The organism is Nonomuraea coxensis DSM 45129, assembly GCF_019397265.1.
Lineage (GTDB): Bacteria > Actinomycetota > Actinomycetes > Streptosporangiales > Streptosporangiaceae > Nonomuraea > Nonomuraea coxensis.
This window is the reverse complement of sequence record NZ_CP068985.1, coordinates 3320609-3545335: the sequence shown is the minus strand read 5'-3', so window position 1 is coordinate 3545335 and position 224727 is coordinate 3320609. Positions and strand designations below refer to the sequence as shown.

The window sequence follows — 224727 nt, the reverse complement described above, 5'->3', positions numbered from 1 at the left end:
TGCGCGGCAACCTGGACGAGGGCGAGCCGCACGGGGCGCCGGGCACCTTCCTCAACGGGTTCTACGAGCTGAGGCCGCTGCCGTACGCGGAGGCGGGCTACGGATACCCGGAGTCGGGGCAGACGGTGGTGAACGTCACCAACGGCAAGCTGATCCGGCTGCTGGTCGGCGACGAGCCCTTCGACCTGCGCTACGGGACGTTGCACCAGCACGAGCGGGTGCTGGACCTGCGCGCGGGCACCCTCACGCGCACGGCGCGCTGGACGTCGCCGACCGGCACCTCGGTGCGGATCAGGTCCACGCGGCTGGTGTCGTACACCCATCGCGCGGTCGCCGCGATCCGGTACGAGGTCGAGGCCGTCGACCGGCCGACCCACCTCGTCGTCCAGTCGGAGCTGGTCGCCAACGAGACCCAGACGTCGGCGGGCGGTGACCCGCGCGCCGCCGCGACGCTGCGGTCCCCCTTGGTCGCGGAGGACAGCGTCGTCGACGGGGACAACCTGGCGATCATGGTGCACCGCACCCGGGCCAGCGGGCTGCGGGTCGCCGCGGGCATGTGGCACGAGATCGACGGGCCGGACGGCACCGTGACCGAGGCGCAGGGCAGCGACGACGTGAGCCGGGTCACCGTGGCCACGATGCTGTCGCCTGGGCAGAAGCTGCGGCTGGTCAAGTTCTTCTCCTACGGGTGGTCGGCCAAGCGGTCGCGGCCCGCCCTGCACGACCAGGTGGCCGCGGCGCTGGCGGCCGCCCGCCTGGTCGGCTGGGACGGCCTGCGCGCGGACCAGCGGCGCTTCCTGGACGCGTTCTGGGACGGCGCGGACGTGGAGGTGGAGGGCGACGCCGAGGTGCAGCAGGCCGTGCGTTTCGGGCTGTTCCACCTGCTGCAGTCCGCCGCGCGCCTGGAGGAGCGCCCCATACCGGCCAAGGGCCTGACCGGGTCCGGCTACGACGGTCACGCCTTCTGGGACACCGAGATCTTCGTGCTGCCCGTGCTCACCCACACCTATCCGAGAGCCGTCGCGGACGCGCTGTCGTGGCGGCGGTCCATCCTTCCCCTGGCCCGGGCGCGCGCCAGGCAGCTGGGGCTGCGCGGGGCCGCCTTCCCCTGGCGGACCATCCACGGCGAGGAGTGCTCCGGCTACTGGCCGGCGGGAGCCGCGGCCTTCCACGTCAACGCCGACATCGCGCACGCCGTCGCCCAGTACGTCGACGCCTGCCAGGACGCGGCGTTCGACCGTGACACCGGCCTGCACGTGCTCGTCGAGACGGCCCGGCTGTGGTGCGCCCTGGGGCACCACGACGCGTCGGGGCGGTACCGCATCGACGGCGTGACCGGACCGGACGAGTACACCGCCGTCACCGACAACAACGTGTACACGAACCTGCTGGCCCAGCGGAACCTGCGTGAGGCGGCCGAGGCCGCGGCCCGCCATCCGGCCGTGGCGGCGCGGCTTCAGGTCACGGAGGAGGAGATCCGCCGGTGGCGGGATGCGGCGGAGGCGATGACCGTCCCCTGGGACGAGCGGCTGGGGGTGCATCCGCAGAGCGAGGGGTTCACGCAGCACGCGCTCTGGGACTTCGCGGCGACGGGTCCCGACCGGTATCCGCTGCTGCTGCACTTCCCCTACTTCGACCTCTACCGGCGGCAGGTGGTCAAGCAGGCGGACGTGGTGCTCGCGATGCATCTGCGCGGGGACGCCTTCACGCCGGAGCAGAAGGCCGGGAACTTCGCCTATTACGAGGCTCTGACGGTGCGGGACTCGTCCCTGTCCGCCTGCACCCAGGCGGTCATCGCCGCCGAGGTGGGGTATCTGGAGCTGGCCTACCGCTATCTCGGGGAGGCGGCGCTGATGGACCTCGCCGACCTGGAGAAGAACACCGTGGACGGCGTGCACATGGCGTCGCTGGCCGGGGCGTGGATCGCGCTCGTGGCCGGGTTCGGCGGGATGCGCGCGGGCGGGGGGCGGATGTGCTTCGCGCCCTCCCTGCCCTCCGGCATCACCCGGCTCGCCTTCCGGCTGCGTTACCGCGGCAGCCTGATGAGCGTCAGCGCCACGGAGGAGACGACGGCCTACCGGCTCCTGGAAGGGCCGCCGATCACGCTGACCCACCACGGCGAGGAGTTCGACCTGGGCCAGGAGGAGGTCACCCGGCCCAATCCGCCCCGGCCCGCGCCGGAGCGGGAGGTTCACCAGCCGCCCGGCCGCGAGCCCCGCCCGCGCCGGCCCCGCGGGTGACGCTCAGCCCTGGAAGCGGAACGGCACGAAGCACACCATCGCGCTCGTGTGGTCACGCAGGGACGCGGCCAGGAGCAGATCGCGCTGGGTGTGCAGGAGCCGGTAGCGGGGATGGGGCGGCTCGATCCGCGGGATCACCACGGCGATCCACCGGCCGTCCGCCTCGTGGCGGCGCACGTACTCGACGACGGGGCGGACCACCGCGTGGCGGGGGCTGTCGAGGATCTTCAGCTGGACGTGCGGGTTCCACCGCTCCCACCTCGCGCGCAGGTCGCCGAGTTCGTCGGAGGTGTTGGAGACGACGACGGCGACGACCTCCCCGCCGACGGCCAGTGCCGCGCTGAGCGCCCGTTCCGACAGGACGCTGATCGCGGACCTCGGGCTGAGGGGGACGATCACCAGCCGGTCCTCCGGCGCGGGGCGGTGCGGCGCGGCCGGCGGCCGGCCGAGCCCGAGCGCGGCCGCGACCCTGCCGTAGTAGCGCTCCACGCTCCTGAAGAGCAGGATCAGCAGCGGCACGGCCACGAGCACCGCCCAGGCCCCTTCGGTGAACTTCGTGACGAGCAGCACCAGCGTGGCCACCGTCGTCGCGACGGCGCCGGTGCCGTTCAGCAGCGCCCTGCGCGCCCACCCCGGCGGGCGTTCCCCCCTCCAGTAGCGGACGAGCCCGAGCTGGCTGATCGTGAAGCCGGTGAACACCCCGATCGCGAACAGCGGGATCAGCCGGTGCGTCTGCGCGTCCAGCGTGATCAGGAGCAGCGCGGCGAGCACGGCCACCGCGACGACGCCGTAACGGTGGACGGGCCGTTCGGAGCGCAGGGTGAACAGGTGCGGGAGCCGGTGGTCCTTGGCCAGCAGCGCCATCAGCACCGGCAGGCCGCCGAAGCTGGTGTTGGCGGCCAGTCCGAGCGCGAGGGTGACGATGATGTTGACCGCGAGGTAGAGCCAGCCCGTGCCGTAGGCGCCCGCGGTGAGCTGGGCGAGAATGGTGACGCCCGAGCGCGGCACGACCTCGTCGCGCCGGATGAGCAGCGCCGTCCCGATCAGCATCGCCCCGAGCAGCACGCCGAGCGTCAGCTCGGTCCGCTGGGCCCGGCGCACCCGCGGCCGGCGGAACATCGGCACCCCGTTCGCGATGGCCTCCACGCCGGTCAGCGCCGAGCAGCCCGAGGAGAACGCCTTGAGGATCAGCAGCACGCTGAGCGCCTCGTGCGCGGGCAGGGGCTCGGCCGTGCCGACGACCGCCACAGGGTGGGAGCGGGCCAGGCCGACGACGACCATGCCGAGGATGCTCGCGATGAACAGCAGGGTCGGCACGGCCAGCACGCGGGCGCTGTCGGCGATGCCGTACAGGTTCACCGCGGTGAGCACGGCCAGCGCCACCAGGCAGGTCGCCAGGAGGTGGGGACGGAGGACGGGGAAGGCGGAGGCGAGGCTCGCGGCGCCCGCCGCGAGGCTCACCGCGACGGTGAGCACGTAGTCCACGACGAGCGCGGCGGCGGCCAGCAGGCTCACCATCGGGCCGAAGCTCCGCTTGGCCACCGCGTAGGAGCCGCCGCCGTCGGGGAAGGCGGCGATCACCTGGCAGTAGGAGGTGACCAGCAGGATGAGCAGCGCGGCGATGGCCAGCGTGATCGGCAGCGTGTGGCCGACCGCGGCGCTGCCCGCGGCGACGAGGACGAGGGCGATCGCCTCCGGGCCGTAGGCGACGGAGCTCAGCGCGTCGAGGGAGAGCGCCACCAGCCCCTGGAGGCTGGTCAGGTGGCTCTTGGCGCCCTCGCCGTGCTGGAGCTGGACCTTGGGCGCCCGCTTCGTCGACAGGAGGGCGCCCGTGGTGGCGACGGCGCGGTCCTCCGCCAGGCTCGTGCGCGGGTGTGCTGCCGGGGGCTCGCCGGCATCCGGTTCGTGATCGGCCACCGCGTGCCCCCCGTCGTCCCCCATCGGCTGTCCGGCGGCCCACCCGCGCGGAGATCTCACTCGTGTCCGGCTCCCCTGGAGCCGCGGTCGTTCAGGGTTTGCGCCGGTCGGGCGCGGGATGTCCCACGATCAGGCGCCGGGCGAGATCCCACAGCCGGTCCAGCGTCGCCTGGACGGGCGGGGACTCCGGCCCCAGCAGCCGGACCCAGGCGCCCGCCCCGTCCGGCAGGGTGCTCGCCCCGCCCGCCAGCCCGCTGCCCGCCACCACCTCGTGCAGGGCGTCGGCCAGGGCGCCCGCCTCGACGGCCGGGGTGACGACGTACAGGGTGGACAGCACCCCGTGATCGCCGAACATGGCCGGGCCGGTGACGGGGGCGCGCCCGGGGACGAGCCTGAGCGGGTCGGCGCACACCAGCGTGCCGCCGGGGCGGTGCACGGCCAGGTCGGTGCAGCAGGCGGTGTAGGCGTGCCGCTCACCCCGGGCCAGCCGGCCGGCCAGCATCGTCTCGGCGAGGATCGCCGAGCCGCCGGGATCGCACGTCAGGTGCGTGCGCTGGTAGTAGCGGGAGCCGGCGAACGGGATCAGCGGATCCGGCAGGTACTCCAGGTAGCCGCCGGGGCCGACCGTGAGGTGGACGAGCTGCGTGCCGTAGTCCTGTTCCATCCGGTAGACCTTGGTGGCGGTCTGGGTGGTCACGTGCACGGCGGCGTCCGCGCCGCAGGTCACGTCCAGCCGGTAGCGGTCGCCCTGCAGCACGCCGGCGCCGGCGGACATGACGATCACGTACGGCAGGTCGGGGCGGGCCGGGTCGTAGTAGAGCGGCCGCATGATCTGCAGCGGCGTCTTCTGGTAGTGGCCCGTCAGCTCGGTGCGCCCGCCCCGCCGCTCGAAGGTCAGGTCGAGCACGCCCACCTTGCCTGAGGTGCCGACCTGCAGGGTGTCCAGGGCCTGCGCGTGCCTGGCCACCTCCTCCGGGACGGAGGGGATCGTGTAGTGGCCGGCCGCGAGCCGGTCTAGGCGCTCGGCGAGCATGCGCGCCTGCGGCTGGTGATGAAGTCCGCGACCTCCGGCAGGCCCGTGCCCCGCAGGGCGTCGGTGAGGATCACCGGCCTGCCCTCGCGGACCCGGTCGGCGTCCCGGGCCATCACCTCCAGGTCGGCCCGCACGTACGGCGCGATGTCGATCTTGTTGATGACCAGCAGGTCGGAGTCGGTGATGCCCGGCCCGCGCTTGCGCGGCATCTTGTCGCCCTCGCCGGTGTCCAGCACGAACACGTAGACGTCGGCCAGCAGCGGGCTGAAGGTGAGCGTGAGGTTGTCGCCGCCGCTCTCGTACAGCAGCGTGTCGATGTCCACGAAGCGTTCCACGAGCTCCGCGCCGGCGGCCAGGTTCATGGACGGGTCGTCGCGGACCGCCGTGTGCGGGCAGGAGCCGGTCTCCACGCCCATGATCCGCGCCGGGTCCAGCACGCCGTCCAGGGTGCGCCTGACGTGGTCGGCGTCCTCCTGGGTGTAGATGTCGTTGGTGATGACGCCGACGCCGTGCCCGCGCTCCAGCAGGATCGGCACGAGCGCCTCGATCAGCGCCGTCTTGCCCGAGCCGACCGGGCCGCCGACGCCGACCTTGAAGACGTGGTCCAGCGCCGTGGTCAGGCCGGTGTCCACGGGCGGATGCGGGTGTTGATGCATGGGTGTGCCCGCCTTTCAGGTGGTGAAGAGCCGAGCCGGCGCCCGCTCGTGGGCGCAGCTCATCGTGTCGGCGATCGGGGTGGCGGCGTACAGGTCGAGCGGGTCGCGGGCGGCCAGCGCGGCGGCCGCGGCCCGCTCGATCGCGGGCGCGGCCCCGTACAGGGTGGCCTGGGCCTGCCGGAAGTCGAGGCGGCGCAGCCGGACGGCCGAGCTGACCCAGCTCGCCGCGAAGGCGTACAGGTCGCCCGTCACCGCGCCGTCCTCGGGCACGCCCAGCCCGGCGTAGGCCGTGCCGAGGACGACCGCGTGGTTGCCCGGCGTGGCTCCCGTCCCGACCAGCTCCATCAGCCGGAACAGCTCCGGGGTGGCGAAGACCGTGGCGGCCGTCCGCAGGACCTGGTTGCCGGTCCTGGTCGCCGCCGCCCGCAGCTCGCGGTTCAGCTTGATGGCGTGCAGCCGCTGGTCGACCGCCACCACCGTGTCCCAGTCGTCCTCCCGTACGGCCCGGTGGACGAGCACCAGCGCGGTGGCGTCCCCCGGGCCGGCCGCGTGCAGCAGCACGTCCTCCAGCAGCGCGGCGACGTCCACGGGCCCCGCCTGGACGTAGGCCTCCAGGCCGTGCGAGAGCGTGTACAACCCGCCGGGGAAGGCGGAGTCGGACAACTGGAGCTGGGCGAGCAGGCTCATGCCAGGAAGAACAGATGGTTCAGCGGCAGTTCCCTGGCCGGCTCGATGGTGGCGTGCTCGCCGTCCACGGTGACCTTGAACGTCTCCGGGTCCACGGTGATCCTGGGCAGCGCCGAGTTGCGCACCATGTGCCGTTTGTCGACCGTACGGGTGTGGCGCACCCTGGCGATCAGCCGCTGCAGGCCGAGCCGTTCCGGCACCCCGGCGGCGATGGCGGCGTCCGGCAGGAAGGTCACGTTGCTCTTGCGCTGCGCCATCCCCATCGCGCCGAACATCGGCCGGTAGTAGACGGGCTGCGGCGTGGGCAGCGAGGCGTTCGGGTCGCCCATCTGCGCCCAGTTGATCAGCCCGCCCTTGACCACGACCGCGGGCTTCGCGCCGAACGAGGTGAACGGCCAGAGCACGATGTCGGCCAGCTTGCCGTCCTCCAGCGAGCCGACCGTCTCGGCGATGCCCACGGTCCTCGCCGGGTTGATGGTCAGCTTGGCGAGGTAGCGCAGCACCCGGTAGTTGTCGTTGCGCTCGGAGTCCTCCGGCAGCTTGCCCCGCTGGTCCTTGCAGTGGTGCGCGGTCTGGAAGGCCCGGGTGAAGGTCTCGCCGACCCGGCCCATCGCCTGGGAGTCGGAGGAGAACATGCTGATCACGCCCATGTCCTGCAGCACCGTCTCGGCGGCGATGGTCTCCGCGCGCACCCGGCTGTCGGCGAACGACACGTCCTCGGGGATGTCGTGGCTGAGGTGGTGGCAGACCATCACCATGTCGAGCAGCTCGTCCACCGAGTTGATCGTGTACGGCAGCGTCGGGTTCGTCGAGGACGGCAGCGCGTTCGGCTCGCCGGCGATGCGGATCAGGTCGGGCGCGTGCCCGCCGCCCGCGCCCTCGGTGTGGAAGGTGTGGATGGCCCGGCCGTTGATGGCGCTGATCGTGTCCTCGAGGTAGCCGGCCTCGTTGAGGCTGTCGGAGTGCAGCGCCACCTGGACGTCGTAGTCGTCGGCCACCCGCAGCGCGCAGTCCACCACCGACGGGGTCGAGCCCCAGTCCTCGTGCACCTTGAGCACGCACGCCCCGGCCTCGATCTGCTCGGCCAGCGACCCGGGCAGGCTGGAGTTGCCCTTGGCCATGACGCCGATGTTGACCGGCAGCGCCTCGACGGCCTGGAGGATCCGGCCGATGTTCCACGGGCCGGGGGTGCAGGTCGTGCCGCGGGTGCCGTCGGTGGGGCCGGTGCCTCCGCCGATGAGCGTGGTGATGCCGTTGGAGAGCGCGTTCTTGGCCTGCTGCGGCGCGATGAGGTGGACGTGCGGGTCGATGGCGCCCGGCGTGGCGATCATGTGCTCGCCCGCCAGCACCTCCGTGCCGACGCCGATGACCAGGCGGCGGTCCACGCCGTTCTGGGTGTGCGGGTTGCCGGCCTTGCCGATGCCGACGATCTTGCCGTCCTTGATGCCGATGTCGCCCTTGACGACGCCGAGGATCGGGTCGAGCACGACGGCGTTGGTGATCACGAGGTCGAGCGCGATCGTGGCGTTCTGCGAGAGGGGGTCGGCCGACATGCCGTCACGGACGGTCTTGCCGCCGCCGTAGACGGCCTCGTCGCCGTAGTGGCCGGCGGTGTGGTCCTTCTCGATCTCGATCACCAGGTTGGTGTCGGCCAGGCGGACGCGGTCGCCCACCGTGGGGCCGAACATGCTCCCGTACTGCTTGCGGCTCATGGTGGTCATCGCGCGTCAGCCCTTCTTCTTGCTGGGGGACTTCTTGGGCGCGGCCGGCTTCTCCGCCTTCCCGCGGCCGGCCGGCTTCTCCGGCTTGCCGCCGCCGGCCGGCTGGATGGTGGCCGAGGGCTCCGGCTCGTTGGCGTAGCCGAGCTCGTCCAGCCGCCGCATCGCGCGGATCCGGGCGTTCCTGGTCCTGAGGCCGCCGTCGACCAGGCCGGCGAAGCCGACGACCCGCATGCCGCCGCCGTACTCGACGAGGTTCACGTGGTGGGTGTCGCCCGGCTCGATGCGGACCGCGGTGCCTGCCGGGATGTCCAGGTGCATGCCGTACGCCTTCTCCCGGTCGAACCTGAGCGCCCGGTTGGCCTCGAAGAAGTGGTAGTGCGAGCCGACCTGGACGGCCCGGTCCCCGGTGTTGCGCACCGTCAGGCTGACCCTGCGCCGCCCGACGTTGATCTCGATCGGGTCGTCGGCGTAGACGACCCTGTCCGTGTCCGTCATGACGAACCGGTCCTTTCTGGTCTGGCGGCGGTGTCAGCCGCCGATGGGGTCGTGGCAGGAGACGAGCTTGGAGCCGTCCTTGAACGACGCCTCGACCTGCATCAGCTTGAGCATTTCGCGCACGCCCGGCATGACGTCGCCGGGGCCGAGCACGTTCTTGCCGAGCTCCATGCACTCGGCGACGGTCTTGCCTTCCCTGGCGGCCTCCAGCACGGCGACGCTGATCAACGCCACCGCCTCGCTGTAGTTCAGCTTGAGTCCGCGGTCACGCCGCTTGGACGCCACCTCGGCGACCACGTAGATCAGCAACTTGTCGATCTCACGCGGAGCGAGATTCATGAGCTCTCCTTATGTGGGTACGCGCCGGACGCCGGACAACACCGGCACCGCCGCCAGGAAGATCCAGGTGACCACGACGAACGGCCAGGTCAGCGTGTGCCCGCCGACGGGCGCGAAGAGGTTCGCGACGGACGCCGTCAGGACGGTCGCCGACACCGCGCCCGCCACGGCGTAGGCCAGGCCGAGCGTGGTCGGCCTGACGAAGGTGCCGCACAGGGCGATCCCGGTGAGCACCGCGTTGTAGCCGTACAGGCCCGCCCCGATGTCGGCCGCGTGCGCGCCGAGCAGGATCGCCACCACGATGCCGACCGCGCTGGAGACCAGCGCGGCGGCGGCCACCATCCACCCGGCGAACGCCAGGCCGATCAGGAAGATCAGGCCGACGTACCACGTGCCCTGGAAGAACACCTGGCCGATGCCGTTGAACAGCCCCTGCCACAGATCGGAGAACGTCACCGACGCCCCCGGGTGCGCGGCCGACGGCGGCGCCGCGTAGGCGCGGCCGTGCCAGATCCGCTCGTACGAGGGAGCGCCGACCAGCATGACCGTGGTCACCGCACAGAACGGCGCCGTGAACGTCGGCAGGTTGAGCGGCGTCAGCAGCGAGTTGAGCGCCGACGTCAGCACGCTGCCCATGATCGCTCCGGCGATCACGAGCAGCACGGTGATCCAGCGGGCGTCGAAGTAGAGCACCAGCGCGACGCCGATGAGCGTCCCGTTGAAGCCCTCGAGACCGGCGGTCAGCCGGTCCTTCGAGGCGCCGAGAACCCAGGCGGTGAGCGTGGCCACGACCGTGCCGAGCAGCCCGAAGACCCCGAACTGCCAGCCGCCGGCGAACAGCGCGATGACGAAGCAGATCGCCGTGCGCCAGTCGGACTGGAAGTCGACCTGGCTGACACCGCGGAGGGTGCCGAGAGGCATGCCCGAGGCCTTTTCGCGCATGCCCGTACACTCCTTCTGTCATTCGCTCGGCTTGGACCATGGACGTCGTTCCCGGGGCTTTGTCCGGAGAAAGTCGTATTAAGGTCGAGAAATTCTTTAATCACGACCTTTTCAGAGCGACCGGCCCAGGAAATAGCACAGGCCGACGGCGGCCAGGCCCAGGACGAGGTTCATGGCGATGTTGACCAGCGCCTTGCCCGTGGAGCCCGCGGCGAGCAGCTTGTACGTGTCGGTGCTGAAGGTGCTGAACGTGGTCAGGGCGCCGCAGAACCCGGTGCCCACCAGGGACAGCACCACGGCCGGCAGGGCGTCGCGCGAGGCGATGCCCATCAGCAGGCCGAGGACGGCCGAGCCGATGACGTTGACGGCCAGGGTGCCCCACGGCAGGTCGGTGCCCGCGCGCTTCTTGACGAAGCCGTCCACGAGGTAGCGGGCGGGCGCGCCGATGAGGCCGCCGATGAAGACCGCCAGGACGAGGATCATCGTTTGCCCTTCCCCACGGTGATGCCGATCCAGACGGCCAGCAGCCCCAGGACGACGCTGAGCACGAGATAGACGGCGGCCCACCCCGGCGATCCGCCCACCGTCAGCTCGCGGACGCCGTCCACGTAGTGGGAGAAGGTGGTGAAGCCGCCCAGGAACCCGGTGCCGAGCAGCATCTTGACCGGCTGGCGGTGCAGCGGGAACCTGGTCAGCTCGCTGGTCAGCAGACCCATGAGCAGGCAGCCCAGGGTGTTGACCACGAGCGTCGGCCACGGCAGCGGATGATCGGCGCCCGGCAGGGTCTGGGTGAGCAGATGCCGGACGACCGCGCCGACGCCGCCGCCGACCGCGACGAAGACCAGGGCCCGCGCGGGAGGCGCGGCGGCGGCCGTCATCCCTCGGTCCCGAGCTGGACGTCGGCGCCGGCGAGCTGCTCGGCCTCGGTCTCGCGCATCCGCAGCAGCTTGTCCACGACCTTGCCGATCAGGTACGTCACCACGAAGGAGTAGATCGCGACCGCGAAGATCGCGGCGATCTGCTTGAGCAGCAGCTCGATGGAGCCCCCGTAGAACAGCCCCTTGGTCGGGCTCGCCACGGCGCCGGTCGCGAACAGGCCGATGAGGACCACGCCGACCACGCCGCCGGCGCCGTGCACGCCGACGACGTCGAGGGTGTCGTCGTAGCCGAGGACGAGCTTCCAGGTGACGGCGAAGGACACGACGACGGCCGCCACGATCCCGACGACCAGCGCGCCCTCGGCGTTGACGTACGCGCAGGAGGGGGTGATGGCCACGAGCCCGGCCAGCGCGCCCGTCGCCGAGCCCATCCGGGTGAAGTGCCTGAACCGGAACCACTCGATGACCAGCCAGGTCAGCATGCCGGCCGCTCCGGCGATCATGGTGCTGAGGAACGCGGTCACCGCCACCCTGCCGTCGGCCATGGCCGAGCCGGCGTTGAAGCCGAACCAGCCGAACCACAGCAGGCCCAGGCCGAGCATGACCAGCGGGATGTTGCTGGGCTGGGGCGGCTCCTTCCTGCGGAACCTGACGCTGGGCCCCAGCGCGATGGCCAGGGCCAGGCCCGCCATGCCGGAGTTCAGCTCGACGACCAGGCCGCCCGCGAAGTCGAGCACTCCCCAGCGGTTGATCCACCCGGCCGGGTCGAACACCCAGTGCGCGATGGGGAAGTACACCAGCGTCACCCACACCACGGAGAAGACGATCCACGGCCCGAGCCTGGTCCGCCCGGCCACCGAGCCGCTGATCAGCGCCACCGTGATGATCGCGAAGGTGAGCTGGAACAGCGCGAAGGCGTACGTCGGCACGCGGCCGTGCAGCATGGTGGGAGAGATGTCGGCGAAGCGCAGGTCCCCGAACCCGATCAGACCGGCGCCGCCCACGTCCGGGCCGAAGACCAGGCCGTATCCGTAGCCGAACCACAGGACGGTCACCAGCGCGATCGAGACGAAGCTCATGAAGATCACGCTCAGCACGTTCTGCGCGCGGACCATGCCGCCGTAGAAGAAGGCGAGCCCGGGGGTCATGAGCAGCACCATGGCGGCGCTGACGAGAACCCACGCGGAATCTCCGGTGTTCAGACCTGGCGGCATGGCCGACCTCCCTTTCCCTGCCTCTGGAAAGGTGATCGGCCGAACCCGTGTCAAAACGGCGGCGGATCGCTTTTGCCGAAAATATGCCTCAATCTGCACTGCGCTCATAGGCAAGGAATCACGAAATAAGCGCGTTTGTCGCCGTCGGGCACCGGGAGGATGATCGGCGCTCGATCGGGGCACGTCAGTGCCAGACGAAGGGAGAAGACGTCATGGATCTTTCCGGTGTGGGCGTGTGGAGCCATCACCTGCGGTACGGCGACCCGGGCGAGGCCGCGGAGGCGGCCGCCGAGCTGGAGGAACTGGGCTATCGCGCGCTGTGGGTGCCGGACACCGGAGGGCCGGTCTTCGAGGCCGTCGGCAACCTTCTGACGGCCACCCGCCGGACCGTCGTGGCCACCGGGATCCTGAACCTCTGGATGCACGATCCCGCGGACGTCGCCGGCGGGCGCGGGAGGCGCTCGGGGACGGGCCTCTCCTGCTTCCCGAGCAGACCGTGATCCTGTGCGCGGGCAAGGAGGAGGCGCGCGCGATCGGCCAGGACTGGCTGCGCCGCTACCTGTCGCTGCCGAACTACGCCAACAACCTGCTGCGTCTCGGCTACACCGGCGAGGACGTGGAGACGGTGAGCGACCGGCTGTTCGACGGGCTGATCGCCTAGGGCGACGAGGAGGCGATCGGGCGGCGGCTGGACGAGCACCGCGCCGCCGGCGCCGACCACGTCTGCGTGCAGGTCCTCACGGCGGACGCGAACGCCCTGCCGCGGCACGAGTGGCGCGTCCTCGCCTCGGCCCTGCTATAGGCCGGGCTGTCGCGCTCCCGTGCCCGTGCTCCCGGTAGGCCGGGCTCAGCGGATCCGGGCCAGCCAGCGGCCGTGCGCCGGCCAGCAGCGGGCTTCGGTGAACCCGGCGGCCAGCGCGACCCTGCCGAGGTCGCTCGCCGAGACGGTCGCCCAGGCGAACCACTCGCCGGTGACCGGACCGCGGCGCAGGCGTACCCGGTCGACCCGGCTCCTCGTGCCGGGCGGCGCGACCTCGGCGAGGACCGTGCCGCCGGGCCGGAGGAGCTGGCCGACCCGCCGCAGCAGCGCACCGGGATGGCCGCCGATGCCGATGTTGCCGTCGGCGAGCAGGGCCGTCGCCCAGCGGCCGCTGCCGGGGACGTCGTCGTAGACGTCCCTGAGCAGGGCGAACCCTCCGGCGCGGCGGGTCAGGGCGACGGCGCGCGGGGTGATGTCGATGCCGAGCGTACGCACGCCGCGCCGGGTCAGCGCCGCCGTCAGCCGCCCGGGGCCCGAGCCGATGTCGAGCGTGGGCCCGGCGCAGCGGCTCAGCAGCTCCTCGTCGCCGTCGATGGGCTCGAACCAGCGGGCGGTCTCCAGCGGGACGCGGGTGCCGTCCACGTACTCGAGTTCGGCGCTCTCCCCGGCGAGGGCGTCGGCGTAGAGCTCCCCGATCACCGGCCCAGCTCCCGCAGCGCGGCGGCGAAGCACGACCCCGGCGCCTGGGCCGCGACCGTGGCGGCGTCGGCGGCGGTGTCGACGTCCGTCAGCTCGGGCAGCAGGCGCACGCCCAGCCCGGCGCGTTCGAGCCGGTCCAGCTGGAGCTTGCCGGTCTCCGGGGCTGACATGGGCACCCCCAGCAGCAGCGCGGGGTCCGGACGGCGCAGGCCGAGCAGCCAGAAGCCGCCGTCGGCCGCCGGGCCGTACACCGCGTCGTGCTCCGTCAGCGCCGCGCCGGCCTCCTCCAGCAGGGCGGGGGTGACCTGCGGGGTGTCCATGCCGATGAGGACGACGGGGCCGGGCCGGAGCCGGTGGGCGTCGGAGAAGGCGGCGGCCAGGCGCTCGTCCAGGCCCGCGCCGCGCTGCGGGACCACCACCAGTCCCGGGGGCAGCCAGTCCCCCGGCAGCCCGTCCAGCGCCAGCACCCGCTGGCCGGCCGGCGCGGCGGCGACGGCCCGCAGGCTGTCACGCAGCGCGGCCTCGGCCAGGACGGCGGCCTGCTCCGGGCTGAACGGCGGGGTCAGCCGGGTCTTGACCCTGCCCGGCACCGGTTCCTTGGCGATGACCACGATCTGCGGCAGGTGATCGGGATGACGACGGCTCAACGGAGGCGATCCTTTACGGGCTGCGGACGAAACGTGCTCCGCCGACGCCACCGGGGCGATGACGGCGACGGCGGCGGGGACGGGGAGGACGGCGGGGACGGGCGGGAGCGCCGCGCGGCCCAGCCCGCCAGCGCGGCCAGCGCGGCCGCGGCGTAGAAGGGGGTTCCGAGGTTGTCGGGGTCGGCCGGGCCGTCGGTGTAGGCGACCGCGCCCGCCACGGCCACGCCCAGCCACTCCCACCAGCCGCTCATGGCGGCCAGCGCCACGACCAGCAGCGCGTACCAGGAGTATCCGGGGGTGAGCAGGAGCAGGAACGAGCCGCTGACCAGCAGCGCGCCCTGCCAGGGCCGTTCGGGGTCGCCGTGGCGCAGGACGGCCAGGACGATCAGGGCGAGCAGCGCGATCGCGGCGTACGGGGCCCACGGGTCCGGCATCAGCAGCCGCAGGACCGCGTACCGGTTGCCGCCGCCGTCGTAGCGCTCCTCCCGCAGGTAGCCCGGCAGGTAGCCGGCCACCCCGCTGCCCGAGACCAGCGCGTACGGCAGGTACGCCAGCGCCACCACGAGCAGGGCGGGCGCCCCGACCCCGAGAACCCGCCGCCACGCCGGCCCGCCGCTCCCGGCCCCCACGCCGCTCCGCGCCGGCCCGCCGTTCCGCGCCAGCACCCCGGACAGGGCTCCCGGCAGGGCCGTCACCGGGAGCAGCTTGGCCGCCACCGCCGCCCCCAGCAGCGCCCCCGCCCGCACGGGCCCGCCGCGCGCGCGGACCGCGCCGCCGAAGGCCAGCACCACCAGCAGCACCCCGAGCATGTCCACGTGCGCGTTGTTCACCGCCTCGACCGGCACCGCCGGGCACCACGCCCAGTACGCCGCCCGCCGCGCCCCCGCGAGCCGCCACAGCGCCAGCAGCGCGAGCACCGCCAGCGCCCAGCCGCCCAGCTGCAGGCCCTTGTGCCGCGAGCCGTCCGGCGACAGCACCTCGACCAGCAGGAAGTACCCCTGCGCGAGCGGCGGGTAGATCGTGGTCACGACCGGCCGGTTGATCCGGGTGCAGCCGCCGCCAGGCAGCGGCCACAGCAGCGGGTCCGCGCAGCCGGCCGGGAAGAGCCAGTCGTCGCGCAGCCCGGCGAGCGCCGGGTCGGCCGGCGGATGGTCGTAGGGCGAGACGCCCGCCGCCTGCACCCGGCCGTCCCAGGCGTACCGGAAGGAGTCGGTGCTGCTGCTCGGCGGCGCCGCCACCCCGATCGTGGCCAGCGCGACCCCGCCGGCGACGACCAGCACGTCCAGCCGCCGCCCCCGTACCGGCCGGGCCAGCAGCACGGCCGCCGCGAACAGCGCCCAGGCCAGCAGGTACCAGCCCAGGCCGGGCGGCCCGAGCACCATCCTGAGCACGACGGCCCCCAGGGCGGCGAGCACCGCCCCGGTGAAGATCAGGTTTCGGCTCACAGCCCGCAGCCTGGCACCTCGGGCCCCGTAAGGGACCGCCGCGGCGTCCGCCGTCCGCGCTTCGTAAGAACCCTTACGAACCGCGAACGCCGCTCCACCGCCGCCCGCCGCCGGGCTAGCGTCGGCGGCGTGAGAGTCATGGTCACCGGCTCGGCCGGTTTCATCGGCGGGCACGTCGCGGAGGCGTTGACGGCGGCGGGCCACGACGTCGTCGGCCTCGACCTGCGGACCGGCGCGGACGTCCGCGACCAGGACGCGCTGGACGCGCGGCTGCCGGGCGTCGAGGTCGTCGTGCACCAGGCCGCCAGGGTGGGGCTCGGCGTGGACGTCTCCGACCTGCCCGGCTACGCCTCCGTCAACGTGTACGGCACCGCCGTCCTGCTGGCCGCGATGGCCAGGCACGGGATCGGCCGCCTGGTGCTGGCGTCCTCGATGGTCGTCTACGGCGAAGGCCGCTACGAGTGCGCCGCGCACGGCCACGTCAGGCCGGGCCCGCGGACCCTGCCGGACCTGGAGCGGGGCTCGTTCGAGCCGGCCTGCCCGCGCTGCGGCGCGGCGCTCGCCTGGGCGCCGATCGACGAGGACGCCCCGCCCGACCCGCGCAACGCCTACGCCACCACCAAGCTCGCCCAGGAACACCTGGCCGCCAACTGGGCCAGGGAGACGGGCGGCCGCGCGGCGGCGCTGCGGTACCACAACGTCTACGGCCCCCGGATGCCGCGCGACACCCCGTACGCGGGGGTGGCCGCGATCTTCCGTTCGGCGCTGGAGGCGGGCCGGGCGCCGAAGGTGTTCGAGGACGGCCGCCAGCTCCGCGACTTCGTGCACGTACGCGACGTCGCCCGGGCCAACCTCGCCGCCATGTCCGCGCCCGTCGGGCCCGGCGAGCTGCGCGCCTGGAACATCGCCTCCGGCGTCCCGCACACCGTGGGCGAGATGGCCGAGGCGCTGGCCGCCGCACGGGGCGGCCCCGTCCCGCGCGTCACCGGCGACCACCGGCTGGGCGACGTCCGCCACATCGTGGCCTCGCCCGAGCGGGCGCGGGCCGAGCTCGGGTTCCGTGCGGAGATCGGGTTCGACGCGGGGATGAAGGAGTTCGCCTGGTCATGACGGTCGACGTGATCCTGCCCTGCCTGAACGAGGAGGCCGCGCTCCCCTGGGTGATCGAGCGGCTCCCGGACGGCTACCGCCCGATCGTGGTGGACAACGGCTCCACGGACCGCTCGGCGGCGGTCGCGGGGAGCCTCGGCGCGCGGGTGGTCCACGAGCCCGTACGCGGCTTCGGCGCGGCCTGCCACGCCGGGCTGCTCGCCGCCACCGCCGAACTGGTCTGCTTCATGGACTGCGACGCCTCGCTCGACCCCGGCCTGCTTCCCCGGGTGACCGCCGACGTGCTCGGCGGGCGGAGCGATCTGGTCCTGGGGCGGAGGGTGCCGCGGGCGGCGGGGGCCTGGCCGTGGCACGCGCGGCTGGGCAACGCCGTGCTGGCCGGCGTGCTGCGCCGCCGTACGGGTGCGCCGCTCCGTGATCTCGGCCCGATGCGCGCGGCCAGGCGCGCGGCCCTCCTGGAGCTCGGGCTGACCGACCGCCGCTTCGGCTACCCGCTGGAGATGGTGCTGCGCGCCGCCGCGGCCGGCTGGCGGATCGCCGAGGTGGAGGTCGACTACCTGCCGCGGGCCGGGCGCTCCAAGGTGACCGGCACGGTGCGCGGCACGCTCCGCGCCGTCTCCGACATGAGCCGGGTCATGACCGAGCTCCGGCCCTCTCCGATCACCCCTCCGGCCGCGGCTCCGGGAGGGGGTCGCCGGCTCGGGGTCCCCGGGCCTCTTCGGCGCGGCGGCCGAGGAAGGTCCTGACGGCCGGGTCCGGGCTGAGGGCCGCGGCCCGCGAGTAGGCGTCGGCCGCGTCCTCGCCCCGTCCGAGCCGGGCGAGCAGGTCGCCGCGTGCCGCGTGGTAGGGCTGGAAGCGTTCCCGTTCGACCGGCAGGTCCTCCAGCAGCGCCAGCCCCGCCCGGGGCGAGCGGGCGCGCCCGATGACGGCGGCGTGCGCGACCCGGCCGCCCAGGCTCGGCGCGATCGCGACCAGCGCGGTGTAGAGGGTGCACAGGGCGTCCCAGTCGGTGCCGCCGCCGCGGGCCCGGGCGCAGTGCACCGCCTGGATCGCCGCTTCGAGCTGGAACCTCCCCGGCGCCCTGCCGGGCCGCTCGGCGCGGCGGAGGTACGCCTCGCCCTCGGCGATGAGGCCGCGGTCCCACGTGCCCGGGTCCTGGTCCTGCAGCGGCAGGTAGGGGCCGCCGGGGGCCGCGGCGCGGGCCGAGGTCAGGGTGAGCAGCGCCGCCAGCGCCCACGCCTCGGGCTCGTCGCCGAGCAGCCGCGCGGTCGTGACGGCGAGATGCCGGGCCTCACCCGCGAGCGAGGCCCCCTCACCCCGTTCCTGGAAGGAGAGCGCGTAGCAGCCGTACACCGCCTCAAGCACCCACGGCAGCCGCTCCGGCATCGCCTGCCGCCCGGGGACGACGAAGGGGACCCGGGCGTCCCTGATCCGCCGCTTGGCCCGGACCAGCCGCTGCGACATCGCCCCCGCGGGCACGGCGAAGGCCCGCGCGATCCCCGCCGCGTCGAACCCGAGCACCACCTGCAACATCAGCGGGGTACGGACGTCAGCGGCGATGGCCGGGTGCGCGCAGACGAACAGCAGGGCCAGCCGCCGGTCCGGGATCCGGTCCTGGTCGAGCTCGTCCAGGGCCCGGGCGAGCTCGACCGCGCCGAGGCCGGCGTCGACGGCCTCCTCCAGCGACCGGTTGCGGCGGTGGGCGGCGGACTTCCACAGGTCCCGCTGCCGGTTGCGGGCGACCGTCAGCAGCCAGCCCTCGGGGTTGTCCGGTACGCCGTCGCGCGGCCACGTGGTGAGAGCCCGCTCGAACGCCTGCGCCAGGGTGTCCTCGGCGAGTTCGAGGTCGCCGGTCGGCGCGGCCAGCAGGGCGACCAGCCGGCCGTACGACTCCCGCGCGGCCCGCTCGGCCACCCGCGCGGCCCGTTCTCCCGCCCCGCTCACGACGCCGGGTTCACGACGGGGTCCGCCACGACGGGACCCAGGCCCCGTTCTCGATGTGCATCCCGCCGGGCCGGATCTCGACGGCCCCCCAGGACAGCGGGGGCGCCTGCCGCGCCCACTCCAGGGCCGCGTCCAGATCCGGCACGTCGATGACGATCACGCCGCCGAGCTGCTCCTTGGTGTCGGCGAACGGCCCGTCCTGGATCCGCGGCTCCCCGTCGACCAGCCTGAGCGTCGTCGAGCCGGCCGACGGCCGCAGCACCTGGCCGCTCACCAGGATCCCGGCCTGCTCCAGCGTCGCCGCGTAACTGGCCATGGCCCGCATCCCGTCGGCCATCGCCTCGGCCCCGACGGACTCCTCGTCCGCCTCGCCGTGATGGAACAACAACATGTAACGCATGTTCCGATCCTCTCTCGTCACTTGGTCCGGTAGCGCGCGATCACCACGCCGGTCGTGGCGGTGATCGTCTCCTCGAGCGTCAGGTCGGTACGTTCGCCCTCGCCGAACAGCCGCGTGCCCGAGCCGAGCACGATCGGGTGGATCAGCAGGACATACTCCTCGACCAGGCCCGCGGCGTGCAGCGAACGCACCAGCTCGCCGCTGCCGAGCACCGTGATCACCCCGTCGACCCGCTCCTTCAGCCGGGCGACGGTCTCTGCCGCCTCCCCCGCCAGCAGCGTGGAGTTGGGGTGGGCGAGTCCGGCGCCCGCCCGGCGGGAGGCGACGTACTTGGGCGTGTTCACCAGCGTCTCGGTGAACGGGTTGGGCTCGCCCACCGAGGTCCAGTAGCCGAGCACGTCGTCGTACGTCCTCCGCCCGAACAGCATCGCCGCCGCCCCGCTCCGCTCCGCGACGTACGTCCCGATCACCTGGTCGGCGTACCCGACGCCCCAGCCGCCGTGCCGGAACCCGCCTCTCGTGTCCTCGTCCGCCCGGCCCGGCCCCTGCATGACGCCGTCCAGCCCGACGTTCACGAACACGCTGATCGTGCCCATCGTGAGCTCCTCACCTCTGATCATCCGGGCCGCGTACCGGCCCGGCACAGTGATGACGACCTCGACCGGCCCGAACAGACACCCCCCGGGCCGGGGGCGAGCATCCGCGAGGTCAGCCGGGCGGGCAGGCGGGGCAGGGGCCGCTCGGCGCGGCGGGGGCGGTGTAGGTCTCGGGGAGGAGGAAGGCCAGCAGGCGGTGGTGGTCCCCCATGCGCACCGGGGCGAGCGTGGTGATGGTCAGCCGGACGTGACGGTCCTCGCCGTCCGGCCGGCCGGGGTCGGTGTGGCCGGGCTCGCGGAAGAGCATCGGCCTGGACGGGCCCTGGACCAGCAGGTCGGTGCCGCCCGCCCAGATGCGTTCGGCGTCCGGGCTGCGCTCGCGCAGGTCGTCGACCACGGCCATGAGCTCGTGGCCCTGGCGTTCGCGCATGGCCCGGCCGCGGACGAGCGACATCAGCGCCGTCGCCTCGCGCTCCCACTCGACCATGACGTGCTTGGAGTGCTCCTGGAGGAAGAACCAGTGCAGGATGGTGCGCTCGCCTTCGGGCACGGCGGTGAAGTCGCAGATCCACCGGGCGAACGCGGAGTTCTGGCTCCGGACGTTCCACAGTCCGTCGGTCACGTAGGCGGGGTGCGGTTCGAGGGCGTCGACCAGCCGGCGCAGGGCCGGGTCGGGCTCGGCGGCGCGGTCGGGCTCGGGCGGGGTGCCGCTCGCGAGGTACCACAGGATGCTGCGCTCGTCCTGGCTGAGCTGGAGCGCCGTGGCGATGGACTCCAGCAGCTCGGGGGTGGGGCGGTGTTCGGCGCCCTGCTCCAGCGCGCTGATCGTGCGGATCGAGTAGCCCGTGATGTAGGCGAGGTCCTCCTGGGTGAGCGAGCTGCCGCGGCGGGACCGGCGCGCGGGCAGCCCCACCTGGTCGCGCGAGATCCGGGCGCGGCGCTCGCGCAGGAACTGGCCGAGGAGCTCACGGCTGTCGTTCAGGGTCTCCCCCTTGCCGCTTCAAGCAGGAAATGACGTTGCCGGTAACGGTATCGCCGGTGACGGCTCGCCGGGAACTCAGTTTGCTCTGGCGCCGCGCCTGCGCCGTTCCGATCATGGTCGGCATGACAACCCTTGAGGCAAGGACGCGGCGACGGCCGCCGCTGCTCACCGCCGGGCTGATGGCGGCGCCGATCTGGATCCTGCTCGCCGTGGTCCAGGCGGCCACCCGGACGGGCTTCGACCTGACCCGGCATCCGGTCAGCATGCTCTCGCTGGGCGAGCTGGGCTGGATCCAGATCTCCAGTTTCGTCGTGACCGGTGTGCTGACCCTGTGCGGCGCGGCGGGCCTGCGCGCCGCGGGCCTGGGCGGCGTGTGGGGGCCCCGCCTGCTCGGCGTCCAGGGCGCCGGCCTGGTCGTGGCCGGCTTCTTCCCCGCCGATCCCGGCTTCGCCTTCCCTCCTGGCACGCCGGACGTGCCCGGGACGATGAGCGCGGCCGGCGCGGCGCATCTGGCGGCGGCCGGCGCGTCGTTCCTCGCGATGATCGCGTTCTGTTTCGTCCTGAGCCGGCGCTTCGCCGGCTTGTCGTGGGCCGTGGCCGGCCGCCTCGGCGGCGCGACGCTGGCGGCCGGCTTCTGCTGGGCGATGAGCGGCGCGGCGGGCGGGCCGCTCGCCATGTTCGCCGGCGTGGTGGCGGCGTGGGCCTGGATCACGGTGACCATGACCAAGCTGGAGCGGACCGCTCAGGTCTGACGGGCCCGCTCCCCGCTCCCCGCACCCCGCACCCCGCACCCCGCACCCCGCACCCCGCACCCCGACAAGGAGAAGCACATGTCGTTTCAGGCGTACCTGGACACCATCGAGGACAGGACCGGGCTGACGCCCCGGCAGTTCGTGGAACTCGCGAAGGAACGCGGGTTCGACGGCCCGTCGGTCAAGGCGGGCGCGATCATCGAGTGGCTCAAGCAGGACTACGGTCTCGGCCGTGGGCACGCGATGGCCCTCGTGCACGTGATCAAGAAAGGCCCCGAGATCGGCACGAAGCACGTCGGCAGCACCGGGACGCATCGGGACGAGTCGGCCCTGCTGTGGCTGGACGGGAAGAACAACCGCCCTAAGCCCTGACCACCCGCCCTGACCGACAAAACGGATCTTTGTGTCAAGAATCACATAGCGCGCGTACGACGGGTGAAGGGCGGGACGCCGGTGATACCCATGATCGGAATGTCGGCGACCGAGAGGATTTTCGTGCGCATCCGTCAACTGGCGACCCTTCTCACCGGTGCGGCCCTGGCCGCCTCCACCACGCTGGTGGCCGGCGCCGCTCCCGCCGCCGCGGCCGGGCCCTGCGGCAGCAGCTACACCCGCGTCGGCGTCTACCCCGTCAAGAGAGGAGACGGGACCCGTACGGGCACCCTTGAGGTCCACTACAGCTCCAGCACGGGCAAGAACTGCGCCCTGACCTACGGCTACGGCGCGTACGCCAACACCCCGAGCTGGAAGAGCGTCACGATCTCCCGGGGCGACGGCAGCGGCGAGGACTCCAACTCCGGCACGTTCACGTACTACGCCGGCCCCGTGTACGTCTCCGCGCCCGGTCAGTGCATCGACGTCCAGGCGGTCGTGCCGGCCTGGGTGATCCTCGATCTCAACAACGTGCACTGCGGCTGAGCTCCGCGTTCCCCGGCTCCGGCCCGCCGGAGCCGGGGGGCGGGTGACTGGGCCGCAGCGCCTGCCGCCGCGCCCAGGAGGACAGCCTGCGGAGGGCGAAGTGGCCGGGGCTTCCGGGCGGCGCGGTGACGAGGATGATGACCTGTTCCTGGTCGTCGACGGTGGTCAGGGCCTGCCAGTCGAGGTCGAAGGATCCGGCGACGGGGTGGTGCAGGCGGTTGCGCCCGAACGGGTGCATGGTGACCAGGTGCTGGCGCCACCAGGCGCGGAAGTCGTCGTCGCCGCGCAGCAGCTCGCCCACGAGCTCCCGCAGCCGCGGCCGGCCGGGGTAGGTGCCGGCGGCCATGCGCAGGCTGGAGACCGCTTCGCGGGCCCGGGCGGGCCAGTCGTCCTGCATCGCCCGGACCTGCGGGTCCAGGAAGATCATCCGGACGTAGTTGCGGTGCGCGGGCGGCATGGCGGCGAGGTCGCCGAGCAGGGCGGCGGCGAGTGGGTTCCAGGCCAGGATGTCGTGGTAGCGGCCGAGCACCAGAGCGGGCGTGTCGACCAGGTTGGTCAGCAGCCGCACGGTCTGTGTGCTGACCCGCTGCTCGCCCTCGTCCGACTGCTCCCCCGCGTACGGGTCGGCGAGCTGGAACAGATGCCGCTGCTGGTCGTCGTCGAGCCGCAGGGCCCGGCCGAGGGCGGTGAGCACCGGGCGGGAGGCCGTGCGGACCCGGCCCTGCTCCATCCGGGTGTAGTAGTCGGTGCTGATGCCGGCCAGCTGGGCCACTTCTTCCCGCCGCAGCCCGGGGACCCGGCGCGGGTAGGCCGGTTCCGGCAGGCCGTGTTCGGCCGCGGTGACCGCGGCTCGCCGGGCGATCAGGAAATCGGCCAGCGGTCCTTTCGGTGAGGCGAGTTCGAAGGACGGAGCGTGCGCATCCATATCACCCGATGATGGCATCCGAACGGCCGAACTTCCGGGGAAAAGAATTCCTAGGAAGAATTGATCCTTCCGCTTTCCCGCTTCCATCGGCCACGGTAGAGGGGGAAAACGCGGCGAGCGAGCCCTGCGGAACACTGGAGGGGGGCCGTGGGGTCAATTTGCCCGTTTCCTGCGGTCGGAGGGATCAAAACCTCCAAATGCCGCACGATTCCACCGTCCTCTCACATTGCGGGAGGACGGTGGAATCACGGCACCATTGTTCCGGTCATCTCCGCCGCCCCCACAGCAGGTACGCGACGGGCCCCACCGGCTGGACGAAGATCGCCGGCCACCACAGTCCCTTGCGGCCCCGCACGTCCGCCGCGGGCCGGAGCCACAGGTCGACCGCGGCGGCCGCGGTGAGCGCGAACTCCACGGACGCCAGCGCGAGGACCGTTCCCCGCTGCTTGTCCGACATCTCGTCCCAGCGCATCGCGGGCTCCCTTCACTCGGTCGTACGCCCCCATTGTGGCGGTCCGTCCGGAGGCGGCGGCAGGGTCTTTCGACCTGTTCCGGGACGTTCGTCCCGTCCACCGGTGCCCTTGGCCCGCTGTGCCCGGCCCGCCGGCGCGGCACGGTAGGAGAGAGGACCCCGAACCGGGAAGAAGGAGAAACGATGATCGCGACGGCGGCGTGGCGCGGGTTCCGCGGTGCGGACTGGCGCTCGGGCGTGGACGTACGCGCCTTCATCCAGGCGAACTACACCCCGTACGAGGGCGACGACGGCTTCCTCGCGGGGCCGACCGAACGCACCCGCGCCGTGTGGGAGAAGGTCTCGTCCCTGTTCCCCGAGGAGCGGCGGCGCGGGATCCTCGACGCCGACACCACCACCCCGTCGTCGATCACCTCCCACCCGCCCGGCTACCTCGACCGGGACCGCGAGCTGATCGTGGGCCTGCAGACCGACGCCCCGCTGAAGCGCGCGATCATGCCGGCGGGCGGGCTGCGCATGGTGGAGACGGGCCTGGCCGCCTACGGCTACAAGCTCGACCCGGCGGTGAAGGAGATCTTCACCAAATACCGCAAGACCCACAACGACGGCGTGTTCGACGCCTACACCCCCGAGATCCGGGCCGCCCGCCGCTCCGGCGTCATCACCGGCCTGCCGGACGCCTACGGCCGAGGCCGCATCATCGGCGACTACCGCCGCGTCGCCCTCTACGGCGTGGACCGGCTGATCGAGGCCAAGCAGGCCGAGCTGCGCTCCCTGGACGACGCGGACGCCACCGACGCCGTGATCCGCGACCGGGAGGAGCTGTCCGAGCAGCTGCGCGCCCTGGACGAGCTGAAGCGGATGGCCGCCTCCTACGGCCACGACATCTCCGGCCCGGCCGGCACCGCGCACGAGGCCGTCCAGTGGCTCTACTTCGCCTACCTCGCCGCCGTCAAGGAGCAGAACGGCGCCGCCATGTCGCTGGGCCGCACCTCCACGTTCCTGGACGTCTACCTGGAGCGCGACCTGGCCGAGGGCCGGATCACCGAGGAACGCGCGCAGGAGCTCGTCGACGACTTCGTCATCAAGCTACGCATCGTCCGCTTCCTGCGCACCCCGGAGTACGACCAGCTCTTCTCCGGCGACCCCACCTGGGTGACCGAGTCGATCGGCGGGCTCGGCGACGACGGCCGCCCCCTGGTCACCCGGACCAGCTACCGCTACCTGCAGACGCTGCGCAACCTCGGCCCGGCCCCGGAGCCCAACCTGACGGTCCTGTGGTCGCCGCGGCTGCCGGAGCCGTTCAAGCGCTTCTGCGCCGCCCTGTCGATCGAGACCAGCGCCCTCCAGTACGAGAGCGACGAGCTCATGCGCCCGCGCACCGGCGACGACACCGCCGTCGCCTGCTGCGTGTCGGCCGCGCCGGTCGGGAAGCAGATGCAGTTCTTCGGCGCCCGCGTCAACCTGGCCAAGACCCTGCTGTACGCGATCAACGGCGGCCGCGACGAGCTCACCGGCGCCCAGGTCGGCCCCGCCCACCCGCCGCTCACCGGCGACGTCCTCGACTACGGGGAGGTCACCGAGGCGCTGGACCGGATGATGGACTGGCTCGCCCGCACCTACGTCAACGCGCTCAACATCATCCACTACATGCACGACAAGTACGCCTACGAGCGCCTGGAGATGGCCCTGCACGACCACCCGGTCAGGCGGACGCTGGCGTGCGGCATCGCGGGGCTGTCCGTCGCCGCCGACAGCCTGTCGGCCATCAGGCACGCCCGCGTCGAGGTGATCCGCGACGCCACCGGCCTGGCCGTGGACTACCGGGTCGAGGGCGACTACCCGGCCTACGGCAACAACGACGACCGCGCCGACGCGATCGCCGTCGGCCTGGTGCGCTCGTTCATGGCGAAGATCCGCGAGCACCGCGCGTACCGGGACGCCGAGCACACCCAGTCCGTCCTGACGATCACCTCCAACGTGGTCTACGGCAAGCACACCGGCAACACGCCCGACGGCCGCAGGTCCGGCGAGCCGTTCGCGCCCGGCGCGAACCCCATGAACGGCCGCGACCGGCACGGCCTCGTCGCCTCCGCCCTGTCGGTCGCCAAGCTCCCCTACGACCAGGCCCTCGACGGCATCTCCCTGACCAACACCGCCACCCCCGACGGTCTCGGCCGCACGCCGGAGGAGCGCGTCGCCAACCTGGCGGGCGTGCTGGACGGCTACTTCGACGCGGGCGGCTTCCACATGAACGTCAACGTCCTCAACCGCGCCGTCCTGCTGGACGCCATGGAGCACCCCGACCGCTACCCGCAGCTCACCGTCCGCGTCTCCGGCTACGCCGTCAACTTCGTCCGGCTCACCCCGGACCAGCAGCGCGACGTCGTCAACCGCACCTTCCACGGCTCGCTGTGAACGGGAGGCCCGCGGTGGACGGCGCGATCAGCTCCTGGGACCTGTCGGTCGGCGTGGACGGCCCCGGCAGCCGGTTCGTCGTCTTCACCGCGGGCTGCCCGCTGCGCTGCCGCTACTGCCAGAACCCGGAGACCTGGCGGATGCGCGACGGCCGCCGGGTCCCCGCCGACGAGATCATGGCCGAGATCGGCAGGTACCGGCGCTTCATCTCGGTCGCGGGCGGCGGGGTGACCATCAGCGGCGGCGAGCCGCTGCTGCAGCCCCGCTTCACCGCCGAGCTGCTGCGCCGCTGCCACGAGGACGGCCTGCACACCGCGCTCGACACCTCCGGCCTGCTCGGCGTCCGCGCCACCGACGCGATGCTCGCCGACACCGACCTCGTGCTGCTCGACATCAAGTCCTTCGACCCGGCCACCTACCGGCGGGTGACGGGCGGGCCGGTGGAGCCGACGCTGCGCTTCGCCCGCCGCCTCGCCGGCCTGGGACGGCCCACCTGGGTGCGGTTCGTCCTGGTCCCCGGCCTCACCGACGCGCCCGCGAACGTGGACGCGCTGGCCGGCTTCGTGGCCGGCCTGGGCAACGTCGAACGGGTCGACGTGCTGCCCTTCCACCGCATGGCCACCGGCAAGTACGACCGCCTCGGCCTGCGCTTCCCGCTCGCCGGCGTCGCGCCGCCCGACCAGGCGCTGCTCGACCGCGTGCACGCGCAGTTCCGCGCGCACGGCGTGGTCTCCGTCTGAGCCGCGCCCGCAGGGACCTTCGGCACCTGAGCAGGGGCCGCACGGCACTCACCCGCGGCGGCCGGATGCGGGAGCGTCGTCATAGGAGGTGCGCCATGTCCGTCTCACTCGTCACCGAACCCGGCACCCGGCGACTGCTGGAGGCCGCCGGTCAGGCGCCGTCGGTGCTCAACACCCAGCCGTGGCGTTTCCGCGTGGTCCACGGGGAGTTCGTCGAGGTGCTCGCCGACCAGGACCGGCGGTTGCGCGTCAGCGACCCGCGCGGCCGCAGCCTGCACGTGAGCTGCGGCGCGGCGCTGTTCAACCTGCGGCTGGCGATGCGCACGGCCGGGCACCGGCCGATCGTGTGGCTGCTGCCGACGCCGGAGGAGGAGCCCGACCTGCTCGCGGCGGTGCGGATGGGCATGGAGCTGCCGGCCTCGGCGGAGCACCGCGAGCTGTACGACCTGATCCCGGTCCGCCGCACCAGCCGCCTGCCCTTCTACGACCGGGCCCTGCCCCGCCCGGTCATGGCCGAACTCCGGCTCGCGGCCTCGCGGGAGGGCGCGGCCCTCCTGCCCCTCGACCGGCACGCCACGAGCGACACGCTCGCCTACGTCGCCGTCGCCGAGGACGAGCTGGCCGGCGACCACGACTACCGTGCGGAGCTGGCCGCGTGGACGATGCCGGGCGCGCTGTACGACGGCGTGCCGGCCGCCGCGCACGGGCCGCGCTCCCTGCGGGACCCGTCCCCGGTCAGGGACTTCGGGCGGCAGGAGTACACGGCGCGGTTCGAGGAGCGGCCCCAGCTCGCCGTCCTCGCCACCATGGGCGACCGGCCCGCGGACTGGCTGCGCGCCGGTCAGGCCCTGCAGCGGGTCCTGCTCGTCGCCGCCCGGCACGGCGTGTCGGCCTCCCTGCTCAACCAGTCGCTCGACCTGCGCGACATGCGCGGCCGCAGGGACCCCCACCACCGGCGAGGGCACCCGCAGGCCGTCATCAGGTTCGGCTACGGGCCGTACGTCCCCGGCACTCCCCGCCGACCGGCGGCGGAGCTGGAGATCAGGTGACGCTCAGCCCCCCACGACCGCCACGGGGCAGGGCGCGTGCTGGAGGAGCGTGGCGGCGGTGCCGGCGGGCGTGGCCCGCCGGCGGCCGACGACCACGAGGGTGGCGGTCCCGAAGTCGGCGGCCGGCTCGACCGGCACACCCGGATGGCGGGCCGCCTGTTCCGTCACGTCGGCCGAGACCGCGAGAGGCACCCGGCGCAGGGCGGCCTCCTCGAACGCGAAGTCCAGGACGGTGGCGTCCGGGTCGCGGTCGGCGACGACGACCGGGCCCGGCTGGGACGCCGCGGGCAGCGGCCCCGGCCCCCGCACCACGATCACCGGGCAGTGGGCGTGCGCGGCGACGTACCCGGCCACCGAGCCCACGACCGCTCGCGGGAGCGCGCTGAGCCCGCGCGAGCCGACCACGACGAGCGCGGCCTCGTGGGAGAGCTCGACCAGGCGCTCGGCCGCGGGACCCTCGTACAGGTCCGTCTCCACGGTCAGGCCGGAGCTGGTGTGGCGGGCGCAGTCGGCGCCGTGCCACAGCACGTGCTCGGCCGCCTTGCGCAGATGGGACCTCGCCTCCTCGGCCGCCTCCCCGTACGGCCACTGCCAGGCGTGGGCGACGGTCAGGGACAGCCCGCGCAGCTCGGCCTCGTCCAGCGCCCAGTCGAGCGCCTGCATCGAGAAGGCCGATCCGTCGTAGCCGAGAACGATGTGCTTCATGCCGCTGCCTCCTGTCCGTACGCCTGCCCACGTCAGGGTGGCCCTACCCTCAGCCTCGTCCCGGCGGCCGGGGTCCCGGCAGGGACTTTCGGCCCGCGTGCCGGGGCCGTCCGGCTCTGCCTGGCCCCTACGGCACGACGCCCACCTCCGGCGTCCGGAGGTGGGCGGGTGGTCGGCGGGTGGTGGGCGGAGGCTACTGGAGCCAGGGGGTGCGCCGGACGATCGGCAGGTTGCCGAGGCCCAGGGTGCGGCCCGCGCCGGCGAGGGCGAGGCCGATGAGGACGAGCGAGTAGATGATGTGGTCGTCCATGAACGGGTTGGTGGTCAGCGGCAGTTCGGCGGCCCACATCATGAGCAGCATCGCGGTGCCCGCTCCGGCCGCGATCCGGGTGCCGATGCCCAGGATCAGGGCGAGGCCCACGCCGAGCAGGCCGGCCATGAACAGCCAGTCCACCCAGCCCTGACCGGCGAGGCTTGAGAAGAAGCCGCCGAGGGCGTTCTCACCGGTGCCCTTGAGGAAGCCGGTCGTGGGGCTTCCGCCCGCCGTCCAGGCGCGCTCGGCGGGGGTCGCGAAGCCCCAGCCGAAAGTCTTGTCCAGGAACGCCCAAAGGAAGACCCATCCGATCGAGATCCGGGTGACCGCCCAGACGTAGTCGACGGGGCGGCGCGTTCCCGCCGTGCCGGTTTCCATGTCGGGCCTGTTGCTCGTGGCGGCCATGACGGCCCCCCTTCCTAGTTAGATCGATTTCCTTTCATACCAAGCACACCGTCCGCGTGGCTACGGCTGCAGTGCCGTACGCCCCGCAGCGCCAGGACCTTCGTCCCCTGTCTGGGCCGGGGGCGCCTGGGTAGCGTCAACGCCATGGCCACTCTCGATCTGACCAGGGTGCGGGCCGTGATCTTCGACACCGACGGTGTCGTCACCGACACGGCACGGGTGCACGCGGCCGCGTGGAAGCACGTGTTCGACGGCTTCCTGCGCGGCCGCTCCGCCCCGTTCGACATCCGTGACGACTACCTGCGCCATGTGGACGGCCGCCCGCGGCTCGACGGGGTGCGGACGTTCCTGGCCTCGCGCGGCATCACGCTGCCCGAGGGCGGCCCGGGCGACGAGCCGGGCGCGCCGACCGTGCACGGCCTGGGCGAGGCCAAGGACGCGCTGTTCGTCCAGCAGGTCGCGCATGACGGCGTGGCGGCCTTTCCCTCGACCGTCGTCCTGCTGCACGAGCTGCGGCGGCGCGGCTGCCGGACCGCGGTGGTCTCGGCCAGCAGGCACTGCCGCCTCGTCGTCGGCTCGGCGGGCCTCGCCCACCTGTTCGACGTCCTGGTCGACGGGAACGAGGCGGCGAGGCTCGGCCTGGCCGGCAAGCCCGACCCCGCGCTGTTCCTCGAAGCGGCCCGGCGGCTGGAGGTGCCCGCCGCCGAGGCGGCCGTCGTGGAGGACGCGCTGCCCGGCGTCGCGGCCGGCCGCAGGGGCGGGTTCGGGCTGGTCGTGGGGGTGGACAGGAGCGGGTCGCAGGCGGCGGAGCTGAGCCGCGCCGGGGCGGACGTCGTCGTTCCCGACCTGGCCGAGCTGGACGTCACCGGACGAGTCCCCGTGAGGCGCTGATGAACCCCTGGACGCTCGCCTACGAGGGCTACGACCCCTCCGCCGAGCCGCTGCGCGAGGCGTTGTGCACCCTCGGCAACGGCCGTTTCGCCACCCGCGGCGCCACGCCCGACGGCCTCAGCCGCACGCCCGGCACCTACCGGGCCGGCTGCTACGACCGGCTCGCCTCGCAGGTGGCGGGCCGTGAGGTCGTCAACGAGGACCTGGTCAACCTGCCCGACTGGCTGCCGCTGACCTTCGCCACGCCGGGGTCGGACTGGTTCCACCCGGACGGGGCCGAGCTGCTGGACTACCGCCAGGAGCTCGACCTGCGGCGCGGGGTGCTGCTGCGGGAGCTGCGCTGGCGCGACGACGCCGGCCGCCTCACCCGCGTACGGCAGCGCCGCCTGGTGTCCATGGCCGACCCCGCCGTGGCCGCGCTGGAGACCACCTTCACGGCCGAGAACTGGTCGGGGCCGCTCCGCGTCCGCGCCGCCCTGGACGGCAGGGTGACCAACCGCGGCGTCGCCCGTTACCGCGACCTGCGCGGCGACCACCTGACCGACCTCGCGACGGGGACGGAGGGCGAGCTGACCTGGCTGACGGCGACGACCCGTTCCTCCCGGATCACCGCCGCGCTCGCCGCCCGCGTCGACGCCCCTGTCGCCGGCCTGGCCGAGCCGGAGCCCGGCCGGATCGGCACCGAGCACGTGCTGGCCGCCGAGCAGGACACGCCGGTGACGATCGCGAAGGTCGTCGCGCTGGTGACCTCCCGCGACCCCGCCGTCCACGACCCGCTGTCGGCCGCCCTGCGCCGGGCCGGGCAGGCCCCGCCCTTCGGGGAGCTGCTGGCCGCGCACGAGGCGGCGTGGGAGCGGCTGTGGGAGCGGGCCCGGCTGGAGGTGGGCGGGCAGGAGCTGGCGCAGCTCGTGCACCTGCACGTCTTCCACCTGCTGCAGACGCTCAGCCCGCACACCCCCGACCTGGACGCCGGCGTGCCGGCGCGCGGCCTGCACGGCGAGGCGTACCGCGGTCACGTGTTCTGGGACGAGCTGTTCGTGCTGCCGTGGCTGAACCTGCGCTTCCCCGACATCTCGCTCAGCCTGCTGCGCTACCGCTGGCGGCGCCTGCCGGAGGCGCGGGCGGCGGCCCGCGCGGCCGGGTACGACGGCGCGATGTTCCCCTGGCAGAGCGGCAGCGACGGCAGCGAGGAGACCCAGACCTTCCATCTCAACCCCGCCTCGGGCCGCTGGCTGCCGGACGTCTCCCACCTGCAGCGCCACGTCGGCCTCGCCATCGCCTACAACGTGTGGCAGCACCACCTGGCGACCGGCTCGATGCCGTCGTGGTGCGCCGAGCTGCTGACCGGCATCGCCCGCTTCTTCGCCTCGCTCGCCGTGCTCGACCCGGCCTCCGGCAGGTACGAGATCCGCGGCGTCATGGGACCGGACGAGTACCACACCGCCCGTCCCGGCGCCGCCTCCCCCGGCCTGGACAACAACGCCTACACCAACGTCATGACGGCGTGGCTGCTGGCCCGCGCCCTGGAGCTCGGCCTGGACCGCCCCGGGGAGAGCGCCCGCTGGAAGGACATCACCCAGCGCCTGCGGGTCGACTTCCACGACGGCGTCATCAGCCAGTTCACCGGCTACGCCGACCTGGCCGAGCTCGACTGGGACCGCTACCGGGGCGTGCGGCGGCTGGACCGGGCGCTGGAGGCGGACGGCGACGACGTCAACCGCTACAAGGCGTCCAAGCAGGCCGACACGCTGATGCTGTGCTACCTGCTGACCTCCGACGAGCTGCTGGACATCCTGCGCCGGCTCGGCTACCCCGCCGACGCCGGGCTGATCCCCCGCACGATCTCCTACTACCTGGACCGGACCAGCCACGGCTCCACGCTGAGCGCCGTCGTCCACGCCTGGGTCCTGGCCCGCGCCGACCGGGCCCGCTCCTGGCAGTTCTTCGCCGAGGCGGCGCTCAGCGACCTCCAGGACGTGCAGGGCGGCACCACCGCCGAGGGCATCCACCTGGGCGCCATGGCGGGCACCCTCGACATGCTGCAACGCTGCTACCTCGGACTGGAGCCGCGCCCGGACGGCCTGCGGCTCGACCCGTGCCTGCCGGAACGGCTCGGGTCGCTGGCGTTGCCGATCGAGTTCCGGGGGCGCCGGCTCCTCATCGAGGCCGACCACGAGCGGACGCGCGTGGACGGGATCACCCTGCCGCGCGGCACCGGCGCCACCATCCCCTTCCCTCCGGCATGCCCCTGATCAGGGGGCGGGCTTCACTCCGGCTCCACCCGCACCGTCCCCGCCGTCCCGTCCACCGTGATCATCTGCCCTGTCCTGATCTCGGCGGTGGCGTCACGGACGCAGATGACCGCGGGGATGCCGTACTCGCGGGCGACGGTCGGGCCGTGCGCCACCGGCGAACCCGTCTCGGTCACCAGCCCGGCCGCGGTCATGAACAGCGGCGTCCAGCCCGGATCCGTGGTCGGCGCGACCAGGATCTCGCCAGGTTCGAGGTGCGCGCCCATCGGGTCGCGGATCACCCGCGCCCTGCCGGTCGCCCGGCCCGCGGCTCCGGACATGCCGGTCAGCACGCCGTCCCTGGCCGGCGGCGCGGGAGCCAGGGCCTCCACGTCGGTCCCGTCCGACAGCAGCGCTCCGGGGACGGTGCGGCGCCTCGCCTCCCGCTCGTGCTCGGCGCGCCGGGCCGCGGCCACCGGCCGGACGTCGATCCCGTCGCGCACGGCCGCGCCGGCCTCCTGGAGGGTCAGGAACATGATGTCGCCGGCCTGCTCCAGCCGGCTCTGACGGACCAGGTCGGCGCCGACCAGGAGGAGTTGGCGCCGGGCCGCCTGGAGCGCCGGCAGCCAGGCGAACTTGCCGATCTCCCGCAGCCCGGTGAGCTCGCGCGAGCGGCGCAGGAGGAACACCGCCAGCCGCCCCCGCACCGGCCGCCGGGCCCGCGCCCGCCGCGCCAGCGTCCCGATCATCCGCTCGGCCCTGGCCGCCGCCGCCTCGAACCGCGCGTCCGGCGCCTGACCGGGGTCGTCCACGCGCAGGTAGTTGGCGATCGTGGCGAACAGCGGCGCCGGGTCCTCCTCCCAGCGGGGCACGCCGACGTCGATCTCGGCCGCCGCGCGCATGCCGTACTTCGCCAGGAAGCCCGCCAGGCCGATGTCCGGCAGCTCGCCCGCGGCGTACGCGGCCGCCAGCGCCTCCGGCGGCGTGCCCAGGAACAGGTCCCGGTGCTCACGCGCGCGCACGGCGAGGGCCCAGAGGGCGAGGTCCATCTCCGTGGTCACGTTGTGCGGCATGCCGCCGAGCACGGTGTCGAGCTCCTCGCGCGTGGCGACGCCGCCGAGCAGCCCGGCGGGGAGCGCCCCGGCGAGCATGCCGGCCGCCAGGGCCCGAGGATCCCGTGCATGTCCACGCTCATGATCGGCCGGTGCGAGTCCTCGATCACCCACCGCAGCCGCTCGGCGGCGGTCGCCGACGGGCCGGGCGGGGTGATCAGCCGCCTGATCTCCGCGACGCCGCGGAAGGCGCGGGCGCGGCCGCGGACCGGATCGGCGAGGCTCGACACCACTCCGGCGAGCGTCCTCGGCAGCAGCCGCGCCGTGCCCCTGAGCACGCTGCCGAGGCGGAACGGCAGGCCGGGCCGGGGCGCGAACCGCGGGTCGTCCATCATGCGCAGCACGGCCGCCTGCACCCGCGGCCCGTAGACCTCCAGGGCGGGTCCGAGCCGCCGGCGCATGGCCTTGCTGCGCAGGAAGTCGGTCATGTCATAGAAGATCCGGCCGCCGATGGGCACGAGCCGGGGCAGCGGGTCACGCCGGTCCACCTTGGCCCCCACGGCCTCGAACCAGAGGGCCGCGCCCGCCTTGAGCAGCGAGACGCCCATCGGCGTACAGGGGCGCAGCATGCCCTGCATGTGGCCGAACTCCAGGTAGAGCCGCGTGTCACTGGTGCCGGGCGGCAGCGGGAAGAGCGTGGTGACCGGGCGCGACTGCAGCAGCCACAGCGTGTCGCCGGCGTCGATCGCCCATTCGACGTCCTGCGGCGAGCCGAAGTGCTCCTGGAGCCGCAGCCCGGCCGCGCGCAGCGTTTCGAGCCGGCCGGCGTCCAGGCAGCCCCCGGGGTTGGGCGCCGCCGGCTCCCCCTCGCGCAGGACGTAGTGGTCCGGCACGACGCTGCCCTCGACGATGGCGGTGCCCAGCCCGGGGGCGGCGTCGAGGACCATCTCCGTACGGCAGCCCGTGATCGGGTTGGCGGTGAAGAGCACGCCCGCCACGACCGGGTCGATCATGCGCTGCACCACCACGGCCATGGCCGCGTCGTCGACGCCGGCGGCGGCCCGGTAGGCGACGGCCCGCTCGGTGAACAGGGAGTCCCAGCAGCGGCGTACGGCGTCGGCGAGCTCGCCGGCGCCCTCGACGCCGAGGTAGGTGTCCTGCTGGCCGGCGAAGCTGGCCTCCGGCAGGTCCTCGGCGGTGGCGCTGGAGCGGACCGCCACCCGTCCGCCGCCCAGCCGCTCGTAGGCGTCGGCGAGCTCCCGCTCAGGGAGGTCCCCCGACCGGTAGGCCTCGACCGTCACGCAGAAGCCGTCGGGGACCCGCTCACCCGCCTTGATCATCTCTCCGAGGCCCGCGGCCTTGCCTCCGACGAGGTCGATCATCGAAGCGTCCACGTCGGACAGCCGGACCAGTCTCATCGCGCGCTCCTCGAAGCCGGCATCACCACGACCGCTCCCCGCACCCGCCTCCGACGCTAACACCGCCGGGCGCCGCGCGAGAGAGCCGGACGGTCACCGCCAGGCCGCCGTCCGCACGCGGCACGGCCGTGACCGTGCCGCCGTGCGCCCGGACGATCGCCCGGACGATCGACAGCCCCAGTCCGGCGCCCCCGGCCGACCCGACGCGGTCGCGTTCGAGCCGGGTGAAAGGCTCGAACAGCAGGGCGACCTGCGCGGCCGGCACCACGGGCCCCGTGTTCTCGACGGTGATGGCGACCTGGCCGGCGGAGGCGGCGGTGCGGACCTCGACGAGGCCGCGCTCGTCGTTGTACTTGGCCGCGTTGTCCAGCAGGTTGGCGACCATGCGCTCCAGCAGGACGGGGTCGCCGGCCGTGGGAGCCGGCGGCAGGTCGGGCCGGTCGGCGAGGTCGCGCAGGTCCACCGGCTCCCTGACGGTCACCTCCCGCTCGCTCTGGGCCAGCAGGAGCAGCCCCTCGATCAGGCGCTCCTGCCGGCCGTTCGCGGCGAGCAGCTCGTCCCGGACGGGGCGCAGCGGCCTCGGGAGCGCGTCGTCGGAGAGGGACACCTGCAGCAGCGCCCGGTCGATCGCCAGGGGCGTCCTGAGCTCGTGGGAGACGTTGGCGACGAACCGGCGCTGGCCGTCGAAGGCGCGGTCCAGCCGTTCCAGCATCGAGTCGAAGGTGTCGGCGAGCTCCCTGATCTCGTCGGGCGGGCCGCCCAGCGAGATGCGGCGGTGCAGCGTCTCCTCCGACAGCTTCCTGGCCGTCTCGGTGACGGTCTGCAGCGGCCGCAGCGCCCTGCGGGCGATGAGCCAGCCGGTCGCCAGCCCGGCCAGCCCCACCAGGGCGGTCGCCAGCAGGGACCAGCGCAGCAGCCAGCTCATGACCAGCTCCCGGTAGCGGCCGATCTGGTCGTTCACCGACGAGGCGAAGAACGCGCCGCCCGGGGGCGGGCCGGTCCTGAGGCCGGTCTCCCCTGCCTGCTGGATCATCACCCCCTCGGCGAGGACCTGCTGGTTGACGATCTGGTCGACCACGACGTAGTTGATCGCCACCAGGATGCCGGCCGCGAGGAAGAACACGCTTCCGTAGGTGAGGGTCAGCCGCCGGCGGATCGGCACCCGCCCCGCGGTCAGAGCCGGTAGCCCGCGCCGGGCACGGTCTCGATCACGGGCGGATGGCCGAGCTTCTTCCGCAGGGTCATCACGGTCATCCGCACCGAGTTCGTGAAGTAGTTGACGTTCTCGTCCCATGCCTTCTCCAGGAGGACCTCGGCGCTCACGACGGTGCCCTCGGCCCGCAGGAGGACCTCCAGCACGGCGAACTCCTTCGGGCTGAGCGCGACGTACCGGGTGTCGCGGAACACCTGGCGGCGGCCCGGGTCCAGGGTGACCCCGGCCCGCGCCAGGACGGGCGGCACGGCCTGCGGGACGCGGCGGGCGAGCGCGCGCAGACGGGCCACGAGCTCCGGGAAGTCGAACGGTTTCGTCAGGTAGTCGTCGGCGCCCAGGCCCAGCCCCTCGACCTTGGAGCGCAGGTCGCTCGCCGCCGTCAGCATGATGATCCGGGCCGGGACCCGTCCGGCGGCGAGCGCCCGGCACACGTCGTCGCCGTGCACGGCCGGCAGGTCCCGGTCCAGGACGATCACGTCGTAGTCGTGGGTCATGGCCCGCTCGACGGCGGCGGAGCCGTCATGGACGACGTCCACCGCCATCGCCTCCTTCCGCAGCCCGCTCGCCACGACCTCGGCGAGGACGCGCTCGTCCTCGGCAATGAGCACCCGCATGCCGGACATGATCTCCCTCATCACGTAAGGGGTGGCTAAGCGGTCGCGAGGGCCAGGGCGGGCGGAAGACCGGCCGCCCGCATCGCCGGGAAGATCCCCGCCACGGCCCCCACGAGGAGCGTCGCCGCGAGGCCGCCGCCCAACGCCCACAGGGGGATCACGGCCTGCAGGTCCCGCCAGGCCGCGAAGCCGAGCGTGACCGCCGCGCCGCAGACGGCGCCGGCCGCGCCGCCCAGGACGGACAGCAGCAGCGACTCGGTCAGGAACTGCGTGCGCACCTGGCCGCGGGTGGCTCCCAGAGCCCGCCGGAGGCCGATCTCCCGCCGCCGTTCGAGGACCGAGATGACCATGGTGTTGGCCACGCCGACGCCGCCGACCAGCAGCGCGACCGCCCCGACGCCGAGCAGGACGCCGGTGAAGGCGTCCGTGGCCGCGGTCCGCGCGGCCAGCGCGTCCGAGGGGCGGCTGACCTTGACCTCCTCCGGATGCTCCGGACTCACCGTCCTGGCCAGCACGTCCCGGACGCCGACGACGTGCTCGTCGGCGGCCCGCGTGTAGACGGTGGTCGGGTGGCCGTCGAACGCCAGGTACCGCTCCGCCGCGGGGAAGCCGAGCAGCACCGACCGGTCGATCTCGGCCGCCAGGGCGGAGCCGTCCAGGACGCCGACGACGGTCCACCACTGCCCGCCGATCCACACCTGGTCCCCGGGCCCCGCGCCGAGCCGCTCGGCGGCCAGCGCCCCGAGGACGACGGCCCGCTGCCGCTCGGTCGCCGCGTTCAGCCACCGCCCCCGCCGCAGCGGGGTCTTGAGCGTGCCGAGCAGGTCGGCCGTGGCGGCCTGGACCAGGAGCCCGGCCGTTCTGGCGCGGGGGACGCGGTCGGTGCGGTAGGCGGGCACGCCGGTCAGCCCGGTGGACGCCACCGACTCCACCCCCTCGACGGCCCTGACCATCCTGGTGGCGGTCCTCGGCAACCGGGCGGCCGCGCCGAACACGGTGTCGCCGGGCGTGACCCGCAGCAGGCCGGTGCCGAGCCGGTCGAGCTGATCGAGCAGGTCCGCCCTGCTGCTGGCGGAGATGCCGACGACGGCCACCATGGTGGCGATGCCGATCGCGACCCCCAGGGCCGACAGCAGGGCGCGGGCGGGGCGCGAGCGAAGCCCTTCCACGCCCACCAGGATGACGTCGGACGCCGCGAGCCTCATGCGATCCGCCCGTCCCGCAGCCGGATCCGCCGGGGGGCGGCGGCGGCGACCTCGCTGTCATGGGTGATGACGGCGACCGTGGTGCCGTCGTCGTGCAGCCGGCGCAGGATCGCCAGGACCTCGGCCCCCGAGGCGCTGTCCAGGTTGCCCGTGGGCTCGTCGGCCAGGAGCAGCGCGGGCTCTCCCACGATCGCCCTGGCCACGGCGACCCGCTGCTTCTCGCCGCCTGACAACTGGCCTGGCCGGTGGTCCAGGCGATGGCCGAGCCCCACGCGCCGCAGTGCCTCGGCCGCCCTGCGCGTGCGCTCGCCCCGCCGTACGCCCGCGTAGAGCAGGCCGCCGGCCACGTTGCCGAGCGCGCTCAGGTGCTCCGACAGGTGGAAGGACTGGAAGACGAAGCCGATGTGGCGGGCGCGCAGCTCGGACAGGCCGGCGTCGTCGAGGGCGGCGACGTCGTGCCCGGCGATGCGTACGGTCCCCGCCGACGGGCGGTCCAGGGTGCCGATGAGGTGCAGCATGGTCGACTTGCCCGAGCCGGACGGGCCGACGACGGCGACCAGCTCGCCCGCCGCCACCCGCAGATCCACGCCGCGCAGCGCGCGGACCCCGCCGGGGTACGTCTTCTCCGCGCCGATCAGCTCAATCACCGGGCACCTCGACCTTCATCCCGGCCCGGAGCCCGGCGCCGGCGATCTCCACCCGCCCGGCGGCGAACAGGCCCGTCGTCACCTTGACGACGCGCCGGCCCGTGTCCTCGGCGACGCGCACGGCGTACCCTCCCTCGCGCACCGCGAGCAGCGCCTCGACCGGGACCGACAGCACGCCGGTCCGCGTCTCGCCGCGCATCGCCACCGCGACCGGCGCCTGGTCGTAGCCGTCGAGCTCGCCGTCCAGGGTCACCTCGACGTCGAGGGTCGGCCCGCCGCCCTGCTCCCGCGGCCGGCGGGCGACGTCGCCGATCGACGTGACGCGGCCGGTGGCGCGCTCGCCCGACGGGCCCTCCAGCCCGACCTCCGCCCGCGGCGTCACCAGGCGCCGGCTGGTGACCGGCAGGTCGATGTGCACGATCAGCGTCGTGTCGGTCACGGTGACGGCCGTCGCGCCGGCCGGCTCGCCCTTGGCGCCGGTGACCTCGGCGACGCGGACAGGACCGGGCGCCACGATCACCTGCGCGCCGTCCACCCGGCCGGTCCTGGGCAGGCCGCTCGCGCCCTGCCAGGACTCGACCGCCTTCTCCGTCTCGGCGGTGAAGACGCCGTCGATGCCGCCGGGGTCCTGGCCGAGGGCCTTGAGGTTGCGTTCGAGCTGCTTGACGTCCTTGCCCCGCGACCCCCGTGACAGCCGCCGGTAGACGGGCGTCTCGCCGTACAGGAGGAGCACGGGCCTGCCCGCGACCTCGTAGAGCCATTCGCCCCTGCGGACGACGCCGCCTTCGGGCCGGGTGTCGCTGATCACGCCGCGGGCCTGGTTGGGCAGGGCGCGGCGGGCGGCGTAGCCCAGGGTGCCGGGCACGGTGAGCTCGTCCACGAGGTCCGACCGGGTGATGGCGGCCGTCGTGGCGGGCGCGGCGGCCTCGGGCGGCTCGCCGTCGCGGGCGGTCGCGGCGGCCACGACGGCCGCCACGACGGCGCCGCCGGCCACCACGGCGGCCGGCAGGGCGGCGCGTCGTCTCACTGCTCGCCGCCCTGCGGCAGCAGCGGGCGGCATGCCTTCTCGGCGTTCTTCATCACCGGCGAGTCGGGAGACATCCCCTCCTGACGGGGCAGGCCCATCCGGGCCTGCCCGCCGTCGAACTGCGGATCCGGCATGTCGACGCCGTGCTCGCGCATGCAGGCCGCGTACGCGATGAATTTCGCCTGATCGGCCGCCGGGATTTCGCCGGCGCCCTTTCCGGTCGCCACGGGGGCGTACGGCTTGCACGCCTCCTGAGCCTTTTTCAACGCCGGCTCGCCGCCCGGAGGGATTTTCAGGCGTACGCCTCCCTCGGCGCCGGGGTCGTCCGTCTCGACGCCGTGCTCGCGCAGGCACTGGGCGTACTTCACCGCGTCCTGCTGCGTACGCGCCGGGCTCGGGGCGGCCGATCCGCCTCCGCACGCGGCCAGGCACGTCAGCAAAAGGGCGGCGCCCAGACATTTCACTGTCGTCATGCTGAATTAATAGCGAGCCGCCATTAAGCATGCGATAAGCGAATTTGTTTATGCGATGTTTATTGGCGTGCCGGTGGGACGGGCTCACGGTGCAGGAACCGGTCCAGGCGGGCCGCGGCGTAGCCGAGGACCGACAGGGCGGCCGCGACGAGCAGGTCGCCGGCGCTCAGGGGCTCGGTGCCGAGCAGGTCGCGCAGCAGCGGCACGTACAGGCCCGCGAGCTGGAGCACGAGCGCCCCCGCCACGGCGAGCGGCAGCATGAGGTTGGCCGTCGAGCCGGGGCGGGCCCGCGAGCCGAGCGCCACGCCGAGCTGGGCGGCGCCGAGGGCGAAGAAGGCCATGCTCTGCCAGGGGCGGCCGGTGTGCAGCGCCCAGACGGCGACGCCGAGCGTGACGGCGGTCAGCACGACGGCGATGCGGATGACGCGCTGCCAGAGGCCCGCGCGCAGGATGCTCTGCTCGGGCGGGCGGGGCGGGCGGTTCATCGCGGCGGGGTCCGAGGGCTCGCCACCGAGCGCGACGCCGGGCAGGCCGTGCGTGAGCAGGTTGATCCACAGGATCTGGGCCGGCAGCAGCGGCAGCGCCAGCCCGAAGAGCGGCCCCAGCAGCATGACGGCGATCTCGGCCGCGCCGCCGGACAGGCCGTAGACGAGGAAGCGGCGGATGTTGGCGTAGACGCGCCTGCCCTCCTCGACGGCGGCCACCACCGTGTCCAGGTCGTCGTCGGCCAGCACCAGGTCGGCGGCCTGGCGGGCCACCTCGGTGCCGCGCCTTCCCATGGCCACCCCGATGTCGGCGCGGCGCAGCGCGGGGCCGTCGTTGACGCCGTCGCCGGTCATCGCCACCACGTCGCCGCCCGCGCGCATGCCCTCGATGAGATCGAGCTTCTGCTCGGGCGTGGCGCGGGCGTAGACGGCCGCGCCGCCCTGGACGGGCAGGTCACGGCAGTCGGCGACAGGGGCGCCGGGGTCGATGATGCCGAGCTCGGTGGCGATGGCGCGGGCCGTGCCCGGATGGTCGCCGGTGATGAGCACCGGCCGGATCCCCGCCCGGCGGCAGTCGGCGACCGCGCCGGCGGCGGCCTGGCGCGGCGGATCGACGATGCCGACCAGCCCGAGCAGCTCCAGCCCGTGCTCGGGCGCCTCGTCCGGCACCGCCGCGAGGTCGGCGCGGGCGACGGCCAGCACCCGGTAGCCCGCGCCGGCCAGCCGCTCGGCCTCCTCCGCGGCCCGGAGGTGCGACGCGGGATCACCGGCGAGCACCGGCGGGCGCAGCACGGCCTCGGGAGCGCCCTTGCAGACCACCAGGGCCCCGCCGCCGGGCCGCCCGTGCACGGTGCTCATCCGCTTGCGCACGCTGTCGAAGGGGCGTTCGGCCAGGCGCGGATAGCGATCGTGGAGGCCGGCGCGGTCGAGGCCGATCTTGGCGGCGGCGGCGAGCAGCGCGGCCTCGGTGGGGTCGCCGAGCGCCTGCCAGTGGCCGTCCTCGTCCTCCAGGAGGCGGGCGTCGTTGCACAGGGCGGCGGCGGTGAGCAGGTCCGCGAACGCGGCGGGCGGATCGCCCTCGACCTGGCCGGCGGGGCCGTAGCCGGTGCCGGTGAGCGTGGCCTCGGCCGTGGGGGTCCACAGGTGCCGGACGACCATGCGGCCCTCGGTGAGGGTGCCGGTCTTGTCGGTGGCGAGGACCGTCACCGAGCCGAGCGTCTCGACGGCGTGCAGGCGGCGTACGAGAGCCTGCCGCGCGGCCATCCGCCGCGCGCCCAGCGCCAGGCTCAGCGTGACCACGGCCGGCAGCGACTCGGGCACGGCCGCCACCACCAGGCTGATCGCGGTCACCACCATCAGCTCGACCGGCTGGCCCCGCATCAGGCCGAGCGCGCCGACCACCACGCACAGGAACACGGTGACACCGGCCAGCAGCCGCCCCACCCCCATCAGGCGCCGCTGCAGGGGCGTCAGGCCGGAGCCCTTCGACATCAGCGCGGCGATGCGCCCGGCCGCGCTGGCCGAGCCGGTGGCCGTGACCTCGGCCCGGCCCCGGCCGCGCGCCACGACCGTGCCCGCCGACACCTCCTCGCCGGGGAGCTTGTCCACGGGGACCGACTCGCCGGTGAGCGCCGACTCGTCCACCAGCAGCGCCGCGGCCTCCTCCACACGGGCGTCGGCCGGCACGATGTCGCCTTCCGCCAGTACCAGCAGGTCGCCGGTCACGACGTCGGCCGCCGGGATCTGCCGCTGTGCCCCGTCGCGTACGACCCGGGCCACGGGCGCGGTGAGCTCGGTCAGCGCGGTGATGGCCCGGTCCGCGCGGACCTCCTGCGCCACCCCCACGGTGGTGTTGACCACGATCACCAGCATGATCACGGCCATGTCCGGCCAGTCGCCGGTGAACGCGGTCAGCGCCGCGGCCACCAGCAGCACGATGATCAGCGGGTCGCGGAGCTGCCCGGCCACCCGCCGCCACAGCGCCACCGGAGGGCGGGAAGGCAGCAGGTTGGGCCCGTCCCTGCGCAGCCGCGCGCTCGCCTCCTCCGAGGACAACCCCGATCGGCGGCCGACCTCCGATGCGCCCATCTCTCCTGCTCCCCCTTGTAGCGTCGTACCATTCTCACAGGTCACGGGCGTTCGGCCGAGGTCTTCCTGGCGGAGAGAGAGGCGGGCGGGAACCGCCGGCTCCCGCCCGCCTCCCGTTCCCGGCCTCAGTGCTCGACGGCGATCCGCCTGCCCTCGGCCTTCTCCCCCTCGGCCAGCCCCACGCTGACCTCGAGGATGCCGGCCTTGTACGTGGCCTTGACATCGTCCGTCCTCGCCGTGGCGGGCAGCGTCACCGCCCGGGTGAGCGAGCCGTAGGCGAACTCGGAGCGGCGCGGCTCGGAGATCTTGTGCGTCTTCTCGGCCCGGATGTACAGCACGTTGTCATCCACGGTCACCTCGACGTCCTTGTCGGGGTCGACGCCGGGCAGTTCGGCACGCAGCACGTAGCGGCCGTCGGCGACGTAGTCCTCGATCCGGACGATCTGGCCGAAGGGCCGGAACGAGAACATCGGGTTCTCCAGCCACTCCGCCACCTCCGGGAACGGGAACCTCGCGCTCCTCCGTTCGAGCAGGGTCATGGCACTCTCCTTTCCCTGGTCCCGAAACCCACAAGATCAGCACACCGCACGGACGGGCGGCGCCGTAGAGGACAAAGGCCCCTTCACCGCCGACGTCCGGCCCTTCTCCTCACTCCTGGGGGCGGACCACCGCGACCGGGCAGCGCGCGTGGTGGAGCACCCCTCTGCTGACCGACCCGAGGAACAGCGAGCCGAGCGCGCCGCGCCCGTGGGAGCCGACGACGACCAGGTCGCACGCCACGCCGGTGAGCGCGTCGATGGGGTGCGCGTTCTGGACGTCCTCGACGACCTCGACGTCCGGGAACCTCGCCCGCCACGGCGCGAGCCGCGCGCTGACGGCCCGTTGGCGGGCCTCGCGGACCTCGTCCAGGTCGTAGGAGATCTCGGGGGCGAAGGCGTGCACGGGCACCTGCCAGGCGTGGACCGGGCGCAGCGTGGCGCCGTACGAGCGGGCCCGCGCGAAGGCGTAGCCGAGGGCCGGCTCGCAGGTGTCGGAGTCGTCCACGCCGACCCCGATCACGCCGGTCTCCGCACAGGGCTCGGCCCGCACCACGACCACGGGGCAGCGCGCCCGCGCGGCCACCTCCATGGTGACCGAGCCGAGCAGGGCGCCGGCGAACTCGCCCACGCCCCGGTTGCCGACGACGACCTCGCTCGCCTCCAGCTCCCGCAGCACGGCCGCGGGCGCGCCCTCCACCGTGCGGGCGCTCACCTTCACCGCCGGCTGCCTGGCCCGCACGGCCGACTCGGCGTCCGCCAGCATCCTGGCCGCCGCGCGCCGCAGCGGATCCTGCTGCCCCGTGAAGATCTCGTACGGCGGCCGGTCCAGGACGTGCACGATCCGCAGCTCGGCGCCGACCCTGGCCGCGTCGTCGGCGGCCCACCCGACGGCCGCGACGCTCGGGGCGGAGCCATCCACGCCCACGATGATCGGGCCGGTCATGGCCCCTCCTGGGCGGCGCCTTGGTGTGGCCGTACCACGGCCACCGGGCACCTCGCGTGGTGCAGCACGCCGTGGCTGATCGAGCCGAGCACCGCCGAGGAGAACCCGCCCAGCCCGCGCGAGCCGACGACGACGAGGTCCGCCGTGGCCGCGGCCTTGGTGAGCGCGGCCACGGGATGGTCGCGCAGTTGCTCGTCGATGATCACGACGTCGGGGTTCGCCTCCCGCCAGCGGTCCGCCCGCGCGCGGGCCGCCCGCGCGTCCTCCTCGAAGAAGGCGGCGAGCTGAGGGCCCTGGACCGGCCACGAGGACCCCACCACCGGCACCCGCCAGGCGAAGATCACCCGCAGCCGGGCCTCCTGGGCGCGGGCCTGGTCGATGGCGTACGCCACGGCCTCCCCGGCCCCCGCCGAGCCGTCGTCGCCGGCCACGACCACACCGTGCTCGGTGCCGGCGCTGCCGCGGACGATCACGACGGGCCCGGCGGCGTGCCCGGCCACGGCCAGCCCCACCGACCCGAGCATCATGCCGGCGAACCCGCCCACTCCCCTGCTGCCGAGCACCAGGCTCTCGGCGGACACCGACTCGGCCAGCAGCGCGTCGATCACGTTGCCGCCCAGCATGGCCGTACTGACCTGGACGTCCGCGCTCAGCGCGCGGGCCCGGTCCGCGGCGGCCTCCAGCGCGCCCTCGCAGTACTTCGAGGTGTCCACGCCGAGCGTCCACTGTTCGCAGACGTGCACGATCCTCAGCGGCAAACCCCGCCTGCGGGCGTCCGTGGCGGCCCACTCCACGGCCATCGCCGATGACGGAGAGCCGTCCGTACCGGCCACGACAGGTCCACGCATCATCACTCACCCTCGCCCTCACCGGCAGGCTTCCTCACGACCTCCACATTCCCGAAACAGACAAGAAGACACGATCAACCAGAAACCACCGCCTCAGGAGGCCGAGTCGTCCCGGCGCGCGCCGACCAGCCAGGCCGCCACCGCGACCAGGGTCACCACACCGACGGCGACCAGCGCGGGAAAGTGCCACGAAGGGACCAGGCGGTCGAGAGCGCTGTCGTCGTTGAGCTCCAGGAACGGGCTCGTGGGATTGATCTCGACGACCAGCGCGAGACTCAGCAGGTAACCGACGCCCGCGACCGCGCGCGGCAGGACGGCGGCGACGCCGGGACGCCGGTTCAACCGGCCGTGCAGAGCAGCGAGACAAGCCGCCTCTGCGGCGAGGATGACGGCGAAGCAGAACGTCCACACCCGCGCCGAGCCGAGTTCCCTGTCCAGCGGACCCAGCAGGAGGTCGCCGAAGGGATCGTCGGCACGGGGATACGACCCGGCCGAGTCGGCGGCCATCTGGAGCGCGATCAGGTTCACCACCGCGTAGAGCACGGGGGCGGCCATGGCACACAGCAGAGCCGGCGAACGGGTCACCGTCGGTTTTCTCATGATCGGTGAGACTGCCGACCCGGCCGGCGGGTTCGCCGCTCGCCGGGGGCGCTCCGCTCAGGTCAGCGAGCGCACGTCCGCGACCTCGTACTCGGCCACCGAGGCGGCCAGCATCACGGCACGTTGCGTACCACTGGGGCCGCCACTCCTGAACGCCTCGACGGCCGACAGCGACTCCCAGCGCTCGAAGATGTTGACGCGGCCGGCGTCCACCAGGTCCGCGCTGACGGCGAAGTCCAGGCAGCCGGGTGCGCGGCGGGCCAGCTCGATGACGCCCACACACTCCGCGAGATAGCGCTCGCGCTGTTCGGGGTCGACGACGACATGCCCCGCGATGATCACCATGTGCCGCTCCTCCGCCTGGTCCGAACGACTGTCCCTGGCCCTGACCGTCGCCCGAGCCGGAACTCATCGGTGCCGCCCGCGATCGACACAGCTTGATCGTTGGTCTTGAACGGACGCCGGAGACGGCGAGCTCCCGGCCGCGGCGCAGAGGCCATAGTTCCCGCTGGCGGGCCCTTCCAGCCTTGGTGAAAGTTGGCACGGAGGAGTCCTCCGACCGTGATAATGTTTCTTCACGCAAGGCCGAGCGGAACCCTCATCAAAGATTCCGCAAAGGACTTGACGGGACGTAGCGCAGCTTGGTAGCGCACCTGACTGGGGGTCAGGGGGTCGCAGGTTCAAATCCTGTCGTCCCGACATTTGAACGTGTCGCCCGATCACTGTACGTACAGTGATCGGGTTTTACTATTCTGTGACCATGCCAACTCTCGCATCCAAGCACACCCGTCACGACGCCATCCGCTGGACCGACGACGAGCTCCGCGAGGCGATCGCTTCGTCCACCAGCTGGGCCGCAGTGGCCAGAGCCCTCGGCACGCGCGCTCAACCTGCAGGGCAAGGGCGGCCGCCAGCTCGCTGTTCTCAAGAGCCGGTCGGCAGCGCTCGACCTCGACGTCAGCCACTTCACCGGAACCCGCCGCTGGAGCGAAGCTCAACTCCGCCGCGCCATCGAGCCCGCGATCACCTGGCAGGACGTGGCCGAAGCCTTGAGCGTGACGGTCCCGAGACAGATGCGGATCACCATTCGACGTCACGCCGCGAAACTCGGCATCCCCACTGATCACCTCCCTGACGACGCGCCTTCTCCACAGGAGGGACTCCTACGGCACCTCCGCGCTGCGGGGACCACCATCGCAGCCGCCTGGTTCACCTTGAGAGGCCACGCCCCTTCCCTCCCGCTGGAAGCCCAGCCTTATGACCTGCTCGTCGACATGGGAGACGTCGTCCAGCGAGTGCAGGTCAAGACCTGCATGACCAAGCGGGAGGTGACCATCGGCCGTCGTCTGCCGGGCACCTCCAAGGGGGCCCTGGTCCCCTACGGGATCGATGAGGTGGACGCGTTCTTCCTCCTCGACGGAGAGCTGTCGATCTTCCTCATCCCCATCTCCGAGGTAGCGGGCAAGCTCCGCATCTCACTGGCGAAACACCGCCGATTCCGCGTCGGCTCGGCGATCAGCTTGATCAGGTAGCTGCGACCACAGAGATCCACTTCGGCCTGCGGCTCCGCACCGCACATCTTGTGGTGGCTGTCGGATCCTATAGAAAGGGTTTCTGAGACCGGGTTGCGTCCACTGTGGGAGCGGAGGTGGGCAGGTGGGGCGGAAGCCGACCATCGATCGGGAGGAGCTGGCCCGGCTGGTCGTCCAGGGCATGAGCGTGCAGGAACTGGCGGGGCACTTCGGGGTCAGCGAGTCGGGGGTGTTGCAGGCCAAGCGGGCGGCGGGGCTGGCCAAGCCGATGATGGACCACAGCCGCGCCCTGCCGTGGAAGCTGGCGCGGGCCCATGCTCAGTCGGGCCCGGCGACCAATCTGCGCAACCTGTCGGCGGCGGCGCAGGGGAGGCCGCCGGCGGCCGAGCGGCTGAACACGGCGCTGCGGTGGGCGCAGCGACTGGTGGACGCCGGTCTGGATGTCCGGTACGACCCCTCCGAGGGGTTCAGCGAGGTTCCGGCGGCAGGGGGCGGGTCGCACGTGGCGGTCGTGCTGGAGGAGGCGCGCCGGGCGCTGGGTAAGAGGCGGTAGCGCCGGCGCCGGAAGGCCGGCTTCCGGGCGGAAGGATCAGGGCTCGGCAATACCGATCCGGGCCTTTTAGTGGGGTTGCGCGAGTTTTACCTACCTTTTCGAGGGAAGTCGCTGGTCTCAACTTGAGAGACCGGAGGCGAAGATCATGACCACCTTTGCGTGGGTGGCCGTCGTCGTGGTCGCGGTGGTGGCACTCGCCGCTGTGGCATATTTCGTCGGTCAGCGGCAGAAGCGCAGCAGTCATCTCCGCGAGCGTTTCGGCCCCGAGTACGAACGCGTGGTGTCCGAGCGCGACAACCGGCGCGAGGCCGAGGAGGAGCTGCGGGCCCGCGAGGAGCGGCTCAAGGAGCTCGACATCCGCCCCCTCGCCCCGGAGACCCGCGACTCGTACGCGAACCGGTGGACCGAGGTGCAGGAGCGCTTCGTGGACGCCCCGATGTTCGCGGTGACGGAGGCCGACCAGCTCGTCACGTCCGTCATGGCCGAGCGGGGCTACCCGACGGAGGACTTCGAGCAGCGCCTGTCCGACCTGTCGGTACGGCACGCGTCCACCCTGGACCACTACCGGACGGCTCACGAGATCAGCGGGCGCGCGGCCAGGAAGGAAGCCTCCACCGAGGAGCTCCGCCAGGCCATGGTGCACTACCGCGCGCTGTTCGAGGAGCTGCTCCAGGAAACCACCCGAGGACGGTGAGGGAGATATGAGCAGCGGCAGCGATGAGCTGAAGGTTCCGTCACAGCGCCCCGACCAGCGGGACGACGACGTACGGGCCCGTGACGCCTACGAGCGCGGGTACGAGGACGAGGCCGGGACCGGGGACGTCCGGGTGGCCGGGACCGCGACCGGCCCCAGACGGGACGTGCTGGACGACCGCCCCGACCGCACCGGCCACGATCACACGAGCACCGATCACACGGGCACCGACCACACGGGCACCGACCACCTCGACCCCGATCACACCGGCGGCTTCGACGACCCCGAGCGGCGCGACGTCCACGAGGACGAGCGGGTCCACCCGGTGGAGACGCGCGACTCCCTGGACGGGGACCACCGCACCGGCGACGTGATCGACGGCGACGACGGCGACGACGAGTTCGCCCGCAGCGAGCAGACCACCGTCCCGTCGCCGCCCCCGCACACCGGCAGCACCGAGACCGCCCACACCACCGGGGCCGTCCCGGCGGAGACGCCGGCGCACGCCGCCCCCGCCGACACCGCCCTGTTCGACCAGGACCCGGCCGAGGTGCAGTCCCGCTGGCGCGACCTCCAGGCGGCGTTCGTGGACGACCCGGGCGACGCCGTGCAGCGCGCCGACGGCCTGCTGAGCGAGGTCGTGGAGTCGCTGACCGCCGGGCTCAACAGCCGTACGTCCGCGCTGCGCGAGCGCTGGAAGGACGCCGGGACCCCGGACACCGAGCAGCTCCGGCAGGCGCTGCGCGAGTACAGGAGCGTCCTGGAGCGCCTCCTGGCGGTCTCCTCGACGTCGGACGCGAGACCGGAGACGACGGCGGGGGCGATCGGCGCGCACACGTCCGCGTACGGCTCCCCCGGCCAGGCGGCTCCCACGATCACGGATGAGGTGAGATGACATGCTCGCGATAGTCGCAGCGATCATCTTCGGGCTGGGTTTCCTGCTCGACCTGGTCGGCGCGAGGATCCCCGGCGGGTTCTCGGGCATGACCTTCGCGCTGCTGGGCCTGTGCCTGCTGGCCCTGCACCAGGCGGGCGTCGGCACGGCCGGCATCCGCAGCGGATACAGCAACTGGCGAGGCCGCGCCCGGCGCTGAACCTACCGGCCACTCCCGAGACGAACGGCCCTCCGCGTGATCCAGGCGGGGGGCCGTTCGCATGCCCCCGCGGGGGTCACTTGCCGGGGAAGCGCATGATCACGGTGCTGCCGCCGTCGCCGACGCGCAGCGTCAGGTCGGACGACAGCAGCCGGGCGACCCACAGCCCCATGCCGCCCACGGCGCCGGGCATCGGCCCCGGCTTCCAGGTGCCCTCGTCGTGCACCTCGACCACCACGTCGCCGCTCACCACCCAGGTGCGCAGGACGGCCTGGTCGGCGCCGTGCGTGACGGCGTTGGTGGCCACCTCGTTGACGGCGATGACGAAGTCGCCGATCGACTCCTCGGGCATGCCGGCGTCGCGGGCTCCGTCCTCGGCGAACTGCCGGACCTCAGGCAGGTCCGGCAGCCGGAACCGGAGCCGTTTCACGGGCGCGCCGGGTGGCGGGCTCGTGTAGCCCGTCTGAGGCTCGACGTCCTCGTTCACCCGGCGACCTTCTTCTCAACCCACCAGCTCGGTGCGTAGCTGGTCCAGTACTTTCCTGAGGATGCGCGAGACGTGCATCTGGGAGATCCCGAACTCAGCGGCTATCTCCGCCTGCGTCATGTTGCCGAAGAACCGTAGCAGCAGAATGTGTTTCTCGCGCGAGGGAAGCGCGTCGATGAGCGGTTTGACCGCTTCCCTGTCGACCATCGTGCTCAGCGTGTCGTCGTCCTCCGGGATGACGTCGCCGAGCGAGGCGGCGTCGTCGTCGGTGCCGAGCGGCGCGTCGAGCGAGAGGGTGCTGTAGGCGGCGGAGGCGTCGAGCGTGAGCAGGACGTCCTCCTCGGTGATGTTCATCTTCGCGGCGAGCTCAGCGACGGTCGGCGAGCGGCCGAGGTCCTGGCTGAGGTCGGCGACGAGCCTGTTGAGCTCGGAGCGGCGCTCCTGGTACAGGCGCGGCACCCGGATGGCCCAGGTGCGGTCGCGGAAATGACGCTTGACCTCCCCTGTCATCGTGACGACCGCGTAGCCCCTGAACGCGTGTCCGAGGCTCGCGTCGAAGCCGTTGACGGCCTTCATCAGGCCAACATACGCGGCTTGGAGGAGATCCTCCAACGGCTCGCCACGGTAGCGGTAGCGCCGGGCGATCTCCATGGCGAGCGGCCGGTGCATCTCGACGATGCGCTCGCGCAGCCGCTCCCTGAGGCTGTCGGGGGTGTCCTCGCGGGACATCTCGGCCAGGAGTTCTTCGGCGGTCATCTCCTCGAGGACGTATTCCTGCACAGCCATCGCTGCTCCTCATATGGATGCAGGGCGGCCTCCGCGGGAGCAATGTGAAAAAGCCCATGCAGAGGCACGCCTCGCTCTACTCTCGAGACGGAAGCCCTCTGCTGGACTTCGGCTCCAGTGTCCCCCCTCGCGCCATAAGTATTCCTCCCTCGCGTGGTGACAGTAGGGTTGCTGCGTGACAATGCCGGAGAATGGCGACGGGACCACGGCGGCCCTGAGCCTGACGTCGTCCGCCGTCGACGGGATCACCGTGATCCGCGTCGACGGCGTGCTCGACGCGACCACGCGCGAGCAGTTCGCCGATTACCTGTCGATGGCGGGCGCCGACGTCATCCTGGATCTCGCCGGGGTGACGTTCATGGACTCCCGCGCGCTCGGCCTGATCGTCCACCACTGGCAGACGAGCCTGGCCTCCGGGTCGAGGTTCGCGCTGGTCGGCGTGGAGTACTCCAAGTCGAAGGTGATGTGGATCACGGGCCTGGCGCAGCGCCTGCCCCTCTACGACACGCTCGACGACGCCCTGGCCGCCATCGGCTGACCCGGCGGGCGGGGCCCGCGGAGGCCGGCGGGGGTCAGCGGCGTGACTTGCGCTGGTGCTCCTCCACGAGGAGCCTGGCGAGGTCCGCCACCTTGACCTGGTGGTGCTGCGAGATCCTGCGCAGCTCCTCGAAGGCGTCCTCGGCGCTGCATCCGCTGGTCTGCATGATGATGCCCTTGGCCTGGTCGATGAGCGCGCGGCCGGCGAGCGCCTCCTGGAGCTGGGCGGCATCGGTGCGCACCTCCTCGAAGTCCCACATGTTGGCCATGGCGACGCCGAGCTGCTCGGTCAGCATGTCGGTGAGCGAGTGGGCGCCCTGCGGCGAGAAGGCGCCGGGCCGTACGGAGTAAAGACCGACGACGAGCTGGGCCTGGGCCACGTCGATGGGCACGGCCAGCGCCGAGCGCACGCCCCAGCGGGTGGCGAGGGCGTCGTAGCGGGGCCAGCGGCCGTCGGTGAGCACGTCGGACACCGACGCGCGGGCGCCGCTCTTCCTGGCCTCCACGGACGGGCCCTCGCCGACCTCGCGTTCGCCCTCGACGAGCATGATCAGCTCGCTGTGCGAGCCGGAGACGAGTACCCGCTGGTCGCGCCAGTGCTCGGCGGAGGCGCCCGCGCAGCCGGGGACGCCGGCCGCCAGCGCCGTGGTGAGACCCCTCAGTACGCTCTCCATCGAGGTGTCCTCGCCGAGGCGGCCGAGAGCTGCGAGGTCACGGGCGAGACCGGGGGTGATCAGGGCGGTCGATTCCATAGCGATAAGGCTCTACCCCATATGGCAACCAATATCCCGAGTAGCGTAGCGTCAGAGGATGACCATGCCGGACCTCGAACATGCGCTGGACGCGCTGGCCGGGCGCGTCACGTCGCTGCGTGAGGCGAGGACCGCCTACCCCGACGACCTCGCGCCCACGCTCGACGCGACCCTCGCCGAGCTCGACACCGCCGTCGAGCTGCTGGCCGAGGCGCGCGAGCAGCTGCGCAAGGCCCCCAAGCGCACGGCGGGCAGGAAGGACGGCGCGCAGCGCGAGCTGAAGCTGCTGCGGCAGGTGTTCAGGGCGTTCCCCGTTCCGGTGATCGTGCTCGACGGCGGCGGCGTGGTCAGGCGCATCAACCCCGAGACCTCGCGGATGCTGGGCAGCCCCGACGGCTACCTGGTCGGCCGCTCGTTCCCGCTGCTGGTGGACGTCTCGCGGCGGGCGGCGTTCCGCTCGCACCTGACGTCGGTGCTGCAGACCGGGCAGCCATCGGCGTTCGAGACCAGGCTGGCGCACCAGGGGCGCACCCACACCGTGCAGGTGGCGCTGACCAGGCTGACGATGCCGGGCGAGCCGCAGCAGATGGTGGCGGCCGTGGCGCTGCCGACGGAGGTGCAGCTTCCCGAGCCGGGCACGCGGCGGCCGGAGCAGTCCGACGGCGCGCTGCTCATCGCCGCGGCCAAGCGGCAGGACCTGCTGGTCAAGATGGGCAAGCTGCTCCTGGACGAGCAGGCGCTGCTGCGGCCGGTCGCGGTGGCGCGGGCCACCCGCCTGCTGGCGGCCGAGTGGGCCGACTGGGTGATCGCCGATCTCGTACGCGACGGCCTTGCGCGCCGCACGGCGGTGATGGGGCCGAAGAACCTGCCGGTGGCGGAGCTGGTACGCCAGGTCGAGGCGAGCGACCCGATGGGCAGCCAGGTGGTGCTGCAGGTGCTGGAGCGGCGCACCGGCGTGGTCCAGGAGATGGTGGACGACGAGACGCTGCTGGGCTTCTCCGCCGACGGGCCGCTGCTGACGGCGATGGGCGCGGGCTCGCTGGTGTGCGTGCCGGTCGGCAACGGCGACGGCGCGCTGACGCTGGTGCGCGGGCACGACCGGCCGCCGTTCACGCTGGCGGACCTCGCGGTGCTGCAGGAGGTCGGGCTCCAGCTCGGCCTCGCGGTACGCGCCCAGAGCAGCTACCAGAGCCGTTCGCGGGCGGCGGACGCCCTGTCGGCGAGCGTGGCGCCGCGCAACCTGCCCGACGTGCCCGGCTACGAGGCGGCGGCCGTCTACCATCCCGGCTCGTCGGTGGGCGCGGAGTTCTACGACGTGTTCCCGGTCTCGAAGGGCTGGGGTTTCGCGCTGGGCGGCGCGGCGGGCAAGGGCGAGGAGGCGGCCTCGGTCAGCGCCATGGTGCGCGGCGGCCTGCGTGTGCTGAGCGCCTGGGAGTCCGATCCCGACCTGGTGATGCGCAAGGTCAACGAGGCGCTGGTGGCGCAGGGCACGGGCATGTTCGTGATGGCGGTCGCCGGGTTCGTCAAGGGGCGTACGCTGCGGATGTCGTCGGCCGGCCACCATCCGGCGGTGCTGCTGCAGCCCGACGGGGGCGTGCGCTACGCGGCCGGCGGCGGCGTGCCGCTGGGCATCGCGCCCGAGGCGGAGACGAGCGTGGAGACGCTGACGGTGGCTCCCGGGGAGACGCTGGTGCTCTATTCGGAGGGCCTGATCTCCTCCAGGAACGACCGGGGCGAGCCGTACGGCGAGGAGCGCCTGGCCGATGTGCTCGCCAGATGCGCGGGCCAGGAGCCCAGCGCGGTGGTGAAGGCGGTCGAGGAGGACCGCAACCTGTTCTCCGGTGGCCAGGTTTGGGACGAGATCGTGGTGTTCGCCCTGCGGGGTGTCTGAGTTGTGGGGGTTTGCGATCGCGGCAAACCTGGGTATCCTCTAGGGCACAGACCTTCCGTGCCTAAGACGCAGGCACACCTTCTGACGCTTTCACGTTGCTGAGGTGTGCCATGAATATCGCGATCGTCGCTTCCGCCGGAGGCAACCAGCGCCACCGTCTTCTCGCCGTCGCCCGTGAGCTGGGCCGCGAGCACCACGTCACCATCTACTCCCGCCGTGACAACGCCGAAGGCAAGCCCAAGACGAGGGTGGCCCCGGGTGTCACGCTGGAGCAGCTCGACGTGGGCCCGGCCGAGGACCTGTCCGCCGACGACGTGCTGCCCTACCTCAACGACCTCGGCGACCACCTCTCCAAGCGGTGGAACCACGACCGCCCCGACGTGATCCACGCGCACTCCTGGACCTGGGGCCTCGCCGCCGTGGCCGGCGCGCAGGGGCTGTCGGTGCCGGTGACGCAGACGTTCCACACCGTGGACACCGCGCACAAGGACGTCGAGCGGGCGCTCGGCCGCCGCGCCCGCGCCGTCATCGCCGGCTCGGGCGACGAGGAGTCGGCGCTGATCCGGCTCGGCGTGCCGCGCAACAACATCGCGATCGTCCCCCCCGGCGTCGACACCGAGCGTTTCCAGCGGCGCGGGCCGGTCGCCACGCGCGGCTCCCACAAGCGGCTGCTGCACGTCGGCCCGCTCACCCCCGACCGCGGCGCGCACACCATCGTGCGGGCGCTGCAGGGCCTCCAGGACGTCGAGCTGGTCATCGCCGGCGGCCCCGAGCCCGAGGACCTGGACGCCGACCGCGACGCCCGCCGCCTGCGCGTGCTGGCCGAGCAGCTCGGCGTCGCCGACCGCGTCACGCTGCTGGGCCAGGTCAAGCGCCCGGCCGTGCCCAAGCTCATGCGCAGCGCGGACGCCGTGGTGTCGGTGCCGCGCGAGGCCGCGAGCGGGACCGTCGCGCTGGAGGCCATGGCCTGCGGCGTGCCGGTCATCGCCTCGGCCGTCGGCGCGCACCTCGACTCCGTCATCGACGGCGTGACCGGCCTGCTGGTGCCGCCGGACCGGCCCGCTAGCACCGCGCGGCTGGCCCGCGAGCTGCTGCAGGACCCGACGCTGCGCACCGCCCTCGGCTACGCGGGCGCCGACCGGGCGCGCTCGCGCTACTCCTGGGAGCGGGTCAGCCAGGAGCTCGTCCGGGTGTACGAGGCCGCCTGCGCCTGACGGTCGCGCGAATCTCCGGCTCCGGCAGGGCTTTCTCCTGCCGGAGCCGTTCGTTCTCCCGCTACCGGCCCTCCTGGCGGCACAGCCGCGCGGCCTTCAGCCCCAGGTGGACGGCCAGGCGGTCGTCGCCGTCCGACAGGTCCTGGCCGATCAGGCGCTCGGCCTTGCCCAGCCGGTAGTAGAGGGTCTGGCGGTGGATGCCCAGCTCGGCGGCGGCCTTCTGGGCGTGGCCGCCGAGGTCGAGGTAGACCTCCACGGTCTGGGCCAGCTCGTCGTCCAGCGCCGCGGTCCCGGCCGCCAGCTCGCGCAGGTCAGGCAGGCCGAGCCGGGCCAGCAGGCGGTGCACGCCCAGGTCCTCCCAGCGGGCGACGGGGGCGTACCGGGGGAAGTGCTCGGCGATCCGCAGCGCCTGGCGGGCCTCGCGCCAGCTCAGCCAGGCGTCGGCCGGGTCCGCGCGGGGCGCGCCGACGCCCGCGGCGGTGCCGTACGCGCTCCGCACCGTCTGCGCCACCTCCCCCGCCAGGTGCGCGGGGGCGAGCAGGGCGACCGGCGAGCCGCGGCGGGCCAGCACGCCGCGCGGCAGCGTCCAGAGGGCGGCCACCCGCTCCTGCGACTCGCGTACCGCGATGGCCGTGACCGGGCCGGCCGCTTCGACGGCGGCTCCCGCGCGCTCCTCCGGGTCGGCGGAGAACAGCGCGAGCAGCCCCCGCCCGAGGTCGTCGCGGCTCCTCGCCTCCTGGGCGAGCGCGCCGGCGGCCCTCGCCACGAGCGGCGCGGCCGCGGCCAGCCGCTCGTCGGTGAGCGCGCCGGAGTCGAGCAGCCACAGGTAGCCGTAGGTGACCTCGCCGTGCCGCAGCGGCCAGCACACCCGGGCGAGGACCCCGAGCGCGGCGTCGGCCGGGATCCGCACCGGGCCCTCGGCGCGGGCGATGCCGTAGCGTTCGAAGTAGTCGCGCACCTCGCCGCTGGCCCGCCTGCGCAGGATCGACTCCTGGCGGACCGTGTCGATGTCGCCGTGCTGCGCGCCGTAGGCGAGCAGGCGGAACGAGCGGTCCTCCAGCGTGGCGGAGGCGCCCAGCCGGGCGGCGATCTCGTCCACGGTCTCTTGTAGGTCTGCCGGGTCATACATTTGTATGACAGCCTGCCACAAGAGGCGTTACGCCCGTCAATGGACCCCTCTGAGCTGGGATTTCTACACTTGGGCCCATGCTCGGTCAACTGCTGCTCGCCGCTTCCAGGAGTGGCCTCGTCCGCCGCTCCGTGTCAGGCTTCCCGCTCACCAAAAAGGTGGTCGAGCGGTTCGTCGCGGGCGAGAGCGTCGAGGAGGCCCGCGTCGCCGTCGAACGCCTCCGGGACGCGAACCTGGCCGTGACCATCGACCATCTCGGCGAGGAGACGCTCGACGCCGGCGCCGCCAAGGCCACCGCCGGCGCGTACATCACGCTGCTGGAGGCGCTGCGCCCGCTGGGGCTGGGCGCGCGCGGCGAGGTGTCGGTCAAGCTGTCGGCCGTCGGACAGCGGCTCGACGACGCCATGGCGCTGGAGCACGCCCGCGAGATCTGCGCGGCCGCCGCGCTCAACGGCTCGACCGTGACCCTCGACATGGAGGACCACACGACCGTCGACTCCACCCTCGCCATCCTGCGCAAGCTGCGCGAGGACCACCCGGCGACGGGCGTGGCCATCCAGGCGTACCTGTTCCGCAGCGAGGCGGACTGCCGCGACCTGTCCGCCGAGGGCTCCCGCGTCCGGCTGGTCAAGGGCGCCTACCGCGAGCCCGCCTCCGTCGCCCACCAGGGCAAGCCCGAGGTCGACAAGGCGTACGTCCGATGCCTGCGGATCCTCATGGCGGGGAAGGGTTACCCCATGGTGGCGACGCACGACGATCGCCTGATCGCGATCACGGAGCTGCTCGCCGACCGGTACGGGCGATCGATCGGCGACCACGAGTTCCAGATGCTCTACGGAATCCGGACCGACCGGCAGGAGTCCCTGGCGGGCGCCGGTCACACGGTCCGCGTCTACGTCCCGTACGGCGACGACTGGTACGGCTACTTCATGCGCCGCCTGGCGGAGCGCCCGGCCAACGTCGCCTTCTTCCTTCGCGCCCTTGGGGGTAAGTAAGTGGATGCCATCAGCAATGTCCCCGTGCCCGCGAACGAGCCGATCCACGGCTACGCGCCGGGCAGCGCCGAGCGGGCCGCGCTGGAGGACCGCATCAAGGAGCTCTCCGGCGCCTCGATCGACCTGACCATGACCATCGGCGGCGAGCAGCGGCTCGGCGGCGGCGCGCCCATCGACGTGGTGCAGCCGCACAACCATGCCTCCGTCCTGGGCCGTACCAACGACGCTACGGCCCAGGACGTGCGGGACGCGATCGACAACGCACTGCGGGCGGCGCACGCCTGGCGGGCGCTGTCGTTCGACGAGCGGGCGGCGATCTTCCTCAAGGCCGCCGACCTGCTCGCCGGGCCGTGGCGGGCCACGCTGAACGCCGCCACGATGCTCGGCCAGTCGAAGTCGGTGCAGCAGGCGGAGATCGACGCGGCCTGCGAGCTGATCGACTTCCTGCGCTTCAACGTGTCCTACGCCCGGCAGCTCTACGCCGACCAGCCGATCTCGTCGCCGGGCGTGTGGAACCGGATGGAGTACCGGCCGCTCGAGGGGTTCGTGCTGGCGATCACGCCGTTCAACTTCACGGCCATCGCCGGCAACCTGCCCGCCTCGGCCGCGCTGATGGGCAACGTGGTGGTCTGGAAGCCGTCGCCGACGCAGCAGTTCGCCGCGCACTTCACGATGCGGCTGCTGGAGGAGGCCGGGCTGCCGCCGGGCGTCATCAACATGGTCACCGGCAACGGCCAGGGCGTCTCCGAGGCCGCGCTCACCCACCCGGCGCTCGCGGGCATCCACTTCACCGGCTCCACCGCGACGTTCCAGCACCTGTGGGCCACCGTGGGCCAGAACATCGCCTCCTACCACGCCTACCCGCGCCTGGTCGGCGAGACCGGCGGCAAGGACTTCGTGCTCGCCCACCCGTCCGCGGACCCGGCCGTGCTGTCCACGGCGCTGATCAGGGGCGCGTTCGAGTACCAGGGGCAGAAGTGCTCGGCGGCGTCGCGGGCGTACGTGCCGCGCTCCGTCTGGAACCGCGTGCGCGACGACTTCGTCGCCACGGCCGAGTCGCTGACCGTCGGGGACGTGACCGGCGACCTGTCGACGTTCATGGGGGCCGTCATCGACGGGCGGGCCTTCGCCAAGCACAAGGCGGCGATCGACCGGGCGCGCGAGTCCGCGGACATCGACCTGCTCACCGGCTCCTACGACGACAGCACGGGCTGGTTCGTCCGGCCGACGGTCCTGGAGTGCGCCGACCCGACGGACGAGATCTTCGTCAAGGAGTACTTCGGGCCCATCCTCGGCGTGCACGTCTACGACGACGGCGACTTCGACCGGGTGCTCGACCAGATGGAGGGCGTGGCGCCGTACGCGCTGACCGGCTCGATCATCGCGCAGGACCGGTACGCCATCGCCTCGGCCTCGGAGCGGCTGCGCTTCGCGGCGGGCAACTTCTACGTCAACGACAAGCCGACGGGCGCGGTCGTGGGTCAGCAGCCGTTCGGCGGCGCGCGGGCCTCGGGCACCAACGACAAGGCCGGGTCGATCTTCAACCTGATCCGCTGGGTGAACGCCCGCACGATCAAGGAGCTGTTCGTCCCGCCGACGGACCACCGTTACCCGCACATGGGCTGAGTCCCTGACCGCGGCACGCCGAGAGTCCTCGAAGGCTCTCGGCGTGCCGCGCAGCGTCGCGAATCTCTCAAAGCTCTTCCGGTGGGGTTGGCAGGCGGGTGCGCGCCCTCCGGGCGAACACCGGCACCCCCGCACGTTCGAGGGCATGGGTGATGTCCGCACCGGTCATCGGCGGGCGCCGCTTGCCCTCCGCCATCCTGACCAGAGCCGCGACCACCTCGTGAGGGCTCTGCGCCAACAGCGAGCACAGATAGGTGTCAGGATCGGTGACGGTCACCTCGTAAGCGCTCAAGGTCGCGGCAGGAAAATCAGTGAGATTCCAGGTGACCAAGGTCTGGGCGCGGCCGGCGATAGCGGCCGCCATGTGATGACGATCATCGGGGTCAGGGCCGGCCAGCCGATCCAACAGGTGCTTGTAGTCGTCCTCGGGCACGCGGGTGTCGGCGAAGAACTCCCGAATTGCCGAGCTGATGCGGGCCGCCGCCGCCGCGGAGCGGTGCTGCTCACGCACGATGACGCGCTCCCACTCCTCCAGCAGGTGATCACTCCAGATCACGGTGTGCACCGCGTCCTCGGTCAGAGCGAGCATCAGGTCCATCAGCGAGAACGGGAACAGCACGTTGGTATCTACGAAGACCCGCACCATCGCGTGCTCCCGGGAGGTCAGTAGGGCAGATCCGCTTCTTCGACGACGTCCATGATCCTGCGACGGCCTTCCGCTCGCCGTTCGCGGCGAGCCTGGAACTCCAGGACATCCACGAGGCGCACCAGGCGATGACGGCTGTCCGGCAGATGTTGAGAGGGGATCTCACCCTCGTCGAGCAGACGTGCGACGAAGGGACGTGACAGCCCCAACAGCTCGGCGGCCTCGTTCGGAGTCAGCCGAGTCTCCACCGGCAGGGCCAGGACGGCGTTGCCCTTCGCTAGGTCGTGCGCTGCCGCCACCAGGAGGTTCACCAGCGACTGGGGCAACTCGGTGTCGGTGCCGTCGGGTTCCCGCAGCACCAGCGACGCCTTTGCGGCAGCCGCGGTCGCCTCCAGGTGAGCAAGCAGCTCACGATCACCGCTGTCCGCCTCGACACGTGTCGCGCCGGCCAGAACACCCGTGCGGCTCATGGCCACCTCCGCCTCAAGGGATATCTGAAATAAGTGTAACTCGGTTTGGCCGGACACCCAATGCCGGGGGCCGGTGGCGTAATGTGCAACGGTCGTGTCGTTGACGCCACGCCGCCGCCGCGACCAGCATGAAAGGCATGCAGCGGAGGATCGTGGTCGTCGTCTTCCCCGGCTTCCAGCTCCTCGACCTGGCCGGGCCCGCCGACGTGTTCGGCACGGCCGAGCTGGTCACGCCCGGCTCCTACCGGGTCGAGGTGGTCGCGCCGCGCGCCGGCCTCGTGACCGCGGGGAACGGCGTCACGGTCATGGCGGGCGCCCTCGACGAGGTCGAGGGGCCGATCGACACGCTGATGGTGGCCGGCGGGCTGTCGGTGCCCCGGCACCTGGCGGACGCCGCGCTCGTCGGCGGCATCGCGGCGCGGGCCGGGGCGGCCCGGCGCGTCGCGTCGGTGTGCAACGGGGCGTTCCTGCTGGCCGAGGCCGGCCTCCTGGAGCGCCGCCGGGCCACCACCCACTGGCTGAGCGCGGGCGAGCTGCGCGAGCGCTACCCGGACGTCGAGGTGGACGCCGACCCCCTCTACATCGAGGACGGCCACGTGTGGACCTCGGCCGGGGTGCTGTCCGGGGTCGACCTCGCGCTGGCGCTCGTGGCCAGGGACCTCGGGCACGAGCCGGCCGGACGGGTCGCCAGGGGGCTCGTCGTCTACCTGCACCGGCCCGGCGGGCAGAGCCAGTTCAGCCTGCCGATGGCGGCGCTGACGCCGCGCAGCGAGCCGCTGCGGGAGCTGCAGGCGTACATCGACGCCCACCCCTGCTCCGACCTCAGCGTGCCCGCGCTCGCCGCGCGGGCGGGCATGAGCGAGCGGCACTTCTCCCACGTCTTCACCCGCCAGACCGGGCTCTCCCCCGGCCGGTACGTCGAGCGCAGCCGCGCCGACGCCGCCCGGCGGCTCCTGGAGACCACCGACCATCCGCTGGACACGGTGGCCAGGCGCTCCGGGCTCGGGACGGCCGAGACGCTCTACCGCGTCTTCCGCCGCCACTGGCGGGTCTCGCCCGGCGACCACCGCCGCCGGTTCTCACCACCCAAGGAGCGTTGACGATGCACGTCGCCATCCCCCTCTATCCCCGGTTCACGGCGCTGGACGCGGTCGGGCCTTACACGGTGCTCGCCTTCGCGCCCGGCTGGAGGGTCACGTTCGTCGCCGCCGAGCCCGGCCCGGTGACCGACGACCGAGGCACGCTCAGCCTCACCGCCACCGCCTGCTACGCCGACGTGCCCGACCCCGACGTGATCGTGGTGCCCGGCGGCATCGGCACCTTCGACGTGCTCGCCGACGAGGCCCTGCTCGGCTGGATCCGGCGCGCGCACGAGCATACGAGCTGGACGACGTCCGTGTGCAGCGGCTCCCTGCTGCTCGGCGCGGCCGGCCTGCTCGGCGGCCTGCGGGCCACCAGCCACTGGGCGGTGCTGGAGATGCTGCGGGAGTACGGGGCGGAGCCGGTGAGCGAGCGCGCCGTCGTCCAGGGCAAGGTGGTGACGGCGGCGGGGGTGTCGGCGGGCATCGACATGGCGCTGACGCTGCTGGCGCGGGCCCGGGACGAGGAGACGGCGCAGACGGTGCAGCTCGCCCTGGAGTACGATCCGCAGCCGCCGTTCGACGCGGGCTCGCCGCGTACGGCCCCGGCGGGCCTCGCCGACCGCGCCCTCCACCTCATCGTCTGACGCGCGTCCGTGAGCCGGGGCGCCTTCTCGGGAGGCCCTCTCGTCAGGCCGGGTCATCCTCGGGAAGGGCGCCCAGCGGCAGCACGTCGAAGTGGATCACCACGTGCCCGGTCGGCTGGTCGCGCCCCTCGGCCGGCTCCGGCTCCCTGTGGTCCGACACCGTGCGGTAGCGCTCCAGCACCTCCAGCACCTGGTCGCGCAGCTCGGCGGTCTCCTCGGCGGTGAGCCGCAGTGACCGCCGCCCGAACCCGCTCGCCTCCACCCACTCCGCCGGCGCCCGTGACGCCCCTTCCCGCCATCTCGCCAGCTCCGTGCCGCGCTGGCGTACGAGGTCGTCCAGCAGGACCTCCAGGGCGCTGGCGGCCTCGGCGTCGGACGGTGGCTCGCCATAGGTGAAGCCGCCGGGCACGACCCGCCAGTATTTCTCCTTCCCCCGCCCCATCCCGGTCGCGACCTCGATCATGCCGTGCCTGGCCAGCTCCCTGAGGTGGTAGCTCGTCGCTCCGGTGTTCTCCCCGAGCAGGCCGGCGAGGCCGGTCGCGGTGGCCGGGCCGCGCTCGTCGAGCAGCTCGTAGATGCGCAGTCGCAGCGGGTGCGCGAACGACTTCAGCGCGTTCGCGTCAAGCGTACGGGCGGAGAAGCTCTTGCTTTTCGTCACGTGCAAGCCTATCTTTGCAAAGAAATCCATGCACACTTTTCCTTGTATGCCTCCCACCCTACTGGAGTGAGCCATGACCGGCCACGGCCTCGGGCGGCCCTTCGCCTTCCTGTGGTCCTCCACCGCGCTGTCCAACCTGGCCGACGGCGTGCTCAAGATCGGCGCGCCCCTGCTGGCGGTGTCGATGACCCGCTCCCCCACCCTGGTCTCCCTGGTCGGCGCGGCCGCCACCCTGCCCTGGCTGCTGCTCGCGCTGCCCGCCGGGGCCGTCGCCGACCGCGCCGACCGTTGCCGCGTCATGGCCGTGGCGGGGGCCGCCAGGGCGGCGGCGCTGGCGGGCGCGGCGCTGCTGGCGGCGCTCGGGGCGCTCGACCTGTGGGTGCTGCTCGCGGCCGTGCTGGCGGCCGGGGTGGCCGAGGTCTTCGCCGACACCTCGGCGCAGTCCGTCCTGCCGATGACCGTGCCCGCCTCCCAGCTCACGCGGGCCAACGGCCGGGTGTCCAGCGCCCAGATGATCGGCAACGAGTTCGCCGGCGCGCCCCTGGCCGGGCTCCTGGTCGGCCTCTTACCCGCCACCGTCTTCGGCGCCCCGGCCCTGCTGTACGCCGCCGCGGCGGCGCTCCTGCTGGGCATGCGGGGCACGTACCACGCGGGCGGGAACAGCCCGGCGCCGGGGTCGCCGCGGACGCCGCTGTGGGGCTCGCTGCGGCGGGAGGTCGGCGAGGCGCTGCGCTTCCTGCTGGCCCACCGGGTGCTGCGCAGCCTGGCGATCACCGCGGGCCTGCTCAACCTCGCCAACTCCGCCTACTTCGCCGTCTTCGTCCTGTGGGCGGTGGGCGACGGCTCGGCGATCGGCCTGCCGCCGGAGGGCTACGGCCTGATGATGACGGCCTTCGCCGGCGGCGCGGTGCTCGGCTCGCTGCTGGCCGAGCGCGTCGCCAGGATCCTCGGGGAGCTCCGCGCGCTGACGGGCTGCTGGCTCGCCACCAGCGTGCTGCTCCTGGCGCCGGTCGCCGTGCCGTCCCCGTGGGCGCTCTACCCGGCCGCCGTGCTCTGGGGCGTCTGCGGGGCGGGCGGCAACGTGCTGGTGATCTCCGCGCGGCAGCGGCTGATCCCGCCGGAGCTGCTCGGCCGGGTCAATTCGGCATACCGGCTCATCGGCATGGGCGGCATGCCGCTGGGGGCGGCCCTCGGGGGTGTCGTGGCCGAGTTCGCGGGGCTTCCTGCCGTGCTGCTGGGGGCGATCGGCGTGTGTCTGCTCGCTGCCGGACTGGTGCGGCGAGCCTTGCCGGATCGAATTTCTAGGCCTTTGACCAGCAGCGCCGCACTTCCTGACATAACCAGATCACTTTAGGCACCCTATGGGCTGTGTTGAAGTGACATGATTATCCCCGAGTCTGAGGGGATGGTATGCGGAAGATCGGCGGACGGTACCTCCTGCACGAGGAGGCCGGTCGTGGGGGTATGGGAGTCGTCTGGCGTGCGTTCGATCAGCTCCTCCACCGGACGGTGGCGCTCAAGGAGCTGACCTTGGCCGGTGAGATCGAGATGGTACGCCGCCGGGTGCTGCGTGAGGCCAGGATGGCTGCTGGGCTGACGCATCCCAACATCGTCACGGTCCACGACCTCATGGAGGAGGGCGGCAAGCTCTGGATCGTGATGGAGTACCTCGACGGGCTCTCACTGCACCAGTTGCTGTCGCAGGTCGGCACGCTCCCGGCGCAGTCGGTCGCGGCCATCGGGCAGCATCTGCTCGCCGCGCTGCGCACCGCGCACAAGGCCGGGGTGCTGCACCGCGACGTGAAACCCGCGAACGTCATGCTGACCGGGGACCGGGTGGTGCTGACCGACTTCGGCATCGCCACGGCCGAGGGCGACATCCGCATGACGACGTCGCGGCGGCTGCGCGGCACGCCCGCCTTCATGGCGCCCGAGCGCCTGCACGGCGGGCCGGCCAGCAAGGAGGCCGACATGTGGTCCTTCGGCGCCACGCTCTACAGCGCCGTCGAGGGGCAGCCCCCCTACCCGGGGCAGGACGCGGCCACGGTCCTCGGCATGGCGCGCAGCGGGCCCTACCCGCCGCCGCGCCGGGCCGGCGTGATGCGCCCCCTGCTCGAAGGGCTGCTGCACCACGACCCCGTACGCCGGTTCACGCCCGAGCAGACGGCGGGACTCCTGGCGGGGATGCGCGCCAGCACGTACCAGGCGGCCATCTGACCGTCAGCACCGCCTGACACGCCCGCCGCCTGACACGCCCGCCGCCGGCCACGGAACCGGCGGCGCGCGCCCCGCCTGGCAGCCAGGGGTGCCGCAGGGCGAGCGCTGACGCCGCTTCGGTCACCGGGGTGGACCCTGCGCCGGCGAGCATCCGGCCCTCTCGGCGGTCGCTGTGGGTCCCTGTGGCGGCGTGTCTGCGGGTCAGTCCTTCTTCGCGCGGGCGGCGGCTTCGGCGGCGTCCATGGCGGCGGCCTCTTCCGGGGTCGGGGCGGTGCCGCCCAGGTGGGCGGGCTGCCACCACACGCCCGGCGTGATCTCCGGGTAGGTGCGCTGCGCCCGGTCCACCAGCGCCGAGATGCGCTCGTGCAGGTCGGTGGTGTGCTTGCCGACGTCCTCGCCGCGCTTGGGGTGCATCGGCTCCCCCACCAGGATGGTCAGCGGGATGTGGCGCTGGAGCAGCTTGCGGGGGCGGCCCTTGGTCCAGAAGCGCTGGCTGCCCCAGAGGGCCACCGGGATGACCGGCACGTTCGTGGCCTGGGCCATCCGGATGGCGCCGTTCTTGATCTCCTTGACCGTGAACGAGCGGCTGATCGTGGCCTCGGCGAAGACGCCGACCACCTCGCCGGCCTTGAGCATGCGCAGCGCCGTCGCGTACGAGCCCGCGCCCGCCCCCCGGTCGACCGGGATGTGGTGCATGCCACGCATGAGCGGCCCGGAGACCGGGTGCTCGAAGACGTCCTGTTTGGCCATGAAACGCACCAGCCGCCGGGACGGGTGCGCGGCCCATCCGGCGAAGATGAAGTCCAGGTAGCTGATGTGGTTGCTCACCAGCACCGCTCCGCCGCTTCGCGGCACGTTCTCGGTCCCCTCCAGGTGGAAGCGGACGTCGAGCGCGCGAAAGAAGGTCCGCGCGGCGGCGATCACCGGCGGGTACACGATCTCAGCCATGTCCAGAAGGTAGCAGCCGGATCAGGCAGGTCGGACGGTGGTCGGGAGGCTGACCATGCCCCGGACGTTGCCGTGCGCGGTCCGCCTGATGCCCTCCTCGTGGATGTGGTAGTCGCGCGCGACGGCCTTGGTGAGCTCCTCCAGCGTGATCCGGCCCTCCAGGCGGGCCAGGGCGGCGCCGAGGCAGTAGTGGCGGCCGGCGCCGAAGCTGATGGCGCGGGAGGTGTCGCGGCCGAGGTCGTAGACGTCGGGGTCGGGGAAGACCTCCTCGTCCCGGTTGGCGGAGCCGATGAGCAGCCACATCCTGGCGTCGCGCGGCACGAGGACGCCGTGCAGCTCGGTGGGCTCGGTGAGGCGGCGGGCGGTGACGTGCGCGGGCGTGTCGTGACGCAGCGACTCCTCCACCCACTGCGGAACGCCGCCGTCGAAGGCGATCTCGCGCTGGCCCGGGTTGCGCCACGCCCAGTACCAGGCGGCGCAGAGCAGGTGGGTCGTGGTCTCCGAGCCCGCCCCGATCAGCAGGAACAGGAACGCGACGATCTCCTCGTCGGTGAGGTCGCCGTCGGAGACGAGCGCGGAGACGAGGTCGTCGCGCGGCTCGGCGCGGCGCTGGGCGACGACGGAGGCGTAGTAGTCACCGAGGGTCAGCAGGCCGCGCAGCCCGGGCTCGGTCAGGGTGGTGGCGAGATCGTTCCTGACCAGGACGCTCTCGGTGCGCCGTACCTTGTGCCGCCGCGACGACGGCACGCCCATCAGCTCGGAGATCACGTCGAGCGGCAGCTTGGCGGCGAGGTCGGCGGCGAAGTCGAACGTGCCCTTCGCCAGCCCTTCCTCGATGTGGGCGCGGGCGATCTCGCGGATCAGGGGTTCGAGCGCGGCGACCCGGCGGGGCGTGAACGCCCGGGACACGACGGCCCGCATCCGGGTGTGGTCGGGCGGGTCCATGGCCACGAACGACAGGTACGCCCTCGCCCGCGGCGTCCAGGCCGCGGCGTCGATCATGGGGCCGTGGTCGCTGGAGTAGCGCGCGCTGTCCACGAGCGCGGCGGCGACGTCGGCGTGCCGGGACAGGGCCCAGAAGCCGAGCTCCGGGTTGTGGTGGAGCGGGGCCTCGCGGCGTAAACGGGCGTAGACGGGGTACGGATCGTCGTTGATCGACGGGTCGTAGGGGTTGTAGCTGACCTCCACGCCGTCCACGCTACGACGCCCGCGCCTTGATGGGAACGGGGCGGACGGCTCGCCTCACGCGCCGACAGGCTGGAGACCTGATGAAGAAGCTCATCAACTCGGCGGACTCCGTCGTCGCGGACGCCCTCGACGGCATGGCCGCGGCCCATCCGTCGCTGCGGGTGCGCGACCAGGTGGTCTACCGCGCCGAGGGGCCGCGCCGCGGCAAGGTCGGCCTGGTCTCGGGCGGCGGCTCGGGGCACGAGCCGCTGCACGCCGGGTTCGTCGGGTACGGCATGCTCGACGCGGCCTGCCCCGGCGAGGTCTTCACCTCACCGGTGCCCGACCAGATCATCGACGCCACGAAGGCCGTGGACGGCGGCGCGGGCGTGCTGCACATCGTCAAGAACTACACCGGCGACGTGCTCAACTTCGAGATGGCCGCCGAGCTGGTCGAGGACGTCGAGGTGGCGAGCGTCCTGGTGGACGACGACGTGGCCGTCCAGGACTCCCTCTACACGGCTGGGCGCAGGGGCACCGGCGCCACGCTGTTCGTGGAGAAGATCGCCGGGGCGCTGGCGGAGGAGGGCGCGCCGCTGTCCGAGGTGGCGGCGATCGCGGGCGAGGTGGACGAGCGCAGCCGCTCGTTCGGCATCGCGCTCACCTCCTGTACGACGCCGCACGCCGGCAAGCCGACCTTCGACCTGCCGGACGACCAGGTGGAGCTGGGCATCGGCATCCACGGCGAGCCGGGGCGGGCCCGCGCGCCCATGGCGTCGGCGCGTGAGCTGGCCGGGGTGGCGATGGAGGCGATCCACGGGGATCTGCCGCTGGGCGGCGATCTGCTGGTCATGGTGAACGGCATGGGCGGGACGCCGCTGATGGAGCTGTACGTGGTGTTCGCCGAGGTGGAGTCGTTCGTCAGGGGGAAGGGGGCGCGGGTGACCCGTTCACTGGTCGGCAATTACGTGACAAGTCTGGATATGCAGGGGTTTTCCGTGACGGTCTGCCGGGTCGACGACGCGCTGACCCGCCTCTGGGACGCCCCGGTCGAGACGCCGGCGCTGCGCTGGGGGCGCTGATGACCGCCACGGGAGCGGGCGCCGACAGCACCAGGGGCGGGGCGAGCGGCGCGGGCCAGGCGAGCGGCGCGGGCCAGGCGAGCGGCGCGGGCCAGGCGAGCGGGGCAGGTGGCAGGCCCATGGACGCGGGTTTCTTCGTGGCGTGGTTCGAGGAGGCGGCCGGGCTGGTGCGGCGCGACCGCGACCGGCTGACCGAGCTGGACGCCGCCATCGGCGACGCCGACCACGGCACCAACCTGGACCGCGGCCTCACCGAGGTCGTCCAGGCGCTCGCCGGCTCGCCGCCGGAGTCGCCGGGGCAGGCGCTGACCGTGGCGGGGGTGACGCTGATCAGGAAGGTGGGCGGCGCGTCCGGACCGCTGTACGGCTCGGTGTTCCGGCAGATGGGGCGGAGCATCGAGGAACCGGTGACGCTGGCGAGGTTCGCGGCGGCGTTCGAGGAGGGCGTGGTGGCGCTGGAGCGGCTCGGCAAGGCGGCGCTCGGCGACAAGACGATGGTGGACGCGCTGGTCCCCGCCTCGCGGGCGCTGGCGCTGGCGCTGCGGGACGGCGTGGGGGCCCCGGAGGCGTTCGAGCTGGCAGCGCGGGCCGCCGCCGAGGGCGCGGCGGGCACGATCCCGCTGCAGGCCCGCAAGGGCCGGGCCAGCTACCTCGGCGAACGCAGCATCGGGCACGAGGACCCGGGCGCGGCGTCGTCGGCACTGTTCATGACGGCCCTGGCCACGGTGGCCGCAGGCGGCCCCGGCCCGGCGGCGGGAGCGGCGTGATGGTGGGTGTGGTGGTGGTCGCGCACAGCGCGGGGCTGGCGCGGGAGGTGGTGGCGCTGGTTCGCGGCATCGCGGGCGAGGAGGTGCCCGTGGCGGCGGCCGGCGGAACCGAGGACGGCGGGCTCGGCACCAGCCTGGACCTGGTCGAGGCCGCCGTACGCGAGGTGGACCAGGGCGACGGCGTGCTGCTCGTCCCCGACCTCGGCAGTTCGGTGCTCACCGCCAGGATGCTGGAGGAGCCGGGCCGGATCGTGGTCGCGGACGTGCCGTTCGTGGAGGGCGCGGTGGCGGCGGCGGTGACGGCGGGCACGGGCATGCCGCTGTCCGGCGTCCTGGCCGCCGCCGACGAGGCGCGCACCGTCCGCAAGCTGTGAGCCCCGGGGTCAGTGGCCCTTGAACGCCTCCTCCAGCCACCACGAGCCCCGGTCGCGGGTCACCTTGGCGTGGACGAGCAGCGGCCGGTCGCGCGGCCCCTTGAGCCATTCCGCCACGCCGCCCAGGTCGGCCTCCCGGGTGACGGTCACGGCGGCGAAGCCGTGCCCGCGCGCGATCGCGGCCAGGTCGGCGGGCGGGAAGGTGACGGTGTCCAGCGGGTGCCCGTGCGGCCCGAAGTGGTGCACCTCGGCGCCGTACGCCTCGTCGTCGTAGACCACGACCACCATCGGCAGGCCCAGCCGGACGACGGTCTCCAGCTCGGCGGCGCCCATGAGCGCGCCACCGTCGCCGAGCGCGGCGACCGGCAGCCGGTCGGGCCGGGCGACGGCCGCGCCGATCGCGGTGGCGAGGCCGAGGCCGATCGACTGGAACGCCTGGGTGAAGCAGAATCCGTTCTCGTCGGGGACGTCGAGGAACATCGACGGGTACCCCATGAAGTTGCCGCTGTCGACGGCGACGACGCGCTCGGCCGGGAGGAGGTCGTCCAGGCCGATGGTGAGCGTCCGCGGGTCGATGCGGCCGTCGTGGCCCGCGTCCTCGTACGGGACGGCCCGCCAGCGGCCCTCGGCCCGGATCCGGCCCTCGACGGCGGCCGAGCGGTAGCCGGACGAGGCCGGGACGAGGCCGGTCAGCGCCGTGGCGACGGCGGCCACGTCGCCCGTGACGCCCAGGTCGACGGGCAGGTGGACGCCGATCGCGGCGGGGTCGAGGTCCACCTGGACGACCTGGCCCGCGGCGGGGACGAGCGAGCCGTGCCTGGTGGTCCACATGTTGAGCGCGCAGCCCCAGCCGACGACGAGGTCGGCTCCCGAGATCAGCTCGGCGGCCAGCGGGGTGGCGAAGCCGCCGGACACGTCCAGGTCCCACGGGCTGCCCCGGAACAGGCCGCGGGCGACGGCGGAGGTGGCGAGGAGGGCGCCGGCCCGGCCGGCGAGCGCCTCCAGCTCCCGCCGCGCGTGCCGGGCGCCCCGCCCGGCGACGAACACCGGACGCGACGCCCCGGCCAGCAGGCGGGCGAGCGCGTCCACCTCGGCGGCGAGCGGGAGATCCCCGTCGGCCCCGCCGGCGGCGGGCCGCCCGGCCGGGCGGGCTCCGGCGGACCCCGCCGCCGGTTCGGCACCGGCAGCCGGCCGGGCGTCGGCGCCGGTGGGGCCGACGGGGCAGGGCAGCGACTGGACGTCGAGGGGCAGGTTCAGCAGGACCGTGCGGCGTTCCTCGACCGCGACCCGGTACGCCTCCTCCGTCCGCTCCCACGCCTCCTCCCCCGACGTGACCCGCATCGCGACCGCGCCCACCGCCGCCACCAGCGCATCCTGGTCGATGTGGAAGTTGGAGCGGCGGTCGGTCGCCTCACCGGCGAGGACGACGAGCGGCGTGCGGCTCTTGGCCGCCTCGGCGATGCCGGTCACGGCGTTGGTGAGGCCGGGCCCCTGGTGCACGGACAGGACGCCGGCCCGTCCGCTCATCCGCGCGTAGGCGTCGGCCATGGTCGCCGCGCCGCCCTCGTGGCGGGCCGCGACGAACCGCGCCCCCGCCGCGACCAGGGCGTTGGTGACGTGGAAGTTGCCGCTGCCGACCACGCCGAAGACGACGTCCACGCCGCGGGCGGCGAGGGCGCGGCCCACCGCCTCGGCGACGATCACCGTTCGACCAGGGCGAGGACGCGGACGGGGCTGCCGGAGCCGCCGAGGATGGGCAGCGGCGGGGCGACGACGACGGCGCCGGTCACCGGCAGACGGTCGAGGTTGCGGAGCTGGGTCAGGCCGTACTTGCCCGCGCCGAGGAGGAAGGAGTGGCAGGGGAAGGGCGGGTCGAAGGAGTGGGCGGCGCCGGCGTCGGTGCCGACGGTCTCGACGCCGAGGCCGAGGATCGGGGTCTCGGCGGCCAGCCAGGCGGCGCACTCGGCGGAGATGCCGGGCGTGTGGGAGCCGGTGGCGTCGGCGTTGAGGAAGGCGGCCTGGTCGGCGGCGCGGGCGTCCCAGCCGGTGCGGTAGAGCAGCCAGCCGCCCTCGGGCAGCGGGCCGTTGGCGCGTTCCCACTCCTTGACGTGGTCGATCTGCAGGAGGAAGTCGGGGTCCTTGGACGCCTCGGCGGCCAGGTCGAGCACGACGGCGGGGGCGATCAGCCGGGCGGCGGGCACCTGGGAGACGTCCTCGCCGTCGCGGCCGGTGGCCCAGTGGACGGGCGCGTCGAAGTGGGTGCCGGTGTGCTCGCCGGTGTGGATGTCGTTCCAGTACCAGGCGGGGCCGCGGTCGTCGTAGCGGCTGATCTCCTCCAGGCGGAACGGGATGGTGTTGCCGAACGGCTCGGGGAGCTGGAGGATCGGCGTCTCGGCCGAGAGCGGCGCGGTGAGGTCGATCACCTCGATGGCGCCGCTGCGCACGCTGTCCACGAAGCTTCTCAAGACCGACATGTCATCCTCCTCGATGTGGCTGAGCGCATCCTCCTACGCCCGCCCCCACGGCCGCAAACACCGCCGCGGGCCCGGCCGCGCCGGTGACGCGGCTCGTCAGCCCGCTGAAGCTCGTACTGGCCTCATGCGCGGGTCCACTCCACGCAGCCGCCGGTGGAGAACGCCTTGTCGGTCGGCTGGACGGTGACGGTGGCCGGGCCGGTCGGCATGCCCGAGGTGATGACGTCGTCGAGCCCGGCGGTGGCGCTGCGCATCCGGGCCCAGAAACACATGGAGAAGCCGGACGTCGGGCCGGAGGTGCGGTAGGTGCCGGGCTGGATGTCCCTGCCGACGACGAGGGTGCGGAGGGAGGCGGGGTTCACGCCGGTCCCGGCGGACGCGCCACCGCTCGGCACGACGCCGGGCTCGGTCGCGGCCGGCCCGGTGGCCCCCGGATCAGTGGCGGGAGGGCCGGTGGCGCCCGGCTGAGTGGCGCCCGGATCAGTGGCGGACGGATCAGTGGCGGGCGGATCAGTGGCGGGCGGCGGGGTCGCGGACGGATCCGGAGCGGGTGGTTCGGTGTCCTCGACGGTCACGGTGGCCGCGGGCTCGGGCCCGGCGTCCGCGCCGTCGCCCGTGCCGGCCGCGCCGAAGCCCACGAAGACGCCCAGCAGGAAGCCGAGCAGCGCGGCGAGCCCGGACACCAGCACGATGATCGGCGGGCTGCTGGTCGCGCGCGGGTATTCGGGGGGGTATCCGGGGGGAGGCGGCCCGTACGTCACGGACCCCAGCGTCCCACCCCTGTCAACGGTGCAGGTAGTCGACGAGCGACGCCTTCTCCGTCTCCAGTTCCTCGATGGCGCTCTTGACCACGTCGCCGATGCTGACGATGCCGGCCAGGCGGCCGTTCTCGACGACCGGCATGTGGCGGAAGCGCTGCTCGGTCATGATCTGCCGCAGCGCCTCGACGTTCTCACCGGGCCCGACGGTGTGCACGTCGGTGGTCATGATGGCGGAGACCGGCTCCTCCAGCACGCCCGCGCCGCGCTCGTTCAGGTGGCGGACCACGTCGCGCTCGGAGGCGATGCCCTCGATGGTGAGGCCGTCGGTGGAGACCACCACGGCTCCGATGTTGTGCGCGGCGAGCTGCGCGAGCAGCGCCCGGACGGACGCCGACGGCGGCATGGTCGTCACCTGGCTGCCCTTGGCGCGCAGGATCGTCCCGATGAGCATCTGGCATCACCCTCTGCCTCGGTTCTCCTTCTCCTGCCACCAGGCAAACAAGCCGGTGGGGACCCCGTCAACCCGTCCCGTAGGCTGCTTGCCGGACCCGCTCCACTACATGTACCGATTCATCACTTGACCAGGGACACAGTGAGATGACCGAGCCGCTGAACATCGGAAGCCATGACCTGCCCGTCACCGGCGAACTGGCCGCCTTCATGCGGACGGGCTGGGCGGACACCCGGCGCACCGACGTGACGGCGCTGCCGGTCGCGCCCTGGGCCGCCAAGCGCCGCGCCGCCCTCGCGTCCCGTTTCCCCGGGGAGCGGCTGGTGATCCCGGCGGGCACGCTCAAGGTCCGCAGCAACGACGCCGACTTCCGGTTCCGTCCGCACAGCGCGTACGCGTACTTGACCGGCGCCGGCGAGCCGGACGACGTGCTGGTGGTCGAGCCGTCCGGTGAGAGCGTGCTCTACCTGCGGCCGCGTTCGCCGCGCGGCGAGGGCCAGGAGTTCTACCGCGACCGCCGCTACGGCGAGTTCTGGGCCGGCCGCCGCCCCGACCTGGCCGAGGCCGCCGAGCTCTACCAGGTGGAGTGCGCCCACATCCGCGACCTCGACCTCGACCGGCCGGCCCGGGTGCTGCGCGGCGTGGACCCGTCGGTGGACGCCCGCGCGCCGCGCGGCGCGGACGGCGCGGACGCCGAGCTGGAGACGTTCCTGTCGGAGCTGCGGCTGATCAAGGACGAGTGGGAGCTCGGCGAGCTGCAGCACGCCGTGGACGCCACCGCCCGCGGCTTCGAGGACGTCGTACGCGCCCTGCCCCAGGCGCTGGCCCACCCGCGCGGCGAGCGCTACCTGGAGGGCGTGTTCGGGCTGCGGGCCCGTCTGGAGGGCAACGCGACCGGCTACGAGAGCATCGTCGCCTCCGGCGCGCACGCCTGCGTGCTGCACTGGATCCGCAACGACGGCCGGCTCGACAGGAACGACCTGCTGCTGCTGGACGCGGGCGTCGAGACCGACACCCTCTACACCGCCGACGTGACCCGCACCTTCCCCCTGTCGGGGCGCTTCACGCCGGCGCAGCGGCAGGCGTACGAGCTGGTGTACGAGGCCCAGAACGCGGCCATCGCCACGCTGCGCCCCGGCGCCCGCTTCCGTGACTTCCACCTGGCGGCCATGCGGGTGATCTGCGACGGCCTGCGCGACTGGGGGCTGCTCAAGGGCTCGACCGACGAGCTCATGGAGACCGGGCTATACCGCCGTTACACGCTCTGCAGCAGCGGCCACATGCTCGGCCTGGACGTGCACGACTGCGCCCGTGCGCGCGGCGAGGTCTACCTGGACGGCGTCCTGGAGGAGGGCCAGGTGCTGACCGTGGAGCCCGGCCTGTACTTCCAGCCGGACGACCTGACGCTGCCCGAGGAGCTGCGCGGCATGGGCATCCGCATCGAGGACGATCTCACGGTCACCGCCGGCGGGGCCGTGCTCATGTCGGCCGCGCTCCCCCGCCGCGCCGACGAGATCGAGTCGTGGATGAGCGGCCTGGCGTAACGAAGCGGCCACCTTTCCGCCGGTGCTGACAAGGCACGGCCGGCGCCTCATCGCTTTCCCGCAAATTCTGAACAAAGCGTCGACTGCTGGACAACCCGTCAGTAGGGTGGCTGATCCGTAGGCGGCGGAGGTGGTCAGCGCATGGCCGTGCCCGGATCTGCGTCTGGATTTGTGGGGCGAAAGGCCCGGTCGGTGCTCGGGCAGGTCGGTGATCTGTTCGTCATCGTCCTGGAGGGCCTGCGGCGTAGCTGGGACGTCAAGAGCTGGTGGTGGGAGTTCGTCGACCAGTGCTGGTTCCTGGCCCGCGTCACCAGCGTCCCGGTGCTGCTGGTCTCCCTGCCGCTCGGCGCGACCGTGGCCCTCCAGGTAGGCGAGCTGGCCTGGCAGCTCGGCGCCGGCTCGGCCACCGGCAGCGCGGTGTTCGTCGGCCTCATCCGCGAGGTGGCGCCGCTGGCCAGCGCGCTGCTGATCGCGGGGGCCGGCGGCAGCGCCATGACCTCCGACATCGGCGCCCGGCACATCCGCGACGAGCTGTCGGCCATGGAGGTCATGTCCGTCAACCCGATCCACCGCCTGGTCACACCGCGCATGTGGGCGGCCGGCACGATCGCGGTGTGCCTGTGCCCGCTGGTCATCCTGGCGGGCGCCAGCGGCGGCTACTTCTTCAACGTCGTGGTGCAGGGCGTCACGCCCGGCGCGTACTTCGACGGCGCGCTGTCCCTGGTGGTCTCCTCCGACCTGTACGTCACGCTGTTCAAGGCGTGGATCTTCGGTTTCATCGCCGCGGCTGTGGCCTGCTACAAGGGCATGACCTGCGCGACCAGCCCGGTCGGCGTGGGGCGGGCGGTCAACCAGGCGACCGTGGTCACGTTCATGCTGGTGTTCACGTTCAACTACGTGATCTCGGCGGTGTACTTCCTCGCCTACCCCCCGAGGTCCCTGTGATGGTGACGCGGACCGCGGGTCTGCGGCTCGCCCACCGGGGGCGGGAGGCCGCCGAGCGGTTCGCCGGGCTGGCCGACTGGCCGCTGTTCGTGGGGAAGGTGCTCTTCTACTGCGTCCGCGACGTCGTGCTGCGGCTGCGGTACTTCAAGGTGGTCCTCCGGCAGGTCAGCGACGTCGTGGTGGGGGTCGGGGCGACCGTCATCGGCGGCGGCATGGTGTTCGTGGTGTTCACCATGGCGTTCGTCGTGGGCGCGACCGTCGGCCTGCAGGGCTACCAGGGGCTGCAGGCCATCGGCGCGGAGTCGTTCATGGGGCTGGTGGGCAGCTTCGCCAACGTCCGCGAGATCACCCCGATCATCGCGGCGACGGCGCTCGCGGCGCAGGTCGGCTCGTCGTTCACGGCCGAGCTGGGCGCGATGCGGATCTCGGAGGAGATCGACGCACTGGAGGTGATGGGCATCAACGCCTTCACCTACCTCATCTGCACCCGCGTGGTGGCGGCGCTGCTGGCGCTCATGCCGATCTATCTCATCGCGCTGTTCGCCAGCTTCTTCGCCACCCGGCTCATGTGCACGGCGCTGTTCGGGCTCGCGCCCGGCGTCTACGACTACTACTTCTACCTGTACCTGCCGGTCAGCGACATCCTGTTCAGCGTCGCCAAGGTCGGCGTGTTCGCCTTCGCGGTCATCGTGATCCACTGCTACCACGGCTACCACGCCACGGGCGGGCCGGTGGGGGTGGGGGTGGCGGCGGGCCGCGCCATCCGCCAGTCGATCGTCACGATCGTGCTGCTCAACCTGCTGCTGTCGTACCTGTTCTGGGGCGGCGGCGGCAACATACCGCTGACGGGGTGAGCCGGTGGCCCGATTCGAACTTCCCCTCGCCGCCCGGGTGGGCATCGCCTTCGCCATGCTCGCCGTGCTGGCGGCGGCGGGCGTCGTCGTGGTGCGCACGGCGACCGAGGCGGCAGGGACGCGGATCGACGCGGTGTTCTCCCGTGCCGGGCAGGGCCTGGACACCAACTCGCCGGTCAAGATCCGCGGCATCACGGTGGGCGACGTGACCGGCGTCTCGCTGGACGCCAGGGGCCGCGCCGTCGTCACCCTGCACGTCCAGCCGGGGGTGCGGGTGCCCGCCTCCGCGTCCGCCTCCGTCGAGCCCAGCTCGGTGTTCGGCCCCAAGTACGTGGCGCTCGTGCCCGGCCCGGACGAGACCACCGGCCCCTTCCTCGCCTCCGGCGCGGTCATCACGAACACCACGGGCCCGCTCGACCTGTCCGACACGCTCGGCGCCGCCTACCGCGGCCTCGACGCGATCGACCCGCGCGACGTCACCGTGATCGTCCACACCCTGGCCAGGGGCCTCGACGGCGAGGGAGACAACCTGCGCGAGCTGATCGGCGACGCCGGCACCGTCGTCGGCGTCGCCCACCGCCGGCGCGCCGAGGCCCGGCGGTTCCTGTGCGACACCGCCGCGCTCGGCACGGCCCTGTCGGACAAGGGCGACGAGCTCGTCTCCATCTCCTCCGACGTCAACGTCATCACCCCCGACCTGCTGAGACGCGCCGACAAGGTCCGCGCCCTGCTGCAGGAGGTCACCTCGATCTCCGGCCAGGGCGCGCACGGCCTGCGCGCGCACCGCCAGGACCTGCGGGCCGGGGTGCACTCCGCAGAACGGGTGGCCGCGCTCATCTACGCCCAGCTCGGCCTCGCCGGGGACGGCGTACGCGGCCTCAACCGGCTGCTCGACCTGCTCAACGAACTCGTCGAGGCCCCCGGGCCGGCCGGCAGGAACCAGCTCCAGGTGGAGGCGTTCGTGGAGACCGACATCTGCGAGCTGATCGCCGGCTCCTGCGGCCCGGCCGGCGGGAGGCGCTGACATGGGCGTCTCCGCCGAGCGGTCCCGCCGCCGCTGGACGTTCCTGCGCTTCGCGCTGTTCATCGGGCTGACCGTGACGCTGATCGTGGTGATCGCCGTGCAGATCGCCCGGGTCGGCGGCGGGGGCGGCTACCGCGTCGTCGCCGCCTTCGACGACGTGTCCGGGCTGGCCGAGGGCGACCAGGTGAAGATCGCCGGCGCGCCGGTGGGCCGGGTCGAGGACATCAGGGTCGTGGACGGCCGCGCCGAGGTCACCATGGAGGTGCAGGACGCCGTCCGGGTGCCGGCCGACACCGAGGCGGCGATCCGCTGGCGCAACGCGATCGGCCAGCGCGTGGTCTACCTGCTGCCCGGCACCGCCCCCGGCCGGCTGCCGCCCGGCGGCCGGATCGCGCGCACCTCGTCCGTCGTGGACGTCGGGCAGCTCGTCAGCGACCTCGGCCCGCTGACCCGCAGCCTGGACGCCGACCAGATCAACCAGCTCCTGACCGCCGCCGCGGCCTCCCTCAAGGGCAACGAGCGCAACCTCCCCCGGCTGCTGGACAACGTCGACGCCATCACCACCACGGTCAGCGAGCGCCGCCGGACCATCGAACAGCTGCTCAAGGACTACGCGACCGTCAGCGACGTGGTCGCCCGGCGCGACGACCAGATCGAGCGGCTCGTCGACAACCTCGTCACGCTCAGCGAGGCGTTCGCCGCCAACCGCAAGCTCGTGGACGACTCGCTGGTGGAGCTGTCGGCGACCGTGCACACCGCCGACCAGGTGCTCGGCAGGAACGCCGGGGAGCTGGGCGCGTTCGTGGACAACCTCCAGGGGCTGACCGGCGGCATCCGGCGGCACGTGGGCGAGATCGACAGGACGGTGGGCACCCTGCAGCCGGTGCTCGCGCGGGCGTACTCGACGGTGGACCGCGGCCGCTACTTCGTCACCGCCGTCCCCTGCGTGGCGCTCGGACCCGCGCCGTGCCCGTACGGGATGCAGACGCCGCCGCCGCTCCGCAACACCCGCGTGCAGAGCGCCGACGACCTGCGCAAGCTGATGGTGGGCCGCTGATGCCGCTGAAATCCTTTCGGGACCGCAACAAGCACGCCGTCGGCCTGGTGTCGATGGTGACGCTCGGCGCGATCCTCGTCGTCACGTTCCTGGTCGGCAACCTCGGGCTGCTGGAGGGCGGCTACACCGTCTCGGGCGTGTTCGCCGACTCCGGCGGGCTGCGCGCCGGCAACGACGTGCGGGTGGCGGGCGTCCGGGTCGGCAAGGTGACCGAGGTCCGCGCCGACTACGCCCGCGGCCAGGTGATCGTCACCTGGCGGGTGGACGACGGCGTACGGCTCGGCCGCGCCACCCGGGCCGACATCGCCCTGTCGAACCTGCTCGGCGGCCGGTACGTCAAGCTGTCCGGCGCCGTGGCGGCCCCGTACCTGGACCAGCTCCCCGAGGCGCAGCGGACCATCCCCCTGACCAGGACGGGCGTGCCGACGCTGGTCAACGACGCCATCAACGACGCCACCCGGCTGGTCAAGCGGCTCGACACCGACGCCGTGGACGACCTGCTGACCGAGCTGAACAAGGTGGACCTGTCCAAGAAGGGCCGGCTGACCCGGCTGCTGCGCAACATCGGCGACCTGTCGGACACGATCAGCAGGAGCGAGCCGCAGCTCCAGCGGCTCCTCGACAACGGCAACACGATCATGGACGTCCTGGAGAAGAAGGACAAACAGCTCGTCCGGCTCATCGACGCCATCGAGGTCATGCTGGGCGAGCTGCGCAGGCGGCGCGACGAGCTGCGCACCCTGCTCGGCGACGGCAGCGACCTCGTGCAGAGCACCACACGGCTGATCAGCGAGCACGAACGCGCCCTCGTCCAGGTGCTCGACGACAACGCGGCCATCACGACCCGGCTCAGCGGCAGCAACAAGGAGTTCAACTCGCTCCTGGCGTGGGCGGGCCCGACCTTCACGGGCCTCGCCACGATGGGCGGCCAGGGCCCGTGGCTGGAGGCCATCGCCACGGGCCTCGGTCCCATCAACCCGGAGGTGCTGGCCGCGGTGGCGAAGGACAGGAAGGACGACCGGTGAGGCGGCTGACGGCGGTCCTGACGATGTGGGCGCTGCTGGCGTCCGGGTGCTCGGTGGTGGGGGCGCGGCCGTACCGGCTGACGGCGATCTTCAGCGCCGCGCCCGCCCTGTACGAGGAGGCGCGGGTCAAGGTCATGGGCCTCGACGCCGGCTACGTCGAGAGCATCCGCGTCGACGGCGGCCGGGTGCGCGTGAGCCTGCTGGTGGACCGGGACGTGCCGCTGCCCGCGGACGTCCGCGCCGTGGTCGCGCCGCAGAACACCCTGGGCGAGCGGAACGTCGTCCTCTACCCGCCGTGGAAACCCGGCGACCGGCGGATCGCGGCCGGCACCACCATCCCGCTGGAGCGCACCGAGCTGCCCGTGGAGATCGACGACGCGCTCGACGCCTTCACCAAGCTGACCGACGCGCTCGACCCCGGCAAGCTGGGCGAGACGGCGGGCGACCTGGCCGGCAGCCTCCGGGGACGCGGCAAGACGATCAACAACGCGATCGCCGACACCGCCGAGCTGACCGGCACCCTCGCCAAGCAGGACCAGCAGCTCATCGACCTGGCCAAGGGCCTCAACAGGATCGCCACCACGCTCAACGAGCGCGAGAGCCAGGTGACCGGCGCCATCGACTCCTTCTCCGAGGCGAGCGCCATCCTGGCCGAGGAGCGGCGGCGGCTGCGCGGCTTCATCGGCGGCATGGCCGACTTCGTCCGGCGCGGCGACGTGCTCATCGAGCAGTACTCCACCCGGCTGCCCCGGGCCGCGGGAACGCTGGCCGAGCTGGTGCTGACGATGCGGGCCAACAGCGAGTCCGTCGCGCGGGCCGTCAAGGGCGCGGCCGACTTCGCCGACGTGCTCGTCGAGTCCTGGGACAGGAAGCATCACGTGCTGAAGATCCGGGTCGTGCTCAACGCGCTCACCAGGGCGTGGCTGCAACCGCTGTTCGACGCGCTGAAGCTGGGGCCGGTGCCGTGCCTGCCCGGCGGGCTCAGCAACTGCCCCTCGCAGAGGAGCCGCCGATGAGGGCCCGCCTGCCGGCCGCGCTGCTCGCGCTGCTCATGACCGCGTCCTGCTCGCTGTCGACGCTGGGCGCCACGAGCGGCGACCTGACGCTGTACGCCGTCTTCGACGACGTGCAGAGCCTGGTCACCGGGCACAGCGTGCAGATCTCCGACGTACGGGTGGGCACCGTCACCGACATCCGGCTCCAGGGCTACCGGGCCAGGGTCACCATGGCGGTCCGGACCGCGCACCGGGTGCCGCGGGGCAGCACGGCCACCGTCGCGAAGACGTCCGTGCTGGGCGAGAACTACGTGCTGCTCACCCCGCCGCCCGGCAAGGACCTGACCACGGGGCCGTACCTCGCCGACGGCGCCACCATCGCCGACACCGCCGTCGAACCGGACATCGAGCAGGTCACCGCCAGGGCCGGGCCGCTCATCGAGGCGCTCGGGGCGCAGGACGTCAACGCCATCCTCGACGCCGCCTCGACCGCGTTCGCCGGGCAGGGCGACCAGGTCAACCGGCTGATCAGGCAGACCGCCGAGGTCACCGACGCCTACGCCGCCGCCCGCGCCGACCTCGCCACCACGATCGACGCGCTGGCCCGGCTGGGCGACGACCTGGCCGAGGGCAGCGACGAGCTGGACCGGCTGCCCGGCACGCTCGCCGCGGCCACCTCCCGGCTCGCGCACGGCCGCCGGCACATCAAGACGACCGTGATCGCCCTGACGAAGCTGGCCAAGGAGGCCAACCTCACCGTCTACCCGCGCCACGCCGCCCGGCTGCGTACGCTGCTGCGCGAGCTGGAGGCCATCTCGTCGTCGATGCAGCGCGGCAAGGAGGACCTCAAGAGGCTGGTGGACGAGATCCAGACGTTCATCGACGCGCCGCCGATCGTGGTCAACGGGCAGATGCTCACCTACCTCTGGCTGAAGGGCCTGCTGCTGCCCGCCCCCGCCCCCTCCGGCGACCCGCCCGCGGCCGACCGGCGCGGGGACTTCCGCCTGCTGCTGGAGCCGCCGCGATGAGGAACCGCATCTACCTGAACCTCGGCTTCTTCGTGCTGCTCGGGATCGTCATGACGGTCTGGGCGTTCAGCACCGTCATCCGGCTGGACGTCATCGAGCGGCCCTACCGGGTGTCGGCCGAGTTCGTCTCCTCCCCCGGGCTGGTACGCGGGTTCGACGTGGCGTACCTGGGGGTGCGGGTCGGCAGGATCGGCGACGTGCGGCTCGCGCCCGGCCGGATCGTCGTCGGGCTCGACCTCGACCGGGACGTGCGGCTGCCGAAGGGCGTGACGGCCGAGGTGCGGCGCAAGTCGGCGGTCGGGGAGCCGTACGTGGAGCTGTCGCCGCCGGCGAGCGGCGTCCAGGGGCCGGTCCTCGCTGCCGGGGACACGATCCCGCTGACCAGGACGGCGGTGCCGCTCGACTACAAGCGCCTGTTCGAGGGCGTCGGCAAGCTGCTGAACGCCGTACCGCCGCGCGACGCCAGGACCATCACCCACGAGCTGGCCGTCGCGCTCGACGGGCGGGCGCCGACGATCCGCAACCTCGTCGAGGACGCCCATTCCCTCACCGGGACGCTGGCCGACAACGCCGACGTGCTCGACGACCTGTCGGTTCAGCTCACCCGGCTCACGCACACCCTGGCGGGGCGGAAGGACGCCCTCGCCTCCGGGATCGGCGACCTCAGCGCGGTGACGGCCGCGCTGCGCGCCTCGCGGACCGACCTCAACGCCTTCCTCGACCAGGGGCCGGGGGTGTTCGCGCAGCTCGACGCCGCCATCAAGCAGTCGCGGCCGGGGTTCTCGTGCCTGCTGACGGGGCTCGGGCTGCCGCACCGGCCCGCGTTCTCCGCCGCGACCGAACGCAACACGCACCACCTGCTCGCCATGGTGCCGACGGCGCTCACCCTGGCCGCCGACATCAGCGAACGGCAGGGCGACACCGTGTACGGGAAGGCGACGTTCATCTTCAGCGTGCCGGGCGGGCCGCCCCCCGCCGAGGAGTACGCGGGACCGCTCGGGCCGCCGTCGGTGCCCCGGGTGCGCGCCTGCCCGAAGCGGGCGGTCGCCGCCGACGTCCGGCACACCGGCGCCCCGGCCTCCCCCCTCCCGTCCGAAGACCCCGGCGCCACGTCGCCGCCCGAACCCTCGTCCGAGCCGTCGTCCGAGCCGTCGTCCGAGCCCTCCGACCAGGGCGAGCTCGACCCCGGGACGCCCTCCCCCAGCGGGGTGGCCGCCCCGTCGTCCCGTACCCCGACGAACATCGTCCCGCTGATTGTCGCGATCTTCCTCGCCGTCGTGGCGAGTGGTGGCATCGTGGGCTGGACCGCGGCGGGCCGGGCGGCCCGCCGCCGTGAGGAGTCCGATTGACCCCCGAACAGGACCTCGCCCCCTCCCCCACCGAGACCTCGCCCCCCTCCCTCGACGAGACTCCCCCCTCCGCCGAATCCGAGGGGACGCCCGCCGACGACGGGGGGAAGCGGCGCCGGGTGCTCCGCGCCAAGCTGGTGGGGGCGGTGGCCGCGATGCTGGTGGTGGCGCTCGCCGCCACCACCGTCCTCCAGTGGTTCGCCGCGGCCCGCGCCGGCGAGGCCCGCACCGCGCTGGAGGCCGAGCGGGCGCTGCGCCTGGAGGTGTCCGGCGCGGCGAGCGCGTTCAGCACGTCGTTGCTGAGCTACGACTACCGCGACCTCCAGTCCACCCGCTCCACCCTGAGCGCCCAGGCGACGGGCGACTTCCTCACCACCTACGACACCGCGTTCGGCGGCGCGATGGCGCAGGTCATCGTCAAGCTGAAGGCCGTCGCCCAGGCCACGGTCCGCGAGGTGTACCTGGCCGACGTGGACGAGGCCACGGCGCACGCGATCGTCGTCGTCGATCAGCAGGTGAACACCTCGGAAGCGATCCGCTCGGTGAGGGATTCGCACCTTAAGATCGCTCTTGTGAAGGAGAAGGGCGTCTGGAAGGTCCGCGACGTCACCGTGCTCGGCGCCGCCTCGGACGACCAGTACGCCCTCGACGACGGCAAGACCGACCCGAAGAAGAAGGACTGACGATCGGCCCTCTGGCGATGGGCGGCCACCCCGGTGAGGTGCGCGCGCCCGAACACTGGCTCACCGAGGTGGAGCGCGAGCGTGCCGCGCGGTTCCGGTTCGAGGCGGACCGTGACACGTTCGTCGCCGCCCACCTGCTCGTCCGGCTCTGCGCGGCGGCCGCGCTCGACGCGGACCCGGCCGCGCTCACGCTGCTGCAGGTCTGCGACGTGCACGGCCCCGGCCACGGCAGGCCGTACCTGGAGCAGGCCCCCGAGCTGGGTGTGAGCCTCAGCCACACCCGCGGGTACGTCTGCGCCGCGGCCGGCCCCGGCAAGGTCGGCGTGGACGCCGAGCACGTGCCGCCGGGCCCGCTGGACGAGGCGCTGGCCGAGCGCGTGCTCACCGCGCGCGAGCGGGCCTCGGTCACCGGGAACGACGAGCTGATGCGGCGCTGGACCCGTAAGGAGGCGCTGATCAAGCGGGGCGAGCTGTCGCTGGACCGGCTCGGCTGCGGCGGCGACGACCTCGACGGCCGCCACCTGCTGGAGTGGACCGCCGGCCCGGACATCAGGGTGGCGGTCGTCACGGACTTCCCGGCCCGCCGCGTGCCGATCCCGCGCCTGGCCTAGGCGGAGGCGCGGCGGGTCGGGGTGGGGTCGAGGAAGACCAGCCTGACGACGGGGAACTCCCGGCGCAGCCGCCGGTCCACCTCGTCGCAGGCGATCTCGACGCCGGCCGCGCTGGCCTCGTCCCTGAAGTCGATCTTGGCGGCGACCAGCACCGCGCCGGGGCCGATCATCATGGTGAGCAGCTCGACGACGTCCTCGACCTCCGGCTGGGCCAGGAGCACCGCGCGGATGCCGGTCTCCAGGCCGGGCGGCGCGGCCTGCCCGATGAGCAGCGACAGGTTGGCCCGGATCAGGGTGAGCGCGGCCAGCAGCAGGAGCAGGCCGATCGCGACGGAGGCCAGTCCGTCCCACAGGGCCGACCCGGTGAGCTGCGAGCCGAGCAGGCCGCCGCCCGCGATGAGCAGCCCGGTCAGCGCCGCCGCGTCCTCGAACACCACGGCCTTGAGCGCCGTGTCGGAGGTGATCCGCACCAGCCGCACCGGGTGGACCCGGTAGCGGGCCGCCTCGGCGCGCAGCTGCCGGTACGCCTTGGCGAACGACAGGGCCTCGATGACGAAGGAGACGGCCAGCACGAGGTAGGACGGGACGAGGTTGCCGAGCCGCTCGCCGTGGCTGATCTCGTGGACGCCGTGCGTGACGGAGAAGCCCGCGCCGCCGACGAGCGTCGCCACCGCCGCCATCATGGCCCAGACGAATCCGGACTTGCCGTACCCGAACGGATGCCGCCGGTCCGCGGGCTTGCCCGACCGGCGCACCGCGACCAGCAGCAGGAGCTCGGTGACGGTGTCGGCGGCCGAGTGCGCGGCCTCGGAGAGCATGGCCGCCGAGCCGCTGATCAGGCCGGCGACCAGCTTGGCCAGCGCGATGGCCAGGTTGGCCGCGCCGGCCACGAGCACCGTGCCGAGGCTCTCCCCGCCCGTCTCCGCCGGCCTCTCCTCCATGCCGTCAACTGTACGTACGCTACATTGGAGATCATGAGCGCCCCTCGCTGGCTGTCATCCGCCGAACAGCGTGCCTGGCGCACGCATCTGGCGCTGCACAAGCTGCTCATGCACCGGCTCGACCGCGAGCTGCAGGAGCACTCCCTGTCGCTCAACGACTACGAGATCCTGGTCAACCTGTCGGAGAGCCAGGGCCGCCGGATGCGCATGAGCGACCTGGCCGACGCCACCATCCAGTCCCGCAGCCGCCTGTCGCACCAGATCTCCCGCATGGAGGCCAAGGGCCTGGTCAAGCGGGAGGACTGCCGGGACGACCGGCGGGGCACGTTCGCCGTGCTGACGGACGAGGGCTGGGAGACCATCCAGCGGGTGGCGCCGTTCCACGTGGCGAGCGTGCGCGAGCACTTCGTGGACCGGCTCACCGACGAGCAGCTCGAAGCGATCGAGGCGGCGTACGCGCCGCTCGTGGAGCAGCTGAAGAAGCTGCGCTGACGGCCGCCGCGCGAGGGCGCGGGCCGACATCCAACCGATATCCGCGACGGCGCGCGGCCCCCGCCGCCGGTCGCTACGATCCGCTCATGCTCAGAAGACTTCTGATCGTGGCGGTTCTCGCGCTCACGTCGGCCTGCTCGTCGGGCGGCGGGGGCGAGCCCGAGCTGCCCGCCGGCCCCGACCTGATGAAGAAGGCCGCCCAGGCCATGACGACGGTCAAGTCGGCCGCCTTCTCCATCGCCACCGAAGGCAAGCCGGAGGTGCCGCTGCAGAAGGCCGACGGCAGGCTCACCGCCGGGGGCGACGCCGACGGCACGCTCACGATCTCCATCCTGGGCAACCTCCAGGAGGTCACCTTCGCCCTCGTCGGCGACACGGTGCACTTCAAGGGCCCGACGGGCGGCTTCCAGAAGATGACCCGGCAGCAGCTCGCGCAGTTCTACGACCCCTCGGTGATCCTGGAGCCGACGAAGGGCATCGCGAAAATGCTGTCCTCGGCGGTGAACCCGCAGGTCGAGGGCGTCGAGAGCGGCTCCTACCGGGTGGCGACGACGTTCCCTGCCCAGGTGGTCAAGGACATCGTGCCCGGCGTCACGCAGGACGTGAACGGCAAGGTCTGGATCGACCAGGCCACCAGCAGGCTCAGCAAGGCGAGCCTGCCGTTGCCTGGCGGCACCGTGACGGTGTCGTTCAGCGACTACGACGCGCCGGTCACGATCACGCCCCCCGCCGGATGACGGCCGTCGCCCGCCGGGTCGCGCTCGGCGCGGGTGGCGCGGTGGTGCTGCTGGCCGCGCTCGACGCCTACGTGGTGGTGACCGTCCTCATCGAGATCGCCAGGGACGTCGGCGTGCCGCTCAACCATCTGGAGCGGGCCACGCCGATCGTCACCGGGTTCCTGCTCGGCTACATCGCGGCGATGCCGCTGCTCGGGCAGCTCTCCGACCGTTACGGGCGGCGGCCGCTGATCCACGCCTGCCTGGCGGCGTTCGCGCTCGGGTCGGTGCTGACGGCGCTGGCGTCCGGAGGGACGATGGTGGTGGCCGGGCGGACCGTGCAGGGGATCGCCGGCGGGGCGCTGCTGCCGATCACGATGGCGCTCATCGGCGACCTGTGGGAGGAGCGGGAGCGGCCGGTCGCGCTCGGCGCGGTCGGGGCGGCGCAGGAGCTGGGCTCGGCGCTCGGCCCTCTCTACGGCGGGCTGCTGGCGCAGATCCCGGCGGTCGCGGTGGCGGGCGTCGAGCTGGGCGGCTGGCACGCCATCTTCTGGGTCAACGTACCGCTGGCGGCGCTCGCGGCGGTGGCGGTCCACTTCACCGTCCCCGGCCGTCCTGCCCGGCCGGTGGAGCGCGCGGCCCGCCGGGTGGACGCGGCCGGCGGCGCGCTGCTGGCCCTCGCCCTGGCCCTGCTCGTCATCGGCCTGTACAACCCCGACCCGGCCGAGGCGTTCCTGCCGCCCTGGGGAGCGCCGTTGATCGCGGCGGGCGCGGTGGCGGGCGCGGTTTTCGTCTGGTGGGAGATCCGCTCACCCGTACGCATCCTCGACCTGTCCGGCGTCCCCAAGGGCCCGCTGCTGGCGACGCTGGGCGTGAGCTTCCTCGCGGGGGCGGCGCTGCTGGTGACGATGGTGTTCGTGCCGTTCACCGCGCAGACACTGCTCGACCGCGACGAGCTGGGCGCGGCGTTCGTGCTGGCCCGCTTCCTGATCGCGCTGACCGTCGGGGCGCTGCTCGGCGGGGTCCTCGCCCGCCGGCTGGGCGAGCGCGTGGTCGCGGTGGCGGGCATGGCGGTCGCCGCCGCCGGCTACGGGCTGATGAGCCGCTGGCCGCTGCGGCTGGCCGAGGCGGGCCTGGTCGTGGACGCCGACCTGGTGGTGGCCGGGCTGGGCCTCGGCGTGGTGATCGCCCCGGTGTCGTCGGCGGTGCTGCGGGCCGGCCGGGCCGACCAGCACGGGGTGGCGTCGGCGGCGGTCGTGGTGGCGAGGATGATGGGCATGCTGGTCGGCATCGCGGCGGTGTCGGCGTGGGGGTTCCACCGGTTCCAGTCGCTCACGGCCGACCTGGACACGCCGCTCCCGTTCGGCGTGGACGCCGCCACCTACCAGCGGCAGCTCGCCGAGTACACCTCGCAGGTGCAGGCGGCGCTGCACGTGGAGTACACCGAGATGTTCCTCGTGACGGCGTTCGTCTGCCTGGCGGGCGCGGCGGCCGCCTTCCTCATGCCCCGCCGCCCGCCCCGCCTCCCGGAGCCGGTCCCCGCGCCGGCCCCGGACCCGGCGACGGAGACCCGCTGACTCAGGGGTTCACGACGGCCGGGCCGGGGCGCGGCCCGGTCATGGCGACAGGCGGTGGAGGTCGCGGGGGAAGGCGGTGGTCTCGCGGATGTTGGCCGCGCCCGTCAGCCGGGCCGTCCAGCGTTCCAGGCCCAGCGCGAACCCGCCGTGCGGCGGCATCCCGTGCCTGAACGCCTGCAGATACCGTTCGGAGAATCTCAGTGATCCTCTTGCCTGATTCGCTGGCATCTACCAGGCCGGAGCCTGGTCTAACGTCGCCTCCACAGGCGTTTAGCGTCTCCGGGGAACTGCCCGGCGACGTGGAACTAGGCCGCTTCCTGTTCGAGGTTCATCGCCTCGAGCAGGTTGCGGGCGGCGTTGACGTCCCGGTCGTGGACGAGTCCGCACCCACACCTCCACACCCGATCGGCAAGGGTCAACTCCCGGTGCCACCGCACTTTCGCCGCCCCGCCGGAGCGGGACGGCCTCGACAGGACCCGATGACGGGGGTCAGGCCGACGGGGCATTTCCTCCCCGCACTCAGGAGTGTCTTCGCCGCGGGGCCCGGGGCCGCCTTCCCAGCTTCCGGCGGCTCGCGCGGGCGCTCCCGTTCCCACGGAAGCGCCCGCTCGCGTCACTTGTCCTTCTTGGAACGCTTTTCCCTGATCTTCATGGTGACCTCGATCGGCGAGCCCGCGAAGCCGAACTCCTCACGGATGCGCCGCTCGATGAAGCGCCGGTAGGTGTCCTCCAGCCAGCCGGAGGTGAACAGCACGAACTTCGGCGGCTCGGTCGACGCCTGCGTGGCGAAGAGGATCTTCGGCTGCTTGCCGCCCCGCACCGGCGGCGGCGTCTGCTGCACCAGCTCGGTCAGGAACGCGTTGAGCCGCGACGTCGGCATCCGCGTGGACCACGAGTCGAGCGCCTTCTCCAGCGCCGGGACCAGCCGGTCGACGTGCCGGCCGGTCTTGGCGGAGATGTTGACCCGCAGCGCCCACGGGGTGCGGACGAGCTGCCGGTCGATCTCCTTCTCCAGGTAGTAGCGGCGGTCCTCGTCGACGAGGTCCCACTTGTTGAAGGCCACCACCATGGCCCGCCCGGACTCGATGACCAGGCCGATGATGCGCAGGTCCTGCTCGGTGAGCGGCTGGCTGGCGTCGATCAGCACGATCGCCACCTCGGAGCGCTCCAGGGCCGCGCGGGTGCGCATGGCGGCGTAGAAGTCGGCGCCCTGCAGCTCGCGGTCGCGCCTGCGGATGCCGGCGGTGTCGATGAAGCGCCAGGTGCGCCCGCCCAGCTCGACCAGCTCGTCCACCGGGTCGCGGGTGGTGCCCGCCATCGGGTCGACCAGCACCCGCTCCTCGCCGGCGAGCTTGTTGAGCAGGGAGGACTTGCCGACGTTGGGCTTGCCGAGCAGCGCGATCCTGGCCGGGCCGCGCTCGGTCTCGAAGGTGACGCGCGGCGTGTCGGGCAGCGCGTCGAGCACGACGTCGAGCAGGTCGCCGCTGGAGCGGCCGTGCAGGGCCGAGACGGGATAGGGCTCGCCGAGGCCGAGCGCCCACAGCGCGGCGGCCTCGAACTCGAGCTGCTGGTTGTCGACCTTGTTGGCGGCCAGCACGACCGGCTTGCCCGACTGGCGCAGCACGGCGCCCACGATCTCGTCGGCGTCGGTCGCGCCCACGGTGGCGTCCACCACGAACACGATCACGTCGGCCAGCTCGACGGCGACCTGCGCCTGCTCGGCGATGCGCAGGCCCATGCCGGTGGCGTCGGGGTCCCAGCCGCCGGTGTCGACGACGGTGAAGCGGCGGCCCCGCCAGTTGGCCTCGTAGGTGACGCGGTCGCGGGTGACGCCCGGCACGTCCTCGACGACCGCCTCGCGGCGGCCGATGATGCGGTTGACCAGCGTGGACTTGCCGACGTTCGGGCGTCCTACGATGGCGACGACGGGCAGCGGCGTGCTGTCGCCGTGCTCGGTGATCTCAAGGTCGTCGAGCTCTGCCTCGACCCAGTCCCCCGTTGACACGATATTTCGTCCTTTGTGTGAGTACCGCGCCTGATGTCGTCATCAGGCGCGCTCCTTGACCAGCCTCAACACCTCCGCGATCACCTCGTCGAGGCTGAGCGCGGTGGTGTCGAGCTCGACGGCGCCATCCGCCATCGAGAGTGGGTCGGTCTTCCTCGTCGAGTCCAGGGTGTCACGCCTGGCCATCGCCTCCTGCTGGGCCTCCACCGTGGTGCCGGCCAGCTCGGCCGAACGCCTGCGGGCACGGGCCTCCGCGCTCGCCGTCAGGTAGATCTTGACGGGGGCGTCGGGGCAGACGACGGAGCCGATGTCGCGGCCCTCGACGACGATGCCGCCGGCGCCGATGACCTCCCGCTGGAGGGCGACCAGCCGCACCCGCACCTCGGGGACGGCGGCCACGGCGGAGACCGCGCCGGTCACCTCGGCCTCCCTGATCGGCCCGCCCACGTCGACGCCGTCGACGTGGATGGCGGGCGCGTCGGGGTCGGTGCCGGAGACGATGACCGGCTCGCCGCAGCGGGCCGCGATGGCCGCCGGATCGGCGAGGTCGACGCCCTGCCGGACCATCCACCAGGTCATCGCGCGGTACATGGCCCCGGTGTCGAGGTAGCGCAGGCCCAGCGCGCGGGCGACCCCGCGCGACACGCTCGACTTGCCCGACCCCGAAGGTCCGTCCATGGCGACGACCAGACCGGTCACGGCCTCTCCCTCTTCACGTGTGTCTCGACCTGAAGAGGCTACCGCGTCCAGCTCAGTCGGCGATCCAGCTCCCGTGGAAGCCGAGCGGGACACGGGCAGGAAGGTGCACGGTGGCGACCGGCTCGCCGGTGAAGTCGCGGGCCGAGACGATCACCAGGTCGGCCGCTCCCCTGTCCGGGGCGTTGACCAGCGTCATCACGTAGCCGTCGTCCTCGGCCTCGCCCTCGGGGACGAAGACGGGCTCGCCGACGTACGCGCCCCGCCCGAACTGCCGCGCCTCCTGCGTGCCGCGGACCAGGTCGTGCTTGATCAGGGTGTTGTCGAACGCCGCGTCCGGCAGGTCCTCCAGCTCCGTGTCGTGCGGACTGACGATGTCGTTCAGCTCCCGGGCGGCGGCGGTGTAGCCGTAGCGGTGGGGCAGGCCGGTGCGCCGCTCGTCGATGCGCGGGAACTCCTGGGCGCGGTCGTCCAGCCGGGTCTGGGCGACCTTGCCGGAGGCCGGGTCGATGCGCCAGCGGTCGAGGGTGGGAGCGCCGCCGGCGTCGAGCCGGGCGTCCACGAACCTCTTGGGGTAGCGGATCACGTCCACCACCACCTCGTCGCCGTCGTCGTAGGCGTTGACCGTGTGGAAGACCCAGCACGGCTCCACGTCGAACCAGCGCGTCTCGCCGCCGGCGCGGGGCAGCAGGCCGATCCGGGCGCCGTGGGCCTCGTTCCAGGCGTACGGCAGCGGAGCGCCCTTCTCGGCGTGCTCCATGCTGAACGTGACCGGCAGGTCGTAGAGGACGACGTAGCGCTCGGTGAGGGCGAAGTCGTGCAGCATCGGCGCGTCGGCGATCGGGATGTCGCGCACCTGCCGCACCGTGCCGTCGGGGCCGAGGACGAGGTGCTGGTGGTGGTCCCAGCCGAAGAAGTACGCGACCGCGTGCAGCTCGCCGGTGACCGGGTCGGCGTGGGTGTGGGCGGCGAACCCGCCCGGCAGCCCGCCGCCGAAGTCGCAGCTGCCGATCGTCTCCAGCTCGTAGCTCAGCTCGTACGGCAGCGCGCCCGCCTCCACGGTCGCGAACGTGCGCCCGGCCAGCCCGATGACGTGCGTGTTGGGCGCGAAGTCCATGCCCGCGTGCACGGGCCCAGGACGGACCGGCTCGCCGAGCCGGCGGGCGACCGACGCGCTGCGCACCCACCGGTTGCGGTACCACTCGGCGCGGCCGTCGCGCAGCCGCACCCCGTGCACCATGCCCTCGCCGAGGAACAGGTGGGAGGCGTGCGGGTCGTCGAGGCTGAGCGGGTTGGGGCCGTTGCGCAGGAAACGGCCGTTGAGCACGGCCGGGATGCGGCCGGTCACCTCCAGGTCGAAGGCGGTGACCTCCTCGGTCACGGGTGCGAAGCCGTCCCTGAACGGGGTGGTGGTCATGACGCGGTCCTCTCTGCGGACTCCTCGTACGGCAGTTCGCGGGGTTCGCCGCCGGGCTCACCGAGTTCGTCGTCGGGCAGGCCGGGCGGCAGCAGGAAGGGGGCGAGCACGGCGGAGTACAGGGCGCGGTAGCGCCCGGCGGACTCGGGCGGGGCGAAGAAGCCGGTGATCTCCAGGCTGACGGCGCCGTGGACGGCCATCCAGAGCAGGTCGGCGATCTCGCGGGCGGTGCCGCCGCGCAGCAGGCCCTGCTCCAGGCACGCCCGTACGGCGTGGACGAGCAGGTCGAACGCGCGCCGCGCGGCCGCCACGGCCTCCGGCCCCGGGCTGAACCCGGGGACCGCGCCCTGGAACATGACGCGGTAGTAGTCGGGCTCGGCGAGCGCGTACTCACGGTAGGAGTCGAGCCCGGCCCGCAGGTCGGCCAGGGGGTCGGCCGGCGGGTCGGCGAGGACGTTCGCCAGGGGGTGGCGGTGGGCGCCGGCGCGCAGCCGGCGCTCGAACCGGGCGAACCCCTCCAACCACAGCGCCTCGACCAGCCCGTCCTTGCCGCCGAACAGCGTGTAGATGACCTTGGTGGAGCAGCCGGCCTCGCCCGCGATGCGCCGGACGGTGAGCGCGCCCGGCCCTTCGGTGACGAGCAGGCGCGTGGCGGTGTCGAGGATCGCCGTCCTGACGACGCCCTGCCCTTCTCGCTGTGCCTGCTGGTACGCGGTCGCCATGCTCGGTAACGCCGTTTCTGCTCGGTAACGTTGTTACCGACCTTTCTACGCCTCCGCCGCCGGTTCTTCAACCGCTATTTCGGGACTAAGGGTGTTTTGGGCGGTAAGTGCACTGATGTGAGTGAAGCCCGCGTCACGGTCGTGGTCGCCAGCAAGGACCGCCTGCGAGCGCTGGCCCGCTCGCTCCCCCGCCATCCGCGCCCCGTGATCCTCGTCGACAACGGCTCGTCCGACGGGACGGCGGGCTTCGTCCGCAAGCACTTCCCCGACGTCCAGGTGGTCGAGGCGGGCGAGAACCTGGGGGCGCCCGCCCGCAACATCGGCGTGCGCCTGGCGGAGACGCCGTACGTGGCCTTCGCCGACGACGACTCCTGGTGGGCGCCGGGCGCGCTCGAACGGGCGGCCGACGTGCTGGACGCGCACCCGCGGCTGGCCGTCCTGGGGGCGCGCGTGCTCGTGGGACCCGAGGAGCGGCTGGACCCCGTGTCCGAGCAGATGGCGCACTCGCCGCTCGGCGCCGAGCCGGACCTGCCGGGGCCGAGCGTGCTGGGCTTCCTGGCGTGCGGCGTCGTGGTGCGGCGGGAGGCGTTCCTGGAGGCGGGCGGGTTCGACGACGTGATCTTCTTCTTCGGGGAGGAGGAACGGCTGGCGGTCGACCTGGCGGCGCGCGGATGGGGCCTCGCGTACGTGGGCGACGTCGTGGCCCACCACCACCCGTCACCGCCCAAGGACCCCCGGGGACGCCAGGTGCTGGCCGCGCGGAACTCCGTCCTCACGGCGGTCCTGCGCCGCCCCTGGAGGGTGGTGGCCCGCCGGCTCCTCGCCGCGCTGCGCCGTGGACCCGCGGGCTGGGAGGGGCTGCGCACGGCCGTACCCCGCCTGCCGCGGGCGCTGGCCGCCCGCCGCGCCCTCCCCCCGGCCGTCGAACGCGACCGCCGCCTCCTGGAACGCACCGGCGGCTGACGTCGCGGCGCCCGCTGTTACCTCCCCTGCACGACGGGCAGCAGGCCGATATGAGTACAGCACCGAACCCGATCCAGCTCCAGAAGCACCTGAGCGGCGTGGACTACCCCGCCAGCAAGAACGACCTGGTCCAGGCCGCCCGCGACCACGGAGCGGACGACGACATCGTCAAGGCCCTGGAGAACATGCCGGACCGCGAGTACGACGGCCCCAACGCCGTCAGCCAGGCGGTCACCAAGAAGTGACCGAGCGGTGACCAGCGTGCGCGGCGGGCCGCCGGCACCCGTCGCGCACCCCGCCGGAGCCCGGGCAGATCAGGGGAGCTGCCAGCCCCGGTCGCGCAGCGCCTCGACGAGCGAGGCCGCGGCGTCGGGCTGCACCGACAGCTCGGCGACGCCCAGCGGCAACCCGGGCGCGTGCTCCAGCCGGACGTCCTCGACGTTGACCCCGACCTCGTCGCACACCTGGAACAGGCGGGCGAGCTGACCGGGACGGTCGCCGATGACCACCTGCACCACCGCGTACGCCGAGGCGGGCCCGCCGTGCTTGCCCGGAATGCGGTCGTGCCCGGCGACACCCCGCTTGAGGAGCTGCGTGATGTCCTGCATGGCGGTGCCGTCGCCGTCCGCCAGGGCGCGCAGCGCGCCGGCGGCCTCGGTGAGGTCCCGGGCGACGGCCTCCAGCACCTCGGCGACCGGGGCCGCGTTGCCGGACAGGATGCCGAGCCACAGGCCGGGGTCGCTGCCGGCGATCCTGGTGACGTCACGGACGCCCTGACCGGCCAGGCCGAGCGCGACGTCCGTGGTGTCGGCCAGCCGCGCGGCCACGGCGGAGGCCGTGACGTGCGGCGCGTGGGACACGACGGCCACCGCCCGGTCATGCTCGACCGCGCCGACCTCGACCGGGTTCGCCCCGCACAGCTCCGCCAGCCGCAGCACGGCGGCCTTCGCCCCGGGAGCGGCTTCCTCGGTGGGGCACAACGCCCACGGGCGGCCCAGGAACAGGTCCTCGCGGGCCGCGCCCGGGCCGCTCCGCTCCCGCCCGGCGAGCGGGTGCGAGGCGACATAGGACGACAGGTCGCAGCCGAGCCGCCTGGCCCGGTCGATGGGCTCGGCCTTGACGCTCGCCACGTCGGTGTAGAAGCGGGCGGCGCCGTGCCGCTGCAGCTCCAGCAGCTCGTTCGCCACGAACGCCGGAGGCACCGCGATCACCGCCAGGTCCACGCCCTCCTCGGGCGGGGTCTCCGGCGCCCACTCCTCGCCCGCGCCGAGCTCGCGCGCCAGCCGTACGGCGCCGGGGTCGCGATCGGCGAGCAGGACCCGCACGCCGTGCCTGCGCAGCGCCAGCGCGGTGCTGGTGCCGATGAGACCGGTGCCGACGACGAGCACGGTGCGTAGTTCCATCTGGATGTCCTGGTGTGTCGGGCCGCCCCTGGCCGGGGCTTACTGGGCGATGTCCTGGCGGAGGGCGACGGCGCCCCGCAGATAGACGTGGTGGATCTCCGAACGGGGCCGGTCGGTCTCGATGTGGGCCATGAGGCGGACGACGCGGGGCAGCGCGCCCGGCACGCCTATCTCGGAGCAGCAGATCAGCGGCACCTCGTGGAAGCCCAGCTTGCGCGCCGCCAGCGCGGGAAACTCCGCCGTCAGGTCGGGCGTGGCCGTGAACAGCACGCTGATCACGTCGTCCGTGGTCAGCCGGTTGCGCTCCATGAGCGTGCTCACCAGCTCGGTCGTGCCCTCGATGATCGAGTCACGATCGTCGGCGTCCACCTGGATCGCCCCACGGACCGCCCGCACCATGTGGTTCGTCCCCTTCTGACAAGCGGGAGAGCCCGTACGGGACAAAGCACGCACGGGCTCCTGCGTTCGGACAGATTACAGCTTCACGGCCGCGTACAGCTCGCCGACCTCTTTCAGGGTCAGCGCGCGGATCGTGCCGGGCTTGGTGCGGCCCAGCTTCACCGGGCCGAACTCGATCCTGGCCAGGTCGATGACCCGGTGCCCCGCCTCCTCCAGCATCCGCCTGACGACGTGCTTGCGCCCCTCGTGCAGGACGACCTCGACCAGCGCCTGCTGGGCGTGCTCCTGCACGATGGCGAAGCTGTCGGCCCTGGCGAGGCCGTCCTCCAGCTCGATGCCCTGCTTGAGCCGCCGCCCGAGGTCCCTCGGGATCGGGCCGGGCACCTTCGCCCAGTACTTCTTCTGCACGCCGTAACTCGGGTGGGTGAGCCGGTTGGCCAGCTCGCCGTCGTTGGTGAGCAGCAGCAGGCCCTCGGTCTCGGTGTCGAGCCGGCCCACGTGGAACAGCCTCGGCGCCAGCTCCTGGACGAAGTCGGCCAGGCACGGGCGGCCCTGCGGGTCCTCCATGGTGGACACGACGCCGATGGGCTTGTTCAGCGCGTAGTAGACCAGGTCGGGGGCCGTCGGGATGCGCTTGCCGTCCACATGGATGACCTGCTTGGCCGGGTCGACCTTGGCGCCGAAGCGCCGTACGACCTGGCCGTTCACCGTGACGCGGCCCTCGCCGATCATCTCCTCGCACGCCCTGCGGCTGGCCACGCCCGCCTGCGCGAGCACCTTCTGCAGCCGGACGCCGTCCGGGACCTCGGTGGTGTCACGCTCGTCGGTGTAGCCCTCGGGGAACAGGTCGCGGTCGCGGATGGGCTGGCGGCCCGCCTTGATCCGGGCCTGCTGGGGGCTGCCGGGACCCTTGCGGTCACCGGACGCGCCGCCTCCCGGCCCGCCGGTCCTGCCGGCCCTGCCGATCGTCTGGACGTCGTCGCGCCTGCCGCCACGGGCGTTCGCCCGTACGACGCCGCGGGGCGCGTCGCCGTCACGCCTGCCGTAGCGGGAACGGGTCGACCCCGCCTCGCGGGGCGCGCCCTGCTCGGAACGGCCCCCGCCCCGCTCGGACCGGTAGCCGCCCCGGTCATCCGACCGGTAGCCACGCCCCTCGGAACGCTCACCGAACCGCTCGCCACGCCCCTCAGAACGGTCACCGAACCGGTCGGTACGCCGCTCAGGACGGTCACCGAACCGATCCGTACGCCGCTCAGGACGGTCACCGAAACGATCCGTCCGCCGCTCGGGGCGGTCGGTGGACCGGTCGGTGCGGCGCTCGGGGCGGTCGGCTCGGTAGCCGCCGCGGTTACCGTCGCGGTCGCGGTCCCAGCCCCGGTTGCCGCCCCGCTCACCTGACCGGTCACCACCGTACGAGCGGTCGCCGGATCGGTCGCGGTCACGGTCGCCCCGGGGGCCGCCGAAGCCTTCGCCGCGCGGGCGCTCGGCGCGGGCGCTGCGACCGTACCTGTCAGGCCGGTCGGAGCGGTCGGAGCGGTCGTCCCGGGAGTACCCGCCGTCCCGGTCGGCACGGGCGGGCCGGTCGTCGCGGTCGCCGCGCGGCCAGGAGCCGCGGTCACGGTCGCCGCCGCGGTCGCCGGCGTAACGGTCATCGCGGCGGTTTCGGTCATCTCGGGGGTAGCGGCCCTCGCTCGCGCCGTCACGTCCGCCGTACCGGGCGCGGGAGCCCCCGCGGTCGGCGCGGAGGGAGTCGCGCGAAGGCCGGCCGTCGCCGCCGGAGTCGCGGCCGTAGCCACGGTTGTCACGGTCACCGCCGTACGAGCGGTCGCCGGCCGACCGGCCGCGGTCACGGTCGCCGTAGGACCGGTCGCGGTCGCCGGACGTCCGGCCGCCGTACCCGCGGTCGTCGCGCTCCGTGCGGAAGGCGGGACGCCCGCCACGGCCGGCACTTCGGTCCGAGCCGCCGGTGCGTCCACGACCGCGTCCATCACCGGACGGGGTGCTTCGCCTGTTGATCACTTTGTTGTCTCCTCGAGGTTCTCCACGTCGTCGGGGAGGAAGGGCGCGAGCTCGGGGAGCTCGCTCAGGTCCCGTAGTCCCAGACGTTCAAGGAAGTATGAGCTTGTCCGGTAGAGCACTGCCTGGCTCTCCGGGTCGGTGCCGGCCTCCTCGACCAGCCCCCTGGCGACGAGCGTCCGCATGACGCCGTCGCTGTTGACGCCGCGTACGGCGGCGACACGGGCGCGGCTCACCGGTTGCCGGTAGGCCACGACCGCGAGAGTCTCCAACGCGGCCTGGGTCAGCCGCGACTGCTGGCCGTCGCGGACGAACCGCTCGACCAGCGCGGCGCAGTCGGCGCGCGTGTAGAACCGCCAGCCGCCTGCGACCTCTCTCAGATCGAAACCCCGCCCGGAGGCGGTGTATTCCGCCGCGAGCCCGCGCAGCGCGGCGGCCACCTCGTGGGTGGGGCGCTCCAGCACCTGCGCGAGGGTCACCTCGGCGACGGGCTCATCGACCACCAGCAGGATAGCCTCCAGAGCCGCCTGCAGCGTCGGCCCTTCCGCCCGCTCCCGCACCTCCCCCTGGTCACCGCCGCCGGCGAACTGGCTGCCTGCGTCGGCCCCCGAATCGGAGAACGGCGGCTCCGGCTGCTCGGCAGCCGTCGGCGCCGGCGGAGGTGTCGCGGCGCCGCCCAGTGTCCCCTGCCCCGCCGGTGCCGTCCCGGAGGAGAAGACGGCGGGCTCGAACGCTTCTGCCGCCTGAGAGGGCTCGGCGGGCTCGGACGCTTCTGCCGCCGTAGGCCCAGACACCTCGGCGGGCCTGGCCGCCTCCCTGGGTTGAGGGGCGTCGTCGGACTGAGGGACCTTGGCGGGCCCAGGCGCCTCCCCAGGCTGACGGGCCTCGCCAGGCTGACGGGCCTCCCCAGGCTGACGCGCCTCTTCGGGCGGAGGGGGGTCGGTGGGGGTGGGGTCCGGGGGGTGGGCCAGGGAGCCTGGGAGGGTCATCCAGGCGGGCAGGGGCTGGCGGGAGTCGGGCGGGTTGGGGCTGTCAGTCATTGCGTGGCTTCTCCGCTGATTCCTCGTAGTCGTCCCCCACCGCCACGTCCCCTTCGTCGGCCCCGGTCCAGGTGACGTGCAGGTCGCCCAGCGGCTCGACCTGCTCGAACGTCACCGCCGCCTCCCGGAACAGCTCCAGCACGGCCAGGAACCGCGCGATGACCTCGAAGGTCCCCGTGCAGTCGGCGACGAGCGCGCGGAAGGTGGCCCGGCGCAGCCGCCGCAGGTGCATGACGAGGATCGCGGCCTGCTCCTTGACGCTGGCCAGCGGCTGGTAGATGTGCCCGATGCTGACGGTGGGCGGCGCTTTGGGGGTGAAGGCCCGGGCCGCGATCCTGGCGAGTTGCTCGGGCCCGATGCCGAGCACCAGCTCGGGCAGCAGGTTCGCGAACTGGGGCTCCATCTGCACGGTACGCGGGAAGCGCAGCGCCTCCTCCGCCATGAGCCCGGAGAAGACCTTCGCCACCTCTTTGTACGCCTTGTACTGCAGCAACCGCGCGAACAGCAGGTCCCTGGCCTCCAGCAGCGCCAGGTCCTCCTCGTCCTCCACCTCGCCGGAGGGCAGCAGCCTGGCCGCCTTCAGGTCGAGCAGCGTGGCCGCGACCAGCAGGAAGTGGCTGGTCTGGTCGAGGTCCCACTCGGGGCCCCGGGAGCGGATGTAGGCGATGAACTCGTCGGTGACCTTGGAGAGGGAGACCTCGGTGATGTCGAGCTTGTGCTTGGCGATGAGGCCGAGGAGCAGATCGAAGGGCCCTTCGAAGACGTCCAGGTGGACCTGGAAGCCCTGGGGGTCGCTCTGCTCGGCGGCGGTGGTCACCTGGCCATTGTGGCAGGTGCCGGCCAGCGCGAGAGCACTTCGCGGGCCAGCTCGCGATAGGCGTTGGCGCCCAGCGAGGAGGGGTCGAACGTGGTGATCGGCTCGCCGGCGACGGTGGCGTCGGGGAAGCGCACGGTGCGGTTGATGACCGTGTGGAACACCTTGTCGCCGAACGCCTCGACCACGCGGGCCAGCACCTCGCGGCCGTGCAGGGTGCGGGCGTCGTACATGGTGGCGAGCAGGCCCTCGATCTCGAGGTCCTCGTTGAGGCGCTCCTGGACCTTGGAGATGGTGTCCATGAGCAGCGCGACGCCGCGCAGCGCGAAGAACTCGCACTCGAGCGGCACCATGACGCCGTGGGCGCAGGTGAGCGCGTTGATGGTGAGCAGGCCGAGCGACGGCTGGCAGTCGATGAGGCAGACGTCGTAGTGCGGCAGCAGCGGCTTGATGACGCGGCCGAGCACCTGCTCGCGGGCCACCTCGGTGACGAGCTGGACCTCGGCGGCGGACAGGTCGATGTTGCTGGGCAGCAGGTCGAGGCCCTCGACGCCGGTCTGCAGCAGCACCTCCTCGGCGGTGACGCCGCGCTCCATGAGGAGGTTGTAGACGGTCAGGTCGAGCTGGAGCGGGTTGATGCCGAGGCCGACGGAGAGCGCGCCCTGGGGGTCGAAGTCGACCAGCAGCACCTTGAGGCCGCATTCGACGAGCGCGGCGCCCAGGTTGATGGTGGTCGTGGTCTTGCCGACCCCGCCCTTCTGGTTGACCATCGCGACCACGCGCGCCGGGCCGTGCACGGCGGGGGGCACCGGCTCGGGGAACACCGGCCGGGGCCGCTGGGTGGGCCCTAGGTTGACGCCGTTGGAAGGCGCGTTGGTCTTCGTGTCGCCCCAGGGGTTGTCGGGGGTCCCCGGGGTCGAACCCTTGGTCGTCACAGTCACCAGCTCGAACCTCCCTGACGGTCCCGAACCGGACCGTCCGGACGGACACTATGGCGTCACCACTTAACGCGGCAAGGCGGCACGCCGTCGGTGCCGCACGTCGCAAAAACTATAGATCACTGCCGGGCGCGCGGGTGCGCGGCCGCGTAGACCTCGCGGAGCTTGTCGACCGTGACCAGGGTGTAGACCTGCGTGGTCGTGACCGAGGCGTGGCCGAGCAGTTCCTGGACCACCCTAACGTCGGCGCCGCCGTCAAGGAGGTGGGTTGCGAATGAATGGCGTAGAACGTGCGGGCTTATCCCGTCGAGTCCGGCCCGTTCGGCGGCGGCCTGGAGCACTTCCCAGGCGCCCTGCCTGGTCAGTCGTCCGCCGCGGGCGTTGAGGAAGACGGCGGGCGTGCCGCGCCCGTGCGCGAGCAGGCCGGGCCGGGCGCGGACGAGGTAGGCGTCGAGCGCGGCGCGGGCGTAGCGGCCCAGGGGGACGACGCGGGTGCGGCCGCCCTTGCCGCGCAGGCGCACCTGGTCGTCCTCCAGGTCGTCGACGGCCAGGCCGACGGCCTCGGAGATGCGCGCGCCGGTGCCGTACAGGACCTCCAGCAGGGCGCGGTTGCGCAGGGTCAGGGGGGCGCCGTCGGGGCCGGAGGCGGCGATGAGCCGCTCGACCTCGTCCACCGTGATGGCCTTGGGCAGCCGGCGGAGCTGGCGCGGCGGGCGCACCTGGTGGGCGGGGTCGTGGGCGGTGACGCCTTCGCGCAGGGCGAAACGGTGCAGGCCGCGTACGGCCGAGACCGCGCGCGCGGCCGAGCTGGCGACGAGCGCGGGATGCTCCCCGTCGCCCTCGCGCAGCGCGGCGAGGAAGGCCTGGACGTCGGCCTCCCCCACCTCGCCGAGCTCGCCACGGCCGCGCGCCCGCAGGTGCTCCATGTAGCGGCGCAGGTCACGGCGGTAGGACGCGAGCGTGTTGGCGGCCAGGCCCCGCTCCACCGCCAGATGGGCGAGGTAGCTGGAGAGCACTGCCTCCACGAGCCGGTCCTTCCCGAAACGTCACGCCTCCGGGGCGTCGGCCGGGCGCAACGTGGCGAAACCCTCGACCGAAGCCGCATATGCGGCGAGGATACCGGCCACGGCCGGGGAATTGTGGATCATACCCATGAGCGCCTTCTCGACCGCGTCGGGCAGCGGGACCCATTCGACCGGCATGTCGACCTCCTCGTGCCGGTGCACGAAGCCGTTCTCCTCGTCGGGGATCCTGGTGAGGTCGCGGGCGAGGAAGACCCGGATGCGCTCGTCGCTCATGCCGGGCGAGGTGCGCAGGTCGACGAGGGTGTGCCAGGTGGCGGCCCGGTAGCCGGCCTCCTCGGCCAGCTCGCGGGCGGCCCCGTCGACCAGCGATTCGCCCGCCACGTCGCGGAGCCCGGCCGGCAGCTCCCACAGGAGCCGCCGGGCCGGGTGGCGATACTGCCTGATCATGAGGACGCGGTCGAGGTCGTCGAGGGCGAGCACGGCGACGGAGCCGGGATGCACCACGTAGTCACGGTCGGCGACCTCGTCGCGCGGCATCCTGACGGTGTCGGTGACCACCCGGATGACGCGGCCGGAGAAGCGTTCCTTGGTCTCGACGACGTCCCACGACTCGGGCGTGTCGCTGATCACGGTTGAGCTCACTGAGCGACCTTAGCGCCCACCCGGCCCTCGGCGTAGTCGAGCGCCGCGCCGATGAGGCCCTTGAACATCGGGTTGGCGCGGGTCGGGCGGGAGCGGAACTCGGGGTGCGCCTGCGTGCCGACGAAGAACGGGTGCGTCTCCACCGGCAGCTCGGTGTACTCGACCAGGCGGCCGTCGGGCGACAGGCCGCTGAAGACCATGCCCACCTGCTCAAGCTGCTCGCGGTAGGCGTTGTTGACCTCGTACCTGTGGCGGTGGCGCTCGTCGGCCTTGGCCTTGCCGCCGTAGAGCCGGCGGGCGAGCGAGCCCTCGGCGAGCTTGGCGGTGTAGCTGCCGAGGCGCATGGTGCCGCCCATGTCGCGCTCGCCGGCGACGACGTCCTCCTGGTCGGCCATGGTGGAGATGACCGGGTGCTTGGTGTCGGGGTCGAACTCGGTGGAGTTGGCGTCGGCGATGCCGGCCATGTTGCGGGCGGCCTCGATGACCATGCCCTGCATGCCGAGGCAGATGCCGAGCAGCGGCACCTTGTTCTCCCTGGCGTGCCGGATGGCGCCGATCTTGCCCTCGATGCCGCGTACGCCGAACCCGCCGGGGATGAGCACGCCGTCGACGCCGTCGAGCTCGCGCTCGGCGCCCTCGGGGGTCTCGCAGTCGTCGCTCTTGACCCAGCGGATGTTGACCCGAGCGTCGTTGGCGAAGCCGCCCGCGCGCAGCGCCTCGGTGACCGACAGGTAGGCGTCGGGCAGGTCGATGTACTTGCCGACCAGCGCGATCGTGACCTCCTTGGCCGGGCGGTGCACGCGGCGCAGCAGCTCCTCCCACTCCTTCCAGTCGACGTCGCGGAAGGGCAGGCCGAGCCGGCGCACGACGTAGGCGTCGAGGCCCTCGGAGTGGAGCACCTTGGGGATGTCGTAGATGGAGGCGGCGTCGACGGCGGAGACCACGGCGTCCTCGTCGACGTCGCACATCAGGCTGATCTTGCGCTTGATCGCCGTCTGCACGGGCCGGTCGGAGCGCAGCACGATGGCGTCGGGCTGGATGCCGATGCTGCGCAGCGCGGCCACGCTGTGCTGGGTGGGCTTGGTCTTGAGCTCGCCGGACGGCCCGATGTAGGGCAGCAGCGAGACGTGCAGGCAGAAGACGTTGTCGCGGCCCACCTCGTGCCGGATCTGCCGGACGGCCTCCAGGAACGGCAGCGACTCGATGTCGCCGACGGTGCCGCCGACCTCGGTGATGACCACGTCGACCTCGGGACCGGCCATGCCCCTGATGCGGTCCTTGATCTCGTTGGTGATGTGCGGGATGACCTGGACGGTGTCGCCGAGGTATTCGCCCCGCCGCTCCTTGGCGATGACGTTGGAGTAGACCTGCCCGGTGGTCACGTTGGCCGAGCCGTGCAGGTCGGTGTCGAGGAAACGCTCGTAGTGGCCGACGTCGAGGTCGGTCTCCGCGCCGTCGTCGGTGACGAACACCTCGCCGTGCTGGAACGGGTTCATCGTCCCGGGGTCGACGTTGAGGTAGGGGTCGAGCTTCTGCATGGTGACCCGGAGACCGCGTGCCTTGAGCAGGCGACCGAGGCTGGAGGCCGTGAGCCCCTTGCCGAGACTGGAGGCGACACCGCCGGTGACGAACAGATGCTTGGTTTGCGATGCGCTGCGCAAAGGGGCTCCCGTGGCTCGATGTGTGGTCGAAGTGTCCACGGGCTCTCAGGATATCAAACAACGCCCCTCACATGCCCGAACGGTATGACCTAGCGGTAACTTTGGTGGCTATGTCACTAGTTCGGCGGGCCGTGAACGCGGCGATCCATCGCGCCTACACGGCGATCCGCCGCGCCGGCGCGATTTCCCCGGCCACCCCGGGAGGCTACCGGTTCCGGCGGATGGGCGACGGGGTCAGCATCGCGTTCCCTCCTGGGGCGATCTTCGGCGAGGCGTACATCGAGATCGGCGACCACACGCTCGTCGGCGAGCGCGTGTCGATGTCCTGCGGCATGAACCCCGGCCTGGACCTCGGCCCCTCCTCCATCCTGAGGATCGGCCGCGGCTGCTCGATCGGCCGGGGCACGCACATCGTGGCCCACCAGTCGATCGACATCGGCGACGACGTCTTCACCGGCCCGTACGTCTACGTCACCGACCAGAATCACGTCTACGACGACCCCGACGTGCCGATCGGCCGCCAGTGGCCGCGCAACAGCCCCGTCTCGATCGGCTCCGGCTCCTGGCTGGGCGCCGGGGCGATCATCCTGCCGGGGACGACGCTCGGCCGGCAGTGCGTGGTCGCGGGCGGCGCGGTGGTGCGCGGCACGTTCCCGGACCACAGCGTGGTGGCGGGGGTCCCGGCGCGGCGGGTGCGCGGGTACACGCCGGAGCTGGGCTGGCACGACCCCGTCCGGTTAGGCACGGCGTCCTGACCCGGGACGCGACCCCGGCCAGGGGATGGACCGAACTTCCTTCGGTCGGTTAGCGTCTGGTCATGAGGACCGCTGTGTGTGAACGCCTCGGCGTCGAGTTCCCGTTGTTCGCCTTCAGCCACTGCAGGGACGTCGTGGCCGCGGTCACGAACGCGGGCGGGATCGGGGTGCTGGGCGCGATCGCGTACTCGCCCGACCAGCTCGACACCGAGCTGTCCTGGATCGACGAGCAGGTGGGCGGCAAGCCGTACGGGGTGGACGTGCTCGTGCCCGGCAAGGTGGACGCCGCCGCTCTGGGGGACGGCCACCTCATGGACTTCGTGCCCGAGCGGCACCGCGACTTCGTCGCCCACCTGATGTCCAAGTACCGGGTGGGCGGGTCGGCGCAGCCGATGGCGGTGACGGGCGACTCCTTCGGCCGCCGGGTGACGGCGTCGGGAGCGTCGAGCCTGGTGGACGTGGCGCTCAAGCACCCGATCGGGCTCATCGCGAGCGCCCTGGGCCCGCCCCCGCCGGAGATGGTGGCCAAGGCGAGGGAGGCGGGCGTGCCGGTCGCGGCGCTGGTCGGCACCGTGGAGCACGCGCGCAGGCAGGTGGCCGCGGGCGCGGACCTCATCGTGGCCCAGGGCACCGAGGCGGGCGGCCACACCGGCGAGATCTCCACGATGGTGCTGGTGCCGCAGGTCGTGGACGCGGTCGCGCCGGTGCCGGTGCTGGCCGCGGGCGGCATCGCCACCGGGCGGCAGATGGCGGCGGCCATGGCACTCGGCGCGCAGGGCGTGTGGTGCGGCTCGGTCTGGCTGACCACGGAGGAGGCCGAGACGGCTCCGGCGGTCAAGCGCAAGATGCTGGCCGCCTCGTCCCTCGACACGGTCCGCTCGCGTTCGCGCACGGGCAAGCCGGCCCGCCAGCTCAAGTCCGCCTGGACGCAGGAGTGGGACGCCGCCCAGGAGAGCCCGGGACCGCTCGGCATGCCGCTGCAGATGCTCGTCGCCGAAGGGGCGATGGCCCGCATCACCGCCGCGGCCGAGCGGGGCGAGCCGGGCGCGCTGGAGCTGGCCAACTACTTCGTCGGGCAGGTCGTGGGCCAGCTCGACCAGATCAAGCCCGCCCGGCAGGTGGTCTACGAGATGGTCAGCGAGTTCGCGGAGGCGGTCGAGCGCCTGGCCCGCCTTTCCGAGTGAGCGCCCCGCCGGGGTAGCCTGCGCCTGTGGTCGGCACTCCTGAGCTGGAACGCGGCACCGGAGTCCCCGCGCACGTGCAGATCGAGCGGTGGCTGCTGGAGTCGATCGACGGGGGCGAGCTGGCGCCCGGCGACCGGCTGCCCGGCGAGCGTGAGCTGGCCGGGCGGCTCGGCGTGAGCCGGATGACGCTGCGCCAGGCCCTCGCCACGCTGGAGCGCGACGGGCTGCTGGTCCGGGTGCCGGGACGGGCGGGCGGGGCGTTCGTGGCCGAGCCGCGCGTCGAGTGCGACCTGACCGGGCTCGCCGGGTTCACCGAGCAGCTGCGCCGGGCCCGCCTGCGGGCCCGGGCGCGCGTCCTGACCGCCACGACGGTGCCCGCTCCGGGGGCGGCGGCGCGGGCGCTGGGGGTCGCGGCGGGCTCCCCCGTGCACGAGGTGGCGCGGGTGCGCTCGGCGGGCCGCTCGCCGATGGCGCTGGAGCGCTCGTTCTTCCCGCCGCTGCCCGGCTTCCTCGGCGAGGACCTGACGGGCTCGCTCTACGCGCTGCTCGGCGCCCGCTACGACCTGGAGCCGCGTACGGCGGTCGAGCACCTGGACCCGGTGATCGCGGGCGCCGGGGAGGCCGCCGAGCTGGGCATCGAGCCGGGCGCGCCGCTCATGCTCATCGAGCGGACGGCGTACGCGGCCGGCGGCGTGCCGGTGGAGTACGCCCGCGACCTGTTCCGGCCCGACCGGGTGCGGATCTCGGTGCGCAGCGGCATCACGTGAGCGGCGTCCTGACGACGGCGCCGGGCACGCGGGCGCCCTCGATCTCGACCTCCACCTCGGTGCCCTCGCCGGCCTCCGCCGGCAGGTAGGCGTAGGCGACGGAGGCGCGGGCGGTGTAGCCGTAGCCGCCGGAGGTCACCCGCGACACCACCCGGCCGGCCAGGCGGACCGGCTCGTTGCCGAGCGCCACGGCGCGCGGGTCGGCGAGGACGAGGCAGCGCAGCCGGCGTCCCGGGGCCGGGTCGAGCGCGTCGCGGCCGATGAAGTCCTTGTCCTGCCTGACGCAGAAGCCGAGGCCCGCCTCGTACGGCGTGGTCTCCGGGCCGATGTCGGCGCCCCAGACCCGGTAGCCCTTCTCCAGGCGGAGGCTGTCGATGGCCCGGTAGCCGCCCGCGACCAGGCCGTGCGGCCGCCCGGCGCGCCACAGGGTCTCCCAGAGCGCGCGGCCGTACTCGCTGGAGCAGTAGAGCTCCCAGCCCGGCTCGCCGACGAACGTCACGGCCAGCGCCAGCACCGGCACGTCGCCGACGGTGGTCTCGCGGGCGGTCATGAACGGCAGGTCCATCGGGCCGGGGGTGAGCCCGGCGACGACGTCGCCGGCGCGCGGGCCCCACAGGGCGAAGCAGGCGTACTGGCCGGTCACGTCGGCGATCCTGGCCTTCGCTCCGGTGAGCGCGGCCTGCCGGCGCAGCCGGCCGAGGTCGTGCCCGCCGAACGCGGTGCCGGTGACGACGAGGAACTCCTCCTCCCCCCGGCGGGTGACGGTGAAGTCGCACTCGATGCCGCCGCGCCGGTTGAGCGCCTGGGTGTAGACGACGGCGCCGACCTCGCGGGCGACCCGGTTGGCGCAGACCCGTTCCAGGAGTTCGGCCGCGCCGGGGCCGGTGACCTCGATCTTGGCGAACGAGCTCTCGTCGAACAGCCCGGCGGCCGTGCGCGTGGCGCGGTGCTCGGCGCCGATCGCGGGCGACCAGCCGCGCCCGGCCCACCCGCCCGGCCGCTCCCCCTCGTCGCCGGTGTCGTTCGCCCGGTAGAAGTCGACGCGCTCCCAGCCCGCCTTCTCGCCGAAGACGGCGCCGTGCGCGGCGTGCCAGGGGTAGGCGGGCGAGGTGCGGAGGGGCCGGCCCGCGCTGCGCTGCCGGCCGGGGTAGGGGATGTCGTAGTAGGTCTCGTAGTTCTCCACGGCCCGCTTCAGCGTGTACGACGGGGAGCGGTAGTGGCGGCCGAAGCGGCGCACGTCCATGTGCCAGAGGTCCATCGGCGGCTCGCCGCCGGCGATCCACTCGGCCGTCACCTTGCCGATGCCGCCCGCGCCCGCGATGCCGTGCGCGCAGAACCCGGCGGCCACGAAGAACCCGGCGACCTCGCTCTCGCCGAGGCAGAACTCGTTGTCGGGGGTGAACGCCTCGGGCCCGTTGACGAGCTTGCGGATGCCGACGTCGCCCATCGCGGGGACGCGGAGGCGGGAGTTGGCGGAGATCTCCTCGAAGCGCGGCCAGTCCTCGGGCAGGAGGCGGCCGTTGAAGTCGGCGGGCACGGCGTCGTAGGAGTCGGGGGCGGCGGTCCAGGGCGCGCAGGTGCGCTCGTAGCCGCCCATGACCAGGCCCCGGACCTCCTGCCGGTAGTAGACGAGCAGGTCGGGGTCGCGCAGGGTGGGCAGGCGTGGGTGGTCGTGGCAGGCGTCGGTGACGACGTACTGGTGCGACATCGGGACGATCGGGACGCGCACCCCGGCCATGCGGCCGATCTCGGCGGCGAACATGCCGCCGCAGTTGACCACGATCTCGCAGTCGAGGTCCCCGTGGTCGGTGACGACGCCGGTGACCCGGCCGCCGGCCGTCCTGACGCCGAGGACGCGGACGCCGGTCCTGATCCGCGCGCCGCCCTCACGGGCTCCCGCGGCGAGGGCGTAGCAGAGCTGGGAGGGGTCGATCTGGCCGTCGGTCGGCAGGTACGCCGCCCCGACCACGCCCTCCGGGTCCATGAGCGGGAACAGTTCGACGGCCTCGGCCACCGAGATCTCCTCCAGCGGCAGCCCCGACGCGCGCGCCCAGCCGATCTGCCGGCGGATCTCCTCCATGCGCTCGGGCGTGGAGGCCAGCTTGATGCCGCCGCACTCGGTCCAGCCGGCGTCGAGGGTGCGGTAGAGCTCGACGGAGTACTGGTTCATGCGGGTCAGCGTGGGGTCGGCGCGGAGCTGGCCGACCAGGCCCGCGGAGTGGAAGGTGGAGCCGCTGGTCAGCTCGTCCCGCTCCAGCACGACGACGTCGCGCTCGCCGAGCCGGGTCAGATGGTAGGCCACGGACGTGCCGCCGACGCCCCCGCCGATGATCACGATGCGGGCCGAGTCGCTCATGATCGGGAGGCTAACCGCCGGGGATCAAAAGGTCTAGACCGTTTGGCGGCGGGCGGCCTAGCATCGACCATGGCCGTGTCCGAGGCGCCCGTACCTCCCGAGCTGCTCGACCTGCTGGACCGCGTCCCCCTGCCGGGCGGCGGGCCGCGCTCGGTCGAGGAGCTGCCCGGCGGGCTCACCAACCGCAACTACAAGGTCGTCACGCCCGCCGGCGCGTACGTGGTGCGGGTGCAGGCCAGCGACGGCGCGCTGCTGGCCATCGACCGGGACGCCGAGCACGCCAGCTCGCTCGCGGCGGCGGCCGCGGGGGTGGGGGCGCCGGTGCACGCGTACCTGCCGGAGCTGGGGGTGCTGGTGGTGGAGTACCTTCCTACGCGCGCCTTCACCGAGGCGGACCTGCGGGACCCCGCGAACCTGCCGCGGGTGGCGGAGGCGTGCCGGCGGCTGCACGCGGGGCCGCGGTTCCCGCGCGACTTCGACATGTTCGAGGTGCAGCGGCGGTATCTGGAGATCGTGCGGGAGCGGGGTTTCCGCTTGCCAGCGAGATATCTGGATTTCATGCCCGACGCGGCAAAAATCCGGAAATGTCTGGCGGTGCGCGCCGAGGGCACCGTCCCCTGCAACAACGACCTGCTGCCGGGCAACATCCTCGACGACGGCGAGCGCCTGTGGCTCATCGACTACGAGTACGCCGGCAACAACGACCCCTGCTTCGAGCTCGGCAACATCTGGAGCGAGTCCGCCCTGCCGCCCGGCCACCTGGAGGAGCTGGTCACCGCGTACTACGGCCGCCGGCTGCGCCACAAGATCGCCCGCGCCCGGCTGCTCGGCCTCATGTCCAAGTACGGCTGGACGCTCTGGGCCGCCATCCAGGACGGCGCGAACGACGCCATCGACTTCGACTTCTGGTCCTGGGGGATGGAGAAGTACGAGCGGGCCGTGGCGGAGTTCACCGGCGGCGGGCTCACGGATCTCATGAACGAGGCCGCGCGTTCCGACTGAAGCCGGGCAGACTGGAGCAATGCTCGCCGCACTGACCGGCCTGGGCCTGTCCACGGCCGCCGGCCTCAACGCCTACATCCCGCTCCTGGTCGTCGGCGTGCTGTCGAACCTCACCGACACCGTGAGGCTCCCCGACGGCTACGCCTGGCTGTCCAACTGGGGCGTGCTCGCGATCATCGCGGTGCTGCTGGCCGCCGAGGTGGTCCTCGACAAGGTGCCCGCCGTCGACAGCGTCAACGACGCCATCCAGACCGTGGTGCGCCCGGCCTCGGGCGGCGTCGTCTTCTCGGCCACGAACGCCGCCGCCGAGCTGGAGAAGTCCTCCTGGATGACCGAGCACCCCTGGGTCGGCTGGCTGCTCGGCATCGGCGTCGCGCTGGCCGTGCACGCCATGAAGGCCGCCGCCCGCCCCCTCGTCAACGTGGGCACGGCGGGGGCCGGCGCCCCGGTCGTGAGCACCGTCGAGGACGCGGGCTCGCTCGGCATGAGCCTGATCGCGATCTTCCTCCCGGTGCTGGTGATCGTCGCGCTGGTGCTGCTCGCCGTGCTGAGCTGGTGGCTCCTGCGGCGCGTACGCCGTCTCCGTGCCCGCAGGAGGGCCGCCAGGAGTCAGCCTCCAGGATGACCCGCGGTCACCCTGCGGGCTGATCCCCCGGTTCCCGCGCGCCCCCTACAGTCCTTCCCGGTAGCGAACGCGACGTGTGGGCGTCACGTGGCCCCCGACCCTGCCGCGCCCACGCGGTGAGGGGTCCCGGCGATCCGCCGGGCCCCCTCACGCCGCCACGCGCCGCAGCCACCCGGTCACGAGGTGGACGAACTCCGCGGGCCGCTCCTCGTGCAGCCGGTGGCTGGAGCCCTCCCAGCACACGACCCTGGACGCCGGGTCCTTCAGCAGCCCCGCCTCCCAGGACGCCCGCCCGGGGTCGGACCAGATCGACAGCACCGGGCAGGTCCGGCGCGCCAGGTACTCCTCGCTAGCGAGGCGCGGCCCGATGGCGTCCGGCGCGGTGAACATGGCCTCCATCGCCTCGGCCAGCACGTGCGGGGCCATGCCGTGCAGGCGGCGCTTGTGCCAGCGGCGCACGACGGCGGGGGTGGCGGCGTTCGTGCACCACTCGTCGATGGCCTCGGCGGCCTCGTGCGGGCGCGGCCCGCGCAGGGCCGCGATCATGCGGGGGAAGCCGCGGACGATCGCGTCGGACATGCCGTAGCCGGGATCGACGGCGACGAGCGCCCGGACCCGGTCCGGGTGCTCGACGGCGAGGAAGGAGACCACCTGGGCGCCCATCGAGTGGCCGATCGCGACCGCCTCCCTGACGCCGAGGACGTCGAGGAGCGCCTTGAGGTCGGCGGCCATCGCGCGGGGCGTGTTGCCCGTCTCCGGGACGGACGAGTAGCCGTGCCCGCGCAGGTCGGGAGCGATCACGCGGTGGCCGGCGGCGGTCAGGGCGTCGAGGTGCCAGGACCACTGGTGGGAGTCGGTGCCCCAGCCGTGCACGAGCAGCAGCGGGGGCCGTCCGCCGTCGCCCGTGCCGTCGTCGGTGTAGAAGAGCCGGACGTCGCCGGCCACGTCGGCGTACGGCACGCCTCAGCCCGCCGCGCCCGCATCGGGGGCCGGGCTCGCGGACGGGGCCGGGCTCGCGCCGGGGGGCGGGCCGAGGAGGGCGGCCTCGCCCGCCGTCCAGCCGCCGTCCACGGCCAGCTCCGCGCCCGTCACGTACGACGCCGCGTCCGACAGCAGGAACGCGATCGCCTCCGCGACCTCCTCGGGCTCGCCCCACCGTCCGGCCGGGGCCAGGGGAAAGGTCCCCTCGCCGGAGACGGCGCCGAACTCCCGCGTCATCGGGGTGACGATCATCCCGGGGTGCACCGAGTTGACGCGGATCCGGTCCCGCGCGAACTCCAGCGCCGCCATCTTCGTGAGCCCGCGCACGCCCCACTTGGAGGCGCCGTACCCGCCGGTCCCCGGCAGCGCGAACAGGCCCGCGACGGACGACAGGTTCACGATCGCGCCGCCGCCCGACGCCCGCATGGCCCCGGCCACGGCCTTGAGCCCGAGGAAGACCCCGACCAGGTTGACCCGCAGCACCCGCTCGAACTCGGCCAGGGACTGCTGCTCGATGGTCGCGGCGGTCGCGATGCCGGCGTTGTTGACCAGGCCGTCCAGCCGCCCGAACTCCTCGGCCGTGCGCGCGACGACCGCCGCCCACCGCTCCTCGTCGGTCACGTCGTGCGGCAGGAACCGGCCGCCGACCTCCTTGGCGGTGGCGGTCCCCTCCTCCTCCAGCACGTCGGTGAGGACGACGTGCGCCCCGCCCGCGGCGCAGCGCCGCGCGGTGGCCGCGCCCATGCCGCGCGCTCCCCCTGTGATGATCACAACCTTGCCGTCCAGCACGCCCGCCGCCCTTCCGCCGCGATCCAGCCCCGACCCTGTGCAGTCAGCTTCTCGGCCGTGAACGACCGAGCTTGCAGCTCCTCGCCGTCGATGGCTTCGACGGTCCGGTCCGCGTCAGGCAGCGTGACTCACTGCCCAGCCCGTCTCACCGCGTGAGGCGATGTTGCGGGCTACGTTGACGTCGGCGTGCTCAGCGAAACCGCACGACGTACATGTGAAGGCGGCCTGGTCAGGCCGGTTGCGCTTGTCCACATGCCCGCAGTGCGAGCACTGCTGTGAGGTGTAGGCCGCATCCACGACGATCACCGCCACTCCTGCCCGGACCGCCTTGTAGGCGATGAAAGCTCCGAGCTGGTGGAAACTCCAGGAATGCAGCGCGACCCGCTGGGGCTTGCGAAGCCGTACCCGTTCGCGGATGCCCTGGAGATCCTCCAGAGCGATCCCGCGCCCGGTGCGTTCTGCCTCGGTCACGATGCTCTTGGCGATGATGTGGTTGACATTCGCGGCGAACCGCGCCTCGCGACGACGCCGCCGCTTCAGCAGCCGCTTGGCGGACTTGGTCCGCTTGGCCTGCAGACGGCGGCGAAGCCGGCGATGACGGTGGCGGACCGCGTTCAGGCCCTTGCCGCGATGACGGACCCCATCGGAAGTGGTGGCGATGTTGGCGATACCCAGATCCACCCCGACAAAGCCGTCCGGTTCCGACAGCGGCCGGTCGGCCACCTCGACCGTGGCATGCAGGAACCACATCCCGTCCCGGCAGATCAGATCCGACTCACCGCGTCGATGGACGGCCAGCAGCGCCAGTTGCCGCGCCGAGCCGGTGAAGGTCACACCTTTCAGCCGCCCGGCGGTCGTCCAGATCGACACCGTCCGCGCGTCATGCTGCCAGGACAGGCACCGGTCGTCATACGGCTGGGCCGCCGGCGACCGGAAGGAGATCGGCCGGGCTTCGATGGCGGCCCGGCGCGGCGATCCGGGCTTGCCCAGGTGCCCGGCGGCCAGGTTGGCGTGCAGGGTGCGATAGGCGTCGCACACCTTCTTGATCACATGCTGGGCGGCCTGGGCGGCCGGCCCGAACTCGGCCTTGATCCGGTCGTAGGTGTGCTTGCGCAGGTCGAAGTTGCGGAAACAGTGGTGCTGGAACGCCAGTGCCGCGACCAGATTCGCCGCCGTCGGCAGGAGCTTCACCTGCACCACCAGTTTCACAATCGAACAAACTATCAGCAGGTCCACGTCACCGCATTGGAAAACACACCCCAATATCCGGCGGGGTCGTAGCGTGGTCTACAGCCTGCAGCGGCGCTCTCGACTCTGGTCGACTCTCTCAAGGGCGTCTCGGCGCGGCTGCTGCGCAAGGAGTTTCCGGTCCACATCCGCCGGTATCTGTGGGGCGGCCGTTCCTGGTCCCTCTCGTATTTCGCCGCGTCCTGCGGCGGGGCACCTCTGTCGATCACCGAGGAGTACATCGAGAACCAGCAGCGGCCAGGCTGAGCCACCCGCACAGACCGACCGTCAGAGCACCACTCGGGCCAAGGCTCTCCCGCGCTGCTTGTTTGGCAGCGGCCAGGGCACGGGCGCGCGGCGCGCCAGGACCTCCGGGGCCGACTATCCTCAAGACAGCGACACCGACAAGGGGGTGACGGAGATCGGCGAATTCCTCGTCGTCGTCCTGGTGATTCTGGCGTTCCTCCTTCTGCTCGGAGGCGTCGGCATCTACCTGCTGGTCAAGCTGGGCCGCAAGGCCGCCGGCCGGGCCAAGCAGGCCGCCGGCCGGCTGAGCACGCACGTCAACGCGATGGGCACGGGCGACGCCGCCGAGGTCGAACGCCTCCGCCTCGACCTGCGCCGCGAGGTCGCCCTCACCCGCCAGGCTTTCGAGCACGCCCAGCGCCAGGGCTGGGGCCTCGGCGACCTGCCCCGCCTCCTCGCCGACCTGGAGGCCCAGGCCGAGGTGCACGACGGCCAGCTCGGCATGTACGCCCAGCAGCGCCGCGTCTCACCCTACGTCGACCACGCCACGCTCGGCCGGCTGCGCGAGCACCAGGCCACGCTGACGGCCATGTGCGCCCGCATCCGCGCCGACCTCCTCGGCGACCAGGTCCACCACACCTCCGCCGGGATCGCCGACCTGTCGTCGCGTACGGACCTGGAGATCGAGGCCCGCCGCCGCCCGCCGGACCCCCTCGAGGAGATCGACGAGCTCTACCGCCGCTCCCTCGACGAACGCCGCGACCGCCCCTGACGGTCACTTCTCGTGGCATCATTGATGCGCAGGGTGAGGAGCACTGAGGAGGCACTTCCATGACCACGGCCCTTCCTGAGTGGTTCTATCCCGGCCCGCCCGGCGGCTGGACCGCCGACATGCTCGATCACCTTCCCCCCGGCGCGCCGCGGCACGTCGAGCTGATCGACGGGTCACTCATCATGATGTCGCCTCAGACGGCGTTCCACCTCTACGCCATCCGGCTGTTCGAGAACGGTCTCAAGCCGCCGGAGCACCTCGCGGTGGTCCGCGAGATGACGGTCACGCTGGGCATGCGCCAGCGGCTGGAGCCGGACATCCTCCTCGTGGAGAAGTCGGCGATCACCCCGCGCACCACCTCCTTCCGGCCCGAGGACGTGCACCTGGTGGTGGAGGTCGCCTCGGAGGAGTCGATGGACCGCGACCGCACCACCAAGCCGATCAAATACTCCAACGCCGGCATCCGGCACTTCTGGCGGGTCGAGCAGGAGGACGGCGTGCCCGTCGTCTTCACCTTCGAGCTGGAGCCGGCCGTCAAGGCTTATGTCCCCACCGGCATCCACCGCAAGAGACTGCAGCTCGACATCGGCTTCGACGTCGACCTCGACCTGCGGCTGAGCTGGCCACCGGACTAGCCGTCGCGCCCTCAGCGATGCCGGGCCAGTTCCCACGGGTCGTGCGCGGAGAACAACGTGACCTCGCCCCCGTGGTCGCGGACGAGCTCGCGCAGCCGGGCCTGGGTGCCGAGCCGCAGGTCGCGATGGACCTCCGAACCGGTCTGGACGATGTCCAGCAGCGGGTGCGGCTCCTTCGGCGTCTCCAGCTCACGGTGGTAGTAGTAGGCGTCGCCGCAGTGGAGGAGCCACCGGTCGCCATCCCGCACGGCGACCCCGGTGTGGCCGGCGGTGTGCCCGCCGAGCGGGATCAGCTTGATCTCCGGCGGCAGCCCTTCGGGCTGCACCGAGGTGAAGCCGAACCACTCCTCCCCAGGCACGGGACGGTAGGTGACCCAGTCGGGGCCGTGAGCCCAGTGAGCGGGGCGGTAGCGGAAGCTGGGCGCCTCGGCCAGCGCCGCCTCGAGTTCGGCGGCGAGCACATGGACCCGTGCGCCGGGGAAGTCGGGCAGGCCGCCGCAGTGGTCCACGTCCAGATGGGTCACGATGACGTGGCGGACGTCGGACGGCGCGTGGCCGAGCCGGGCGATCTGACGGACGGCCGTCTCCTCCTCGTCCAGGACGGGCTGCGCCATCTCGACCCATTCGGCACCGAGCGTGCCGCCGGGGTCACGGACATCGCCGAGGCCGAGTCCGGTCTCGACCAGCACCAGGCCGTCGGCGTCGGTCTCGATCAGCAGACAGTGGTTCACCGCGGGTGCGGGCCGCGGACCGTCGTAGGTGGCTTCGATCGTCCGTACGGACCCGCAGTTCAGGTGATGGATCTTCATGGCGTCTAGACTGCGACTTGAAGCGCGGTTCAAGTCAAGGGGCATCGATGAACGAGGACTGGCTGGACATCGCCGAGGTGGCGTGGCGGTCCGGGCTGGCGCCTTCGGCGCTGCGGTTCTACGAGAAGAGGGGACTGATCGCCTCCGCCGGGCGCAATGGGCTCCGCCGCGCCTACCACCCGGACGTGCTGCAACGTCTGGAGCTGATCACGTGCGCGCGTGAGGCGGGAGTCTCGGTCGCGGAGATCGGCCGGTTCCTGGTGGCCCGGCCTGGCGACCCGGACCTGCGCGACCACATGGCCGCCAGGGCCGGCAGCCTCGACGAGCAGATCGGCCGGCTCACCCGGCTGCGCGACAGTCTCCGGCACGCCGCCGTCTGCGATCACGAGCCGATCGTCGAATGCCCCGATTTCAAACAGGCCCTCGGCAACAGGCCCGCCCGGCCCTAGCCGCGGCCCCATCCCCCGTAGACCAGGGCGGCCAGCTCGGCCTCCGTCGCGCCGGCGTTGGCCGCCGCCTTGGTGGCCTGGGCCTGGGCCGTCGTGGGCAGCAGGCCGTCCAGCAGGACCGGCAGGGACAGGCGGCGCAGCAGCGCCTCCGCGGCCGAGACACCGTCGGGGCGGCGGGTCACCGCCACGTTCACCCGCAGCGCGTGCTCGTTGCCCGGCGGCACTCCGGGGCGGTCCATCTCGACGGCGGCGTAGCGGAAGCCGTCGGCCAGGTCGCAGGGGGCGCAGCCGGCCGGGCCCCGGCTGAGCCGGCCGCCGCACTCGGGGCAGGTCAGCCGGTCGTAGGCGGCGTCCACGACGCGCCAGGGGTGCCGGTCGGGCTCGTCCACGACCATCTCGGCGATCAGGCGTTCGCCGGGCGGGTCCGCCGTGCCGAACTCGCGCTCCAGGAAGGCCCGCCAGCCCTCCTCGACGATCTCGTCCACCAGGGCCGCGCACCGCTCGCAGGCATGCGCCCCGGCGGGCTCCCAGTGACCGCACCCCTCGCATCGCCGCATGCCCCGAACCGTACGCGGGCGCCCGGGCCCGACGCATCCGGTTATCCGGCCGCCGGGTGCGGGGTCCTCTCCAGCTCCGCGACCGTCTGGGTGAGCCAGGCCAGCTCGGCCTGGCCGGCGGCCTGCGCGACGACGAGCAGGCCGCGCCGGAACGGGTCCGCGACGTCCTCCGCCGGCCGGTCGCCGTCGCCGAGGAGGCCGGCCCGCTCCTCCAGGAACGCCCGCCGCCTCCGCAGCACGGCCGCCTGCGCGCCCGGCTCGTCCAGGTGGCGCAGGAACGCCAGCAGCGTGGACCAGCGATTGCCGTCGCTGATGTCGAGGTCGGCGGGCTCGCGCAGGCGCCGATCCAGTTCCTCGCGGCCCTCCTCGGTCAGGTGGAGGACGCGGCGGGGCGCGGCGGCGGCGCCCGGCTCGTCCTTCCTCGTCACCCATCCGGCGGCGGCCAGGCGCTTGATCGCCGGGTAGAGCGTGCCGTCGGCCACCGGGCGCCCGCGGCCCATCAGGGCGGCCACCCGTTTACGCAGCTCGTAGCCGTGCAGGGGGTGGTCTCTGAGGAACCCGAGTATCGCCAGCTCCAGCATGACGATGATCATACCTCGGGGCCGATATATATTGAGCCGGAGGTATGAGGAGATCGTCATGCACGATGCCATCGTCCATCCCAGTGGTGCTCGCATGCGCTGGGTCGAGCTGCCGGGGCCGGATCCGGTCCGGGTCTACGTCCACGGGCTCGGCGCCACCTCGGCCCCCTACTACGCGGAGGTCGCCGCGCATCCGCTGCTGCCGCGCCGCCGGTCCCTCCTGATCGACCTGCTCGGCTTCGGGATCAGCGACCGGCCGCGGGAGTTCGCGTACACGCTGGAGGCCCACGCCGAGGCGCTGGCCGCCGCGCTGGAGAAGGCGGGGGTCGCCGGCGCGGCCCTCATCGCCCACAGCATGGGCGGGGCCGTGGCCATCGTCCTGGCCGCCCGGCATCCCGAGCTCGTCGCCCACCTGGTCCTCGTGGACGCCGACCTCGACCCCCGCCCTCCTGCCCCGGTGCCGGCGGGCGGCGGCATCGCGGGCGGCGGCATCGCGGGCTACGGCGAGGAGGAGTTCGTCGAAGGCGGGTGGAAGGAGGTGCGCGACCGCGTGGGGCCGCACCGGTGGTCCACGATGCGCCTGGCCGACCTGCGCGGCCTGCACCGCACGGCCGTCAGCCTCGCCCGGGGGACCGATCCCACGATGCGCGCGCTGCTCCTGTCGCTGCGGATGCCGCGTGCGTACCTCCATCGGGAGGGAGACGCCCCGGACGACGTGGGCGGTCTGCGGGCGGCCGGGGTCCGGGTGCTGTCGGTCCCGGAGCCGGGCCACACCGTCATGCTCGACGACCCGGACGCCTTCGCCCGGACCCTCACGGCCCTCCTCCCCTGACCCCGCGCAGGCCCTTCCCCCCTGACCCCGCGCAGGCCTTCCCCCCTGACCCCGCGCAGGCCTTTCTCCCGGGGGGCCTGTCGCGGGGTGAGGGGGCGGGTGCGGGTCAGCCGGTGGGCGACTCGGTCGCGGCGGGCGTCTCGGTGCCCGTGGGCATGCCGGTCTCCGTGGCCGTGCCGGTCGAGGTGGGCGTGGCGCCGCCGGTGACGGGGCCGGTCGCCTCGCCGGTGACGGCGTCGATCGCGACCTCGTGCTTGGTGCCGTCCGGCAGGACGACGTCGGCTTCCCAGACGGGCTTGCCCTGCTTGGAGTCCAGGTCGAGCTCCGTCACGCGGCCCTCGGGGACAGTCGCGGTGATCTTGTCGAGGGCCTGGGTGTGGTCGACCTTGACCTCACTCAGCAGCTTCTTGAGCTTGGCCTTGTCCTCGGGGTCGTCGTCCTCCACGCTCGGGCCGGAGACGACCTTGCCGCCCGCGACGTCGAGCTGACGCTCGGTGCCGTCGCTGTCGGCGACCTTGACCTCCCAGCGGCTGCCGTTCTCCTCGCTCTCGATCGAGACGAGCGCGGCGCCGGGCGCGGCGGCGAGCGCCACCTGGGCGGCCCGCTTCAGGTCCTCCGCCCCGGCCGCACCGGGGGTGGGAGAGCCGGTCGCGGGAGTGGACGCCGCCGGGCCGGTGGGCGGGGCGCTCGGCACGCCTTCCGTCGGGCTGGGCGGCTGGGCGGCCAGCCGCTCGACCCCCTGTGCTTCGTGCGCGGCCTGCCCGCCGCACCCTCCCGTCAGCAGTGTGGCGCCGGCCAGGACCCCCATGAGCGTCTTGTTCATGCAGGTCCGCTGCCCATCGGCGCCGGGTCCATGCCCGCGGGCGGCCGGGCGGGGGCTACTTGACGCCGGCCTCGCGCATGTCGCGGAGCTCGCGCTTGAGCTCCTTGATCTCGTCGCGCAGCCGCGCCGCCACCTCGAACTGAAGGTCGGCCGCCGCCTGGTGCATCTGCTCGGTCAGCGACTCGACGAGCGACTCCATCTGCGCCCGCGGCATCTCGCCGGCGATGGCCTTGGCGTGCTGTCCCGCGCCCCGCCCGCCGAAGCCGGGCACCGGGGCCTTGCCGCGCGACTGCTGCCGGCCGCCTCCGCCGAGGAGCTTGTCGGTGTCGGCGTCCTCGCGCTGCAGCGAGTCGAGGATGTCGGCGATCTTCTTGCGCAGCGGCTGCGGGTCGATGCCGTTGGCCTCGTTGTAGGCGATCTGCTTGGCCCGGCGCCGGTTGGTCTCGTCGATCGCCCGCTCCATGGACGGGGTGACCTTGTCGGCGTACATGTGGACCTGGCCCGACACGTTACGGGCGGCGCGGCCGATGGTCTGGATCAGCGACGTCTCCGAGCGCAGGAAGCCCTCCTTGTCGGCGTCGAGGATGGCGACCAGCGACACCTCGGGCAGGTCGAGGCCCTCGCGCAGCAGGTTGATGCCGACGAGCACGTCGTATTCGCCGGTGCGCAGCTCGCGCAGCAGCTCGATGCGGCGCAGCGTGTCGACCTCGCTGTGCAGGTAGCGGACCCGGATGCCGAGCTCAAGGAGGTAGTCGGTGAGGTCTTCGGCCATCTTCTTGGTCAGCGTGGTGACGAGCACGCGCTCGTCGCGCTCGGCCCGCTCGCGGATCTCGTGGACCAGGTCGTCGATCTGCCCCTTGGTGGGCTTGACGACGATCTCGGGGTCGACCAGGCCGGTCGGGCGGATGACCTGCTCGACGACCTCGCCCTTGGCCCGCCCCAGCTCGTAGGGGCCCGGCGTGGCCGACAGGTAGACCGTCTGCCCGATGCGCTCCAGGAACTCCTCCCACTTGAGCGGCCGGTTGTCGAGCGCCGACGGCAGCCGGAAGCCGTGGTCGACCAGCGTGCGCTTGCGCGAGGCGTCGCCTTCGTACATCGCCCCGATCTGCGGCACGGTCTGGTGCGACTCGTCGAGGACCAGCAGGAAGTCCTCGGGGAAGTAGTCGAGCAGCGTGTTGGGCGCGCTGCCGGGGGCCCGGCCGTCCATGTGGCGCGAGTAGTTCTCGATGCCGGAGCAGGTGCCGATCTGGCGCATCATCTCGATGTCGTACGTCGTCCGCATCCGCAGCCGCTGCGCCTCCAGCAGCTTGCCCTGCCGCTCCAGCTCCGACAGCCGCTCGGCCAGCTCCGCCTCGATGCCCGCGACCGCGGCGGCCATGCGCTCCTCGCCCGCGACGTAGTGGGAGGCGGGGAAGATGTAGAGCTCCTCGTCCTCGGTGATGACCTCGCCGGTCAGCGGGTGCATCGTGGACAGCTTCTCGATCTCGTCACCGAACATCTCGATGCGGACGGCGAGCTCTTCGTACTTCGGGATGATCTCGATGGTGTCGCCGCGCACCCGGAAGGTGCCGCGGGTGAAGGCGAGGTCGTTGCGGGTGTACTGCATGTCGACCAGGCGGCGCAGGAGCTGGTCGCGGTCGACGTCCATGCCGACGCGCAGGCGGGCCATGCGGTCGACGTATTCCTGCGGGGTGCCGAGGCCGTAGATGCACGACACCGAGGCGACCACGATGGTGTCGCGCCGGGTGAGCAGCGAGTTGGTGGCCGAGTGGCGCAGCCGCTCGACCTCGTCGTTGATCGAGGAGTCCTTCTCGATGTAGGTGTCGCTCTGCGGGACGTAGGCCTCGGGCTGGTAGTAGTCGTAGTAGGAGACGAAGTATTCGACCGCGTTGTTGGGCAGCATCTCCCGCAGCTCGTTGGCGAACTGCGCGGCGAGCGTCTTGTTGGGCTGCATCACCAGGGCGGGCCGTTGCAGCCGCTCGATCAGCCAGGCGATCGTGGCGGTCTTGCCGGTGCCGGTGGCGCCGAGCAGGACGTTGTCCTTCTCGCCGGCCTTGACGCGGCGCTCCAGCTCGGCGATGGCCGTGGGCTGGTCGCCCGAGGGAGTCATCTCGGTGACGACCTCGAACGGCGCCACCTTCCGCTGCAAATCTGTGACCGGACGCATGGTGCCACTGTAGGCGTCGCGACCGACAGAATCCGACGTCAGGCCGAGCGCTCCCCGATACGCGGGAAGGGCGTGGTGGAGAAGACGACCTCGACGGGCACCTCGAAGTAGCCGGCGATCCTCAGTGCCAGGTAAAGGCTCGGGCTGTACTCGCCGCGCTCCAGGTAGCCGACGGTCTGGTAGTGCACGCCCAGGGCGTCGGCCAGTTGTCTTCTGGTCACGTTCCGCTCGGCCCGGAGCAGGGCGATGCGGTTGTAGACGGTCTCGCTCATCACCGCGTATCTTCCCAGCCGATCCGCTGCGGCGCGCCTCCAACGTCGATAGCACATCTACTACAGGACGCAATAGACCTGTGATGTCGCTTTGCAAGCGAATAGTAAGTGGCACCCGATACGGTCGGATTCGCGCCGGTAGCGGAAAAGAGAGGTTCGATGTCACGACCCAGAGAGGCACTGATCCAGGCAGGTCAGGGCATAGCCCAGGCGATGGCCCAAGGGGGTGACGTACGCGGGGCGGTCGGCCAGGTCGCCGGCCAGTTCGCCGGCCAGGTGGGCCAGCCCGGAGGCCAGCGCGGGGGCCAGGGCCAGGCTCCCGGGTTCGCGCTGAACCCGCACGACTTCGCCGCCGCGAGGGACGGCGGCGTCTCCGTCGGCACGCTCATCGAGGCGCGCACCGCCTCGCTGAACGAGGCCGGCGAGATCGTCAACCGCAGCTTCGCCGAGAACGGCATGCACGTCATCTCGCCGGTGGTGATCCCCAAGAGCGGCACCGCCAAGGTGCTGGTGCCCCTGGGCATCCTGGTGGTGCTCGGCCTCATCGGCGCGCTCGGCAACGTCATCCCGAACACCGACCTCCTGTTCGGGCCGCACTACTGGGTGACGCTGATCCTCGCGGCCGCGTTCCTGTGGTGGCGGCGCAGCGTCGTGATGGTGCCCGAGGGCTGCAAGGCGCTCATCACGAAGTTCGGCAAGCTGGTGCACATCGCGGAACCGGGCCGGGTGACGCTGTTCAACCCGTGGAAGCGGGTCAGCTACATCGTCAACACCACCCGCGAATACCCGTTCAACGCCCCCATCCGCGAGGCTCCGACGCAGCAGGGCGTCAAGGCGAGCGTGGACCTGTTCCTGCAGTTCAGGATCGAGAACCCGGCGGAGTTCATCTTCGTGCTCGGCTCGGTCAGCGGCTTCCAGTCCAAGCTGCAGAACGCCATCAGCGAGGTCACCCGCTCCCTCATCTACGCCCAGCGGGCCGAGGACATCTACGACCTCGTGGGCGAGAGCACGCTCGGCATGCTGGAGAACCTCAACCAGCAGTTCCTGCCGGCCGTCCGGCTCACGGACGTGAACATCACGCACGCCGAGCCGTCCAGCCAGGAGTACCGCATGGACCTGGCCGCCCCCGAGATGGTCAGGGTCGCCAAGGAGGCGTACACCTACGAGTACGAGCTCCAGCTCCGCAAGGAGCAGAACGAGGGCGACCTGGTCAAGGAGCTCGCCGGGCTCCAGGAGACGCTGAGCGCCATCCAGGCGGAGATCGCCGGCTACCAGGCCCGCATGGACACCGCGCTGGAGCGCGCGACCCACCAGGCCACGGCGCAGGCCAGGCAGCGCCTGGTCGAGGCCGAGTCCACGGCCAACGCCAACGCCGCGCTCCTGGAGGCGCAGGCGCTGGACATCAGGGCGCTGTCGGCCGCCGAGGCCCCCGAGATCCTCGACTACCGCTTCCAGCAGGACCTGCTCGCCAAGCTGGAGTCCGTCGCCACCCGGCTGCCCCAGGTGGTGCAGGTCGGCGAGCAGAGCGACATCGACTTCCTCGCCCTCGCCCAGCAGCTCGTGGGCGGCAAGGGGGCGCAGCTCTTCTCCGCCGAGGACATGGCCGCCATCCGGTCCCGCCTCGACGAGATCGGCGCCCGCGTCCGCGACCGCGAAACCGAGATCGCGGCGCTGCTCAGGAAGGCCGCCGCCGACGTCACCGGCGCCCAGGACCCGCCCCAGCCCGACCAGGACCTGGAGCGCACCGTCGAACGCCTGCTGCCCGGCAAGGGGGAGATCCGATGAGCCGCGAGTTCTCCAAGATCAAGGAGTCGGTGGCCTCCTGGGGCGACATCCGCCAGCTCCTGAGGGGCGGCGAGCAGGGCCAGCTCGTGCCCGTCGTCATCCCCAAGGACCGGCGCGGCTTCGCCTGGATGACGCTGGTCTTCCTGGCGCTCTACTTCGCCGGCATGGCGGCGCTGACCGACTTCACGGTCTCCGCGGCGCTGCTGGCGCTGCTGTTCCTCCTGCTCGCGATGGTCACGATGTGGCGCAAGGCGATCATCGAGATCGAGGAGGGCACCACCGGCGTGCGCAGCCGCTGGGGCGCCATCACCGGCACGCTGCCGCCGGGCCGGCACTACCTGTGGCTGCCGTGGGACCGGGTGGACGCGGTCGTCGACACCTCCACCGAGATCCCGTACTCGGCGCCCATCGTGGCCTGCCCCACGGCCGAGAACGTGCCGCTGAAGTCGATCGAGTTCTTCCTGAAGTTCCGGATCGTCGACCCGGTGGCCTTCCACCGCACGATCGGCGCGGGCAACTTCGACCTGGTGCTGTCCAGCGCCGTGCAGGACGCGATCCGCCAGCGCAGCCGCAGGGTCAACACCGAGCGGGCCTACGACCTGCGCGGCTCCGACGTCGGCGACATGCAGGACGCGCTCAACCGGCAGCTCGGCCGCTACGGCGTGCGCATCACCGGCGCGAACATCCCCGACGTCCAGCTCCCCGACCAGTACCAGCAGCACCTGGCCACCCGGGAGAAGGTCGCCAAGGAGCTGTCGGCGTACGAGCGCGAGTGGGAGCTGACCCGCAAGCGCCGCATCGACACGCTGCTCATGGAGATCGAGCGCTCCAAGAAGACCCGCGACGCCCGCGTCGTCGAGGTCAAGGCCGCCTACAACACCGCGCGCAAGGACGTCGCGCGCATGCTGGAGGAGCAGGAGACCGAGGCGCAGCGGGTGACCTGGGAGATCGAGGCGCGCGGCAGGGCCGAGCTGACCGCCGCCGAGAACGAGGCCAAGGCGCTGCGCCGGCTGGCCGAGTCCTACCGCGACAACCGCGCCGTGCTGCAGTACGAGCTGGCCAGAAGGCGCCTCGACGTCGGGGCCCGCCTCGCGGAGAACGCCCCCCAGCCGCTGGTCGTACGGACCCAGCAGGGCCAGGGCGACTCCGCGCTGTCCACCCTCCTCCTGGCCCAGCTGCTCCCCCGGCTGTCGGGCCAGAACGGCCACACCCCTTCCGCTCAGTAACCAGGAGAAGAACCCCATGGTGTTCCGCAAGCTGATGGCCGCGTTCGGCGCGGGCGTCGAGGTCGACACGGTTCTGACGAACACGGGCGTACGGCCCGGCGAGAACCTGCACGGCGTGGTGAACTTCCGCGGCGGCAACAACGACTACAAGGTCGAGGGCATCTACATCGACCTGACCGCCGTCGTCGAGGTGGAGTCCGGCGACAACGAGTACAAGACGAGCTACAGCTTCCTGCGCCAGCAGGTGGCGGGCACGTTCCAGCTCGCCGCCGGGGCGCGGCACCAGCAGCCGTTCCAGGTCACGATCCCGTGGGAGACGCCGATCAGCGCGATCGGCGGCCACCCGCTGCACGGGATGAAGCTGGGCGTGCAGACGGAGCTGGCCCTCGCCGGCGCGCTCGACAAGGGCGACCTCGACCCGCTGTTCGTCAGCCCGCTGCCGGCCCAGGAGTACGTCATCGCCGCGCTCGACCGGATGGGCTTCCACTTCAAGAAGGCCGACCTGGAGCGCGGCACGCTGTACGGCTCCACGATGCCGTTCTTCCAGGAGATCGAGTACCACGCGGGCGGGCAGTGGCGGCGGCACTTCAACGAGCTGGAGCTGACGTTCATCGCCGGGCCGCGGCAGATGGACGTCATCCTGGAGGCCGACAAGCGCGGCGGTTTCCTGACCTCCAGCCACGACGCCTACAACCGCTTCACCGTGCACTACGACGGCTCGCCGCACGCGGCGGAGCAGGCGCTGCAGCGCGGCCTGGAGCAGATGGCCCGCCACCGCGGCTGGTTCTGACGGGGCCCCCGCCCCGGGCGGAGGCTGCCGCCCGGGGCGAAGTCACCGGCATCTTTCGCCACGTGATCGTTCTCTGGTGGTCTCCTGGCGCGGTCGTTACCATGACCTCGGGGACTGACTGATCGTCGGACGGCGGGGCGAGGATGGCACGGTTCGTGTGGGCGATGAAACGGGCCGCTCCGTGGGCGGCGCGCAACGCCGACGGCGCCATCGCCCTGATCCTGGCCGTCGTCGTGGGCGTGCTCGGCATCATGCCGGACGAGATGTTCGGCAAGGAGGGCCAGGACATCCAGCGCCAGCTCGTCAACGCCGCGACGCTGGTCATCCTCGCGCTGGTGGCCACCGCGCTGCTGCGCGACCGGCTGCGCCAGGCCCCCGTCGAGCGGACGATCACCTCGGGGGCGCTGGCCGAGCTGCCGGTGCGGCTGGCGCGCATGGAGCAGATCGAGAGCCTCGCCCACAGCACCCGCCGCGCCCTCGACGCGCTGCAGCTCGTCCGGGTGCTGGGCAGCCGTCAGGAGATCGCGCAGTCGCACGCCGAGGCGCGCAAGGACACCGCCCGCTGGAGCTTCAAGGGCGGCACCGGCACCTACCTGCGGGCGGTCACGCTGCCGCTGTGCGTGGCGGCGGCGCGCAGGGACAAGCGCCACCTCACCGTACGGGTCGAGGTGCTCGACCCGGCCGACGCCGAGGTGTGCGAGACCTACGCCCACTACCGCCGCTCGCTGTCGGAGGCGCCGGACGCCACCGGCGAGACGTGGACGACCGACCGGGTCAGGAAGGAGTCGTACGCGACGATCCTGGCCGCCTTCTGGCACCGCCAGCGCTACGGCCTGCTCGACATCGGCGTCGGCCTGTCGGCGACCATGACGACGTTCCGCTGGGACCTGTCGAGCACGCGCCTGATCATGACGGTCGAGGACCCCAACATGGCGATGACGGCGCTCGCGGGCACCTTCTACTACGAGAACTGCGACACCGAGCTGCGGCTCAGCTTCGAGCAGGCGCGGCGGGTGCCGCTGGAGATGTACAAGAAGGTGCCGCTGAGCGACGAGCCGACGATCGAGGAGGTGCAGGAGCTGTTCGAGCACATCGGCATGCCCCTGCCCAAGTCGTACGACGGCCGCGACGTGGTGGACATCGCGCGCAAGGCGCTGCGCGCCGTGGACCCCTACGGGCCATGAGCTACCGCGACGCGCGCCACAGGGTGACGGCGGGGCAGGCGCGGGAATGGGCCCTGGAGGCCCTGGGGCGCCCCCTGAGCGCCGTACGCCATCCGCTGGGCTTCGTCTGCCTCCCCCTGGAGCGCGACGGCGACGAGGGCGTCTGCGTCCACCTGTGGTCCGGCTCGCTCGCCCACGCCGAGAGCACCACCTCGCAGATCCACTGCCACAGCTGGGACCTTTTCAGCCACGTGCTCTACGGGCAGATACGCAACGTGCACGTCAACGTCGCGGACGCCGGCGCGGAGGCCACGCACCGGGTGTTCGAGGTGGTCAGCGACGACGGCGGCGACCGCATCTCGCCCACCGGCCGCACCGTGCGGCACGCCACCGGCCTCGTGGAGGTCTTCGGCCCCGGCGACACCTACACGCTGCCGGCCGGCCGCTTCCACTCCAGCGTGGTGCCCGAGGGCGGCGAGGCCGCCACCATCGCGCTCGGCCGGGGCCGGCCGGGCGGCCACGACCTGTCGCTCGGGCCGCTCGACGCCGGCCCGCACCGCGTGCCCAGGCAGCGCCTGGACCCCGGCGAGACCGCCCTCGCCGTCCGCCTCGTCACCGCGCGTCTGACCTGAGGGGTAGCCGATGGACCTGGACCACGCTCGCACGGTCGCCGTCGAGGCCGCCGAGGCCGCGGGGACGCTGCTCAGGGAAGGCACGCGGGGCACGATCGGGGTCCGGGCCAAGGGCGTGGCCGGCGACGTGGTGACCGACCTCGACCTCGCCTCCGAGAAGCTGCTGCTGGAGCGCATCCTGACGGCGTTCCCGTCCCACTCCGTGATCGCCGAGGAGTCCGGGCTGGTGGGGGCGGCGGGCGGCGAGTGGACGTGGCTGGTCGACCCGCTCGACGGCACCAACAACGTGGCGATCGGGCTGCCCGCGTTCGTGGTGGGCGTGGCGCTCTGCCGCGACGGGCTGCCCGTGCTGGGCGTGGTGCACGATCCGGTGTCCGGGCAGACGTGGTCGGCCCTGCGGGGGCGGGGGGCGACGGCTTCCACGGGGGCGCGGCTCGCCCCGCCGTACGCGCCGAGCCCGCACGGCCCGCTGCTGGCCTGGACCCAGGGCTACGGCGTCGCCAGGGACGACGCCCGGGGCAGCGCGCTCAAGCAGGCGATGGAGCGGGCCGCCCGCCGGGTCCTGCAACTGTGGGCGCCGCTGCTGTCGTGGGCGATGCTGGCGCGCGGCGACATCGACGGCATCGTCGGCTACCGGGCCGAGGCGGTCGACCTACCGGCGGGCGCGCTGCTGGCCGTCGAGGCCGGGCTCGACATCAGGACCCTGGACGGCGGGCCGTTCGAGGCGTGCATGGACGCGCCCGCCGAGCGGCGCAGCTTCGTGGCCGCCCACCCGCGCGCCATCCCCGGGCTGCTCGCGCTCCTGCGCTGATTCTCGCTCTGTGCAGAAGTACGCGGACCAAGTGTGTCGCAGGCCGATGAGTTCCGCTCCCGCCGGGCGTCTCATGAGATGACGGCACATCGGGAAGGAGCCCGACATGATGACCACGGCCGAACTCGCGCAGGTGCTCTTCACGACCGCGCTGCAGCCCTCCGACGCGCTCTCGCCGTACGCCATCCGCCAGGCCGTGGACGAGCGGCTGTGCGCGTGCGGCGGCGACCCCGCGCGGTGCGCGGGTCAGGTGGCGCAGGAGGCCGGCGACCACCCCGAGGCGTACGCGCGGCGCATGCGCTGGGCGCTCGGCGCGGTCGCCGGCGCCTACCGGCTCGCCGCGGCGTGACCGGCGCTCAGAGCCCGAGTCCGAGCGCCCAGACGGTGGCGGCCAGCCCCGCCACGGCCAGCCCCGCGCCGGTGAGCAGGAAGCGGCCCATCGGCACCCGCACGTCATGCCGGCGGCACGACTCGAACCACAGCAGCGTCGCCAGCGACGCCCACGGCGTCACCACGGGGCCGACGTTGGTGCCTGCCAGCAGCGACAGCAGCCGCTCCTGGTCGGCGGCCGGGATGACCTCCTCGACGGCCTTGTACGCGGGCAGGTTGTTGATCGCGTTGGACAGGCCCGCGCCCACGGCGGCGGTGCGGTAGGGGTCGCCCTCGGCGCCGATCATCCAGGTCATCAGGTCGGCGAGGCCGTGCCTGCTCAGCGTCGGCACCACCAGGAACAGCCCGGTCACGAACACCACGAGCTGCCACGGGAACAGCCGCCAGGACACGCGCTGGCGGGCGCGCAGCAGGAACGCCGCCAGGACGAGCGCCGCGGCGGCGCCGGCGGCCACGGCCACGTGCGCCTTGAGCAGCAGCAGCACGATGAACAGCAGGCAGCCGGCCGACGCCGCGGCGAACAGCGCCCGGTCGCCGACCGGCTCCGGCGCGGGCGGGCTGTAGCGCAGGTCGCCCCGCTCCCCCCTCCGCCAGTAGAACACCCACAGGAACGCCATCGTCACCAGGACGGCGGCGATCTGCGGCGCCCACATGCGGGCGGCGAACTCCTGGGCGTCGAGGCCGAGCTTGTCCATGGCCAGGAGGTTGGTGAGGTTGGAGACCGGCAGCAGCAGGCTCGCGGTGTTGGCCAGCCAGATCGTCGTCATGGCCAGCGGCAGGGGAGCGATGCGGGCCTTCGGGGCCAGGGCCAGCATCACGGGGGTGAGCAGGACGGCGGTCGTGTCCAGGTTCAGGAAGATCGTGACGAAGGACGCGAAGGCCGTGCAGAGGAGGAACAGGGCGGCGTAGTTGCCGCGGCCCAGCACCGCCATCCGCGCCGCGATGGCGTCGAAGACCTGGGCCTCCTTGGTCAGCTCGGCCAGCACGATGACGGCCACCAGGAAGATCAGCAGCGGCCAGATCTCGTCCAGGCTCTCGGCGGCGGCCTCCCACGGCAGCAGCCCGGTCGCCACGAACACCAGGCCGAGCACCAGGAGCCCGATCCTGATCCCGTCGAGCAGGCTGAGACGCCACACGCAGAAGATGATCGCATAGCCTCATGGCCCCCGCTCCCCGCGGGGGATACTGACGGCATGGCACGTGACGGCAGGCCGACCGACATCTTCGTCAGCTACTCCCCGGCCGACACCGCGTGGGCGACGTGGATCGCCTGGGAACTCGAGGCGGCCGGCTACCGGACGATGATCCAGGCGTGGGACTTCGTCCCCGGCACCAACTTCATCGACTTCATGGACCGGGGGGTGAGCGAGGCCCAGCTCGTCGTCGCCGTGCTCTCGCGCAACTACCTGACCTCCCGCTACGGCCGGATGGAGTGGCAGGCGGCGCTGCGGGCCGACCCCGACAACCCCTCCAACAAGCTCGTCACCATCCGCCTGGAGGACGTCCACCTCGAAGGGCTGCTGTCCACGATCACCTGGGTCGACCTGCTCGGCGTCACCGACCCGGGGCAGGCCAGGGCGCTGCTGCTGGGCCGGGTCGGCGAGGCGCTGGCGGGCCGGGCCAAGCCGGAGTACGCGCCCGCCTTCCCCGACGCCGGCAGGGGCGGCCGCGCGCCGGCGCCCGCGCCGACGCTGCCGCCCCCGGCCGAGCGGGCGCGCACGCGCCGCGCCCCGGTGACCGCGCCCGCCTTCCCGCCCGCGGCCGGCCCCGTCGGCGGGCGCAAGTCGGTCAGCGTGCTGCACATCGGCGGCCCCCGGTTCGGCCGGGCGCTGCCCGACCCCGGCGACCCGTTCACGCCCGAGGACATGCAGGCGCGCATCTGGGCGGACCTCACCGCGATGTACGACCGCGGCACCCCCCGTCCCGACCTCATGGTCGTCAGCGGCGACCTGACCGAGTCGGGCAGCCTGCGGCAGTTCGGGCAGGCCACCCGGTTCGTCACCGACCTGCGGCTGCTGCTCGGGCTGGAGCCGCACCGGCTGGTGCTGCTGCCGGGGCCGCGCGACGTGACCAAGGCGGCGGCCAGCGCCTACTTCATGACGTGCGAGGCCGACGACGTGAGCCCGCAGCCTCCTTACTGGCCGAAGTGGCGGCACTTCGCCGGGCTGTTCGGCGAGGTCTACCAGGGGCTGGACGACCGGGTGTTCGACGGCGGGCAGCCGTGGACGCTGTTCGAGGTGCCCGACCTCAAGGTGGTGGTGGCGGCGCTCAACTCGACGATGGCGATGAGCCACCTCGAACGGGACGCGTACGCGCTGCTGGGCGAGGCGCAGGCGGCCTGGTTCGCCGAGCGGCTGCGGCCGTACGAGGAGGGCGGCTGGCTGCGCCTCGGCGCGATGGGCCATCCTCCGGGGGAGCTGCGGGACGCGCCGACGTACGAGCGGCTGCTGGGTCACCGCCTCCACCTGCTCTTCCACGGCGGCCCCGGGCACGGCGGCGAGGGCCGGGTGGCCGCGCCGCGCGCCGGGCGGCACCAGGTCGTCGAGATCACCCCTGACGGCATGCGCACCTGGCTGCCGGACGAGGGGGTGCCCGAGCGGGTGCCCGGCAGGTGGCGGGGCGCGCAGGCGACGTTCACCGGCCGCACCCTCGACGTGCCGCCGCCGCGGCCCAAGCCGGACGAGCGCGCGCCGAGCCCCGTCGAGCTGCTGCTCGACCGGATCGCCGAGGTGTGCGAGGCGCGGCACGAGCGGGCCAGGATCCGCCGCTTCCCCGCCCATCTCGTGGTCACCCACCCCGACGACGGGTTCGTCCGGCAGACGATGATCGGAGCGCACGTCGGCGAGGTGACCGAGGAGGCCGCCGACGCGTTCGCCCGGCAGGCGCACGCCGCCGGGCTGGCCGCCGAGCTGGTCCACCAGGGCCCGCCGGCGCCCCGCTGGATCCGCGACGACCTGATGCGGCAGGGGGTGCGGCTGCGCAGCTTCACCGAGTTCCAGGGCCTGCTCGACCTCACCGGCTACGTCAGCGAGCAGACCGCCCGGCTGGTCGGCGACCGCCGCTACCCGCCCGAGCTGTACGTCCCGCAGCGCTTCCGCGAGCTCGACCGCCCCGGCGGCCAGGTCAGGCAGGGCCTGACGGACGAGATGATGCGGCTGCTGGCCACCGACCACGGCCGCTTCCTGCTGCTGCTCGGCGACTTCGGGCACGGCAAGACGTTCGCGCTGCGCGAGCTGGCCCGGCGCATCCCGGCCGAGCTGCCGCACCTGACGCCGATCCTCATCGAGCTGCGCGCCCTGGACAAGGCGCACTCGGTGGACGCCCTGGTGGCGGCCCACCTGGCCTCCCACGGCGAGGAGTACATCGATCTCAAGGCGTTCCGCTACCTGCTGCGCCAGGGACGCATCGTGCTGCTGTTCGACGGGTTCGACGAGCTGGTGACGCGGCTGACCTACGACCGGGCGGCCGACCACCTGGCGACGCTGCTGGCGGCGGCCGAGGACAAGGCGAAGGTCGTGGTGGCCAGCCGCACCCAGCACTTCAAGTCGCACAGCCAGGTGCTCACCTCGCTCGGCGAGATGGTCGGCGTGCTGCCGCAGCGGCGGGTGCTCAGCGTCGAGGACTTCACCCACGACCAGATCCGCTCCTACCTCGCCAACCGGTTCGAGGGCGGCGACGAGGCGCACGCCCGCATGTCGCTCATGGGCGAGCTGACGGACCTGCTGGCGCTCGCGCAGAACCCGCGCATGCTCTCCTTCATCGCCGACCTCGACGCCGACCGGCTGCGCACCGTCGCGCGGGCCCGCCACACGATCAGCCCGGCCCTGCTGTACGAGGAGATCCTCGGCTCGTGGCTGGCCTTCGAGGAGCGGCGGGCCCGGGTGCCCGGCTCGGCGCTGGCACTGACCATCGGCGAGCTGTGGCAGGTGGTGACGGCGCTCGCGCTGCGGCTGTGGGAGACGGGCGAGTCGCTGCTCGGCGTGGACGAGCTGACCGAGATCGGCGAGACCCTCACCGACCTGGCGGGCGGCCAGCTCTCGGCCGCGCACGCGGCGCACGCGATGGGCTCGGGCAGCCTGCTCGTCCGCACCGAGGAGGGCATGTTCGGCTTCATCCACGCCTCCGTCATGGAGTGGCTGATCGCCCGGCACCTCGCCATGGACAACCTCGCCCTGCTCTCCCGCCGCCCGCTGTCGGCGCTCACCGTGGAGTTCCTGTGCGACCTCGCGGACGTGCGGGCGCTGCGCGCCTGGGTGGCCGATCCGCCCGCCGACGACGTCTCCCGCGCCAACGCCGTCAAGATCGCCGCCCGGCTGCGCACCCCGGCCCGCGCCGACCTGCGCGGCGCCAACCTCAAGGGCGAGGACCTGTCGGCGCGCGACCTGCGCGAGGTCGACCTCACCGGCGCCGACCTGTCGGAGGCCACGCTGGCGGGCACCAACCTGTCGCGGGCCGTCCTGCGCGGGGCCCGGCTGGCGGGCGCGCGGCTCGACGGCGCGACACTCGCCGGGGCCGACCTCACCGACGCCGACCTGTCGGGGGCGCGGCTCGCGCAGACCGACCTCAGCGACGTGACCGTGACGGGCGCCCGCTGGCACCGGGCCGCGCTGATCAACGTCACCGGCACGCTGCCGCGCCTGCCCGGCGCGGCCGTGGTGCCGGGGCAGCCGATCGAGGTGGAGTTCGCCCCCGCCGGCATCGGCGTCCCGTACGGCTACCACTTCCAGACCAGCCGCCTGCCCGAGCCGATCGCCTACAGCCCCGACGGCGCCACGGTCGCGATCGGCGACGAGGACGGCGGCGTGCTGCTGTGCGCGGGCGGCGCGCCGGTACGCACGCTCCAGGGCCACCGGGGCCGCGTCTACGCCGTCTCCTTCGCCGGCGACCTGCTGGCCACGGGGGCGAGCGACGGCCAGGTCATCCTGTGGGACGCGCTCACCGGCGAACGGCTCCGCACGCTCGACGGCCACGCCGACGGCGTCTGGCCGGTGCGCCTCAGCCCCGGCGGCGACCTGGTCGCGGCCGGGGGCGGCGACGGCGTCGTGCGCGTGTGGGAGAGCGCGACCGGACGCACGGCGCACGAGCTGGCCGGGCACCAGGCGCCGGTCTACACGATGGCCTTCGGCCGCTCGGCGCTGGTGACCGGCGACGCGGCGGGGGCCGTGCGGGTCTGGGATCTGGAGAGCGGGCAGGTGCTGCACACCCTCGACGGCCACCGCGGCAGCGTCTACCGCTCGGTGCTCAGCCCCGGCGGCGCGCTGCTGGCCACCGGCGACGAGGCGGGCACGGTCCGGCTCTGGGACGCCGCCTCCTGGGAGCTGCTGCACACCCTCACCGGGCACGCGGGCAGCGTCTACTCCATGGCCTTCTCGGCGGACGGCTCGCTGCTGGCCAGCGGCGACACCGCGGGCGGCGTACGGCTCTGGGAGCCGTCGGGGCGGGCGCTCGGCGTGCACACGACGCACGCGTCGGCGGTCTACCAGGTCGCCTTCAGCCCCGACGGCGCCGTGCTCGCCTCCGGCGACTCCGCCGGGCTCGTACGCCTCCAGCCGGTGGGCGGCGGGCCGCGGGTGGAGCTGACCGGGCACCGCAGCTCGGTGTGGCCGTTCGCGTACCGGCCCGACGGGCATCAGCTCGCGACCAGCAGCAACGACGGCACCGTGCGGCTGTGGGACCCCCACACCGGCCAGTGCCAGCGGGTGCTGCGCGGCCACGGGCGGCGCATCTCGTCGGTGCGCTTCAGCGCCGACGGCACGATGCTGGCCACCAGCGGCAACGACGGCGTCGTCCGCCTGTGGGAGCCGCGCACCGGGCGGCGGCTGCGCGAGTTCAGCGGCACCTCCGACCGGCTGATCTCCGCGCTGTTCTCCCCCGCCGGGCCGGTGCTGGCCACCTCCAGCAACGACGGCGGCGTGCACCTGTGGAACGCCGTCACCGGCGACTACGAGCGCGAGCTGCACGCCGAGACCGACCACGTGTGGGCCGAGGCGTTCAGTCCCGACGGCGACCTGCTGGCCACGGCCAACGACGACGACAGCGTGCGCATCTGGTACCGGCCGACCGGGCGGCTGACGGCCAACCTGCTCGACCACCGGGGGCGGGTGCGCTCGATCGCGTTCAGCCCCGACGGCTCGTACGTGGCCACCGGCTGCGACGACAAGCTGGTCCGGATCTGGCACGTGGCCTCGGGCGGCCGGATCGCCACCCTGGAAGGGCACACCGACCGGGTCTACTCCGTGGCCTTCTCCCCCGACGGGCGGCTGCTGGCCAGCGCCGGGAACGACGGGCGCGCCCTGGTGTGGGAGCTGCTGCCCGGCCAGCCCTGGCAGCCGCGGCTCGCCCACACGCTCGGCGGCGGCGACGGCGGGCGGTGGTGGAGCGTCGCCTTCGACGCCGCAGGCGTGCGCCTCGCGACCGGCGGCGACGACAAGCTCGTCCGGATCTGGGACGCCGCGACCGGGCGGCAGCTCCACGCGCTGGCCGGGCACTCCCGGCGGGTCTGGTCGGTCGCCTTCAGCCCGGCCGGCGACGACCTGCTGGCCAGCGCGGGCGACGACGGCGTGGTGATCCTGTGGGCGGGCGGCGAGCGGCGGGCGACGCTGCTCGGGCTGCCCGAGGGGTGGGCGGCGCTGGCCCCCGACGGCCGGTACAAACTGCACGGCGAGCCGGGCGGGCAGTTCTGGCACGTGGTCGGGATGTCGCGGTTCGAGCTGGGCGAGCTGGATCCGTACCTGCCAGGGGTGCGGCAGGTGCCGCTGGACTCACCCTTCTGACGTGCCCCGCATGGGGCGGCCGAGCAGCGCGGTCGCCACGCTCTCGATGTGCGGGGCGAGGTCGGTGAGCGCCGCCCCGGACAGCGCCGGGGTGCCGACGACCGAGCGCAGGATGCCGATGCCGACCAGCCAGGCGCTGAGCAGCTCGGCGCGCAGCTCGGCGTCCCCGCCCTCGGCCAGGTCGGCCAGCGCCCGGACGTAGGTGCCGCAGACCTCCTCGCGCATCCGCAGGCGGGCGTCCTCGTGGGCAGAGGAGCGCAGCATGGCGACCAGGGGGTGCTCGCCGCCGTAGCGGGTCCAGTCCTGGAAGACGACCGCGCCGACCATGCGGGCGACCAGTTCCTCCGGCGGGCCGTCCCCGGGGAGGCCGGCCGGGAGGTCGGCGGTGACCGCGTCGAACAGGGCCTTCTTGGAGCCGAAGTAGCGGAAGATCAGGGTGGCGTCCACGCCGGCGTCGGCGGCGACGTCGCGGACGCTGGTGGCGTCGTAGCCGTCGCGGGCGAAGCGCAGCCGGGCGGCTTCCAGCAGCCGGGCCCTGGTGGCCTCCCGGTCCCTCTTCGGCATCGCCCCTCCTTCTGAGTCATCGACTGTTGACATCGTATCGGCCGCGCGTGTTACGGTCCTTCAAGTCATCGAACGATGACTTGGCGATGGGAGCAGAGCATGGGAACGTACGTGGTGGCGGGCGGCACGACCGGGATGGGGCGCGGCCTGGCGCTGCACCACCTGCGGGCCGGCGACCGGGTGACGGTGGTCGGCAGCGACCCGGGCAGGGGGCGGGCCCTGCTCGACGAGGCGGCCCGGCTGGGGGCCGGGGAGCGGGCCACGTTCGTACGGGCCGACCTGACCTCCGTCGCGGAGAACCGGCGGGTGATCGAGGAGGTCAAGGCCCGGCACGACGCCCTCGACGGGCTCATCCTCACCGCCATCCGGCACTTCGGGACCCGCACGCTCACCCCCGACGGCTTCGAGGCCACCTTCGCGCTCTACTACGTCAGCCGCCTCCTGCTCAGCCACGGCCTCACGGACCTGCTGGAGAAGGGCGGCCGGCCGATGATCGTGAACGTGTGCGGCGTCGGCGTCACCAAGGGCACGATCCACTGGGACGACCTGTCGCTCAGCCGCGGCTACAGCGGCATCAAGGCCCTGCTCCAGGGCGGGCGGGCCACGGACCTGCTGGGCGTCGCCTACCCGGACGCGCACCCCGGCGGGCGTACCCGCTTCCTGCTGCACCATCCGGGCTTCACCGACAGCGGCAGCGGCAGCCTTCCCCAGCCCGCGCGGGCGCTCGTCCGGCTCCTCGCCAAGGTCGCCGCGCAGCCCGTGGACAAGGCCGTCGCGCCCATCATCGAGCTGATGGCCGATCCGCCCGCCGGGCGGCTGCTCGCCTACGACCGGCGTACGCCGGTGGACCCGTCGATCCCGACGCTCGACCCGGCCGCCGCCCGCCGCCTCCACGACCTGACCCGCCACCTCCTCGACTGAACGCCCCTTTTGCCGCGATTGCCGCGCTCCGCCACCGGACTGTGGGAGGATCCTGGGCTAGATCGTTTCGGTGGCGCGGAGCATCGTGAAGGGGATGGAGCATGGTTACCTGCCAAGGGCTGGGCTCGTGACCGGCGGCCGCGACCTCCCCGCGCAGGCGGCCGACCCCGCCCACACCGCCGGAACTCCGCAGGCCCGCAGCAACCGCACACCCAACGAGCACGGCCCGACCCAGAACCCGCCGCACCAGGACGGGCCGGGCCAGGCCGGGCCGGGCCAGGACGGGCCGGGTGACGCGGGGCTTGCCGAGGCGGCGGGTGAGCTTCCCGATGGGCGGGAGGTCATGCCGAAACGGGCCGCCGGACCGTTGCCGTGGCCGCAGCGGCCTGGCACCGACACCAACCGGAAGGGTGAGGGGCGCTCGCAGGCCGCCAAGACGGCCGCCGTGGCCGTGGGCGTGGTGCTGCTGACCCTGGCCGGGGCGCTGATCGGCGTCCCGGCGTTCCGCACCACGCTGGACCCCGTGCCCCACCCGGGATCGGTGCCGCCGACGCCACCCGCCGCGGCGCTGCGCCGCAGCCCCGCCGCCACCGCGCCCGCGTCGGCCACCGCGCCGCCGGTCGTGGACGCCGCGCCCGTCACCACGCCGCCCGCGCCCGTCACGCCGCCTCCGTCGCGGCTGTCGCCGCAACCGGTCGCGACCGCGACGACCTACCCGACCACGCCGGGCGCCGTACGGCCACAGGCGGCCCGCAGCCAGCGCACCCGCACCGCCCGCCCGCGCGCGATCCGCCCCCAGCCGGTACGCCCACGTCGCAGCGCCGTGGTCATGGGCACCGGGGACGACTCCGGAACCCCCGCCCCCACGTCCACCACGACGGCCCCGGACACCGCCGCCACACTCACCCCGGCCCCGCAGGTCCCCGGCAGCCTCAACGGCCAGGCAGCCGCCGACGGGACCTCCTGACCACCAAGAGCCCAGCCGGCGCGACGACCCCGCCAGGCCCCGCGCCCGGACCCCTGTCCGGTCAGCCGCGGGCGGCCCGCTGGAGCAGGTCGGCCCAGACCTCGGTCACCCGCGCGTCCAGCTCCTCCAGCGATCCTTCGTTCACGATGACGACGTCGGCGACCGCCAGCCGGTCCTCCCGGCTCGCCTGGGCGGCGATGCGGGCCTTGGCGTCGGCCTCCGCCATGCCGCGGTGCTCGGCGAGCCGCTGGATGCGCACCTCGTCGGCCGCGTCCACGACGATCACGACGTCGTACATGGGGGCGAGTTTGTTCTCGGCCAGCAGCGGCACGTCGTAGACCACGACGGCGTCGCCGGGCGCGTCCGCCTGCAACCGCGCCACCCGCTCCCCCACGAGCGGATGCACGATGCCGTTGAGCACGGCCAGCTTCTGGGAGTCGGCGAAGACGATCGAGCCCAGCTTCTCGCGGTCGAGGGCCCCGTCGGGGCGGAGCACCTCCTCGCCGAAGGCCGTGACCACCCGTGCCAGCCCGGCCGTGCCGGGCTCGACGACCTCGCGCGCGATCTTGTCGGCGTCGATCACGACCGCGCCATGAGCCGCGAGCCGCCTGGACACCTCACTCTTGCCGGATCCGATGCCGCCGGTGAGCCCAATCTTCAGCACCGGTGCAGCCTATCCACGATGCGCGGACCGCGCACGACCGGACGGCCGGCTCAGGCTACGGGCCCGGGCTCCGGCTCCCTGCGCAGGTGGACCATCGTCAGGTGGTCGTCCATCCGCTCACGGTGCGTCTCCCGGTAGCCCAGCCGACGGTAGAGCTTGAGGTTGCCCGCCGACAGGTGCCCGGTGAACAGGTCGAACGCGGTGGCCTGCGGCACCTGCTCGTGCAGCGCCCGCAGCAGCGCCGTGCCGAGGCCCTGCCCCTGCCGGTCGGGGACGACGACCAGCCGGCCGACCAGGCAGGTGGTGCCGGAGAGCTGGCCGCGTACGGCGCCGACGATGCGGCGGTCACCGTCGAGCGCCTTGAGCACGACGGCGCCCTCGATGGCCTTGCGAAGCTGCTCCAGCGACTCGACCAGCGGCGGGATGTAGGGGTCGCCGTAGAGCTGGGCCTCGCTCACGTAGGCCGCCCGCTGCACGGTGAGGATCTCCCCGGCGTCCGCCGGCACCGCCCGCTCGATCATCACGCCGCCACCCTACCGGCCGGGCGCCGAGCGCCGGAGCAGGACCTGGAAGAACTCCCGTACGCCGGTCACGACCGATTCGGGGGCGGCCATGGCCACCATGTGGCTCGGGCTCTCCCCGTCACCCCAGTACACGACGTCGTTGCCGCGCTCGGCGATGCGGCGCAGCAGGGCGGGGCCGCCGTGCGTGGCTCCGGTGGGCACGTCCCGCTGGTCGACGGGCATGCCGGCGGCGCCCTCGTAGTACGTCCAAGACGACGACCCGCCGGTGCCGGTGAACCAGTACAGGCTGGCGGTGGTGAGCAGCAGGTCGCGGCCGATCGGCTCGGCGACCGGGCCGTTCCGCTCGGGCCAGCCGTCGAACTCCTTGAACCGCTCCACCAGGTACGCCAGCTGCGCCACCGGCGAGTCGGCGAACCCGTGGGCGAGCGTCTGGGGCCGGCTCGCCAGGTAGGGGCCGTACCCGCTGCCGCCGGCCATCCGCTCCCCCAGCGTCTTGAGCCAGCTCAGCTCCTCCTGGCTCGCCCCTTCGAGCTCGGCGGGGTCGCCGGTGGGGATGCCGAGGCCGGAGGTGATGACCGCCCCGGTGACGTGCTCGGGGTCGAGGGCGGCGAGCCGGGCCGTGACCAGCGCGCCGGCGTCGTTGCCGTGGGCTCCGTAGCGGTCGTGGCCGAGGCGGCGCATGAGCTCGGCCCAGGTGCGGGCGACCCGGTCGACGCTCCAGGGCCGCTCGTCCGCGGGCTCGGGGAACGCCGAGAAGGCGAAGCCGGGCAGGGACGGCGCGACGACGTGGAAGGCGAGCGCGGGGTCGAGCCCGTGGGCGCGCGGGTCGGTGAGCGGGCCGAGCACGTCGAGCAGTTCGGCGACCGAGCTCGGCCAGCTGTGCGTGACGATCAGCGGCAGCGCGTGCGGCTCCGGCGAGCGTACGTGCAGGAAGTGCACCCGCTGGCCGTCGATGTCGGTCGTGAACTGCGGGAAGGCGTTGAGCCTGGCCTCCTGGGCCCGCCAGTCGAAGCTCTCGGCCCAGTGTTCGGCCAGCTCACGCAGGTGGGCCACGGGCACCCCGCGGTCCCAGCCGCCGGGGAGCTGACGGGCCCAGCGGGTGCGCCGCAGCCGCTCGCGCAGGTCGTCAAGGTCGGCTTGGGGAATGTCGATGCGGAACGGAGTGATCGTCTCAGTCATGGGACGAACGGTAGGGAGCCATGCGGCAAGCCACGTTCCGCAATGACTCCCAGGAGCGCAGCACATCGCACAGATCGCCGCCCGGACACGCGAAAGCCCCGCACGAACCCGTGCGGGGCTTTCGTTTACCGCCTACTCCTGGGGACAGAGCCTCAGCTCTGGCCGCCCGCGAGCTTCTCGCGCAGGGCCGCGAGCGCCTCGTCCGAGGCGAGCGCGCCGCTGGCCGGAGCGGACGAGGAGCTCTGCTGAGCCGGGGTCTCGCCGCCGTAGGACGTCGGAGCGCCCTCGCCGGCCTCGGCCTCGGCCTTGCGGGCCTCCTCGATCTGCTTGCGGTGGGCCTCGAAGCGCTGCTGGGCCTCGGCGTACTGCCGCTCCCACTCCTCACGCTGCTTGTCGAAGCCTTCGAGCCACTCGCCGGTCTCCGGGTCGAAGCCCTCGGGGTAGATGTAGTTGCCCTGGTCGTCGTAGGTCGCGGCCATGCCGTAGAGCGTCGGGTCGAACTCGACCTCGGCGCCCACGCCCTCGTTGGCCTGCTTCAGCGAGAGGCTGATGCGGCGACGGTCGAGGTCGATGTCGATGATCTTGACAAAGATCTCGTCGCCGACCTGGACGACCTGCTCCGGGATCTCCACGTGGCGCTCGGCCAGCTCGGAGATGTGGACCAGACCCTCGATGCCCTCCTCGACCCGGACGAACGCGCCGAACGGCACCAGCTTGGTGACGCGGCCCGGCACGACCTGGCCGATCTGGTGGGTGCGGGCGAACTGCTGCCACGGGTCTTCCTGGGTGGCCTTGAGCGACAGGGAGACGCGCTCGCGCTCCATGTCGACGTCGAGGACCTCGACCGTGACCTCCTGGCCGACCTCGACGACCTCGGAGGGGTGGTCGATGTGCTTCCAGGACAGCTCGGACACGTGGACCAGGCCGTCGACGCCGCCGAGGTCCACGAACGCGCCGAAGTTGACGATCGAGGAGACGACGCCCTTGCGGACCTGACCCTTCTGCAGGGTGTTGAGGAAGGTCTGGCGGACCTCCGACTGCGTCTGCTCGAGCCAGGCGCGGCGCGACAGGACCACGTTGTTGCGGTTCTTGTCGAGCTCGATGATCTTCGCCTCGAGCTCACGGCCGACGTAGGGCTGCAGGTCGCGGACCCGTCGCATCTCGACCAGGGACGCCGGGAGGAAGCCACGGAGGCCGATGTCGAGGATGAGACCACCCTTGACGACCTCGATGACGGTGCCGGTGACGATGCCGTCCTCGTCCTTGATCTTCTCGATCGTGCCCCAGGCGCGCTCGTACTGAGCGCGCTTCTTGGACAGGATCAGGCGGCCCTCCTTGTCCTCCTTCTGGAGAACCAGGGCCTCGACGTGTTCGCCGACCTCCACGACGTCAGCAGGGTCGACATCGTGCTTGATCGAAAGCTCGCGCGAGGGGATGACTCCCTCGGTCTTGTAGCCGATATCGAGAAGGACCTCGTCTCGATCGACCTTGACGACGGTGCCCTCGACGATGTCGCCGTCGTTGAAGTACTTGATGGTCTCGTCGATCGCGGCGAGGAAGGCTTCCTCGGACCCGATGTCGTTGACCGCTACCTGCGGGGTGCTCGAGGTGGCCTCAGTGCTGGACGTCATGTGTGGAATTGCTCCGAACGCGGACAGGATGTCGATGTGGCGGACGCGCGGCAGGCCCTCTTCCGCATCAAGCCGAGGAATTACGACATCGACGTGACCGAGCGCGAGCCCGCTCCGTCTGAGGCGCGCGCGAGCCCACAGCGCAGCGATCAGCATATGAGACCAAGCCCACGGGGTCAATCCGAGGCAGGTCAGTACGCGATGACCTGGAGCCCTCGCTTGGGGATGATATTACCCCTCTGCGCCCGTGGGACGGAGATCCGCTCCGGGTCCCCGTCGGAGACGTACCGCTTGCCGGGATGCTTGTCCAGCCAATCCAGCCAGTACTGCGAGCACCATTTGCGGCACTCGCCCTTCTTGCCGTTGCTCTGGATCCGCTGGATCGCGCCCCGGTCGAATTTTTTCGCGTAGGGCGAAACCGAGGGCTCGGCCCCGGCGAGGAAGACGCCGGCGAAATCATAACGGTTCCCGTCCCATGATCCGGTCCTGGCGACCTTCTTGCCGTGCGGCATCGACCCGTACGGCAGCGCCATCGTGCGGGACGGCGGCGCGCCGAGCTTCTTCAGCAGCCGCTCGATCCTGCCGATCTGCTCGCGGACCTTGCGCTTGCGCAGGGCCCGGAGGTTGGGATGGCTCCAGGTGTGGTTGGCGACCTCGTAGCCGTGCTCGGTCAGCCAGCGCACGGCGGCCGCCTGCCCGGCCTCGTCGCGCAGCCCGAACGGCTCGTGGTTGACCCAGAACGTGGCGGTCGGCCGGAATGACGGGTAGCGGGCGGCCACCTCCTGGATGATCGCCACCGCGGTGCCGGGGGCCGGGTTGCCGCTCGCGTCCTGCGCGAAGTGGCTCGGGTGCCCGTCGTCGAAGGTCAGCACGACCGGGTAGTGCCCGGCGGGCACGTGGATGTCGCCGGCGGCGAACTCCGCGGCGGTGATCGGCACGTAGCCGGCGCGGGCCAGCCGTTCCAGCTCCTTCCTGAGCTGGCCGGGGGTGCGGTCGATGGAGGCGAGCCGCTTGCGCAGGATGCGGTGGTACATGAGGACCGGCACCATCCCCGCCTCGTTGGCGCGCACCTGCCGGGCGAACTCGGGCGTGGACACCACTCCGGGCGGCTGCCCGGGAGGGGTGGAAGGAACGTCGGCGGGGACCGCGGACGGCGGGCTCTGCTCGACCTTGCCGGCGGAGGCCGGACCGGCGTGGGGGAGGTCCTGCGCCGGCATGACACTGAGTCCGATGACCGCCACGGTGACCACGACGACGTTCGCGATGCCGATGATCTTCGTGGAGGACGCTGGTAACCGCACAGAACTCCCGTGCCGCTCGGGGAAGCCGACACTCCACCCTAGTCCAGATCTGTACGGAAACCGGGGACCCCGGGCGACATGCCCCCTCCGGGCCCCCGGCAGGCAACACGCCATCCTCCGGGTCCCCGGCAGGCGAGGTGCCGCCAGGGGCCCCTGCAGGCGACGTGCCGCGAAGGCCCTCGGCGGGGTCAGTGGCCGGCGTCCTCCCAGGTGCGGCCGACGCCCACCGAGACCTCCAGCGGCACCCGCAGGTGGTAGGCGGCGTTCATCTGGTCGCACACGAGCTGCCTGAGCGCCTCCAGCTCGCCCGGCGCCACCTCGAACACCAGCTCGTCGTGCACCTGCAGCAGCATCCGCGAGGCCAGCCCCTCCTCGCGGATGGCCTGGTGCACGTGGAGCATGGCGACCTTGATGATGTCGGCCGCCGAGCCCTGGATCGGGGCGTTGAGCGCCATCCGCTCGGCCATCTCGCGCCGCTGCCGGTTGTCGCTGGTGAGGTCGGGCAGGTAGCGGCGGCGGCCCATGATCGTCTCGGTGTAGCCGTCGGCGCGGGCCTGCGCCACGATGGCGTGCAGGAAGTCGCGCACGCCGCCGAACTCCTGGAAGTATTCCTCCTTCAGCGCCCGCGCCTCGGCGACCGGGATGTTGAGCTGCCCGGACAGCCCGAAGTCGGACAGTCCGTAGGCCAGGCCGTAGTTCATGGCCTTGATGCGCGCCCGCAGCTCGCCGTCGATCTGCTCGGGCGGCAGGTCGAACACCCGGGCCGCGGTGGCCTTGTGGAAGTCGTGGCCGGACTCGAACGCGGCGATCAGCGACTCGTCGCCCGACAGGTGGGCCATGATGCGCAGCTCGATCTGGCTGTAGTCGGCCGTGAGCAGCGTCTCGTAGCCCTCGCCGACGGTGAAGCCCTGCCGGATGCGGCGGCCCTCGGCGGTGCGGATCGGGATGTTCTGGAGGTTGGGCTTCTCGGAGGAGAGCCGGCCGGTCGCGGCGATGATCTGGTTGAACGTCGTGTGGATGCGCCCGTCGTCGGCGATCTCCTTGATCAGCCCCTCGACCGTGGTGCGCAGCTTCTGCTGGTCGCGGTGGCGCAGCATGATCGTCGGCAGCTCGTGCTCGGTCTGCGTGGCGAGCCAGGCGAGCTGGTCGGCGTCGGTGCTGTAGCCGGTCTTGATCTTCTTCGTCTTGGGCAGGTTGAGGCGGGTGAAGAGGATCTCCTGGAGCTGCTTGGGCGAGCCGAGGTTGAACTGCTCGCCCACGGAGCGGTGCGCCTCCTCCACGGCGTGCTTGACGGCCGCGCCGAACTCGGCCTCCAGCCCCGTGAAGTAGGTGCTGTCGACCGCGATGCCCGCGCGCTCCATCTCGGCCAGCACGGTGAGCAGCGGCAGCTCGACGTCGTCGAGGAGCTGGGTGCCGCCGCGCCCGGTCAGGAAGCGCTCCAGCGCCTCGGCGAGCTCGCGCACGACGTGGGCGCGCAGCGCGAGGTCCTTGGCGGGGGCGTCCTCGTCGTCGCCGAACAGCGCGGCCTGCCCGCTGGACTCCTCCTCGGCCCGCAGGTCGCGGTTGAGGTAGCGGCGGGCGAGGTCCTCGAGCGCGAAGGTGCGCTGGCCGGGCATCGCGAGGTAGGCGGCCAGCGCGGTGTCGCAGCTCAGGCCGCGCAGGTCCATGCCCTGCGCCCACAGGGCCAGCATCGGCCCCTTGGCGTCGTGGACGGCCTTGGGCCGCCCCTCGTCGGCCAGCCAGGCCCGCAGGGCCGCCTCGTCGGCCTCGGTGAGCTTGACCAGGTCGATGTGGGCGGCGGTGCCGTCGGGCGAGGCGACGGCGAGGGCGTCGATGCGGCCGGTGCCGCTGCCGTAGACGCCCTTGACGGCGAGCCCGGCCCGGCCCTCCGGCATGGCGGCCAGCCAGCCGGCCACCCGGTCGGGGCCGAGGATCACGGTCTCGACCTCGAAGCCCTGGTCGGGCTCCTGCTCGCCGGTGCCGAGCACCTTGAACACCCGCTCGCGCAGCTCGCCGCGGATCTGCAGGGTGTCGAACAGCTTGTTGACCTCCTCGCGCTCCCACGCGCCCTGCCTGAGCTCGCCGAGCTCGGCCTCGACCGGCACGTCGCGCAGCAGCTCGGTGAGCCTGCGGTTCATCAGCACCTGGGCGACGTGGTCGCGCAGCTTGTCGCCGACCTTGCCCTTGACCTCGTCGACCCGGTCGACGAGCGCGGTCAGCGTGCCGAACTCGCGCACCCACTTGGCGGCGGTCTTCTCGCCCACGCCGGGGATGCTGAGGAGGTTGTCGCTGGGGTCGCCGCGCAGCGCCGCGAAGTCGGGATACTGGACCGGGGTGAGGCCGTATTTCTCCTCGACGGCCTCGGGCGTGAACCGGGTCATGTCGCTGATGCCGCGCCGGGTCATCAGGACGGTGACGTGCTCGTTGACGAGTTGCAGCGCGTCGCGGTCGCCGGTGACGATGAGGACGTTCATCCCCTGCCCGGCCGCGCGGGTGGCGAGCGTGGCGATGATGTCGTCGGCCTCGAAGCCCGCCTTGGACAGGCGCGGGATGCGCAGGGTGTCGAGCAGCTCGAAGATGAGCTGCATCTGGCCGCGGAAGTCCTCCGGCGTCTCGCTCCTGTTGGCCTTGTAGTCGGCGTATTCCTCGTGCCGGAACGTGGGCTCGGACCGGTCGAAGGCCACGGCGACGTGCGTCGGCCGCTCGTCGCGCAGGACGTTGGTCAGCATCGAGGTGAACCCGTAGACCGCCTCGGTGTGCTGACCGTCGGAGGTCATGAGGTTGGCGTCCTTGAGCGCGTAGAAGGCGCGATAAGCCAGGGAATGCCCGTCAAGCAGCAGCAGGCACGGACGGCTGGGGGTCACTTCACTCTTCGGCACGTACGCAGCCTAGTCTGCCCCTGCGACAGAAAACCTGAGCTCGGAAGAGTGGAGACGTCACCTTGACGCAGACAAACCCGCTTGATCTCCCGGTGCTGAACGGCATGCACGACGGCACGCTGGCGAGCCGCATGGGCATCGAGTTCCTGGAGGCGGGCCCGGACCGGGTGGTGGGCCGGATGCCGGTGGAGGGCAACACGCAGCCGTACGGGCTGCTGCACGGCGGCGCCTCCGCGGTGCTGGCCGAGACCCTCGGCTCCGTGGCGGCGGCGATCCACGCCGGCCCGGAGCGCGTCGCCGTGGGCGTCGAGATCAACGCCACGCACCACCGTTCCGCCCGCTCGGGGCATGTCACGGGGGTGGCGACGCGGCTGCACGCGGGGCGGACGCTGGCGACGTACGACATCGAGATCAGCGACGAGGAGGGCCGGCGGGTGTGCACTTCCCGCCTCACCTGCATGCTGCGCGACCGCTGAGGCTTTTGCCGGATTTTTGCCCAGCGGCCACTTCGCCCGATTCTTTGCGCTTCGCCCCCACGGGTCGCTACGGTGGTCCGAACGCGAGCCCGCGGGGAGGCCCGGTAGATAACGTGCACGGCCTGCGATGCCCTGCACGGCCCCAAAGGCCGCTCCGCGGGCTCGTCCATACCTACCGCGATTTCGTTATCCATTCGTTTCGTCCGGCCGCCAGGTGTCTTCCTCTATTTAGCCCCTGACCTGCCAACTTGATTCCTCACATGAGTGACACCGTGTTGTCACTAATTGGTGACGAACGATACTGAAACGGGCGTCACGGCAATAGGCTCCCGCCATTGCATCCCAGTTGTGCCTGCGATGCGCGTGTCGAGATGGAGGGGCACCCCACCCCGCCTTGACCTACTTGAGGGAGCACCATTGCGCAGAGCCGTGATCGCGTTCACGGCCTTCCTGGGTGGACTCGTCTTCCTGCTGGCAGGACCCGCCCACGCGGGTCCCGCCGACTGCCAGGGGCTGAAGGGGACACTCAAACTCCAAGGCCAGCCAGTGAACGGCGCCAAAATCTCGGTGACCACCGAGGACGGACAACCCGTCCAGGACGTCACCTCGAACGCTCAAGGCATCTGGGACGTTCAAGTCGACAAACCGGGCAAGTACAAGGTCACCCTGGACCCCGGCTCGCTTCCTCAGGACTCCCAGGTCCGCGGCGGCAACAACGTCCGCACGCCGACCGTCTACGAGGGCAACTGCTCCACCGTGCTGTTCGCCCTGGAGGCCAAGGGCGCCGCCGCCGGACCCGAGCAGGGCACCGCCGGGGAGAGCTCCTTCTGGGCCCAGGCCGCGCAGCTCTCGTTCGAGGGCCTCAACCTCGGCCTCATCATCGCCCTGGGCGCGCTCGGCCTCTCCCTCATCTACGGGACGACCGGCCTGACCAACTTCGCCCACGGTGAGCTCGTCACGTTGGGCGCGGTCCTCGCGTACATGTTCAACGTCGGGTTCAGCATCCAGCTCATCCCCGCGGCGGTCCTCGCCGTGGTGCTGGCGGGGGCCCTGGGCTACGGACAGGACCGCTTCTTCTGGGGGCAGCTCCGCAAACGCGGCACCGGCACCATCGCCATGATGATCATCTCGATCGGCGTCGCGATCCTGCTGCGCAACCTCATCCAGTTCTTCTTCGGGGCGCAGACCGAGAGCTACACGGACTACAACACCCAGGCCGGCCTCCAGATCGGCCCGATCAGCGCCGCTCCGAAGAACCTGTGGGCCATGGGCATCGAGCTCGCGGTGCTCGTCGTCGTGGGCCTCGCCCTGATGAAGACCCGCACCGGCAAGGCCGCCCGCGCCGTGTCCGACAACCCGGCGCTCGCCGCCTCCTCCGGCATCAACGTCGACCGCGTCATCCGCATCATCTGGGCCGGTGGCGGCGCCATCGCCGCGCTGGCCGGCGTCATGCTCGGCCTGTCGCAGTCGCTGAAGTTCACCATGGGCCAGGACATCCTGCTGCTCATCTTCGCCGGCGTCACGCTCGGCGGGCTCGGCACCGCCTTCGGCGCGCTGGTCGGCTCGCTCGTGGTCGGTGTGTTCATCCAGGTGTCCACGCTGTGGGTGCCGCCGGAGCTGAAGTCCGTCGGCGCGCTGGTGGTGCTCATCGTCGTGCTTCTCTTCCGGCCGCAGGGCATCCTCGGCCGACGCGAGCGGATCGGGTGACGGGGTAACAGATGGACTGGCTCACGATTTTCACCACCACCGTCCACGCCGCCATCGGCTGGGAGACCGTGGTCTACGGCCTGGCCGCGATCGGCGTCAACATCCACTTCGGTTACACGGGCCTGCTCAACTTCGGTCAGGCGGCGTTCATGGCCGTGGCCGGCTACGGCCTGGCCGTCACCGTCACCGTGCTCAACCTGCCGTTCTGGGTCGGCATCATCGTCGGCCTCGCGGCCGCGGTGCTCCTGGCGCTCCTCATGGGCATCCCGACGCTGCAGCTGCGCGCCGACTACCTGGCGATCGTCACCATCGCCGCGGCCGAGATCATCCGGCTGGTCTTCAGGTCGGTGCAGTTCAAGGAGGTCTTCGGCGGCTCGGACGGCCGGCGCGGCTTCAACGGCGACTTCTACGCCATGAACCCCTACCCGGAGGGCCGCTACGGCATCGGCCCGATCGTCTTCGACGAGCGCACGCTGTGGCTGCTGACGGTTGGCTGGATCGTCCTGATGCTCGCCTGCGGGCTGGTCTACCTGCTCATGAAGAGCCCGTGGGGCCGCGTGCTCAAGGCCATCCGCGAGGACGAGGACGCCGTGCGCGCGCTCGGCAAGAACGTCTTCGCGTACAAGATGCAGTCGCTGGTGCTCGGCGGCGTCATCGGCTGCTTCGGCGGCTTCTTCTACGGCCTCTACAACGGCGCCGTGCAGCCCGACGTCTTCGGCACCGAGATGACGTTCTTCGCCTACACGATCGTCATCCTCGGCGGCGCCGCCCGCGTCTTCGGCCCGGTCGTCGGCGCGATGATCTTCTGGGTGCTGTTCGTCTTCATCGGCAACCTGCTCGCCGAGCTGGTGGCCAACGGCTACATCCCGTTCATGACCAGCATCCAGGTGGGCCCGATCCGCTACGCCCTGGTCGGCCTGGGCTTCATCCTGTTGCTGGTCGTCCGGCCGCAGGGCATCTTCGGTGACAAGAGGGAGATCGCCATCGATGCGCGATGACACGATGGATGAGACGACTGACGAGTCGAGGGACGAGTCGAAGGACGAGGCCGTGACCGGCGCCCGCAAGGCCGCCGCCCTGGAGGCGTTCAAGGACATGGCCCGCGAGCCGGGCGTGCCCAAGCCGGACCCCATCCTCGTCGTGGACAAGGTCGTGCGCCGCTTCGGCGGCCTCACCGCGGTCGACGTCGAGCACGTGGAGGTCCAGCGCGGCTCCATCACGGCGCTGATCGGCCCCAACGGCGCGGGCAAGACCACCTTCTTCAACCAGCTCACCGGGTTCGACACCGCCGACTCCGGCACCTGGACGTTCAACGGCCGCCCGATGAGCGGCGTGCCCGCGCACAAGGTGGCCCGCGCCGGCATGGTGCGCACCTTCCAGCTCACCAAGGCGCTCTCCCGCCTGACGGTCATGGAGAACATGCGCCTCGGCGCCCAGCAGCAGAAGGGCGAGAGCTTCTGGCGGGCCCTCGTGCCCGGGTTCTGGCGCTCCCAGGAGGAGGAGATCACCCAGCGGGCCGAGGAGCTGCTGGTCCGCTTCAAGCTCGACGCCAAGCGCGAGGACTTCGCCGGCTCGCTCTCCGGCGGCCAGCGCAAGCTGCTGGAGATGGCGAGGGCGCTCATGGTGGGCCCCGAGCTGGTCATGCTGGACGAGCCCATGGCGGGCGTGAACCCGGCGCTGACGCAGTCGCTGCTCGGCCACGTCAAGGACCTGCGCGAGCAGGGCATGACGGTGCTGTTCGTCGAGCACGACATGGACATGGTCCGCGACATCAGCGACTGGGTGATCGTCATGGCCCAGGGCGCGGTGATCGCCGAGGGGCCGCCCTCGACGATCATGTCGGACGAGCGCGTGATCGACGCCTACCTCGGCGCGCACCACGACGCCCCGCTGTCCGACAGCGAGCTTCAGGCCCAGCTCCATGAGGCCGAGGCGGAGCTGGAGGCCGAGATCGAAGAGGAGACGCAGAAGTGAACGCCGTCCCGGAACCGGCCGAGTCCAAGGCGGCGATCACCGACCGCTCCGCGCACCTGGAGGGGGCCGAGACCGCCCTCCTGCGCTGCGACGAGCTGATCGCCGGCTACCTGCCGGGTGTCAACATCCTCAACGGCTCCGACCTCTACGTGGCGGAGGGCGAGCTCATCGGCATCATCGGCCCCAACGGCGCCGGCAAGTCGACGCTGCTCAAGGCCATGTTCGGGCTGGTCAACATCCGCAGCGGCACGGTGCTGCTGAAGGGCGAGGACATCACGAACATGAAGGCGCACGCGCTGGTCTCGCGCGGCGTCGGCTACGTCCCGCAGACCAACAACGTCTTCCCCAGCCTCACCATCGAGGAGAACCTGGAGATGGGCGCCTTCCAGGTGCCGGGGAAGTTCAAGGAGCGCTTCGAGTTCGTGGCCGAGCTGTTCCCCGCGCTGAAGGAGCGGCGCAAGCAGCGCGCGGGCTCGCTGTCCGGCGGTGAGCGGCAGATGGTGGCGATGGCGCGGGCGCTGATGACCGAGCCGTCGGTGCTGCTGCTGGACGAGCCGTCGGCCGGCCTGTCGCCCAAGCTGCAGGACCTGGTCTTCATCCAGGCCCAGCAGATCAACAAGGCCGGCGTCACCGTCATCATGGTCGAGCAGAACGCCCGGCGCTGCCTGCAGATCTGCCACCGCGGCTACGTCCTGGACCAGGGCCGCAACGCCTACACCGGCACCGGCAGGGAGCTCGCGAACGACCCGAAGGTGATCCAGCTGTACCTCGGCACGCTCGCCAAGGCGTAATCCGGCCCGAACGGCTGGGGGGCTCCCACGGAGCCCCCCAGCCGTTCTTTAATGTGCGCTGTGAAACGCTTAGCGACAGTCGCGCTCATGCTTCCCGTCCTGCTGATGGGCTGCCAGGACGACGCCTCCTCCGCACCGAAATACAGCACCGGCGGCGACCCCGCCGACAGCCCCTGCGCCCGCGTGGTCTCCGCCATCGGGTACGCGAACCTGCTGCTGGAGCCGAAGGGCCAGGAGGACAGGCAGAGGTTCGAGGACGCCGTGATCGGCCGCCTGGCCGAGGCCCGCGGCATCACCCTGCAGTTCGGCCCCCGGCTGCCCGCCTCGGTCAAGGGCGACGTGGCCGCCCTGGAGTCGGCCACCACGGGGCTCGCCAGGAACGACGTGCCCAGGGAGCGCCAGGTGGCCCTGCTGAGGGACTACCGGGCGGCGGCCGACCGGATCGTCGCCGGCTGCCGGTGAGGCCGTGAGGAGCGGCTCCAGGGACGCGGAAGGGCCCGGCCGTGGCGGCCGGGCCCTTCGTCTCAGCGCTGGTGATCAGCCGGCGATGTTGCCGGTGCGGTACTCGATCGCCTTGCTGCCGTACTTGTTGTCGTCGCCGTACTCGTAGATGCCGATCGTGGCGACGGCCGGGTCACCGGCGTCGTTGAACTCGACCGGGCCGCTGACGCCGTCGTAGTCGATGTCCTTGCCGGCCTTCAGCAGGTCGACGCACTCCTTGAAGTTCTTGCACTTCTCGCCGCCCTTGCTGACCTCGCCGAGCTTGGCGGCGATGTCCGCGCCCGCGTCGCTCTTGGCGGCCTCGGCGGCCAGCGCGATCAGGTTCGCCGCGTCGTAGGACTCGGGGGCGTAGCTGAAGTCCTCGAGCTCCTTGTCGACCTCGAGCAGCTTCTTCTGGAACTCCTCGGGAGCGGCCGCGCCGGGGATGGTGCCCTTGACGCCCGTGAGGGTGCCCTTGGGCATCTTCAGGTAGTTGGTGTTCGAGGTGTTGCCGTCAACCATGTACCACTTGTGCTTGCTGGACGGCAGGCCCTGCTTGACGAGCTCCTGGATGACCTTGGAGGTCTCCTCGAAGCCGATCAGGACGATGGCCTTGGGGCTCTTGGCCTTGATCTTGGTGACCTCGGCCGAGAAGTCGGCGGCCTTCGGGTCGTAGTCCACGCGCTCGACCACTTCGGCGCCGCCGTCGGTGACGGTCTTCTGGACCTGGTCGGCCAGGCCCGTGCCGTAGGAGTCCTGCATGGCGAAGATGGCGACCGTGTCGCTGCCGTCGGCCACGATCAGGTCACCGAGCACGCGGCCCTGGAGCTTGTCCGGGGGCGCGGTGCGGAAGTACAGGCCCTGGTCGGCGAGCGTGGTGAACTTGTCGGAGGTGTTGGCGGGCGAGAAGTGCACCACGCCGGCACCCGTGATCTTGTCGACGACCGACTCCGACACCGAGGAGGAGGCGGCGCCGATGATGGCGTCGGCCTTCTGCGCCAGGAGCTTGTCCACCGACTGCGAGGCGATGTTGGTCGTCGTGTCGCCCGAGTCGGTGTCGATCTTGGCGACCGGCTTGCCGAGCACGCCACCGGCCTCGTTGATCTCCTTGATGGCGAGATCGACGCCCGCGAACTCGGGCGGGCCGAGGAAGGCGAGGTTTCCGGTCTGAGGCAGCAGGGTCCCGATCGTCAGCGTGCCGTCGCCCTTCGTCGCGGCGGCGGCCGTCGACGAGGCGGGAGCGGCCGAAGACGGCGAGGTCTCCGAGGCGGTGTCGCCGCCGCCACCGCCGCAGGCTGTCAGGGTCAGGCTGGTGGCAGCCAGGACAGCCAGCGCCCGCCCCACGGGAGCAATGCGGATCATGAAGTGTCTCCTTCATTTCCAGGCCGGGATTCGTCAGCAGGCCGAGCGTTCCCGATCGAATGCAGGAAACGTACAAAACCGCTGCGTGCCGGAACTAGATGCGCTGGACAACTGTCGGCACTTGGATGCGGAGTCGTAATCAGTCCTCAACTTACGGAGCTGGTCAGTCGTGCTTATGGTGCGGCAGGTGAAGCGCATTACGCTGCCCCTCGTCCTGACGGCCCTCCTCGCCGGCTGCGGTTCCCCCGCGCAACCCGACACCAGCCCGCCCCCCGGGGTGTCGGTGTCGCTGGCGCAGTGGCGGTCCGACGAGCCGGTGCACCGGTTACAGATCGCGGTCCGCAACACCACGGACACGCCCGTCCATTTCGCCGACGTGCAGCTCGTCACCGAATCGTTCAGGACCCTCGCGCCGGCCAGGGCCGGCACCACGCTCGGCCGTACCGAACGGACCGACCTGCCCGCCCCGTACGGCGCCGCCAACTGCCCGGCCCAGGGACTCCCCGAGGTGCGGCCGGCGACCGTCGTGGCGCGGCTCAGCACCGGCGGCGGCCCGCTGCGCAAGGTCGTCTTCCCGGTGCCGCACCCCGACCCGCTGCTGGCCAGGCTGCTGCGCGACGAGTGCGCGGAGTTCCTGATCAAACAGGTGGCCGACCTCGCCTTCGGCCCGGAGTGGACCGAGTCGGACGGGACCATGCGCGGCAGCATCGTGGTTACGCGGCGCGGCGCGGGCAAGGTGACGCTGACCGACATGGGCGGCACGACCCACTACATCGTCACGCCGGAGCACCGGCCCCTGGGGACGCTGGAGCCGGGCGCGTCGCGGCTGGAGGTGCGGGTGGCCCTCTCGCCCGGCCGGTGCGACCCGCACGCCTTCGCCGAGGCCAAGAAGGCGTTCCTGTTCCCCGTGCGGGCCTCGCTCGACGGTGACGAGGCCCGCGTGATCATCGTGGTGCCGCCCGAGCCGCTGCAGGAGCGCCTCACGAGCTGGGCCCGGGAGACGTGCGGCCTGGGCGGCGGCTCCTAGCCGTCAGCCGGCGATGTTGCCGGTGCGGTACTCCTCGGCCTTGCCCGGGTACTTGTTGTCGTCGCCGTACTGGTAGACGCCGATGGTGGCCACGGCGGGGTCGCCGTTGTCGTCGAACTCGACCGGGCCGCTCAGTCCGTCGTAGTCGATGTCCTTGCCGGCCTTCAGCAGGTCGGCGCACTCCTTGAAGCTCTTGCACTTCTCGCCGCCCTTGCTGACCTCGGCCAGCTTGGCGGCGACGGAGGCGCCGCTGTCGTCCTTGGCCGCCTCGGCGGCCAGGGCGATGAGGACGGCGGCGTCGTACGACTCCGCGGCGTAGGTGTAGTCCTCCAGCTCCTTGTCGACCGTGAGGAGCCGCTCCCGGAAGGCGTCCGGGGCCTCGGCGCCGGGGATGGTGCCCTTGACGCCCTTGAGGGTGCCCTTGGGCATCTTCAGGTAGTTGGTGTTCGACATGTTGCCGTCCACCATGTACCACTTCACCTTGTCCGCCGACAGGCCCTGCTTGACGAGCTCCTGGATGACCTTGGAGGTCTCCTCGAAGCCGATCAGCACGACGGCCTTGGGGTTCTTGGCCTTGATCTTGGTGACGTCGGCAGAGAAGTCGGCGGCCTTCGGGTCGTAGTCCACCCGCTCGACGACCGTCGCGCCGCCCTCCTCGGCGGTCTTCGCGATCTGGTCGGCGAGGCCCGAGCCGTAGGAGTCCTGCATGGCGAGGATGCCCACGGTGTCGTTGCCGTCGGCCACGACGAGGTCGCCGAGCACGCGGCCCTGGAGCTTGTCCGGGGGCGCGGTGCGGAAGTACAGGCCGTTGTCGTTGATCGTGCTGAACTTGTCGGAGGTGTTGGCGGGCGAGAACTGCACCACGCCGGCGCCGGTGATCTTGTCGATGATCGACTCCGACACCGAGGAGGAGGCCGCGCCGATGATGGCGTCGGCCTTCTGGCCCAGCAGCTTGTCCACCGACTGCGAGGCGATGTTCGTGGTGGTGTCGCCGGAGTCGGTGTGGATCACCTTCACCGGCTTGCCGAGCACGCCACCGGCCTCGTTGATCTCCTTGGCGGCCAGGTCCACCGCGGCGAACTCGGGCGGGCCGAGGAAGGCGAGGGAACCGGTCTGCGGCAGCACGGTGCCGAGCGTCAGCGTGCCGTCGCCCTGGGCGGCGGCCGGCGCCGAGGACGCCGGGGCGGCCGAGGACGCGGTCTGCTGCGGCGCGGCGGTGTCGCCGCCGCCACAGGCCGTCAGGGCCAGGCTCGCCGCGGCGGCGACGGCCAGGACGCGGCCCGCTGGAGCGATGCGGATCATGTGAAAGGTACTCCCCTATATGCGTCGGCGGGGATGCTCCCCCGTTGACGTTTTCCAAGCTCAGCATGCCTGGATTGAGAGGTTCGCGCCGTTTTCACACGACTTTTATGCAAAGTTGTGATGTCCGAAACACGCGCGTAACGGACACAGGGGCGGAGCCGTCCGCCCGGCCCTCCTCCTGGATCAGCGCTTCTCGGCGTCGTCGATGACGATCTGGGCGACCTCGCGCATGCTCAGCCGCCGGTCCATGGACGCCTTCTGGATCCACCGGAACGCCTGCGGCTCGGTCCAGCCGTGCTGCGCCATGAGCTGGCCCTTGGCCCGCTCCACCAGCTTCCTGGTCTCCAGGCGCTCGGACAGGCTGGAGACCTCGGCACTCAGCGCCACCATCTCCTCGTGCCGGCTGACCGCCATCTCGATGGCCGGCACCAGGTCCGCCTTGGTGAAGGGCTTGACGAGGTAGGCCATCGCGCCCGCGTCGCGAGCCCGTTCGACCAGGTCGCGCTGGGAGAAGGCGGTCAGGATCAGGCACGGCGCGATGCGCTCGGAGACGATGCGCTCGGCCGCGGAGATGCCGTCGAGCACCGGCATCTTGACGTCGAGGATCACCAGGTCGGGTTTCAGCTCGGCGGCCAACCGGATCGCCTGCTCGCCGTCGCCGGCCTCGCCCACGACGACGTAGCCGTCCTCCTGGAGCATCTCCTTGAGGTCGAGGCGGATCAGGGCCTCGTCTTCCGCGATCACTACTCGCCGCTGCGTACTCACGAGCAGAAGAGTACCGACGTCCGGTAGATTAGATCCACGCTGGCACCCCTGCTGCTGATCAACTTGTGGCGGTAGGATGTACCGTCGATCCGGGCAAGTCCGGATATTTCGGCCGGAATGATGGAATGGCAGACATGGACGCCTCAAAAGCGTCTGCTCGAAAGGGCGTGCGGGTTCGAATCCCGCTTCCGGCACCCTCACCGGTCCCAGCCCCTCACCCGGGCCCTCTCCGCACCACCCTCGCACCGCGTCCGGCGCTGATTCGCGGCGGCGCGCGGCGGGAATAGCCGTTGCACGATCGATCAGCACGGGGGTGGGCGCAATGTCGTTGAGCGTGGCGGCGCGGGAGGAGTTCCTGGCGGAGGCGCACATCGCGAGCCTGGCCGTCGAGGCGGGCGAGGGCCGGGCGCCGCTGACGGTGCCCGTCTGGTACGACTACGTCCCCGGCGGAGACGTCCGCTTCCTGACCGACGGCGAGTCGGTCAAGGCCAAGCTCATCGCCAAGGCGGGCCGCTTCTCCCTCCTGGTGCAGCGCGGCAGCCCCACCTACCGCTACGTGTCCGTCGAGGGCCCGCTCGTGCTGTCCGCCCCGTCCACGCTGGAGGACCTGACCCGCATCTCGGCCCGCTACCTGCCGCCCGACGCCGTGACGGGCTACGTGCACGGCTCCGACCTGCACGCCCTGGTGACGTTCCGGATGCGGCCTGAGCGCTGGCTCTCGGCCGACCTGGGGGCGCTCGCCTGAGCCGGTTCCGCCCCGCGACCTCCTCAACCGGTATTTTTGGCCCCGTGACTGCTATCGATCCCACCTCGACCGGCGCCCACGGCGTCGGCCTCGCGACCATCGCCGCCGACGGCACCGTCCTCGACACCTGGTTCCCCTCCCCCGCGCTGGGCGAGGCGCCTCTCCCGGGCACCGAGCGGCTGTCCGACGACGAGGCCGGCGAACTGGCCTCGCTGACGGGGCCCGACCCGGCGCGCGGCGTGGAGGTGGTGGCGGTGCGCACCGGCATCGCCAAGCTCTCCGAGGCCCCGGTCGACGCCCACGACGTCTACCTGCGCCTGCACCTGCTGTCCGCCCGCCTGATCCGGCCGCACGGGGCCAACCTCGACGGCGTCTTCGGCCTGCTGGCCAACGTCGTGTGGACCAACCACGGCCCGTGCCCGGTGCCGGACTTCGAGCGGACCAGGCTGCGGCTGCGCGCCCGCGGCCCGGTCACGGTGTACGGGGTGGACAAGTTCCCGCGCATGGTCGACTACGTGCTGCCGTCAGGGGTGCGCGTCGCCGACGCCGACCGCGTCCGCCTCGGCGCCCATCTGGCGAGCGGCACCACGGTCATGCACGAGGGCTTCGTCAACTACAACGCCGGCACCCTCGGCTCGTCGATGGTCGAGGGCCGGATCTCGGCCGGTGTCGTCGTCGGCGACGGCTCCGACGTCGGCGGCGGCGCCTCGATCATGGGCACGCTGTCGGGCGGCGGCAAGCACGTCATCTCCGTCGGTGAGCGCTGCCTGCTGGGCGCGAACGCCGGCATCGGCATCTCGCTCGGCGACGACTGCGTGGTGGAGGCCGGGCTCTACGTCACGGCGGGCACCAAGGTCGCCCTCCCGGACGGGAAGGTCGTCAAGGCGGCCGAGCTGTCGGGCGCCGACGGCATCCTGCTGCGCCGCAACTCGCGGACGGGAGCCGTCGAGGCGGTGCCGCGCACCGGCACCGGCATCGAGCTCAACGCCGCCCTGCACGCCAACTGAGCGCCTCTCCGGTGGCCCGGCTCCCGCCACGGGGCGGGGCCGGGGGTGGCGCCGTGGCGGTCAGTTGGCGTGCGAGACGGCCGAGCCGATGGTGTGGACGCGCAGGGCGTTGGTGGAGCCGGGGGTGCCGGGAGGCGACCCGGCCACGATGACCACCTTGTCGCCCTTCTCCAGCCGCCCCAGCGACAGCAGCGACGCCTCGACCTGCCGCACCATGTCGTCGGTGTGGTGCACGAACGGCACCTGGAAGGTCTCCACCCCCCAGGTCAGCGAGAGCTGGCCGCGCACGTGCGGCGCCGAGGTGAAGGCGAGCAGCGGGATCGGCGAGCGGTAGCGGGCCAGCCGCCGCGCCGTCTCGCCGGACATGGTGAACGCCACCAGCGCCTTGGCGCCCACGATCGCGCCGACCTCGGCCGCGGCCCGCGCGATCGCGCCGCCCGTGGTCTCGGGCATGCGCTCCAGCGTGTGGGTGGCCTGCAGGGACGACTTCTCGGCGGCGCAGGCGATGCGGTCCATCGTGGAGACGGACTCGATCGGGTAGTTGCCGACCGAGGTCTCGCCGGACAGCATGACCGCGTCGGCGCCGTCCATGACGGCGTAGGCGACGTCGGAGGCCTCGGCCCGGGTGGGACGGGGCGCGTTCATCATGGAGTCGAGCATCTGCGTGGCGACGATGACCGGGCGGGCCTTCTCGCGGCACAGCTCGATGATGCGCCGCTGCACGATCGGCACCTGCTCCAGCGGCAGCTCCACGCCGAGGTCGCCGCGCGCGACCATGATGCCGTCGAACGCCTCGACGATCTCGGGCAGCCGGTCGACGGCCTGCGGCTTCTCGATCTTGGCGAGCAGCGGCAGGCGCACGGCCTCCTGCTCCATGATGTTGCGCACCACGTCGGCGTCGGACGGGCGGCGCACGAACGACAGCGCGATCATGTCGAAACCGGTGCGCAGCGCCCAGCGCAGGTCGGATTCGTCCTTGTCGGTGAGCGCGGGGGCGCTGACGTTGATGCCGGGCAGGTTGAGGCCCTTGTTGTCGGAGATCATGCCGCCGATGACGACGCGGGTGACCACGCGGTCGCCGTCGACCCTGGTCGCCTCCAGCACGAGCCGGCCGTCGTCGACGAGGATCGTGTCGCCCGGCCGCACGTCCTTCGGCAGCCCCTTGTAGGTCGTGGAGACCTGCTCGCGGTCGCCGGGGACGTCCTCGGTGGTGATCGCGAAGACGTCGCCGAAGCCCAGCCGGACCGGGCCCTCCTCGAACGTGCCGACGCGGATCTTGGGCCCCTGCAGGTCGGCGAGCACGCCTACGCCGCGGCCGAGATCGGCCGCCACCCGCCTCACCCGGTCGTAGACCTCCCGGTGCAGATCGTGGTTGCCGTGGCTGAGGTTGAACCGGGCCACGTCCATCCCCGCGGCGATGAGCTCACGGAGCCGCTCCTCGGAGGAAGTGGCCGGACCTAGGGTGCAGACGATTTTCGCGCGACGAGTCACGAGTCCTACCTTAATTGGTACAGACCACTTGGCAGTCCCCGACGACGGAGAACGTAGCAGCCCGCGAAGGGGACCAGCACGTGAACGACGCCTTCAATGTAGTGGCCGGCGCCGCCCGGAGGCGGCAGCCCGCGCTCCCCCGCGCGGCGGATCACGGCTCGAAGGTGACGGCCTTCCAGGCGTCCACCAGGCCGTGGCCGTAGAAGCCGTTGTCGGCCTCGTCGCCCTCGCAGACGTGCGTCTTGGTCTGGCCGTAGGTCTGGTAGACGTACTGGCGGGGCGTCGGGCAGGGCTTGGGGTCGGCGCTCGCGTAGAGCAGCTTCTCGACGGTGGCCGGGTCGAGCGTCAGGCCGCCGCCCGGGGCGGGCTTGCCGAAGCGGCTGACGAGCAGGGCGGCGACGCCGGTCGCGTGCGGGGCGGCCATCGAGGTGCCGTCGAGATACTGGTAGTAGGAGCAGGCGCCGCGGGTGCAGTCGCGTACGACGTCGGCGCCCTTGGGGGTGCCGTCGGCGGCGATGCGGCCGGCGGCGCGCATCGCGCGCTCGGGGGCGGCGGCCAGGATGGAGCGGGTGGCCTTGGCGCCCTTGCCGTCCAGGGTGTCGCCGCCCGGCGCGGACACGTCGGTCTGCTCGACGCCGTAGTCGCTGTAGACGGCCTTGCGCCCGGACGGGCCGAGCGCGGAGACGGAGATGACGCCGTCGGACTCGGCGGGCACGTTGAGGCAGGTGTTGTCGACCTTGCGGGCCTTCGCGCTGCCCTCCGGGTAGCCGGGGCTCGCGTCGTCCACGGTGGGACGTCCGAGGTCGGTGGAGCCGTTGCCGAGCGCCGAGACGATCGTGACGCCCTTCTTGCGGGCGTAGTCGATGGCGCGCTGCATGCCGGTGACGATGGCCTGCTGCTCCAGCTGCTCCTTGCGGGAGTCGGCCGGGTTGCGGGCGCAGTTGTACAGCCAGGGGTCGACGTAGTAGCTGAGGTTGGCCACGTCCACGCCGATGTCGCCGGCGTAGGCGAGCGCGTCGAGGCTCGGCTTGAGGAAGAAGAAGCCGGAGTCCTGGCCGGCCCGTACGTTCACCAGCCGCACGCCCGGCGCGACCCCGGCGATGCCGATGCCGTTGACCGGGGAGGCGATGGTGCTGGCCACGTGGGTGCCGTGGCCGTCGTCGTCCTGGTCCACGGGGTCCTTGCAGCCGGCCGCCTCGCAGGGGCCGTCGAGGGTCTCGCCGTTCTCGTCCTTGGGCTTGTCGGTGACGAAGTTGCGGCTGAGCTCGCGGTCGAAGTTGGGGGCGATGTCGGGGTGCTTGCCGTCGATGCCGGTGTCGATGACGGCGACCAGCACCTCCTTGCTGCCGGGGTTCTTGGCGTTGGCGCGGTCGGCGCCGATCATGCGCATGTCCCACTGGCGGCCGGCGAGCGGCTCACCCGCCGCGCGCCCGCTCCTGAGCACGCCCGCGTCGGGGAACGAGCGGCCGGGCGCGGCGGTGGCGTGGCCGATGCTGCGGTCCTGGGAGACGCCGACGACGGCGGCGTCGCCGCCCACGGCCTCGGCGAAGCCGTCACGGCCGCCCTTGGCCAGGATGTAGCCGAGCCGGGTGTCCTCGCTCACCTTGGCGCCGCCGGCGCGCGTGACGGCGTCCAGGGCCTGGCCCTGCCGGCCGTCGGCGTAGAAGACCAGGTAGTCGGCCTGCGGGCCACTGGCCTGGGCGGCGGGGCTCGCGGAGCTCTGGGGGCGCTGCGGGGCCGGCGTGGCGGGGGCGCAGGCGGCGAGCCCGAGGAGGGCCAGCGCCGTCACCCCGGAGGCGACTCGCCGCATCGTTCCCCCCATCCGCCCGTCTTCAGGAAGAATTCGCATCTTCCCGACAGTCAACCGCCAATGCAACTAACTAGCCAAATTGGGGTTACATGCGGTGGAGCGGACCCCCGGAAGGAGCCCGCTCCACAGGCGGCGGAACCCGGCGGTCAGACCAGCGGGCGCGCGGTCGGCAGGATCGGGTACGGCAGCGCCGTCTCCCCCGTCAGGTAGCGGTCGACGCCGGAGGCCGCGGCGCGGCCCTCGGCGATCGCCCACACGATGAGCGACTGCCCGCGGCCCATGTCGCCGGCCACGAAGACGCCGTCCACCTTGGACATGTACGTCTTGTCGCGGGCGACGTTGCCCCGCCGGTCGAAGAAGTCGTCACCGCCGGCGACCTCGGCGAGGTCGGTCAGCAGCGCGCCCTTCTCCGGCCCGAGGAAGCCCATGGACAGCGTGACCAGCTCGGCCGGGATCTCCCGCTCGGTGCCGGGGATCGGCTTGAAGCCGGCCTGCGGCCCCTCCACCTCGACCAGGCGCAGCGCCCGCACGTTGCCGTCGGCGTCGCCGACGAACTCCGTGGTGGAGACCGCGTACACGCGCTCCCCGCCAAGGTCGGCGAGCTCCTCGTGGGCGCTCTCCATCTTGAACAGCATCGGGTAGGTGGGCCACGGCTGGCCGGCCGGCCGCTCCCGGGGCGGGACCGGCATGATCTCCAGCTGGGTGACCGACGCCGCGCCCTGCCGGATCGCGGTGCCGATGCAGTCGGCGCCGGTGTCGCCGCCGCCGATCACCACCACGTGCTTGCCCTCGGCCGAGACGGGCGGGACGGCGTAGTCGCCCTCCTGGACCTTGTTGGACAGCGGGAGGTATTCCATCGCCTGGTAGACGCCCTTGAGCTCGCGTCCGGGGACCGGCAGGTCACGCCACTGGGTGGCGCCGCCGGACAGCACCACGGCGTCGAAGCGCTCGCGCAGCTCGGCCGCGGTGATGTCCACGCCGACCTCGACGCCGGTGCGGAACTCGGTGCCCTCGGCCCGCATCTGCGCCAGGCGGCGCTCGATGTGGCGCTTCTCCATCTTGAACTCGGGGATGCCGTAGCGCAGCAGCCCGCCGACGCGGTCGGCGCGCTCGAACACCACCACGTCGTGCCCCGCCCGGGTGAGCTGCTGGGCGGCGGCGAGGCCCGCGGGCCCCGAGCCGACGACCGCGACCCGCTTGCCGGTCCGCGCCGCCGGGGGCTGCGGGGTGACCCAGCCCTCGGCGAACGCCCGGTCGATGATCTCGACCTCGACCCGCTTGATCGCCACCGGGTCGGCGTTGATGCCGAGCACGCACGCCGCCTCGCACGGAGCCGGGCAGAGCCTGCCGGTGAACTCGGGGAAGTTGTTGGTGGCGTGCAGCCGCTCGACCGCCTCCCGCCAGTCGGTGCGGTAGACGAGGTCGTTCCACTCGGGGATGAGGTTGCCGAGCGGGCAGCCGTTGTGGCAGAACGGGATGCCGCAGTCCATGCAGCGGGCCGCCTGCTTCGTCAGCTTCTCGGCGGAGAAGTCCTCGTAGACCTCGCGCCAGTCGCTGATGCGGACGTCCACGGGGCGGCGCGCCGGCAGCTCCCGGTCGTGCGTGAGGAAACCCTTCGGGTCAGCCATTCGGTACGCCTCCCTTAACCCTGAACCGCGGCCGCCATGACGGCCTCGTCGACGTTCCTGCCTTCGATGCGGGCGGCCTCGGCGGCGGCCAGCACCCGCTTGTAGTCGGTCGGCATGATCTTGCCGAACCTGCCGAGCGCCGCGTCCCAGTCGGCCAGCAGCTCCTTGGCCACCGGCGAGCCGGTCTCCGCGAAGTGCTTCTCGACGATCTCCTTGAGGAACTCGGCGTCGGCCGCGGACAGCTCCTCGACCGCGACCATCTCGCGGTTGACCCGTTCCTGCCTGAGGTCCAGCAGGTAGGCGATGCCGCCCGACATGCCGGCCGCGAAGTTGCGCCCGGTCGGGCCGAGCACGACGGCCCGGCCGCCGGTCATGTACTCGCAGCCGTGGTCGCCCACGCCCTCGACGACGGCCGTGGCGCCGGAGTTGCGCACGCAGAACCGCTCGCCGACGACACCCCGGATGAACACCTCGCCGGACGTGGCCCCGTAGAGCGCGACGTTGCCCGCGATGATGTCGCCGTCGAGCGGCGCCTCCTCGTGCGGCCGGAGGGTGATCCGGCCGCCGGACAGGCCCTTGCCGAGGTAGTCGTTGGCGTCGCCGGTCAGCCGCAGCGTGATCCCGCGCGGGATGAAGGCTCCGAAGGAGTTGCCCGCCGAGCCGGTGAAGCCGATGTCGATCGTGTTGTCGGGCAGGCCCTGGCCGCCGTAGCGCTTGGTGACCTGGTAGCCGAGCATCGTGCCGACCGTGCGGTTGACGTTGCGGATCGGCAGTTCCAGCGTGACCGGGGTGCCGTTGTCCAGCGCGCCCTCGGCGAGCTGGATCAGGGTGTTGTCCAGCGCGTGCGCCAGCCCGTGGTCCTGGGCGGTGACCCGGCGCAGCGGGGTGCCCGCGGGCAGCTCCGGCCGGTGCAGGATCGGCGACAGGTCCAGGCCGCTCGCCTTCCAGTGCTCCTCGGCGGCCGTGGTGTCGAGCAGTTCGACGTGCCCGATCGCCTCGTCCAGCGAGCGGAAGCCCAGCTCGGCCAGGTATTCGCGGATCTCCTCGGCGATGAACTCGAAGAAGTTGACCACGAACTCCGGCTTGCCGGAGAAGCGCTTGCGCAGCTCGGGGTTCTGCGTCGCGACGCCCACGGGGCAGGTGTCGAGGTGGCAGACCCGCATCATGACGCAGCCGCTGACCACGAGGGGCGCGGTGGCGAAGCCGTACTCCTCGGCGCCGAGCAGCGCGGCGATGACGACGTCGCGGCCGGTCTTGAGCTGGCCGTCGACCTGGACCACGATGCGGTCGCGCAGGTCGTTGAGCAGCAGCGTCTGCTGGGTCTCGGCGAGCCCCAGCTCCCACGGCGCGCCGGCGTGCTTGAGCGACGTCAGCGGGGACGCGCCGGTGCCGCCGTCGTGGCCGGAGATGAGCACCACGTCGGCGTGCGCCTTGGACACGCCCGCCGCCACCGTGCCGACGCCGACCTCGGCCACCAGCTTCACGTGGACCCGCGCCTCCGGGTTGGAGTTCTTCAGGTCGTGGATGAGCTGGGCGAGGTCCTCGATCGAGTAGATGTCGTGGTGCGGCGGCGGCGAGATGAGGCCGACGCCGGGCGTGGAGTGCCGGGTCTTGGCGATCCACGGATAGACCTTGTGGCCGGGGAGCTGGCCGCCCTCGCCGGGCTTGGCGCCCTGGGCCATCTTGATCTGCAGGTCGTCGGCGTTGACCAGGTATTCGCTGGTGACGCCGAAGCGGCCGGAGGCCACCTGCTTGATCGCCGAGCGGCGGGCCGGGTCGTAGAGCCGCTCGGGGTCCTCGCCGCCCTCGCCGGTGTTGGACTTGCCGCCCAGCCGGTTCATGGCGATGGCGAGGGTCTCGTGCGCCTCCATGGAGATGGAGCCGTACGACATCGCGCCGGTGGAGAAGCGCTTGACGATCTCCGAGACCGGCTCGACCTCCTCGATCGGGATCGGCTGCCCCTTGCGCAGCTTGAACAGGCCGCGCAGCGTCATCAGCCGCTCCGCCTGGGAGTCCACGAGGTTCGTGTACTCCTTGAAGATCTCGTAGCGGCGCGTCCTGGTGGCGTGCTGCAGCTTGAAGACGGTCTCGGGGTTGAACAGGTGGGGCTCGCCCTCGCGCCGCCATTGGTACTCGCCGCCGACCTGGAGCCTGCGGTGGGCGTTCTCGACCCGCGGGTAGGCGTGGCGGTGCCGCTGCGCGACCTCCTCGGCCAGCACGTCGAAGCCGACGCCGCCGAGGCGCGAGGTGGTGCCGGTGAAGCAGGAGTCGATGACCTCCTGGCTCAGGCCGAGCGCCTCGAAGATCTGCGCGCCGGTGTAGGAGGCCACCGTGGACACGCCCATCTTGGACATGACCTTGATGACGCCCTTGCCGTAGGCCTTGATGAGGTTGCGTACGGCCTTGTGCTTGTCGAGCGGCAGGACGCCCGTGTCGACGAGGTCCTCGATCGTCTCGATCGCCAGGTAGGGGTTGATCGCGCCCGCGCCGTAGCCGATGAGCAGCGCCATGTGGTGGCACTCGCGGGCCTCGCCGGTCTCCACGACCAGGCCGATCTTGGTGCGGGTCTTCTCCTGGATCAGGTGGTGGTGCACCGCGCCGGTCAGCAGCAGCGACGGGATCGGGGCGAGGGCGTCGGACGAGCCGCGGTCGGTCAGCACGAGGATGCGCGCGCCCTCGGCGATCGCGCGGGACGCCTCGGCCCTGATCTCCTCGAGGCGGCGCAGCAGGGCCTGCCCGCCGCCGGCGACCTCGTACAGGCCGCTGATGACGCGCGGCTGGAAGCCGGGCAGGTCGTGCTCGTCGTTGATGTGGATGATCTTGGCGAGCTCGTCGTTGTCGATCACCGGGTACGGCAGCACGAGCTGCCGGCACGAGGCCGGGCCCGGGTCCAGCAGGTTGCCCTCGGGGCCGATGGTGCTGGCCAGGGAGGTGACCAGCTCCTCGCGGATGGCGTCCAGCGGCGGGTTGGTGACCTGGGCGAACAGCTGCGTGAAGTAGTCGAACAGCAGCCGCGGCTTCTCGCTCAGGACCGCCACCGGCGTGTCGGTGCCCATGGAGCCGATCGGCTCCTGGCACGCCTTCGCCATCGGCGCCAGGATGATGCGCAGCTCCTCCTCGGTGTAGCCGAAGGTCTGCTGCCGCTTGACCAGCGCCTCGTGGGTGAGGGTCTCGCGCTCGCGGGACGGCAGCTCCTCGAAGCGGACCAGGCCGGCGTGCAGCCAGTCGGCGTAGGGGAGCTCGGCGGCCAGCTCGGCCTTGATCTCGTCGTCCTCGATGATCTTGCCGCGGGCGGTGTCGATGAGGAACATCCGGCCGGGCTGCAGGCGGCCCTTGCGCACGACGTCCTCGGGCCTGATGTCGAGGACGCCGGCCTCGGAGGCCAGCACGACCAGGCCGTCCGCCGTCACCCAGAAGCGGCCGGGGCGCAGGCCGTTGCGGTCGAGGACGGCGCCCGCGAGGGTGCCGTCGGTGAAGGTGATCGAGGCGGGGCCGTCCCAGGCCTCCATCATCGAGGAGTGGAACTCGTAGAAGGCCCGGCGGGCCGGGTCCATCTCGGTGTGGTTCTCCCACGCCTCCGGGATCATCATGAGGACCGCGTGCGGCAGGCTGCGCCCGCCGAGGTGCAGCAGCTCCAGCGCCTCGTCGAAGCTGGCGGTGTCGCTGCCGTCGGGGTCGCAGATCGGGAACAGGCGGGAGATGTCGCCCGGGATGTGCGGGGAGGCCAGCATCGCCTCGCGGGCGCGCATCCAGTTGCGGTTGCCCTTGACCGTGTTGATCTCGCCGTTGTGGGCGACGTAGCGGTAGGGGTGGGCCAGCGGCCAGCTCGGGAACGTGTTGGTGGAGAAACGCGAGTGCACCAGGGCGATCGCGCTCTCGTAGCGCTCGTCGGCCAGGTCGGGGAAGAACGGCTCGACCTGGTCGGGGGTGAGCATGCCCTTGTAGACGAGCGTGCGCGCCGACAGCGAGGGGAAGTAGACGTCCGCCTCGTGCTCGGCCCGCTTGCGCAGGCAGAACGCCAGCCGGTCCAGCTCCAGCCCCTCGCGGCCCTCGGGGCTCGCGACGAACAGCTGGGCGAAGTGCGGCATCACCGCGCGGGCGCTCGGGCCGGGCAGCGCGCGGTCGACCGGCGTCTCGCGCCAGCCGAGGACGGTCAGGCCCTCCTCGGCGGCGATCTCCTCGATCAGCCGTACGGCGACGCCGCGCGCCTCCTCGTCGGCCGGGAGGAAGGCCATGCCGGCGGCGTACGCGCCGGCGGCGGGCAGGGTGAACGGCACCACGGCCCGGAAGAACGCATCGGGGATCTGCGTGAGGATGCCGGCGCCGTCGCCGGTGTCGGGCTCGCTACCCTTGGCCCCCCGATGGTCAAGGTTGCACAGTGCCGTCAGCGCCTTGACCACGATCCCGTGCCCCCGGCGTCCCGCGACGTCGGCGACCATGGCGACACCGCAGGCGTCGTGCTCGTTGGCGGGGTGGTAGAGGCCCTGGGGCTCGGGGAACCCGAGGTGGGCAGCAGGCATGTAGTCCCTCCCGTCGTCATCGTCTGTCTGGAACTTCACTCACAGGCGGGGACGACGTTGGCCCTGCTGCATATCGTGGGTAGAGATTACCGCACGCTGTCGGAATGGTGCCCGGCGCGTCCGCATTGCGAACATTCGGGCATTCCTCACATCCGACCGCAACCTCCCAAAGTTCGGGCAAGTGGCGCAAAATTCCCGATCATGGGCGGTTTTTGCGGAACAGGAAGCGATATCCGCCTCCTCAGCCCCCTCCCCGGGCCTCGCCCCTGTGACCCCGCCAGCCCCTCTGGTCCTGTTCCTTCACCAGACCGGACGGAGCCGGGCCCTCGATAGGGTTGGTCCATGCGAGAGGACGGGGCGGCCGCACACGACGGCGGGGCTGGTCGCGAGGACAAGGATTCTCCCGGCCGCGAAGGGGACGAGCGGAGTGGGGTGGAGCGGCTGCTCTACGCGGCGGGCGCCGACAGCCGGCGGCTCCGGCACGCGCTCGCGCTGCTCTGCGACGGCCAGTGGTGGACGCTCGCCGACCTGGTCAGGGCCACCGCCACGTCCCGCCGCACGGTCGAGACCCTGCTCCGCGAGCTGCCTCTCGAACGACGCCCGGACGCCGATGCCTTCCGCGTCCCCCTCACCCACACCCCCGCCTACCAGGACCTCCTCGCCGTCGCGCCGCCTCCCGAGGACCCGGTGGGCCACCTCGTCCCCCACTACGCCGACGTCCTCGACCGGCTGACCCGCCTCGTCGCGGACGCCCCGCGCGCCCGCCACACGCTGGACCACGTCTCGGCCACGCCCGAGACGGCGCTGCGGCGCGCGCTCCTGCTCGGGGCCCGCTTCTGGCTGCCCGGCGCCCGCCTGCTGTGCGTCGGCGACCACGACCTCACCTCCCTGGCGGTCAAGCTCGTCCATCCCGGCACCGACGTCACGGTCGTGGACGTGGACGAGCGCATCCTGGCCTACATCGACGACCAGGACCTCGGCGTCCGCACCCGCTGGGCCGACCTGCGGCTCGGCCTGCCCGCCTCCGCGCACGGGCACGACCTGGCGTTCACCGATCCGCCGTACACTCCGGAGGGCATCGGGCTGTTCGCCGCCCGCGCCGTGGAGGGGCTGAAGGACGACGGCCGGGTGCTGCTGGCGTACGGGGCGAGCGAGCGCACGCCGATGCTGGCGTACAAGGTGCAGCAGGCGCTGGCGGAGCTCAACCTCGCCTACGAGGCGATCTATCCCGACTTCAACCGCTATTTCGGTGCGGAGGCCATCGGCTCGGCCGCCGATCTCTACCTCCTGCGCCCCACCACCAAGACCCGCCCGGCCGTGGCCTCCCGGCTGAGCCGCCTGACCACCGCCATCTACACGCAGGGCCCGCAGTCCGTCGAGTCCGCGCCGGGCGAGCGGGCTCCGGCCGCCGTCGCGGCCGACTTCCAGCCCGACCTCCTCGTCGGCGACTGGCCGAAGGGCCTGCCGCAGCCCAGGGTCAAGCTGTCCACCTGGCTCGCCAAGCCGTACGCGGCGGCGGCCGAGCGGGTCGCGATCGCCGTACCGCCCGGCCTGGAGGCCGCCCTCCCCCGGCTGCTGCTGGCCACCCGCGCCCCGCGCGTGCGCGTCACCGGCGCCGGCCTGCCGCCCCTCCCCGCCGTGCTGGCCACCGTCTACGAGGTGGAACCCGGCTCCGGCGGCCTCGACGCCGTACGCCTGCCGCAACCGGACGGCGACGCCCCCTCAGCGGTGCTGCGCCGCGTCCTGGACAACGGCCACGCCAAGCTGGCCAACACCTGGCGCGAAGGGCTCGTCGCGCTCGCCCGCGCGCAGGGCTCGGCCCTCACCAAGAACGAGGCCCGCGCCCTGATCCGCGAGGCCGCCCCCTGGTCGGACGACGTCACCCCCCTGGACGCCCCGCTCCACCGCCTGGAGTCCCTGCCCGCCGCGATCGCCGCCACCGTCGCGGCTCTCACCACGACGACCGCGCTCTGACGACGACGACGCCCTGACGCCGCCCGGCGCGAAGGGCCCGCGTCAGGGCGTGCGGCAGCCGCCTCAGACGGCGGCGATCAGCCGGCTCTGCACCACGCGCCCGAGCCCGTCCAGCGCGACCAGCGCCGCCACCAGCTCCTGCTCGTACGACGCCCCGCCGGCCCAGCTCACCGTCACGTAGTGCCCCATGGCACGGGCCTGCGCCCGGCTGGCCGCCGCGTCGAACAGCACGCCCTGCCGGACGAACCCGTCCTTGCCCAGCGCCGCCACCAGCGCGTCGGCCGCCGCCCCGTCGCTCATGTTGAAGATGACGAACTGCCCGGCGGTCGTACCGCCCTTGTAGGTGGCCTGCAGCGCCTGCGTGCAGCCGGCGGCGGAGACGCCCCACAGGACCTCGTCGCAGTCGGCGAACTCCGCCGTGGCCGTGCGCCGCATGGCGCCGACCGTCTCGGTGCCGGCGGTGAAGACCTCCTGCGCGGTGAGCGGGGCGGCGTCCTTGCTGCGGTCGTCGATGGCGGCGTAGAAGGCGGACGTGGGCTCGCCGTGGAACGCGGCAGGACGAGGATCGTCACCACGCAGCCACCACCAGGCGACGGCGGCGATGACCAGCACGTTGACGGCCACGACGGCGATCACCACACGACCTGACATCAGCCTCTCGCTCCCCCGTTCACGACGACGACGTGCCGCATCCGTGTCACGACCTCGGCCCCGTGATCGCGACGACCCGCCGGTAGACGGCCTTCTCCGCCCCGCGCAGAGCCAGCGTGAGCGAGACGTAGTCGTCCTTGACGCCCGGCTCCGCGCCGTCGACACGGCCGAGCCACACCAGGCCGACGTAGTGGCCGAGAGCGTAGGCGCCGGCCTCCGAGTAGCCACCCGCCGGGAAGGAGCCCTTGGACGAGGGCAGCGGACGCGCCCAGCCGCCCCGGTAGAGGGTGTCCAGCGCGTTCACCAGCTCGGTGGCGGCCTGGCCGTCCTTGAGGTTGAGCAGGGTGTACTGGCCGACGTAGCGCCCGTCGGAGCTGAGGTACAGGCCGCGGGCGGCCTGGGTGCAGCCGGCGTCGGAGATGCGTTCGGTGAGGCCCTCGCCCCAGAACGCCGCCGAGCAGTCGGATTCGAGCCGCTTCGCCACGAGCTTCAGCCGCAGCTTCTTGTCGACGGAGAGCTCGCTCTGCGCGAACACCTCCTTCTCCGTCAGCGCCTTGGCGTCCTTGGCGCGGTCGGCCAGCGGGTCGAACAGTTTGGGCGAGTTCCAGCCCCGGAACACCTGAGGCAGCGTGGTGTCCGGACCCAGCAGGGCCGCGCTGGCCCCGCGGTCGGGCGCGTACCGGCCGAGCGAGGTGGCGAAGACCGCCACCCCCGCCAGGGCGGCCACCGCGCCGACGACCGACGCGACGATCACGATCATCTTCTGCTTCTTGGGGCTCAGGCCCATGTGGGTGAGCACGGGGAACTGCCAGTCGGACGGCGGGGTACGCCGCCGCTTGCGCGACCCACCGCCCGCCGTCTCCCAGCCCTCGCCGTCCTGCCCCGCCACCACGCCGTCCCCGCGCCCTGCGGCCTCCGCGCCCGCGCCCCGGCCAGCGTCAGCGGCGAAGTCACCGATCGCCGTGTCCCGCGCGGACCCTTGGGCCGCTCCCCGGCCGCGCGCCGCGCGCCGACCGGATTCACCGCCTCGCACCGCCCCTTGACCCGCGCCGTCGTGACGTCCCGAACCGCGGCCCGCGTCAGTGCCCCACGCCGATCCCTCGCCCGCGTCAGGCCCGTGCGCGGGGCCATGACCGAGCCCGGAGCCGCGCCCGGAACCCTGGCCAGTTCCGAAACCACCCGCCAGCCCCTGACCAGATCCGGAGCCGTGCGGCATGTCATCGTCCAGGCCGAAGCCCTCCGCTGCCATGCTGTCCGGGTCGTAGCCCTCCGACGCGACGCGGTCCTTCGCGAAGAAGTCGCGGCGTTCCCCGTCGTCTCCCCCGCCGAAGGCGTCCTCTTCGGGCTTGCCCTTGCCGAACAGGCCCTTACGGCGCCTGCCACGGCCGGTGTCGGCGGCACCGGCGTCCGCAGCGCGGGCGTCCCCTGGGGGAACGTCCGCCGCGGGGTCCGTGCCCCGGCGCCCTGGGCCGTGGCCGCCGGGCGCGCTGCCGGAAGCGCCGAGATCCGCCGCCCCCGGGCCTGTCACCACCGCCCAGCCTCCGTCGTCGGCTCCGGCCAATCCCCGGTGCCCACCGCCGCCGAAGCCCTCGGGGGCGCGGCGGCCACCACCGTCCGCGGGAGCCCCCGCCCAGGTGCCCATGCCGTCCACAGGGGCGGACGCCCAAGAGCCCCGACCATCCGCCGCGGCGCCCGCCCTCCCCCCTGACGCAGGGTCCGATGCCCAGGCACCCCCGCCGTCGGACGGGGCCGAGGTCCGGGCACTCCCACCGTCGGATCGGGAAGCCGAGGTCCAGGCGCTTCCGCCGGCAGACGGGGAGGCCGGGGGCCAGGCGTTTCCGCCGTCCCGGGAGGCCGGGGGCCAGGTGTGCTCGCCGGTCGGCGGGGATGGCGGCCAGTTGTCCGTGCCGCCGGAGGCGGGCGAGCGCCGGTGGCCGCCCGTTCCGGCCGCGCCGTGGGTGGGGCGGACGGTGGCGTCCGTTCCGGCGGGCTGGTGGGGTGTGGCGGCGGCGGGCGGGCGGGCGCGTCGGGATCGTCCGCTCCGGCCGACTGAGTCCTCTCGTCGGCCCTCGTCGTACGAGGCCGAGGCGGGTGCGCCGCCGACAGGCTGGGAGCCGCTGCCGGGGCCGTATCCCGGGGCGGCGGAGTGGGCGCCGCTCGCGGGGCCTTCCCCGTACGCGGGGTACGCCGGGCTCGGGTAGCCACCGGCAGAGGGCGCCGGGCCCGGCCAGGAGGGGCCAGGGTAGGCCGGGTCGGGGTAGGCCGGGTCCTGGGCGGGCCGGTCGTTCTTCGCGCGGGAGCCCGCTCGCCTGCGGGCCATCACAGGCCCGCCGCCCCGACCAGGTTGCCCACCCCGAAGGTGACCGCGGCGGCCACCGCGCCCACCACGAGCTGCCTCAGTCCCGAATACCACCAGCTTCGCGCCGTCACGGCCGACACGATAGCGCCCGCCGCGAACAGCGCCGCACACGAGAGCACCGCCGAGATCACCAGATCGTCGGCTCCCAGCACGTACGGCAACAGCGGCAGCACGGCCCCCACCCCGAAGGAAAGGAACGACGACCCCGCCGCGACCAGCGGAGACGGCAGATTCCCCGGCGCGACCCCGAGTTCGTTGACCGTGTGCACCTCAAGGGCGCGCTCGGGGTTGCGGGAGATCTGCCGGGCCACCTCGGCGGCCAGGTCGGGGTTCACGCCCTTGTCGACGAAGGTCTGGGCGAGCTCAGCCTGCTCGTCCTCGGGGTGGTGGCGCAGCTCGCGGCGTTCGACGGCGATCTCGGCCTGGGCCAGCTCGCGCTGGCTGGCCACCGAGACGTACTCGCCGCCGGCCATCGACAGCGCGCCGGCGGCCAGGCCGGCGAAGCCGCTGAGGGCGATGACCCGGGTGTCGGTGGTGCCGCCGGCGACACCCGCGATGAGCGCGAAGTTGGACACCAGGCCGTCCATCGCGCCGAACACCGAGGGCCGCAGCCAGCCGCCCGTGACGTCGCGATGCCGGTGGTGGATCTCCGCGCCTTCGGTCATCGGGAGTTCGTTTCCTTCTCGGCGTGGCCGCCGGGCTCCTTCTCCTCCTTCTCGGCGTCCTCGCGCGAGCCGGCGGTGACGGCGTCGGTGTCGCCGGCGAGGGCGTCGGAGGTGACGGCGTCGGTGTCCCGGCCGCCGGCGGTCTCCTCGGCGTCGGCGAGGCCAGTGGCGGAGTGGGCCGGGTCGGCGTCCGGTGCGGCACGGTCGGCATCCAGTGCGGCACGGTCCCCGTCGAGTGCGGCAGGGTCGTCGGCGCCGGATGCGGCGCGGTCGCCGTCGGCCCCGTCCTTGCCGGGCGCCCCCCGCCCGCCCTCGGAGTCGGAGGCGGACGCTTCGGAGGCGAGGGTGTCGTCGGTGGAGCCGGGGTCGCTCTGGTCGCCGGCGTGCGCCGGGTCGGCCTCGGCTGACGGCGGGACGACGACCTCCACGCCCTCCTTGTTGCGCGTCGCCCAGAAGTAGACGAGCGCCCCGACGAACAGCACGATCGACGTCCACTGGTTGATGCGCAGCCCGAGGAACGTCACCGCGTGGTCGACCCCGCCGACCGGGTCGATGCGCAGCCCTTCGATCCAGAAGCGGGCGAAGGTGTAGCCGGCCACGTAGAGGGCGAACAGCCGCCCGAAGCGCAGGTTGAGGCGGCGGCCCACGAGGATGAGGGCGAAGCCGAGCAGGATGTCCCAGATCGACTCGTACAGGAACGTCGGGTGGTAGAGGACGCCGGGCTCGCCGCCGTGGTCGATGTCGATCTCGAGGCCCCACGGCAGCGTGGTCGGCGAGCCGTACAGCTCCTGGTTGAACCAGTTGCCCCAGCGGCCGATGCCCTGGGCGAACGCGATGCCGGGGGCGATCGTGTCGGCCAGGGCCGTCATCGACAGGCCGCGCCGGCGCGCGGCCAGCCAGACGCCGACGCCGCCGAGCGCGATCGCCCCCCAGATGCCGAGGCCGCCCTCCCAGATGAACAGCGCCTTGTAGGCGGGCTTGATCGCGCGGCTGCCGAAGTAGGTCTGCCAGTCGGTGATGACGTGGTAGAGGCGGCCGCCGATCAGGCCGAAGATGACCGCGGGGACCGCGATGTCGATGATGGTCCCCTTCTGGCCGCCGCGGGCGCGCCAGCGGCGCTCGCTCAGCCAGACGGCGACGATGACGCCGAGCACGATGCACAGCGCATAGGCCCGGATCGGGATGATTCCGAGATACCAGACCCCCTGGGAAGGGCTGGGAATCGAGGCAAGGGGCATGTCAGGTGAGGGTAGCGGACGCGAGCCTACTTGGCGGCCTTCGTGACCGCGTCACGAAGCTCGGACGGGCTGAAGACGACTGCATTGTCCACTTCTTTGCCGTTAAGTTTCAGCGTCGGCGTGTGGGTCAGCTTCTGCTCGTCCATGATCTTCTGACTGTACGACTGCTGTGCCTGCACGTTCTTGCCCGAGTTGACGCACTGCTCGAAGCCGGGCGCGCTCACCCCGGCCTCCTTGCCCCATTCGATGAGCTGGCCGTTGGTGAAGCCCTCCTTGTTCTCGGGCGGCTGGTTCTCGAAGAGCAGGTCGTGGAAGGCCATCCACTGCTTGCCGTCGGCGACGCACCGGGCGGCGTTGCCCGCGCGCAGGGAGTTGGAGCGGGTGGGCTCCTGGGAGAAGATCGTGATGGCGTGGTAGACGACCTTGGCCTTGCCCTCGGCGGCGAGGTTCCTGATCGTCTGGCCGCTGACCCGCTCGGCCTCCTTGCAGGCCGGGCACTGGAAGTCCTCGTAGACGTCGAGCACGGGCTTCTCGACGCCGCTCTGGGCCATGACCACGGTGCCGTCGGGCTGCACGGTGATCGGCGCGAGCCCGGCGGTGGCCTCCTCCGACTGGTACTTGCCGGCGCCGTACCAGATGCCGGCGCCGACGGCGGCCACGGCGGTCACGCCGGCCGCGGTGTAGGTGATCGCCCGCTTGCGCCGGTCGCGGGCGCGCGCGGCGGCCTGCTGCTCCTTGATCTTCTCGCGTGCGCTGCGTGTCGCGGTCGTCCGCTCGCCCTTGCCCATCACAGGTTCTCCAAGTCGTCGTCAGCACTGTCGCCCCCGAGCCCGAGGGCCCCGTCGAGCGCGAAGCGGCCCGGCGGGAAGCGGACCGTCCAGGCGCCGAGCAGCGCCAGCCCGAAGTCGCGCAGGATGTCGACCAGGTAGGCCGGCTCCTGTCCCGCCCCGAGCTGGCCGCCGCCGCCGAAGCAGCCGCAGTCGATCCGCAGGCCGTTCGCCCACGCCCAGCCGATGCCGAACACGAAGGCGAGCATGAGCAGCGCCGCGATCACGGCGGCCACCCTGGTCAGCAGACCGACGACCAGCAGCGCGCCGACGACGATCTCCACGATCGGCAGGGCGTGGCCCGCCCCGACGGCGACCGCCTCGGGCAGCAGCTGGTAAGCCTTGACCGCCAGGACCGAGTCGGACGGGTTGCCGATCTTGAGCGCGCCCGCCGCGATCAGCACCCCGCCCAGCACCAGCCGGGCGACGGTCGTCACCCAGGGTATCGGCAATCTGACCGAACGTGACGATAGTGACGCGTCCACAGGTCATCTCCTTCTTCTCCATGGCCGGGACCGTGCCAAGACTGCGCACAGTACCGGGACTCCATCGGACCACGCCCGGGATAAGCGTCAGCTAAGCGGCGTGTTTCCCGCTCCGACCTGCGAGGTTTGCCGCTTTTACCAGGCGAAGATAAGAATTACTCATGCGAGTAAGAACGGTGGCCGCCCTGGGTGTCGACCTCGTGCTGCCGATGGGGGTCTACTACGCCCTGCGGTACGCCGCCGGCCTCGACGAGCAGGCCGCCCTGCTCGTCAGCTCGCTCGTCCCCGGCCTCAGCGTGGCCGTGAGCCTGGCGCGGGGGCGCAGGCCCGACCGGCTGGCGCTCTTCATGACCGCGATGATCCTGGCCGGCGCCGCGGTCTCGGCGCTCGTCCACGACCCGCGCTTCCTGCTGGCCAAGGACGGCTGGTTCATGGGCGTGGCGGCCCTGTGGTTCCTGGCGAGCGCGCGCGGTGAGCGGCCGCTCGCGTTCACCTTCACCCGCTTCCTGCTGGAGGGGCGGGTCGGGCCGGGACGCGAGCCGTGGGACGTGCTGTGGGAGCGGCTGCCCGCCTTCCGCCGGATCTGGCGGGTGGTGACCGTGATGTACGGGGCGGGCCTGCTGGCGGACGCCGCGGTGCGGGTGGTGATGGCCTACGCCCTGCCCATGGACGTGGTGCCCGCGCTGGGGACCGCGCAGTACGCCGTGTGGGTGGTGCTCATGCAGGTCGTCATCAACGTGTATCTGGTGCCGTCGGGGCTGTACAACCGCTGGTCCCCGCTGTACGCCCCCCTGCGGGAGCCCGCCGCCACGGGCGGATGAGCCGGGACAGCGCAGAAGCGCGGCCCCCCGTACGAGGGACCGCGCTCCACACGCTCAGCACCGTCAGCGGCGCACGCCGCGCGCCATGTCGCGGGCCAGGGCGGCGCAGGACTCGCGCCCCGCGGCCTCGTCGGGCGCGTCGAGCAGCCGGCGGATGAACGCCGAGCCCACGATCACCCCGTCGGCGTAGGAGGCGACCTCGGCCGCCTGCGCCCCGGTGCCGACGCCGAGCCCGACGCACACCGGCAGCGAGGTGTGCGCCCGCGTCCGCTCGACCAGGCCCTCGGCGGCGACGTTGACGGTCTCGCGGGCGCCCGTGACGCCCATCAGCGAGGCGGCGTAGACGAAGCCGGTGCAGCAGTCGACGACCGCCTTGATGCGCTCCTCGGTCGAGCTGGGCGCCACCAGGAACACCGTGTCGATGCCGGCGGCGGCCGAGGCGGCCCGCCACGGCTCGGACTCCTCGGGCGTCAGGTCGGGCGTGATCGTGCCCACCCCGCCGGCGGCCGCGAGGTCGCGGGCGAAGCGATCGGCGCCGTAGCGGTCGATCGGGTTCCAGTAGGTCATGACGAGCGTGGCCGCGCCGGTCGCGGCCACGCCCTCGACGGTGCGCAGGACGTCGGCGATGCGGGTGCCGTTGCTCAGCGACCGGTGCACCGCGTCCTGGATGGTCGGCCCGTCCATGAGCGGGTCGGAGTAGGGCAGCCCGATCTCGATGACGTCGCAGCCGGCCTCGACCAGGGCCGCGGCGGCGGCGATGGCGCCGTCCTTGGACGGGAAGCCCGCGGGCAGGTAGCCGACGAGCGCGGCTCTGTTGTCCGCCTTCGCCTTGGCGAACACCGTCTGTAGAGTCGTCATGTCTGTCCGTTTCGAAGGTCGAGTCCCACCATGATGCCCCGCGGCAGGCCCGCTGCCGGGCCGGCGACTCGTCAGAGGTTGAAGTATTTCATCGCCGTGCCCATGTCCTTGTCGCCGCGGCCGGAGAGGTTGACCAGGATGGTCGCCTCGGGGCCGAGCTCGCGGCCCAGCTCCAGCGCGCCCGCGAGGGCATGGGAGGACTCGATGGCGGGGATGATGCCCTCGGTCCTGGCCAGCAGGGAGAACGCCTGCATCGCCTGGTCGTCGGTCACGCCGTGGTAGGTGGCCCTGCCGGTGTCCTTGAGCCAGGCGTGCTCCGGGCCGACGCCCGGGTAGTCGAGCCCGGCCGAGATCGAGTGGGACTCGATCGTCTGGCCCTCGTCGTCCTGCAGCACGTAGGTGCGCGAGCCGTGCAGCACGCCGACCGATCCGGCGGTGAGCGTGAGCGCGTGCTCGCCGCTGTCGAGGCCGCGCCCTGCGGCCTCGTAGCCGTGCAGCCGCACGTCCTGGTCGCCGAGGAAGGCGTGGAAGATGCCGATGGCGTTGCTGCCGCCGCCGACGGCCGCGCAGACCGCGTCGGGCAGCCGGCCGGTGAGCTCCTGGATCTGGCGGCGGGCCTCGACGCCGATGATGCGCGCGAAGTCGCGGACCATCTCGGGGAACGGGTGCGGCCCCGCGATGGTGCCGAACAGGTAGTGGGTGGAGTCGACGTTGGTGACCCAGTCGCGGAAGGCCTCGTTGATGGCGTCCTTGAGCGTCTGGGAGCCGTTGGTGACCGGCACCACCTGGGCGCCCAGCAGCTTCATCCTGGCGACGTTGAGCGCCTGGCGCTCGCAGTCGACGGCGCCCATGTAGATGACGCACTCCAGGCCGAGCAGGGCCGCGGCGGTGGCGGTGGCCACGCCGTGCTGCCCGGCGCCGGTCTCGGCGATGACCCGCTTCTTGCCCAGCCGCTTGGTGAGCAGCGCCTGGCCCAGCACGTTGTTGATCTTGTGGGCGCCGGTGTGGGTGAGGTCCTCGCGCTTGAGCACGATCCTGGCGCCGCCCGCGTGCTCGCTGAAGCGCCGCACGTCGGTCAGCGTGGTCGGCCGCCCGGCGTAGGTGCGCAGCAGGTGGTCGAACTCGCGGATGAACTCCTGGTCGTTCTTGGCCTTCTCGTAGACCGAGGCGACCTCGTCGAGCGCCGGGATCAGCGCCTCGGGCACGAACCGGCCGCCGAAGATGCCGAACTTGCCGTGCACGTCGGGGTCGTTGCCCTGCGCGCCGTTGCCCGCCAGGTCCGCGGCGGTCAGGATGGTGCCTTCGTTTGCCACTGCTATCCCTCTGCTGAGTGGTCGGGGCGCGTCGACGGGTGCGCGCCGGCGGTGACCAGCGCCTCCACGGCCTTGCGCGGATCCTTGCCCGTGACCAGGCTCTCCCCCACCAGGACGGCGTCGGCGCCGTTACGGGCGTAGGCGAGCAGGTCGTGCGGGCCGCGCACGCCCGACTCGGCGATCTTGATCACATTATCCGGGATCTTGGGCGCCAGTTTCGTGAAGACCTCGCGATCGACCTCGAGTGTCTTGAGGTTGCGCGCGTTGATCCCGATGACGCGGGCCCCGGCGGCGACCGCGCGGTCGAGCTCCTCCTCGGTGTGCACCTCGACCAGCGGGGTGAGCCCGATCGACTCGGCCCGCTCGATGAGCGAGACCAGGGCCTCCTGCTCCAGGCAGACGACCATGAGCAGCGCCAGGTCGGCGCCGTGCGCCCGCGCCTCCCAGAGCTGGTAGGAGGTGAGGATGAAGTCCTTGCGCAGGATGGGGATGTCGACCCGGGCGCGCACCGCGGCCAGGTCGTCGAGGCTGCCGCCGAACTTGCGCTGCTCGGTCAGCACGCTGATGACGTGGGCGCCGCCCGCTTCGTAGTCGGCCGCCAGGGCGGCGGGGTCGGCGATGGCGGCCAGCGCGCCCTTGGACGGGCTGGAGCGCTTGACCTCGGCGATCACCGAGACCTTGTCGCCTCCGAGGGCGGCCATCGCGTCCCTGGGCGGCCGGGCCCGCTCGGCCCGCCGCTTGAGCTCGTCCATGGACACGGCCTGCTGTCGTGCCGCGAGGTCGGCGCGCACCCCGTCGAGGATGTCGTCGAGGACACTCGGCCCTTCCGTCCGCTCACTCACGCGCTTGGGGTCCCTCCGGATCGACTGTGGGGGTGGCCGAGAGTTCGCTTGGCGTCCGCTCTCCGCCTGTCCTGCGATGGTATCGGCCCCTGCGGGGTACCTCACCCACAGGGCTCGCGTCTCGACGTGCCTAAGGGGCGAGGAACGCGCCGAAAGGCAGGTTCCGGACCACCCAGTAGACCACGACGATCGCGAGGAAGGCCCACAGCCACGCCGGATGGGCGAGCGTCGTCCTGCGCGGGCGGCCCTGCCAGGCCCGCACCACCCACCTGCCCCACCAGAACAGCAGGAACGGGACCACCGCCATCATGAGCGGGTTGAGCCCGAGCGCCGCCACGGGGTCGAGGTGCGCCAGCGCGTGGATGGACCGCAGCGTGCCGCAGCCGGGGCAGTAGAGGCCGGTCAGCGCCAGGAAGGGGCAGGTCGGGTAGTGGCCGGGCTCGTTGGGGTCGACCGCGCCGACGAGCGCGAACACCGCCCCCGTCCCGGCCGCGACCCCGAGCGGCGCGAGCAGGCCCTTGATCCTGTCCGTGCCGCGCCGCCCGGTCGTCGCGATGCTCATGCTCCCAGTATCCGCCTTGACATCCGGCGTCAGTACGACGAGGACGGCACGCTCGCCGCGAGCAGGACGAACACCACGACGTAGAAGAGGACGACGATGCCCCAGCCGATGGCGCCGAAGATGATCGAGCGCTTCCACCAGGTCTTGGCCTCCTCGCTCGCCTGCACCGCGCCCTGGTAGTCGCCGATCTGCCACTTCTGGTTGACCTGCGACGACTTGACGATCGACACGATGCCGAGGGGCAGGCAGCAGAACAGCGTGGTGAGGATGGCGGGGACGAGGTGGTTGTCCGGCGGCTGCTGGCCGCCGTAACCGCCGCCGGGGGGCTGCTGACCGTAGCCGTAGCCACCGCCGCTGGGCGGCTGCTGACCGTAACCGCCGCCGCCCGGCGGCTGCTCGCCGTAGCCGCCACCGCTCGGGGGCTGCTGACCGTAGCCGTAGCCACCGCCGCTGGGCGGCTGCTGACCGTAACCGCCGCCACTCGGCGGCTGCTGGCCGTAACCGCCACCGCTCGGGGGCTGCTGACCGTAGCCGCCGCCGGGCGGCTGCGACCCGTAGCCGCCGTCGCCCTGGTTTCCGTACGTCATGCGTTTTACCTCTCAAGTCGTGCGAGTGCGCGGCAGCCTAGCGAGAAAGCATGTCCAACGTGGACTTACGCCCACTTTGCGGACAATTCGTGATCCGACCGCAAGCACGAGGTCATCGTCCGGCCACGTACCGGTCGCTAGTAGTCGTAGGAACTCGACGCGGCGGCGCCCAGCCCGATGATGGACAGGATCATCCCGCCGAACCAGATCAGCAGCAGAACGTTGATCACGACCATGACGTACGACGTCACCAGACCCGCCACCGCCATGCCCTGGCCCTCCTCGCCCGAACGCTTGATGCGGGCGAGCGCGATGTGGCCGAGGATCACCCCGATGATGCTGGTCAGCCCGCAACTGATCATGCCGACGATGCCGAGGACGAGGGAGGCGACCGCCATGCCGTTGGTGGGGCGCGGCGGGGGCGGGGGCGCTCCGTAGGGGTTGTAGCCGTAGGCGCCGCTCGGGGGCATCTGCCCGTAGGCGTACTGCTGCTGGCCGTATCCCGCGCCGCTCTGCGGCTGCTCCCCGTAGCCGCCGCCGCTCTGCGGCTGCTGGCCGTAGCCGCCGCCGCTCTGCGGCTGCTGGCCGTAGCCGCCCTGGCCCTGCTGGCCGTAGCCCGGCTGGCCGTACTCCGGCTGGCCGTAGCCCGGCTGGCCGTGCTGCGGCTGGCCGTAGCCCCCGCCGGGCGGCTGCGACCCGTAGCCGCCGCCCTGGTCCCCGTAGCTCATCCCCTGACTCCTCGTGTCGTGGCCCGTTGCACCCGGCAGCTTATTGAGGAAACGGCGGGCGGGCGGACAGAGGTTCGAAACAGTGCTGATTTCGTCATCCCCCGCGTCAGCGGGGATCGGTCGGGTCGTCGCCCCGGTCGAGGGCGTCCCACAGGGCCTTGTCGCCGTCGGCCGGGACCGGGCCGCGCCGCTCGTAGCGGGCCGACATGCCGGCCCACCGGCCACCGCGGACGACCGCCAGCACGCCTCCCGCGGCCAGCAGCAGCGCGCCGGCGCCCGCCACGACCGGCCACAGCGTCACGAAGTGCCAGGTGAGGCCGGTCGCGCCGCGCAGGGTGTTGCGGGCGGCCAGCCAGTCGGTCACGGCGGAGCCGTCGAGCGCCGTCCAGGTGCCGGCGCCCGCTCCGGCGCCGCACAGGGCGAGCAGGCCGCCGACGACGCGGCGCCCGGCGCCCTTGGTCGCCAGCACGGCCACCACGCCGGCCAGCCCGGCCAGCGCGACGGGCGTCAGCACCGGGCCGAGGTCGCCGCCGGTCGGCGTCTCCGCGCCCGCCTGGGCGACGCTCACCCAGGTGCGGCCGGCCGCCAGCAGCACCAGCAGGCAGCCGAGGACGGTGACCGCCAGCCAGGCCCACAGCTCCCGCCCGCGCGAGGCCGCCCGCGGCCGGACGTCGTGCTCCATCGGCCCCGCCTAGCCGAGCACGCCGGCGTCGAAGCAGGTGCGGTCGCCGGTGTGGCAGGCCGCTCCCACCTGGTCGACCCGGACGAGCAGGGTGTCGCCGTCGCAGTCGAGCGCCACGGACTTGACGTGCTGGACGTGGCCGGAGGTGTCGCCCTTGACCCAGAACTCCTGGCGGCTGCGCGACCAGTAGGTGGCCCGGCCGGTGGTCAGCGTGCGGTGCAGCGCCTCGTCGTTCATCCAGGCCAGCATCAGCACTTCGCCGGTGTCGTACTGCTGGGCGATGGCGGGGACGAGGCCCTCGGGGTTGCGCTTCAGCCGGGCGGCGATCTCCGGATCCAGGGACATGCGTTCCATTCAACCAGCCCGCGGGCCCGCCCCCGCCATCGCCGTCGCTCAGGCGAGAGCCTGGGAGAGCGTGTCGTAGATGGGGAACAGCGGCGCCAGGTTGGTCCTGCGCAGCCGCCGCAGCACCTGGCCGTCGGGCGCGACGAGCGCCATCGAGCCGTCGCGCTCGCGCAGCGCGGCGAGCTGGCGCACGAGGACGCCGAGCCCCGTCGAGTCGATGAACGTCAGCCCGCTCAGGTCGACCACGAGGCGGGGGCGAGGCCCGTCCGCCGTCTCGACCACCGCCTCGCCCAGGCACGCGCGCACCCGCCTCGCGTTGTCCACGTCGACCTCGCCGGCCAGGCTCACCACCACGTGCTCGCCGTGGCGGCGCCGCGTCATCGCCAGCACGCCGGCGCTCACGTCGTTCATGACCCCTCCCCTGGGCGGTCCCCCGCCGGAAAGGTACACCGCGCAGGGCCGCGTCACAGCGGGTTTTGCAGAGAATGCGCTACGTGATGGCGAGCCGCCGGGTATTTTCGTTGCCCGGCGCGTGCTAGGAGGGACGTCCCGGGTGGGTGATGTGTAGGCAGGTGCTCCGCGTGGTCTTCGCGCGCGGGGGCATCACGCCTCTGCGCAGGACGGTCGCCGAGCACGCCGCCCGCGAGGGGCTGGCCGGGGCCCGGCTGGAGGACTTCGTGCTGGCGGTCAACGAGGTCACCACGAACGCCGTGGTGCACGGCGGCGGGCGCGGCACGCTGCGCCTCTGGTCGCACGCCGGCCGGCTGTGGTGCGAGGTCTCGGACGAAGGGCCCGGCCTGCCGCCGGGCTGGACCGCCGCCCGGCCCCCGCCCGCCGGCCTGGAGAGCGGCGGGCGGGGGCTGTGGCTGACGCGGACGCTCTGCGACCAGGTCACGATCGTGTCCGGGCCCCGGGGCACGACCGTGATGTTCGCCGCGGGGCCCGGCTGATCAGGAGCGGGCGGCCGAGACCCAGGAGGCGTGCAGGTCGGCGTACACGCCGGGCCGCGCCACGAGCTCGGCGTGCGGGCCGCGCTGCACGAGCCGGCCGGCGTCGAAGACCAGCACCTCGTCGGCGTTCTCGGCGGTCGACAGGCGGTGGGCGATCGAGACGGCGGTGCGGCCACGCGTGACGCCCTCCAGGGCGCGGGCCAGGCGCACCTCGGTGGCCGGGTCCACGGCCGAGGTGGCCTCGTCGAGCAGCAGCAGGTCGGGGTCGGCGAGGTAGGCGCGGGCCAGGGCGACGAGCTGGCGCTCGCCCGCCGACAGCGACTCGCCGCGCTGGCCGACGGGCGTGTCGAGGCCCGCGGGCAGGCCCTCGAGCCAGTCGGCGAGGCCCAGCTCGGTCAGCGCCAGCCCGATCTCCTCGCGGGTCGCCGCCGGCTTGCCGTAGCGGATGTTCTGCTCCAGCGTGCCGTCGAACAGGAAGCCGTCCTGCGGGACCATGACGATGCGCTCGCGCAGCGAGGAGAAGCGCACGTCGCGCAGGTCGTGCCCGTCCACGGTGACGCGGCCCGCGACGGGGTCCATCAGCCGGGTCAGGAGCTTGGCGAACGTGGTCTTGCCCGACCCGGTCTCCCCCACGACCGCGACCCGCGAGCGGGGCGGGATCCGCACCGAGACCTCGCGCAGCACGGGCGCGCCGCCCGGGTAGCCGAAGTACACGTCCTCGAAGGCGACGCTGATCGGGCCGCGGGGCAGCTCGACGCCCTTGGGGCCGGGGTCGGCCACGTCCGGCGGGGTGTCGATGACGCCGAGGATGCGGCGCCAGCCCGCGACCGCGTTCTGGGCCTCGTTGAGGACCTCGGTGGCGGTCTGGAGGGGCGAGACGAAGAGCGTGACGAGGAAGAGGAAGGCCACGAGCCGGCCCTGCGTGATGTCGCCCGACAGGCCGAGCCGCACGCCGAGCAGGACGATCCCGGCGATCGCGACGGCGGCCACGATCTCGGTCAGCGGGAAGACGAAGCCGACGATGGTCTGCGCCCTGGTCTGGGCGGCGCGGTTGGCGTTGACGGCCTTGTCGACGCGCTCGGCGGTGCGGCGCTCGGCGGCGTAGGCGCGGATGACGGCGGCGCCGACGACGGACTCGCTGACCGCGGCCAGCATGTCGCCGGTGCGCTCGCGCACCACCGTGTACGCCCGCGACAGCAGCCGCTGGAAGCGCGGCAGGGCGATCATCAGCGGGATGAAGCAGATCCACACCAGCAGCGTGAGCTGCCAGGAGTAGACGAGCATGAGCACGGTCGCCACGAAGAGCTGCCCCAGCGACACGATGATCATCAGCCCGCCCCACTGCATGAAGGAGCTGATCTGGTCGATGTCGTTGGTGACGCGCGAGACCAGGGCGCCGCGGCGCTCGGTGTTCTGGGTGAGCACCGAGAGGTCGTGCACGTGACGGAAGCCGCGGACGCGCAGGGTGGCCAGCGACGACTCGGTGGCCTTGTAGAGGCGGACGTTCATGACGTACGCGGCCAGCGCCGTCAGCAACACGGCGGCGGCGCACACCACCACGGCCCAGGTGATGTACGCGACGTCCGGCCGGCCCGACTTGAGCCCCTGGTCGATCGTCTGCTGGACGGCGATCGGCACGATGATCTTGCCGACCGTGGCGACGACGGCGAGGGCCAGCGTGATCCCGAGCCCCTTGCGGAACTCGGGCGTGAGCGACAGCCCCTGCCGGACGGTGGCCAGCGCCGACCGTTCGGCGTTGCCGTGGATGCCCTGGAGCGTCATGCGCTGACCTCTTCTTCCTCGCCCGCGATCGCCTTCTCGATCTCTTCCTCGATCTCCTCGCCGGTGACGCCCGCGACGTCGATCGCGGCGCGTTCGGCCTCCTCGCGCTCGTAGGCCGTCACCAGGTTGCGGTAGCCCGCGCAGCGCTCGACGAGCTCCTCGTGCGGGCCGCGGTCCACGACGCGGCCGTGGTCGAGGAAGACGACCTCGTCGGCGAGCGCGATCGTGGCCATGCGGTAGGCGACGACCACGACGGTGCTGGCCTCGGCGGCGTCCCGCAGGCCGTACAGGATCTTGGCTTCGACCTGGGGGTCCACGCTGCTGGTCGCGTCGTCGAGGACGAGCAGGCGGGGGCGGCGCACGATCGCGCGGGCCAGCGCGACGCGCTGGCGCTGGCCGCCGGACAGGGACGCGCCCCGCTCGCCGACCCTCGTGTCGAGCCCCTCGGGCAGCCGGGCCACGAAGCCGTCGGCCTGGGCCAGCCGGAGCGCGGCCCACACGTCCTCGTCGGGGGTGTCCAGGTTGAGCGCGACGTTGCCGCGTACGGTGTCGTCGAACAGGAACGTCTGCTGGGGCACCAGGGCCACCGACGAGGCGACCTCGCCGTAGGCCAGCTCGCGCAGGTCGGCGCCGTCGAGCAGGACCGCGCCCCGGCCGGGGTCGACGAGTCGGACGAGCAGCTGCACCAGGGTGGACTTGCCGGAGCCGGTGGGCCCGACCAGCGCGACGGTACGCCCGGCGGGCACCTCGAAGGCGACGTCGTGCAGCACCTCGGCGTCGCCGTAGCTGTAGGAGACGCCGCGCACCTCCAGGGCGGCGGGCCCGGCCTCCGGCGCGGCGGCCTCCCGCGTGCCGTAGTCCATGGAGCCGGTGGCGTCCAGCACGGCCTGCACCCGCTGCCAGCCGACGACGCTGCGCGGCAGCTCGGCCAGCACCCAGCCGAGCGCCCTGATCGGGAAGGCCAGCAGCGTGAACAGGTAGGCGACCTGCACCAGGTCGCCCGAGCCGATGGCGCCGCCGGACAGCCGCATCGCGCCGACGGCCAGGACCGCGAGCACGCCCAGCGTGGGCAGGGCCTCCAGCATCGGGTCGAACAGGCCGCGCACCCGCCCGACGGCGATGTTGGCGTCGCGCAGCTCGTGGGCGCGGCGCTGGAAGCGCTTGGTCTCCAGGTCCTCCCTGCCGAGGGTCTTGACGACGAGCGCGCCGTCGAAGCTCTCGTGGGCGATCTCGCTGACCTCGGCGCGCAACTGCTGGGCGCGGGTGGCCAGCGGGCTGAGCCGGCGCTGGTAGACCAGGTTGAGCACGGCGATGGCCGGGAAGATCAGGAAACCCACCAGGGCCAGCACGAGATCGGTGAACACCATCGCCACGGCCGCGGTGACCAGCATGACGATCACGCCGACGGCCATGGGCAGCGGCGCGAGCGGGGCCCAGGCGGCCTCGGCGTCGGCGCTGGCGTTCGACAGCAGTTGGCCGGTGGGGTGCCGGTGGTGCCAGGACAGCGGCAGCCGCAGGTACTGCTTGGTGACGTCCCTGCGGGACCTGGCCTGCATGCGGTACTGCATGACTCCGGCCAGGATGCGCCGCCCGGCCACGCCCAGCGCCTTGAGCAGCGCGGTGCCCAGGATGAAGCCCGCGCCGGCCCACAACGCTCCCGCGCCGACGCGGCCCTCGGCGAAGGCGGGCAGCACCACGTTCTCGGTGGCCCAGCCGAGCGCCCACGCGGAGGCGACGGTCATGCCCCCGTAGACCGCGCTGGCCAGCACGGCCAGCGCGAAGACGGCCTTCTCGGTACGGACGGCCACCCCAAGGACCCGCAGTCCCTGGCGCATGACGGCCGAGGTGACCTTGCTCGCCACCGGTTGGCCTCCCTCTGTTCAGCGGTAATGACACGCAAGTCACTACATCACCCCTGATCCTGCTGTTATTCCCGCGGGTAGGGTGGGTCAGGTGACGCATGCCCGCGACGAGCGCAACGCGCTGTGTGACCTGCTCGACCGGGTCGGCCCCGACGCGCCGACCCTGTGCACGGGCTGGACCACCTACGACCTGGCCGCCCACCTGGTGGTCCGCGAGCGCCGCCCGGACGCGATGCCCGGCATCGCGGTCAAGGCGCTGTCCGGCCACACCGCCTCCGTCATGGCCGCCATGAAGGCCAGACATCCCTATCCCGAGCTGGTCGGCATCGTCCGGCGGCCCGGCGGCGTCTACGGCCTGGCCGGCTTCCTCGACGAGGCCGTCAACACGATCGAGATGTTCGTCCACCACGAGGACGTGCGCCGCGCCCAGCCTGGCTGGGAGCCCCGCGACCTGCCCGCCGGCCTCGACCGCCTCCTGTGGCAGCGGGTCTCGGCCGGCGCCCGGATCATGCTGCGCCGCTCGCCGGTCGGCGTCGTGCTGCACCGCCTGGGCGGCGGCGTGGCCCTCGGCGGCCCGCGCAAGGGCCCCCGGGTCGAGGTCACCGGCACCGGCTCCGAGCTGCTGATGTTCTGCTTCGGCCGCCAGGAGCACGCCCGGGTCGAGCTCGCGGGCGACCCCGAGGCGGTCGCCCGGCTGCGCTCCGCGCCCCTGGGGATTTAGCCGCCGGTCGCGCAGAAGTCCCGGCGCCGTAAGGGTTCGCATGAGCATTCGAGCCCGTACCATGGCAGAGGAAAGAAGCCCCCCGGTTATGATCATGAACATCTTCGCCGTGGATGCCAGTGATCGCCCAGATCCGGGTATATACGGCTGGGAATGGACTGCAGGAGGCCCCCCATGCAGGTCAAGAAGGTGATCACCTACGTGGCTATCGCGTTCGTGGTCTTCTACCTGTTCACCCGGCCGGCCCAAGCCGCCGACGCGGTGAACGGTGTGATCAACGGAATCTTCCAAGGAGCCGATCAATTGGCCGTGTTCTTCTCGCAGGTTCTGACGTAACCCGCCGTTCTGTCTGCGCCGGGTGCTTCCCCGCGGTGCCCGATCGTGTTACGCAGGCAGGATGACAGATCGCCCCAGCGGCACCAGGACCAGCCGGCTCGACCCCCAGGCACGGCGCATTCTCGAACGGGCCGAGCTCGAGGGCATCGAGCTGATCCGCTTCCTGTACGCCGACCACGCTGGCGTGATCCGCGGCAAGGCCGCGTCCCGGTCGCGGCTGGCCGAACGCCTCGGCACGGGCATCGGGCACACGGTGGCCATGATGGCGATGAACATGCTCGACCAGCTCCAGGACGTCGAGCACCTGGGCCCGGTGGGCGAGGTCCGCATCGTCCCCGACCCGGCCACCTACGTCCCGCTGCCCCACGCCCCCGGCGCGGCCGCCATGCTGTCGGACCTCCGCCGGCCCGACGGCTCGCCCTGGGAGGCGTGCGCGCGGACGTTCCTCAAGGACGCGATCGCGGAGCTCGCCACCGAGGGTTACACGCTGGTCGCGGCGTTCGAGCCGGAGTTCACGCTCGGACGCCGGCTGCCCGACCCCGCGGGCGGCCCGGACCGGCTGGTCCCCCTCGACGACTCGCTGTGCTATGCCAACACCGGGTTCGACATCGCCCACGACTACGCCGTCAAACTCGTCCGGGCGCTGGAGACGCAGGGCCTGCGCGTCGAGCACTACCACCCGGAGCTCGGGCCCGGCCAGCAGGAGCTGTCGGTCAGGCACGCGCCCGCGCTGCGGGCCGCCGACAACCACGTGATCTTCCGCGAGACCGCGCGCGGCGTCGCCATGCGGATGCAGATGTGGGCCACGCTGGCGCCCAAGCCGCTGGCCGACCAGGCGGGCAACGGCGCCCACCTGCACCTGTCCCTGTGGGACGACAAGGTCAACCTCTTCGGCCAGGACACCGAGGTGCGCACCGCCTTCATCGGCGGGCTCATCGCCCACCTGCCCGCCCTCACCGCGCTCACCTGCGGCAGCGTCAACAGCTTCCGCCGGCTGGCGCCGCGCACGTGGGCCGGCGCGTACGCGGTGTACGGGCCGGACAACCGCGAGGCCGCCGTCCGCGTGTGCTCGGCGCTCGGCGAGAGCGGCGAACCCAACCTGGAGCTGAAGCCGTCGGACTCCTCGGCGAACCCCTACCTGTCGCTGGGCGCGGTCATCCACGCCGGCCTCGACGGCATCCGGCGCCGGCTCGACCCCGGCGACCCGGTCGGCGTCGACCCCGACACGCTGCCGGGCCGCTGTCCGCGCCTGCCGTCCTCGCTCGGCGAGGCGCTCGACGCGCTGGAGGCCGACGAGGTGCTGATGGAGGCGCTCGGGCCGCTGCGGCGCAGCGCGTACCTGGCGGTCAAACGGTCGGAGGCGGCCGCGTTCGCCGCCCACGACACCGCCTACGAGCTGTACCACCACGTACGCGCCTTCTGACGCGCACGCGGTGGCCCCTTCCCCTGCCGGTCAGCGGACCGAGTGGCCCGCCATCCGCAGGGTGTCCTTCACCTCGGAGATCTTCAGCGTGCCGAAGTGAAAGACCGACGCCGCGAGTACGGCGTCCGCGCCCGCCGCCACCGCCGGCGGGAAGTCCTCCAGCCGGCCGGCCCCGCCGCTGGCGATCACCGGCACCCGGACGGCGGCGCGCACCGCCCGCAGCATCTCCAGGTCGTAGCCGTCGAGCGTGCCGTCGCCGTCCATCGAGTTGAGCAGGATCTCGCCCACGCCCAGCTCCTCGCCGCGCGCCGCCCACTCCACGGCGTCGATGCCGGTGCCGCGCCGCCCGCCGTGCGTGGTCACCTCGAACCCGCTCGGGGTTCCGGGCGCGCGCCGGGCGTCCACCGACAGCACGACGCACTGGGCGCCGAACCGCCGCGACGCCTCGGTCAGCAGCTCCGGCCGGGAGATGGCGGCGGTGTTGAGCGACACCTTGTCGGCGCCGGCCCGCAGCAGCCGGTTGATGTCGTCGACCGAGCGCACGCCGCCGCCGACGGTCAGCGGGATGAACACCTGCTCGGCGGTCCTGCGCACCACGTCGAGCATGGTCTCCCGCTCGCCGGAGGAGGCGGTGATGTCGAGGAAGGTCAGCTCGTCGGCGCCCTCCTCGTCATAGCGCCGGGCCAGCTCGACGGGGTCGCCCGCGTCGCGCAGGTTCTCGAAGTTGACGCCCTTGACCACCCGCCCGGCGTCGACGTCGAGACAGGGAATCACTCGTACCGCTACGGTCATGCTCGCAGTGCCTCGATTTCGATCTCGACCAGCATTCTCGGGTCGACCAGTCCGGCCACCCGTACTCCTGTGCAGGCGGGCCGCACCTTGCCGAACGCCTCGCCGATGGCCCGGCCGACGATGTCGAAGTGGCGCTGCTCGACCACGTAGTAGCGGACCATGACGACGTCCTCGCGGGTGAGCCCGCCCATCAGGACGGCCTCCAGCGCGATGTCGATCGCGGTCAGCGCCTGCGCGTAGGCGTCGCCGACGTGACGGACCTCTCCCTCGACCGTGGCCGTGCACCCGGACACGATCACCCGCTCCCCGACGACCACGGCGCGGGCGTAGCCGTATCTCTCCTCCCAGATGCCTCCGGAGAAGATCCTCGGACCGGTGTTCTCCATGCCGTCGTTGCTGACGCTCATTCCGTCCCCTCCCGGCGAAGCTACACGCGTACCGCGGCCAGCGCCTTTTCCAGTGTGAACGCGTGAGCGTAGAGGGCCTTGCCCACAATCGCGCCCTCCACTCCGTCGGGAACGAGAGAAGCCAGTGCGAGCAGGTCATCGAGGCTGGAGACACCGCCGCTGGCGATGACCGGTTTGTCGGTTCGTGCGCAGATTCGCCGGTAAAGGTCAAGGTTGGGGCCCTGGAGCATGCCGTCCTTGGTGACGTCGGTGACGACGTAGCGGGGGCAGCCGTCGGCCTCCAGCCGGTCGAGCACCTCCCACAGGTCGCCGGCGTCCTGGGTCCAGCCACGGGCGGCCAGCGTCGTGCCGCGCACGTCCAGGCCCACCGCGATGCGGTCGCCGTGCTCGGCGATGATCTTGCGGCACCACTCGGGGTTCTCCAGCGCGGCCGTGCCGATGTTGACCCGGCGGCAGCCGGTGCCCAGGGCCGCGGCCAGGGAGGCGTCGTCGCGGATGCCGCCGGACAGCTCCACGTTGACGTCCAGCCGGCCGATCACCTCGGCGATCAGCTCGCGGTTGTCCCCCCGGCCGAACGCCGCGTCGAGGTCCACCAGGTGGATCCACTCGGCGCCGGCCTCCTGCCAGGCCAGCGCGGCGGCCAGCGGCTCGCCGTAGCCGGTCTCGGTGCCGGCCTCGCCCTGGCTCAGGCGGACGGCCTGGCCGGCCACGACGTCCACGGCGGGCAGCAGTACGAGCGACATTTCTTCAGGTCCTCCGGTCGAAGGCGAGAGTCACGACAACGGGTACGAGCAGCAGGGACAGGACGAGCACGGCGAAACTGACCGCCGGCGAGCCCCACAACAACCAGGCCAGCGCCTGGACCAGCAGGAACGCCGCCCCCACCACGACGTTCTGCGCGCGGTGGCGGCGGGCGATCACACCGCCCTGGCGGCGCACGCGCACCGGGCGCGGCACGAGCCGGGCGAGGAAGGCCCGGCGGCGGGCACCGCGGGCCTGGCGTTCCTCGTTGACGCGCATGGCACGGGCCCGCTCGGCCTCGCGTTCGGCCCGCCGGCGCGCCCGCTCCTTGCTCACCGCTCTCCCAGCCTGGTCATGATCGGTTCAGTCGAGGGTCTTGAGCCAGTTGCCCAGCAGGGTGGCGCCGGCGTCGCCGGACTTCTCCGGGTGGAACTGGGTGGCCATGAGCGGGCCGTTCTCCACGGCGGCGACGAACGGCACCCCGTGCTCGGCCCAGGTGACGACCGGCTCGGCGAACCCCTCGCCGGCGCGCAGCTCCCACTCGCGCACCCCGTAGGAGTGCACGAAGTAGAAGCGGGTCGCGGCGTCGAGCCCGGCGAACAGCACGCTCCCCGCGGGTGCCTTGACGGTGTTCCAGCCCATGTGGGGCAGCACGGGCGCGTCCAGCCGCTCGACCGTGCCCGGCCACTCGCCGCAGCCCTCTGTCTCCACGCCGTGCTCGACCCCGCGGGCGAACAGGATCTGCATGCCGACGCAGATGCCCAGCACCGGCCGGCCGCCGGCCAGCCGCCGCCCGACGATCTGCTCGCCGCGCACGGCCCGCAGCCCGGTCATGCACGCGGCGAACGCACCCACGCCGGGCACCACCAGCCCGTCGGCCTCGACCGCCGCGTCGAAGTCGGCGGTCACGGTCACCTCCGCGCCGGCCCTGGCGAGGGCGCGCTCGGCCGAGCGCAGGTTGCCCGAGCCGTAGTCGAGGACGACGACGTTCTTCTTCACCACCACAGCACTCCCGCCGTCACGGCCATCACCGCGCCCACGGCGCAGACGACGGCTCCGATCTTGAGCCCTTGCTTGTACAGGGAGAACACGCCGCCGACGAGGAACAGCCCGACGAAGACCAGCACGACGGCGATGGCGTTGCCCGTCACAGCACGCCCTTGGTGCTGGGCACCCCCGTCGCGCGCGGGTCGGGCTCGGACGCCTCCCGCAGCGCCCGCGCCAGCGCCTTGAACTGGGCCTCGACGATGTGGTGGGCGTTGCGCCCGTAGGGGACGTGCACGTGCAGGCAGATCGCGGCCTGGGCGACCAGGGACTCCAGGATGTGGCGGGTCATCGTGGTGTCGTAGTCGTGGCCGATCATCGGCGCCATGCCCTCGGGCTCGGTGTGCACGAGGTAGGGGCGGCCGGACAGGTCGACGGTGACCTGCGCGAGGGACTCGTCCAGGGGGCACGACGCGCTGCCGAACCGCCTGATGCCCGACTTGTCGCCCAGCGCCTCGCGGAACGCGGCGCCCAGCGCGAGCGCGGTGTCCTCGATCGTGTGGTGGGAGTCGATGTGCAGGTCGCCCTCGGTCTTCACCGTCAGGTCGAACAGCCCGTGCTTGCCGAGCTGGGCCAGCATGTGGTCGAAGAAGCCGACCCCCGTCGCGACCTCCACCCGGCCGGTGCCGTCGAGGCCGACCTCCACCAGGACCGAGGTCTCCTTCGTGACGCGCTCGACGCGGCCTACGCGGCTCACAGGACTCCTTCCAGGGCGGCGCGGAAGGCCGCCATCTCCTCGCCGGTGCCGATCGACACCCGCAGCCATTCGGGCGGGCCCACCTCACGGATGAGCACGCCCCGCTCCAGCAGCCCCTCCCAGACCGCGCGCCGGTCGGGGAAGCGGCCGAACAACACGAAGTTCGCGTCGGAGTCGGCGACCCGCAGCCCCTTGGCGCGCAGCCAGGCCACCGTGTCGTCCCGCTCCCTGCGCAGCGCGTCGACCGTGCCGAGCAGCTCCGCGCGGTGGCGCAGCGCCACCCGCGCCGCCGTCTGGGTGAGCGTCGACAGATGGTACGGCAGCCGCACCAGCAGCAACGCCTCGACCACCGCCGGATGCGCGGCCAGATAGCCGACACGGGTGCCCGCCATGGCGAACGCCTTGGACATCGTCCGGGTGACGATCAGCCGCGGGTGCTCCGGCAGCAGCGTCAGCGCCGACGGCGTGCCCTCGCGGGCGAACTCGGCGTAGGCCTCGTCCACCACGACCATGCCCGGCGCCGCCCGCAGCACGGCCTCGATGACGGGCAGCGGCTGCGCGGTGCCGGTCGGGTTGTTGGGCGAGGTCAGGAAGACGACGTCGGGGCGGTGCTCCTCGATCGCCGCCACCGCCTTGCCGGGGTCGATGGAGAAGTCGTCCTCGCGGACGGCCCTGATCCACTCGGTGCTGGTGCCGCCGGTGATGATCGGGTGCATCGAGTAGGAGGGCTCGAACCCGATCGCCGTGCGGCCGTGGCCGCCGAACGCCTGCAGAATCTGCTGGAGCACCTCGTTGGAGCCGTTGGCCGCCCACACCTGCTCGGCGCGCAGCCCGTGGCCGAGATAGCCGGCGAGGTCGGCGCGCAGGGCGAGAGCGTCGCGGTCGGGGTAGCGGTTGAGCTCGCCCGCCTGCCTGCGCACCTCCTCGGCGAGGTCGGCGACCAGCTCGGGCGGGGGCGGATAGGGGTTCTCGTTGGTGTTGAGCCGGACCGGGACGTCGATCTGGGGAGCGCCGTAGGGCGACTTGCCCCTCAGGTCGTCGCGGATGGGCAGGTCGGCGAGCGTCACGTCGCCGGGCTTCAGGTCGGGGTTCACTCGGTCGTCTCCGTGGTAGGCACACGCCAGTCGAAGCGGGCACGGACAGCGGCGCCGTGCGCGGGCAGGTCCTCGGCGTCGGCCAGGACCGTGACGTGCGCGGCGGAGCGCGCCAGCGCGTCGCGGGTGTAGTCGACGACGTGGATGCCGCGCAGGAACGACTGCACCGACAGGCCGCTGGAGTGGCAGGCGCAGCCGCCCGTGGGCAGCACGTGGTTGGAGCCGGCGAGGTAGTCGCCGAGCGAGACCGGCGCGTACGTGCCCACGAAGATCGCGCCCGCGTTGCGCACCCGCGCCGCCACGGCGGCGGCGTCGGCGGTGTGGATCTCCAGGTGCTCGGCGGCGTAGGCGTCGACGACCTTCAGGCCGTCGTCGAGGTCGCTCACCAGCACGATGCCGGACTGCCTGCCGCCCAGCGCCTCGGCGATGCGCGCCGAGTGGCGGGTGGCCGAGACCTGGCCCGGCAGCTCCTTCTCCACGGCGTCGGCCAGCTCTGGGCTGGTGGTGACGAGCACGGCGGCGGCGATCGTGTCGTGCTCGGCCTGGCTGATCAGGTCGGCGGCGACGTGCACCGGGTCGGCGGTCTCGTCGGCGAGGATCGCGATCTCGGTCGGGCCGGCCTCGGAGTCGATGCCGATGCGGCCCTTGAGCAGGCGCTTGGCGGCGGCGACGTAGATGTTGCCCGGGCCGGTGACCAGGGTGGCCGGCGCGCACTCCTCGGTGCCGTAGGCGAACATGGCCACGGCCTGGGCGCCGCCCACGTTGTAGACCTCCTCGACGCCGAGCAGGGCGCAGGCGGCGAGGATCGTGGGGTGCGGCAGCCCGCCGAACTCCTTCTGGGCCGGGCTGGTGACGGCCAGCGAGGTGACGCCCGCCTCCTGGGCGGGGACGACGTTCATGACCACGCTGGAGGGGTAGACCGCGCGGCCGCCGGGGACGTAGAGGCCCACCCGGTCGACCGGGACCCACCGCTCGGTGACCGTGCCGCCGGGCACCACCTGGGTGGTGACGTCGGCGCGCCGCTGGTCGCGGTGGACCAGCCTGGTCCGCCGGATCGACTCCTCCAGCGCCGCCCGCACCCGCGGGTCGAGCTCGGCCAGGGCGCGCTCGATCTCCTCGGCCGGGACGCGGGTGGTGGCGATCTCCACGCCGTCGAACCTGGCGGTCAGCTCCCGTACGGCCGCGACGCCGCGATGGCGCACGTCGTCGCAGATGGGCCGCACCTTCTCCAGGGCGGCCTCGACGTCGAGCTCGGCGCGGGGCAGCACGTCGCGCAGGTTCGCCGGGAGGGAACCGCGCATGTCAATACGGGAAATCACCCTCACAGTCTACGGAGTCCGGGCCCCGAATCTCGTTCTGTCCACACTGCGGGACATGAGGACGGGGAGGAGGCGGTACGGCGGTCGCGGGGCGGCATTCGCCTCTGCCGCCACGCGGCCGCCGCCGCCCCGGACCGGGCCTGCCGGGGCGTTCCGTCGTGGCCGCCACGGGGGCGCGACCACGACTCCGGGATGACGTTCGGGTGGTGCCTTGCCCGGGGTGAAGAGCTTTTAACGCCCCGGACCCTGCCACTTTGGGCTACCAAAGGTAGCGCTAAGTTATTTTTGCCGCTGGAGCCGCCCGTTCCGGGCGAGTCAGGAAACATGGCGGTCGCTTTTCTATTACATGTCCATTATGTCCGGTCACATACCCTGGCCCCATGGGACAGTGGCGCGGGCCGGACGGCATCCTGGTGGAGGCGATCATCCTTGACGACCGCCCGCTCCTCCGCGTCACCCACAACGTCGGCGGCCGGACGTACCTGCGCGGCTACTGCCACAACGTCACCGAGCTGCACCGCCACGGCGTCGACCTGGCCCAGCTCGTCGAGGACGGCCCACTTGACCATCCGGACACCCCCGGCCAGCCTTGACGATCAAGCGGACGGGGTAATGCACGCACCATGGTGCGGCTGCCGGCCTACGCGCCGATGCTCGCCCAGCTCGGCGCCCTGACCTCCGTCCAGGGCGAGGACTGGGCCGTCGAGATGAAATGGGACGGCGTGCGCGCCCTCGCGTACGTCGAGGACGGCACCGTCCGCCTGGTGTCACGCAACGGCAGGGACATCACCCCCGCCTACCCCGAGCTCCAGCTCATGGCCGGCGCCACGAAAGGCCGCCCCGCCGTGCTCGACGGCGAGATCGTCGCCTTCGACGAGGCCGGCCGCCCCAGCTTCGGCGCGCTCCAGCCGCGCATGCACCAGCGCAACCCGGCCGCCGTCGCCGAGCTGGCGAGGGCCGTGCCGGTGACGTTCATGGCCTTCGACATCCTGCACCTGGACGAGACGCCCACCATCGCACTGCCCTACACCGAGCGGCGGGAGCTGCTCGAAGGCGCGCTCACGCCCGGGTTCCGCTGGCAGGTGCCCGTCTGGTTCCCCGACCACGCCGAGCGCGCCCTCGACTCCTCCCGGCGGCTCGGACTCGAAGGGGTGGTGTGCAAGCGGCTGAGCTCGCCGTACCGGCCGGGCCGGCGCAGCGCGGAATGGACCAAGATCAAGAACGTCAGCGCCGTCGAGGTCGTCATCGGCGGCTGGCGGCCCGGCGGCGGCCGCCGCTCCGGCACGATCGGCTCGCTGCTGCTCGGCGCGCACGACGAACGCGGCCGGCTGCTCTACGTCGGCCACGTCGGCACCGGCTTCACCCAGGCCATGCTCGCCGACCTGCACCAGCGGCTCGCCCCCCTGGAGCGGCCGGACTCGCCGTTCGCCGAACCCGTGCCGCGCGAGCACGCCCGCGACGCCCGCTGGGCCGAGCCCCTCCTGGTCGGCGAGGTCCAGTACGCCGAGGTCACCGGCGACGGGCTGCTGCGCCACCCGTCCTGGCGCGGCCTGCGCCCCGACCGCTCCCCCGCCGACGCCCTCACCTCCGAGCTGCTTCCGCGCCGCGGCGACGCCGCCGCCGGCTGACCCCCGCCCGGACAGCCCCTCTCCGCTCGCCCGGCCGATCACGACACGACTCCCTTGACTACGGTTCGCCACATTGTCGTGACTTAAAGTGACCGAGAGGATTTCATCCGTATCAACGCCCAGGGGGGACACCGTGCGGAGAACACTGGTCATGACACTGGTCACGACGCTGTCCACGACGCCCGCCGCGCTGGGCGGCCTCGCCGTCCCGCTGCCCGCCGCGGCCGACCGCGCGCCGCACACCGCCGTGGCCGGCACGCAGGTCCGCGGCGGCGCGGAGTCGTCCCCCCTCATGCGCCCCGGCCGGGCCGTCCGCTACTGGACGCCCACCAAGCAGGCCAGGGCCAAGGCCGCCGACCTGCCCGCCACCCGGCCGCCCCTGGCCCCCGCCTCCGCCCGCCGCCTGCTCAGCGTGCCCGACGACAAACGCCTCACGCCCGGCGGCGACGCCAACGGCTACGCCCGCGTCCGCCGGCCGTACACCGGGGCCGGGCGCAGCCGCGTCACCGGCCGGCTGTTCTTCGTCAACTCCGGCGGGCGCGGCGACTCCTGCAGCGCGAGCGTCGTCCGCTCGGCGTCCGGGCTGCTCGTCGTGACCGCCGCCCACTGCGTCTACAGCGTCCCCGAAGGGGCCGAGCGCGGGAAGTGGCACACCAACTTCGCCTTCGTCCCCGCCTACGACGGGCGCGCCGCCGGCGAACGGCAGCGCGAGCCGTACGGACGCTGGGGCGGCCGCCGCGCCTGGAAACCCGACGGCTACACCGGCCTGGCCGGCGGCGACTGGAACTCCGTCTACGACGTCGCCCTCATCGAGGTCGGCCGGCGCGAGCGCACCCTCCAGGAGGCCGTCGGCGCCTTCACCCCCGTCCGCAGCCAGGGCGGCCGGCACACCGTCATCACCGCCGGCTACCCCGGCGTCCTCGGCAGGAAGCCCTACGACGGCAGGGACCAGCTCTGGTGCCTGGCCCGCACCCGCCCGGCCCGCGCCCTCGCCGCCGTCAACGCCGCCGCCGGCCCGGCCACCCAGCCCGCCACCGAGCCCGCCACCGAGCCCGCCACCGAGCCCGCCATCGAGCCCGCCGACGACCCCGCCACCGGCCCGGCCGGCAAGCTGGAGACGTACAACTGCCACCTGTCCAAGGGCCACAGCGGCGGCCCCTGGGTGCTCCGGGGCACCCGCGACCTCGTCGGCGTGCTGTCGGCCGGCACCGAGGACGGCGAGTCCGACGGCTACTCCGTCGCCAACGCGCTCAACGTCGAGAGCTACGGCGCCATCGTCAAGAAGGCCGACCCGCGCGGCGTCTACGACGCCCTGTCCATCACCGCCACCGGCCCCGCCGTCCCCGTGCGGCGCGGCCAGACCGCCACCGTCACCGCCACCGTCACCATGGGCGGCCTCATGGGCGCCACCGAGGTGCCCGTCACGCTGCGCGTCCCCGAGGGCGCCACACTCGCCGCCGTCACCGGCGCCGCCTGCGCCCGCACCGCCCAGCAGGCCACCTGCGCGATCGGCGCCGTACGGCCCGGCGACCCGGTCCAGCTCACCGTCCGCGTACGCCTCGCCGCCGACGCGCCGCGCCAGGTGCCGGTCACCGCGCACGTCGCCGCCACCCGCCTCGACCCGTCGCCGCGCGACAACACCGCGGTGGCCCGCCTCCCGGTCGGGGACTGAGGCGCCTCACGCGCCCACCGGCTCCTCCAGCGTGCGCGCCAGCAGCCACGCCAGGACCGGGAACACCACCAGGCAGGCCAGCGCCACCCGCAGCGAGGACGCCTCCGCGACCGCGCCGACCAGCGGGCTGGTCAGCCCGCCCACGCTCACCGCGAGCCCCAGCGTCACGCCGCCCGCCGTGCCCACCCGGTTCGGCAGCAGATCCTGGCCCAGCGTGACATGCAGGGAGAACGGGACATACAGGGCGATCGAGGAGGCGGCCACGAAGACGTACACGGCCGGTCCCGGCGCGAGCACCACGCCCGCGACCGCCGGGACCGCCGCCGCGTACGCCAGCCGCATCGTCCGCACCCGCCCCCAGCGGGCCGCCAGCCGCCCGCCCAGCACCGTCCCCGCCGCGCCGCCCGCGAACAGCACGAACAGCGCCACCGCCCCCGCCGCCCCGCCCCCCACGTACAGGGCGACGAACGTGCTCAGGCCCACGTACACCACCGACCGGAACACGATCACCAGCGTCAGCCGCGTGAACGAGCGCCAGTCGTCCCGCCCGCGCACGGCCCGCGCCCCTTCCCGCCGCGTCCCGCCGCCGCCGCCCGTCAGCGCCCGCACCGCGGGCAACGTCACCAGCGCCCCCGCCACGGCCGGCACCGCCAGCAGCGGCGACGCGCCCAGCCCCCACGCCGCCAGCAACGGCGTCACCAGCACCGGAGCCGCCGCGAAGCCCAGCGTCCCGCCCAGCGAGAACCAGCTCATCCGCACATGGCTGCCCGCGCTCGCGATCCGCGCCAGCCGCGCCGACTCCGGATGGTAGGCCGCCACCCCCAGCCCGGACAGCGCCACCGCCAGGCAGGTCAGGACGTACGAACCGGCCACGCCGCCCGCGGCCACCCCCGCCCCGGCCACCACCATGCTCACCGGGATCAGCCACGGCATCCGCCACCGGTCCGTCAGCAGTCCGAACAGCGGCTGCACGACCGACGACAGCAACGTCGCCGCCAGCACCACCCCCGACACCGCGACGTAGCCGTACCCGCGTTCAAGCACGAGGAAGGGCACCAGGGCGGGCACCGCGCCCTGGTAGAGATCGACGGCCGCGTGCCCGGCGGCCAGCATGGGGACCCTGTTCACACCCCCGATCGTCGCCCGCCCGGCCGGTGGCCCGCTTCCGATAAAGTGCCAAGCCATGCCGGAGATCCGCCACCTCGCCGAGGCGCCCACCGGACGGCGCCCGCTCGCGCCCGGCGGCGGCATCGACGCCCACCGCCACGACACCCACCAGATCGTGTACGCCTGCCGCGGCGTCCTGTCCGTCACCACCGACGCCGGCGTCTGGGTGGCGCCCGCCAACCGCGCGATCTGGGTGCCCGCAGGGACCGTCCACGAGCACCGCGCGCACGGCGACACCGACCTGCGCCTCATCGGCCTCACCGGCGACCCGCTCGCCCTCGGCCGCCCCGCCGTCCTCGCCGTCGGCCCCCTGCTCCGCGAGCTGATCATCGCCTACACCGGCGACCCCGGCGACCTCGGTGACGGGGAGCGGGAGCGGTTGCTGGGGGTGCTGCTGGACCGGCTGCGGCGGGCGCCCGAGCAGCCGTTCCATCTGCCCGCGCCCACCGACCCCCGCCTCGCCACCGTCTGCGCCGCGCTGGAGCGGGACCCCGCCGACCGCAGGACGCTGGCCGCGCTGGCCGCCGGGGCGGGCACGAGCGAGCGCACCCTCGCCCGGCTGTTCAGGAACGAGCTCGGCATGAGCTTCCCCCAGTGGCGCACCCAGCTCCGCCTGCACCGCGCGCTCCTGCTCCTGGCCGACGGGCTGCCGGTGACCGCCGTCGCGCACCGCTGCGGGTGGGCGTCGGCGAGCGCGTTCATCGACGCGTTCCGGCGCGCCCTGGGGTACACCCCCGGCCGCGCCTTTACAATGTAGATTCGCTACAATCGCTCTCTGTGAGCAAAGCGAAAGGCAAGGGCGGCACGCCGGCCACGATGGCCCTGACCAAGGCCAGGGCCGACTTCACGCTCCACCCGTACGACCACGACCCCTCCGCCCAGGCGTACGGCGAGGAGGCCGCCGACGCGCTCGGCATCCCGTACGAGCGGATCTTCAAGACCCTCGTCGCCGAGGTCGAGAGCGGCCTCGCGGTGGCCGTGGTGCCGGTGGCGGGCAAGCTCGACCTCAAGGCGCTCGCCGGCGCGCTGGGCGGCAAGCGGGCCGCGATGGCCGACGCGGCCAGGGTCGAGCGGGTCACCGGCTACGTCGTGGGCGGCATCAGCCCGCTCGGCCAGCGCAAGCCGCTCCCGACGGTGGTCGACTCCTCCGCGCTCGACTTCCCGACGATCTTCTTCTCCGCGGGCCGGCGCGGCCTCCAGATCGAGACCGCGCCCGACAACCTCATCACGCTCACCCGCGCCGTCACCGCCCCGATAGGCAAGACCGGCTGATCAGTGCCGGTGGCGCCGCGCCCAGGGAGGCCGGTGCCCGCGCCCTGGCCGCCCCCAGCGCTCGCGCGGCCCGTGCGGCGGCCACTCCAGCGACGGCACGCCCGGCGTCTGGCCGAGCAGCCACTGGAAGAGCCTGCGGTGCCGGCGGAAGGCCCGGTCGCCGCGCCGCTTCTTCCGCTTCTCCTCCTCGGCCAGCGCCTCCTTGAGCCCGGGCGTGTTGCCGCCGCCGAAACGGCTCATGTCCGGCGGGTGGAAGCGCCGGGGCTCGACCGCCCGCAGCGCCGGCCCCATCGACTCCACCCAGATGGGCCCCGGCAGCGACGCGCCCTGCACCGAGCCGTAGTAGTCGTCGCCGATCCGCACGTCCCGCAGCGGGTAGCGGTAGGAGCCCCGGATGTCGCCGACGCTGACCGCGGCCGCGAGCTGCGGCGTGTATCCGGCGAACCAGGCCGAGGTGTAGCCGTTGTTCGTGCCGGTCTTGCCGGCGGCCGGGCGGCCGATGCCCTGCCCCTTCATGGTGCCCTTGTCGAAGACGCCTTCGAGCACGTGGTTGACCGCGTCCGCGACCGGCCGCTCGATGGCCTGCTCGCAGGAGGGCGGCACGTGGGTGCGCCGCCCGTCCCTGCCGATGATCTCGACGATGGCGAGCGGCCGGCAGTAGGTCCCGCGGGCGGCGAACGCCGCGAACGCCGCCGCCACCGTCACCGGGTCCATCTCGTTGATGCCCAGCGTGAACGTCGGCACCTCGCGCAGCGGCGTCCCGTCGGCCCTCGCGATGCCGAGCGCCTTGGCGGTCTTGACCACGTTGCACAGCCCGACCTTGCGCTCCAGCATCATGTAGAAGATGTTCACCGACTTCCAGGTGCCGGTCTCGATGCTGTGCGGGCCGCCCTCGCCCTCGCCGCTGGCGTTGAGCACGCGGGTGCCGGGGTCGTTGACCGGCCGGCCCTCGCAGTTGCGGTAGCCGGCGGCCGGCACCAGCGCCCCGGGCGTCTGGAAGCCGTCGCCGAACCTCCACCCCTGCCGCAGCGCCGTGGCCAGGGTGAACACCTTGAACGTCGAGCCCGCCTGGAAGCCCTGGCCGCCGCCGTGGGCGACGTCGGCGACCAGGTTGAAGGTGGTCCTCGGGCCGTTCTTGCGGTTGCCGGGGTTGCGGCCGAACCGCTTGCTGGCGGCCATGGCCCTGATCCGTCCCGTGCCCGGCTCGACCATGGCCTCGGCGGCCACCTCGGTGTCCTGGGGATGGACGTGGCGGCGGATGGCACGCTCGGCGGCGCGCTGCGCGGTCGGGTCGAGGCTGGTCCTGATCGTCAGGCCGCCCCGCGCCATCCTGGCCCTGCGGATCGACGGGGTGTTGCCGAAGACGGGGTTCGACAGCAGCTCGCGCTGGACGTACAGGCAGTAGAAGGGGTAGGTGCTCTGCTCGCAGCCGCCGGGCTCGGGCCGCAGCCTGATGCCGAGCGGCGTGCCCTTGGCCGCCGCCGCCTGCTGCTGGGTGATGATCTTCAGCCCGGCCATGCGGTCCAGCACGAGGTCGCGCCGGGCCCGCAGCCGGGCGCGGTGGGCCGCGCCGAGCGAGGGATCGGTCGAGTACGGCATCCGCACCGCCCCCGCCAGCGTGGCCGCCTGGGTCAGCGTCAGCTCGGCGGCCGGGATCGAGAAGAAGCGGCGGGCCGCCGCCTCCACGCCGTACGCCCCCGCGCCGAAGTAGGCGATGTTGAGGTAGCGCTCCAGGATCTCGTCCTTGCGGTACTTGCGCTCCAGCGCCATCGCGAGCCGCAGCTCCGTGATCTTGCGGGCCAGGTTGGGTGCGCGGGCCCGGTCGCGTTCCTCGTCGGTGCGCGCGCTCTCCACCAGGATGTTCTTGACGAGCTGCTGCGTCAGCGACGAGCCGCCCTGGCGGATGCCGCCCGCCTGGGTGTTGGTCAGCAGCGCCCGCAGGGTGCCGCGGACGTCGAGGCCGCCGTGCTCGTAGAAGCGGGCGTCCTCGATCGCCACGATGGCCTTGCGCATGATCGGCGAGACCGACGCCAGCGGCACCGCCGTCCTGTTGGCCTCGTAGAACTGGGCGAACGGCCGGCCGTCGCGGTCCAGCAGCCGGGTGACCTGGGCCAGCGGCTCCTCGCGGGGAGCGGCCGGCAGGTCGACGAAGGTGTCGGCGACGTTCTTCGCCGCCAGGCCGCCCCCGCTCACCACGGGCGCGGCCAGCGCCGCCGCCAGCACGCCGGCCAGCGCGCCGGTCAGGGCGAGCGTTCCGGCGGTCCTGAGTACGGTCACTCAGACGATGTGCAACCGGATGATCAGCGGCAAACGTCCGGTTCCTGCCTCTTTACCGTTGCCTGCGAATGTTCAGACCCAGCGAGGCGAACTGCTGGAACGGCCGGTGGTAGCCGCGCTCGATGTGGTGCACCCCGCGCAGCGTGGACGGCCCGTCGGCCACCGCCGCCGCCAGCACCGCCGAGAACCCGGCCCGGATGTCGGGCAGCGTCACGTCGGCGCCCTTGAGCTTGGACACGCCGCGCACTACCGCCGAGTGGCGGGCGTTGGTGTCGTGGTAGCGGCAGGCCGGGCCGCCGAGGCACTGGTCGAAGACCTCGATCTCGCAGCCCATCTTCTGCAGCGCGGGCACGTACACCAGGCGGTTCTCGAAGACCGTCTCGTGCAGCACCGACATGCCCTGGCTCTGCGTGAACAGCACCATGAGCGGCGTCTGCCAGTCGGTCATGAACCCCGGATGGGTGTCGGTCTGGACGGCCGCTGCGCGCAGCCCCTCCGGCGGCGCGGTCGCGCACAGGTACTGGTCGTTGATCTCGAAGTCGGCGCCCATCCTGGCGAGCGTGGTGATGGCGGTCACCAGACGGTCCTGCGGGCAGCCGTGCACCCGCACCTCTCCCCCGGTCACCAGACCGGCCGCCAGGTACGAGAACGCCTCGATGCGGTCGCCGTTCAGCCAGGTGGAGGCGCCGCGCAGCCGTTCGACGCCCTCGATGACGATCCTCCGGTCGGGCGACAGCTCGATCCGCGCCCCCATCCGCTGCAGGAACAGCGCCAGCTCCACCACCTCGGGCTCCATGGCGGCGTTCTTCAGCACCGTCTTGCCCTCGGCCAGCACCGCCGACATCAGCACCGTCTCGGTCGCGCCCACACTCGGGTACGGCAGCTCGATCCTGGTGCCGCGCAGCCGTCCCGCCTTGGCGTAGATGCCGGTGTCGCCCACCTCCACCTCGGCGCCCATCGAGCGCAGGGCCTCCACGTGGAAGTTCACCGGCCGCCGCCCGATGGGGTCGCCGCCGACCAGCGGCACGAACGCCTCCCCCGCCAGGTGCAGCAGCGGGCCGAGCATGAGGATCGGGATGCGGTTGAGCCCGGTGAAGGCGTCGGGCACCCGCGGCTCGATGTGCTCCCCCGGCTCGATCCTGATCTCGGGGCCGTCGATCCGCACGTGGATGCCGAGCGCCTCCAGCATGGCGGCGGTGATGCCGACCTCGCCCACCTCGGGCGCGTTGTGGATGCTGCTCTCGCCGGTGCCCAGCATGGCGGCGACCATGTGCTTGGAGACGCCGTTCTTGGAGCCGCGCACCTCGACGTCCCCCCGGAGCGGGCCGGAGGGCTCAATCAGCCAGACCTCTTCTGCAATCACGAAGCGAGCCTAGCCGGGGGATACCATCGAGTGATTCGGACGGAGATATCAGGGAGCGTGGAGTGACGAGGGAAGTACGCGCCTTCGCGGTAACTGTCCTCGTCCTCGCCACACTCGGGATCGGCGCCGGGCTGCTCTGGTCCGCCGTGTCGCCGCGCGCCCCCTACCAGGTCACCGAGCGCGGGCTCGTGCTGGCCGACCTCTCCACGCAGGCGCTCATCGCCGCCGACGGCTGGTACGCGGTGATCACCGGCGGGCTCGGGCTGCTCTGCGGCGCGGCCGGCTGGCTCGCCGGGCGGCGGTGGATGCTGGGCGTGCTGGCCGGGCTCTGCGTGGGCGGGAGCGCGGGGGCGGCGCTCACGTACTGGATCGGCTCGACGTTCACGGTCGGGGCCGCCACGGTGGAGGCGGCGGCCGTGCCCGGGGTGAAGATCGTCCCCGGGGCGCTGGCGCTGACCGCGAACGGTGTCGCGGTGGCCTGGCCGCTGCTCGCGGTCGGGCTGTTCGGGCTGCTGGAGGGCATGCACGGCTACCGCGAGTCGTCGCTGCGGCAGCCGTACGGTGAAGGCCCTCTCGGCGGGCCGCTCAGCGGGCCTCTCGCCGGGCCCTCCGGCGGGCCGCTCGGCGGCGGGGACGGCTCCGTCCGCGGCTAGCGCCCTCGTGGGCGGCCACTGACCGGACCACCCATGATGGACCGGGTCAGCCGTCCCGCGCCCACGCCCGCAGCTTCTCCGGGTTGCGCACCGCCCAGATCCGCGTGACGCGACCGCCGGCGATCTCGAACGAGGCCACGGTCTCGACGGCGCCGCCCCGCCTGGCCACCAGGCCGGGCACCCCGTTGACCGGCCGCTCCAGGAGTTCGAGCTCCGGGGCCAGGGCGGCGATGGCGACCATTTGACGCGCTCGCCGGGCTGAAGCCCGACGATTCTGGCCTGTGCCACTGTCGTTCACGCGGCGGCACTTCCTTGGCTTCCTGCTTCGACGGGCCGTGCCGGGCTCGCGCCCGGCCTTACCGGCCCTCCACAGGCGTTTTGCCTCTCCGCCCGTCCGGCGGCGAGGATATTGAGCGCGGCGTTGATGTCCCGGTCGTGGGCCGCACCGCAGGAGCAGGTCCACTCCCGCACCGACAGGGGCATGTCCTGCCGTACGGCTCCGCATACCGAGCACAGCTTGCTACTCGGGAACCAGCGACCGACCTTGACGAAGGTCCTGCCGTACAGGCGCGCCTTGTACTCCAGCATGGCCACGAACGACGACCAGCCCGCATCATGCACGCTCTTGGCCAGCCGGGTGCGCGCCAATCCCTTGACCGCCAGGTCCTCCACATACACCGCTTGGTTCTCGCGGATGAGCTGTGTGGAGAGCCGGTGGTGGAACTCGCGGCGCGCGTCGGCGACCCTGGCGTGCCGCCGGGCGACCACAAGCCGGGCCTTGGCCCGGTTCTTGGAACCTTTCTCCTTACGGGACAGGGCCTTGTGCGCCCGCTTGAGTTTCTTCTCCGCCCGGCGCAGGAACCGAGGCGAATCGATCTTCCGCCCGTCCGACAGGACAGCGAAGTGTCCAAGACCCAGGTCGATCCCGCTCTCGATCCCGCTTTCCGGCAGGGGTGAGGCGCTGACCTCCACGACGAAGGACGCGAAGAACCGGCCCGCCGCATCCTTGATCACGCTCACGCTGGACGGCTCGGAGGGCAACTCCCGCGACCAGCGCACCGCCACCTCTCCGATCTTCGGCAGGCGTAGCTTTCCGCCCGGCGTGATCGAGAATCGGGCGTTGCGGGTGAACCGGATCGCCTGCCGGCTGTCCTTGCGGGACCGCAACCGGGGAGCGCCCAGCTTCGGGCCTTTGCGTTCGCCCGACAACGAGGCGAAGAAGTTGCGGAACGCCCTCGTGCAGTCGGCCAGCGCCTGCTGGAGCACCACCGCCGACACCTCGCCCAGCCACACCCGGCCGGGGCGCTTCTTCGCCTCGGTGATGACCTGCCGGGACAGGTCGGCGTCGGTGACGAACGGCAGGCCGGCCTCATGCGCGTCGTTACGCAGCCGCAGCGCGGCGTTGAACACGACACGCGCGCAACCGAACGCCTTGGCCAGCTCGATGTGCCGGCCCGGTGTCGGGTCGAGGCGGAAGCCGTAACGGAGCTGCACACGATCATCCTACTATTGGCTTATGGCCGAGTACCGCGATATCAGGACCGGCAGGCACTGCGTTTTCGTCCTGCACGCTCATTGGTTTTCGTGACCAATGTTCCGCCACCAGGTCTTCAACGGCGAGCACCTGACACGGCTGGAAGAGATCATGAGGGATGTGCGCGCCGACTTCGAGACCGAACTGCGTAAGTTCAACGGCGAGAACAATCACCTCCACCCGCTGGTGAACTTCCCACCCAAGATCGCCCTGTCCAAGCTCGTCAACTCGTTGAAAGGGGTGTCCTCGCGGTGGATGCGCACCGAGTTCCCCGAACCGGCCCACCACTACTACCGGGCGAACAAGCTGTGGCCGGGCTCCTCCTTCGCAGGGTCGGCAGGCGCAGCTGCCATCAGTGTCCTGCGCCAGTACATCGAGCAGCAGAACCGGCCGGTCCGAGCAGGGTGGACGCCGGTCCGCCTGGCGGCGAATCGGCTGTCCTTGCCCCGCTACGCGAGACGGTCGGCTTCACCCCCGGCCTGAAGGCCGGAGCACTACCGACGATTCTGGTAGCGGGCGATCTCGGCGCCTCCCTCGACCGGCTGAAGGGCCGCGCTGACCAGGCCGCCGCCGTCGGCGGTCAGCACGGCGGCCGGGTCGAGCAGGTCGACGAGGGACGCGATGTCCTGCGCCTGCCAGGCCTCCTTCACCCGCCGGACGGTGGCGGCCAGCTCGGCCGCCGTCCCCGGCGTCCCCGCGGCCCGCGCCCGCCGCCGGGCGGAGGAGGCGAGCTGCTTGCAGGCGGCGGGGGTGCGGCCGAGGACGCCGGCGATCTCCGCGAACGGGTAGCGGTAGACGTCGTGCAGGACGAACGCCACCAGCTCGGCGGGCGTCATCGACTCCAGGACGACGAGGAAGGCCGTGGTCACGGACTCGTCCATGACCAGCAGGTCGGCGGGGTCGGCGCCGGATCCCGGCCCGGCGCGCTCCGGCAGCGGCTCGGGCAGCCACGCGCCGACGTAGCGTTCGCGCCGGGCCCGCGCCGAGCCGAGCACGTCCAGGCAGACGCGGCCGGGTCCACGTTCCCCTGGGCGTCCTGATGTTCGGCCTGAGCGTGCTGGCGCTGGCGCGGCGCTGACGCCCTCGCCCGGACGTCAGAGGGGCGGGCGGCGCAGGCCGTGACCGGTCGCCTGCTCGAAGGCGCGGGCCACGCGCAGCACCCGCGCGTCGGCGAACGGCGCGCCCACGATCTGCACCCCCACCGGCAGCCCCTCGGGCGTGAACCCGGCCGGCACCGACGCGGCCGGCGCGTGCAGCACGCTGATCCAGTACGCCGAGCGCATCCACGCCAGGTAGTCCGGCAGCTCCTGCCCGTTGATCTCGCTGACGTACGGGTGCTCGACCGGGAACGGCGGCACCTGGCTGACCGGCGCGATCAGCACGTCGTAGACGTCGAAGAAGGCCGCCATGCGCTGGTAGAGGCGGCTGCGCGCCCGCTCGGCCCGCGCCAGGTCCTCGCCCGTGACCTTGCGGCCCTGCTCGACGTTCCAGGCCGTGTTGGGGCCGAGACGGTCGAGGTCGCCGAAGGACAGCGCGTAGTTCCAGGCCCGGTAGGTGCGGAAGGCGTCCTCGGCGTCCGACAGGTCGAGCTCGACCTGCTCCACCCGCGCCCCGAGCCGCTCGAACACGGCCGGCGCGGTGGCGGTGACCGCCGCCGTGCGCGGATCGACGGGCAGCCCGCCGAGGTCGGGGCTCCACGCCACCCGCATCCCCCGCACGCCCTCCTCCGGCTCCGGCGTGAAGAACTCCTTGATCGCGTACGGCGAGCGCCGGTCGAACCCGGCGACCGCGCCCAGCATCAGCGTGACGTCCTCGACCGTGCGGGCCATCGGCCCGAGGACCGACAGCGTGTACCAGGCGTTGACGTCGGAGACCACCGGGACCCGGCCGGGGGTGGGCCGCAGGCCCACCACGTTGCAGAACGAGGCCGGGTTGCGCAGCGAGCCGCCCATGTCGGAGCCGTCGGCCAGCGGCACCATGCCGGTGGCCAGCGCCACGGCCGCCCCGCCGCTGCTGCCACCGGCCGACCTCGACAGGTCGTAGGGGTTCCTGGTGGCGCCGAACACCTCGTTGACCGTGTGGGAGCCGGTGCCGAACTCCGGCGTGTTGGTCTTGCCGATGCTGATCGCGCCGGCCGCGCGCAGCCGCTCGACGATCAACTCGTCCCGGTCGGGGACGTGGTCGGCGTAGACCGGCGAGCCGTAGGTGGTGCGGATGCCGGCGGTGTCGACGAGGTCCTTGTGCGCGACGGGCACGCCGTGCAGCGGGCCGCCGGGCTCGCGCGCGTCGGCCGCCTTCGCCGCGTCGAGCGCCTGCTCGGCGGCCAGCGTGACGACGGCGTTGACGTGCGGGTTGACCTGGTCGATGCGGTCGAGGCAGGCCCGGACCGCCTCGACGGCGCTCACCTGCCTGGCCCTGATCAGGCCGGCCAGCTCGGTCGCGCTGAGGTAGTGCAGTTCACTCACCCTGACGATCCTGCCCCACGGGGCGCGGGCGGGCGATGGCGAGGGTTGCCCATCGCCGCCCCGCGACCTCGTCGATTTCCGGCCCCCGCCCGGGACCGGGCCGAGCGCCGGGCCCGAGGGCCGGGCGCCCTGGCCGGGATCAGACGCCGGGCCGGGACCGGGGGGTCAGGCGCCGAGGCAGGCCGGGCCGAGGAGCTGTTTGAGGTCGCCCATCAGGGCCGGCGACGGTGTGACGCGCAGCCGGTCGTCGACCCGCATCACCGTCGTCCGCGGCCCGTTGTGGACCTGCAGGTGCACCTCCGACGTGCCCGGGTGCGTGGTGAGGATCTCCTTCAGCCGGCCCACCACGGGCGGCGTGCAGCGGGTCAGCGGCAGGCTGACCAGCAGCGGCCCGCCGGCCTCCTGGGTGAGGTCGGGCGCAGTCACCTCCATCGCGATGATCTTGCCGATGTCCTCGCGCTTGTCGATGCGTCCCTTGACGAACACGATCGCGTCCTCGGCCAGGATCGTCGAGCAGAGCTGGTAGGCCGACGGGAAGATCATCACCTCGATCGCGCCTTCGAGGTCCTCCAGCTGGGTCAGCACCCAGGTGTCGCCCTTCTTGGTGACCTTGCGCTGCACCCCGCTCAGGATGCCGCCCACCGTCACGATCTGCCCGTCGGGCCGGCTGTCGTCCTGGAGGGCCGCGATCGAGCAGTCGGCCCCGGCCGCCAGGATGTGCTCGACGCCGAACAGCGGATGGTCGGAGACGTAGAGGCCGAGCATCTCCCGCTCGAACTGCAGCAGCGTGGTCTTGTCCCACTCGCCCGGCGGGATCTGCACGTCGAACGTCTGGTCCTCGCCGCCGTCGATCGCGCCGAACAGGGAGTCCTGGCCGATGGCCTCGTTCTTCTTGATGTCGATGATCGCGTCGACGGCCTGCTCGTGCACCATGACCAGGCCCTTGCGGACGTGCCCGAGCGAGTCGAACGCGCCCGCCTTGACCAGCGACTCGATGACGCGCTTGTTGCACACCAGCGCGGGCACCTTGCGCAGGAAGTCCTTGAAGTCGGCGAAGCGGCCCTTCTCCTTGCGCGCGGCGATGATGCCGTCGACGACGTTGGCGCCGACGTTGCGGACGGCCGACAGGCCGAAGCGGATGTCGGTGCCGCGCGGCGTGAAGTCGAAGTCGGAGTCGTTGACGTCCGGCGGGAACACCTTGATGCCCATGCGGCGGCACTCGTTGAGGTAGAGCGCCGACTTGTCCTTGTCGTCCTTGACCGACGACAGCAGCGCGGCCATGTAGGCGGCCGGGTGGTTGGCCTTGAGATAGGCGGTCCAGTAGGAGACCAGGCCGTAACCGGCAGTGTGGGCCTTGTTGAAGGCGTAGTCGGAGAAGGGCAGCAGGATGTCCCACAGGGCCTTGACCGCGGCGTCGGAGAAGCCGTTGTCCTTCATGCCCGCCTCGAAGGTCACGAACTGTTTGTCCAGCTCGGACTTCTTCTTCTTGCCCATCGCGCGCCGCAGCAGGTCGGCGCCGCCCAGCGAGTAGTTGGCGACCTTCTGGGCGATGGCCATGACCTGCTCCTGATAGACGATCAGGCCGTAGGTCGTGGACAGGATCTCCGCGAGCGGCTCCTCCAGCTCGGGATGGATCGGGGTGATCTCCTGCGCGCCGTTCTTGCGCAGCGCGTAGTTGGTGTGGGAGTTGGCGCCCATGGGGCCGGGCCGGTAGAGCGCGAGGGCGGCGGAGATGTCCTCGAAGTTGTCGGGCTTCATCAGGCGCAGCAGGGTGCGCATGCCGCCGCCGTCGAGCTGGAAGATGCCGAGCGTGTCGCCTCTGGACAGCAGCTCGTAGGACTTGCGGTCGTCCAGCGGCAGCTTGAGCAGGTCGATCTGCTCGCCGCTGGTGGCCTCGATCAGCTTGAGGCAGTCGTCGATGATCGTGAGGTTGCGCAGGCCCAGGAAGTCCATCTTCAGCAGGCCGAGCGTCTCGCAGGTCGGATAGTCGAACTGCGTGATGATCGCGCCGTCGGAGTCGCGGCGCATGATCGGGATGTGGTCGGTCAGCACCTCGGCGGACATGATCACGCCGGCGGCGTGCACGCCGGTCTGCCGGATCAGGCCCTCCAGTCCGCGCCCGAGGTCGATCGTCGACTTGACGTCGACGTCCTCCTCGTAGAGCTTGCGCAGCTCGCCGGCCTCGGCGTAACGGGGGTGGTCCTTGTCGAAGATGCCCGACAGCGGGATGTCCTTGCCCATGACGGCGGGCGGGAACGCCTTGGAGACCTTGTCGCCCAGCGCGTAGGGGTAGCCGAGGACGCGGCCGGCGTCCTTGATGGCGGCCTTGGCCTTGATGGTGCCGAACGTGGCGATCATGGCGACCTTGTCGGCGCCCCACTTCTCGGTCACGTAGCGGATGACGTCGCCGCGCCGGCGCTCGTCGAAGTCGATGTCGACGTCGGGCATGGACACGCGCTCGGGGTTGAGGAAGCGCTCGAAGATCAGGCCGTGCGGGATCGGGTCGAGGTCGGTGATGCCCAGCGCGTACGCCACCAGCGACCCGGCCGCCGAACCACGCCCGGGACCGACGCGGATGCCGTTGTTCTTGGCCCACATGATGAAGTCGGCGACCACGAGGAAGTAGCTGGGGAAGCCCATCTGGATGATGACCCGCAGCTCGTTCTCGGCCCACTCGCGGTGCTCGTCGTCGACGCCCTCGGGGAAGCGGCGCTCCAGGCCCTTCCAGACCTCCTGCCGGAAGAACGCCTCCTCGGTCATCCCCTCGGGGACGGGGAAGGTCGGCATGAGGTTCTTGTAGGTGAAGAACCCCTCGGGATCGACCTTCTCCGCCACGAGCAGGGTGTTGCGGCAGCCCTCGGCCCACAGGTCGGAGGAGTCGACGGCGCGCATCTCGTCGGCGGTCTTGATGTAGTAGCCGGAGCCGTCGAAGCGGAAGCGGTCGGGGTCGGAGAGCTGCTTGCCCGTCTGGATGCACAGGAGGGCGTCGTGCGAGGCGGCGTCGGACTCGTAGGTGTAGTGGGAGTCGTTGGTGACCAGGGGCGGGATGCCCAGCTCCTTGCTGATGCGGGTCAGCCCGTCGCGGACGCGGCGCTCGATGTCGAGGCCGTGGTCCATGATCTCCAGGAAGAAGTTGTCCTTGCCGAAGATGTCCTGGTATTTCGCGGCGGCCTTGAGCGCCTCGTCGTACTGGCCGAGGCGCAGCCGGGTCTGCACCTCGCCCGAGGGGCAGCCGGTCGTGGCCATGAGGCCCCCGGCGTGCTCGGCGAGGATCTCGGCGTCCATGCGGGCCCACTTGCGCACGAACCCCTCGGTGTAGGCGCGCGAGCTGAGCTTCATCAGGTTGTGCAGGCCCGTCTTGTCACGGGCCCAGATCGTCATGTGGGTGTAGTAGCCGCCCGCCGAGACGTCGTCCCTCTTCTGGTGCGGCTCGCCCCACAGCACCGGGCGCTTGTTGTGGCGCAGCTCCGGCGCGACGTACGCCTCGATGCCGATGATCGGCTTGATGCCGGCGCCGGTCGCCTGCTTGTAGAAGTCGTAGGCGCCGTGCATGTTGCCGTGGTCGGTGATGGCGATCGCCGGCATGCCGAGGTCGCCGACCTGTTTGAACATCTGCTTCAGCCGGGCGGCGCCGTCCAGCATCGAGTATTCGGTGTGCACGTGCAGATGGACGAACGAGTCGCTGGACGACATGGAGCGGCGCCTCCCGGGTCTGCCTGACGGTGCCCGCCGGACGATGGCGGTGGTCCGACTCTAGTGGCCCGCACCGACATCCTGGAGCCGCCCCGCGAGGATCCCGGGACGGGGTCCCGGACGGCGTGCCGGGGGTCGCGCGATCAGCGTCGCCGATATCGTCGTGACCACGGAACGTAGCGGGAAGGACGCGGAGTGCGCACGCAGACCGACGAGGGTTACTCGCACGCGCTGGGCAACCGGCAGGTCCAGATGATCGCGATCGGCGGGGCGATCGGGGTGGGGCTGTTCCTCGGCGCGGGCGGCCGGCTGCAGGCCACCGGGCCCGCGCTCGTGGTGTCGTACGCCGCGGCCGGCCTCGCCGCCTTCTTCGTCATGCGGGCGCTCGGCGAGCTCGTGCTCTACCGGCCCACGTCAGGGTCGTTCGTCGAGTACGCCGGCGAGTTCATCGGCCCGTGGGCGGCCTTCGCCAGCGGCTGGATGTACTGGGTCAACTGGGCGTTCACCGGCATCGCCGAGCTGACCGCGATCGCCGCGTACATCCACTACTGGGCGCCCGCCTTCCCCCAGGCGCTGACGGCGCTGGTCGCGCTCGGCTTCGTCCTGCTGGTCAACCTGCTGTCGGTGCGGCTGTTCGGCGAGCTGGAGTTCTGGTTCGCGCTGCTGAAGGTGCTGGCGATCACCGTCTTCCTCGTCGTGGGGCTGGTGCTGGTGGTCTTCTCGGTCGGCGGGGCCGGGCCCTCCAACCTGGTCGCGCACGGCGGGTTCACCCCGACGGGGCTGCCGATGGTGCTGATGAGCCTGCAGTCGGTGGTGTTCGCGTACGCCTCGATCGAGCTGGTCGGCATCGCGGCGGGCGAGACGGCGCGGCCCCGCGAGGTGATGCCGAAGGCCGTCAACGGCGTGGTGTGGCGCATCGCGATCTTCTACGTGGGCTCGGTGCTGCTGCTGGCGATGGTGCTGCCGTGGACGGCGTACCGGGCGGGGGTGTCGCCGTTCGTGACCGTCTTCTCCGGGCTCGGCGTGCCGTGGGCGGCCGACGCCATGAACCTCGTCGTCATCACGGCGGCCCTGTCGTCGTGCAACTCCGGCCTGTACGCGACCGGGCGCATCCTGCGGTCGATGGCGAGGAAGGGCGAGGCGCCGGGGTTCGCCGTCACGCTGAGCAGGCGGCAGGTGCCCGTCGGGGGCATCGTGTTCACGGCGCTCACGTTCCTCGGCGGGGTCGTGCTGTTCTACTTCCTGCCGGAGCGGGCGTTCAACATCGCCACGGCGGGCGCCTCGCTCGGCGTGGTCACCACGTGGGGGGTGCTCGTCTACTGCCAGCTGCGGCTGCGGCGGGCCGGGCACCGCTCGGCGTTCCCCATGCCGGGCTCCCCCGTCACCAACTGGCTGACGCTGGCGTTCCTGGCGCTGGTGGTGCTGCTGATGCCGTTCGCCGACCGCGATCAGCGGGTGGCGTTCTTCCTCATCCCGGCGCTGGTCGCGGCCATCGCCGCGGGGTGGCTGCTGGTGCGCAGGCGGCGCACGGCGGCCGCGCCTGCCCTCGCGGCCCCCGAGGGACGGCCGGAAACGGGTTAGTCTCGATGCGGCACGAAGTCCGCCGTCCGGGGGGAGGCCGCACTGGACACGCCCGAGCCCGCACCCTTGCCGTCCTCGCCCCCGCCGGCGCCGGGGCGGTGGCGGGGCGCGCCCGCGCGGGTCGTCGCCGCGGTCGTGCTGGGCGTCGCCCTCGCGGTCGCCTGCCTGCCGCTCGGCGTGGTGCCGGGACTGGCCTGCGCCGTCCTCGGCCTCGGCTGCCCGGACACCGCCGCGCCGGCCGGACGGCTGCCCGAGCGGATCCGCCTCACGCCCCTCCAGGCGGCGCAGAGCGGCACGTACGTCGGCCTCGGCGACTCCTACTCCTCCGGAGAAGGCGTCTACGACCAGGACACCGAGCCGGTCAACGACGGCGCCGACCGCTGCCACCGGGCCGGCGGCTCCTACGTCCCCGTGATCGCCGAAACCTACAGCTTCGCCGGCGGCACCGCGTTCTACGCCTGCAGCGGCGCCACCACCGGCCAGCTCCTCACCGGCCAGTGGGGCCAGCGCCCCCAGATCAGCCGGGTGGGCCCCACGGCGAGCCTGATCACGCTGAGCATCGGCGGCAACGACGCGGGCTTCTCCAAGGTCCTGACCGCCTGCATCGCCAAGCTGCCCTGGTCGTCGGCCTGCGTCGACCAGGACGCCGCCGTCGGCCGCCGCATCGAGCAGCTGCGCGCCGACATGCTCAAGGTCCTGCGCGAGCTGCGCGGCCGGGCGCCCGAGGCGCGGATCGTCGTCCTCGGCTACCCGCGGCCGTTCCCGCAGGACCCGGTGGCCTCCGTCGACAACCTGAGCGCCGCCGACCAGCGGTGGATCAACGGCGTGACCCGGCGGCTCAACGACGCGGTCGGGTCCGTGGTGCGCGACTTCGACCGCGCCATCGCCGCGTTCGGCGCGCCGGGCAGCGCCGAGTACGTGGACGCCTACGAGGCTTTCACGGGGCACGAGGTGGGGCGGCAGCAGCCGTACCTCAACGGGCTGGCTCTGGACATGGACCCGTTCAACGTCAACGCGCGCAGCTATCACCCGACGGGCGAGGGCTACCGGCGCTTCGCCGAGCTGATCAGCGAGCAGATCGCCGCGGGCCCGGGCCGCCCTCTCGGCAACTACCGCCTCACCACCACCCCCTGACCGCGCCGGGCGGCGGGTGGAGGGGGTCAGTGGCGGGGGGCGTGTTCTTCGGCCAGGTGGAGGCCGGCCTCGATGACGGCGTTCATGACGGGGGCCAGCCGGGCCTCGCCGAGTGACGGGGCGCGCAGCGCCATGCGGGCCACCAGGGCGCGTTCCCTGGCGAGGTCGCGCCCGGCGAAGCCGCCGACGGGCTTGAGGCGCTGGACGGTGCCCGCGAGGGCGGCACGCCGTTCGAGGAGGGTGGCCAGGGCGGCGTCCACGCGGTCGATGGCGGCCCGGCACTCGGGGATCGTCGCGGGCGACTCGGGCCGCAGCAGCGCCCCCACGACCGTCACGGCCTCCTCGGCCACCCGCCACGCCGTCAACGCCTCCACCTCCGCGTCCGGCGCGCCCCGCCCGGCCTCTTGGAGGACGTCACCGTACGAAGGAGCCGGGACGGCGTGCCCGCGCGGAGCGGGCGGCGTCCCGTACGGGAGGGCCGGGGCGGCGCGGAGGCGGGCGGGGGCGTGCACGACGAGACCGTCGGCGCCGGCGGCGACCGCGGCCGCGGACAGGCCGGGGTCGGCGGAGACGTCGGCCAGCACCGGCCGTCCCGACGCCGTACGGGCCGCGCGCAGCAGCCCGAGGTCGAGCGGCCCGCGCTCGCACAGGATGACCCGCCCGTCGCCCTCCAGGGCGCAGTAGTCCGCGAGCCCGAGCCACTCCTCCAGCGGCGCGCCCGCCCGCCGTTCGACGACGACCGGCAGCCCGAGGCCCGCCGCCGCCCGGACGAGCGGGATGTCGCGCGTCCACGCCGCCCCCACCACGACCGCGTCCGCGAGCGAGGCGACGGCCGGCAGGTCGGCGGCGGTGCGCGGCTCGGCGAGCACCGCCGCGGCCCGTTCACCGACCTCCACGCCCACCCGGGCGTCTCCCCGAACGCCTTCAGGACGCCCGCGGGCTCCCCGGAGCACCTCGTGCGCGTCCGCCTCCGCCGGGTGCGCCCGCAGGCTCACCCGGTCACCGATCACCACGGCGGGCCCCTCGCCCACCAGCAGCTCCCCGACCGCCACCGCGTGCCGTTCCAACGTCGACGACATGACCGAACCCTCTCTGCACGGGCCGGCCCACGCGCCATGCGGGCAGGAGCCGGCGGGAAAACAAAAGGCAGAGACGGGTGCGTCTCTGCCTCGTGCCGGCTCCAGGTGGTCGCTAGCTGCCGACCGGCCCTCCCGGAACCGGCTCGCTAAACACCTGGCGACAAGTCATGTGAGCAGCCTACACCCTGCTCTCACCTGCTGGACGGCCCTTCTCGCATGACGGACTGTCCTTCGCGCGAGTCGCCGATGATCCCCCGCTATGGGAGTATTTCTTGGCCGAGAGGGAGGGTTTGAGGCCGTTGATGTCGGATCGTAAGCAGGCAGGACGTCGCATCGCCGGCCGCTACCAGCTGCAGGAGATCATCGGCCGGGGCGGGATGGGCATCGTCTGGCGAGCCCACGACGAGCTGCTCGACCGCACCGTCGCGGTCAAGGAGGTCCGCTACGCGGCCGCCCTGGGCGAGGAAGTGCAGCTCCTGAACCGGCGCACGATGCGTGAGGCGAGGGCGGCGGCCAGATTCGAGCATCCCAACGTGATCGTCGTGCACGACGTGATCGAGGAGGACGACCGTCCCTGGATCGTCATGCAGCTCGTGCAGTCGCGCTCGCTGGGGGCGGTCATCAAGCAGGAGGGGCCGCTGCCCCCCAAGCGGGTGGCCGAGATCGGCATCGCCGTGCTCGACGCGCTGCACCGGGCGCACGAGGCGGGCGTGCTGCACCGCGACGTCAAACCGGAGAACGTGCTGCTGGCCGACGACGGCCGCGTGGTGCTCACCGACTTCGGCATCGCCACGCTGGAGACCGAGACGCAGCTCACGGTGACGGGCCTGGCGGGCACGCCGGCGTTCATCGCCCCCGAACGGCTGAAGGGGCTGCCCGCGCGGCGCGAGTCCGACCTGTGGTCGCTGGGCGCCACCCTCTACACGGCGGTGGAGGGCCGCTCGCCGCACGAGCGCGGCATGGCGCTGGCGACCATGCACGCCGTGCTGACCGACGAGCCCGACCCCGCCCCGAACGCGGGGCCGCTCGCCGACGTGATCGCCGGGCTGCTGGCCAAGGAGCCGGTGCAGCGGCTGACGTACGACGAGGCCGAGCGCATGCTGCGCCGGGCGATCGCGCAGGCGAGCCCGGCGGCGACCGCGCAGTTCCCGGCCGCGGCGACCACGCCGCCGGCGAAGCCGGCCCGGGCGCGCAGGCAGCCGTACCAGCCGAAGCCGCCCGCCGAGGACGACACCCCCACCGATCCCAACCTCCTGCCCGCGGCCGCGACGCCGCCCGAGACGGGCGCCCGGCTCACCCCGGTCACCGGCGGACCGAAGCCGCCCGCGGAATCCACTGCGAACACGGTCGCGCCGTCGCCCCAGCGGCGGCCCGGCCCGGTCATCGCGGCGGCCCTCGCGGTCCTGCTCGTCGCGGGCGTGGCCGGCTACCTCGGCCTGCGTTCCGGCCCCGGCGACGACCCACGCGACGCCGGCGCCTCCACGGCGGGCGTGAGCACCGCGGCGTCCCCGCCGTCCTCGCCCGCCGCGAGCGACGGCACGCCGTCGGACGGCGGGTCGCCCGACGCCTCCGCCACACCGAGCGCCACACCGAGCCCCACGGCCACGCCGAGCGAGTCGCCGAGCCCGAGCGAGGGCAAGAGCGCCGAGGCCGCGCTGCCCAAGGGCTGGAAGTGGTACAAGGACAAGAAGATGGGCTTCACCATCGGCCTGCCTCCCGGCTGGGACGTGTGGGACCGGAGCGGGCTCCAGGTCAAGTTCAAGGGCCCGGGGGCGGCGTCCAACGCGTACGTCATGGTCGAGGAGGCCGCCAAGCCGGGCAAGGACCCGTACAAGGACTGGAAGAAGCAGGAGCCGGTGCTGAAGCACAACTTCGGCGGCTACAAGAAGCTCGACATCAAGCGCGTCGACTACCAGAAGTCCGCCGCCGACTGGGACTTCACCTGGAACACCAACACCGGCAAGACGCGGGTGCGCAACCGGGGCTTCGTCACCGACAACGGGCGGGCGTACGCCATCTACTGGCACACGCTGAGCAGCCACTGGAAGGCCGACTACCGCTTCTTCGAAGGGTTCTGCGCGTCGTTCAAACCGGCCAAGTAGGCTTCCCGCCGTGCTCGTCGCCAACCGCTACCGTCTGCTCGAACCGCTCGGGGAGGGCGGCATGGGCGTGGTGTGGCGGGCCTACGACGAACTGCTGGACCGCACGGTGGCGGTCAAGGAGGTCCGGTACGCCGGCGTCGGCGACGAGCGGCGGGCCGAGCTCAACCGGCGCACCATCAGGGAGGCCAGGGCGGCGGGCCGCCTGGACCACCCGTCGGTGGTGGTCGTCCACGACGTGGTCGAGGAGGACGGCCGGCCGTGGATCGTGATGCAGCTCGTACGCTCGCGCTCGCTCGCGCAGGTGGTGCGCGAGCAGGGGCCGCTGCCGGTCGGCCAGGTGGCGGTGATCGGCGGCCGGGTGCTGGACGCGCTGCGGGCCGCGCACGCGACCGGGGTGCTGCACCGCGACGTCAAACCGGAGAACGTGCTGCTGGCCGACGACGGGCGGGTGGTGCTGACCGACTTCGGCATCGCCTCGCTGGAGGCCGAGGCCGGGCTGACCGCGACCGGCGGGCTGGTGGGCACGCCCGCGTACATGCCGCCTGAGCGGCTGAACGGCGAGCCCGCGCGGCCGGAGTCCGATCTGTGGTCCCTGGGCGCGACGCTGTACGCGGCGGTCGAGGGCGAGCCGCCGTTCAAGCGCGACTCGTGGGCGGCGACCGTGGCGGCGGTGCTGCGCGACCAGCCTGAGCCGCCGCGGCGGGCGGGGGCGTTGACGCCGGTCGTCATGGGGCTGCTGCACCGGGACCCGGCCGGACGCCTGCCCGCCGGAGAGGCGGCGCGCCTGCTGCACGAGCTCGCCACCACCCACCCGCTTCCCGCCGCCCCCTCCCCCGGCCCCACACCACCCTCCCCCAGCCAGTTCCCCGGCCCCTCCGGCCAGTTCCCCGGCCCCTCCGGGCAGCCCTTCGGTCAGTCCCCTGATCAGTTCTCCGGCTCCTCGGGCGGGCCGTACTCGACGCGGGCGCCGGGTCCGGCTCATGTCACGGTGCCGGAGCAGCGGCGCCGGCGCGGCTGGGCGCCGCTGGCCGGCGTCGCGGCCGTCGTGGCCGCGCTGGCGGTGCTCGGCGGGGTCGGCGCGGGCGGCTGGCTGCTGTACGACCGCTCGGCGTCCCCTCAGACGTCCTCCCCGGCGACGGACCCAGCGGCGGACCCGGCGACGTCTGGACCGACGGCGACCGAACCGACAACGACCGATCCGGCGGCGACCGGACCGGCCGAGCCGACGCCGTCCGCCACCCCCTCATCGGCCCCCACCACCCGCCCCCTCCCCGCGGGCTGGCGTACGCTCACCAGCGCGGCCGGCGGATTCACCATCGGCCTCCCCAAGGGCTGGCGGGCCACGAAGAACCCCACGAGGGACAGCATCCGCCTCACGGGCCCCGGCACCCCCGGCGCGATGATCGTCGAGTGGACCGTCCCCGACATCCCCTGGCGGGACCCGAAGAGCCACTGGCTGGGCCTTGAGCGGGAGATCCGCGCCAAGGGCGAGTTCAGCGACTACACGCGCATCGGCATCACCGGCGTCAGGTACCTTGGACGTGAGGCCGCCGACTGGGAGTTCACCCGGACCCGCTCCGGGAGCCTCATCCACGTCGTCAACCGCGGCTTCCACACCGCCGACGGCCGCCCGTTCGCGCTCTACTGGGAGACCCTCGACTCCCGCTGGGCCCGCGACCGTCACTACTTCGACGCCTTCGTGAGGACCTTCCGTCCCCGGTGAAGGCCCGTACCCGTGAGCAGAGACCAGGCGTGAAAGAGCTAGCCCATTTCTGGCGGCACCCCGCGGTGCCGGAGACGGACCTGCTCAAGGCCCGCTACGTCACCCACCGTTTCTCCCGTCACGTCCACGACGGCTACGCGATCGGCGTGATCGTCACGGGCGTGGAGGAGTTCGACTACCGGGGCACCACGCACCGGGCGGGCGCGGGCGAGCTGGTGCTGGTCAACCCCGAGTCGGTGCACACCGGCCAGGCGGGCACGCCGGAGGGCTGGTCGTACCGGATGCTGTACCCGTCGATCGAGGCGCTGACCTCGATCGCGACCGAGCTTCGCGCCCCCTTCGCGACGCCGCACTTCCCGCGCCAGGTCGTACGCGACGACGCGGTGGCGGCGCTGCTGGCGCGGGCCCACCAGGCGGCCGAGCGGGGCGACGCGCTGGCCGCCTCGACGCTGAGCCGGACGATGTTCGCCCGGCTGCTGACCCGCTACGCCGCGCCCCGCCCGGTGCGGCCGTTGTCGCCGGCGGGCGGCCGGGCCGTGCGGGAGGCCCTGGAGCTGCTGCACGAGAGCCTGGTGGACCCGCCCGCGCTGGAGGAGCTGGCCGCGGCGGTGGGGGCGCGGCCGTTCGGGCTGCTGCGGGCGTTCAAGGAGGCGACGGGGCTGCCGCCGCACGCCTACCTGACCTCGTTGCGCGTACGCACCGCGCGCCGCCTGCTGCTGGACGGCGTACGGCCGGCGCAGGTGGCCGCCGAGGTGGGGTTCACCGACCAGGCGCATCTCACCCGGCATTTCCGCCGCATCGTGGGGGTTCCGCCGGCCGCGTACCAACGTGCCGCAGGAACGTACAAGACGGAGAAAAACCCCAGCACATAACCTCCTGGCCATGGATGGAACGACACATCGTCCCGCCCCCGTCCGGGACGGTCTGGGGGTCGGGCTGGCCGTGGGGCTGTCCGGGCTCGCCTTCGGGGCCGCGGCCGTCACCGCGGGACTGAGCGTGCCGCAGGCGTGCGTGCTGAGCCTGCTGACGTTCACGGGGGCCTCGCAGTTCGCGCTGACCGGCGCCGTCGGCGCGGGCGGCGACCCGATAGCCGCCGTCGCCGGCGCGCTGCTGCTCGGCGGCCGCAACACCTTGTACGGCCTGCGCCTCGCCGACCTGCTCCAGGTACGCGGCCCGCGGCGGCTGCTGGCCGCGCACGGCGTGATCGACGAGACCACCGCCGTCGCGCTCGCCCAGCCCGACCGGGAGTCGGCGCGCACGGGTTTCCTGGTCACCTTCGCCAGCCTCTACATCGCCTGGAACCTGACGACGCTCGCGGGCGCGTACGGCACCGCGTTCCTCGGCGACCCCGGCGCGTTCGGGCTGGACGTGGTGGGGCCGGCCGCGTTCCTCGCCATCCTCTGGCCCCGGCTGAGCGCGAGCCGCGAGCTGCGCGCGCTGGCGGCCGGCGGGGCCGCGATGGCGCTGTGCGCCACGCCGTTCCTGCCGCCCGGCGTCCCGGTGCTGCTCGCGGCCGCGGCCGTCCTGCCGGTCCTGCTGCGGAGGTGAGGCGGCGATGACGTTGTGGTGGGCGATCGCCGCCCTGTGCGCCGGCTGCTACGCGCTGAAGCTCGCGGGGCTGGCCGCGCCGCAGCGGGTGCTGGACCATCCCGTGGTACGCAGGTTCGCCGAGCTGGTGCCGGTGGCGCTGCTGGCCGCGCTGATCGCGGTGCAGACGTTCACGGAGGCGGGCGAGGCGCACTTCGACCCGGCCCGGACGGCGGGGCTCGCCGCGGCGGTGGTCGCGCTGCTGCTGCGGGCGCCGTTCCTCGTCGTGCTGTTCGGCGCGGCGGCGGTGACCGCGCTTGCCCGGCTGCTTCTGGGGTAGTCGCGGTGCATGTCCGATTCAGCGGCGGTGACGGTCGGCGGGAGATATCGGCTGCTCAAGGCGATCGGCAAGGGCGGCATGGGCAAGGTCTGGCAGGCACATGACGAGGTGCTGGGCCGGGACGTGGCGGTCAAGGAGGTCGTGCCCCCGCCCGACCTGACGGGGCCGGAACGCGAGGTGTTCGCCCGGCGCACGTTCCGCGAGGCCAGGGCGGCCGGCCGGGTGGCGCATCCGGGCGTGGCCACCGTGTACGACGTCCTGGAGGAGGACGGGCACCCCTGGATCGTCATGCAGCTCGTACGCTCCCGCACGCTCGGCGAGGCGATCCGCGAGGACGGGCCGCTGGAGCCGTACGACACCGCGAGGATCGGCGTGCACCTGCTCCAGGCGTTGCGCGCCGCGCACGCCGCCGGGGTGCTGCACCGGGACGTGAAACCGGACAACGTGCTGCTCGCCGAGGACGGCCGTACCGTGCTGACCGACTTCGGCATCGCCACGACCGAGGACGACAGCACCGTCACCCGGACGGGGGTCCTCATCGGGACGCCCGCCTTCATCGCGCCCGAGCGGGCGGCGGGCGGGCGCGCCTCGGCCGCGTCGGACCTGTGGTCGTTAGGCGTCACGCTCTACCAGGCCGTCGAGGGCCACTCCCCCTTCCAGCGCACCAACCCCCTCACCACGCTGGGCGCGGTCATGCACGCCGAGCCGGAGCCGGCGGCCCGCGCGGGGGTGCTCGCCCCGGTGCTGAGCGGGCTGCTGCGCAAGAACCCGGCCGAACGCATGACCCTGGACGAGGCCGAACGGCGCCTCACCACGATCCTCATGGGCGGCTCCCCGGACGCGGCCGGCCCGGTCTCAGCCACCAAGATCATGCCCACCGCCGTCCCGGGCGGCACGATCCCCGCGGGCCCCGGCGAGGCGACGGGCGCGGCAGCCGGTACGGTCCCAGCGGGACCGCACCCGTCCAGCGGTCACGCCCCCGCACCAGACACCGCCGGACCAGGCACCACAGCAGGCGCCGCCGCAGCCGGGGGAACGCGAGCGCCGAGCGCCGGCCCGCCGGCAACCGCCGCGAGAGCAACGGAAGCAGGACCAGCAGGCGCAGGATGGACCAACGCAGGACCGACGGGCGCAGGCCCCACGGGCGCTGACCCCCGAGCGGCGGGTGCAGGCATCGGACCGGCCGGTGCGGGCAGCGGAGCGGCGGGGGGCGCGGGGAGGCGGCGGCGCGGGGTGGCGCTGGCGGCGCTCGCCGGGGGTGCGGTCCTGGTGGCCGCGATCACCGGCGGGGCGGCCTGGTGGTCGAGCCGCGCGTCCGACTCGTCGCGCCCCTCGTCGCCCACGCAGCCGGCGGTCGTCACCGAGTCCTCGTCACGGCCCTCTTCCGAGGAGGCCCGCCCGGAGGAGACGGAGCCGCCGTCCCAGCGGACCGGCGAGGCCCCCGTGCCCCGGCGTTCACCGGAGGGCACGCCCTCCCCCACCGGCGGCCGCCCGAGCCAGAAGAAGACCCCGGCCAGGTCTCCGGCCCCGGCCGACGGCGAGGAGAAGAAGCGGGACACCGGAGCCAAGAACGACGACGCCGAGGACGACGGCGCGAAGGACGACAAGCCGTCCGACGACGAGGACACGGGCGGCGTGATCGAGGGCTCACAGTGACCCGGGGGCGAGAGCGGCCGAGGGCCGGCGGGACCGCCCCTCAGGACTCCTCGCGCACCATGTCGAGCGCCTTCTGCAGATCGGCCGGATAGTCGGTGCTGAACGACATCCACTCCCCCGTGGACGGATGCTCGAACCCGAGCGCCACCGCGTGCAGCCACTGCCGGGTCACCCCGAGCCGGGCGGCGAGCGTCGGGTCGGCGCCGTAGAGCAGGTCCCCGACGCACGGATGCCGCAGGGCGGACATGTGCACCCGGATCTGGTGGGTACGCCCGGTCTCCAGCTTGATGTCCAGCAGCGACGCGGCCCGGAACGCCTCGATCGTGTCGTAGTGGGTGACGGACGGCTTGCCGCCGGCCACCACGGCGAAGCGGCCGTCGCCCGACGGGTGGCGGTCGATGGGCGCGTCCACCGTGCCGCGGAACGGGTCGGGATGCCCCTGGACCAGCGCGTGGTAGCGCTTGTCGACCGTGCGCTCCTTGAAGGCGCGCTTGAGGTGGGAGTAGGCGTGCTCGCTCTTGGCGACGACCATGGCCCCGGTGGTGTTGGCGTCGAGGCGGTGCACGATGCCCTGGCGCTCGGCGGCGCCGCTGGTGGCGATGGTGTGCCCGGCCCCGAGCAGCCCGCCGATGACCGTGGGGCCGGTCCAGCCGACGGTGGGGTGGGCGGCGACGCCGATGGGCTTGTTGACCACGATGATGTCGTCGTCCTCGTACACGATGGTCATGCCGGGCACCGGCTCGGCCACGGGCATGGGCGTGGTGACCGGCGGCGGCAGGGTGACCTCCAGCCACGCGCCTCCGTGCACGCGGTCCGACTTGGCCGGCTGCCGGCCGTCGACCAGCACGTCGCCGCCGGCGATCAGGTCGGCGGCCCGGGTGCGGGAGAAGCCGAACAGCCGCGAGAGCGCGGCGTCGAGCCGCTCGCCCTCCAGGCCGTCGGGCACCGGCAGGCTGCGCTGCTCACTCACTCGCGCCCGCCTCCTTGCCGCCGTCCGCCGTCTTCGCCCGGCCGGCGTCCGCCTTCGCCTGGCCGGCGTCCTCCCTGGTCCCGTCGATCTGGACGTTCCGCCAGGCCAGCAGCACCGCCAGGATGCCGCCGCAGACGATGGCGGAGTCGGCGATGTTGAAGACCGGGAAGTAGTCGATGACGGGGAAGTGGCCGGGCAGCACCTCGATGAAGTCGACCACGTGCCCCTGGAGCTGCGTCGGCCGCCCGAACCCCGACGGGTAGCGCAGCAGCCGGTCGGTGAGGTTGCCGAGGGCGCCGCCGAGCAGCAGGCCGAGCGTGACGGCCCACGCCCGGCTGCCCAGCTTGCGCGCGGTACGGATGATCGCCACCACCACGCCGGCG

The 224727-nt window shown here is 72.7% G+C and carries 222 protein-coding genes, 2 tRNA genes and 1 pseudogene (2 of these 225 only partly in view); 98 read left to right on the top strand and 127 right to left on the bottom strand.

The features are described 5' to 3' along the window. Positions 1-2240, top strand: partial view of a glycoside hydrolase family 65 protein gene (locus tag Nocox_RS16580; protein ID WP_020547873.1) — the 3' portion only. It extends 118 nt beyond the left edge of the window; 2240 of the gene's 2358 nt are visible here — the last part of the coding sequence; its start codon lies off the left edge, out of view; its stop codon occupies positions 2238-2240. A 3-nt stretch (positions 2241-2243) separates the two neighbouring features. On the opposite strand, the gene Nocox_RS16575 is transcribed toward Nocox_RS16580, so the two are convergent. The 11 genes from Nocox_RS16575 to Nocox_RS16525 all read right to left on the bottom strand — a co-directional run bounded on the left by Nocox_RS16575 (position 2244) and on the right by Nocox_RS16525 (position 12122). Beyond that, on the bottom strand, positions 2244-4157 hold the full coding sequence (locus Nocox_RS16575; protein ID WP_246649800.1) for an APC family permease: 1914 nt from the start codon (positions 4155-4157) through the stop codon (positions 2244-2246). A gap of 91 nt (positions 4158-4248) precedes the next feature. Further along, the gene (locus Nocox_RS16570; protein ID WP_020547875.1) at positions 4249-5190 is read right to left on the bottom strand and encodes an urease accessory protein UreD; all 942 of its coding nucleotides are present in this window, start codon (positions 5188-5190) and stop codon (positions 4249-4251) included. After that, a complete protein-coding gene (gene ureG / locus Nocox_RS16565) occupies positions 5172-5846 on the bottom strand; it encodes an urease accessory protein UreG (RefSeq protein ID WP_051112807.1) in 675 nt (224 codons plus the stop codon). The genes Nocox_RS16570 and ureG overlap by 19 nt, the downstream gene beginning before the upstream one ends. Positions 5847-5861: 15 nt before the next feature. Further along, the gene (locus Nocox_RS16560; RefSeq protein ID WP_020547877.1) at positions 5862-6533 is read right to left on the bottom strand and encodes an urease accessory protein UreF; all 672 of its coding nucleotides are present in this window, start codon (positions 6531-6533) and stop codon (positions 5862-5864) included. After that, positions 6530-8254, bottom strand: coding sequence for an urease subunit alpha (ureC, locus tag Nocox_RS16555; protein ID WP_020547878.1), 1725 nt, complete (start codon positions 8252-8254; stop codon positions 6530-6532). Before ureC ends, Nocox_RS16560 begins: the two co-directional genes overlap by 4 nt. 6 nt (positions 8255-8260) lie before the next feature. Next, positions 8261-8749, bottom strand: a complete 489-nt coding sequence (locus tag Nocox_RS44160) for an urease subunit beta (protein WP_020547879.1) — start codon at positions 8747-8749, stop codon at positions 8261-8263. Positions 8750-8782: 33 nt separating this feature from the next. After that, the gene (locus Nocox_RS16545) at positions 8783-9088 is read right to left on the bottom strand and encodes an urease subunit gamma (RefSeq protein WP_020547880.1); all 306 of its coding nucleotides are present in this window, start codon (positions 9086-9088) and stop codon (positions 8783-8785) included. Between the two features lie 9 nt (positions 9089-9097). Further along, entirely contained in the window at positions 9098-10030 is a 933-nt protein-coding gene (locus tag Nocox_RS16540) for an urea transporter (protein ID WP_020547881.1), read from the bottom strand. A 111-nt stretch (positions 10031-10141) separates the two neighbouring features. Further along, positions 10142-10513: a fluoride efflux transporter CrcB gene (gene crcB / locus Nocox_RS16535; RefSeq protein ID WP_020547882.1), complete on the bottom strand. Its 372-nt coding sequence runs from the start codon at positions 10511-10513 to the stop codon at positions 10142-10144. Beyond that, positions 10510-10908, bottom strand: a complete 399-nt coding sequence (gene crcB / locus Nocox_RS16530; RefSeq protein WP_020547883.1) for a fluoride efflux transporter CrcB — start codon at positions 10906-10908, stop codon at positions 10510-10512. Before crcB (Nocox_RS16530) ends, crcB (Nocox_RS16535) begins: the two co-directional genes overlap by 4 nt. Further along, positions 10905-12122, bottom strand: a complete 1218-nt coding sequence (locus Nocox_RS16525) for an ammonium transporter (RefSeq protein WP_026215299.1) — start codon at positions 12120-12122, stop codon at positions 10905-10907. The genes crcB (Nocox_RS16530) and Nocox_RS16525 overlap by 4 nt, the downstream gene beginning before the upstream one ends. Positions 12123-12334: 212 nt before the next feature. On the opposite strand from Nocox_RS16525, the gene Nocox_RS43065 reads away from it, so the two are divergent. Further along, positions 12335-12622, top strand: coding sequence for an LLM class flavin-dependent oxidoreductase (locus Nocox_RS43065; RefSeq protein ID WP_246649799.1), 288 nt, complete (start codon positions 12335-12337; stop codon positions 12620-12622). Then, positions 12619-12783, top strand: coding sequence for a hypothetical protein (locus Nocox_RS43060; RefSeq protein WP_020547886.1), 165 nt, complete (start codon positions 12619-12621; stop codon positions 12781-12783). The genes Nocox_RS43065 and Nocox_RS43060 overlap by 4 nt, the downstream gene beginning before the upstream one ends. A 186-nt stretch (positions 12784-12969) precedes the next feature. On the opposite strand, the gene Nocox_RS16515 is transcribed toward Nocox_RS43060, so the two are convergent. The 3 genes from Nocox_RS16515 to Nocox_RS16505 are packed head-to-tail and all read right to left on the bottom strand — an operon-like array spanning position 12970 to position 15673. Next, the gene (locus Nocox_RS16515) at positions 12970-13581 is read right to left on the bottom strand and encodes a class I SAM-dependent methyltransferase (RefSeq protein ID WP_020547887.1); all 612 of its coding nucleotides are present in this window, start codon (positions 13579-13581) and stop codon (positions 12970-12972) included. After that, positions 13578-14228 (bottom strand): TIGR04282 family arsenosugar biosynthesis glycosyltransferase, encoded by a 651-nt coding sequence (locus tag Nocox_RS16510; RefSeq protein ID WP_020547888.1) that lies wholly within the window; start codon positions 14226-14228, stop codon positions 13578-13580. The genes Nocox_RS16515 and Nocox_RS16510 overlap by 4 nt, the downstream gene beginning before the upstream one ends. After that, positions 14225-15673, bottom strand: coding sequence for a glycosyltransferase 87 family protein (locus Nocox_RS16505; protein WP_020547889.1), 1449 nt, complete (start codon positions 15671-15673; stop codon positions 14225-14227). Before Nocox_RS16505 ends, Nocox_RS16510 begins: the two co-directional genes overlap by 4 nt. Before the next feature lie 138 nt (positions 15674-15811). Between Nocox_RS16505 and Nocox_RS16500 the strand changes: the two genes are divergently transcribed. Further along, positions 15812-16783 carry an NAD-dependent epimerase/dehydratase family protein gene (locus tag Nocox_RS16500; protein WP_020547890.1) on the top strand — a complete coding sequence of 324 codons (972 nt, stop codon included), beginning with the start codon at positions 15812-15814 and terminating at the stop codon, positions 16781-16783. Beyond that, complete coding sequence (locus tag Nocox_RS16495) at positions 16780-17529, top strand: glycosyltransferase family 2 protein (protein ID WP_020547891.1); 750 nt, start codon at positions 16780-16782, stop codon at positions 17527-17529. Before Nocox_RS16500 ends, Nocox_RS16495 begins: the two co-directional genes overlap by 4 nt. Here the strand turns inward: Nocox_RS16495 and Nocox_RS16490 are convergent. From Nocox_RS16490 to Nocox_RS16475, 4 genes are all read right to left on the bottom strand, one after another. After that, complete coding sequence (locus Nocox_RS16490; protein ID WP_051112808.1) at positions 17444-18727, bottom strand: RNA polymerase sigma factor; 1284 nt, start codon at positions 18725-18727, stop codon at positions 17444-17446. The genes Nocox_RS16495 and Nocox_RS16490 overlap by 86 nt on opposite strands. Positions 18728-18737: 10 nt before the next feature. Beyond that, complete coding sequence (locus Nocox_RS16485) at positions 18738-19127, bottom strand: YciI family protein (protein WP_020547893.1); 390 nt, start codon at positions 19125-19127, stop codon at positions 18738-18740. 17 nt (positions 19128-19144) lie between these two features. Continuing rightward, positions 19145-19747, bottom strand: coding sequence for a dihydrofolate reductase family protein (locus Nocox_RS16480; protein WP_211212870.1), 603 nt, complete (start codon positions 19745-19747; stop codon positions 19145-19147). A gap of 88 nt (positions 19748-19835) precedes the next feature. Continuing rightward, on the bottom strand, positions 19836-20636 hold the full coding sequence (locus Nocox_RS16475; RefSeq protein WP_020547895.1) for a helix-turn-helix domain-containing protein: 801 nt from the start codon (positions 20634-20636) through the stop codon (positions 19836-19838). Positions 20637-20827: 191 nt separating this feature from the next. Here Nocox_RS16475 and Nocox_RS16470 point away from each other — a divergent pair, with 191 nt between their 5' ends. The 3 genes from Nocox_RS16470 to Nocox_RS16460 all read left to right on the top strand — a co-directional run bounded on the left by Nocox_RS16470 (position 20828) and on the right by Nocox_RS16460 (position 22375). Further along, a complete protein-coding gene (locus Nocox_RS16470) occupies positions 20828-21457 on the top strand; it encodes a DUF998 domain-containing protein (protein WP_026215301.1) in 630 nt (209 codons plus the stop codon). Positions 21458-21535: 78 nt separating this feature from the next. Beyond that, complete coding sequence (locus tag Nocox_RS16465) at positions 21536-21829, top strand: DUF4287 domain-containing protein (RefSeq protein WP_020547897.1); 294 nt, start codon at positions 21536-21538, stop codon at positions 21827-21829. A 123-nt stretch (positions 21830-21952) separates the two neighbouring features. Further along, positions 21953-22375: a spore-associated protein A gene (locus tag Nocox_RS16460; RefSeq protein ID WP_157383539.1), complete on the top strand. Its 423-nt coding sequence runs from the start codon at positions 21953-21955 to the stop codon at positions 22373-22375. Here Nocox_RS16460 and Nocox_RS16455 read toward each other — a convergent pair. Then, positions 22353-23300: a helix-turn-helix transcriptional regulator gene (locus Nocox_RS16455; RefSeq protein ID WP_020547899.1), complete on the bottom strand. Its 948-nt coding sequence runs from the start codon at positions 23298-23300 to the stop codon at positions 22353-22355. The two genes, Nocox_RS16460 and Nocox_RS16455, sit on opposite strands and share 23 nt — an antisense overlap. 265 nt (positions 23301-23565) lie before the next feature. Continuing rightward, positions 23566-23772 (bottom strand): PLDc N-terminal domain-containing protein, encoded by a 207-nt coding sequence (locus tag Nocox_RS16450; protein ID WP_020547900.1) that lies wholly within the window; start codon positions 23770-23772, stop codon positions 23566-23568. A gap of 183 nt (positions 23773-23955) precedes the next feature. Here Nocox_RS16450 and pflB point away from each other — a divergent pair, with 183 nt between their 5' ends. From pflB to Nocox_RS16435, 3 genes are all read left to right on the top strand, one after another. Then, entirely contained in the window at positions 23956-26190 is a 2235-nt protein-coding gene (gene pflB, locus Nocox_RS16445) for a formate C-acetyltransferase (RefSeq protein WP_020547901.1), read from the top strand. A 14-nt stretch (positions 26191-26204) separates the two neighbouring features. Then, positions 26205-26930: a pyruvate formate-lyase-activating protein gene (gene pflA, locus Nocox_RS16440; RefSeq protein WP_020547902.1), complete on the top strand. Its 726-nt coding sequence runs from the start codon at positions 26205-26207 to the stop codon at positions 26928-26930. 95 nt (positions 26931-27025) lie between these two features. After that, the gene (locus tag Nocox_RS16435) at positions 27026-27979 is read left to right on the top strand and encodes an Acg family FMN-binding oxidoreductase (RefSeq protein WP_020547903.1); all 954 of its coding nucleotides are present in this window, start codon (positions 27026-27028) and stop codon (positions 27977-27979) included. A 3-nt stretch (positions 27980-27982) separates the two neighbouring features. Here the strand turns inward: Nocox_RS16435 and Nocox_RS16430 are convergent, their stop codons facing one another. Then, the gene (locus Nocox_RS16430) at positions 27983-28684 is read right to left on the bottom strand and encodes a universal stress protein (protein WP_020547904.1); all 702 of its coding nucleotides are present in this window, start codon (positions 28682-28684) and stop codon (positions 27983-27985) included. A 193-nt stretch (positions 28685-28877) separates the two neighbouring features. Further along, positions 28878-29402: a DoxX family protein gene (locus tag Nocox_RS16425; RefSeq protein ID WP_020547905.1), complete on the bottom strand. Its 525-nt coding sequence runs from the start codon at positions 29400-29402 to the stop codon at positions 28878-28880. A gap of 144 nt (positions 29403-29546) precedes the next feature. On the opposite strand from Nocox_RS16425, the gene Nocox_RS16420 reads away from it, so the two are divergent. Next, positions 29547-30293 (top strand): HAD family hydrolase, encoded by a 747-nt coding sequence (locus Nocox_RS16420; protein WP_020547906.1) that lies wholly within the window; start codon positions 29547-29549, stop codon positions 30291-30293. Next, entirely contained in the window at positions 30293-32545 is a 2253-nt protein-coding gene (locus tag Nocox_RS16415; protein WP_020547907.1) for a glycoside hydrolase family 65 protein, read from the top strand. The genes Nocox_RS16420 and Nocox_RS16415 overlap by 1 nt, the downstream gene beginning before the upstream one ends. Positions 32546-32559: 14 nt before the next feature. On the opposite strand, the gene Nocox_RS43975 is transcribed toward Nocox_RS16415, so the two are convergent. The 14 genes from Nocox_RS43975 to Nocox_RS16350 form a co-directional block, all read right to left on the bottom strand. Beyond that, entirely contained in the window at positions 32560-33675 is a 1116-nt protein-coding gene (locus tag Nocox_RS43975; protein ID WP_343224387.1) for a PEP-utilizing enzyme, read from the bottom strand. Continuing rightward, complete coding sequence (locus Nocox_RS43970) at positions 33582-34994, bottom strand: PEP/pyruvate-binding domain-containing protein (RefSeq protein ID WP_343224386.1); 1413 nt, start codon at positions 34992-34994, stop codon at positions 33582-33584. The genes Nocox_RS43975 and Nocox_RS43970 overlap by 94 nt, the downstream gene beginning before the upstream one ends. 22 nt (positions 34995-35016) lie before the next feature. Further along, positions 35017-36156, bottom strand: coding sequence for a sensor histidine kinase (locus Nocox_RS16405; RefSeq protein WP_020547908.1), 1140 nt, complete (start codon positions 36154-36156; stop codon positions 35017-35019). 11 nt (positions 36157-36167) lie between these two features. Then, positions 36168-36821, bottom strand: coding sequence for a response regulator transcription factor (locus Nocox_RS16400; protein WP_026215303.1), 654 nt, complete (start codon positions 36819-36821; stop codon positions 36168-36170). A 35-nt stretch (positions 36822-36856) separates the two neighbouring features. Continuing rightward, complete coding sequence (locus tag Nocox_RS16395; protein ID WP_020547910.1) at positions 36857-38026, bottom strand: ABC transporter permease; 1170 nt, start codon at positions 38024-38026, stop codon at positions 36857-36859. After that, positions 38023-38673 carry an ABC transporter ATP-binding protein gene (locus Nocox_RS16390; protein ID WP_020547911.1) on the bottom strand — a complete coding sequence of 217 codons (651 nt, stop codon included), beginning with the start codon at positions 38671-38673 and terminating at the stop codon, positions 38023-38025. The genes Nocox_RS16395 and Nocox_RS16390 overlap by 4 nt, the downstream gene beginning before the upstream one ends. Beyond that, a complete protein-coding gene (locus Nocox_RS16385; protein ID WP_026215304.1) occupies positions 38666-39700 on the bottom strand; it encodes a peptidoglycan-binding domain-containing protein in 1035 nt (344 codons plus the stop codon). The genes Nocox_RS16390 and Nocox_RS16385 overlap by 8 nt, the downstream gene beginning before the upstream one ends. Further along, positions 39697-40068 carry a hypothetical protein gene (locus Nocox_RS16380; protein WP_051112809.1) on the bottom strand — a complete coding sequence of 124 codons (372 nt, stop codon included), beginning with the start codon at positions 40066-40068 and terminating at the stop codon, positions 39697-39699. Before Nocox_RS16380 ends, Nocox_RS16385 begins: the two co-directional genes overlap by 4 nt. 164 nt (positions 40069-40232) lie before the next feature. After that, a complete protein-coding gene (locus tag Nocox_RS16375) occupies positions 40233-42746 on the bottom strand; it encodes a cation-translocating P-type ATPase (RefSeq protein WP_033411592.1) in 2514 nt (837 codons plus the stop codon). Between the two features lie 125 nt (positions 42747-42871). Then, complete coding sequence (locus Nocox_RS16370; protein WP_020547915.1) at positions 42872-43285, bottom strand: Hsp20/alpha crystallin family protein; 414 nt, start codon at positions 43283-43285, stop codon at positions 42872-42874. Positions 43286-43394: 109 nt separating this feature from the next. After that, the gene (locus Nocox_RS16365) at positions 43395-44228 is read right to left on the bottom strand and encodes a universal stress protein (RefSeq protein ID WP_020547916.1); all 834 of its coding nucleotides are present in this window, start codon (positions 44226-44228) and stop codon (positions 43395-43397) included. Continuing rightward, entirely contained in the window at positions 44225-45079 is an 855-nt protein-coding gene (locus tag Nocox_RS16360; RefSeq protein WP_343224385.1) for a universal stress protein, read from the bottom strand. The genes Nocox_RS16365 and Nocox_RS16360 overlap by 4 nt, the downstream gene beginning before the upstream one ends. A gap of 90 nt (positions 45080-45169) precedes the next feature. Continuing rightward, on the bottom strand, positions 45170-45631 hold the full coding sequence (locus Nocox_RS16355) for a hypothetical protein (RefSeq protein ID WP_020547918.1): 462 nt from the start codon (positions 45629-45631) through the stop codon (positions 45170-45172). 102 nt (positions 45632-45733) lie between these two features. Further along, positions 45734-46021: a putative quinol monooxygenase gene (locus Nocox_RS16350; RefSeq protein WP_020547919.1), complete on the bottom strand. Its 288-nt coding sequence runs from the start codon at positions 46019-46021 to the stop codon at positions 45734-45736. A gap of 280 nt (positions 46022-46301) precedes the next feature. Here Nocox_RS16350 and Nocox_RS16345 point away from each other — a divergent pair. From Nocox_RS16345 to Nocox_RS16320, 6 genes are all read left to right on the top strand, one after another. Next, a tRNA-Pro gene (locus Nocox_RS16345) sits at positions 46302-46375 on the top strand. 338 nt (positions 46376-46713) lie between these two features. Then, a complete protein-coding gene (locus Nocox_RS16340; protein ID WP_020547921.1) occupies positions 46714-47208 on the top strand; it encodes a group I intron-associated PD-(D/E)XK endonuclease in 495 nt (164 codons plus the stop codon). A 124-nt stretch (positions 47209-47332) separates the two neighbouring features. Further along, a complete protein-coding gene (locus Nocox_RS16335) occupies positions 47333-47761 on the top strand; it encodes a helix-turn-helix domain-containing protein (protein ID WP_020547922.1) in 429 nt (142 codons plus the stop codon). 145 nt (positions 47762-47906) lie between these two features. Further along, the gene (locus Nocox_RS16330) at positions 47907-48455 is read left to right on the top strand and encodes a hypothetical protein (protein ID WP_026215306.1); all 549 of its coding nucleotides are present in this window, start codon (positions 47907-47909) and stop codon (positions 48453-48455) included. A gap of 7 nt (positions 48456-48462) precedes the next feature. Further along, a complete protein-coding gene (locus Nocox_RS16325) occupies positions 48463-49350 on the top strand; it encodes a hypothetical protein (protein ID WP_020547924.1) in 888 nt (295 codons plus the stop codon). Between the two features lies 1 nt (position 49351). Beyond that, complete coding sequence (locus Nocox_RS16320) at positions 49352-49549, top strand: hypothetical protein (RefSeq protein WP_020547925.1); 198 nt, start codon at positions 49352-49354, stop codon at positions 49547-49549. Positions 49550-49625: 76 nt separating this feature from the next. Here the strand turns inward: Nocox_RS16320 and Nocox_RS16315 are convergent, their stop codons facing one another. Further along, positions 49626-50036, bottom strand: coding sequence for an ATP-binding protein (locus tag Nocox_RS16315; protein ID WP_020547926.1), 411 nt, complete (start codon positions 50034-50036; stop codon positions 49626-49628). 15 nt (positions 50037-50051) lie between these two features. Next, positions 50052-50822, bottom strand: a complete 771-nt coding sequence (locus Nocox_RS16310) for a SigB/SigF/SigG family RNA polymerase sigma factor (protein WP_033411596.1) — start codon at positions 50820-50822, stop codon at positions 50052-50054. Between the two features lie 181 nt (positions 50823-51003). On the opposite strand from Nocox_RS16310, the gene Nocox_RS16305 reads away from it, so the two are divergent. After that, a complete protein-coding gene (locus Nocox_RS16305) occupies positions 51004-51360 on the top strand; it encodes an STAS domain-containing protein (protein WP_020547928.1) in 357 nt (118 codons plus the stop codon). A 34-nt stretch (positions 51361-51394) separates the two neighbouring features. On the opposite strand, the gene Nocox_RS16300 is transcribed toward Nocox_RS16305, so the two are convergent. Then, entirely contained in the window at positions 51395-52111 is a 717-nt protein-coding gene (locus Nocox_RS16300) for an ANTAR domain-containing response regulator (protein ID WP_020547929.1), read from the bottom strand. A gap of 58 nt (positions 52112-52169) precedes the next feature. Here Nocox_RS16300 and Nocox_RS16295 point away from each other — a divergent pair, with 58 nt between their 5' ends. Then, on the top strand, positions 52170-54002 hold the full coding sequence (locus tag Nocox_RS16295) for a SpoIIE family protein phosphatase (protein ID WP_157383543.1): 1833 nt from the start codon (positions 52170-52172) through the stop codon (positions 54000-54002). 110 nt (positions 54003-54112) lie between these two features. Further along, entirely contained in the window at positions 54113-55216 is a 1104-nt protein-coding gene (locus tag Nocox_RS16290; protein ID WP_020547931.1) for a glycosyltransferase, read from the top strand. A 61-nt stretch (positions 55217-55277) separates the two neighbouring features. On the opposite strand, the gene Nocox_RS16285 is transcribed toward Nocox_RS16290, so the two are convergent. Next, positions 55278-56315 (bottom strand): PucR family transcriptional regulator, encoded by a 1038-nt coding sequence (locus Nocox_RS16285; protein WP_020547932.1) that lies wholly within the window; start codon positions 56313-56315, stop codon positions 55278-55280. 107 nt (positions 56316-56422) lie between these two features. Between Nocox_RS16285 and Nocox_RS16280 the strand changes: the two genes are divergently transcribed. Further along, a complete protein-coding gene (locus Nocox_RS16280) occupies positions 56423-57340 on the top strand; it encodes a proline dehydrogenase family protein (protein WP_026215307.1) in 918 nt (305 codons plus the stop codon). Then, entirely contained in the window at positions 57341-58966 is a 1626-nt protein-coding gene (gene pruA / locus Nocox_RS16275) for an L-glutamate gamma-semialdehyde dehydrogenase (protein ID WP_026215308.1), read from the top strand. 67 nt (positions 58967-59033) lie between these two features. On the opposite strand, the gene Nocox_RS16270 is transcribed toward pruA, so the two are convergent. Further along, on the bottom strand, positions 59034-59612 hold the full coding sequence (locus tag Nocox_RS16270; protein ID WP_020547935.1) for a PIN domain-containing protein: 579 nt from the start codon (positions 59610-59612) through the stop codon (positions 59034-59036). A gap of 17 nt (positions 59613-59629) precedes the next feature. Further along, positions 59630-60082 carry a helix-turn-helix domain-containing protein gene (locus Nocox_RS16265; protein ID WP_033411669.1) on the bottom strand — a complete coding sequence of 151 codons (453 nt, stop codon included), beginning with the start codon at positions 60080-60082 and terminating at the stop codon, positions 59630-59632. Between the two features lie 137 nt (positions 60083-60219). Between Nocox_RS16265 and Nocox_RS16260 the strand changes: the two genes are divergently transcribed. Together Nocox_RS16260 and Nocox_RS16255 are read left to right on the top strand one after the other, a co-directional pair. Next, entirely contained in the window at positions 60220-61182 is a 963-nt protein-coding gene (locus Nocox_RS16260; protein ID WP_020547937.1) for a GlxA family transcriptional regulator, read from the top strand. Positions 61183-61184: 2 nt separating this feature from the next. Then, a complete protein-coding gene (locus tag Nocox_RS16255; protein WP_020547938.1) occupies positions 61185-61808 on the top strand; it encodes a DJ-1/PfpI family protein in 624 nt (207 codons plus the stop codon). A 43-nt stretch (positions 61809-61851) separates the two neighbouring features. Here the strand turns inward: Nocox_RS16255 and Nocox_RS16250 are convergent, their stop codons facing one another. Then, the gene (locus Nocox_RS16250) at positions 61852-62466 is read right to left on the bottom strand and encodes an ArsR/SmtB family transcription factor (protein WP_211212871.1); all 615 of its coding nucleotides are present in this window, start codon (positions 62464-62466) and stop codon (positions 61852-61854) included. Between the two features lie 73 nt (positions 62467-62539). Here Nocox_RS16250 and Nocox_RS16245 point away from each other — a divergent pair, with 73 nt between their 5' ends. Continuing rightward, positions 62540-63820 carry an MFS transporter gene (locus Nocox_RS16245; RefSeq protein ID WP_020547940.1) on the top strand — a complete coding sequence of 427 codons (1281 nt, stop codon included), beginning with the start codon at positions 62540-62542 and terminating at the stop codon, positions 63818-63820. A 56-nt stretch (positions 63821-63876) separates the two neighbouring features. Next, positions 63877-64683 carry a serine/threonine-protein kinase gene (locus Nocox_RS16240; RefSeq protein WP_026215311.1) on the top strand — a complete coding sequence of 269 codons (807 nt, stop codon included), beginning with the start codon at positions 63877-63879 and terminating at the stop codon, positions 64681-64683. 201 nt (positions 64684-64884) lie between these two features. Here the strand turns inward: Nocox_RS16240 and Nocox_RS16235 are convergent, their stop codons facing one another. Beyond that, entirely contained in the window at positions 64885-65631 is a 747-nt protein-coding gene (locus Nocox_RS16235) for a lysophospholipid acyltransferase family protein (protein ID WP_020547942.1), read from the bottom strand. Positions 65632-65652: 21 nt separating this feature from the next. Continuing rightward, the gene (locus Nocox_RS16230; protein WP_157383544.1) at positions 65653-66819 is read right to left on the bottom strand and encodes a cytochrome P450; all 1167 of its coding nucleotides are present in this window, start codon (positions 66817-66819) and stop codon (positions 65653-65655) included. A gap of 80 nt (positions 66820-66899) precedes the next feature. On the opposite strand from Nocox_RS16230, the gene dhaK reads away from it, so the two are divergent. The 3 genes from dhaK to Nocox_RS16215 are packed head-to-tail and all read left to right on the top strand — an operon-like array spanning position 66900 to position 69021. Next, a complete protein-coding gene (dhaK, locus tag Nocox_RS16225) occupies positions 66900-67880 on the top strand; it encodes a dihydroxyacetone kinase subunit DhaK (RefSeq protein ID WP_020547944.1) in 981 nt (326 codons plus the stop codon). Continuing rightward, positions 67880-68647, top strand: a complete 768-nt coding sequence (gene dhaL / locus Nocox_RS16220) for a dihydroxyacetone kinase subunit DhaL (protein ID WP_246649798.1) — start codon at positions 67880-67882, stop codon at positions 68645-68647. The genes dhaK and dhaL overlap by 1 nt, the downstream gene beginning before the upstream one ends. Continuing rightward, positions 68647-69021: a PTS-dependent dihydroxyacetone kinase phosphotransferase subunit DhaM gene (locus tag Nocox_RS16215; RefSeq protein WP_020547946.1), complete on the top strand. Its 375-nt coding sequence runs from the start codon at positions 68647-68649 to the stop codon at positions 69019-69021. Before dhaL ends, Nocox_RS16215 begins: the two co-directional genes overlap by 1 nt. A 9-nt stretch (positions 69022-69030) precedes the next feature. Here Nocox_RS16215 and Nocox_RS16210 read toward each other — a convergent pair whose 3' ends face one another. The 4 genes from Nocox_RS16210 to Nocox_RS16195 form a co-directional block, all read right to left on the bottom strand. After that, a complete protein-coding gene (locus Nocox_RS16210; protein ID WP_020547947.1) occupies positions 69031-70725 on the bottom strand; it encodes a thiamine pyrophosphate-binding protein in 1695 nt (564 codons plus the stop codon). Then, complete coding sequence (locus Nocox_RS16205; RefSeq protein ID WP_020547948.1) at positions 70722-71495, bottom strand: cyclase family protein; 774 nt, start codon at positions 71493-71495, stop codon at positions 70722-70724. Before Nocox_RS16205 ends, Nocox_RS16210 begins: the two co-directional genes overlap by 4 nt. Positions 71496-71617: 122 nt before the next feature. Continuing rightward, on the bottom strand, positions 71618-72256 hold the full coding sequence (locus Nocox_RS16200) for an Rv1352/Rv1906c domain-containing protein (RefSeq protein ID WP_020547949.1): 639 nt from the start codon (positions 72254-72256) through the stop codon (positions 71618-71620). 22 nt (positions 72257-72278) lie between these two features. Then, positions 72279-72707: a CBS domain-containing protein gene (locus tag Nocox_RS16195; protein WP_020547950.1), complete on the bottom strand. Its 429-nt coding sequence runs from the start codon at positions 72705-72707 to the stop codon at positions 72279-72281. A 146-nt stretch (positions 72708-72853) separates the two neighbouring features. Here Nocox_RS16195 and Nocox_RS16190 point away from each other — a divergent pair, with 146 nt between their 5' ends. The 11 genes from Nocox_RS16190 (at position 72854) to Nocox_RS16140 (ending at position 83822) form a co-directional block, all read left to right on the top strand. Next, positions 72854-74251 (top strand): aminopeptidase P family protein, encoded by a 1398-nt coding sequence (locus Nocox_RS16190; protein WP_020547951.1) that lies wholly within the window; start codon positions 72854-72856, stop codon positions 74249-74251. A gap of 192 nt (positions 74252-74443) precedes the next feature. Next, a complete protein-coding gene (locus Nocox_RS16185) occupies positions 74444-75196 on the top strand; it encodes an ABC transporter permease (protein ID WP_020547952.1) in 753 nt (250 codons plus the stop codon). Next, positions 75196-76050, top strand: a complete 855-nt coding sequence (locus Nocox_RS16180; RefSeq protein WP_020547953.1) for an ABC transporter permease — start codon at positions 75196-75198, stop codon at positions 76048-76050. The genes Nocox_RS16185 and Nocox_RS16180 overlap by 1 nt, the downstream gene beginning before the upstream one ends. Positions 76051-76054: 4 nt before the next feature. Next, positions 76055-77074, top strand: coding sequence for an MCE family protein (locus Nocox_RS16175; RefSeq protein WP_020547954.1), 1020 nt, complete (start codon positions 76055-76057; stop codon positions 77072-77074). A gap of 1 nt (position 77075) precedes the next feature. After that, complete coding sequence (locus Nocox_RS16170; protein ID WP_020547955.1) at positions 77076-78131, top strand: MCE family protein; 1056 nt, start codon at positions 77076-77078, stop codon at positions 78129-78131. Then, positions 78131-79156, top strand: a complete 1026-nt coding sequence (locus Nocox_RS16165; RefSeq protein WP_020547956.1) for an MlaD family protein — start codon at positions 78131-78133, stop codon at positions 79154-79156. The genes Nocox_RS16170 and Nocox_RS16165 overlap by 1 nt, the downstream gene beginning before the upstream one ends. Continuing rightward, positions 79153-80172 carry an MCE family protein gene (locus Nocox_RS16160; RefSeq protein ID WP_020547957.1) on the top strand — a complete coding sequence of 340 codons (1020 nt, stop codon included), beginning with the start codon at positions 79153-79155 and terminating at the stop codon, positions 80170-80172. Before Nocox_RS16165 ends, Nocox_RS16160 begins: the two co-directional genes overlap by 4 nt. Further along, on the top strand, positions 80169-81179 hold the full coding sequence (locus tag Nocox_RS16155) for an MCE family protein (protein ID WP_020547958.1): 1011 nt from the start codon (positions 80169-80171) through the stop codon (positions 81177-81179). The genes Nocox_RS16160 and Nocox_RS16155 overlap by 4 nt, the downstream gene beginning before the upstream one ends. Further along, the gene (locus tag Nocox_RS16150) at positions 81176-82528 is read left to right on the top strand and encodes an MlaD family protein (RefSeq protein WP_020547959.1); all 1353 of its coding nucleotides are present in this window, start codon (positions 81176-81178) and stop codon (positions 82526-82528) included. The genes Nocox_RS16155 and Nocox_RS16150 overlap by 4 nt, the downstream gene beginning before the upstream one ends. After that, positions 82525-83211, top strand: a complete 687-nt coding sequence (locus Nocox_RS16145; RefSeq protein ID WP_020547960.1) for a hypothetical protein — start codon at positions 82525-82527, stop codon at positions 83209-83211. Before Nocox_RS16150 ends, Nocox_RS16145 begins: the two co-directional genes overlap by 4 nt. A 17-nt stretch (positions 83212-83228) precedes the next feature. Continuing rightward, the gene (locus Nocox_RS16140; protein WP_020547961.1) at positions 83229-83822 is read left to right on the top strand and encodes a 4'-phosphopantetheinyl transferase family protein; all 594 of its coding nucleotides are present in this window, start codon (positions 83229-83231) and stop codon (positions 83820-83822) included. On the opposite strand, the gene Nocox_RS16135 is transcribed toward Nocox_RS16140, so the two are convergent. Next, positions 83819-84763: a cation diffusion facilitator family transporter gene (locus Nocox_RS16135; RefSeq protein ID WP_020547962.1), complete on the bottom strand. Its 945-nt coding sequence runs from the start codon at positions 84761-84763 to the stop codon at positions 83819-83821. The two genes, Nocox_RS16140 and Nocox_RS16135, sit on opposite strands and share 4 nt — an antisense overlap. 33 nt (positions 84764-84796) lie before the next feature. Here Nocox_RS16135 and Nocox_RS16130 point away from each other — a divergent pair, with 33 nt between their 5' ends. The 3 genes from Nocox_RS16130 (at position 84797) to Nocox_RS16120 (ending at position 87548) form a co-directional block, all read left to right on the top strand. Next, positions 84797-85255, top strand: coding sequence for a MarR family winged helix-turn-helix transcriptional regulator (locus tag Nocox_RS16130; protein WP_020547963.1), 459 nt, complete (start codon positions 84797-84799; stop codon positions 85253-85255). A gap of 86 nt (positions 85256-85341) precedes the next feature. Continuing rightward, the gene (locus Nocox_RS16125) at positions 85342-85992 is read left to right on the top strand and encodes an LppX_LprAFG lipoprotein (RefSeq protein ID WP_020547964.1); all 651 of its coding nucleotides are present in this window, start codon (positions 85342-85344) and stop codon (positions 85990-85992) included. Continuing rightward, positions 85989-87548 carry an MFS transporter gene (locus Nocox_RS16120; RefSeq protein WP_020547965.1) on the top strand — a complete coding sequence of 520 codons (1560 nt, stop codon included), beginning with the start codon at positions 85989-85991 and terminating at the stop codon, positions 87546-87548. Before Nocox_RS16125 ends, Nocox_RS16120 begins: the two co-directional genes overlap by 4 nt. Positions 87549-87587: 39 nt before the next feature. Here the strand turns inward: Nocox_RS16120 and Nocox_RS16115 are convergent, their stop codons facing one another. From Nocox_RS16115 to Nocox_RS16090, 6 genes are all read right to left on the bottom strand, one after another. Further along, positions 87588-87707 carry an amino acid--tRNA ligase-related protein gene (locus tag Nocox_RS16115; RefSeq protein WP_020547966.1) on the bottom strand — a complete coding sequence of 40 codons (120 nt, stop codon included), beginning with the start codon at positions 87705-87707 and terminating at the stop codon, positions 87588-87590. A gap of 146 nt (positions 87708-87853) precedes the next feature. Next, entirely contained in the window at positions 87854-88054 is a 201-nt protein-coding gene (locus Nocox_RS43055) for a zinc ribbon domain-containing protein (protein WP_246649797.1), read from the bottom strand. Positions 88055-88161: 107 nt separating this feature from the next. After that, entirely contained in the window at positions 88162-89508 is a 1347-nt protein-coding gene (gene der, locus Nocox_RS16105; protein WP_246649869.1) for a ribosome biogenesis GTPase Der, read from the bottom strand. An 87-nt stretch (positions 89509-89595) separates the two neighbouring features. Further along, a complete protein-coding gene (cmk, locus tag Nocox_RS16100) occupies positions 89596-90252 on the bottom strand; it encodes a (d)CMP kinase (RefSeq protein ID WP_020547969.1) in 657 nt (218 codons plus the stop codon). A gap of 52 nt (positions 90253-90304) precedes the next feature. Further along, complete coding sequence (locus tag Nocox_RS16095; protein WP_020547970.1) at positions 90305-91666, bottom strand: carotenoid oxygenase family protein; 1362 nt, start codon at positions 91664-91666, stop codon at positions 90305-90307. Next, positions 91663-92388: a TetR/AcrR family transcriptional regulator gene (locus tag Nocox_RS16090; protein WP_020547971.1), complete on the bottom strand. Its 726-nt coding sequence runs from the start codon at positions 92386-92388 to the stop codon at positions 91663-91665. Before Nocox_RS16090 ends, Nocox_RS16095 begins: the two co-directional genes overlap by 4 nt. 117 nt (positions 92389-92505) lie before the next feature. On the opposite strand from Nocox_RS16090, the gene Nocox_RS16085 reads away from it, so the two are divergent. Further along, on the top strand, positions 92506-93351 hold the full coding sequence (locus tag Nocox_RS16085) for a glycosyltransferase family 2 protein (protein ID WP_026215313.1): 846 nt from the start codon (positions 92506-92508) through the stop codon (positions 93349-93351). 50 nt (positions 93352-93401) lie between these two features. Further along, the gene (locus tag Nocox_RS16080; RefSeq protein ID WP_026215314.1) at positions 93402-93596 is read left to right on the top strand and encodes a DUF2795 domain-containing protein; all 195 of its coding nucleotides are present in this window, start codon (positions 93402-93404) and stop codon (positions 93594-93596) included. A gap of 69 nt (positions 93597-93665) precedes the next feature. Here Nocox_RS16080 and Nocox_RS16075 read toward each other — a convergent pair whose 3' ends face one another. From Nocox_RS16075 to pyrG, 9 genes are all read right to left on the bottom strand, one after another. Next, positions 93666-94754, bottom strand: a complete 1089-nt coding sequence (locus Nocox_RS16075) for a prephenate dehydrogenase (RefSeq protein WP_020547974.1) — start codon at positions 94752-94754, stop codon at positions 93666-93668. A gap of 39 nt (positions 94755-94793) precedes the next feature. Beyond that, complete coding sequence (aroH, locus tag Nocox_RS16070) at positions 94794-95153, bottom strand: chorismate mutase (protein ID WP_020547975.1); 360 nt, start codon at positions 95151-95153, stop codon at positions 94794-94796. A 75-nt stretch (positions 95154-95228) separates the two neighbouring features. Continuing rightward, positions 95229-97172 (bottom strand): pseudouridine synthase, encoded by a 1944-nt coding sequence (locus Nocox_RS16065; RefSeq protein WP_020547976.1) that lies wholly within the window; start codon positions 97170-97172, stop codon positions 95229-95231. Beyond that, the gene (scpB, locus tag Nocox_RS16060; protein WP_026215315.1) at positions 97169-97729 is read right to left on the bottom strand and encodes an SMC-Scp complex subunit ScpB; all 561 of its coding nucleotides are present in this window, start codon (positions 97727-97729) and stop codon (positions 97169-97171) included. Before scpB ends, Nocox_RS16065 begins: the two co-directional genes overlap by 4 nt. A 472-nt stretch (positions 97730-98201) precedes the next feature. Then, on the bottom strand, positions 98202-99026 hold the full coding sequence (locus tag Nocox_RS16055; RefSeq protein ID WP_020547978.1) for a segregation and condensation protein A: 825 nt from the start codon (positions 99024-99026) through the stop codon (positions 98202-98204). Continuing rightward, positions 99023-99958, bottom strand: a complete 936-nt coding sequence (locus tag Nocox_RS16050; RefSeq protein WP_425517797.1) for a ParA family protein — start codon at positions 99956-99958, stop codon at positions 99023-99025. The genes Nocox_RS16055 and Nocox_RS16050 overlap by 4 nt, the downstream gene beginning before the upstream one ends. A 122-nt stretch (positions 99959-100080) precedes the next feature. After that, a complete protein-coding gene (gene xerD, locus Nocox_RS16045; protein ID WP_020547979.1) occupies positions 100081-100986 on the bottom strand; it encodes a site-specific tyrosine recombinase XerD in 906 nt (301 codons plus the stop codon). Between the two features lie 21 nt (positions 100987-101007). Continuing rightward, positions 101008-101628, bottom strand: a complete 621-nt coding sequence (locus Nocox_RS16040; protein WP_033411602.1) for an NUDIX domain-containing protein — start codon at positions 101626-101628, stop codon at positions 101008-101010. Then, entirely contained in the window at positions 101625-103289 is a 1665-nt protein-coding gene (gene pyrG / locus Nocox_RS16035; RefSeq protein WP_020547981.1) for a CTP synthase, read from the bottom strand. The genes Nocox_RS16040 and pyrG overlap by 4 nt, the downstream gene beginning before the upstream one ends. Positions 103290-103399: 110 nt before the next feature. Between pyrG and Nocox_RS16030 the strand changes: the two genes are divergently transcribed. The 3 genes from Nocox_RS16030 to Nocox_RS16020 all read left to right on the top strand — a co-directional run bounded on the left by Nocox_RS16030 (position 103400) and on the right by Nocox_RS16020 (position 105995). Beyond that, the gene (locus Nocox_RS16030; RefSeq protein WP_033411603.1) at positions 103400-104044 is read left to right on the top strand and encodes an acyltransferase; all 645 of its coding nucleotides are present in this window, start codon (positions 103400-103402) and stop codon (positions 104042-104044) included. Positions 104045-104106: 62 nt separating this feature from the next. Next, complete coding sequence (locus tag Nocox_RS16025; RefSeq protein ID WP_026215317.1) at positions 104107-105228, top strand: NAD(P)H-dependent flavin oxidoreductase; 1122 nt, start codon at positions 104107-104109, stop codon at positions 105226-105228. 26 nt (positions 105229-105254) lie between these two features. After that, entirely contained in the window at positions 105255-105995 is a 741-nt protein-coding gene (locus tag Nocox_RS16020; protein WP_020547984.1) for a GntR family transcriptional regulator, read from the top strand. Here the strand turns inward: Nocox_RS16020 and Nocox_RS16015 are convergent. Beyond that, the gene (locus Nocox_RS16015) at positions 105988-108351 is read right to left on the bottom strand and encodes a GcvT family protein (RefSeq protein ID WP_020547985.1); all 2364 of its coding nucleotides are present in this window, start codon (positions 108349-108351) and stop codon (positions 105988-105990) included. The two genes, Nocox_RS16020 and Nocox_RS16015, sit on opposite strands and share 8 nt — an antisense overlap. Positions 108352-108420: 69 nt before the next feature. On the opposite strand from Nocox_RS16015, the gene Nocox_RS16010 reads away from it, so the two are divergent. After that, positions 108421-109353 carry a phosphotransferase gene (locus tag Nocox_RS16010; protein ID WP_020547986.1) on the top strand — a complete coding sequence of 311 codons (933 nt, stop codon included), beginning with the start codon at positions 108421-108423 and terminating at the stop codon, positions 109351-109353. 19 nt (positions 109354-109372) lie between these two features. Continuing rightward, positions 109373-109978 carry a DUF4126 domain-containing protein gene (locus Nocox_RS16005; RefSeq protein WP_020547987.1) on the top strand — a complete coding sequence of 202 codons (606 nt, stop codon included), beginning with the start codon at positions 109373-109375 and terminating at the stop codon, positions 109976-109978. Positions 109979-110125: 147 nt separating this feature from the next. On the opposite strand, the gene Nocox_RS16000 is transcribed toward Nocox_RS16005, so the two are convergent. From Nocox_RS16000 to Nocox_RS15990, 3 genes are all read right to left on the bottom strand, one after another. After that, on the bottom strand, positions 110126-110938 hold the full coding sequence (locus Nocox_RS16000; RefSeq protein ID WP_020547988.1) for an alpha/beta fold hydrolase: 813 nt from the start codon (positions 110936-110938) through the stop codon (positions 110126-110128). Positions 110939-110941: 3 nt separating this feature from the next. Further along, positions 110942-111748 (bottom strand): glucose 1-dehydrogenase, encoded by an 807-nt coding sequence (locus Nocox_RS15995; RefSeq protein WP_246649796.1) that lies wholly within the window; start codon positions 111746-111748, stop codon positions 110942-110944. A 114-nt stretch (positions 111749-111862) separates the two neighbouring features. Then, positions 111863-112984: an RNA-guided endonuclease InsQ/TnpB family protein gene (locus Nocox_RS15990; protein ID WP_425517774.1), complete on the bottom strand. Its 1122-nt coding sequence runs from the start codon at positions 112982-112984 to the stop codon at positions 111863-111865. A gap of 57 nt (positions 112985-113041) precedes the next feature. On the opposite strand from Nocox_RS15990, the pseudogene Nocox_RS15985 reads away from it, so the two are divergent. The 3 genes and pseudogenes from Nocox_RS15985 to Nocox_RS15975 form a co-directional block, all read left to right on the top strand. Further along, positions 113042-113242: pseudogene (locus Nocox_RS15985) on the top strand (transposase); the annotation flags it as partial. Positions 113243-113387: 145 nt separating this feature from the next. After that, positions 113388-113993, top strand: coding sequence for a hypothetical protein (locus tag Nocox_RS15980; protein WP_020543752.1), 606 nt, complete (start codon positions 113388-113390; stop codon positions 113991-113993). Positions 113994-114052: 59 nt separating this feature from the next. After that, on the top strand, positions 114053-114628 hold the full coding sequence (locus tag Nocox_RS15975; RefSeq protein WP_020543753.1) for a Uma2 family endonuclease: 576 nt from the start codon (positions 114053-114055) through the stop codon (positions 114626-114628). Between the two features lie 11 nt (positions 114629-114639). On the opposite strand, the gene Nocox_RS15970 is transcribed toward Nocox_RS15975, so the two are convergent. After that, the gene (locus Nocox_RS15970; RefSeq protein ID WP_020543754.1) at positions 114640-115437 is read right to left on the bottom strand and encodes an MBL fold metallo-hydrolase; all 798 of its coding nucleotides are present in this window, start codon (positions 115435-115437) and stop codon (positions 114640-114642) included. Between the two features lie 47 nt (positions 115438-115484). On the opposite strand from Nocox_RS15970, the gene Nocox_RS15965 reads away from it, so the two are divergent. Further along, positions 115485-115886, top strand: coding sequence for a MerR family transcriptional regulator (locus Nocox_RS15965; protein ID WP_020543755.1), 402 nt, complete (start codon positions 115485-115487; stop codon positions 115884-115886). On the opposite strand, the gene Nocox_RS15960 is transcribed toward Nocox_RS15965, so the two are convergent. Together Nocox_RS15960 and Nocox_RS15955 are read right to left on the bottom strand one after the other, a co-directional pair. Beyond that, a complete protein-coding gene (locus Nocox_RS15960; protein ID WP_157383116.1) occupies positions 115883-116443 on the bottom strand; it encodes a hypothetical protein in 561 nt (186 codons plus the stop codon). The genes Nocox_RS15965 and Nocox_RS15960 overlap by 4 nt on opposite strands. A gap of 41 nt (positions 116444-116484) precedes the next feature. Continuing rightward, positions 116485-117024, bottom strand: a complete 540-nt coding sequence (locus Nocox_RS15955) for a PadR family transcriptional regulator (protein WP_033409353.1) — start codon at positions 117022-117024, stop codon at positions 116485-116487. Between the two features lie 58 nt (positions 117025-117082). Between Nocox_RS15955 and Nocox_RS15950 the strand changes: the two genes are divergently transcribed. Further along, positions 117083-117856 (top strand): alpha/beta fold hydrolase, encoded by a 774-nt coding sequence (locus Nocox_RS15950; protein WP_026214438.1) that lies wholly within the window; start codon positions 117083-117085, stop codon positions 117854-117856. Positions 117857-117962: 106 nt separating this feature from the next. On the opposite strand, the gene Nocox_RS15945 is transcribed toward Nocox_RS15950, so the two are convergent. Genes Nocox_RS15945 through Nocox_RS15935 form a run of 3 tightly spaced genes read right to left on the bottom strand, consistent with a single transcriptional unit; the run spans position 117963 to position 121118 of the window. After that, positions 117963-118679 (bottom strand): PepSY domain-containing protein, encoded by a 717-nt coding sequence (locus tag Nocox_RS15945; protein ID WP_020543759.1) that lies wholly within the window; start codon positions 118677-118679, stop codon positions 117963-117965. Between the two features lie 55 nt (positions 118680-118734). Continuing rightward, on the bottom strand, positions 118735-120846 hold the full coding sequence (gene uvrB / locus Nocox_RS15940) for an excinuclease ABC subunit UvrB (RefSeq protein WP_026214439.1): 2112 nt from the start codon (positions 120844-120846) through the stop codon (positions 118735-118737). A 38-nt stretch (positions 120847-120884) separates the two neighbouring features. Beyond that, the gene (locus tag Nocox_RS15935) at positions 120885-121118 is read right to left on the bottom strand and encodes a helix-turn-helix transcriptional regulator (RefSeq protein WP_020543761.1); all 234 of its coding nucleotides are present in this window, start codon (positions 121116-121118) and stop codon (positions 120885-120887) included. A 159-nt stretch (positions 121119-121277) separates the two neighbouring features. On the opposite strand from Nocox_RS15935, the gene Nocox_RS15930 reads away from it, so the two are divergent. The 7 genes from Nocox_RS15930 to Nocox_RS15900 all read left to right on the top strand — a co-directional run bounded on the left by Nocox_RS15930 (position 121278) and on the right by Nocox_RS15900 (position 127874). After that, positions 121278-122903, top strand: a complete 1626-nt coding sequence (locus Nocox_RS15930; protein WP_084685698.1) for an SPFH domain-containing protein — start codon at positions 121278-121280, stop codon at positions 122901-122903. Continuing rightward, positions 122900-124129: an SPFH domain-containing protein gene (locus Nocox_RS15925; protein WP_020543763.1), complete on the top strand. Its 1230-nt coding sequence runs from the start codon at positions 122900-122902 to the stop codon at positions 124127-124129. Before Nocox_RS15930 ends, Nocox_RS15925 begins: the two co-directional genes overlap by 4 nt. 16 nt (positions 124130-124145) lie before the next feature. Then, entirely contained in the window at positions 124146-124919 is a 774-nt protein-coding gene (locus tag Nocox_RS15920; protein WP_020543764.1) for a sporulation protein, read from the top strand. 143 nt (positions 124920-125062) lie between these two features. Then, a complete protein-coding gene (locus Nocox_RS15915; RefSeq protein ID WP_246649795.1) occupies positions 125063-126103 on the top strand; it encodes a hypothetical protein in 1041 nt (346 codons plus the stop codon). Then, the gene (locus Nocox_RS15910; RefSeq protein WP_020543766.1) at positions 126100-126714 is read left to right on the top strand and encodes a hypothetical protein; all 615 of its coding nucleotides are present in this window, start codon (positions 126100-126102) and stop codon (positions 126712-126714) included. Before Nocox_RS15915 ends, Nocox_RS15910 begins: the two co-directional genes overlap by 4 nt. 10 nt (positions 126715-126724) lie before the next feature. Next, a complete protein-coding gene (locus tag Nocox_RS15905) occupies positions 126725-127525 on the top strand; it encodes an inositol monophosphatase family protein (RefSeq protein ID WP_020543767.1) in 801 nt (266 codons plus the stop codon). A 106-nt stretch (positions 127526-127631) separates the two neighbouring features. Then, a complete protein-coding gene (locus Nocox_RS15900; RefSeq protein WP_020543768.1) occupies positions 127632-127874 on the top strand; it encodes a hypothetical protein in 243 nt (80 codons plus the stop codon). A gap of 7 nt (positions 127875-127881) precedes the next feature. Here the strand turns inward: Nocox_RS15900 and Nocox_RS15895 are convergent, their stop codons facing one another. Continuing rightward, positions 127882-129051 carry an ArsB/NhaD family transporter gene (locus tag Nocox_RS15895; protein WP_020543769.1) on the bottom strand — a complete coding sequence of 390 codons (1170 nt, stop codon included), beginning with the start codon at positions 129049-129051 and terminating at the stop codon, positions 127882-127884. A gap of 57 nt (positions 129052-129108) precedes the next feature. On the opposite strand from Nocox_RS15895, the gene Nocox_RS15890 reads away from it, so the two are divergent. Further along, on the top strand, positions 129109-134688 hold the full coding sequence (locus tag Nocox_RS15890; protein WP_020543770.1) for a WD40 domain-containing protein: 5580 nt from the start codon (positions 129109-129111) through the stop codon (positions 134686-134688). Here Nocox_RS15890 and Nocox_RS15885 read toward each other — a convergent pair. Next, positions 134677-135252, bottom strand: a complete 576-nt coding sequence (locus tag Nocox_RS15885) for a TetR/AcrR family transcriptional regulator (RefSeq protein WP_020543771.1) — start codon at positions 135250-135252, stop codon at positions 134677-134679. The genes Nocox_RS15890 and Nocox_RS15885 overlap by 12 nt on opposite strands. A 99-nt stretch (positions 135253-135351) precedes the next feature. On the opposite strand from Nocox_RS15885, the gene Nocox_RS15880 reads away from it, so the two are divergent. After that, positions 135352-136173, top strand: a complete 822-nt coding sequence (locus tag Nocox_RS15880) for an SDR family NAD(P)-dependent oxidoreductase (protein WP_020543772.1) — start codon at positions 135352-135354, stop codon at positions 136171-136173. 94 nt (positions 136174-136267) lie between these two features. Beyond that, a complete protein-coding gene (locus tag Nocox_RS15875) occupies positions 136268-137140 on the top strand; it encodes a hypothetical protein (protein WP_157383117.1) in 873 nt (290 codons plus the stop codon). A gap of 61 nt (positions 137141-137201) precedes the next feature. Here Nocox_RS15875 and coaE read toward each other — a convergent pair whose 3' ends face one another. From coaE to polA, 6 genes are all read right to left on the bottom strand, one after another. After that, positions 137202-137804, bottom strand: a complete 603-nt coding sequence (coaE, locus tag Nocox_RS15870) for a dephospho-CoA kinase (RefSeq protein ID WP_020543773.1) — start codon at positions 137802-137804, stop codon at positions 137202-137204. Between the two features lie 50 nt (positions 137805-137854). Then, positions 137855-138325 carry a GNAT family N-acetyltransferase gene (locus tag Nocox_RS15865; RefSeq protein WP_020543774.1) on the bottom strand — a complete coding sequence of 157 codons (471 nt, stop codon included), beginning with the start codon at positions 138323-138325 and terminating at the stop codon, positions 137855-137857. Between the two features lie 12 nt (positions 138326-138337). Then, positions 138338-139507, bottom strand: coding sequence for an epoxide hydrolase family protein (locus Nocox_RS15860; RefSeq protein ID WP_020543775.1), 1170 nt, complete (start codon positions 139505-139507; stop codon positions 138338-138340). Positions 139508-139659: 152 nt separating this feature from the next. Next, a complete protein-coding gene (gene rpsA / locus Nocox_RS15855) occupies positions 139660-141138 on the bottom strand; it encodes a 30S ribosomal protein S1 (protein WP_020543776.1) in 1479 nt (492 codons plus the stop codon). A 191-nt stretch (positions 141139-141329) separates the two neighbouring features. Then, entirely contained in the window at positions 141330-142439 is a 1110-nt protein-coding gene (locus Nocox_RS15850) for a polysaccharide deacetylase family protein (protein WP_020543777.1), read from the bottom strand. A gap of 188 nt (positions 142440-142627) precedes the next feature. Continuing rightward, a complete protein-coding gene (polA, locus tag Nocox_RS15845) occupies positions 142628-145318 on the bottom strand; it encodes a DNA polymerase I (protein ID WP_033409339.1) in 2691 nt (896 codons plus the stop codon). 104 nt (positions 145319-145422) lie between these two features. Here polA and Nocox_RS15840 point away from each other — a divergent pair, with 104 nt between their 5' ends. From Nocox_RS15840 to Nocox_RS15815, 6 genes are all read left to right on the top strand, one after another. Continuing rightward, positions 145423-145794 carry a PaaI family thioesterase gene (locus tag Nocox_RS15840; protein WP_051112588.1) on the top strand — a complete coding sequence of 124 codons (372 nt, stop codon included), beginning with the start codon at positions 145423-145425 and terminating at the stop codon, positions 145792-145794. Positions 145795-146211: 417 nt separating this feature from the next. Continuing rightward, on the top strand, positions 146212-147501 hold the full coding sequence (locus Nocox_RS15835) for a branched-chain amino acid ABC transporter permease (protein WP_157383118.1): 1290 nt from the start codon (positions 146212-146214) through the stop codon (positions 147499-147501). 11 nt (positions 147502-147512) lie between these two features. Continuing rightward, positions 147513-148499 (top strand): branched-chain amino acid ABC transporter permease, encoded by a 987-nt coding sequence (locus Nocox_RS15830; RefSeq protein ID WP_020543781.1) that lies wholly within the window; start codon positions 147513-147515, stop codon positions 148497-148499. Positions 148500-148596: 97 nt separating this feature from the next. Then, the gene (locus Nocox_RS15825; protein WP_211212692.1) at positions 148597-149475 is read left to right on the top strand and encodes an ABC transporter ATP-binding protein; all 879 of its coding nucleotides are present in this window, start codon (positions 148597-148599) and stop codon (positions 149473-149475) included. Then, complete coding sequence (locus Nocox_RS15820) at positions 149472-150266, top strand: ABC transporter ATP-binding protein (RefSeq protein WP_020543783.1); 795 nt, start codon at positions 149472-149474, stop codon at positions 150264-150266. The genes Nocox_RS15825 and Nocox_RS15820 overlap by 4 nt, the downstream gene beginning before the upstream one ends. Before the next feature lie 87 nt (positions 150267-150353). Next, complete coding sequence (locus tag Nocox_RS15815) at positions 150354-150728, top strand: hypothetical protein (protein WP_020543784.1); 375 nt, start codon at positions 150354-150356, stop codon at positions 150726-150728. A 75-nt stretch (positions 150729-150803) separates the two neighbouring features. On the opposite strand, the gene Nocox_RS15810 is transcribed toward Nocox_RS15815, so the two are convergent. Then, positions 150804-152108: an ABC transporter substrate-binding protein gene (locus Nocox_RS15810; RefSeq protein WP_026214442.1), complete on the bottom strand. Its 1305-nt coding sequence runs from the start codon at positions 152106-152108 to the stop codon at positions 150804-150806. A gap of 187 nt (positions 152109-152295) precedes the next feature. Between Nocox_RS15810 and Nocox_RS15805 the strand changes: the two genes are divergently transcribed. Beyond that, positions 152296-153135, top strand: a complete 840-nt coding sequence (locus tag Nocox_RS15805; RefSeq protein WP_157383120.1) for a putative periplasmic lipoprotein — start codon at positions 152296-152298, stop codon at positions 153133-153135. Between the two features lie 3 nt (positions 153136-153138). Here Nocox_RS15805 and Nocox_RS15800 read toward each other — a convergent pair whose 3' ends face one another. Continuing rightward, a complete protein-coding gene (locus Nocox_RS15800; RefSeq protein WP_020543787.1) occupies positions 153139-154437 on the bottom strand; it encodes an ABC transporter substrate-binding protein in 1299 nt (432 codons plus the stop codon). A 183-nt stretch (positions 154438-154620) separates the two neighbouring features. After that, a complete protein-coding gene (locus Nocox_RS15795) occupies positions 154621-155136 on the bottom strand; it encodes an ANTAR domain-containing response regulator (protein ID WP_425517796.1) in 516 nt (171 codons plus the stop codon). Positions 155137-155313: 177 nt separating this feature from the next. Between Nocox_RS15795 and Nocox_RS15790 the strand changes: the two genes are divergently transcribed. The 3 genes from Nocox_RS15790 (at position 155314) to dapD (ending at position 156954) form a co-directional block, all read left to right on the top strand. Further along, a tRNA-Leu gene (locus tag Nocox_RS15790) sits at positions 155314-155396 on the top strand. A gap of 128 nt (positions 155397-155524) precedes the next feature. Then, positions 155525-155947 carry a pyridoxamine 5'-phosphate oxidase family protein gene (locus Nocox_RS15785; protein ID WP_020543789.1) on the top strand — a complete coding sequence of 141 codons (423 nt, stop codon included), beginning with the start codon at positions 155525-155527 and terminating at the stop codon, positions 155945-155947. A 44-nt stretch (positions 155948-155991) separates the two neighbouring features. Then, positions 155992-156954, top strand: coding sequence for a 2,3,4,5-tetrahydropyridine-2,6-dicarboxylate N-succinyltransferase (gene dapD / locus Nocox_RS15780; RefSeq protein ID WP_020543790.1), 963 nt, complete (start codon positions 155992-155994; stop codon positions 156952-156954). Positions 156955-157014: 60 nt separating this feature from the next. Here the strand turns inward: dapD and pyk are convergent, their stop codons facing one another. The 4 genes from pyk to gltB form a co-directional block, all read right to left on the bottom strand. Further along, positions 157015-158445, bottom strand: a complete 1431-nt coding sequence (gene pyk, locus Nocox_RS15775) for a pyruvate kinase (RefSeq protein ID WP_026214443.1) — start codon at positions 158443-158445, stop codon at positions 157015-157017. A gap of 151 nt (positions 158446-158596) precedes the next feature. Then, positions 158597-160255 (bottom strand): S8 family peptidase, encoded by a 1659-nt coding sequence (locus Nocox_RS15770; protein ID WP_084685700.1) that lies wholly within the window; start codon positions 160253-160255, stop codon positions 158597-158599. A 146-nt stretch (positions 160256-160401) separates the two neighbouring features. Next, positions 160402-161883, bottom strand: a complete 1482-nt coding sequence (locus tag Nocox_RS15765) for a glutamate synthase subunit beta (protein WP_020543793.1) — start codon at positions 161881-161883, stop codon at positions 160402-160404. A 14-nt stretch (positions 161884-161897) separates the two neighbouring features. Next, a complete protein-coding gene (gene gltB / locus Nocox_RS15760; RefSeq protein WP_020543794.1) occupies positions 161898-166403 on the bottom strand; it encodes a glutamate synthase large subunit in 4506 nt (1501 codons plus the stop codon). A gap of 342 nt (positions 166404-166745) precedes the next feature. Between gltB and Nocox_RS15755 the strand changes: the two genes are divergently transcribed. Next, positions 166746-168377 carry a bis-aminopropyl spermidine synthase family protein gene (locus Nocox_RS15755; protein ID WP_157383122.1) on the top strand — a complete coding sequence of 544 codons (1632 nt, stop codon included), beginning with the start codon at positions 166746-166748 and terminating at the stop codon, positions 168375-168377. Positions 168378-168440: 63 nt separating this feature from the next. Here Nocox_RS15755 and Nocox_RS15750 read toward each other — a convergent pair whose 3' ends face one another. From Nocox_RS15750 to Nocox_RS15725, 6 genes are all read right to left on the bottom strand, one after another. Beyond that, entirely contained in the window at positions 168441-169028 is a 588-nt protein-coding gene (locus tag Nocox_RS15750; RefSeq protein ID WP_157383123.1) for a hypothetical protein, read from the bottom strand. A 46-nt stretch (positions 169029-169074) separates the two neighbouring features. Next, on the bottom strand, positions 169075-169917 hold the full coding sequence (locus Nocox_RS15745) for a hypothetical protein (protein ID WP_157383124.1): 843 nt from the start codon (positions 169915-169917) through the stop codon (positions 169075-169077). A 1430-nt stretch (positions 169918-171347) separates the two neighbouring features. Next, positions 171348-172052, bottom strand: coding sequence for a VIT1/CCC1 transporter family protein (locus tag Nocox_RS15740; RefSeq protein WP_020543798.1), 705 nt, complete (start codon positions 172050-172052; stop codon positions 171348-171350). After that, positions 172049-173290: a prolipoprotein diacylglyceryl transferase gene (gene lgt, locus Nocox_RS15735; protein ID WP_084685701.1), complete on the bottom strand. Its 1242-nt coding sequence runs from the start codon at positions 173288-173290 to the stop codon at positions 172049-172051. Before lgt ends, Nocox_RS15740 begins: the two co-directional genes overlap by 4 nt. 26 nt (positions 173291-173316) lie before the next feature. After that, a complete protein-coding gene (locus tag Nocox_RS15730; RefSeq protein WP_020543800.1) occupies positions 173317-174078 on the bottom strand; it encodes a DsbA family protein in 762 nt (253 codons plus the stop codon). Next, positions 174078-174554, bottom strand: a complete 477-nt coding sequence (locus Nocox_RS15725; protein WP_020543801.1) for a DoxX family protein — start codon at positions 174552-174554, stop codon at positions 174078-174080. The genes Nocox_RS15730 and Nocox_RS15725 overlap by 1 nt, the downstream gene beginning before the upstream one ends. Positions 174555-174763: 209 nt before the next feature. Between Nocox_RS15725 and Nocox_RS15720 the strand changes: the two genes are divergently transcribed. Next, complete coding sequence (locus tag Nocox_RS15720) at positions 174764-175423, top strand: VC0807 family protein (RefSeq protein ID WP_063711636.1); 660 nt, start codon at positions 174764-174766, stop codon at positions 175421-175423. 63 nt (positions 175424-175486) lie between these two features. On the opposite strand, the gene trpA is transcribed toward Nocox_RS15720, so the two are convergent. From trpA to Nocox_RS15675, 9 genes are all read right to left on the bottom strand, one after another. Next, positions 175487-176281, bottom strand: coding sequence for a tryptophan synthase subunit alpha (gene trpA / locus Nocox_RS15715; RefSeq protein ID WP_026214444.1), 795 nt, complete (start codon positions 176279-176281; stop codon positions 175487-175489). Positions 176282-176352: 71 nt separating this feature from the next. Continuing rightward, positions 176353-177558 (bottom strand): tryptophan synthase subunit beta, encoded by a 1206-nt coding sequence (gene trpB / locus Nocox_RS15710; protein WP_051112590.1) that lies wholly within the window; start codon positions 177556-177558, stop codon positions 176353-176355. 38 nt (positions 177559-177596) lie between these two features. After that, complete coding sequence (gene trpC / locus Nocox_RS15705; RefSeq protein WP_020543805.1) at positions 177597-178436, bottom strand: indole-3-glycerol phosphate synthase TrpC; 840 nt, start codon at positions 178434-178436, stop codon at positions 177597-177599. Between the two features lie 130 nt (positions 178437-178566). After that, on the bottom strand, positions 178567-178998 hold the full coding sequence (locus Nocox_RS15700) for a DUF2752 domain-containing protein (RefSeq protein ID WP_020543806.1): 432 nt from the start codon (positions 178996-178998) through the stop codon (positions 178567-178569). A 29-nt stretch (positions 178999-179027) separates the two neighbouring features. Further along, the gene (locus tag Nocox_RS15695) at positions 179028-179585 is read right to left on the bottom strand and encodes a CD225/dispanin family protein (protein ID WP_219495627.1); all 558 of its coding nucleotides are present in this window, start codon (positions 179583-179585) and stop codon (positions 179028-179030) included. A 137-nt stretch (positions 179586-179722) separates the two neighbouring features. Beyond that, positions 179723-180313 carry a DUF4190 domain-containing protein gene (locus Nocox_RS15690; protein ID WP_020543808.1) on the bottom strand — a complete coding sequence of 197 codons (591 nt, stop codon included), beginning with the start codon at positions 180311-180313 and terminating at the stop codon, positions 179723-179725. Between the two features lie 106 nt (positions 180314-180419). Then, the gene (locus Nocox_RS15685; RefSeq protein WP_020543809.1) at positions 180420-180995 is read right to left on the bottom strand and encodes a Trp biosynthesis-associated membrane protein; all 576 of its coding nucleotides are present in this window, start codon (positions 180993-180995) and stop codon (positions 180420-180422) included. 9 nt (positions 180996-181004) lie between these two features. Next, positions 181005-181349, bottom strand: a complete 345-nt coding sequence (gene hisI, locus Nocox_RS15680) for a phosphoribosyl-AMP cyclohydrolase (protein ID WP_026214446.1) — start codon at positions 181347-181349, stop codon at positions 181005-181007. A gap of 39 nt (positions 181350-181388) precedes the next feature. Next, the gene (locus Nocox_RS15675) at positions 181389-181751 is read right to left on the bottom strand and encodes an STAS domain-containing protein (protein WP_020543811.1); all 363 of its coding nucleotides are present in this window, start codon (positions 181749-181751) and stop codon (positions 181389-181391) included. A 170-nt stretch (positions 181752-181921) separates the two neighbouring features. Between Nocox_RS15675 and Nocox_RS15670 the strand changes: the two genes are divergently transcribed. Next, positions 181922-182290, top strand: a complete 369-nt coding sequence (locus Nocox_RS15670) for an ATP-binding protein (protein ID WP_211212689.1) — start codon at positions 181922-181924, stop codon at positions 182288-182290. Here Nocox_RS15670 and Nocox_RS15665 read toward each other — a convergent pair whose 3' ends face one another. Together Nocox_RS15665 and Nocox_RS15660 are read right to left on the bottom strand one after the other, a co-directional pair. Continuing rightward, the gene (locus tag Nocox_RS15665; RefSeq protein WP_020543813.1) at positions 182291-184072 is read right to left on the bottom strand and encodes an ABC transporter ATP-binding protein; all 1782 of its coding nucleotides are present in this window, start codon (positions 184070-184072) and stop codon (positions 182291-182293) included. Further along, complete coding sequence (locus Nocox_RS15660) at positions 184069-185907, bottom strand: ABC transporter ATP-binding protein (protein ID WP_084685703.1); 1839 nt, start codon at positions 185905-185907, stop codon at positions 184069-184071. The genes Nocox_RS15665 and Nocox_RS15660 overlap by 4 nt, the downstream gene beginning before the upstream one ends. Positions 185908-186025: 118 nt before the next feature. On the opposite strand from Nocox_RS15660, the gene Nocox_RS15655 reads away from it, so the two are divergent. From Nocox_RS15655 to Nocox_RS15645, 3 genes are all read left to right on the top strand, one after another. Further along, positions 186026-186655 carry a TIGR03085 family metal-binding protein gene (locus tag Nocox_RS15655; RefSeq protein ID WP_020543815.1) on the top strand — a complete coding sequence of 210 codons (630 nt, stop codon included), beginning with the start codon at positions 186026-186028 and terminating at the stop codon, positions 186653-186655. Positions 186656-186829: 174 nt separating this feature from the next. After that, positions 186830-186991 (top strand): cytochrome c family protein, encoded by a 162-nt coding sequence (locus Nocox_RS15650; protein WP_020543816.1) that lies wholly within the window; start codon positions 186830-186832, stop codon positions 186989-186991. Between the two features lie 61 nt (positions 186992-187052). Then, positions 187053-188414, top strand: coding sequence for a glutamine synthetase family protein (locus Nocox_RS15645; RefSeq protein WP_020543817.1), 1362 nt, complete (start codon positions 187053-187055; stop codon positions 188412-188414). Between the two features lie 30 nt (positions 188415-188444). Here Nocox_RS15645 and hisF read toward each other — a convergent pair whose 3' ends face one another. Genes hisF through hisD form a run of 9 tightly spaced genes read right to left on the bottom strand, consistent with a single transcriptional unit; the run spans position 188445 to position 194508 of the window. Then, positions 188445-189206, bottom strand: coding sequence for an imidazole glycerol phosphate synthase subunit HisF (gene hisF, locus Nocox_RS15640; RefSeq protein WP_026214448.1), 762 nt, complete (start codon positions 189204-189206; stop codon positions 188445-188447). Further along, positions 189203-189613, bottom strand: coding sequence for a Rid family hydrolase (locus tag Nocox_RS15635; protein ID WP_020543819.1), 411 nt, complete (start codon positions 189611-189613; stop codon positions 189203-189205). Before Nocox_RS15635 ends, hisF begins: the two co-directional genes overlap by 4 nt. 20 nt (positions 189614-189633) lie before the next feature. Continuing rightward, the gene (priA, locus tag Nocox_RS15630) at positions 189634-190356 is read right to left on the bottom strand and encodes a bifunctional 1-(5-phosphoribosyl)-5-((5-phosphoribosylamino)methylideneamino)imidazole-4-carboxamide isomerase/phosphoribosylanthranilate isomerase PriA (RefSeq protein WP_020543820.1); all 723 of its coding nucleotides are present in this window, start codon (positions 190354-190356) and stop codon (positions 189634-189636) included. A 4-nt stretch (positions 190357-190360) separates the two neighbouring features. Then, positions 190361-190690 (bottom strand): hypothetical protein, encoded by a 330-nt coding sequence (locus tag Nocox_RS15625; protein ID WP_020543821.1) that lies wholly within the window; start codon positions 190688-190690, stop codon positions 190361-190363. A 27-nt stretch (positions 190691-190717) separates the two neighbouring features. Continuing rightward, the gene (gene hisH / locus Nocox_RS15620; protein ID WP_211212694.1) at positions 190718-191353 is read right to left on the bottom strand and encodes an imidazole glycerol phosphate synthase subunit HisH; all 636 of its coding nucleotides are present in this window, start codon (positions 191351-191353) and stop codon (positions 190718-190720) included. Then, entirely contained in the window at positions 191350-191505 is a 156-nt protein-coding gene (locus Nocox_RS15615; protein WP_020543823.1) for a hypothetical protein, read from the bottom strand. Before Nocox_RS15615 ends, hisH begins: the two co-directional genes overlap by 4 nt. Further along, complete coding sequence (gene hisB / locus Nocox_RS15610; protein WP_020543824.1) at positions 191502-192095, bottom strand: imidazoleglycerol-phosphate dehydratase HisB; 594 nt, start codon at positions 192093-192095, stop codon at positions 191502-191504. Before hisB ends, Nocox_RS15615 begins: the two co-directional genes overlap by 4 nt. Next, positions 192092-193189 (bottom strand): histidinol-phosphate transaminase, encoded by a 1098-nt coding sequence (locus tag Nocox_RS15605; RefSeq protein ID WP_020543825.1) that lies wholly within the window; start codon positions 193187-193189, stop codon positions 192092-192094. Before Nocox_RS15605 ends, hisB begins: the two co-directional genes overlap by 4 nt. Next, entirely contained in the window at positions 193186-194508 is a 1323-nt protein-coding gene (hisD, locus tag Nocox_RS15600) for a histidinol dehydrogenase (protein WP_026214451.1), read from the bottom strand. The genes Nocox_RS15605 and hisD overlap by 4 nt, the downstream gene beginning before the upstream one ends. 380 nt (positions 194509-194888) lie before the next feature. Here hisD and Nocox_RS15595 point away from each other — a divergent pair, with 380 nt between their 5' ends. The 3 genes from Nocox_RS15595 (at position 194889) to Nocox_RS15585 (ending at position 197808) form a co-directional block, all read left to right on the top strand. Then, on the top strand, positions 194889-195101 hold the full coding sequence (locus Nocox_RS15595; RefSeq protein WP_020543827.1) for a hypothetical protein: 213 nt from the start codon (positions 194889-194891) through the stop codon (positions 195099-195101). A 30-nt stretch (positions 195102-195131) separates the two neighbouring features. Beyond that, positions 195132-196136 carry a non-homologous end-joining DNA ligase gene (ligD, locus tag Nocox_RS15590; RefSeq protein ID WP_020543828.1) on the top strand — a complete coding sequence of 335 codons (1005 nt, stop codon included), beginning with the start codon at positions 195132-195134 and terminating at the stop codon, positions 196134-196136. A 151-nt stretch (positions 196137-196287) separates the two neighbouring features. Beyond that, positions 196288-197808, top strand: coding sequence for a trypsin-like peptidase domain-containing protein (locus Nocox_RS15585; protein WP_020543829.1), 1521 nt, complete (start codon positions 196288-196290; stop codon positions 197806-197808). A 6-nt stretch (positions 197809-197814) separates the two neighbouring features. Here the strand turns inward: Nocox_RS15585 and Nocox_RS15580 are convergent, their stop codons facing one another. Beyond that, on the bottom strand, positions 197815-198936 hold the full coding sequence (locus Nocox_RS15580) for an MFS transporter (RefSeq protein ID WP_211212690.1): 1122 nt from the start codon (positions 198934-198936) through the stop codon (positions 197815-197817). 55 nt (positions 198937-198991) lie between these two features. On the opposite strand from Nocox_RS15580, the gene Nocox_RS15575 reads away from it, so the two are divergent. After that, positions 198992-199732 (top strand): AraC family transcriptional regulator, encoded by a 741-nt coding sequence (locus tag Nocox_RS15575; RefSeq protein WP_020543831.1) that lies wholly within the window; start codon positions 198992-198994, stop codon positions 199730-199732. 59 nt (positions 199733-199791) lie between these two features. Beyond that, positions 199792-200247: a Cys-tRNA(Pro) deacylase gene (gene ybaK, locus Nocox_RS15570; protein WP_020543832.1), complete on the top strand. Its 456-nt coding sequence runs from the start codon at positions 199792-199794 to the stop codon at positions 200245-200247. On the opposite strand, the gene Nocox_RS15565 is transcribed toward ybaK, so the two are convergent. Together Nocox_RS15565 and murA are read right to left on the bottom strand one after the other, a co-directional pair. Next, positions 200248-202524, bottom strand: a complete 2277-nt coding sequence (locus tag Nocox_RS15565; RefSeq protein WP_084685702.1) for a transglycosylase domain-containing protein — start codon at positions 202522-202524, stop codon at positions 200248-200250. Positions 202525-202576: 52 nt separating this feature from the next. Next, positions 202577-203887, bottom strand: a complete 1311-nt coding sequence (gene murA, locus Nocox_RS15560) for a UDP-N-acetylglucosamine 1-carboxyvinyltransferase (protein WP_246649794.1) — start codon at positions 203885-203887, stop codon at positions 202577-202579. Between the two features lie 62 nt (positions 203888-203949). On the opposite strand from murA, the gene Nocox_RS15555 reads away from it, so the two are divergent. Continuing rightward, positions 203950-204540 carry a hypothetical protein gene (locus Nocox_RS15555; protein ID WP_020543834.1) on the top strand — a complete coding sequence of 197 codons (591 nt, stop codon included), beginning with the start codon at positions 203950-203952 and terminating at the stop codon, positions 204538-204540. Positions 204541-204586: 46 nt separating this feature from the next. Here the strand turns inward: Nocox_RS15555 and Nocox_RS15550 are convergent, their stop codons facing one another. Continuing rightward, positions 204587-204781, bottom strand: a complete 195-nt coding sequence (locus tag Nocox_RS15550) for a hypothetical protein (protein ID WP_020543835.1) — start codon at positions 204779-204781, stop codon at positions 204587-204589. A 53-nt stretch (positions 204782-204834) separates the two neighbouring features. Beyond that, positions 204835-206034, bottom strand: coding sequence for an RNA-guided endonuclease InsQ/TnpB family protein (locus Nocox_RS15545; RefSeq protein WP_219495626.1), 1200 nt, complete (start codon positions 206032-206034; stop codon positions 204835-204837). 97 nt (positions 206035-206131) lie between these two features. Between Nocox_RS15545 and tnpA the strand changes: the two genes are divergently transcribed. After that, positions 206132-206557, top strand: a complete 426-nt coding sequence (tnpA, locus tag Nocox_RS15540; protein WP_425517773.1) for an IS200/IS605 family transposase — start codon at positions 206132-206134, stop codon at positions 206555-206557. Positions 206558-206568: 11 nt separating this feature from the next. Here tnpA and Nocox_RS15535 read toward each other — a convergent pair whose 3' ends face one another. From Nocox_RS15535 to dnaE, 3 genes are all read right to left on the bottom strand, one after another. Continuing rightward, positions 206569-207069 (bottom strand): sigma factor-like helix-turn-helix DNA-binding protein, encoded by a 501-nt coding sequence (locus tag Nocox_RS15535; protein ID WP_020545529.1) that lies wholly within the window; start codon positions 207067-207069, stop codon positions 206569-206571. 99 nt (positions 207070-207168) lie between these two features. Continuing rightward, entirely contained in the window at positions 207169-208539 is a 1371-nt protein-coding gene (locus tag Nocox_RS15530; protein WP_020545528.1) for an amidase, read from the bottom strand. 165 nt (positions 208540-208704) lie between these two features. After that, positions 208705-212232, bottom strand: a complete 3528-nt coding sequence (gene dnaE / locus Nocox_RS15525; RefSeq protein WP_020545527.1) for a DNA polymerase III subunit alpha — start codon at positions 212230-212232, stop codon at positions 208705-208707. Between the two features lie 195 nt (positions 212233-212427). On the opposite strand from dnaE, the gene Nocox_RS15520 reads away from it, so the two are divergent. Together Nocox_RS15520 and Nocox_RS15515 are read left to right on the top strand one after the other, a co-directional pair. Next, the gene (locus Nocox_RS15520) at positions 212428-213813 is read left to right on the top strand and encodes an amino acid permease (RefSeq protein ID WP_020545526.1); all 1386 of its coding nucleotides are present in this window, start codon (positions 212428-212430) and stop codon (positions 213811-213813) included. A gap of 66 nt (positions 213814-213879) precedes the next feature. Continuing rightward, positions 213880-214947 (top strand): SGNH/GDSL hydrolase family protein, encoded by a 1068-nt coding sequence (locus Nocox_RS15515; RefSeq protein WP_020545525.1) that lies wholly within the window; start codon positions 213880-213882, stop codon positions 214945-214947. 26 nt (positions 214948-214973) lie between these two features. Here Nocox_RS15515 and Nocox_RS43965 read toward each other — a convergent pair whose 3' ends face one another. Continuing rightward, complete coding sequence (locus Nocox_RS43965) at positions 214974-216026, bottom strand: chorismate mutase (protein ID WP_020545524.1); 1053 nt, start codon at positions 216024-216026, stop codon at positions 214974-214976. A gap of 302 nt (positions 216027-216328) precedes the next feature. On the opposite strand from Nocox_RS43965, the gene Nocox_RS15505 reads away from it, so the two are divergent. The 6 genes from Nocox_RS15505 to Nocox_RS15480 are packed head-to-tail and all read left to right on the top strand — an operon-like array spanning position 216329 to position 223374. Beyond that, positions 216329-218128 carry a serine/threonine-protein kinase gene (locus tag Nocox_RS15505; RefSeq protein ID WP_020545523.1) on the top strand — a complete coding sequence of 600 codons (1800 nt, stop codon included), beginning with the start codon at positions 216329-216331 and terminating at the stop codon, positions 218126-218128. Positions 218129-218138: 10 nt separating this feature from the next. Beyond that, a complete protein-coding gene (locus tag Nocox_RS15500) occupies positions 218139-219851 on the top strand; it encodes a serine/threonine protein kinase (protein WP_020545522.1) in 1713 nt (570 codons plus the stop codon). A 29-nt stretch (positions 219852-219880) separates the two neighbouring features. Further along, entirely contained in the window at positions 219881-220723 is an 843-nt protein-coding gene (locus Nocox_RS15495) for an AraC family transcriptional regulator (RefSeq protein WP_033410346.1), read from the top strand. A gap of 10 nt (positions 220724-220733) precedes the next feature. Further along, positions 220734-221399 carry an AzlC family ABC transporter permease gene (locus Nocox_RS15490; RefSeq protein WP_026214845.1) on the top strand — a complete coding sequence of 222 codons (666 nt, stop codon included), beginning with the start codon at positions 220734-220736 and terminating at the stop codon, positions 221397-221399. A gap of 7 nt (positions 221400-221406) precedes the next feature. After that, entirely contained in the window at positions 221407-221718 is a 312-nt protein-coding gene (locus Nocox_RS15485) for an AzlD domain-containing protein (protein WP_020545519.1), read from the top strand. Between the two features lie 9 nt (positions 221719-221727). Beyond that, entirely contained in the window at positions 221728-223374 is a 1647-nt protein-coding gene (locus Nocox_RS15480) for a serine/threonine-protein kinase (RefSeq protein WP_084685814.1), read from the top strand. A 40-nt stretch (positions 223375-223414) separates the two neighbouring features. On the opposite strand, the gene Nocox_RS15475 is transcribed toward Nocox_RS15480, so the two are convergent. Further along, the gene (locus Nocox_RS15475; protein WP_020545517.1) at positions 223415-224344 is read right to left on the bottom strand and encodes an RluA family pseudouridine synthase; all 930 of its coding nucleotides are present in this window, start codon (positions 224342-224344) and stop codon (positions 223415-223417) included. Beyond that, positions 224337-224727, bottom strand: partial view of a signal peptidase II gene (gene lspA, locus Nocox_RS15470; protein ID WP_020545516.1) — the 3' portion only. 179 nt of this gene lie beyond the right edge of the window; the window shows 391 of its 570 coding nt (coding positions 180-570); its start codon lies beyond the right edge, outside the window; it ends in the stop codon at positions 224337-224339. The genes Nocox_RS15475 and lspA overlap by 8 nt, the downstream gene beginning before the upstream one ends.

Bases quoted from the DNA above. Each gene is read 5' to 3' on its own strand.
- Nocox_RS16180 (WP_020547953.1), top strand. From the start codon at position 75,196: ATGGTGACGCGGACCGCGGGTCTGCGGCTCGCCCACCGGGGGCGGGAG.
- Nocox_RS15480 (WP_084685814.1), top strand. From the start codon at position 221,728: ATGTCCGATTCAGCGGCGGTGACGGTCGGCGGGAGATATCGGCTGCTC.
- Nocox_RS15935 (WP_020543761.1), bottom strand. From the start codon at position 121,118: ATGAGCGAGACCGTCTACAACCGCATCGCCCTGCTCCGGGCCGAGCGG.
- Nocox_RS15650 (WP_020543816.1), top strand. From the start codon at position 186,830: ATGCAGGTCAAGAAGGTGATCACCTACGTGGCTATCGCGTTCGTGGTC.
- Nocox_RS15595 (WP_020543827.1), top strand. From the start codon at position 194,889: ATGGGACAGTGGCGCGGGCCGGACGGCATCCTGGTGGAGGCGATCATC.
- Nocox_RS15755 (WP_157383122.1), top strand. From the start codon at position 166,746: ATGCGAGAGGACGGGGCGGCCGCACACGACGGCGGGGCTGGTCGCGAG.
- Nocox_RS15585 (WP_020543829.1), top strand. From the start codon at position 196,288: ATGACACTGGTCACGACGCTGTCCACGACGCCCGCCGCGCTGGGCGGC.
- Nocox_RS15635 (WP_020543819.1), bottom strand. From the start codon at position 189,613: ATGAGCGTCAGCAACGACGGCATGGAGAACACCGGTCCGAGGATCTTC.
- Nocox_RS15785 (WP_020543789.1), top strand. From the start codon at position 155,525: ATGTCGTTGAGCGTGGCGGCGCGGGAGGAGTTCCTGGCGGAGGCGCAC.
- Nocox_RS16350 (WP_020547919.1), bottom strand. From the start codon at position 46,021: ATGGTGATCATCGCGGGGCATGTCGTCGTCGACCCCGAACAGCGCGAG.
- Nocox_RS16480 (WP_211212870.1), bottom strand. From the start codon at position 19,747: ATGATCAGAGGTGAGGAGCTCACGATGGGCACGATCAGCGTGTTCGTG.
- Nocox_RS16265 (WP_033411669.1), bottom strand. From the start codon at position 60,082: ATGAGCCGCACGGGTGTTCTGGCCGGCGCGACACGTGTCGAGGCGGAC.
- ligD (WP_020543828.1), top strand. From the start codon at position 195,132: ATGGTGCGGCTGCCGGCCTACGCGCCGATGCTCGCCCAGCTCGGCGCC.
- crcB (WP_020547882.1), bottom strand. From the start codon at position 10,513: ATGATCCTCGTCCTGGCGGTCTTCATCGGCGGCCTCATCGGCGCGCCC.
- Nocox_RS16360 (WP_343224385.1), bottom strand. From the start codon at position 45,079: ATGATGCGTGGACCTGTCGTGGCCGGTACGGACGGCTCTCCGTCATCG.
- Nocox_RS15675 (WP_020543811.1), bottom strand. From the start codon at position 181,751: ATGAACGACGTGAGCGCCGGCGTGCTGGCGATGACGCGGCGCCGCCAC.
- Nocox_RS16330 (WP_026215306.1), top strand. From the start codon at position 47,907: ATGACCACCTTTGCGTGGGTGGCCGTCGTCGTGGTCGCGGTGGTGGCA.
- Nocox_RS43065 (WP_246649799.1), top strand. From the start codon at position 12,335: ATGGATCTTTCCGGTGTGGGCGTGTGGAGCCATCACCTGCGGTACGGC.
- Nocox_RS16005 (WP_020547987.1), top strand. From the start codon at position 109,373: ATGCTCGCCGCACTGACCGGCCTGGGCCTGTCCACGGCCGCCGGCCTC.
- Nocox_RS15950 (WP_026214438.1), top strand. From the start codon at position 117,083: ATGCACGATGCCATCGTCCATCCCAGTGGTGCTCGCATGCGCTGGGTC.
- Nocox_RS15765 (WP_020543793.1), bottom strand. From the start codon at position 161,883: ATGGCTGACCCGAAGGGTTTCCTCACGCACGACCGGGAGCTGCCGGCG.
- Nocox_RS15685 (WP_020543809.1), bottom strand. From the start codon at position 180,995: ATGGAGCACGACGTCCGGCCGCGGGCGGCCTCGCGCGGGCGGGAGCTG.
- Nocox_RS15700 (WP_020543806.1), bottom strand. From the start codon at position 178,998: ATGAGCATCGCGACGACCGGGCGGCGCGGCACGGACAGGATCAAGGGC.
- Nocox_RS16205 (WP_020547948.1), bottom strand. From the start codon at position 71,495: ATGTCGGTCTTGAGAAGCTTCGTGGACAGCGTGCGCAGCGGCGCCATC.
- Nocox_RS15485 (WP_020545519.1), top strand. From the start codon at position 221,407: ATGACGTTGTGGTGGGCGATCGCCGCCCTGTGCGCCGGCTGCTACGCG.
- Nocox_RS15965 (WP_020543755.1), top strand. From the start codon at position 115,485: ATGAACGAGGACTGGCTGGACATCGCCGAGGTGGCGTGGCGGTCCGGG.
- Nocox_RS15920 (WP_020543764.1), top strand. From the start codon at position 124,146: ATGGTGTTCCGCAAGCTGATGGCCGCGTTCGGCGCGGGCGTCGAGGTC.
- Nocox_RS16355 (WP_020547918.1), bottom strand. From the start codon at position 45,631: ATGGCCGCCCCCGTGCTCTACGCGGTGGTGAACCTGATCGCGCTCCAG.
- pflB (WP_020547901.1), top strand. From the start codon at position 23,956: ATGATCGCGACGGCGGCGTGGCGCGGGTTCCGCGGTGCGGACTGGCGC.
- Nocox_RS15915 (WP_246649795.1), top strand. From the start codon at position 125,063: ATGGCACGGTTCGTGTGGGCGATGAAACGGGCCGCTCCGTGGGCGGCG.
- Nocox_RS16195 (WP_020547950.1), bottom strand. From the start codon at position 72,707: ATGCTCATCGGGACGATCCTGCGCGCCAAGGGCAGCCAGGTGACGACC.
- Nocox_RS16310 (WP_033411596.1), bottom strand. From the start codon at position 50,822: ATGGCTGTGCAGGAATACGTCCTCGAGGAGATGACCGCCGAAGAACTC.
- Nocox_RS16125 (WP_020547964.1), top strand. From the start codon at position 85,342: ATGCTCAGAAGACTTCTGATCGTGGCGGTTCTCGCGCTCACGTCGGCC.
- Nocox_RS15975 (WP_020543753.1), top strand. From the start codon at position 114,053: ATGACCACGGCCCTTCCTGAGTGGTTCTATCCCGGCCCGCCCGGCGGC.
- ybaK (WP_020543832.1), top strand. From the start codon at position 199,792: ATGGCCCTGACCAAGGCCAGGGCCGACTTCACGCTCCACCCGTACGAC.
- aroH (WP_020547975.1), bottom strand. From the start codon at position 95,153: ATGGTGCGGGCGGTCCGTGGGGCGATCCAGGTGGACGCCGACGATCGT.
- Nocox_RS16450 (WP_020547900.1), bottom strand. From the start codon at position 23,772: ATGCGCTGGGACGAGATGTCGGACAAGCAGCGGGGAACGGTCCTCGCG.
- Nocox_RS16375 (WP_033411592.1), bottom strand. From the start codon at position 42,746: ATGGGCGCATCGGAGGTCGGCCGCCGATCGGGGTTGTCCTCGGAGGAG.
- Nocox_RS15860 (WP_020543775.1), bottom strand. From the start codon at position 139,507: ATGACTGAGACGATCACTCCGTTCCGCATCGACATTCCCCAAGCCGAC.
- Nocox_RS16015 (WP_020547985.1), bottom strand. From the start codon at position 108,351: ATGAGCGACTCGGCCCGCATCGTGATCATCGGCGGGGGCGTCGGCGGC.
- Nocox_RS15750 (WP_157383123.1), bottom strand. From the start codon at position 169,028: ATGTCAGGTCGTGTGGTGATCGCCGTCGTGGCCGTCAACGTGCTGGTC.
- Nocox_RS16365 (WP_020547916.1), bottom strand. From the start codon at position 44,228: ATGACCGGCCCGATCATCGTGGGCGTGGATGGCTCCGCCCCGAGCGTC.
- Nocox_RS16155 (WP_020547958.1), top strand. From the start codon at position 80,169: ATGAGGGCCCGCCTGCCGGCCGCGCTGCTCGCGCTGCTCATGACCGCG.
- Nocox_RS15840 (WP_051112588.1), top strand. From the start codon at position 145,423: ATGCACGACGGCACGCTGGCGAGCCGCATGGGCATCGAGTTCCTGGAG.
- Nocox_RS16165 (WP_020547956.1), top strand. From the start codon at position 78,131: ATGCCGCTGAAATCCTTTCGGGACCGCAACAAGCACGCCGTCGGCCTG.
- Nocox_RS15815 (WP_020543784.1), top strand. From the start codon at position 150,354: ATGCTTCCCGTCCTGCTGATGGGCTGCCAGGACGACGCCTCCTCCGCA.
- Nocox_RS15875 (WP_157383117.1), top strand. From the start codon at position 136,268: ATGGAGCATGGTTACCTGCCAAGGGCTGGGCTCGTGACCGGCGGCCGC.
- Nocox_RS16095 (WP_020547970.1), bottom strand. From the start codon at position 91,666: ATGACCACCACCCCGTTCAGGGACGGCTTCGCACCCGTGACCGAGGAG.
- Nocox_RS16290 (WP_020547931.1), top strand. From the start codon at position 54,113: ATGAATATCGCGATCGTCGCTTCCGCCGGAGGCAACCAGCGCCACCGT.
- Nocox_RS16395 (WP_020547910.1), bottom strand. From the start codon at position 38,026: ATGAGGCTCGCGGCGTCCGACGTCATCCTGGTGGGCGTGGAAGGGCTT.
- uvrB (WP_026214439.1), bottom strand. From the start codon at position 120,846: ATGCGTCCGGTCACAGATTTGCAGCGGAAGGTGGCGCCGTTCGAGGTC.
- Nocox_RS15900 (WP_020543768.1), top strand. From the start codon at position 127,632: ATGATGACCACGGCCGAACTCGCGCAGGTGCTCTTCACGACCGCGCTG.
- Nocox_RS16190 (WP_020547951.1), top strand. From the start codon at position 72,854: ATGACCGAGCCGCTGAACATCGGAAGCCATGACCTGCCCGTCACCGGC.
- Nocox_RS16500 (WP_020547890.1), top strand. From the start codon at position 15,812: ATGGTCACCGGCTCGGCCGGTTTCATCGGCGGGCACGTCGCGGAGGCG.
- Nocox_RS16485 (WP_020547893.1), bottom strand. From the start codon at position 19,127: ATGCGTTACATGTTGTTGTTCCATCACGGCGAGGCGGACGAGGAGTCC.
- Nocox_RS16570 (WP_020547875.1), bottom strand. From the start codon at position 5,190: ATGCTCGCCGAGCGCCTAGACCGGCTCGCGGCCGGCCACTACACGATC.
- Nocox_RS16270 (WP_020547935.1), bottom strand. From the start codon at position 59,612: ATGGTGCGGGTCTTCGTAGATACCAACGTGCTGTTCCCGTTCTCGCTG.
- Nocox_RS15740 (WP_020543798.1), bottom strand. From the start codon at position 172,052: ATGACCGAAGGCGCGGAGATCCACCACCGGCATCGCGACGTCACGGGC.
- Nocox_RS15695 (WP_219495627.1), bottom strand. From the start codon at position 179,585: ATGACGTACGGAAACCAGGGCGACGGCGGCTACGGGTCGCAGCCGCCC.
- Nocox_RS16135 (WP_020547962.1), bottom strand. From the start codon at position 84,763: ATGGAGGAGAGGCCGGCGGAGACGGGCGGGGAGAGCCTCGGCACGGTG.
- Nocox_RS15810 (WP_026214442.1), bottom strand. From the start codon at position 152,108: ATGATCCGCATTGCTCCCGTGGGGCGGGCGCTGGCTGTCCTGGCTGCC.
- Nocox_RS15880 (WP_020543772.1), top strand. From the start codon at position 135,352: ATGGGAACGTACGTGGTGGCGGGCGGCACGACCGGGATGGGGCGCGGC.
- lgt (WP_084685701.1), bottom strand. From the start codon at position 173,290: ATGCCCCTTGCCTCGATTCCCAGCCCTTCCCAGGGGGTCTGGTATCTC.
- Nocox_RS16430 (WP_020547904.1), bottom strand. From the start codon at position 28,684: ATGAAGCACATCGTTCTCGGCTACGACGGATCGGCCTTCTCGATGCAG.
- Nocox_RS16325 (WP_020547924.1), top strand. From the start codon at position 48,463: ATGAGCAGCGGCAGCGATGAGCTGAAGGTTCCGTCACAGCGCCCCGAC.
- Nocox_RS15720 (WP_063711636.1), top strand. From the start codon at position 174,764: ATGCGAGTAAGAACGGTGGCCGCCCTGGGTGTCGACCTCGTGCTGCCG.
- rpsA (WP_020543776.1), bottom strand. From the start codon at position 141,138: ATGACGTCCAGCACTGAGGCCACCTCGAGCACCCCGCAGGTAGCGGTC.
- Nocox_RS15665 (WP_020543813.1), bottom strand. From the start codon at position 184,072: ATGACGCTCCAGGGCATCCACGGCAACGCCGAACGGTCGGCGCTGGCC.
- Nocox_RS16415 (WP_020547907.1), top strand. From the start codon at position 30,293: ATGAACCCCTGGACGCTCGCCTACGAGGGCTACGACCCCTCCGCCGAG.
- Nocox_RS43965 (WP_020545524.1), bottom strand. From the start codon at position 216,026: ATGTCGTCGACGTTGGAACGGCACGCGGTGGCGGTCGGGGAGCTGCTG.
- Nocox_RS15885 (WP_020543771.1), bottom strand. From the start codon at position 135,252: ATGCCGAAGAGGGACCGGGAGGCCACCAGGGCCCGGCTGCTGGAAGCC.
- Nocox_RS16435 (WP_020547903.1), top strand. From the start codon at position 27,026: ATGTCCGTCTCACTCGTCACCGAACCCGGCACCCGGCGACTGCTGGAG.
- Nocox_RS16420 (WP_020547906.1), top strand. From the start codon at position 29,547: ATGGCCACTCTCGATCTGACCAGGGTGCGGGCCGTGATCTTCGACACC.
- Nocox_RS43975 (WP_343224387.1), bottom strand. From the start codon at position 33,675: ATGCTCGCCGGGGCGCTCCCCGCCGGGCTGCTCGGCGGCGTCGCCACG.
- ureG (WP_051112807.1), bottom strand. From the start codon at position 5,846: ATGCATCAACACCCGCATCCGCCCGTGGACACCGGCCTGACCACGGCG.
- Nocox_RS16540 (WP_020547881.1), bottom strand. From the start codon at position 10,030: ATGCGCGAAAAGGCCTCGGGCATGCCTCTCGGCACCCTCCGCGGTGTC.
- Nocox_RS15865 (WP_020543774.1), bottom strand. From the start codon at position 138,325: ATGATCGAGCGGGCGGTGCCGGCGGACGCCGGGGAGATCCTCACCGTG.
- Nocox_RS43970 (WP_343224386.1), bottom strand. From the start codon at position 34,994: ATGAGACTGGTCCGGCTGTCCGACGTGGACGCTTCGATGATCGACCTC.
- trpA (WP_026214444.1), bottom strand. From the start codon at position 176,281: ATGACGACTCTACAGACGGTGTTCGCCAAGGCGAAGGCGGACAACAGA.
- dhaL (WP_246649798.1), top strand. From the start codon at position 67,880: ATGACCGCCACGGGAGCGGGCGCCGACAGCACCAGGGGCGGGGCGAGC.
- Nocox_RS16120 (WP_020547965.1), top strand. From the start codon at position 85,989: ATGACGGCCGTCGCCCGCCGGGTCGCGCTCGGCGCGGGTGGCGCGGTG.
- Nocox_RS15905 (WP_020543767.1), top strand. From the start codon at position 126,725: ATGGACCTGGACCACGCTCGCACGGTCGCCGTCGAGGCCGCCGAGGCC.
- Nocox_RS16260 (WP_020547937.1), top strand. From the start codon at position 60,220: ATGCAGCGGAGGATCGTGGTCGTCGTCTTCCCCGGCTTCCAGCTCCTC.
- Nocox_RS16030 (WP_033411603.1), top strand. From the start codon at position 103,400: ATGTCACTAGTTCGGCGGGCCGTGAACGCGGCGATCCATCGCGCCTAC.
- Nocox_RS16150 (WP_020547959.1), top strand. From the start codon at position 81,176: ATGAGGAACCGCATCTACCTGAACCTCGGCTTCTTCGTGCTGCTCGGG.
- Nocox_RS16280 (WP_026215307.1), top strand. From the start codon at position 56,423: ATGCTCGGTCAACTGCTGCTCGCCGCTTCCAGGAGTGGCCTCGTCCGC.
- crcB (WP_020547883.1), bottom strand. From the start codon at position 10,908: ATGACGGCCGCCGCCGCGCCTCCCGCGCGGGCCCTGGTCTTCGTCGCG.
- Nocox_RS16235 (WP_020547942.1), bottom strand. From the start codon at position 65,631: ATGGCTGAGATCGTGTACCCGCCGGTGATCGCCGCCGCGCGGACCTTC.
- dhaK (WP_020547944.1), top strand. From the start codon at position 66,900: ATGAAGAAGCTCATCAACTCGGCGGACTCCGTCGTCGCGGACGCCCTC.
- Nocox_RS15575 (WP_020543831.1), top strand. From the start codon at position 198,992: ATGCCGGAGATCCGCCACCTCGCCGAGGCGCCCACCGGACGGCGCCCG.
- Nocox_RS16495 (WP_020547891.1), top strand. From the start codon at position 16,780: ATGACGGTCGACGTGATCCTGCCCTGCCTGAACGAGGAGGCCGCGCTC.
- priA (WP_020543820.1), bottom strand. From the start codon at position 190,356: ATGTCGCTCGTACTGCTGCCCGCCGTGGACGTCGTGGCCGGCCAGGCC.
- Nocox_RS16170 (WP_020547955.1), top strand. From the start codon at position 77,076: ATGGGCGTCTCCGCCGAGCGGTCCCGCCGCCGCTGGACGTTCCTGCGC.
- Nocox_RS15945 (WP_020543759.1), bottom strand. From the start codon at position 118,679: ATGAACAAGACGCTCATGGGGGTCCTGGCCGGCGCCACACTGCTGACG.
- Nocox_RS15690 (WP_020543808.1), bottom strand. From the start codon at position 180,313: ATGAGCTACGGGGACCAGGGCGGCGGCTACGGGTCGCAGCCGCCCGGC.
- Nocox_RS16115 (WP_020547966.1), bottom strand. From the start codon at position 87,707: ATGCCGCCGCACGGCGGGTTCGCGCTGGGCCTGGAACGCTGGACGGCC.
- Nocox_RS16255 (WP_020547938.1), top strand. From the start codon at position 61,185: ATGCACGTCGCCATCCCCCTCTATCCCCGGTTCACGGCGCTGGACGCG.
- Nocox_RS16455 (WP_020547899.1), bottom strand. From the start codon at position 23,300: ATGGATGCGCACGCTCCGTCCTTCGAACTCGCCTCACCGAAAGGACCG.
- Nocox_RS16080 (WP_026215314.1), top strand. From the start codon at position 93,402: ATGAGTACAGCACCGAACCCGATCCAGCTCCAGAAGCACCTGAGCGGC.
- Nocox_RS16130 (WP_020547963.1), top strand. From the start codon at position 84,797: ATGAGCGCCCCTCGCTGGCTGTCATCCGCCGAACAGCGTGCCTGGCGC.
- Nocox_RS15925 (WP_020543763.1), top strand. From the start codon at position 122,900: ATGAGCCGCGAGTTCTCCAAGATCAAGGAGTCGGTGGCCTCCTGGGGC.
- Nocox_RS16075 (WP_020547974.1), bottom strand. From the start codon at position 94,754: ATGGAACTACGCACCGTGCTCGTCGTCGGCACCGGTCTCATCGGCACC.
- Nocox_RS15800 (WP_020543787.1), bottom strand. From the start codon at position 154,437: ATGATCCGCATCGCTCCAGCGGGCCGCGTCCTGGCCGTCGCCGCCGCG.
- Nocox_RS15490 (WP_026214845.1), top strand. From the start codon at position 220,734: ATGGATGGAACGACACATCGTCCCGCCCCCGTCCGGGACGGTCTGGGG.
- hisI (WP_026214446.1), bottom strand. From the start codon at position 181,349: ATGGAACGCATGTCCCTGGATCCGGAGATCGCCGCCCGGCTGAAGCGC.
- Nocox_RS15505 (WP_020545523.1), top strand. From the start codon at position 216,329: ATGTCGGATCGTAAGCAGGCAGGACGTCGCATCGCCGGCCGCTACCAG.
- gltB (WP_020543794.1), bottom strand. From the start codon at position 166,403: ATGCCTGCTGCCCACCTCGGGTTCCCCGAGCCCCAGGGCCTCTACCAC.
- dnaE (WP_020545527.1), bottom strand. From the start codon at position 212,232: ATGTCGTCCAGCGACTCGTTCGTCCATCTGCACGTGCACACCGAATAC.
- Nocox_RS15795 (WP_425517796.1), bottom strand. From the start codon at position 155,136: ATGCTCCAGGAGGACGGCTACGTCGTCGTGGGCGAGGCCGGCGACGGC.
- Nocox_RS16305 (WP_020547928.1), top strand. From the start codon at position 51,004: ATGCCGGAGAATGGCGACGGGACCACGGCGGCCCTGAGCCTGACGTCG.
- Nocox_RS15550 (WP_020543835.1), bottom strand. From the start codon at position 204,781: ATGGTCGCCATCGCCGCCCTGGCCCCGGAGCTCGAACTCCTGGAGCGG.
- Nocox_RS16545 (WP_020547880.1), bottom strand. From the start codon at position 9,088: ATGAATCTCGCTCCGCGTGAGATCGACAAGTTGCTGATCTACGTGGTC.
- Nocox_RS15890 (WP_020543770.1), top strand. From the start codon at position 129,109: ATGGCACGTGACGGCAGGCCGACCGACATCTTCGTCAGCTACTCCCCG.
- Nocox_RS15955 (WP_033409353.1), bottom strand. From the start codon at position 117,024: ATGCTGGAGCTGGCGATACTCGGGTTCCTCAGAGACCACCCCCTGCAC.
- Nocox_RS16320 (WP_020547925.1), top strand. From the start codon at position 49,352: ATGCTCGCGATAGTCGCAGCGATCATCTTCGGGCTGGGTTTCCTGCTC.
- ureC (WP_020547878.1), bottom strand. From the start codon at position 8,254: ATGACCACCATGAGCCGCAAGCAGTACGGGAGCATGTTCGGCCCCACG.
- Nocox_RS15825 (WP_211212692.1), top strand. From the start codon at position 148,597: ATGGCCCGCGAGCCGGGCGTGCCCAAGCCGGACCCCATCCTCGTCGTG.
- Nocox_RS15910 (WP_020543766.1), top strand. From the start codon at position 126,100: ATGAGCTACCGCGACGCGCGCCACAGGGTGACGGCGGGGCAGGCGCGG.
- Nocox_RS16425 (WP_020547905.1), bottom strand. From the start codon at position 29,402: ATGGCCGCCACGAGCAACAGGCCCGACATGGAAACCGGCACGGCGGGA.
- Nocox_RS16300 (WP_020547929.1), bottom strand. From the start codon at position 52,111: ATGGAATCGACCGCCCTGATCACCCCCGGTCTCGCCCGTGACCTCGCA.
- Nocox_RS16400 (WP_026215303.1), bottom strand. From the start codon at position 36,821: ATGCGGGTGCTCATTGCCGAGGACGAGCGCGTCCTCGCCGAGGTCGTG.
- Nocox_RS16525 (WP_026215299.1), bottom strand. From the start codon at position 12,122: ATGCCGCCAGGTCTGAACACCGGAGATTCCGCGTGGGTTCTCGTCAGC.
- Nocox_RS16140 (WP_020547961.1), top strand. From the start codon at position 83,229: ATGGGCGGCCACCCCGGTGAGGTGCGCGCGCCCGAACACTGGCTCACC.
- Nocox_RS15830 (WP_020543781.1), top strand. From the start codon at position 147,513: ATGGACTGGCTCACGATTTTCACCACCACCGTCCACGCCGCCATCGGC.
- Nocox_RS15970 (WP_020543754.1), bottom strand. From the start codon at position 115,437: ATGAAGATCCATCACCTGAACTGCGGGTCCGTACGGACGATCGAAGCC.
- tnpA (WP_425517773.1), top strand. From the start codon at position 206,132: ATGTTCCGCCACCAGGTCTTCAACGGCGAGCACCTGACACGGCTGGAA.
- Nocox_RS16240 (WP_026215311.1), top strand. From the start codon at position 63,877: ATGCGGAAGATCGGCGGACGGTACCTCCTGCACGAGGAGGCCGGTCGT.
- Nocox_RS16010 (WP_020547986.1), top strand. From the start codon at position 108,421: ATGGCCGTGTCCGAGGCGCCCGTACCTCCCGAGCTGCTCGACCTGCTG.
- Nocox_RS15730 (WP_020543800.1), bottom strand. From the start codon at position 174,078: ATGGGCAAGGGCGAGCGGACGACCGCGACACGCAGCGCACGCGAGAAG.
- Nocox_RS16025 (WP_026215317.1), top strand. From the start codon at position 104,107: ATGAGGACCGCTGTGTGTGAACGCCTCGGCGTCGAGTTCCCGTTGTTC.
- Nocox_RS16295 (WP_157383543.1), top strand. From the start codon at position 52,170: ATGACCATGCCGGACCTCGAACATGCGCTGGACGCGCTGGCCGGGCGC.
- Nocox_RS16370 (WP_020547915.1), bottom strand. From the start codon at position 43,285: ATGACCCTGCTCGAACGGAGGAGCGCGAGGTTCCCGTTCCCGGAGGTG.
- Nocox_RS16560 (WP_020547877.1), bottom strand. From the start codon at position 6,533: ATGAGCCTGCTCGCCCAGCTCCAGTTGTCCGACTCCGCCTTCCCCGGC.
- Nocox_RS16090 (WP_020547971.1), bottom strand. From the start codon at position 92,388: ATGGCGACCGCGTACCAGCAGGCACAGCGAGAAGGGCAGGGCGTCGTC.
- Nocox_RS43055 (WP_246649797.1), bottom strand. From the start codon at position 88,054: ATGCCCCGTCGGCCTGACCCCCGTCATCGGGTCCTGTCGAGGCCGTCC.
- Nocox_RS15930 (WP_084685698.1), top strand. From the start codon at position 121,278: ATGTCACGACCCAGAGAGGCACTGATCCAGGCAGGTCAGGGCATAGCC.
- Nocox_RS16215 (WP_020547946.1), top strand. From the start codon at position 68,647: ATGGTGGGTGTGGTGGTGGTCGCGCACAGCGCGGGGCTGGCGCGGGAG.
- Nocox_RS15660 (WP_084685703.1), bottom strand. From the start codon at position 185,907: ATGCGCCAGGGACTGCGGGTCCTTGGGGTGGCCGTCCGTACCGAGAAG.
- Nocox_RS16245 (WP_020547940.1), top strand. From the start codon at position 62,540: ATGACCGGCCACGGCCTCGGGCGGCCCTTCGCCTTCCTGTGGTCCTCC.
- Nocox_RS16470 (WP_026215301.1), top strand. From the start codon at position 20,828: ATGACAACCCTTGAGGCAAGGACGCGGCGACGGCCGCCGCTGCTCACC.
- hisF (WP_026214448.1), bottom strand. From the start codon at position 189,206: ATGACCGTAGCGGTACGAGTGATTCCCTGTCTCGACGTCGACGCCGGG.
- Nocox_RS15645 (WP_020543817.1), top strand. From the start codon at position 187,053: ATGACAGATCGCCCCAGCGGCACCAGGACCAGCCGGCTCGACCCCCAG.
- Nocox_RS16465 (WP_020547897.1), top strand. From the start codon at position 21,536: ATGTCGTTTCAGGCGTACCTGGACACCATCGAGGACAGGACCGGGCTG.
- Nocox_RS15960 (WP_157383116.1), bottom strand. From the start codon at position 116,443: ATGCGGCGATGCGAGGGGTGCGGTCACTGGGAGCCCGCCGGGGCGCAT.
- Nocox_RS44160 (WP_020547879.1), bottom strand. From the start codon at position 8,749: ATGACGGACACGGACAGGGTCGTCTACGCCGACGACCCGATCGAGATC.
- Nocox_RS15770 (WP_084685700.1), bottom strand. From the start codon at position 160,255: ATGCGGCGAGTCGCCTCCGGGGTGACGGCGCTGGCCCTCCTCGGGCTC.